The organism is Thermoflexus hugenholtzii (assembly GCF_018771565.1).
GTDB classification, from domain to species: domain Bacteria; phylum Chloroflexota; class Anaerolineae; order Thermoflexales; family Thermoflexaceae; genus Thermoflexus; species Thermoflexus hugenholtzii_A.
The window spans coordinates 1923330-2151605 of sequence record NZ_CP076326.1 but is presented as its reverse complement, the minus strand read 5'-3'; the positions used below and the strand labels follow the sequence as shown (position 1 = coordinate 2151605).

Sequence of the window (228276 nt, the reverse complement as noted above, 5' to 3'; positions counted from 1 at the left end):
CCCGCACGGACGCGGTGGGGAACTTCACCCTGGAGGTGGAGATCCGTCCTCTTCTGGCGCAGGAGGGAGGAGCCCGGCTGCAGGCGGAGGCGCGCTGGGAGGGGCAGTGGCAGGTGAGCCCGGCCCTGATCCGCACCCTGGAGCTGATGCTCCAGACGATCTTCCTGGCCCTGATGGCCACCACCCTGGCCACCCTCATCGCCGCCCCCCTCTCCTTCCTGGCCGCGCGCAACATCACGGCCCGGGGGCCCGTGGGCACGGCGGTCTATTATCTGGTGCGCACGATGTTCAACGTGGTGCGCTCCATCGAGCCGCTGGTGGTGGCCGCGATCTTCGCCACCTGGGTGGGCTTCGGGCCCTTCGCAGGGGTGCTGGCCCTCACCGTGGCCACCGTGGTCAACCTGGGCAAGCTCTTCTCCGAGGTCGTGGAGACCATCGACCCGGGCCCGGTGGAGGCCCTCACCGCCACCGGCGCGAATCCCCTCCAGGTCATCCGTTATGCGGTGATCCCGCAGATCACCCTGCCGTTCCTGGCCTTCATCATCTATCACTGGGACATCAACATCCGCATCTCTACCGTCGTGGGGTTTGTGGGAGGCGGAGGGATCGGCTATCAGCTCAAGTTGTGGATCGATCAGACGGACTATCACCGGGCCGGGACGGCGGTGTGGGCGATCGTGGCCGTGGTGTCCGCCATGGATTACATCAGCGCCCGGTTGCGAGAGGCGATCCGGTGAACGGCACTCCCCGCTACCGTCCCGGCCGGCGGGCGAAGTAACTCAGGGCGAGGCGGATCTTCTCCTCCAGGGGCAGGTTCGGATCGGGTGGGACCTGGGAGAGGGCGGCCTGGGCTTCCACCACGCTGTAGCCCAGGGCGGTGAGGGCCGCGATGATCTCCGTGTCGTCGGGACGCGCGGCCGGGGCCCCGGGAGCCGGGACCGCGCCGATTCGCTCTTTAAGATGCAGGATGATGGAGCGGGCGGTCTTGGGGCCGATGCCGGGGACCCTCCGCAGGATCTCCACCTGCTCCTGGGCGATGGCGGCCCGCAACGTCGGGGCGGAGAGGCTCAGGAGGGCCAGGGCCGCCCGCGGCCCCACCCCGTTCACCGTGAGCAGCTGCTCGAAAAGCTCTCGCTCCTCCTCGTCGGCGAACCCGTAGAGGGTGAACGTGATGCCGTGGCCCTCCACCCGGGCCAGCAAGGTGGTGTGCAGCGTGAGGGGCTCCCCTCGACGCGCCTGCGCCAGCACGCTGGGGGGCACATACACCTGCAACCCCAGGCCGTTCAGATCCAGCCGGACCCAATCCTTGCCGATGGCTTCCACGATCCCCCGCACCTGAACAAGCATTCCCTCACCCCCTCTGGGTTTTGCATCTTCACTGCGCGGGCTACCGTTCGCCCTCCGGGAGCTCTCGGGCGGGGAGCCCGGCGATGCGGGCGGCAGGTTCCCATGGGCGTGCAAGCGGCGGTGAGGCCAGCGCGGCGTAGGCAACCTCCGTGATCAGACGCATCCCTGCTGGGGCCAGATAGGCCAGGCGGAGCGCTTCCCGGATCGCCTCCCCGATGATGGTTCCGGCGGCGAAGCCGGGCGCTTCCAGCCAGCCCAGCTCCACCGAGCCCACGTGGAGCACGGCGGTCCAGAGGAAGGGAAAGGAGCGAAGGGCCTCCAGCGCCCGGGTCACGCTCAGGAAGAGGGCCAGCAGGCTTCCGTCCGGGAGGGGCAGCGGCATCCCGTCCGCCTGCCGCAGATGGCGGACGCCCTGGGCCCATTCCAACCGCAACGCTTCCCGATCTTTCCCTTCGGGGGAGCGCAGGATCAGGATCCCGGCGGAAGCGTAGCGCCCGGGGCCGGGCAGGGGAGGTCGAAAAGCAGTTAGCCATCGGAACCCGGCTCGCAGCGCGGCCAGGCGCTCCGCCACCGCGATCCGGGCCAGCAGCTCCTGGGGCGCGTAGGGTTTGGTCAGGTAGTCATCCGCCCCCGCCAGCAGGGCCTCGGCGATCTGATCCGGATCCGTGCGCCCGGAGATGACCAGGATCGTGAAGTTCCAGCCGAAGGTTCGACTGCGCAGCTCCTTCAACCAGGCCAGCCCATCCCCATCCGGGAGGTTGAGATCCAGAATGATCACGGAGGGGCGGAGCTCCAGCAGGCGTCGCCGGGCCGTGCGGAGATCGGGGGCCACCACGGCGGGCCGGAGGCTCCAGCGCAGCAGCTCGGAGAGCGCCTGGGCCTCCTGGGGCTGATCTTCTACGATCAGGATCGGGCCGATCATGCTCCGCTCCGGAGGCGAGGGCCCGCGGGCGGCCTCGCGGGCCGGATCCTTCTTTCTCAGCGCAGGGCAGCGAGGCGGGCGTGGTTCAGGTGACAGATGGCTACGGCCAGGGCATCGGCCACGTCGTCCGGGCGGGGGATCTCCGGGAGGTGAAGGAGCATGCGAACCATCGCCTGGATCTGGGCCTTGGGGGCGCTCCCGTATCCCACCAGGGCCTGTTTGACGTCCGCAGGGGTGTATTCGTAGATGGGGATCTGGGCTTGGGCCAGGGCCAGGAGGGCGACCCCGCGGGCCTGCCCGACGGCGAAAGCGGTGGTGACGTTGCGCCCGAAGAACACCCGCTCGATGGCCGCGACGTCCGGGCGATGGGCTTCGATCAGAGAACAGATGGCCTCATAGAGCTGGCGCAGACGCTGGGGAAGCGGATCCCCCGCGGGCGTCCGGATGTCCCCATAGGCCAGGGCCTCCAGGCTCCCCTCCCGCTCCTCCACCAGTCCGTAACCGGTGATCGCGATCCCCGGGTCGATCCCCAGCACCCGCATCACGCGGCCTGTGCCTCATATTTACGGATCAGCTCATCGGAGATCTCCAGGTTGGAGTAGACCTGCTGGACATCGTCCAGCTCCTCCAGGGCGTCCACCAGGGACATCACGGCCATGGTGGCGTGATCGTCCAGGGCCACCCGGGTTTTGGGCCGCATGGTGACCTCGGCGTTGTCGATGGTGAGGCCGGCCGCTATCAGGGCCTGGCGCACAGCCTGGAGGTCCTCCGGGGCGGTGTAGATCTCCACCAGGTCCTCGCTGATCTCCACGTCCTCCGCTCCTGCCTCAATGGCCATCTCGAAGATGCGCTCGGGGTCCTGGCCATCGGGGCGGATGGCGATATAGCCTTTCTTCTCGAAGTTCCACATCACCGCGCCCGATTCCGCCAGGCTCCCCCCGTGGCGGGAGAAGATGCGGCGGAGCTCGGCCACCGTGCGGTTCCGGTTGTCCGTCAGCACCCGCACGAGGATGGCCACCCCGTGGGGGCCGTAGCCTTCGTAGAGCAGCTCCTCGAACTGCTCCGCCCCCTTCTCCAGGCCGGCGCCGCGCCGGATGGCCCGCTCGATGTTCTCCTTGGGCATGTTCGCCGCCCGGGCCCGTTCGATGGCCAGCCGCAGGCGCAGGTTGGTCTCCGGGTCAGGCCCTCCCTCCCGGGCCGCGATGATCAGCTCGCGGGTCAGACGGCTGAAGAGCTGCCCGCGCTTGGCGTCCATGGCCGCCTTGCGATGTTTGATGTTCGCCCACTTGCTGTGCCCTGCCATCGAAGCTCCCTCCGGCGAGGGATGGAATCCGTTCTCTTGCAATTCTATCATAACCCAAATGCCATCTCTTCATTGGGAGGAACAGGCGGAAAAGGGGGGCCGGGCAGGGCCCTCCGGGCCCGCCCGGCCCCCGAGGCTTCGGGATCCCGCGGGCTTACGGGGCGCTGACGGCCCGGTAGGCGTTGATACGCCCCCAATACCAGTAGCGGCCTGTGCCCGCGATGCGATCCGCGTTCGCCTCGATGCGCTGGCGCACGCATGCGTTGGTGGCGCACTTGCCGGTCGCCCACACCAGCCCGGCCAGCCCCGCCACGTGCGGCGTCGCCATGGAGGTGCCGTTCAGCGCATCGTAAGTGGTGAAGTAGCCATACTGGGTCGTCAGGTAAACCGGCGTGTCCGGCATGGTGGAGAGGATGCGCACGCCGGGCGCGGCGACGTCCACCCATTTGGCGCCGTAGTTGGAGAAGGAGGCCTTGTTGTCGTTCTCATCCGTGGCCGCTACGGCGATGCAGTTCGTATAAGCGGCCGGGTAGGTTTTGGCGGAGGAGCCGCTGTTGCCTGCCGCGCATGCCAGCACCGCCCCCTTGTTCCAGGCGTAGTCCACCGCGTTCTGCAGCGTCGTTGAGCCGATGGAGCCGCCCAGGCTCAGGTTGATGACCTTCGCGCCGTGATCAGCGGCCCAGACGATGCCATCGGCCACCTGGGCGTAAGTCCCCGAGCCGCTGGCGTCCAGCACCTTGGCGGCCAGGAGCTGGACCTGCCAGTTCATCCCCGCCACGCCGACCCCGTTGTTCGTCAGAGCCCCGATGGTCCCGGCCACGTGGGTGCCGTGACCGTTGTCGTCCTCCGCGATGCCATCGTTGTTCACGAAGTCCCACTGATCCGCCACCGGCGGGAGGTCTGGGTGGCTGTTATCGATCCCGGTGTCGACGACCGCAATGCGGACGGTGCCGGAGCCGGTCACCAGATCCCACGCCGCATACGCCTGGATCTTCCCCCAGGCCCACTGGGAGACGCAGCCCGCCTTCGAGGAGTTGTAGCAGGAGGTGTTGTCGTAGGGATCGTTGGGGTCCAGGAAGGCCGTGGCGATGCCGTTCAGCTCCACATACTTCACCAGCGGGTGGCGGCTCAAAGCCGTCCCCACCGCCTCCAGCGCCTGAGGGGGAACCTTCACCACCCACACCCCCAGTCGGGTGAGATGGTGGAGGCGGAACCCGAAGGCGTGAGCCAGGGCTATCGGATCCGCGCCGGGGGCGAACTTCACCAGGAGCTCATCCGGGACATAGCGGCCAGGGGGAACGGTCTGCGGGGAAGGGAAGCGGGGTGCCCCGCCCAGGACGCCGATCATGCAAACGACCCAAAATAGAATCCACCATCGCCGCCCCATGGCATCCTCCGGATCATGGGATTGGACAGTATTTAATTAATTATACCGTCGGAGTGCGCTTTACGGATCCACCTCCAGACCCTTACAGGCCCGGGAGGAGAAGGGGGAGGGGGAGGCGGATGCGGCGCGCGTGAGAGGGCTTGACAGCCCTTCTTCCCTGTTTAGAATAGCAGGTGAGGATCCGGAACGCCATCGGCTCCCCTCAGCCTTGAGGTTCGCCCGCTGAGAAAAGGAGGTTGCCATGTCCCGGTCCCATCGCTGGTCCCTCTATGTGGCGCTGTTGCTGATCCTCACCCTGCTCCTGGCCGCCTGCGCCCAACCGGCCACCCCTGCCCCGGCCAAGAAGCTGGAGATCTTCTCCTGGTGGACGGCGGGTGGGGAGGCGGAAGGGCTGGAGGCGATGTTCACCGTCTATCGTCAGAAATATCCGGGCGTGGAGATCATCAACGCTGCCGTTGCGGGCGGCGCCGGCGCCCAGGCCAAGGCCGTGCTGAAGACCCGCATGCTGGGCGGCGACCCGCCGGATTCCTTCCAGGTCCACGGCGGGGCGGAGCTGATCGACACCTGGGTGAAGACCGGCTACATGGAGGACATCACGGATTTGTGGAAGAGCGAGGGGTGGATGGACAAGTTCCCCAAGCAGCTGATCGACCTGGTCAGCCACGAGGGGAAGATCTACTCCGTCCCCGTCAACGTCCACCGGGGCAACGTCCTCTGGTATAACAAGAAGATCTTCGATCAGTATGGCCTGCAGCCCCCCACCACCTTCGATGAGTTCTTCCAGGTGGCCGAGGCCCTCAAGGCCAAGGGGGTGACCCCGCTGGCCCTGGGGGACAAGCTGAAGTGGGAGGCCGCTCACCTCTTCGAGACGGTCCTCGCGGGCGTGCTGGGAGCGGAGAAATACCGGGGCCTGTGGACCGGCCAGACGCCCTGGACGGGGCCGGAGGTGGCCAAGGCCTTCGAGATCTTCGGGCGGATGCTGGATTACGTCAATGAAGACCATGCCGCCCACACCTGGGACTCAGCCACCCAGCTGGTTCTGGACGGCAAGGCGGCCATGACCGTGATGGGGGACTGGTCCCACGGGTATTTCCTCTCGAAGGGAGCCAAGCCGGGCGTGGACTACGGGTGGGTCCCTGCCCCGAACAACAAGGGGCTCTTCATGGTGGTGACCGACACTTTCGGCCTGCCCAAGAAGGCCCCCCATCGGGAGCAGGCCATCGCCTGGCTGAAGGTCTGCGGCTCGAAGGAGGGTCAGGAGGCCTTCAACCCCAAGAAGGGCTCCATCTGCGCTCGCCTGGACTGCGATCGCAGCAAGTTCGACGTGTATCTGCAGTCCTCGATGGACGACTTCGCCCGGGACCAGCTGATCCCGAGCGAGGTCCACGGCTCGGCTGCTCCGGAGGGCTTCGCCACTGCCTTCAACGACATCATCTTTAACTTCGTGACCAGCCGGGATGCCAAGGCGGCCATGGAAGCCCTCCAGAAGGCCTGTGTGGAGAACAAGATGTGCAAGTGAGGTGAAGAAGAACCCTGCCGATGGCGTTCCGGGAAAGAAACGGGCGCGGCCCACGTTCAGGCCGCGCCCGTTGTGGTTTCGGGCCCCGGAAGCGCTCAGCCGCGCTCCTCGATGGGGATGTATTCCATGTGCTCGGGGCCGACGTAGAAGAAGCGCGGCCGGTAGATGCGGTTGTCCTTTCGCTGTTCCAGGGCGTGGGCCACCCAGCCGGCGATGCGCCCCACGGCGAAGATCGGGGTGAAGAGGGCGGTCTCAATGCCCATGGAGGCCATCACGATGCCCGAGTAGAAGTCCACGTTGGGCTGGATGCCCTTCTGGCCCAGCCGCTCGATCATCACCCGCTCGATCACCTCCGCCATCCGCAGCCACTTCTCCGTGCCGGCCCGCCGGGTGACCTCCAGGGCATACTGCTTGAGGATGTGCGCCCGCGGGTCATAGGTCTTGTAGACGCGATGGCCGAAGCCGGGGATCTTCTTCTTGCGGGCCAGGGCCCGGAGCACCCACGCCTCCGCGTTCTCCACCTCCCCGATCTCATAAAGCATGTGCATCACTTCCTCGTTCGCGCCCCCATGGAGCGGACCCTTGAGGGCGGCGATGCCTCCCACCACGGCCGAATACATGTCGCTCAGGGTGGAGGTGATGGCCCGCACGGTGAAGGTGGAGGCGTTGCACTCGTGATCCGCGTGAAGGATGAGGATGACATCCATCACCCGGGCGTAGAAGGGGTCCGGCTCCTCCCCGAAGAGCATGTAGAGGAAATTGGCGGCGTGGCTCAGGTCGGGGCGGGGATGAACCGGGGGGAGGCCCTTGCGGGCGCGCCCGATGGCGGCCACCACCGTGGCGATGCGGGAGGTCAGCTTGATGGCCTCCCGTTCGTGGGCGATCATCGTGTCCTCTTCCGCGGAGTCGTCGAAGGCCGCCAGCATGGAGATGGCCGTGCGCAACACCGACATCGGATGGAAGTTGTAGCGACGCCCGGCCCGGGAGATGAAGTCATAGACCTCGTCCGGGATCTCCCGATACTGGCGGAGGCGCATCTTGTAGACATCCAGCTCGTCCTCGGTGGGGAGCTTGTCGTAGAGGAGGAGGAAGGCGGTCTCTTCGAAGGTGGACTTCTCGGCGAGGACCTCAATGGGGATCCCGTGATAGATCAGGCGGCCGGCGATTCCGTCCACGTAGCTTTTCACCGACTCCGCGACGATCACGCCTTCCAGGCCCTTGGCGAAGGAGACCTCGCCCGGCTTCCCGATATACTTCACTTCCTGGGGGGCTGCTGTTGTGGTCATGACAACCTCCTCGTTCGGTTCAGGTTCACCGGCCTCGCTGCCCCTCCCCCCTTCCGTTGTACCGGATCCAGCGAGCGGCCTCTCCTTGAGATCCCCCTGTGCGGAAAAGCAAATCCTTTCCGCTCCAGATCCATCTTAGCCCCAGCCGGAGCAGGAGGCAACTTCCCCTTCCACATCTCAGGCCCTCAAATCCTCGATTTGTGATGAAATTCACATACTGGGCCTCCGTTCGTCACTGGCCCCTGTGCCTCTCTTCCGGTAATGTGAAGTGAGGGTTTTCCGGAGGATTCTCGGGGGTGTGTCCCGATTTTGTCGGGCCTGGCCGCCTTGTAGGACAACTGCGAGCAGTTGTCCTACGATTTTGGGACACACCCATCCTGGGAGGAAGACGGCCTGCGCCTCCGGGGGTCCGGGTAAAATGAGGAGACGGGGTGCGCAGGTGGTTTGTGATCTTGTTGGAGCCTGAGCCCTCCGTTCAGCGGGGAGGATCCGCGATGAACAAGATGACCGTGCGAGATGTGGACGTCCGCGGACGCCGGGTCCTGGTCCGCGTGGATTTCAACGTGCCCATCGCCGATGGGAAGGTGACCGACGACACGCGGATCCGGGCGACCCTGCCCACGCTGCAGTATCTCCTCGACCAGGGCGCGGCCCTCATCGTGATGTCGCACCTGGGCCGCCCGAAGAAGCCCGACCCGGCCTTCAGCCTTCGCCCGGTGGCCGAGCGCCTGAGCGAGCTGCTGGGCCGCCCGGTCCAGATGGCCCCCGACTGCGTGGGCCCGGAGGTGGAGGCGATGGCTGCGGCCCTGCAGCCCGGCCAGGTGCTGTTGCTGGAGAACCTCCGGTTCCATCCGGAGGAGGAAAAGAACGACCCCGAGTTCGCCCGCCGGCTGGCCCGCCTGGCGGATCTGTGCGTGAACGACGCCTTCGGCGCAGCCCATCGCGCCCACGCCTCGGTCGAAGCCATCGCCCGTTTCATCCCGGTCGTCGCCGGCTTCCTCATGGAGAAAGAGATCCGTTATCTGAGCCAGGCCCTCACGAACCCGGGCCGGCCTTTCGTGGCGATCCTCGGGGGGGCCAAGATCTCCGATAAGATCGGGGTCATCGAGAGCCTGCTCGCCCGGGCGGATCGAGTGCTCATCGGCGGCGGGATGGCCAACACCTTCTTGAAGGCCATGGGCTACCGGGTGGGCGATTCGCTGGTGGAGGACGAGGCCCTGGAGACCGCCCGGCGCCTCCTCCAGGAAGGCGGGGAACGCCTGATGCTGCCGGTGGACGTGGTGATCGCCGACGCGTTCGCCCCGGATGCCCGGGCCCAGGTGGTGCCGGTGGATCAGGTGCCGGACGGATGGCGGATCCTGGACATCGGGCCGCAGACCGTGGCCCGCTATGCCGAGGAGATCCGGCGGGCCGCCTTCATCGTCTGGAACGGACCTATGGGCGTCTTTGAGTTCCCGCGCTTCGCCGAGGGGACCTTCGCCATCGCCCGGGCTGTGGCGGAGAGCGGGGCGATCAGCATCGTGGGCGGAGGGGACTCGGTGGCGGCCGTGCACGCCGCCGGCGTCGCGGACCGCATCACCCACATCTCCACCGGCGGAGGGGCCAGCCTGGAGTTCCTGGAGGGCCGCACCCTCCCCGGGATCGCCGCCCTCGCCGATCGCCCGTCCTCCTCGTAAGGCCTCGGGGATCCGGCATATGAACCGGGGGGCGCCCCTGAAGCCGGCGGACCGGCCATGGGTGCGGATGACCATGGGGGCCGCCCAGATCGTTGCGGACGCGGAGGCCCTCCATCTGATGCTGCTCCCCAGCCCCGGGGATCGCTATGCGGACGCCCAGCTCGATGATTATGGAGGCTCCCGCTTCGTCTGGCGTCCACCGGTTCGCCTGATCGTCGAGGCGCGCTTTTCCCATCCCATGGAAACGCTGGTGGGGACAGCGGGGTTCGGGTTCTGGAACGCGGCGGCGATGCCGGGCGCCCTCATCGGCCCCCCTTCCGCAGTCTGGTTCTTCTTCGCCTCGCCTCCCTCCCGGATCGCGCTGTCCCCTGCGGATGCGGGGCGGGGCTGGCTGGCAATGGTGTGGCGCAGCCCGACCGGCCCCCGCCTCCGGATCCCCGGGTGGCTCCAGCAGGGCTTGTGGCGGCTCCTGAAAGCCCCACCCCTCGCCCGCACCGTCCTCTCCCTGGGCGCACGCTGGATGGCGGTCTCTCAGCGTCCTCTGGAGATCGATCTCACGGCATGGCATCGCTACGTCCTGCGCTGGGAACGCCGTCAGGTGATTTTCGAAGTGGATGGAGAAGAGGTCCATCGCGCGCCCCTCGCTCCCCCCGGCCCCCTGGGGTTCGTGGCCTGGATCGACAACCAGTTCCTGACCCTGGATCCTGCCGCCGGTCTTTCCGCGGGACTCCTTCCGGTTCCCGCCCCTCAGGCTCTGACGTTGCGTCGCGTGGAGATCGAGTCGGGTTGAGCCGCCCGCGACCGCGCACCGGGGACGCCTGCGTTTTCTGTTCTATAATGGGACGGGGGCGATGGTGGTGCGCAGAGAGCGCCGCACCACCATCGCGTTTTCCGATCGCCTGTCCACATGCGGGAGAGGAGCCCTCTATCCTGCCACCTTCGGGAGGGCTTGGGATGGTGGCGGTGCGCGCCTTCATCGCGGTGGAGCTGCCCGATGCGCTCCAGCAAAAGCTGGCGGAGGTGCAGCGTCGTCTGCGTCAGGAGCTCCGGGATCTCCCGATCCGCTGGGTGCGTCCGGAGAGCATCCATCTCACCTTGAAATTCCTGGGGATGGTCCCTGCCGCTCAGATCGATGAGATCATCGCGGCGCTGCGGGGACTGACCCTGGAGCGTGGGCCTTTCATGTTCGTGGTGGAGGGGCTCGGGTGCTTCCCGGATCCCCGCCATCCCCGGGTGATCTGGGTGGGGGTGTCCGATCCCACGCGGGCGCTGGCGGGCTTTCAGCGCTTGGTGGAGGCCAGCATGCAGAAGCTGGGGTATCCCCCTGAGGATCGGCCGTATCAGCCCCATCTCACGCTGGCCCGGGTGAGCCGGGATGCCACCCCTGTCCATCACCGGCAGATCGCGGAGGTGATCGCGCGAACCCCCGTGGGGCAGCTGGGGGAGGTGCGGGTGGAGGAGATCACCCTGATGCGCAGCGATCTCCATCCAGAGGGGGCGATCTACACCCCCATCATCCGCCTTCCGTTGCGCGGGAAAGGGAACCCCGATTGAAGCCGCTCATCCCGACCCGGACGGCCCCGGGCCGCCTCTACTCCAGGATGTTCTCGATGAAGGAGACCTCCATGGGCCGACCCCGAGGGTCCAGGGACACAGCGGCCAGATCCACCCGCCAGCTGGGCTCCGGGCCTTCCAGCTGGCCCAGATAGGCCAGGGCTGTCTGCTGCAGGCGCCGGCGCTTGCGCGGGCTCAGGCTCTCCTCCGGCCGTCCGAAGCGGTCGTTGCGCCGGGCGCGGACCTCGATGAAGAGCAGCCAGCCGTCTCCTTCGGCGATCAGATCGATCTCCCCGAACGGGCAGCGCCAGTTCCGGGCCCGGATGCGGTATCCACGAGCTTCCAGATGGGCGGCCACGAACGTCTCCGCCGCCGTCCCGAGGGCGCGTCGAGAGGCCCGCTGGGTCCTCATCGTTCCTCCGGCTGGCCCTTGAGTTGCAGGGGCACGTCGGCCAGGCGGAAGCCGTGCCCGCGCACCGTCAGGATGTAATCCCGCCCGGGGTCGACCTGGGCCAGACGCTCCCGCAGTCGACGGATCAGGGCGTCCAGGGCCTGTTCCGTCACCCCCCGCGGGTCCTCCTCCGGCCAGATATAACCCACCAATTCCTCCCGGGAGACCACCGCGCCGTGCGCCAGGGCCAGACGCTCCAGGGCGCGGAACTGAGCCGGGGAGAGCGGCGGGTTCACCTCTCGGCCGTTCACCCACACCCGGCGGGCAGCCCGATCGATGATCAGGCCCTGGGAGAGCCAGGCGACGGGAGGGGATTCCAGGGGGAGCGTGGCCTCGGCGCTGATGAAGCGCATGCGCACGCACAGGGCCAGCGCGATCTCATCTCCATCCTTCAGCCGATGAGGGACGAACGGGGGGAGCGCCTGGCCGTTGATGAACGTCCCGTTTTTGCTGCCCAGATCCTCGATGTAATAACCGTCGGCCTCCCGTCGGAGCCGGGCGTGCTGCCGGGAGATCTGACGCTCGGGAAGGACCAGGTCACAGCCCTCGCCGCGGCCGATGAGGAGCACCTCCTGATCGATCGGCCAGCGATGCCCGGCCAGCTGCCCCTCGGTGATCACCAGCATCGGCGCCTCGGCCCCGGGCATGATCGCTCCCTCCTCTATCTCGGAGAGCGTCCATCCGATGGACCCACCACATTATTATACGCACCGTTTGTTGCAGCTCCATCATGGGCTCGTTATAATTCCACGTGACCGGCCGGATCCTCCCGCTCATCCCCTGGGGCGCAGGCCGGGCGTCACGCGCGGAGGGGATGGGAAGGCGCTCCCGGTGGGGATCCGTCGGGATTCCGAAGAAGGAGGAGCCTACGGGTGCGGATCACGAGCGAGAGCCTCCCGTCACGCCAGGTGGCCCTGACCATCGAGGTCGAGCCGGAACGGGTGGAGCAGGCAATGCGCCGGGTCGCCCGGCGCTTCTCGGAGCGCTACGAGATCCCGGGCTTCCGCCGCGGTCGGGCACCCTATGAAGTGGTGCTCCGAACCTTCGGTCGGGAGGCGATCTTCGAGGAGGCGGTGGAGCTCCTCAGCCAGGAGGTCTACCGGGAGGCCCTGGATCAGCTCGGCCTGGATCCCTATGGGCCGGGCCGGCTGGAGCAGATCCAGCCGGAGCCCCTCACCTTCCGGGTGATCGTGCCGTTGAAGCCTGAGGTCCGGCTCGGCGACTACCGGTCCCTGCGGGTGCCCTATGAGCCGCCGCAACCCACGGAGGAAGCGGTGCAGGAAGTCCTGGAGCGGTTGCGGCGGGACAACGCCATCATTGAGCCCCTTTCGGAGGGGACAGCGGAGCCCGGGATGATGGTCACGGTCGCCCTGCGGGCGAGGGACGCGGAGGGGAAAACCCTTCTGGAGGATGAATTCTCCTTCGTGCTGGGCCAGGAGGCCCCGCCGCTGCCCGGGTTGGAGGAGCGGATCGTCGGGATGGCCCTCAATGAGACGCGGTCCTTCGATCTGCCCTGGCCCGGGGATCCATCGCGGACGCTGCAGGTCGAGGCGACGCTCACCGGGCTCGCGCGCTATCTCCTTCCGGATCTGGATGACGCCCTGGCCCAGACGGTGGGGGACTTCGAGACCCTGGAGGATCTGAAGGCGAAGATCCGGGAGGATCTGGCGGCCCATCTCCGCCGCCAATATGACGCCGAATACGCGGAGCGGGCTCTGAAGGCCCTGGCCGAGCAGGCGGAGGTGGAGTTCCCCCCGCAGATGCTGGAGGAGGAGATCGACGATCTCATCGAGGATCTGGAGAACACGCTGCGTCGACGCGGACAGGATTTGGAGTCTTATCTGAAGGAGCGCAATCAGACGCCGGAGGCGTTGCGGGAGGAGCTGCGGCCTCAGGCGGAGCAGCGGATCCGCCGGGGCCTGATCCTGTATCAGCTGGCGCAGGAGGAGGGGCTCTCCGTCCCTGAGGAGGAGCTGGAGGAGGAGGCTGGCGCGGTTCGCCAGCGGCTCCAGGTCTCGGAGGAGGCCTGGCAGCGCTTGAGGCCGACGGTGATGTCCAGCCTCCGGTCGCGGCTTCTGCTGAGCCGGGCGCTGGAACGCCTGGTGGCCATCGCGCGGGGGGAGGCGGTGTCCCCCGTGATGGCGGAGGCCTCTCCGGCTCCTGAACCGGAGGCGGAGGAGGCGGTTCCCTCCTCTGTTGAACCCTCAGACCCCACGTGACGATTGGAAGGAGGCGGGCGATGGCTCGGGAAGGGTTGCCGGAGCTGCTGATCCCGATGGTGATCGAGAACACGGGGCGCGGCGAGCGGGTTTACGACATCTACTCGCTGCTGCTGAAGGAGCGGATCATCTTCCTGGGAACCCCCATCACGGATCAGGTGGCGAACCTGGTGGTCGCGCAGTTGCTCTATCTGGATCGGGAGGATCCGGAGGAGGAGATCCGGCTTTACATCAACTCGCCGGGCGGGCTGATCTATCCGGGCCTGGCCATCTATGACACCATGCAGCAGGTGCGCGCCCCCATCTCCACCATCGCGGTGGGGTGGACGGCCAGCATGGCCACGGTGTTGCTGGCGGCCGGCACCAAGGGCCGTCGCTTCGCGCTCCCCCATGCCACCATCCACATGCACCCGGCTGGCGGCGGGGCCCATGGCTACGCTCCCGACGTGGAGATCCAGTATAAAGAGCTGATGCGGATGCAGAACCTGATCTTCGAGTTGCTGGCCCGCCACACCGGCCAGCCGGTGGAGCGGATCGCCGACGATTTCGATCGGGATTACTACATGTCGGCGGAGGAGGCGGTCAAATACGGGATCATCGATGAGGTGCTGAAGCCGCCGCCGCACAAGGAGCTGCCGCCGCTTCCCACCCGGGCGGCCGCCACCCCAGACGGGCATAAGGAGTGACCGGGGATGCAACGCGCCCGCAAGGAAGCGCCCCGCTGCTCCTTCTGTCGGCGGGATCCGGAGGAGACGGGTCGGCTTCTGGCGGGCCCGGATGGGGTTTACATCTGCGAGGCGTGTGTGGAGCTTAGCTATCGGATGCTGCGGGGGGAGCGCCGGGAGGCCGGCCTCCCCCTGTCCGTTCCCTCGCGTCTTCCCTCCCCTCGGGAGATCTACGCTTACCTGGACCAGTATGTCGTTGGGCAGGAGCGGGCGAAGCGGGTGCTGTCGGTGGCGGTCTACAACCACTACAAGCGGATCACCAGCAGGGGACGCTGGGAGGATGTGGAGATCGAGAAGAGCAACATCCTGCTCATCGGCCCCACCGGCTGCGGGAAGACCCTGCTGGCGCGCACCCTGGCCCGCATCCTCGACGTCCCCTTCGCCATCGCCGACGCCACCTCTTTGACGGAGGCCGGTTACGTGGGGGAGGATGTGGAGAACATCCTCCTCCGGCTGATCCAGGCGGCCGACTACAACCTGGAGCGGGCGGAGAAGGGCATCGTCTACATCGATGAGATCGACAAGATCGCCCGCAAATCTGGCGACAACCCTTCCATCACCCGGGATGTCTCGGGGGAGGGCGTGCAGCAGGCCCTTCTCAAGATCATCGAGGGGACCATCGCCAACGTCCCTCCGCAGGGCGGGCGGAAGCATCCCCACCAGGAGTTCATCCAGATCGACACCACCAACATCCTCTTCATCTGCGGCGGGGCCTTCGAGGGGCTTTCGAAGATCATCGCCGAGCGCCTGGGGTTGCGCGGGCATATCGGCTTCCCCGGCGAGGTCAGAGCCCGGGGGCGGATCAGCCTGTCGGAGGCGGAGCTGCTGCAGCAGGTGGCCCCCGAGGATCTCATCCGCTTCGGCCTGATCCCGGAGCTGGTGGGGCGGCTGCCGGTGGTGATCCCGGTGGATCCCCTGGATCGGGAGGCGCTGAAGGCGGTGCTGACCCGGCCCCGCAACGCCCTGGTGAAGCAATTCCAGCGGCTGTTCGCCCTGGACAACGTGGAGCTGATCTTCACGCCGGAGGCCATCGAGGCGGCTGCGGAGGAGGCGCTGCGCCTGGGGACGGGGGCCCGGGCCCTGCGGGCCATCCTGGAGCGGACGCTGTTAGACGTGATGTATGAGATCCCCTCTCATCCCCACATCCGTCGTTGCATCGTCACCGCGGAAGCCATCCGGGGGCAGGCGATGCCCCTGCTCCTGACGGAGTCCGGCCAGCCGGTGGAGCTGCGCCGGGCCGCCTGATCGGCTCAGGCCAGGCGCCGGAAGGTCCGGCGCACGATCTCCAGCCCCTCCGCCAGCCGGTCCACCTCTTCCATCGTGTTATAGAGATAGAAACTGGCCCGGGCGGTGGCGGTGAGGCCCAGTCGCTCATGGAGCGGCATCGCGCAGTGGTGGCCGGCCCGGATACAGATGCCCTCCCGATCCAGGATGGTGGCGATGTCGTGGGGGTGGATGCGATCCATGGCGAAGGCCACCACGCCGCCGCGCTCCGCAGGGGGAGGCCCCACGATGCGAAGGCCGGGGATCTCACTCAAGCGCTCCATAGCGTAGGCGGCCAGGGCCTGCTCATGGCGGTGGATGGCCTCCAGCCCGATTTGGCTCAGGTAATCCACCGCCGCTCCCAGCCCGATGGCCTCGGCGATGGCCGGGGTTCCCGCTTCGAACTTGTAGGGCAGCTCGTTCCATTCCGCGCCCTCGAAGGTGACCCGGCGGATCATGTCGCCGCCGCCCAGGAAGGGGGGCATGGCCTCCAGGAGCTCGCGCCGCCCCCACAGCACCCCGATCCCGGTGGGGCCGCACATCTTATGGCCGGAGAAGGCCAGGAAATCGCATCCCAGCTCCTGGACGTTCACCGGGAGATGCGGAACCCCCTGGGCGCCGTCCACCAACACGACGGCCCCCACCGCGTGGGCCTTCTCGATGATCGGTCGGAGGGGGTTGATGGTCCCCAGCACGTTCGACATCATCGTCACCGCCACCAGCCGGGTCCGCTCGGTGATCAGCGCATCCAGCAGATCCAGCCGCAGGCGGCCCTCATCGTCGATGGGGATATATCGGATGCGGAGCCCCTTCTCCTGAGCCACCAGGAACCAGGGGACCAAGTTGCTGTGGTGCTCCATCTCCGTGAGGAGGATCTCGTCTCCCTCCCGCAGGAAGGGGCGGGCCCAGGCGTAGGCCACCAGGTTGATGGACTCGGTGGCGTTGCGGGTGAAGATGATCTCTTTAGGGGAAGCGGCGCCGATGAAGGCGGCGATCTTGCGCCGGGCCTCCTCATACAGCGCGGTGGCCTGCTCGCTCAGGCGGTAGACCCCGCGGTGGACGTTGGCGTGGGTGGTGCGGTAATAAGCGTTCATCGCCTCGATCACCGGGATGGGCTTCTGAGAGCTGGCCGCGCTGTCCAAAAACACCAGGGGTTTCCCGTTCACGGTCTGGTGGAGGATGGGGAAATCCGCCCGGATCCGTTCCACATCCAGGATGGCTTGTAGCCCCACGCTTCCCATAGGGGTCCTCCCCGCATGTTCCCCGGATAAACGTTCCTCTGTAAAGGCCGGGCCGCCCTGCATCAATGCTCCCTATCCCCTATTTATTTTAGGTGAATCGGGTAGGGGCGACCCCCCTCCCGGATCGCCCCTACTCTTCCTCCGGTGGCACGCCCAGCTTGCGGTGGATGATGTGATCCGCCTGGCGCCGGACATCGGCCACAGGGATACGGTCCAAGACGGGTGCGAAGAACCCCTCCACGATGAGCCGCGTGGCGACCGTCCGGGAGAGGCCGCGGGACATCAGATAGAAGAGCTCTTCCTCGTTGATCTGGCCGACAGTGGCCCCGTGGGTGCAGCGCAGGTCGTTGGCCATGATCTCCAGGCCGGGGATGGAGTCCGCCCGGGCATGGGGGGAGAGGATCAGGTTGCGGTTGGCCTGGTAAGCGTCGGTCTTCTGAGCTCCGGGGTGCGCCCGGATCATCCCCTGCCAAACGGAGCGGGCTCGATCCTTCAGGGCGACTTTGTAGAGCAGATCGCTTTTGGTGTAGGGCGCGATGTGATCCTGCTCGGTGTCGTAGTCGGCGTGTTGCTGGCCGTCCAGGAAGAAGACGCCGGACATGTAGGCTGTGGACCCGCGGCCGATGAGGGCGACCTCCAGGAAGGTCTTGGTGACGCCACCTCCCATCCCCACCACCACCCAGTCCAGGGTGCTGTCGCGGTCCACAAAGGCCCGCTCGTGGGTGAAGTTCCACATGTAACGGCCCCAGTTCTGGAGGGCGATGTAGGTCAGGCGGGCGTTCTCCTTCAGGTGGATCTCCACCACCCCGTTGTGGAAGGCGGCCCCCACCGCGTCATCCGCCAGGCGTTCGTCGATGAAGGTCACCTGAGCGCCCGGCTCCACCACGATCAGGATGCGAGAGATGTCGGTCGGCAGCTCCTGCAAGCCGATCACCGCCCGCAGGGGCAGGGGGACCTCCAGATCCCGCGGCACATACAGGAAGATGCCGTTGCGCCAGAAGGCGCCGTTCATCGCGGCGAAGAAGCCGTCCCCCGGCCGGACCACCTGTCCCAGGTGCGAGGCGACGAGGTCCGGATGCTCCCGGGCCGCAGTGGCCAGATCCGTGAAGATCAGACCCCGGCGGTGCAGGCGCTCATCCAGCCAGTGCAGGGCCACCCCGCTGTCGAGCAACAGCAGCCCCCCCGACAGGTCCTCGCTCGGCTCCACGATTTGGCGCATCTCCGGGGCCGGGGAGGATCCGTCCGGGAAAAGGACGGTGGCCAGCTCCTCCACAGCCAGGGCCTGGATGTCGGTGCGCCGCCATGCTTCATCGGTCGGGCCGGGCTTGGGGGTCTCCCGCAGGATCTCCCAGGCCTCCCGGCGGGCTTGCCGGAGCCAATCGGGTTCCTCCCGGGCGGCCAGGAAGGCCTGGAAGGCCTCCGGCCCGATCCCCCGGGCCGCTTCGCGGATCTCCGATGCTTCCGCCATTGCGGATCTCGACCTCCTGTGAGGTTATGGGGTGAAGATGATCCGTCTGGAAGCTCCTGGGCGGAACGGTCCAGGCAGACGGCGAGGTCCCGGGTCCCCGGGGCGCCCCGGCAGCGATCCATCGCCGGGGCGCCTCCGGTGCCCGGCCTCCTCCTGCAACCCCGGTGGTTTAACCCACCGAGCCGGACATCTGCAGGCGGATGAGCCGGTTCATCTCCACGGCGTATTCCATGGGCAGTTCCTTCACCAGGGGCTCGACGAAGCCGGTGACGATCATCGCCGCCGCCTCTTCCTGGGGGATGCCCCGGCTCATCAGATAGAAGAGTTGCTCGTCGCTGATCTTGCTCACCGTGGCCTCGTGGCCGATGGTGACGTTGTCCTCCTCGATCTCCATATACGGATACGTGTCGGAGCGGGAGATCTCATCCAGGATCAGGGCGTCGCAGTTGACGCTGACCGTGGAGCCCTCGGCGCCCGGGTAGACCCGCACCAGGCCTCGATAGGAGGTGCGCCCTCCATCCTTGCTGATGGACTTGGAGATGATGCGGGAGCGGGTGTGGGGAGCGGCGTGGATCGCCTTCCCCCCCGCGTCCTGATGCTGGCCGCGGCCCGCAAAAGCGATGGACAGGATCTCCCCGCGGGCCCCCGGCTCCATCAGGTAAACGCTCGGGTATTTCATCGTCACCTTAGAGCCCAGGTTGCAATCCACCCACTCCATCACCGCGTCACGATAGACCACAGCCCGCTTGGTCACCAGGTTGTAAACGTTGGTGGACCAGTTCTGGATCGTCGTGTAGCGCACCCGGGCGCCCGGCTTGACGATGATCTCCACCACCGCGCTGTGCAGGGAGTCGGTAGTATATATTGGAGCAGTACAACCCTCTACATAATGCACGAAAGATCCTTCTTCCGCGATGATCAGGGTGCGCTCGAACTGGCCCACGTTCTGGGCGTTGATGCGGAAGTAGGCCTGAAGCGGGAGATCCACATGGACCCCCGGCGGCACGTAGATGAAGGAGCCGCCGGACCAGACGGCGGAGTTCAGGGCGGCGAACTTGTTGTCGTCGGGCGGGACCACCGTCCCGAAGTATTCCCGCACCAGGTCCGGATACTCCCGCACCGCCGTGTCGGTGTCCACGAAGATCACGCCCAGCTTGCGCAGGTGCTCCTGGAGGTTGTGGTAAACCACCTCGCTTTCATACTGTGCGCCCACTCCGGCCAGGAACTTGCGCTCGGCCTCGGGGATGCCCAGGAGCTCGAAGGTGCGCCGGATCTCCTCCGGCACCTCGTCCCACGAGCGGCTCTTCTTGTCGGTGGGCTTGATGTAGTAGTAGATGTCATCGAAATTGATCCCCGAGAGGTCCGCCCCCCAGGTGGGCATGGGCTTGGCGAGGAAGATCTCCAGCGCTCGCAGGCGAAACTCCCGCATCCAGTCGGGCTCCCCCTTCAGCCAGGAGATCTCCTCCACGATCTCCCGGGAGAGGCCCTTGCGGGCCTTATAGACGTAACGCTCGGGCATTGCGAACCCGTATTTATACGTGCCCAGCTCGCTCAGATCGAAGGTCTCCGCCGCCATGATCCCCCCTCAGGCCGTGGGTTGCTCGGCGAACTGCTCTCGCAGCCACTCGTAGCCCTTCTCCTCCAGCTCCAGGGCCAGCTCCGGCCCGCCGGAGGCCACGATGCGGCCGTTATACATCACGTGAACGAAGTGAGGCTTCACGTAGTTCAGGATGCGCTGATAGTGGGTGATGAGCAGGATCCCCATGTGGGGGCCGAAGACCCGGTTGATCCCCTCGGCCACCGTGCGCACCCCGTCGATGTCCAGCCCCGAGTCGGTCTCATCCAGGATGGCCATCTCCGGCTGCAACACGGCCATCTGGAGGATCTCCAGCCGCTTCTTCTCGCCGCCGGAGAAGCCATCGTTGACGTAACGGCTGGCAAAGGATTCCTCCAGCCCCAGCAGGGCCAGCTTCTCTCGCAACAGCTTGCGGAACTCCGGGATCGGGATCCCTTTGTCCTCGGGGTTCAGGCGCTTGCGGCGCTCGTTCAGCGCCGTGCGCAGGAAGTTGGCCACCGTGACCCCCGGCACCGCCACCGGATACTGGAAGGCCAGGAACAGCCCCAGATGGGCCCGCTCGTCGGGCGGCAGCTCCAGAAGGTTCTGCCCCTTCCAGAGCACCTCCCCCCGCTCCACGGTGTAAGCGGGATGTCCCATCAGGACGTAGGCCAGGGTGGTCTTGCCGGAACCGTTCGGGCCCATCAGGGCGTGGATCTCCCCCTTGCGCACCGTCAGATCCACCCCCCGCAGGACCGGCTTGCCCTCCACGCGGACGTGGAGATCCCGGATGATCAGCGCGTCCTCCATCGCTCTCCCCCTCACGGGTAGACTCAGGCTTCATCTTACCACGCCCACCCGTGTTTGTCAATACTTTTCATAAAAATCTGCGAAATTGACAGGAGGCGGGAAACCGGCTAAGATGGGGATGATGCGGACTCTTAACAGGGCGGATTCCTCACCCGATGCCTGGGGAAGGTGGGCGATCGATGAGCCAGACCCGACAGCAGATCCTGCAGCGTTTAAAGGAACGGGGGCGGATGACCGCGGCGCAGCTCGCCGAGGAGCTGGGGCTTACGCCGGTCACCGTCCATTATCACCTGAACATCCTGCAGCGTCAAGGGTTGGTGGATGCGCAGGTGGAGCGGCGGGGGGTGGGCCGGCCCCGGCTGGTGTTCTTCCTGCGGGAGGAGGCCCTCTCCCAGTTCCCCCAGGGTTACCATCGCCTAGCTGCTCGTCTGCTCAACGAACTTAAATCCCGTCTCCCCGAGGAGGAGATCCACCGCCTCTTCATCGCCATGGCGCAGGAGATCGCGGTGGAGCATGGGGAGCGGGTGCGGGCCTGCCGGACTCTGGAGGAAAAGCTGGAGGCCCTGGTGGAGCTGCTGGGGGAGGAAGGTTTCCTGGCCCGATGGGAGCGCCTGGGCAATGAGCTCCGCCTCCATCAATACAATTGCCCTTACAATTATGTGGTCCATCATCATCCTGAGGTGTGCGACCTGGATCGAGCCCTCATCGCCCTTACCCTGGAGGCGGACGTGGAGCGTTCCAGTTGCATCCTGAGCGGCGATCTCTGCTGCACCTTCATCATCCGAACCGCCGCGCCTTCGTCCGTCAGCTTCCAGAGGGAGGAGCCCTCCTATCCCTCCGCCGCGTGAGGCGAGGGTGGGAAGCGCGCTCCCCGAAGTCGAGGGCCGTTCCCCTGCCTCCACCCACGAACATCCTTTTTGAGGAGGTCTCCGATGCCGGAGAACGAGGTGGCTCCCCAGTCCGCTTCTCCTGCTGGATCCGAGGAGGAGCTGATCCAGAAGATCCGCGAGGCCCTCCGCACCGTGGTAGACCCGGAGATCGGGATGAACGTGGTCTCCCTGGGCCTGATCCGCAACATCGAGGTCCAGCCGGATCTGGTGCAGATCACCATGATCCTCACCACCCCCTTCTGCCCCGCCGGCCCCTACCTGCTGGAGCAGGTGCGTTACGTGACGGAGCAGGTGACCGGCCGGCCGACGAAGGTCACCCTGAGTATGGAGATGTGGGATCCCTCCATGATGGAGGAGGATGCCCTGGCGGAGTGGGGGATGTGGTGACGCGCCCGGATCTCATCGGGGGGTTGCAAGAACCACGTATCGGTCCGGGGGCCTGAGCGTTCCCCATTCCACCGTCGCCCGCTCCCCGCTGGTCCAATCGTAGAGGCCGAGGCGGAGGGCGGCCGGTCGGATCCCCGGGGGGAGCGGGCGACGGTCGATCACCCAATCCCCGGTCCGCCATGCCTCGGTAGGTGCCAGCCCACCGGCCATCGGCCCGTCGGCCTGTCCGAGGAGCTCGCCCTTCTCGTCCAGCAAATGGACGAACACATGCCATCGGCGCTCCGGCGGGGCCAGGGCCTCCCAGGCCAGGATCAGCTCCCCGGCCTCCTCATCGATCCGCCAGCCGCGCAGCGCGATCCGCCCATCGAAGCGCGGGCTGGGCTCCAGGATCTCCAGGGGAGGTGCCTCCGCATGCACGCGGTCGGACATCCCATGAACCCGCCAGATTTCGTGGAGGGGGACCCAGGCGAGATCCTCCCGGAACACATACACCGCGTGATCCTCCAGGGTGTCCCGCAGGCCGGGGAAGTCGATGGGCGGCGCGGGGGTGAACCAGTTGGGGTAAAGGACCTCTAAGCGCCGGCTCTCCACCCATCCCGAGGGCCGGCCCGTGAGATCCGGGCCTCCGTTCAGTCGGATATACCGGGCCAGCTCCCGGTCCGTGGTGATGAGCACGGCTCCTGCGCCCCCATAGATGTAAGGATAAAAGCGAGCGCGGAACCATCGGTAGCCCACGTTGTAGGGGAGGTTGACGTAGAGGATGGGGCGATCCCCGGCCTCCCAGGCTGCCGCGGCCATCCCCCGCAGGATGCGCGTGGCATCCTGGTAATACCCCAGCGAAGCGACGGTGACAAGGGTGGAGACGAGGAGCGTGACGCCCAGACCTGCTCCCACCAGCCCTCGCCCGCCGGCCCCGCGTTGCCGCCCGCTTTCCACGACCGCGGCCCAGGCCATGGCGCTGCCCACGCCGGGGATCACCAGCATCCGCGGATAATTCATCATCCCGGAGGCCGGGCCCCAGAACAGCAGGGATGGGGTGATGCTGACGGCGAACCATCCCAATCCCAGGGCGACCAGCCGGCGAGGCCGGGCGATGGCCATCATCGCTACGGTCACCCCCAGCCCCAGGCCCAGGAAGGCCCAGTCCCCCGGCCGCAGGGCTCGCAGGAGGATCGGCCGTGGCCCGAAGAGGGCCTCCCATAGCGGCCGGAGCGCCGGCCCCAGGGGATACAGCCATCCCTGAACGGCGTAGAGGCTGCTTTCCAGGGTGAAGATGGGCAGCGCCAGCACCCCCGGATCGCCCCGCGGACGAGTCCGCCAGAAGAGCATGTAACCGGCTCCCAGAGCGAAGCCGGCGAGGATCAGGGGACGAAGGCCCTGGAACCGTCCCGGACGCCATCGCTCCAGCAGGAGCAGCAGGGCGGGCCAGACGATGCCGGTCTCGTGGGAGAGGACGGCCGCCAGATAGGCCCCGAGGGCGAGGAGGGCATGACCCCAACGAGGGGATCGGCCCGGCCGGAGGGCGAGGGCGGTGGCGCTCAGCATCCAGAGGAGGGCCAGGCTGTGCACCGATCCCATCACGAAGGCGATGGCCTCGTGGGCGAAGGGGAGCAACCCGAAGAGCGCCGTGGCGCTCCACGCCGGGGCCCGAGGGACGCCGAGCCGTCGCAGGATCGAATAGAGCAGGGAGGCGTTCAACAGGTGAACGCTCAGGGTGAGGAAATGGAAGACCGCCCCCTGAAATCCAAAAGCGCGCCCGACAAGCCAGAAGAGCGACATGGAAAGAGGCCGATAGTGCAAGAGCCCCTCCGCGCTCCGGAACAGCGCGAGGGGATCCCGAGGGGCGATCACGGTCAGGAGCAGATCGTCCGAGAAAAAGCCGACGGAGAGGACCGGTATATACAGGGCGAACAGGAGTATGAAAAGGAGGCTCCCCGTCCCCAGCGTGGGGAGGGACGGGAGGACCGAGAAGCCTGAGGGAGCGGGAGCCTTCTCCTCTCTTTGAGGTGGAAGGACGGCCGGTGCAGCGGGAGGGCGTGGTCTCTCCATTCGGGAAGCTCCGAACAGGAAGGTTAACGAAAGCGGGCACCGAGGGCCCACAGGGGCGGGCCGAAGAGGGCCAGGCCGATCAGCACAGCGGCGATGGCGCACAGCAGAACCATCCCCGCCGACACGTCCTTGGCGATCCGGGCCATCGGATGGAAGGTGGGGCTGACGAGATCCACCACCGTCTCGAGGGCGGTGTTGAGCAGCTCCGCCGCCCACACCATGGCGATGGTGAGCAGGAGGATGGCCCAGCGGAGGGGATCGAACCCGAGCAGCCCGGCGAGGGCGATCACCAGAGCCGTGATCGCCCCATGGATCCGCAGGTTCCGCTGGGTCCGCCAGGCGTAGCGCAGCCCGGCGAAGGCAAAACCGAAGCTCTCCCACAGGGTGCGCGCGCGCACGAGCCCTGCTCCTCCGGATGATGGGCGGCTGTCTCAGCGAGCCCGGCGGATCTCCTCGACCGCCTGCGGGTTCTCCAGGGCGGAGAGGTCCCCGGGGTCACGCCCCAGGTAGACGGCGCGGATGACCCGGCGCATCAGCTTGGCGTTGCGGGTCTTGGGGATGTCGCGGACGAAGCGGACCTCCTTCGGCGCCAGGGCTTTGCCCATCCGCCGGGCCACGTGCTCCATCAGCGCCGCCCGCAGCTCCTCGTCGGGCTCATAACCGGGCCTCAGGACCACGAAGGCCACGGGGGCTTCTCCCTTGATCTCATCCGGGACGCCGATCACCGCCGCCTCAGCCACCGCAGGGTGCTCCACCAGCACGGATTCCATCTCCGCCGGGCCCAGGCGCTTGCCGCCCACCTTCAGGGTGTCATCCGCCCGCCCCAGGATATACCAGAAGCCGTCCTCGTCGATGTAAACCAGGTCCCCGTGATACCAGAGCCCCTCCCAGCGCGACCAGTAGGTCTCCAGGTAGCGTTCGGGATCCCGCCAGAAGCCCCGGGTCATCCCGGGGTTCAGGTTGCGGATCACCAGGAGGCCCACCTCTTCCCGCACCGGCCGCCCGGCCTCGTCCACGCAGTCCGCCTGGACGCCGGGGACGACGGTGTTGAAGGAGCAGGGTTTGAGGGGGCGCAGCACGGTGCAGCCCAGGATGCCTCCGAAGATCTCCGTGCCTCCGGAGTAGTTGATGATCGGACATCGCCCCTTGCCCACGTGCTGGAAGGTCCACAGCCACGGCTCCGGGTTCCACGGTTCGCCGGTGGAGCCCAGCAGGCGCAGCGAGGGCATGGCGTGACGATCCGGCCATTCCGTCCCCGCGCGCATGAGGGCCCGGATCAGAGTGGGGGAGACGCCCAGGATGGTGACGCCATGCCGCTCCACCAGCTCCCACAGGCGGTCCGGCTCCGGGTGATCGGGCGCCCCGTCGTAGATCAGGCACGTCGCGCCCAGGGTCAGGCTGCCCAGGATCAGCCAGGGCCCCATCATCCAGCCGATGTCGGTCACCCAGTGGATGACGTCCACCGGCTTCACATCGAAGAGGTGGAACATATCCTGGGCGGCTTTGATGGGCGCCCCGCCGTGGACGTGGACTGTCCCCTTGGGCCGGCCGGTGGTCCCTGAGGTGTAGATGATCATGAAAGGTGTCTCGCTGGGGAAGGCGGGCGCCTCGTGAACGGGCGCCCCCCGGCCGATGACCTCGTGGAGCCAGAGGTCCCGCCCTTCCCGCCACGGGATGGGGTTGCCGGCCCGGCGGACCACGAGGACCTTCTCCACGCTGGGGGCGGCGCGCAGGGCCTCATCGGCGATCTCCTTCATCGGAACGATCCGTCCCCGTCGGGGGAAACCATCCGCGGTGATCAGGAAGCGGGCCTCCGCGTCCTGCAGGCGCACGGCCACCGCCTCAGGGCCGAAGCCGGAGAACAGGGGGATGACAATGGCCCCGATGCGCATGGCGGCCAGCAGGGCGAAGGCCACCTCCGGGATCATGGGCAGGAACAACCCGATGCGATCGCCGGGCTGCACGCCCAGGGCGCGCAGCGCCCCGGCCAGCCGGGCGACCTCCTCGAAAACCTGGCGATAGGTGTAGCGGCGGATCTCCCCTTCTTCTCCCTCCCAGATCAGGGCGATGGCCTCCCCGCGCCCGGCCTCCACGTGGCGATCTAAAGCGCTCTCGGTGGCGTTCAGGGCCCCGTCCACAAACCATCGGGCCCATGGTGCCCCGTTGCGAACGTCCAGGGTCTCCCGATAGGGGGCGCGCCAGCGGAAGCCGGTGTCCTCGAAGAAGGCTTTCCAGAAGCCATGGGGGTCGGTGAAGGACCATTCGAGGAAGGCTTCATAAGAGGGAAGGCCCAGCCGGCGCATCTGGGCGGAGACGTTGCTCCGCTCCGCCGTCTCCGGGTCCGGATGCCAGACGACCTGAAGGTTCAACTCTTTCATGAAAGGCCCCTCCGGATGGGGGGATAGGCATGATCGCGTCCCCCAGGGTCCCGTCCCGTCCCCGCGCGGGCGCATCGGGTCCCGGAAGGCCCGCTCCGGGCGGGCGTGGAAGCCCTCTGTGAGGATTTTAACCCGGCCTGACGATAGGGCGCTCGTCAGCCGGCCGGAGCGGCCGGACCGGTCCCCCTTTCTCTTTTCCCTCGCTCAGAGTCGGGATTTCTCCCGCCCGCGGTGCGGGGATTTTCCCCTGCAGGATCCGGGAGTTCCCTGATGACAGGCGGGGTGGGGTTCGGGAAACTGAAAGTGGTCAAGGCGGAGGATCTCTCATTCCGGTTGGGGGCCAAGATGTTGCGAGTTCTTCTGGCGATCGCGTCTCCGTTGTTTCGTCAGACCATGCAGCGAGTGGCTCAGGCAGCCCTGGATCTACTTCCCTGGCCGGTGACGGTGGAAACGGTGGAAGCGCCTTCCGAGCTGGAGGAGAGGGCCGGGCGTGATCCGAGGACGTTACTGTTGCTGGATTGGGAATGGGCGAAAGAGGAAACGCCTGATCTCCTCTCCCGCATGTTCGATCGCAACCCTCAGATGCGCGTGGTGGTGCTGTTGCCGCCGGGCGCGCCGAAAGCCTATCGGTCCGCCCTCTGGGCAGCGGGGGCGTGCGCCAGCACCCCGCGGGATCGGCTGGATGAAGAGTGGATGGTCACGATCCTCTGCCTGGTCCGCCGGGCGATGGAGCGGGAGGGATTGTTGCCGGCGGCCCCCGCTCAGGAGGCCGGAGCCGGAGAAGGGGAGATCTCCGCCTCGTCTCGCTTGAGCCCCGTTGGTCCGTGAGGGTTTGAAGTCCGCTGGAGGAGGGTGTTCGATGAAGCTGACCCGTCGGGAGTTCCTGCAACGTGGGGGCGCCCTTGCGGGGATGTGGATGGGCCTCTCCCGGATCGGAGAGCCTGTGCTCGCCTTCCTTCGAGCCCGCGGGGCGCGCTGGCCGTGGTATCGTCCCGATGAGGTGCGGATCACTTACAACTACTGCGATATGTGCATGTGGCGCTGTGGCATGCTGGTCTATACCGTGAACGGCCGGGTCGTGAAGGTGGAGGGCAACCCGAAGGACCCGAAGAGCCGGGGCCGTCTGTGCGGCCGGGGTCAGGCGGCCGTGGCCCACCTTTACGATCCGGACCGTCTGCGCAAGCCGCTGATCCGCACCGGGGAACGGGGGACCTGGTCGTTCCGGGAGGCGACCTGGGAGGAGGCGCTGGATCGAGCGGCGGAAGCGCTGGCTCGCCTCCGGGATCAGTATGGGCCGGAGTCGGTGGCGTGGTTTGCCCACACCACCGGGGACTTCTGGTTCGGGGACTATCTGCCTCTGGCTTTCGGCAGCCCCAACGTCGGCAAGCCGGCCACCGGCCTCTGTCTGACCCCCCGCGAGGTTGCCGCTCAGATCACCTTCGGGCGGGGCGTAGGCGGCCACGAGCCGGTGGACTGGGAGAACACCCGCTACATCGTCCTCATCGGCAATCACATCGGGGAGAACGCCCACAACACAGTGATGCAGGACTTCGCCCGGGCCCTGGCCCGGGGGGCGAAGCTCGTGGTGGTGGATCCCCGCTGCTCCACGGCGGCGCTGAAGGCGCACCGCTGGCTGCCCATCAAGCCCGGCACGGACACGGCCCTTCTTCTGGCCTGGATGAACGTCCTGATCACCGAAGGGCTTTACGATCGCGAATACATCGAGAAATACACGGTTGGCTTTGAGCGTCTGGCGGAGCATATCCGTCCCTTCACTCCGGAATGGGCGGCCCCGATCACCGAGATCCCGGCGGAGGTGATCCGGGAGGTCGCCCGGGAGATGGCAGCCCACCGGCCTCAGGTGGTGATCCCGCCCGGGCGGCATGTGGTCTGGTATGGGAACGACACCCAGCGCATGCGGGCGCTCTTCATCCTGAACGTGTTGCTGGGCAACGTGGGGCGGCGGGGCGGCCTCTACATCCCGCGGGCGCCGGCCCTGGATCCCTATCCGCACCCGCCTTTCCCGGTGGAGGTGGCGGCGGGAGGATGCGGCGCGGCGGCGACGGGCATCCGGATCCCGGACACGCCGGGGCATCCGCCCCGCGCGGATGGGGTGGGGAGCAAGTTCGCCACCGGCCCCGTGGTCATCCAGGAGCTCATCGAGCCGATGATCACCGGCCAGCCCTATCCCATCCGCGGCCTGGTCGTCTACGGGGTCAACCTGTTCCATTCGATCCCCAACGTCCCGCGCACCATCGAGGCGTTGAAGCGCCTGGAGTTCGTCCTGGCCATCGATGTGCTCCCCCAGGAGCACCTGGCCTGGGCGGACATCGTCCTGCCGGAGGCGACGTTCCTGGAGCGTTACGATGAGCTGTGGGTGGCTTTGCACCGCACGCCCTACATCGCCTTGCGGGAGCCGGCGGTGGAGCCTCTGCCGGACACCCGTCCGGGTTGGTGGATCGCCCGGGAGCTGGGGTTGCGGCTGGGTCTGGCCGATTACTTCCAGTGGTCCAGCATCGAGGAATACCTGAACACCCGCCTGATGTCCGTGGGCCTCTCCCTGGACCGGCTGCGGGAGGCGGGCGGGGTCTTCACTTGGCCCGGCAAGCCTTACCTGGAGGACTACGGGGAGGGGGAGACGCCGTTCCCCACCCCCAGCGGCAAGATCGAGATCTACTCGGAGGCCCTGGCCCGGGCGGGTTTCGATCCGCTCCCCGTTTATGAGCCGGTGGAGGAGCCGCTGCCGGGATACTTCCGCCTGCTGTATGGGCGGCACCCGCTCCACACCTTCGGCAAGACCCAGAACAACCCCTGGCTGGCGGAGGTTTATCCGGAGAACGAGGTGTGGGTCAACGATGAGGCGGCTGCCGCGCTGGGCTTGAAGAACGGCGACCTGGTTCTCCTGGAGAACCAGGACGGCGTCCGCAGCGGTCCGGTGCGGGTGCGGGCGACCCCGCGTATCCGCAAGGATGCCGTCTATCTGGTTCACGGCTTCGGCCATCGGGGTTCCCGGTTGAGCCGGGCGGAGGGACGGGGGGCGAGCGACAACCTGCTCATCACCCGGTATCGTCTGGATCCGATCTCGGGCGGGGCGGGGATGCGGGTGAATTTCGTGCGCCTGATCCGGGAGGTGTGAAGTGGCCCGACTGGCGATGCTCATCGACCTGAGCCGATGTCTGGGTTGTCAGGCCTGTGTGATCGCCTGCAAGGCCGGCCGGGAGCTGGCCCCCGGAGAGCGATGGGTGGAGATCCGGGAGGTGGTGTGGGGCCGCTTCCCCGAGCTGCGGGGCGCCTTCGTCCCTCATCGTTGCTTCCACTGTGCGGAGGCGGCATGCGTCCAGGTCTGTCCGACCGGCGCCCTCTACAAGCGCGATGGCTTCACGCTGGTGGATTTCGACCGATGCAGCGGGTGCGGCTACTGCGTCGAAGTTTGCCCATATAAGGTGCCGCGCCTGGTGGACGGACGCGTCTCCAAATGCGCTTCGTGTCTCGATTTGGTCCAGAGGGGTGAGGAGCCCTGGTGCGTCCGAACCTGCCCGGCGGGGGCCCTGCAGTGCGGGACCCGGGAAGAGATCCTGGCGGAGGCGCGGGCGCGGGTGGCCGCTCTGAAGGATCGCTACCCCGAGGCTCAGATCTATGGAGAGACCCAGATGGGCGGTCTGGGGGTCATCATGGTGCTTCCGGCACCGCCGGAGGCGCTGGGCCTGCCGGCGCAGCCGCAGATCCCGCCCCTGGCCATCTGGAAGGATGGGGTTCAGCCCTTGAGTCTGGGCGCCCTCGCGCTCAGCGTCCTCACCAGCGGGATCGCCTTCTTCATCGCCCGGCGGCGTCATTTAGAGGAAAAGCGGAACTCGCAAAACCATGGGGAGTGAACCATGGCCACGCGGACTGTCCGATGGGTGCTGCGCTATCGTCCGGGCCAGCGGGTGGTCCACTGGCTCCACGCGGGGGCCTTCTTCGTTCTCCTCATCACCGGGCTGGCCCTGATCTGGCCACCCCTCTCCTTCCTCGCGGCCGGCGGCCTCTCCCGCCTGCTGCACCGGGTGGCGGCGGTGATCTTCCTCCTCACCCCCGCCCTGTATGCCCTTCTGGACTTCCGGGGGCTTCGGGATCTGGTTCGGGATTCCTTCACCTACACCCGAGAGGATCTGGAATGGCTGAAAGGTTTCCCGGGCTATTTCCTGGGTCGCACCTCGCATCTGCCCCCTCAGGGGCGGGTCAACGCGGGCCAGAAGATCCATCACGCCCTCACCATCATCGCTTACTTTGCCATCTCCGGCTCCGGCCTGGCCCTGTGGCTGGGCAAGGGCTCCCTCGGGCCCACCGGCCTGCTCGCGGCAACGCTCGTTCATGATCTCTCGATGGCCCTGATGGCCATCCTCACCGTAGGCCACATCTATTTCACTTTCGTCTACGATGCCCTGCCGGCGATGACCACTGGCTACGTCAGCGAGGAATACGCTCGGATGGAGCATGCCCTGTGGCTGGCCTCCATCCCCCAGGAGCCTCCCTATGTGATCGAAGTGCAGGAGGAGATCCCGGAGCCTCGCCGGGTTCGCGGCGCCCGGGCCGAGGAGGAAGCAGTGGGATAAGCATGCACGAAACCCTGAGTCTCAGGAGGCAACCATGAAGCGGACGTTGTGGATCCTTCTCACCATCTTTGCTCTAACGCTGGCGGCCTGCGGGCCTGCGGTCGCTCCGACGCCCACCGTGGCCCCTCCCACGCCGACGGTGGCGCCCACTCCGGTCCCGCCGACGCCCACCAAAGCGGCCCTCGATGTGAAGGCGGTGGTGGATCGGTTTTTGAGCGGGATTCCGGACAAGTATTACACGGTGGGGACGGTGGAAGCGTTGAAGGACATGCTGGCGGCGGGGAATGTGGTGCTGGTGGATGTGCGGGAGCCGAACGAGTATGCGGAGGGGCACATCCCTGGGGCGGTGAACATCCCGATTCGGACGCTGGCGAAGAATCTGGACAAGTTGCCGAAGGACAAGCCGGTGGTGGTCTATTGCCGGACGGGGCATCGAGCGGGGATGGCCACGGCGGCGCTGCAGCTGCTGGGCTACACCAACGTGCGCAACTTCACCCCCGCCATTGTCGGCTGGAAGGACGCGGGGGAGCCGCTCAGCACCGAGCCGGTGGAAGCGCGCTCCGTCGGACAGCCCCAGGTGGATCCGGAGCTCCTCGCGGTGGTGGATCGGTTTTTGAGCGGGATTCCGGACAAGTATTACACGGTGGGGACGGTGGAAGCGTTGAAGGACATGCTGGCGGCGGGGAACGTGGTGCTGGTGGATGTGCGGGAGCCGAACGAGTATGCGGAGGGGCACATCCCTGGGGCGGTGAACATCCCGATTCGGACGCTGGCGAAGAATCTGGACAAGTTGCCGAAGGACAAGCCGGTGGTGGTCTATTGCCGGACGGGGCATCGAGCGGGGATGGCCACGGCGGCGCTGCAGCTGCTGGGCTACACCAACGTGCGCAACTTCACCCCCGCCATCGTCGGCTGGCAGAAGGCCGGGGAGCCCGTGGAGAAAGCCCAGTGAAGCCGGCGAGGGCATCTGGCGGGTCAGACCCTGGAGGGGTCTGACCCGCTTTTTCTTCATGGGCAGCGGATGATATCCTGAGCCCAGAGACAATCGGCGCAGGAGGGAGTGTTTCCCCAGCAGTCCTCGTTGTGGGCGGCGTAGTAGCAGGCCATCCCGCAATCCACACAAGAGGGGAAACGGAAGGCCCGCACTTTCGCCCGGAACCGCACATATTCCTCCGAGCCCCAGATCTCGATGAGGGGTTGTTGCTGGATGAAGCCCAGGATGTAGGCGGTGACCTCTTTGCGACGTCCGTAAATGTAATAGGGATAAGAATGCATCAACGCATAGCAGGGGCTGACCCCGCCGTCCCAGCGGATCACGGTGGAGCGTTCTTCGATAAAGCGGCAGCGCCGCATCGCGCCCCATCGGGAGCGCGGCATGCGAGCGAGGCCCCAGACCAGCCAGTCCCCGCCGGGGACCGGCCAGCCGGGGAGGGCGGGGAGGGGCTCTCCGCGGTCATACAGGATGGCCTGGGCCTGATCCGGCGTGTGGGGGAGCAGATGGGTGATGAGAACGAACGAGGCTCCCAGCGCCTGGGCCAGGCGGGGGACATGAGGGAGCTCCGGGAGGCTGTCCCGGGTGAGCACGAACTCCAGCCCGATGCGGGGGACCAGGCGGCGGTGCGCCCGCGCCAGCGCCTGCAGCCCGCGGATGTTATCGATGACCCGATCCAGGCCGTCGACCAGGCCGGCCTGCCGATAGGCCTGAAGGTGGGCGGTGTCGATGGACACAACCACCGTGTCCAGCCCGGCTTCCGACAGCGCCTCCGCCATCGCCCGATCCAAAAGCAGGCCGTTAGTGGTCAGGGTGATCCCCACACCCAGGGTTCGTGCCAGGGCCACCATATCCGCGATGCGGGGATGGACGAGAGGCTCCCCGAACCCGCCGAACGTGATCCGGCGCAGCTCCGGGAAGGCCCGCAGCTGTCGGATGAGCTCTTCGAAAACCTCCCAGCGCATGGATCCGGGGCGATCCCGCCAGACCCGACGGATGCAGATGGCGCAGTTGAGATTGCAGAGGGCAGTGACCTCCACGTAAACGCGGCGCAGATCGGGGCGGATGGCGTGGAAAGCCCATCCATCCTCCGTTTGCTCCAGCACGCCTTCCGTCCCCGGCTCCACGCCGTATGAACGAAGGATCTCCGGGGGGAGGCGCAGCGTTCCGTCCGCTTCAAGCCTCAAACGGGCCAAAGGGGTCCTCCTTTCGAATCAAGCGGTCTCTTCGGAGATCAGGCCTTTGCGGAGGGCATAACGCACCAGCTCGGCCCGGGTGCGCAGATGCAGCTTCTCCATGATGCGCGTTCGGTAAGTCTCCACCGTTTTCACGCTGAGGTTCAATTTCTGAGCGATCTCCGCGTTGGTGTGACCCTCCGCCAGCAGGCGGAGGATCTCCCGCTCCCGCTCGCTGAGGCTCTCGTAGGAATCCTGCTCACGCCCGGCCCGAACCTGGGCGAGGTAATCGTCCAGGAGCATGCGGGTGGCGGAGGGATAGAGGAAGACATCGCCTCGGGCTACCACCCGGATGGCTTCGATCAGCTCCTCATCCGCAGCGGTCTTGCGAACGTATCCGGAGGCCCCCGCTTTGAGGACGGGAAAGAGGTAGCGTTCGTGGGCGTGGACGGTGAGGATCAGGATGTAGGTGGAAGGGGAACGTTCGCGGATCCGCCGGGTCGCCTCCAGCCCGTCCAGCTCCGGCATCGAGATGTCCATGATGACCACGTCGGGGCGGAGCCGCTCGGCCAGCTGCACCGCCTCCAGGCCGTTCCCGGCCTCCCCCACCACCTCCATGTCCGGCTCTTCTTCGATCAGCGCCCGCAGACCCCGGCGGAGCACCGGGTGGTCATCCGCGATCAGGATGCGGATCTTCCGTCCTCCGTTCATCATGCCAGACCTCCCGAGCCAGACAATGGGGTCCACCCGCAGGCACCCGGGCGCGGATGCGCGTGCCCTTGCCGGGGGCGGAATCGATCTCCAGCGTCCCCCCGATCAGGGCGAGACGCTCGGCCATCCCGATCAGCCCGAGGGAGCGGGCGCGCGACCGCCGGACCGCCTCCGGGTCGAAGCCGACCCCGTCATCTGCGATGAAAAGCTCCAGATGCTCCGTTGAGCAGTTTAATGTAACCTCCACCCGGGTGGCCCGGGCGTGCCGGGCGATGTTGGTCAGGGCTTCCTGGGCGACCCGATAAAGAACCAGCTCCACCTGGCGGGGCAGCCGTTCGATCCGTCCCTGGACCCGGAGGGTGATGGGGACCCCTGTCTGTTTCTGGAACTCCTCCGCCTGCCATCGCAGCGCTTCCACCAGCCCCAGGTCATCCAGGATGGCGGGGCGGAGCTCCATGGCGATCCGGCGGAGATGCTCCAGGGCGGCGGCGGTCATCCGCTGGAGCTCCTCCACCTCCGGGCGCATCTCCGGGGGGAGGTTGCGGAGAAGCAGGCGCTGGCGGATCAGCAGGGAGGTCAACCATTGGGCGGCCTCATCGTGCAGTTCCCGCGCGATCCGTGCCCGTTCCTCCTCCTGAGCCTGCAGGATCTGCTGGGAGAGCCAGTGCAGGCGCTCGCTGTTGCTGGCGATGGTCTCCACCATCCGGTTGAAGGTCTCCACCAGCCGTTCCATCTGAGCGTCGCGGAAGGGGTGGAGAGGGACGCGCACATCGAGCCGGCCCTGACGGATCGCTTCGGCCGCTTCCTGGAGCTGTTCCAGAGGACGAAGGGCCCAGCGCAGCAGGAAGCTGTAGATCAGGGCGCTCAGCGCCGTCCCTCCCGCCGCGAAGAGCAGGATGTAAACGTAGTGCCAGCGATGATAGGCCTCCCCGGACAGCTGGTGGCCTGCCCGAAAGGACAGGGTGGTGCCGATCACGGCCCCGGCCGCGACCAGGAGGGTGTTGGCGATCAGGATCTTGTAGAACAAAGGCAACCGGAGCCCCCGTTCCCCCAGGACGCGCAGGAGATCCCTCACGCCTCCCCTTACCGGAAGGGATCCTCCATCAGGGAGCGGCTTGCTCATCCTGTTCTTTCATCCGGATCACAGGTTCAAGAAGCGCGCCGCCGGGTCATCGGTCCTCCCGCAGATAACGCAGCTCGTAGGCGGCGCGCTCCAGCTCTTCCCGGAAGTCCGGGTGGGCGATCTCGATCAGGGCGCGGGCCCGCTGGCGGATGGTCTTCCCATAGAGATCCGCCACCCCCCACTCGGTGACCACGAAGCGGACATGGTTGCGGGTGGTGGTGACGCCGGCGCCGGGTTTGAGGGTGGGCACGATGCGGCTGATCACCGTCCCATCCTTCAGGCGGGCGGTGCTGGGCAGGGCGATGATAGGCAGCCCCCCGCGGGATCGGGAGGCGCCGTAGATGAAATCCAGCTGCCCGCCCACCCCGCTGTAGAAGAGATGGCCGATGCTGTCCGCGCAGACCTGCCCGGTGAGATCCACCTCGATGGCGGAGTTGATAGCCACCATGCGTTCGTTTTGGGCGATGATGAAGGGGTCGTTCACGTAATCGGTGGGATGCAGCTCAAAGATCGGGTTGTCGTGGACGAACTCGTAGAGCCGGCGGGTGCCCAGCATGAAGCCGGCCACGATCTTCCCGGGGTGCAGGGTTTTCCGCTCCCCCGTGATCACCCCTTTCTCCACCAGATCGATGATCCCATCGGAGAACAGCTCGGTGTGGATCCCCAGGTCCTTGTGATTCGTAAGCGCCCGGAGGACGGCGTCGGGGATGGCCCCGATGCCGGTCTGCAGCGTGGCGCCGTCCGGGACCATGGCGGCGATGTGCTCAGCGATGCGCCGGGCCACCTCGGACTGCTCCGCCATGTGGACCTCGGGGAGAGGGTAGGAGACAGGGACGACGGCGGTGAGCCGGGAGATGTGGATGAAGCTGTCGCCCAGGGTGCGGGGCATGTGTTCATTGACCTCCGCGATCACCACGCGCGCCGACTGGGCCGCCGGCTTGGTGATCCCCACCTCCACCCCAAAGGAGCAGAACCCATGCTCATCCGGCGGCGAGACCTGGATGAGGGCCACGTCCAGAGGGAGCCGGCCGCTGCGGAACAGGCCGGGGATCTCAGAGAGGAAACAGGGGGTGAAATCGGCCCGACCCTCCTGGACGGCCCGACGAACGTTGTCGCTGATGAAGAGGGTGTTGACGCGGATGTGCCGCTCCATGCCGGGGGCCACATAATCCGCGGGGCCCACGGTGAGGACCTGCACGATCTCCACGTTCTCCAGCTGAGGGGCGTATTCCACCAGGGCGGCTAACAGGCGCTGAGGGACCCCGCAGTTCCCCGAGAGGAACACCCGCATCCCGGATCGGATGTAGCGACGGACGGCTTCCTCCGGCGTCATCAGCTTCTCGCGGTAGAGTTCCATCCAGGACATCGGATGCCTCCTCGACGAGGATCACCCCTGGCGGATCGAAGCCTCCATCTCCAGAACGCGGGCCAGCTCCGGGTGGGTCACCCGGCCCTCCCGCGTGTTCACCCCGCGGGCCAGGGCAGGATCCCGATCCAGGGCCTCCTCCAGACCCACCCGGGCGATCTCCTCCAGGAAGGGCCAGAGAGCGTTCGTCAGCGCGTGCGTGGCGGTCCGCCCCAGCACGCCGGTCATGTTGGGCACCGCGTAGTGGATCACCCCCTCCTCGACGAAGGTGGGGTCGCGATGGGTGGTGGGGCGGCTGGTCTCGACGCACCCGCCCTGATCGATGGAGATGTCCATGATCAGGGAACGGGGTTTCATGGCGCGGACCATCTCCCGGGTGACCAGGATGGGCGTGCGGGCGCCGGGCACCAGCACGGCGCCGATCAGCACATCGGCGAAGCGGACGACCTTGCGCAGGTTATAAGGATGGGAAACCATGGTGATGACCTGGCTTCCGCACAGCTCCTCGAGGCGCTGGAGCCGGCGGATGTCTTTGTCCAGCACGTAGACGCTGGCTCCCATGCCGGCGAAGGCCCGGGCGGCGTTGGAGCCTACGACGCCGGCCCCCAGGATCACCACCTCAGCGGGTGGGACGCCCGGGGCGCCGCCCAGGAGGATCCCTTTGCCCCCCCGGTCGTTCTGAAGCAGGGTGGCCGCTACATGGGCGGCCATGCGTCCGGCGATGGCGCTGATCGGAGCCAGGATGGGGAGGCTCCCGTCGTCGGCCTGCACCGTCTCGTAGGCGATGGCGGTGATCCGCCGCCGGAGCAGGATCTCGATCTTGTCCCGTCGGGCGGCGGCGAGATGGAGGAAGCCCATCAGGGCCTGGCCCTCCCGCAGCCATTCGAACTCCTCCTGAGTGGGCCGCGCCACCTTCACGACGAGATCCGCCCGTCCGTAGACCTCAGGCCCGGAGTAGACGATCTGAGCGCCTGCGCGGCGGTAGTCCTCATCCGTGAAGCCGGCTCCCAGGCCCGCCCCGCTCTCCACCCACACCGTATGTCCGGCCTGGGTCAGCATCTCCACCCCTGCCGGGGTGAGGCTCACCCGGTATTCCTCCGGTCGGCGCTCTTTCGGGATCCCGATGTGCATCCTGACCTCCGCGCGTTCCGAATTCCGGCGGTTCCTGTTTCCCAGTTTACTCCACCTGCTTTCGGAGGTCCCCGCGCATCCTGTGGCCGGAGCCGGCCAGGCGGGCATCGGAACGGCGCGGCCGGGCTCCGGGCGTCGGGAGCGGGGAGGAACGGAGGAGCGCAGGGCCTGGATCCAGGCCCTGCGCCGACGGGAAGGGTCGTTCCAGGATCCTCGGAAGGCTCACGCCCGCCTGGAAGCGTTGGATGAAGGGGCTCCCGATGGGATCGGGAAGGCGGAAGCGCTCTCGGGGCGTCGCATCCGGCTCCAGGGGATCTCATCCACGCCGAACTCCAGGAGCCGGATGAGCAGATCCATGAGATCCGTCTCGGTGATGATCCCGACCAGGCGATCTCCCTCGACGACGGGCACCCCGCCGAACTTGTGATCCCGCATCAGACGCACCACCTCGATCAGCGGGGTATCCGGGGAGACCGTGATGGGGTCAGGCGTCATGCAGGCCCGCACCGGCACATGCTCCAGGAGGAGCCGGTCCGAGCGCCGTTCGTGGAGCACCAGCGGGGAATTCAGGGCCAGTCGCACATCCCGATCCGTGATGATCCCCACCAGCCGGTCCCCCTCCACCACCGGCAGCCGCCGGCAGCGACGGGAGCGCATCTTCTCCACCGCTACGCCCAGCGGGTCGTCCGGCCGGACGGTGACCGGGTTGGGGGTCATGATATCTCGCGCTACCAGCATCGCACGCCTCTCCGTGCTCAGGGTTGCCGAAGGGGTTCAGGCCGTCTCACCGCAGCGACGCAGCAGCTCCTCCCAGCGTCGATCCACCTCCGCCTGGATCTCCGCCACCAGGTCCTGGAACTCCGGCCGGAGCAGGTGAGCGAACCGGCCCTGGAGCCGGAGGTATTCGGTGATGGGGAGCTTGCGGCGCGGCCGGTAGTTCAGCCGCCACACCCCATCCTCGACCTCGAAGAGGGGCCAGTAGCATGTCTCGACGGCCAGGCGGGTGACCTCGATGGTCTGGGCCGGATCGTGCCGCCAGCCCCGGTTGCAGTCGGAAAGGGCGTTCAGGAAGGCAGGGCCTCCGCTGGCCACGGCCTTGCGCACCCGGGTCATCAGATCCTTCCAGTGGGAGGGGGCGACCTGGGCCACATAAGGGATCCGGTGGGCGGCGACGATGGCGGTCAGATCCTTGCGCCACTGGGGTTTGCCCGGCATGACCTTCCCCACCGGCGTGGTGGTGGTCCAGGCCCCCCGGGGGGTGGCACCGGAGCGCTGGATGCCGGTGTTCATGTAGCCTTCGTTGTCCAGACACACGTAGAGGAAGCGGTGCCCGCGTTCCAGCGCCCCTGAGAGGGCCTGAAGGCCGATATCGTAGCTCCCTCCATCCCCGGCGAAGGCCACGAAGACCACCCGGCGGTCGGCCGGGAGGACCCCCCGGCGGACGAGGGCGCGGTAAGCGGCCTCCACCCCCGCGGCCACGGCGGCGGTGTTCTCGAAGGCCACGTGGATCCAGGGCACGCGCCACGCCGTGTAGGGGAAGATGGTGGTGGAGACCTCCAGACAGCCGGTGCCGTTGATCACCACCACCGGGTCGTCGATGGCCAGCAGGACCTGCTTCACGATGATGGCCTCCGCGCATCCGGCACACAGGCGGTGCCCGCTGGAGAGAGGCGTGGGCTTTTCCGACAGGATCTTCAGGTTCAGAGGAGTAGCCGCCATGGGGACCTCCTCAATCGCCGGCCATCGTGGCCTCGGGGATCCAGAGGGACCACTCGGCGGGGCTGGGCAGCGGCAGCTCGCCGCGGACCCCCACGTAGGTGACCGGGCGGGTGACCGCGCCGCGATCGGCGATCTGCATCAGGTCGGTGAAGATCCCCTCGATCTCCGAGGGGGTGATGTCCCGCCCGCCCAGGCCGAACACGTAGTCCGCAATGGGGATGTGCAGGCCGTGGCGGTGGGCGGCCGCCAGCAGATCCAGCCAGAGGGGGCCTCCGTTCTCCAGCGCCCCGAAAGCGATGGCCCGGTCCATCACGCCGATGGCCCGCAGGTGCCGCAGGGCGGCGATGATCTCATGATCCGGGAAGGGACGATAAACCCGCGGCTTGAGCAGGCCGACCCGCCAGCCCATCCGCCGCAGGTTGTCCACCGCCACGCGGGCGGTCCCGGCGGTGGAGGAGAGGACCACCACCGCCACCTCGGCGTCCTCCAGCTGGTAGGTCTCGAAGAGCCCGTAGCGGCGTCCGAAGCGTCGGGCGAAATCCTCGGCCACCTCCAGGATCGCGTCTTTCGCCCGGCGCATGGCCTCCACCTGGTGGCGTTTGTGTTCGAAGTAATAGTCGTAGAAATCCAGGGCCCCGAAGGTGAGCGGCCGCTCGAAGTTCAGGAGCGTGCAGGCCGGCTGATAGGTCCCCAGGAAGGCCCGCACCGCATCGTCGTCCTCCACCCACACGCGCTCCACCGCGTGGCTGGTGATGAAGCCGTCCTGCATCACCATCACAGGCAGGCGGACCTGGGGGTGCTCCGCGATGCGCACGGCCTGCAGGGTGTTATCGTAGGCCTCCTGAGCGTTCTCCGAATAGATCTGGATCCAGCCCGTGTCCCGGGCGCCCATGGAGTCGGAGTGGTCGCAATGGATGTTGATGGGCGCGGAGAGGGCCCGGTTGACGACGGGCATCACGATGGGCAGCCGCATCGCGGCGGCAATGGGGAGGATCTCCCACATCAGGGCCAGGCCCTGGGAGGAGGTGGCGGTCATGGCGCGGGCCCCTGCGGCCGCCGCGCCCACGCAGGCGCTCAGGGCGCTGTGCTCGCTCTCCGCCTGAATGAACTCCGTGGGGACCTCCCCGTCCGCCACGAACTGGGCGAAGGTCTGCACGATCCCGGTCTGAGGGGTGATGGGGTAAGCGGCCACCACGTCCGGGGCGATCTGCTTCATCGCGTAGGCCACCGCCTCGGTGCCTTCCAGCGCCATCCATCGGCCCATCGCGCACCTCCTTACGCTCCGGCCATCACACGGGCTTCCTCGACCATGGTGATGGCCTTGGGCGGGCAGACGGCCGCGCAGATCCCGCATCCTTTGCAGTGGAGCTCATCGAAGCCCACGAACCGCCCGCCGGCCACCCGAACCGCATCATCCGGACAGTAGAGCCAGCAGTAGAGGCAGTGCGTGCATTTCTCCATCTCCACCACCGGCCGGAAGGTCCGCCAGCCTCCCGTGGCATACGCCACAGCGTTCCCGGCGTCCAGGATCAGGCCGCCCCGGGGCAGCTCAAACCAGGGGAGGGCCATCCCCGCCGTGGAGGCTTCCAGCGCCCATTCGCCCGCCGGGATCCGGCCGGGATCGATGCGCACCTCCTCAAAGCCCCGGCGGACCGCTTCCAGGTTAGCCTGGACGATGGCCTCCCCGAATTTGGGGGCGAGGTGATGGTGGAGGTGGCGGGTGAGATCTTCCAGGGAAAAGAGCCCGGTCACCCGGGCCAGGGCGCCCAGCAACGGCGTGTTGGGGAGGTTCCGCTGCAGGACCTCCAGGGCGATCCGGGTGGCATCCAGGAGGGCCAGGCGGCCCGGATAGCCCCGCGCCCGGGCCCGGACCCGGTCCGGAGGCAGTCCGGAGTTGACCACCAGCCAGCCCTCGGGCTTCAGCCCTTCCAGGATGGTCGGATCCCCCAGGAGGGTTTCATCCAGCACGATCACGAGATCCGGCGCCTGCACCTGCGAGTGCAGGGAGATCGGGGAGCGGCTGAGGCGGGTGAAGGCCCGGATGGGCGCCCCGCTGCGTTCCGGCCCATAATCTGGAAAGGCCTGGATGAAGTACCCGGCCTCCATGGCCGCCTCCGCCAGGAGGCGGGCGGCGGTCACCACCCCCTGGCCCCCGCGCCCATGCCATCGGATTTCGATCATCTCCCCCATCGCAGCTCTCCCTTCGCGGAATCCCGGACGGCCACGGTGAGGCTTCCGGGGCGAACCCGGATCGTCGTCGATTTTCCTCTACAAATCACTGTAGAATCGCGCGGGGATTTCTCCAGTGATCTCCGGCCCGCTTTTGGGGTGAAGAATGTCGAGTTCCCACGTGGCGTTCGCCCGGCCTTCCCTCCTCGTGATGGAAGTCACAGGGATCAGGTGATCAAAATTACTACAACAGGGGTGATCATTTTCTTAAGGTGAGAATTGAACCAGCGTTGTCGACCCTGTGAGACTGCGGGCGGTTGCATCGCTGGTCTCTCCCCGCTGTCATCGTGCCGCGCTGTGCCCGGAGCCGCCCCAGCCGCCGATATGGGGGGCATCATGCGGGTCTACGCTCGGCAGCCGCTGAACCTGACCCAGGTTCGGATCCCACGGGGGCAGGTTTTCCTCATCCCCGAGCGCTGCAAGGGCTGTCAGATGTGTGTGGAGTTCTGTCCCCAGCAGGTGCTCCGCATGTCCAGCCGGATGAACTCGCGCGGTTACCACTACCCGGAGATCGCGCCCGGCAAAGAGAACGCCTGTGTCCATTGCGAGTTCTGCATGATGGTCTGCCCGGAGTTCGCCATCTTCACCCTTGAGGTGGACTCGGCATGACGGGCCGGGGTGTGTTGACGGGCGTTCATTTCATGCACGGCGACCATGCCTGCGCCGAGGGGGCCATCGCTGCGGGGTGCCGCTTCTTCGCCGGGTATCCCATCACCCCCTCCACGGAGATCGCCGAGCGCATGGCCCAGCGCCTCCCGGAGGTGGGAGGGGTCTTCATCCAGATGGAGGACGAGATCGCCAGCATCATGGCGGTGCTCGGCGCCTCGGCGGCCGGCGCCCGGGCGATGACCGCCACCTCCGGCCCGGGCTTCAGTCTGATGATGGAGAGCGTGGGCCTGGCGGCCATGCTGGAGATCCCCTGTGTGATCGTGGATGTGCAGCGCGGCTCCCCCTCCACCGGGCTGCCCACGCTCCCCGGCCAGGCGGATGTGATGCAGGCCCGCTGGGGCTCCCACGGGGATTACGAGATCGCGGCCTATGCCCCATGGTCCCCTCAGGAGATGTTCGATCTCACGGTGCTGGCCTTCAACGTGGCCGATCGCTTCCGGATCCCGGTGATGGTGATGGCCGATGAGGTGGTCGGTCACATGGTCGAGCGAGTGGTGATCCCGCCCGAAGACCAGATCCCCCGCTGGGAGCGGAAGCGGCCCCGCTATCCCGCCGGCAACGGGTTCAAACCTTTCCTGGTGGAAGATGAGGACCTGGTCCCTCCTATGGTGCACGCCGGGGAGGGATATCGGGTGCACTTCACCGGGCTGACCCACGACGAGCGGGGCTACCCGGACATGTCCGCCGAGACGCATCACCGCCTGGTGACCCGGCTGGTGGAGAAGGTGCGGCGGAACGCCCATCAGATGATCCGCTACGACACGTATGCGCTGGAGGACGCGAAGATCGTGGTCATCTCTTACGGGTGCACCGCCCGTTCGGCCCGGCGGGCGGTGGCGGACGCCCGCCGCATGGGGATCCCCGCCGGGCTGTTGCGGCTGATCTCCCTCTGGCCTTTCCCGGCCGAGGTGGTGCGGGAGCTGGCGAAGCAGGCGGAGGTCTTCATCGTGGCGGAGATGAACCTGGGTCAGATGATCTGCGAGGTCGAACGCTACGTCTCCCAGCCCGTGAAGGGGGTTTTCCACGCCGGCGGGGCGATGATCCCGCCGGATCCGATCCTGCAGGCCATTCGGGAGGCAGCCTTCCATGGCGCACGCGTGGGTGGCGGAAAAGCATCCCCTGGATGATCTCATCCGCCGGGACCGCATGCCCCATATCTGGTGCCCGGGGTGCGGCATCGGCATCGTGATGCGCTGTTACGCCCAGGCGATCCTGGAGTCCGGCATCCCGGTGGAGCGCCATGTGGTGGTCTCGGGCATCGGCTGCACGGCGCGGGTGCCCGGCTATATGAACCTGGATTCGTATCACGTCACCCATGGGCGCCCCATCCCCTTCGCCATCGGCCTCAAGCTGATGAAGCCCGAGCTGATGGTCACAGTGTTCAGCGGGGATGGGGACCTGGCGGCCATCGGCGGGAACCACCTGATCCACGCCGCCCGACGCAATGTGGACATCAAGGTGATCTGCATCAACAACTTCAATTACGGCATGACGGGCGGTCAGGTCGGGCCCACCACACCTCTGGGGGCGAAGACCACCACCACGCCTTACGGCAACCCGGAACACCCCTTCAATCTCCCCTATCTTTTGGCGGCCGCGGGGGCGGTCTTCGTCTCCCGGTGGACAACCCTTCATGTCCGCCAGATCAAGCAGGACATCCTGTATTCCTTCCGCAAGCCCGGTTTCACCTTCATCGAGGTCCTGGCGCCGTGCCCGGTGGGTTTCGGGCGGCCCAACGACATCGAGGACGGCGTGGAGGAGATGCGGCTGTATCGCCGCCGCAGCGTCCTGGTCTACCGGGTGCCGGAGGAGGTGCCCTGGGAGGCCCTGGAGGTGGACCTGCGGGAGGAGCGCCCCATTTACGTGGGTCGGTTCGTGGATCGGGAGCGGGAGGTCTTCCGGCCGGTGCGCCGATGAAGGGAGGATGCGATGCGCGTGGAGATCCGGATCGCGGGCTTCGGCGGGCAGGGGGTGGTGTTGGCCGGCTACATCCTGGGCAAGGCCTTCGCCGTCTATGAAGGCCTGGAGGCGGTGATGACTCAATCCTACGGGCCGGAGGCCCGAGGGGGGTCCTCCAGCTCCAACGTGGTGGTCTCCGATGAGCCCATCGATTACCCCTTCGTGCTGGAGCCGGACGTCCTGATCCTGCTCTCCCAGGAGGCCTACACCCGGTTCCGCCCTACGGCCAAGCCGGACGCCCTCGTCATCATAGAGGAGGATCTCGTCCAGCCCTGGCCGGAGGATCGTCCGCTTGGGATCCCGGCGACCCGGCTGGCGGAGGAGCTGGGGCGGCGCATCGTCGCCAACATGGTCGTCCTGGGGTTCCTCGCCGGGGTCTGGGGACAGGTGCGGCCGGAATCGGTGGAGAAGGCCATCGAGACCACCCTGGCCCCCCGGCTGGTCCCCCTGAACCGGAAAGCCTTCGCCGCCGGCTATGAATACGCCCGGACGCGCTTCCCGTCCTTCCGTGGCGCAGTTCCCCTGGAATCCCCGGAGGAGCGGCCGCGATGAGCGATTCGGTCCTGGTCATCGGCGGGGGGATCGCAGGGATTCAGGCGGCGCTGGATCTGGCCAACGCCGGCGCGCGCGTGGTGCTGGTGGAGCGGGAGCCCACCATCGGGGGGAAGATGGCCATCCTGGACAAGAACTTCCCCACTCTGGACTGCTCCATCTGCATCGAGGCGCCCAAGATGTCTGAGGTCGGTCTCCACCCGAACATCGAGCTGCTCACCCTGGCCGAGGTGGAGCGGGTGGAGGGCCATGCGGGAGATTTCGAGGTAACCATCCGCCAGCGGGCTCGCTTTGTGACGGATCAGTGCACCCGCTGCGGCGAGTGCGTGAGCGTCTGCCCGGTGGTCCTCCCCAACGAGTTCGACGTCGGGATGGCGGCCCGCAAGGCCATCTACACCCCCATCCCGCAGTCGGTGCCCGGCGCTTATGTGATCGACATCGAGAACTGCCTGAACGATCCTCCCCATTACCTTCCGTGCCACCGGTGCGTGCAGGCCTGTCAGCCGGGGGCCATCGATTTCCTGATGCCCCGGGAGCGCCGCTTGGTGCGCCGCGTGGGGGCCATCATCGTGGCCGTGGGCTATGAGACGATCGACCCGCGGCTGCTGCGGGAGTTCGGATATGGCACCCATCCCGACATCCTGACGGCCCTGGAGTTCGAACGTCTGCTCACCTCCGCCGGCCCGACGGGAGGCGAGATCCTGCGCCCCTCCAACGGCGAACACCCCCACAACATCCTGTTCGTCCTGTGCGTCGGATCCCGGGACCGCCGGTTCTTCCGGCATTGCTCCCGCATCTGCTGCATGTATTCCATCAAGCACGCCTACCAGGCCATCGACCACGGCATCCGGGACGTGACCGTCCTCTACATGGACATCCGGGCTTACGGGAAGGGTTTCGATGGCTTCTGGGAGCGGACCCGCGAGGCCGGCGCCCGCTTCGTCCGGGGGCGCCCGGCCCGGATCGCGCCCAACGGGGACGGTCGGATTCGGGTGACCTATGAGGATACGGAGCGGGGGGTGCGCGTCTCGGAGGATTACGATATGGTCGTGCTGGCCACGGCGGTCTCCCCGCCCGACGGCCTGGCGGATCTGGCCCAGCGCCTGGGGATCGAGCTGGATGAGGACGGCTTCATCCGGGCCCTGGAGGGGGTGGGCGGTCTGGTGCGAACCACGCGGCCGGGGATCTACGCGGCGGGTTGCGCCACCGGGCCCAAGGACATCCCGGACAGCGTCTCGGAGGGGAGCGGGGCCGCCGCCCTCGCCCTGAGCCACCTCACCCGCCGCCACTGGCCGGAGCCCCCGCAGGTGGAACCGATTACGGACATCGAAACCCCTCGGGTGGGAGTCTTCGTCTGCCATTGCGGCAGCAACATCGCCGGGGTGGTCGATGTGGAGCGGGTGGTGGAGTTCGCCCGGACCCTTCCCGATGTGGTCTACGCCACCCATCAGATGTTCTCCTGCGCGGGGAACACCCAGAAGGAGATCGAGGAGGCCATCCGCCGGGAGCGGATCAACCGGGTGGTGGTGGCCGCCTGCTCCCCCCGCACCCACGAGGCCATCTTCCGCGGGGTGCTCCAGCGCGCGGGCCTGAACCCGTATCTCCTGGAGATGGCCAACATCCGCAACCTGGACTCCTGGGTGCATAAGGCGGATAAGGAGGCGGCCACCGTCAAGGCGATGGACATGGTCTGGATGGCGGTGGAGAAGGCCCGGCGTCTGACCCCTGGGGAGCCCTCCCAGCTGCCCCTCACCCAGCGGGCGCTGGTGATCGGCGGCGGGATCGCCGGGATGACGGCGGCCATCGCCCTGGCCCGCCAGGGCTTTGAGACCCACCTGGTGGAGCGGAGCGCCGAGCTGGGCGGCCTCCTGAACCAGCTGGACGAGCTCTCGCCCTCCGGCCTGAAGGCTCGGGAGCTCGTGGAGGCGAAGAAGCGGGAGCTCCTCCAGAGCGGCGTCCATGTGCATCTGGGGAAGCAAATCGAGACCATCGGCGGGGTGGTGGGCAACTTCCAGGCCCGCCTGAGCGACGGCACCACCCTCCAGGTGGGCGCCATCGTGATGGCCACAGGGGCGGAGCCCTATCGGCCCACGGAGTTCGGCTACGGAAGCGACCCGCGGGTCATCACCAACCTGGAGCTGGAGGCGATGCTCCGGCGCGGCGCCGTCGAAGCCGAGCGCATCACCTTCGTGGGCTGTGTGGGCTCGCGCCAGGGCAACATGGGCTGCTCCCGCTACTGCTGCACCTCGATGATCGGCCAGGCCCTGCGCCTGCGGCGGATGGGGAAGAAGGTGCGGATCCTCTACCGGGAGATCCGCACCTACAGCCGCAACGCCGAGGAGCTCTACGAGCAGGCCATGCGGGAGGGCGTTCAGTTCTTCCGCTACGATCCCGATCGACCGCCCCAGGAGGCCATCGCCTTCGAGGATGGCCATGTGATCTTCTACGATCATCTCTCGCAGGCGTATCTCCGCCTGCCCACGGATCTGCTGGTCCTGGCGGTGGGCCTGCGCCCGGCCGCTGACGGCCTGGCTGAGCAGCTCCGGCTCTCCCGCAGCGAGGACGGCTTCCTGATGGAGCTCCATCCCAAGCTGGGCCCGGCGGAGACGGCCACCCAGGGCATCTACCTGGCGGGGACCGCGCAGGGGCCGAAGGATGTGCGGGAGGCCATCGCTCAGGGCCTGGCGGCAGCGGCCAAGGCCGGCGCCCTCCTCGCCCGCGGGGTCATCGAGAAGGAGCCCCTCACCGCCCGGGTGGACCTGGAGAAGTGCATCGGGTGCATGCGCTGTGTGAAGGTCTGCCCCTTCAACGCCATCGAGCCCACCGGCCCCGTGAAGGTGGGGAAGGTGCGCATCATCGAGGCGGCCTGCATGGGCTGCGGCACGTGCGCCGCCGAGTGCCCGACGGACGCCATCATCATGCCCTTCTTCACCAAGGAGCAGATCCTGGCTCAGATCGACGCGGCCCTGGCCGAGCGGCCGGAGGAGAAGTGCCTTGTGTTCACCTGCAACTGGTGCTCCTACGCCGGGGCCGATCTGGCCGGCATCGAGAAACGCCAGTATCCGCCCTCCTCGCGGATCATCCGGACGATGTGCTCCGGGCGCTTCGAGGAGGATTTCATCGCCCGCGCCTTCGAGAAAGGAGCTGGGGCGGTGCTGATCACCGGCTGCCGGCTGACAGAGACCGGTTCGGATTGCCACTACAACTACGCCAACCGGCAGACCTGGAAGCGCTTCCAGTATTGGCAGCGGAAGTTCACCCGCATGGGCATCGAGCCCGAGCGGTTGCAGCTGCGCTGGATCTCGGCGGCGGAGGGCAAGGAGTTCGCGGAGAAGCTCCGGGAGATGGACGAGGTCGTCCGCCGCTACGTCCGCAAGCTGCGCGGGGAAGCCGTCCCGGCCCCCGAGCGTGCGGCCCAGCCCGCTGAGACGGCAGGAGGCGAGTGATGCTCGAGATGCCCGTCCTGACCCCCGACGAGGCGCTGTGGGAGCGCCTGTTCCGGGAGACGCAGGGGGCGATGGCCCTCTGCTATCAGTGTGGGGTCTGCACCGCCGCGTGCCCCTGGGGCCTGGTTCGGCATGAGCCCTTCTCCGTGCGGGCCATGATGCGCCGGGCCCAGGTCGGCCTGCTGGACGGGGATGAGCACCTATGGTTGTGCGCCGCGTGCGCTCAGTGCGAGGCCCTGTGCCCCCGCGGGGTGCCGGTCTCCGAGATCTTCCAGAGCTTGCGGGAGCAGGCTTGGGAAACCCGTCGCATCCCCCGGGGCCTCTCCGCGGTGCTCTGGTCGGTCTACTGGAACAACAATCCCTGGTTCCAGCCTCCCTCCTACCGCGTCCGATGGGCCCGCGACCTGGAGGTGCCCCGCTTCGATCCGGCCCAGCACGAGGTCCTCTACTATGTGGGTTGCACCTCCGCCTATGACCGGCGGGCCCAGAAGGTCGCCCGCGCCCTGGTGCAGCTCCTCCGGGCCGCCGGCGTGCGTTTCGGCACCCTGGGCAACGATGAGCCCTGCTGCGGGGAGGCCGTCAAGAGCCTCGGACACCGCCCTTACTTCTACGAGATCGCCCAGAACAACGCGAAGATCTTCGCCGACGCGGGAGTGCGGGAGCTCATCACCACCTCCCCGCATTGCTACGATGTGTTCCAGAATCACTACCCCCGGTTCCAGGCGGAGTTCCGTCCCTATCACTACACCCAGTATCTGGCCCGCCTGCTGGAGGAGGGCCGCCTCCGGTTCTCCCGGGAGGTCCGGCTTCGGGTCACCTATCACGATCCGTGCTACCTGGGGCGGCGCAACGGCGAATACGAGGCTCCCCGCCGGATCCTGGACGCGATCCCCGGCCTGGAACGGGTGGAGATGGCCCACTCCGGTCCGGAGGCCCTGTGCTGCGGCGGCGGAGGGGGGCGGATGTGGCTGGAGACGCGGGCCGGCGAGCGGTTCGCCGACCTCCGGGTTCAGGAGGCCCTGCAGACCGGGGCCCAGGTGATCGCCACCGCCTGCCCGTTCTGCATGGCCTGCCTGGAGGACAGCTTGAAGGGTCTCGGCGTGCAGGGGATACGGGTGCTGGATGTGGCCGAGATCGCGGCCATGGCGGTCAGCCCCTCCGGAACGGACCTGCGCATCTGATGCGTCGCATCCAGCGGAAAGGGGGCAAACCCAATGGCGGCTTCCCTCTACGGTCCCGATGAGGCGCAACCCGCGATCTGGGTCTATCTGGAGCAGGAACAGGCCGTCCTGGAGCGGGTGTCCCTGGAGTTGCTCTCCAAGGCCCGGGAGCTGGCGGATGGGATCGGCTGGCGGGTGGCCGGCCTGCTCCTCGGCCATCGGGTGAAGCCCCTGGTGGAGCAGGCCTTCGCCTGGGGGGCGGATGAGGTGTGGGTGGCGGATCATCCCCTCCTCGAGCCCTTCACGGTCGAGGCCCACACGGCGATGGCGTTCCGGGCCCTGATGCAGGGGCGGCCCAGCGTCTTCCTGTGCGGCGCCACTCCCAACGGACGGGACCTGGCCGGGCGTCTGGCCGTGCGGTTGCGGACCGGCCTCACCGCCGACTGCACCGATCTGCGCCTGGATCCGGAGCAGGGCGGGTTGCTGATCGGAGAGGTCACCGGATTCGGCGGGGGCGTGGTGGCCCTCATCACCATGCCTCATCACCGCCCCCAGATGGCCACCGTGCGGCCGGGTGTCTTCCCCCTCGCCGCCCCTCAGGCCGGGCGGCCGGGCGCGGTGATCCCTCTCGATGTGGATCTGCGACCGGAGGATCTCCACACCCGGGTGGTGGAGCGGGTGATCGGCCAGGGGGTGGATCTCACCCAGGCGCCGGTCCTGGTGGTGGGAGGGCGAGGGATCCACGGACGGTTTGATCTGCTCCGGGAGCTGGCGGAGCTGCTCGGCGGAGAGGTGGGGGCCACCCGCCCGCCGGTGGATGAGGGCCTGATCGGCCGGGAGCGCCAGGTCGGCCAGACCGGCGTGGTGTGTCGGCCGAAGGTGGCCATCGTGTGCGGCGCCAGCGGCGCCTTCCAGTTCGTGGTCGGGATCCAGAACGCCGGGACTGTGATCGCGGTCAACAACGATCCGGAGGCTCCCATCTTCGAGTTCGCCGATTACGGCGTGGTCGGGGATGCCCTGCAGGTGATCCCGGCCCTGATCGAGGCCCTGCGCGCGGAGCGGATGGCGGTGGAGGGCGGCCCGGCCCGAGGATAGGGATGCGCCCCGAAAGATCGGGAGGAGGATGCAGACGATGGTGAGCCCGAACGGCCGGGACTGGCATTTCGTGGTCTGCATGAAGGTGGTGCCCAAGCCGGAGGAGGTGCGGGTGGACCCGGAGACCCGGCGGCTGGATCGGGCAGGGGCCCGCTCGGAGATCAACCCGCCGGATATGAATGCCCTGGAGATGGCCCTGCAGCTCAAGGATCGCTTCGGGGGGCGGGTCTCCATCGTCTCCATGGGCCCGCCCTTCTTTGAGCCCTATCTCCGGGTGGGGCTCGCCATGGGGGCCGATCACATCTACCTGCTCAGCGACCGCCGGTTCGGGGGCGCTGACACCCTGGCCACCACCTACACCCTGGCCCGGGGGATCGAGAAGCTGGGACCGGTGGATCTGGTCTTCTGCGGGGAGGAGTCGTCGGATGGGGCCACCGGCCAGGTGCCGCCCGGGCTGGCCGAGTGGCTGGGCTTCCATCAGATCACCCTGGTCACGCAGATCGAGCTGGATCCCTGGCGGCGGGTGGTACGGGGGCGTCGGGAGCGGCCCGGCGGGTATGAGATCCTGGAGGTCCCCCTCCCGGCGGTGATCTCGGTCAAGACGGGATGCAACGAGCCCCGTTTCATGGACTACCGGCGGAAGCCATGGGCCTTCGCGCCGGAGCGGGTGACCGTCTGGAGCGCAGCGGATTTGGAGGTCGATGAGGCCTTCATCGGGGCCGCCGGTTCCCCCACGCAGGTCTCCGGGCTGGCCCAGGCCCCCTCCCGGGAGCGCCGGCGCATCCGGCTGGAGGGAAGCCCGGAGGAGGTGGCCCGTCAGCTGGCCGAGCGACTGCGGGAGCTGCTGGGATAGGCGGCGCCGGGATCCCTCACCGCGGCCGCGGGAAGGAGCTCAACACCCGCATATAGTTCGCCCGCTCATAGGCGGCCGGGTTGGCGGCCCGTTGTCGGCACATGCTCCCCTGCATCTGCTCGATGGAAACGTATTCGTGTTCCTCCATCCATCGGCGGATGTCCTCCAGCAGCCGCCGCACGTGATCCGGCCCGTGGCGCAGCAGCGCTGAGGCCATGGTGACGGCCTTCGCCCCCACCATCATCGCCTTCAGCACATCCTCCGCCGTGTGCACACCCCCCGTGATGGCCAGATCCAGGCGCACCTGAGGATACAGGATGGCCACCCAGCGCAGCCGCTCCCGGAGCTCATAAGAGGTGCTGAGCACCAGGTTGGGCACCACCTCCAGGGCCTCCAGGTCGATGTCCGGCTGATAAAACCGGTTGAAGAGCACCAGGGCGGCGGCGCCTGCCTCCTCGAACCGCCGGGCCATATAAGGGAGGGAGCTGAAGTAAGGGCTCAGCTTGACGGCCACCGGGATGCGCACGGAGGCGACCACATCCCGCACCAGCCGGACGTAATTTTCCTCCACCGCCTGGCTGCTCTCATCGGGGGATGTGGGCAGGTAGTAGATGTTCAGCTCCAGGGCGTCCGCGCCGGCCTCCTCCATCAGCCGCGCATAGCGGATCCACCCGCCGGTGGTCACGCCGTTCAGGCTGGCGATGACGGGGATGGAGAGGGCCGCCTTGGCCCGCCGGATGTGCTCGAGATAGCCCTCGGGCCCCATATTGTAGTGGTGAAGATCGGGGAAATAACGCAGGGCCTCGGCGAAGCTCTCCTCCCCGTAAGAGAGCCCGTAGTCCAGGCGCTCGCTTTCCTCGATGATCTGCTCCTCGAACAGGGAAGGCAACACCACCGCAGCGATCCCCGCCTCCTCCAGACGGCGGAGGGTCTCCAGGTCCTCCGTCAGCGGAGAGGATGAGGCGATGAGGGGATTCCGCAGGTGAAACCCCAAATAGCGGGTGGAGAGATCGACCATAGAAGCCTCCGATGCGCTGCGAGGATGGAAGTGAGGGGCAGGGCCCCGCTTAGGGGCCCTGCCCCGGGTTGATCAGGCACGGCCATTCCGCCCGTTCACCGGCATCTGGGCCAGGGCCTCGTAGACCCGCCAGCGGAGGCGGATCTCCTCCTCGGCCTCCTCCAGCAGCTCCTCCGCGATCTCCGGCCGGCTGTGGACCAGCATCGTGAACCGGGTCTCGTTATACATATACTCCGAGAGCGGGATGCTGGGCGGCCGGGAGTCGATCTGAAGCGGGTTGAGGCCCTCCCGCAGCCGCCGCGGATCGTAGCGGATCAGCGGCCAGTAGCCCGAGAGCACGGCCCGCTTCTGCTGCTCCATCCCGTAGCGCAGATCGTAGCCATGGGCGATGCAGTGGCTGTAGGCGATGATCAGGGACGGCCCCTCATAGGAGTCGGCTTCCAGGAAGGCCTTGACGGTATGGGTGTCGTTGGCTCCCATGGCCACCCGGGCCACATAGACGTTGCCGTAACTGATGGCCATCAGGGCGAGGTCCTTCTTGGGGCCGCGCTTGCCGCCCGCGGCGAACTTGGCCACCGCCCCCCGCGGGGTGGCCTTGGACATCTGGCCGCCCGTGTTGGAGTAGACCTCGGTGTCCAGCACCAGGATGTTCACATCATAGCCCGAGGCCAGCACGTGATCCAGCCCACCGTAGCCGATGTCGTAAGCCCAGCCGTCGCCCCCGATGATCCACACGCTCTTGCGCACCAGGGCGTCCGCCACCGTTAGCAGATTCCGCACCTCCGGGGAGTCCGGCAGCGCCTGCAGGCGGGCCTTGAGCAGACCCACCCGCTCCCGCTGGGCCCGGATCCCTTCCTCCGTGGATTGATCGGCGTTCAGGAGCTCCTCCACCAGCGCCTCGCCGATCTGCGCGCTGAGCCGCTTCAGGAGCTCCATCGCGTATTCCCGTTGCTTGTCCAGGCTGAGGCGCATCCCCAGGCCGAACTCCGCGTTGTCCTCGAACAACGAGTTGGACCAGGCCGGGCCGCGCCCCTCCCGGTTGTAGGTCCACGGGGTGGTGGGGAGGTTGCCCCCGTAGATGGAGGAGCATCCGGTGGCGTTGGCGATCACCAGCCGGTCGCCGAAGAGCCGGGTGAGCAGCGAGAGGTAGGGGGTCTCCCCGCAGCCGGCGCACGCCCCGGAGAACTCGAACAGCGGCTCCAGCAGCTGCACGTCCTTCACCTGCCCGACGTTCACCCGCAGCCGATCCACCTCAGGGAGCTGGAGGAAGAACTCCCAGTTCCGGCGCTCGGCCTCCCGCAACGGGGCCTGGGGCCGCATGTTGATGGCCTTGCGGCTGACATCGGACTTGTCCTTCGCCGGGCAGACCTCCACGCACAGGGCGCAGCCGGTGCAATCCTCCGGGGACACCTGGAGGGTGTAAACCATGTCCTTGAACTCCCGCCACCGGGCCGGGGCGTGCTTGAAGGTGGGCGGGGCTTCCGCGAGCAGAGCGGGATCGTAGACCTTGGCCCGGATCACCGAGTGGGGGCAGACCATCACGCACTTGCCGCACTGGATGCACAGGTCCGGCTCCCACACCGGGATCTCCTGGGCGATGTTGCGCTTCTCCCACTTGCTGGTCCCGCTGGGCCACGTGCCGTCCGGCGGGAAGGCGCTCACCGGCAGGAGATCCCCCTCCCCGGCGATCAGGCGGGCGGTCACCCGCTGCACGAACTCCGGCGCCTCCGGCGGCACGGGCGGCCGACGGTCGAAGGTGCTGGTGACCCGGTTGGGGACCTTCACCTCATGGAGATGCTGCAGGGCGGCATCCACCGCCGCGAAGTTCTTCTCCACGATGGCTTCGCCCCGCTTGCCGTAGGTCTTGACGATGGCCTCCTTGATCTTCGCTACCGCCTGCTCCAGGGGCAGGATGTTCGTCAGGGCGAAGAAGCAGGTCTGCAGGATGGTGTTGATGCGCGGCCCCAGCCCGTGCTCCCGCGCGATGCGGTAGGCGTCCACCACGTAGAAGCGGAGGTTCTTCTCGATGATCGCCTGCTGGACCGAACGGGGGAGGTGGTCCCACACTTCGTCCGGCCCATAGGGGCTGTTGAGCAGGAAGATCGCCCCCGGCTCGGCAACCTGCAGCACATCCATGCGCTCCAGGAAGTTGAACTGATGGCAGGCCACGAAGTTGGCGCGGCGGATCAGGTAGGAGGAGCGGATGGGCCGCGGCCCGAAGCGCAGGTGCGAGACCGTCACCGAGCCGGACTTCTTGGAGTCGTAGACGAAGTAGCCCTGGGCGTAGTAATCGGTCTCGTCCCCGATGATCTTAATGGAGTTCTTGTTGGCGCTCACCGTGCCGTCGGCCCCCAGGCCGTAGAAGACCGCCCGCACCGTCTCCGGGTCCTCGGTGGAGAACGAGGGATCGAACTCCAGGCTGGTGTGGGTCACATCGTCGTAGATGCCCACCGTGAAGTGGTTCCGCGGGCGGTCCTTCGCCAGCTCGTCGAAGACGGCCTTGACCATGGCCGGGGTGAACTCCTTGGAGGAGAGCCCGTAGCGCCCCCCGATGATCCGCGGCATCTCCCGGAAGGGGGCGAGGCCCGAGGCCATGGCCTCCTCCACCGCGGTCACCACATCCAGGTAGAGGGGCTCCCCCGCGCTGCCCGGCTCCTTCGTCCGATCCAGCACGGCGATGGCCTTCACGGTGGGCGGCAAGGCCCGGATGAAATGCTCCACCGAGAAGGGGCGGTAAAGCCGAACCTTGATGACCCCCACCCGCTCGCCCCGGGCGTTGAGATACTCCACGGTCTCATGCGCTACCTCCGCCCCCGAGCCCATGAGCACGATCACCCGCTCCGCCTCCGGGTCCCCCACATAGTCGAAGAGATGGTAGTGACGTCCGACCAGGCGGGCGAGGCGGTCCATGGCGTTCTGGACGATGGTGGGGCAGGCCAGGTAGTAAGGGTTGACCGCCTCCCGGGCCTGGAAATACGTGTCGGGGTTGTGGGCGGTGCCCCGGATGAAGGGATGATCCGGCGAGAGGGCCCGGGCCCGGTGGGCGCGGATCCATTCCTCATCGATCATCGCCCGCAGGTCCTCCGGGGTGAGCAGCTCGATCTTGTTGATCTCGTGAGAGGTGCGGAAACCGTCGAAGAAATGGAGGAAGGGGACGCGGGACTCCAGGGTCGCCGCGTGGGCGATGAGAGCCAGATCCTGGGCCTCCTGGACCGAGCCCGAGGCCAGGATGGCGAACCCGGTCTGCCGCGCGGCCATCACGTCGCTGTGATCCCCGAAGATGGAGAGGGCGTGGGTGGCGATGGTGCGGGCGGCCACGTGGATCACCAGGGGGGTGAGCTCCCCGGCGATTTTATACATGTTGGGGATCATCAGCAGCAGGCCCTGGGAGGCCGTGAAGGTGGTGGCCAGGGCGCCGGTCTGGATGGCCCCATGGATGGCCCCAGCGGCCCCGCCCTCGCTCTGCATCTCGATCACCTTCGGCACCGTCCCCCACAGATTGGGGCGTCCCTTCGCCGCCCATTCATCCGCCAGCTCCCCCATCGGGGAGGAGGGGGTGATCGGATAAATGGCGATCACCTCGCTCAGCTGATAGGCCACGTTGGCGGCGGCCTCGTTCCCGTCCACCGTCACCATCGGTCGGGCCATGGGAAACCTCCCTCTTCGCTTGGGCTGCCAACGGCCCCGCCCGGGGCCGAGAAGGTTCATCCCGGTTATCTTTTTTCCGCGAAGTATACACCCGGATCGGTCCGGGTAGGGGTGTCGACCGTCAGGTCTCCCGGGTGCTTTCGCTCACATCCAGGGGAGGTGGCCGGGGCCTTCCAGAATTTTTATGTAGGGCAACTGCAAGCAGTTGCCCTGCATGCGGAGAAACTGGAAAGCCCTAAGAGGTGGCCCCGGGTCCTCGCCCGGGGCCGGGGGATCGCCGGGGCGACCGGTTCGGCCGCCCGGATCATGGGATCACGATGGGCAGGCGCAGGAGGACGCGCGTGCCCTGACCGACCGCGCTCTCGATCTCCACGCGACCCTGATGCGCCTCGACGACCTGCTTCACCACTGTCAGCCCAATTCCCATCCCTCCGAACTTCCGGGTCGTGCCCCCGTTGACCTGATAGAAGGGCTCAAACACCCGGGAGATGGCTTCGGCAGGGATGCCGATCCCCTCATCGCGCACTTCCAGAAGGGCTTCCGGCCCCTGCACGGCGAGGGAGACCTGGATCGTCCCCCCCGCCGGGGAGAATTTGACCGCGTTCTCCAGGAGCTCGGTGAGGGTCAGGAGCAGGCGCTCCCCTTCCCCCATCACCCAGACCGGATGATCCGGCAGGTGAACCCGGAGGGCATGGCGTTGGGGATCGAGGCGGCTCTGATACGCCCGGCATGCCTCCCGCACCAGCTCCCGGAGATCCAGGATGTTCAGCGACCGCGCGCCGGCCTGGATCTCCTGAAGGGTGAGGAGGAGCTCCACATACCGAATGAGCCCATTTAACCGCTCCTGCATCACCTCCAGCGCCTCATGTTGCTCCGACGTCAGAGGGCCCAAAGCTTCCTCCCGCATGAGCTCGATGTATCCCTGAAGGATCGCCAGGGGGGTCCGCAGCTCATGGGAGACGTTCTGGATCATCTGCTCGCGGAGCTTCAGGGCCTGTTGCAGGGACTCCGTGAGGCTTTCGAGCTCACGGGCGCGACGCTCCAGCTGCCGCCACAGGCGCTCGTTGAGCGCCCCCGTGGTCAGCAGGGCGGCTACCCGGAACAGGAACTCCCGGGTGTCCACATCGAAGACCGTCGGCTTCTCCCAGGCGATGGCCAGGCTCCCCAGGATCTCGCCCTTGTGCTTCAACGGAAGAAGCGCCAGCGATCGGGCGGGAAAGGGGGTAGGGGCGCCGGGCGGATCGGTGAACCAGAGGGCCTGGCCCTGGAATATGGGCTCCAGGGCCGGGATGGCATGCCGGCGCATGCGGGCCGGGAAGACGGATCGTGATCCCGAGGCCGAGCGGATCCGGCAGGCCAGCGTCGAGGGATCTTCTTCCACGGGGAGATACAGGCACACCTCACGCGCCACCAGCTCGCTCCGGATCAGATCAAAGATCGGCTGCAGCGCCCCATGCAGATCCCGGAACCCGCTGAGGGCGTCCGCCAGGCGATAGAGCAGGCGCAGATGGCGGACAAAGCGGATGCGCTCAACGGTATGGCCGATCTCCAGCGCGATGGCCTCCGCGAGCGCGATCTCCTCCGGCCTCCACCGGCGCGGGGTCGGGCTGGCCAGGCCCAGGACGCCGATTGGGCGCTCGCCGGCCCGGATCGGCACGCTCAGGGAGGCCCGGATGCCCGCCTGCAAGAGGGCGTCTCGCAGGGCAGACGGAGGAAGCTCCCGGTGATCCGACACTGCAAGGGTCTCGGTGATGCGGAGCCCCTCCTTTCGGACGGTGTCCTCAATGGACTCGAGGACGGGGGATGAGATCCCGCGCGCGCTGAGCCTCCCCGCGGCCCAGAGGACCCCGATGGGGCTCTCCAGGGCCTCCATGGCCTGCGCGAGGACCTGATGGAGGAAGTCCTCAAAGTTCTGGACCTCTAAGGCGGAGCGGAGGATCCGGTGCAGGGCCTCGAGGAGCTGGGCCAGGCGTTGTTGTCGCTCCAGGGCCTGCGCCCCTTCGATCAGGCCCGCGACCCCTTCGGCGATGGTTTGAACCAGCTGGACCTCCTGCGGCCCGAACGGGCGCTCCACGCGGACGCTGTCCAGGCCGATGTTGCCGAGGACCTCTTCCCCCCGTGGGATGGGCACGATCAAAATGGAGCGGATCCCAAGCTGCTGCAGCAGGGGGGCGGAGGCGCCGAAGAGGGCCGGATCCTGGATCTTGTTGAGGACGAGGGGCTGGCGCGTCTGCACGACACGGGCGGAGAGAGGATCGTCGGTCAGGTTGATGACGGCGCCCAGGGCCGAGGGGCCTTCGATCCGCCGGTGCTCGGCGACGATGCGCAGGCGATCCGGCCCCTCCCGGAGGGCGATGGCCCCCCGATCCACCTCGAGGTGCTCCACCAGCTCCCGGATGAGAACGTTCAGGAAGGCCGGGAGATCCGGCAACCACCGCGTCCCTTCGGCCAGGGCTGCGAGCAGGCGCATTCGCTGCTCCAGCGTGTGTTGCCGCTGACGCTGGCGATGCAGTATCCCGAACAAGGGGAGGAGCCCTTTCACCGAGGTGTGCGCGAGGAACTCCAGCCGGGGCTCGGGATCAAAGACCAGCCGGTAAAGGCCGGGAGGAAGTCGCGGATCTTCCTCCCGGAGCGCCAGGATTAGCAGGAGAGGATCCGGCGGCAGGGTGAGCGGGATCACTATAAAGGAGGCCAGGGGCACCGGTGGGGTGAAGAGCGGCAGCGTATCCGGATCCCCTCGGATCAGGGTGAACCAGATCACCGGAGCCTCCCGCCGGAGCCAATCCAGGGCCTCCAGGATCTCCCAGGCGGCCCAGGGGTCCGGTTGGCTCAGCAAGCCCTGCAGGTCCTCCCATAGCCCCACCGTCAGGGGGCCTTCCCGGGGGAGCAGGTCCAGGAGACGGGCGCGCAGGTTGGGGCTCCACTGTGGGGCGTCCACGAGGGTGGTCCCCGGCAGATCTTGCAGGATCCCGCTGAGCGCGCCGTCCTGACGGAAGTAGAGCAGGCGATGCCCGGCGCGGGCGGCCGCGCGGATCCAGGCTTCCCATAGCTGCTCTTCTCCAGGCATCTCCCACCGCAATCCGACGATCCAGTCTCCTCTTTTCGCCTTCTGCCACAGCGAGTGTAAGGAAAAAGTTTCCATCCCGATTTGTCCCCTTCGCGAGGATCCCCAACATCAGGTCCCGAACGTCTCCCTTCGTCAGGGGGCTTGAGCGCTCCCTCACTGGGATGGCATCTGGATTGGATCGTTTGGATTTCAAGGCCGATCCTCAGGATAGCGAGGGCGCCCCGATGCCTCCCCAGTCGACTGTCCGGGCCATCGGATCCATCCCGAAGCAGGTGTCCGAATACAATCCCATTTTATCCAAATTTCTGAGTGCTACCAAGATCTGATTTGATTGTTCTGATTTGCATTAAGAATCCCTCGTTCCTCTCCGCTTCTTGCACCCCTTTTGCGATGAGTTCTTTGATAAGGGCCTGAATATCCAGCAAGTCCTGAGGTCGATGTGCCACAGCCTTAAAGATGATGAGGTCTTCAGGGGATGGGAAGTCGGATCGTGAGTTCGCCAGCCTGATAAGCGATGCGGCGTTCCACCGCCTCTTTTTCGAAAGATAGCATGCCCAAGGAGATATCCGCGTTGATCCCGCTTTCCGGATGACGTAGCAGCAGGACGTGATGACGGCGGGCGAAATCCCCCGCGTCCTGGATGCGTGGCGGAAGCCCCTCCTCCTCGGCCGCTGCGATCAGCTCCGGCAACTCCTCGACAGACCGGCGCATGATCCCATCCACATCAGCGGTAAGGCGCGGTCGGAGGCGAGCGGATCGATGAGCGGGGCGCTTCAGGACCTCCCGGACACCGCGCAGGGGGGAAGCGCCATCCCGAGGGGTGGGTCCCAAAATCGTAGGACAACTGCTCGCAGTTGTCCTACAAGGCGGCCAGGCCCGACAAAATCGGGACACACCCATCCCGAGGGGTGGGATTATGATAGAGCCAGAGCCTGGATTCCCTCCGGAGCCCTTGATGACTCGAACGGGGATCATCCGCTGGTTCTTTCTGGCGCTGGTCCTGGGAGGGCTGTGCGGGCGCGGCGGGGTGCCCGGCCCAACCCCCACGCCGACGATCCCGGCGACCGCCCCCTGGGGGACCCCCACCCCTGCCGGGACCCCAGACGCCACGGAGACGCTCCGGGCGCTCCTGCAGGCAGACCCTCCGGTGCGGGACCTGCGGGATCTGGCGGTGCGGTATCTCGGCCTCCCGCCTGACACCCCGGAGACGGCCTGCCGGCCGGAGCGGGACCTTCCCCTCGGCGCCCGGCGAGCCTTCCTGGCCTCCAACAACGACACGAACGAGACCTTCACCGTCACGGCGGTCCTGCGGGAGAAGACCCCCCATGCGTATCTCTGGGTGGAGGAGGGGCGGACGGTGGACCCGGCGGATCTGCGGGCGGCCGCCGAGATCTTCGAGCAGCGGACCTACCCGACCGTCCGCGAATTCTTCGGGAGCGAATGGACGCCCGGCGTGGATTGCGATCCGCATCTCTTCATCCTCCACGCCGGCGGGCTGGGGGGCGTGGCGGGCTATTACGCCAGCAAGGATGAGTTCCCCAGGGCCGTGCGGACCGACTCCAACGAGGCGGAGATGTTCTACATCAACCTGGATAGCGTGTCTGTGAACTCCGACTTCTATCACGGGGTGCTGGCCCACGAGTTCCAGCACATGATCCACTGGTATCACGATCGCAACGAGGAGACCTGGCTGAACGAAGGGGCCTCGGAGCTGGCCGCCTTCCTCAGCGGCTACGATGTGGGCGGCTTCGAGAGCGCCTTCCTGGGTCAGCCCGACACCCAGCTGAACACCTGGGGGACTCAGGAGGAGGGGAACGCGGAGCACTACGGGGCCGCTTTTCTTTTCCTGGAATACTTCCTGGAGCGCTTCGGGGAGGAGGCCACGCGGCGTCTGGTGGCCCACCCGGAGAACGGCCTGGAGGCCGTGGACGCGGTGCTGCGCGAGCGGGGAGCGGGCGAGGACGCCGACGCCTTCTTTCTGGAATGGGTCGCGGCAAACTTCCTGGATCACGCTGAGCCCCCCTCGGGGCCGCGCTACCGGGCGTTGCAGCTTCCGGAGCCCCGGCGGGCCGTCCGGGTGAACCGCCTCCCGCAGGAGATCCGGGACACGGTGTTCCCTTACGCCACGGATTACATCGAGCTCCCGGCCGGGCGGACCCTGGCCCTTTCCTTCCGGGGCTCCTCCGTCCTCCCCCTGGTCGCCGCCTCCCCCTTCGAGGGCCGACGGTTCTGGTATGCGGTCCGGGGGGACGACAGCAACCCCCGCTTGACCCGCATCGTCGATCTGCGGGGAGTCCCACGGGCCACTCTGCGCTATCGCATCTGGTATGATCTGGAGGAGGGTTGGGATTACGCCTACGTCAGCGTCTCCACGGATGGAGGGCAGCGCTGGACGATGTTGCGCACGCCCTCGGGGACCGACGCGAACCCCAATCACAACAACCTGGGGTGGGGCTACACGGGGGTGAGCGGAGGAGGGGAGAGGCCGCGCTGGATCACCGAGACGGTGGATCTCACCCCCTACGCAGGGCAGGTGATCCGCCTGCGCTTCGAAGTGGTCACCGACGATGCGGTCAACCGCCCCGGGGTGGCCTTAGACGCCATCGAGATCCCGGAGATCGGGCTCCGGGATGGGGCCGAGGAGGAGGCCGGGTGGGAGGCCGAGGGCTGGGCCCGGGTCGCCCCGGAGGTCCCCGTGCGCTTCGTCCTCCAGGTCCTCCGCCTCCGGAGGGACGGGGAGGCCCGGGTGGAGCGGCTGCCCCTGCGGCCGGACGGGACCGGGGAGGGGCTCGTCGAGGCGGGGCCGGATCGCCGGGTGGTGCTGGCGATCTCGGCGCTGGCGCGGTTCACCACCGAGCCTGCGCCCTACACGTTGCGGATCGCCCTTCCGCAGATCGTGGGAGGCTGGCATTGAGCCCGTGGGAGGAAAAACGGACGCTGGAGCCCAGGCTGGCGGCCTGGCTGGAGCGGGTGCTGGAGGACGAGAGCTGGCGGAGCGGGCTGACGGACATGGAGGCGGAGCGCCTGCTCGACTGGGCGATGGCGCGGGTGGGTCCCGCCCCGGAGAGAACCGGCGAGCGGGTGCGCCTGGCCATGCGCCGCATCGGCCGGGCGGCTCGGGCCCCGGCGGCGGAAGCGGGGGAGCTGCTCTCTCCATGGGGGCTGACGCCTCCTCCGGAGTGGGAAGCCTGGACGCCGGGGCAGCGTCTGGAATGGACCCTGGAGGCCCTGCGGGACTGGTCCCCGGATCCCCCTCCGGGGGATCCGGATGGGTAAGGATATTTCCTCTCCGGAGGTCCCTTTGAGCTCGCGCAGGAGGCGGAGTCTGCTTCCGGGAAGGTCTCGGGCGTTATCCCGGCCGCTCTCCCTGGCCGGCCTGGCCGTTCTGTTGCTCCTGGCGGCGGCCCTGGGGATGGCCCAGCAGTGCATGGGCCGGGGCGGGGCGCCGCCTTCCACAGCTCCCTCCGGCGAGGGGGGATGGTATGAGGTCTTCTTCACGGCCCCGCGTTTCCCGGACGCCCCGGAGTTCCATCGGGGAGGTGTAGCCGATGCCCTCATCGCGGCCATCGATGGCGCCCAGCGGACCCTGGACGTGGCCGTCTACGAGATCGATCTGATGCCGGTGGCGGAGGCCCTCCTGCGGGCTCGCGATCGCGGCGTCCGGGTTCGGGTGGTCACCGAGACCGACAACGCTGACACGAAGGCCGTCGCCCGCCTGCGGGCGGGGGGCATCCCCGTGGTCACCGACGAGCGGGAGGGCTACATGCACAACAAGCTCATGGTCATCGACGGCGAGCGCGTGTGGACGGGCTCGATGAACTTCACGGACAACGATGTCTATCAGAACAACAACAACGCTGCTCTCCTCCGCTCGTCGGAGCTGGCCCGCAATTACGCCGTCAAGTTCGCCGCCATGTTCGAGCGCCGCGCCTTCGGCCCTGCTCGTCCCTCCGGCGACACGACCCCGCGATTGACCATCCATGGGATCCCGGTGGAAAATTACTTCGCCCCGGAGGATCCGACGGTCGAGGCCATCGTGCGGGCGATCCGGGGAGCGCGGGAGCGCATCGTGTTCATGGCCTTCGCCTTCACGCACCCGCGGATCGGCGATGCGCTGCTGGAGCGGGCCCGGGCCGGGGTGGAGATCCATGGGGTGTTCGAGTCCAGCGGCGCGGGATCCCCGTTGAGCCAGTTCAACCGCCTGCGGCGGGCGGGGATCGACGTGCTGAAGGACGGCAACCCTTACAACATGCACCACAAGGTGTTCGTCATCGACCGTCGGGTGGTGATCTTCGGGTCCTATAACTTCTCCCGCAACGCCGAGCAGGACAACGATGAGAACTTCCTGATCGTGACGGATCCGGCGATGGCGGCCCGGTTTGAGGAGGAGTTCGCCCGGGTTTATGAGCAGGCTCTGAACCCGCCCCGAGGTGGCAGGTGGCCAGATGGGACGCTGGCGTGGGCGCGATGAGGAAGAGGCCCGCCGGCCCGGCCCCGGGAGCTCGGATCGATTTCCTTCAATATTTCGTGATATGAGGAGCGTGTGAAGATGCGTCCTGCCCCGTCCTCCTCCGCACCGTCTGAGGAGCTGGAGCCGGCCCCGCCCTGGGGGATCGGCCTGGCTCTGACGGCCCTGGCGTATTTCCTGATGGTCCAGTTCATGTTGGGCGTCCTCTTCTTTCTGATCTACTGGGTCGTGGCGATGCCCGGCCAGCCGTTCGAGGCCGCCTACGCCCGAGCGGCCGCCAGCGGGCGCTTCACGGGGTTGGCCAGCGGCTTCATCTATCTGTTCACCCTGATCACCGTGGGGGCTGCCCTGCGCCTGTGGGTGCGCGGCCCGCTGGCCCCAGCCCTGCGCCTGGTTCCCCCTGCGCGCATCCCCCTGTGGGCGGTGCCCTTCTTAGCGTTGGGCTTAGCAGTGGCGCTGGATGCGGTCACCATGGCGTCGGGCCGGCCGGTGATCCCGGAGAACCTGGCCCCTCTGTTCCGAGGCCGGGATCCCCTGGGCTGGACGGCCATGGGGTTCCTCGCCGTGCTGGTCGGCCCGCCGACGGAGGAGCTGCTGTTCCGGGGCCTCCTGTATCCCGCCCTGGCGGTGCGGGTGGGCCCCATGTTCGCCGTCTATCTCGTCTCGCTGATCTTTGCCCTGTTCCACCTCTTCACCTACGGGGGGACCACGGATCAGTGGTTCTGGATCGCCCAGGCCTTCCTGGTGGGCCTGGCTCTAACCGGTTTGCGGGCCCGCACCCGGTCCCTCTGGCCGCCCATCGTGATGCACATGACCCTCAACCTTTACGCCACCCTGGAGGCCATCTTCCTGTTGAACTTCCGGTAGGAGATCCCATCCTCAGCCTGCGGGAGGGTCCCATGGCCTACACCTCGATCCTGGTGGAGACCATCGAGAACGTGGGGCTGATCCGCCTGAACCGCCCCCAGCAGCTGAACGCCCTCAACAGCGTCCTGATGGAGGAGCTGGCGACGGCTCTGGAGGCCTTCGATCGCGACGAGGCCATCCGCTGCATGGTGATCACGGGGAACGAGCGGGCCTTCGCCGCGGGGGCGGACATCAAGGAGATGGCCGAGGCCAGCGCGGTGGAGATGCTGCTGCGGGATCACATCGCCCGCTGGGATCGCATCCAGCGGATCCGCAAGCCGATCATCGCCGCGGTCTCGGGCTGGTGCCTGGGCGGGGGCTGCGAGCTGGCCATGGCCTGCGACATCATCATCGCCTCGGAGACCGCCGTCTTCGGCCAGCCGGAGATCAACATCGGGGTGATGCCCGGGGCCGGGGGCACCCAGCGCCTGACCCGGGCCATCGGCAAGTCGAAGGCGATGGAGATGATCCTCACCGGCCGTTACATGAGCGCCCGGGAGGCGGAGGCCGCCGGGCTGGTCTCCCGCGTGGTCCCCGTGGAAGTTTACCTGGAGGAAGCGATCCGCCTGGCGAAGGAGATCGCCGCCCGGCCGCCCATCGCCGTCCGCCTGGCCAAGGAGGCGGTGAACAAAGCCTTCGAGACCAGCCTGCGGGACGGCCTGGAATATGAGCGCCGGCTCTTCTATCTCCTCTTCGCCACGGAGGATCAGAAAGAGGGGATGCGGGCGTTCATCGAGAAGCGCAAGGCCGAATGGAAAGGACGCTGAGCTCCGGTGGTGGGACCGATCGGTTTCCGAACCCTGGTTCTGGCCCTGGAGGCCATCCGCTGGAACCCGGACGGCCCGGCCCTTATCGTGGCCGCCCCCGACGCGGCGGAGCAGGTGCGAGGGGGCATCGCCACCCTCCTCGGCGCGGTCCAGGCGGCCATGGCCGGCGAGACCTGGCTGACCCCTGCCTTCACCTCTTCCACCATGGTCTATCCGCGGATGGGCCCGCCGGATAACGGCGTGGTCTACCTGGCCATGCAGGGGGGCAACGCCCGGGCGGTGTTTTTCCGCCCGGATCTCCCGGCGGATCCGGAGTGGGGTCCGTTCCCGGAGATGGCCCGTCGGCTGCCCGGCGCGCGCCGGAGCGAGCACCCCGTCCTTTCCTTCGTCACGGTGGGCCCGCGGGCGGAGGCGGTCGCCGCCGCCCAATCTCTCCAGGATCCCTGGGGGCCGTTGCGCTGGCTCCATGCGGAAGGGGGCGACGTCCTGCTCCTCGGCGCCGATCCCACGATGAACGTGGCCATCCATTACGTGGAAGCCCTGGCCGGGCGCAAAACCTTCCTCCGCTGGGCGTTGATGGACCGCCGGGTGGTGGAGTTGCCGGGCTTCCCGGGGTGTCGTCGAGGCTTCGGCGCCGCCGCGCCGCGTCTGGAGCCGATCACCCGTCGGGTCTACCTGAGCGAGCGGGTCTTCCAGGGGTTGCCCATGGGGCGGATGGTGGAGATCCTTCTGGAGCTCCTGCGCCGGGATCCTATGGCCCTGCTCTGCGAGGACCCCATGTGCCTGCTCTGTCACGCGGTTCGCCAGCATGTCCTCTACGGCTCGCGTTCCGCCTGAATCCACCGCTAAGGAGGTGTCATGGCTCGGGAAGCGATCGCCACGGAGAAAGCTCCCCCTGCTGTCGGCCCCTATTCCCAGGCCATCCGGGTGGGGAACCTCATCTTCACCGCTGGCCAGCTGGGCCTGGTCCCGGAGACCCGTCAGCTGGCGGGGCCGGACATCGAGAGCCAGACCCGGCAGGCCCTGGAGAATTTGCGGGCGATCCTGGAAGCGGCCGGGTCCTGTCTTCGTCACGTGGTCAAGACCACGGTGTTCCTGGTGGATCTCTCCGAGTGGCCTCGCATGAACGCCGTTTACGCCGAGTTCTTCCCGCAGATGCCCCCCGCTCGTTCAGCGGTGGGCGTGGCCGCGCTGCCCATGGGAGCTCGGGTGGAGATCGAGGCGGTGGCCGAAGTCTGCGACTGTCCCTCCCTCGAGGCCTGCGGGTGCCGGTGAGGGATCGCTGGGCGGTGAGTCGCGCGCTTCACGGAGCGCCTCACCCCGGATGGAGGCGATAACCAGCTGGACGCTCTGGCGGCTTCTTGCTCGTTCTGCCGGATGGATCGACGGAGCCGCACCGGCGATGACGGGCGGCCGTTCCCTGGATTGCCCGCCTCGAAGATCCGGCCCATCATGTTTGGTGTAATCGTAATCGTTTGACCCCATGGGCCGGGTTCGACGAGATGATCCGGAAACCCCTGCATGGATGGGGCGGACAGATGGGAGGTGGCGATGGGGGTGATGGTGGTGGACGAGCGGAAGGTTCCGGTGCGGGAGCCGTATGTGATCCGGATGGGAGGGTGGACGCTGGAGCGCTATCTCCGGGAGGCGCCGGAGGACCGGATTTGGGAGTTCGTCCGGGGGGAGGTCCTGATGCACTCACCGGCCACCGCGGAACATCAAGATCTCGTCGGCTTCCTCTACTGGCTCCTTCGGGGCTATTGTGAAGCCAGGGGGTGGGGGAAAGTTTTGATGGGGCCGGCGGCGGTGCGGGTGTTGCCGGACGTGGTGCGGGAGCCGGATGTGTTCGTGATCCGTCCGGAGGATGTGGGGCGGGCGCAGGGGGTGCCCCTGGAGGTGGTGCCGGCGCTGGTGGTGGAGGTGGTGAGCCCGTCGACGCGGACCCTGGATCTGTGGGAGAAGGCGGAGGAATATGCGCGGGCGGGGGTGGAGGAGTATTGGGGGGTGGATGGGGAGGAGGGGGTGCTGTGGGTGCATCGGCGGCAGGGGGATCGATATGCGGTGGAGGAGGTGCGGGCGGGACGGGTGGCCAGCATCGCGGTGCCGGGGTTCTGGCTGGAGGTGGGATGGCTGTTCCAGACCCCCCTGCCTCCCGTGACGGAATGTTTGCGGGCCATCCTCGGGGCGCCCGGGACATAGGAAGACGCCGCCGGGTGTTCCCCGAGGCAAGCCCGGGATGGAGATGGATGCTTCGGGGGTCTCTTCCTCATAGAAGGCTATGGGGGATCTCAGGGGGCGACCTCCTCCGAGAGGGCTTCAGACCTCCGGCTCAAGGATCCTCCTCGTGTGCCCCGCCGGGCGGCATCTTGACAGGGGACGCGATCGGCGTATAAAATCATAAGCGCAGTATGAGGTGTGGGCCTGTAGCTCAGGCGGTCAGAGCACTCCCCTGATAAGGGAGGGGTCCCTGGTTCGAGTCCAGGCAGGCCCACCTGAGGTGGGGATGTAGCTCAGATGGGAGAGCGCCTCCTTTGCACGGAGGAGGTCACGGGTTCGAATCCCGTCATCTCCACCTGGGCACCTTGACAGGAGAGGGACTCCTCGTTATAATCCAGCGTTGCCGGATGGAGGCTGGCTCCCGAAGCCGGGCAGGGTTTGGTTCGGAGGCGGGAGCCAGCGGCCATCCGCTGGCGGGCCGGGAAGGGGCTCGTCATGGTGAGTCGGGCGAGGAGTCCGGCGTGCACCTTAACAACCGAACAGAGCGTGGAATAGAGGAAAGCAACGCGGGCAGCTCGGGAAACGGGTTCTCCGCGTCACGTGTAAGCGAGTAAGGGCATGCGGTGGATGCCTTGGCGCCAGGGGCCGATGAAGGGCGCGGCACACTGCGAAAAGCCTCGGGGAGCCGTGTGCGGGCGCGATGACCCGGGGGTGCCCGAATGGGGAAACCCGCCTGGGGTGAACCCCAGGCATCCGTGGCTGAATCCATAGGCCACGGAGGGGCACGGGGGGAACTGAAACATCTTAGTACCCCCAGGAAAAGAAATCAACCGAGATTCCCCTAGTAGTGGCGAGCGAACGGGGAAGAGCCCAAACCCACAGGGTGTTAAAGCCCGAGGGCGTTGCCCTGTGGGGGTTGTGGGACCCATCCGGGGGCGGCCTCGGACGCCTCAGGGAGTTACCAAGCCTTGGCCTAGCCGAAGTGGTCTGGAAAGGCCCGCCATAGAGGGTGATAGCCCCGTAGGCGAAAGGTCGAAGGCCTCCCGGGGATGGGATCCCGAGTACCACGGCCCACGTGGAAGGTCGTGGGAAGCAGGGGGGACCACCCTCCAAGGCTAAATACCCCTGGCGACCGATAGCGCACCAGTACCGTGAGGGAAAGGTGAAAAGAACCCCGGTGAGGGGAGTGAAATAGAACCTGAAACCGCATGCCTACAAGCGGTCCGAGGGCTATGGCCCCTTTGGGGGCAATGCCTGAGGGCGTGCCTTTTGGAGAATGAGCCGGCGAGTTACTCTCGGTGGCGAAGGCTAAGGGGGTCACACCCGGAGCCGGAGCGAAAGCGAGTCCGAACAGGGCGTCTCGTCGCCGGGAGTAGACGCGAAACCGGGTGAGCTACCCATGGCCAGGGTGAAGCGGGGCTAATCCCCCGTGGAGGCCCGAACCCATCACCAGTGCAAAGGTGTGGGATGAGCTGTGGGTAGAGGTGATATGCCAATCGAACCCGGAGATAGCTCGTTCTCCCCGAAATAGCTTTAGGGCTAGCCTCACGCGGTCCGTGGCGGAGGTAGAGCACTGGTAGGGCTAGGGGCGTTATGCTACCGAACCCTGTCAAACTCCGAATGCCGCCACGTGCAGCGTGGGAGTCGGACCGTGGGGGATAACCTCCATGGTCGAGAGGGGAACAACCCAGACCGCCTGCTAAGGCCCCCAAGTCCGGGCTCAGTGGGAAAGGATGTGGGGCTGCTATGACAGCCAGGAGGTTGGCTTAGAAGCAGCCATCCTTTAAAGAGTGCGTAACAGCTCACTGGTCGAGCGGCCCTGCGCCGAAAATGTAACGGGGCTTAAGCCCGGCGCCGAAGCAGCGGGTTCTCGTGCCGATGAGGCACGGGAGCGGTAGGGGAGCGTTCCGCACGCGTGGAAGCGCGACCGTGAGGACGCGTGGAGCGTGCGGAAGTGAGAATGCCGGCACGAGTAGCGGAAGACGCGTGAGAACCGCGTCCGCCGAAGGCCTAAGGTTTCCGACGCAAGGTCGATCCGCGTCGGGTTAGGCGGGACCTAAGGCGAGGCCGAAAGGCGTAGCCGATGGACAGCCGGTTAATATTCCGGCCCCACCCGGGTGGAGCGAAGGGGGGACGCAGGAGGGTAGGCCAGCCGGCCGCTGGCTGTGCCGGTGCCAAGTCCTTAGGGCGATGAAGGCGGTAGGCAAATCCGCCGCCGGAGCCTGAGGGATGATGGCGAGCCGGGGAAACCCGGCGGAAGTGGTCGAGCCCACACTGCCGAGAAAAGCCTCTAAGCGTTGAAGCCCGGGTGCCCGTACCGCAAACCGACACCGGTAGGCTGGCGTAAGCGCGCCAAGGCGGACGGGAGAACCCTCCTCAGGGAACTCGGCAAACTGACCCCGTAACTTCGGGAGAAGGGGTGCCTCGCGTAGGGTGAGGCCTTCGGGCCGAGCCCGAGGAGGCCGCAGTGAACAGGCCCTGGCGACTGGTTACCTAAACCACAGGTCTCTGCTAACCCGTAAGGGGAAGTATAGGGGCCGACGCCTGCCCAGTGCCGGAAGGTTAAGGGGAGGGGTGACCCGGCTTCGGCCGGTGTAGCCCTGAACTGAAGCCCCGGTGAACGGCGGCCGTAACTATAACGGTCCTAAGGTATCGCCTGAAAGGCGCTGCCTGCCTGTCGGGTAACCGACAGGGCAATGCCCGGCTGTATGCGGGAAAGCCCTAAGAGCCCTCCCTACGCCTCCGGCGAAAGGCCGGCGTCAAAATGGTGAGGGATTGGGCAATCCGCAGGAAACCCCCGGGTTCAATCCCGGTGGGGATCCTCAGAGACCATACGCCGGGCATCCGGCCGGGAGGTCATCTATGGAACTGTCTCCGGACTGGGTGGTAGGGTTCGTGGACGGCGAAGGTTGTTTCCACGTCTCCATCACCCGCCATCCCTCGATGAAGATCGGCTATCAGGTGCTGCCGGAGTTCGTGGTCGTCCAGCACCGCCGGGACATCCAGGTGCTCTACGCCTTGAAACGGTTCTTCCGGTGTGGTGTAGTCCGCCCCAATCATGAGGACCGCTACGCCTACCGGGTCCGACAGCTGGAGTGCCTGGAGCGCATCTGTGAGTTCTTCCTGCGGCATCCTCTGAAAACCCGTAAGAACGTCGAGATGCGTCGGTTCCGGCGGATCCTCCTCCTGATGAAGAAAGGGCACCATCAAACCCGAGAGGGGTTACTGGAGATCATCCGGATCGCCTCTCGCATGAACTCCGCTGACCGCCCTGCGCTGGAACGGATCCGCCAAGAGCTCCTGGCCGGATGAAGAGATGGTCCGCCCCGTGGTGAAAGCCGCGGATTAAGGTGAGCGAAATTCCTTGTCGGGTAAGCCGATCGCTTGCCCCTTCTCCCCGCGAGGGGAGATGAAACGCCGGCTCATATCGGGGGAGCCCTCCTGCCGTGGTGCGGGACGGCGTGGGGTGATCCCGAGGGAAGTCGGCCCGGCCCTCGCCGGGCTTGACCCCGTAACGACTGACCCGAAAGGGGAGGCGCGGTTCCCCACCCCGCGCAACACGCCGGCCCTCACCCCTCGCCCAGATGCGGCGAGCCGAGGGCGCCTATGGAGCCTCCTTCCGGATGAGGTGGGGCGAGATGATGCAACTGGATCCCTGGTATGTGACCGGGCTGGTGGACGGCGAGGGAAGTTTCATGGTGAGTTTCAATCTGCGTCCCTCGCTGTCTACAGGGATCGAGGTGCGTCCCGCTTTCGCTGTCGCCCTGAATGAGCGCTCGCTGGAGGTGCTGAAAGCCCTGCGCCGTTTCTTCGGTTGCGGAGCCATCCGCTACTCGCGCGGGGACCGCACCTACAAGTGGGAAGTGCGATCGATCTCGGACATCGTGCAACGCGTGCTTCCCCACTTCGAGCGCTATCCTCTGCAAACAGCGAAGCGGGCAGATTTCGAACGTTTCGCCCAAATTTGCCGCTGGGTTCACGCGAATCGCCATCGCAATCGGGAGTATCTGAGGCGCATCATCGATCTGGCGTATGAGATGAATCCGAGCGGCAAGCGTCGTTATCGGAAGGAGGATCTCCTAAGGGTGCTCGGGTGAGGTGAAGGGATAGTCTGCCTCCAGTGGAAACACTGGGAGAAGGCGAAGTTCCGACCCGCACGAAAGGCGTAACGACCGGGGCGCTGTCCCGAGGAGGGTCCCGGCGAAACTGCGAACTGCGTGAAGACGCGCAGTGCCCGCAGCGGGACAAAAAGACCCCGTGGAGCTTTACTGGAGCCTGGTATTGGGTTAGGGTTTGGCCTGTGTAGGATAGGTGGGAGGCTGAGAAGCCCGGGCGCCAGCTCGGGTGGAGCCGCCGGTGAAATACCACCCTGGTCAAATCTTGGCCCTAACGCCGACCCGTGAACCCGGGCGGCGGACAGTGCCTGGTTGCCAGTTTTGCTGGGGCGGCAGCCTCCTAAAAGGTAACGGAGGCGCCCAAAGGTCCCCTCAGGCGGAATGGAAACCCGCCGTTGAGTGCAAGGGCATAAGGGGGCTTGACTGCGAGGCTGACAAGCCGAGCAGGGGCGAAAGCCGGGCCTAGTGACCCCACGGTTCCGTGTGGAAGGGCCGTGGATCAACGGATAAAAGCTACCCCGGGGATAACAGGCTGGTGAGGCCCAAGAGTTCACATCGACGGCCTCGCTCGGCACCTCGATGTCGGCTCATCGCATCCTGGGGCTGGACAAGGTCCCAAGGGTCGGGCTGTTCGCCCGTTAAAGCGGTACGTGAGCTGGGTTCAGACCGTCGTGAGACAGGTCGGTCTCTATCCGCTGTGGGCGTTGGGGGCTTGAGGGGTGCTGCCCCTAGTACGAGAGGACCGGGGTGGACGGACCTCTGGTGTGCCGGTTGTCGCGCCAGCGGCATCGCCGGGTAGCCAACGTCCGGACGGGATAACCGCTGAAAGCATCTAAGCGGGAAGCCCACCCCAAGATGAGGCCCCCCACCGGCTTTGACCGGGTAAGGCCGCCGGGAGACGACCGGTTTGATAGGCCGCAGGTGGAAGCCCGGTAACGGGTGAAGCTGAGCGGTACTAACGGCCGAGGGCTTACACGTGACGCGGAGAACCCGTCCCCCGAGCCCACGCTCTGTTCGGTTAACCCTTCCACTTCCTCTATATGTGAGTGCGAGTGAAAAACAAAAGGGCCGGTTGAACACCGGTCCTTTTGTTTTTATGGATCCCCCATCCTTGAAGGAGCGGTCAGGGCTCGGATCCTCTCCCGAAGGCGTGCGATTTCCTTCTCCCAGCGTTGTTCCCCCAACGCGAGCCGCTGATGCTGACGGAAGGCCAGCTCGATGGCCGCTCCATATAGATCCCCCAATCGCTTCCATTCCTGCCAGTCTCCTCGCAACAGAGCGCCCCACCGCCGGAACCCCCGCCGCCACGCTGAGCGACACTCCTGATAGACCGCTGGAGGCAAGGTTCCGCGTTCGACCTCCTTCCCAAGATACCATGTGATCCAGAGACGTTCTCGATACAGCCCCCATAGCCCCAGGGCGAACACTAACAGCGCCCCCATCCAGTCTCCTGCTATAACTGTGAGGCAACCCACCAAGACGCTTCCCTCATCCCCCAGATGGCTGACGAGGGTCAGCACTCCGTTATGGAAGGCGTGGAAGCCGACCCCTGCGCTCCATCCGACCAGGGGAGCCCAAAGGCGCCGAAACCCTCGAGGCGACAGCCTCGCCATCGCCAACCCCAGGCCGGTGAAGCCGGTGAAGAAGGCGTGGTTCAGACCAAAGATCCCCGCCCGCAGGGATGCCAGCGCCAGCATCGCTGCGGTTCCCCCTTCGATTCCCGCTCCAATCAGATAGAAAACGTTCTCGGTCGCCGCGAAACCGAAGCCCACCAGGGAGCCGTAGAGGAATCCATCATACAGGCTGTCGATCTCATCCCGGCGCCGGAGGAACAGCAGTGCCAGGAAGAGCCCCTTGGCGGTCTCTTCGGCAAGGGGAGCGATCAGACCGCTGGAGATCAGATCTCTCTCCAGCCCCTCCTCGAGGGGAGGCTCCAGGGCCACTTCCGCCATCAGTGCGATCAGGATGGCCGGGAGCGTTCCCCATAAAAAGGCTGTGGAGGCCAGCCGGAGCGGCTCCTTCTCATACCGATCCAGCCACCATATGAAAAGTGCATAACCCACCATGGGAAGATAACTCAGAAGGAGCGCCAGCCCGATCATCGCCCCCATCTCCGGATGCCGTCTATGAGACAAACTGCCAGCGACACCAGCGCCGCTCCAGCGCGTCCACGATCAGATACAGGGCCAGTCCCATCCCGCTCATCAGCACGATCCCGCCATACATTGCCGGATAGTCAAAAAACGTGCTGGCCTGGATGTAAATGTAGTAGCCCAGCCCGTAACGGGTGGCCAGGAGCTCGCTCAGATATAGCACGGCCACTGCGGTGCCGATGCTCTGGCGCACCGCGGTTAGGATGGCCGGCAGGGAGGCGGGCAGGTAAACAAACCAGAAAAGAGCCCGCCGACCCGCTCCCAGGCTGCGGACGGAGAGAAGCAACTCCGGCCGCAGGCCCGCCGCTGCATCCCGGACCAGCACCAGGATCTGAAAGAAGAGGATCAGATAGATGAGGAGAATCTTGGCCAGGTCCCCGACCCCAAAGAAGAGGATGAGGATCGGCACCAGCACGACTTTGGGGATCGGATACAGCAGATACAAGAAAGGAGAAACCAGCCGGTGCAGCCCGGGGCTGAGTCCCAAGAGCAACCCCAGAGGAGCTGCCGTGGCGATCGAGAGGAGGATGCTGATGATCACCCGCCCGGCGCTGGCCAGGAAGTGCCATCCCAGCTCTCCTTGGAAACCCCTCACCAGAGCGATCCCTACCGTGAACGGGGCAGGCAGGATGGGACGCTGGACCAGCGCCGCCAGGATATGCCAGAGGACAAGCAGCACCCCCATGGCCAGTAACACTTCGCCGCGACGCGGCATCTCCTATGCCTCCTTTGCTTGAATGAGATGAGGGACCGATCCGATGTCTTGGCTGAGAGCCCCGAAACGAACCTCGATTATAATAATGGGCGTGAACGCGAGGACGCTGATCCTGTTATACCAAGAATTCCCGCAAGACTTCGTGGAATATCTCGAGGGGTGCGAGGCTCAATGGCTCGTCGTCCGCGCGCACGCCCATGGCAACAAACGCTGTTCATCATCCTGGCGATCCTGGCGGTGATCAGTCTGATCCTGACCAGCTTGATCACCAGCGCCCCGCCGCCTCCGCCGACGCCAACGCCTTTCCCGCTGTTCCTGCCCACCCCATGAGCCCATCGCCACAATCTCCAAGCAGTGGAGGGGGAGTGAATGACACGCTCCGGCGCATCGTCCAGCGTTTCTGCCCGCTTTCTCGCATGGATCGCTTGGGGGTTGATGCTGGCCGGTTACTGGGCTCCGTGGGTGGAGGGCTCAACAGCTGGGTTGACGTTCTCCGGGTTCGATCTGCCCCATTTCCTGGTTTTCTTCCAGCGGGCCGGTTATGGGCCTCTGGTCCGGGAGCGTCTGTGGATGCCTCTATGGGGTCTTGCCCTCGGCCTCGCCCTCCTATCGCTGGGTCCGGAGCGAAGGTTACGGGCCTCCCCGCGGGGGTTCCTCTGGCTCCTCGCCCTCCTGTGGCCGCTGGCTACATGGCCTCCTTACCCGGAGCTCTTGAACCCCTGGTCCATTGAAGGGCGAGGCGGTTTCATCGGCGGCCTGATGGCTGCCTGCCTCGTCGCATCGCTGCCTCTCTGGCCTGTCCCTTGGCGCCGCCGGGTGGCCCTGGCTCTGCCCCCCGCTGTCCTGGGGATCACCGGGCCGGAGCTGGTGCAGGCGTGGAGGCTCTGGGGCGAACATCTCCGGATCCCGCCGAATGTGGGCTGGGGGCTTCCGCTTTACGGGTTGGGGCTGGCCCTCTGGGGATGGGCCTGGTGGAGGACCTCCTGGTAAACCGCCATCACGTTCTCGACCATCTTCTCCAGGGTGAAGTGCGCTCGAACCCGCTCTCGGCCCTGCACGCCGCGCGCCCGGGCGGTGACGGGATCCCCAAGGATCTCGCCGATGGCAGTGGCCAGGGCTTCCGGATCCCAGGGAGGCACCACCCATCCCGCCTCGCCGACCACCCAGCGGGTCCCCGTCCCGATGTCGGTGGTGATCACCGGCAGGCCGGCGGCCATCGCCTCCAGCAGCACGGTCCCGAACGCCTCCGCCCGCGCGCTGGCCGGCAGCACAAAGAGATCGGCCGCGTGATAAAACAGGGGCAGCTGGGCATCCGGGATGTCCCCGAGGAAATGCACGCGCGGGGAGAGCCCCAGATCATGCGTCAGGGCGCGCCATGGCCGTTCCATCGGGCCGGTCCCCACGATCACGGCGTGGACATCCGGTAGGCGCTTGAGCGCGTGGAGCAGGGTCTCGAGCCCCTTGTAATACCGCAGGCGGCCCACGAAGAGGACGTGGGGACGTTGGGGCGTCTCGCACCAGGAGGCGCGCAGGGCCCGCGTCGCATCGGGGGGAGCGGAGAGAAAGCGGGTGAGATCGATGCCCAGGGGAACCACACGGCATTTTTCACGGAAGGCTCGCAGGTGGGGGGAGGTCTCCAGATAAACGGGGCTGGTGACCAGGATACGGTCGACCCGGGAGAGCACGCGATGGAGCAGCGGACGATAGAGCCGGCTGCCCAGGCGCTGGCGCACGATATCGCTGTGGTAGGTCATGACGGCAGGGATCCCTCCTCCGGTCAGGAGGTAGGCCAGTTCCGCCGGTGGGTAGGGGTGATGCAGGTGGATCAGATCGCAATGGGGAAGGAGGCGCCGGGCGTGCAGGAAGAAAACAGGGCTCAGAGGGGTAGAGGACACCGTGAGCCAGCGCCCGGCCTTCAACACCCACAGGTTCCCCTCCCGGATCTCCTGGGTTCGGCAGGTGGGAGAGGTCACCAGGACGATGACTTCCAGGCCGGAGCGGGCCTGGGCCTCCGCCAGGAACCGAATGTGATTCTCGATCCCTCCGAGGATCGGGAAGTAGTCCTTGTATAAATGGACCACCCGCATGGTTTCCGAGCCAGGCTTGCCGGGAATCGGTCCCTTCGGGCCTGTTCATTTTACTTTTATCCGGCAAAGGCCGGTGCGCTCTTCCTGGTGGGGGATTCTTTATAGCCGGGAAGCCGGACGGCTATAATCGGGAGAGTTGGGAGACGCACCAGCCTGACCGCTGAATCTCACGCGCGGAGGTGTGAGGAAATGGCGATGGATCAGGGGCTGGAGGATCTGGAGGCGTTTCTCCGCCGTCTGGAGTCGGATCCGGAGTCAGTGGATGTGAGGGCGCTGGTGGATCTGATCCGGGCTTTCTATCAGTGGATGGTGACCTCCTCCATTCGTTTGCGGATGCTGGAGGAGCGGATGGCGGAGCTGGAGGAGGCCCGGTATCGGATGGAGGAGCGCCTGGCCCAGCTGGAGGCCGAATTCGAGGAGATGCGGCGACGCCATGAGGAACGCCTTGCATCCCTGCAGGCGCTCATTCTCCAGCAGTTAGGGTGGGCGCTCGCCCGGGGAGGCGGATCCCTGTTCTCGTCGAATTAGGATCAGACCGGGGTTCAAGGCTTCACCTCCAGGACGTTGGGCATTTCCCAGTAAGGGACCCCCGTAGGGCTGGGGGCAGGAAGATGTTCCATGGAGGGCCAGAGATACCAGCCGATGCGGATCCGATAATTTCCCGAAGGAAGAGGAGGCAGATCGACGCCAAGAGGGATCAGGGTTCCTGCCGGCCACAGCGCAGTGAGCTGGAAGAGATCCCGTTGGGCGACCAGCCCCCCCTTTTCGTTGAGGAGATGCACGAAGAACGTGTAATTTTGCGATAAGGGCCTCCGAGCCCGCCATCCGAACCAGAGCGTAAGGGGTTGTCCGCTATGCAGAGGGCTTGGTTGCTCGTATCCCTCCAGGAGAAGAACCTCCCCAAAGGAGACTGCAGGAGAGTAAGGAGGAAGAGCGCGGGAGACCACCAGTGCGAAGGGCAGGTCTATGCCATCAGACCCATTATCTGTGGTCTGCCAGCGCCGTCCCTCCGGCCCACTGTATAGCCCTATACGAATGCGGTAGGGCCCCGGTCGGGCCTCTGTGGGGATCCTGAGAAGGTGGTCATCCCGGTAGTGTTTTTCGGGATCCCATCGTCGGACAGGAACATCTCCCGGATGAACGTGATCGCTCTGGAAAGCCTGAGGGGCAGGAGGGACGAGGCGATCAGCCGGTATGCCATGAACATAGACGTGCACATCTTCGTTCGGAGTCCGGAGGGCACGCCACCACAATGTGAGGCGAACGGTTTCGCCCGGGCGGACGGTCCATCGTTCAATCGAGTAGCCTGCCAGCCGCATCTGACCTTCGAAATCTGTGCGCACCGAGAGGTCGGCTCCTGGAGGTTGATCCAGGGGCACGCGAGTCATGGACCAGAGATGGTAAGGGAGATGAAAGCCGAGGATGACCAAGAACATGACGCCTGCGCCTCGGGCGCCCCAGTGTCGAAGCATCTCCGGGTTCGCGGGGCTGAGGTCCACAACCGAAGCGGATCGCTTTTCCTCTTTGCGCTTCCGGGTTCGTCTCAGGATTGCCCACGTGAGCCATCCTAACCACATGGTGAGGGCGGCATGATCGAAAAGTCGCCAGAGCCATCGGCCCTGAAATCGAAGACGAACAGCATGGACGCCAGCAGGTATCTCCGCGCGGAGCCAGCCGGTGCCCGCCTCAACCCACGCTGGAGTTGGCGTTCCGTTCACGGTGACCTGCCAGCCGGGGTAGCCAAGGACCCAGAAGCGAGCTGGGAAGGGGAGGGGGCTCGAGATTTCCCAGGCCTGATCGAGCGGGCCTTTATAGAGCAGCCGCGCATGGGCTTCGGGAGGAAGGGCATGAAGATCCAGGCGAAAGGGCTCTTCCTCTCGCGCATATGCAGCCGCGACATCGGGAGGTGCCTCCGGCCAGCCCTCCACCCAGCGGGGGAACAGCTCTCCGGTTGCGGTAAGCCCGGGATATTGTTGCTCCCGCTCATAACGATGCAGATCCCTTAGGGTTGAGCCGGACAGCGTGTGGCGGGATCCTCCATCATAAATCAGCCCCAGCACTCCGAGGATGAGAATCAGGGCGGCTGCAAAGGCGCAGGGCCATCGATGTTTCGGCTTCAAATCCTCTATAGATAGGCCGATCAGAAGGGCGATGATGAGCCCCGCAGGCCCTAACCAGCGCCATGGAAACTGGATGTAATGCAGGAAGGGCAGAGCTGCCCATACAGGATAGGAGACAGGAAGCATCAGGGCTGTTAGGATGAGCAGGAGGATCCATCCCCAGAGCCTCTCTAATCGTCCTGCCCGTCGACGAAGGAAGAGAACCCCCCTTAGCGATGGAAGCGCGAGCAGTATCTGGTGCAATCCGAAGGTCAGGACGTGAGGACGATTCCCCCAGCGTTCATCTCGCAGCGGGGGCATTGAGAGGAGGCGCGGTATGGTCAAGAAGTGATGGGTGACCTCATAAACGCCTGTGCGGGCGCGCTCCAGATGAACCAGGCCGATGTCCGTGAAGGATGGGCCCAGATAAGGGAGAGCCATTCCCAGACCGATGACGAAGGCCGCCAGGGCTTTCGCCCAGCGCCGAACGGGGGCTCGTTCCTTCCAGATCACGAGAAGCGCGTAGGCGAAGGCGACCGAGTAACCCATCATAGCGCTTAAGTTATGGCAGAGGCCCAGAAGAGCCGTGGACACAGCCAGCCCGCTCCGTGCCCGGAATCCACCCTGGCGGATTGCGTAGTCAATGCTGATGAGAAGCCAGGGGATGAGATTCACGGCCACATACTGCGGATAGTTGCTCTGTTGGAGTTGAAAGGGCATATAGCCGAAAGCCAGGCCTGCAACCATGGATGCCGCTTGGCTGAGCCCCCACCTCCGGGCAAGCCAATAAGCGCCTGCGCTGCCAACCCAGGCGGCTCCCATCAGAACCACCTTCATGGCTTGGTCAAGAGGAAAGCCCAGCCCTACGATCAGGGCAGCTACAGACCAGGGGAACAAGGGAGCGTGGAACACGAAAAGAGGATATCCTGCCCCTCCGGCCAGGTCTGGCGCCCAGCGTGGATAGAGAACCCCTGCCTGCCACATTCGAGCCATCTCCAGCGCCCGGTAACCATGAAGCAGCGCATCCCCCTCGCGAGGCCATCCGGGTTGGCTGATTCCTTCCCACCAGACCAAAAGCCCTATGCTCATCGAGAGGAGTCCAAGCTCTCGCCAGATCTTCATGGCTGGTGCTCTCATCCTGAAAACTGCGTTGCAGGATCTTTTGGGGTGATTGCTTACGCTTGTCTTCTGTCTTCGGATCCGGCAGAGATCAGTTTATGGCGTAGATGCCAGGCGAATGCGGCCCAGCGGGACGCTGTCATCCGGGATAGGATGTCCGCTTGCGTCGAAGGCCCTCAGCCGCCTGCCGCTGGTCAGCTCATACCAGCCCGTGTGCAAACGATATTCGCCCGGTAGCAATGGAGGTTGGGGACGTATCCAGCGCTCTTCTTCTACAATATCTCCTGGCATCCAGAACTCAGTCGGATAATCTCCCATGCGTGGAGGTCCATCCCCTCCGGCGATCCAGCGTCCATTGGGATCGAGCAGGTGGAGAAACACATGAAGCCCGGGTGGCAGTGAGGATGTGGCCTTCCAGATCAGGCGGAGCCGGATCTCCTCAGGAGTGGCCTGAATCACCTCATGGCGTAGCAGAAGAATGCCGGGCTCGAAACGCGCCTCCCATGAGCGGAACTCCTCTGCCGGACCTGGTTTCCCCACTCCGGCGAAGAGGATCATCCCGGCTCCTTCCCGGCGTGGAAGTTGGGGGAGATCAGGCTGTGACCGATCGTAAACCCCAACAAGAAGAGTGAGAGCGGTGGGGAGCTGCGCAGGAGGACGCAGGGTGATTAGATAAGTGTCACAGAGCACTCCTCCGGGTGGCCAGAAACGCATCGGCCATGATCCACCACCGGGATAAGTATCCACCTGCCCCAGACGCTCTCCTCGGGACGGGTTCGCTCCGGCCCATATCTGATAGGTCATAGAGTAATTGCGAGCGGATGGACGCAGCAACTGCCAGCAAGCATGAAGATGCACGGTCTGTCCGGGCATCAGACGACGCGGCGTCGCCTGAAAGCCGATCAGGCGCACCAGTGGCTCCCCGCTGTCAAGATCCTCGAAAATCCACTCCAGACGCTCCAAGGAAGCAGGGATCTCCTGCTCAGTGCGCAGGGGACGATGAAACGCAGGCCACAGATAGGCCCCGAGCCCAATTAAAGAGAGCGAAGAAGAAAAAGCCAACCAAGCATATAAAGGATGCCCAGTCCGGGCAGGCCAGCCCGGAATCTCCCAGGCCCACAGAACAATGAGCCAGAAAGCCGGGAGGCCAACGAACAGAAGGCGCCCTAACGCCGCTTCTACATGAATATTCCAGCAAAAGAACTCAAGTATAACAACGGAGACCCATGCAAATAAAACAAAGATCAGTGAGGAGTTTTCAGAAGCCGACTGCAGGTTGAGACGGGATTTCCATGACTTTCTCAGAAGCTGGAATAAGGTGGCGACAAGGAAAAGATCCTCAATCCAGTAGATCCATCGCTCGCCTACAATGCCTTCCGTTGCTCCAAAAGAAAAGAAAGCGGTCTCGCGAGCTCGTAAAAAGATAAACCACCAATCTGCGAGTGTCGGCAGATTCGGTCGCTGCCAGTGGATGATCTCCATATGAGCACGAAGAGCCAGGGGGTCTCGATACAAGGCCATGTTCCACGCCATCCATCCTCCAGCCAGCAAGGCAGCTCCCAGCAAACCAAGGGTCAGTTCAAGAACCCAGCTCCCAAAGTGCGGGCGTCGCGGTTTGGCCAGCGCCCCGCTCAGAATCCAGATGGGGATCAATCCGACATTCGAAGCCTTGGATAAAATCGCCATACCCATCGCCAGCCCTGCTATCAGGGCTTTCCGAGGAGAGGGTCGCAAAACATAATCCGCAAAGGCGTTGAGAGCCAGGGCTGCGCCCGCTATGGCCATTGCGTCATTGCTGACGCTCGCAGCGGTGAAGATCAAGCGAGGATGGAAAACCAGAAGCGCCGCCGCAAGAAGCGCGGCCCGGGGTGAGCGCGGGAAAACCCGACGCGCAAGCCGATAAGTCAGGAGGACCGCGCTCAAGCCCGCCAGCGTGGAGATCAGTCGAGCGATTCGAAAGGCCAGGAACTCTCCTCGCCAGAGGCGAATCTCTCGCGGATCGTGAACGAGGAAGTTCCGATTGTTCCAGCCCTCAGGGGGCGGAGCAGGAGCCCCTACATGATGAGGGTTGGCCTCCTCCCGGATGACCTCATCGTCGTAATGAATCCAGGCAGTTGCAAGGGCTGCGATCCCATAATAAAGCGGGAACTGAGTGCTTTCGTGAGGCGGCGTGGGTTGTCCTGGTTGAATCACCGGCCAAGTCCGGTGCCGGACGATATGGGCGATTACCCGGAAGTGGGAGAGCTCGTCCGGTGTCTCCCCGATGGGAGTAACCAATTGATAAGCCAGACTTAATCCAAAGAAACCCAGCGAGAGGCTCAAGAGCAGAGGGCGAGCTCCACGCAATGTCCCTTCAAGGGGCTTGCAGAATCCGGTCCTTCCCATCCCCGTCCTCTTGAGGGGCTCAGGATCGTTCCAGCAACCCTCGGACCACCTGCGTGTAAATCCGCACGCGCTCCCGGCGCATGGCCGGCTTATGCCCCAGCAGGGCTTTGCTCCCCTCCACGCCGATCTGCCAGAGATACTGGGCGATCAGGAAGGCCTGCAGGGCGGCGGCGGCCCACGGACCGTGATGCTTTCGGAAATACCGGATCTTGCTCCGCTGGAAGGCCAGATGCTGCAGGGCCGGCACCTGATCGCTGCTTCGCCCCCCATAATGGATCACTTTCGCCGGCGGATAGTAGAACACCCGCCAGCCCGCCTGCCGGATCCTCCGGCACCAGTCCAGCTCCTCGGCATACATGAAGAACCCCTCGTCCATAGGCCCGACCCGCTCGACCACCTCCCGCCGGACCAGCATGGCCGCCCCGGTGACCCAATCCACCTCCTGGATCTCATGATCCGGGCGATCCAGGACGTAATAGCGCGCCAGGATGCGACGGGGCGCCCAGGGCTGCCACCAGGTGCTCTCAAACAGCGCAGTCCAGAAGGTGGGAAACCGCCGGCGGGAGGACTGGACGCTCCCATCCGGGTTGAGCAGCTGCGGACCTACCACCCCCACATCCGGATGGGCGTCCGCAAAGGTGACCAGATCCTCGATGGCCTGATCCAGAACTACGGTATCCGGATTCAACAAAAAGAAATAGCGGCCTCGCGCGACCGCCATCCCCTGATTGTTCGCCGCCGGGAAACCCCGGTTGGCCGGGTTGACCAGAAGCCGCACATCGGGGAAGGCCTCCCGCACCCGCTCCGGAGTCCCGTCCGTCGAGGCGTTGTCGACCACGATGATCTCCCCCTCCAGCCTTCCCAGGGCATGCCGGATGGAGACCAGACAGGGAGCCAGCCAGCCCCATACGTTCCAGCTCACCACGATCACCGAGACATCCATCGCCCTTCTTCGATCGCTCCCGGCCAGGGGGGCTCAATGATCCCGACGCAGGACGTGTTCGCCCAGGAACCGCAGGGCCTCCCGGGCCGGACCCTCCGGGATGTTCTCCAGGTAACTCTGGCTGCGACGGATGAACGCCTCCGCCTCCGCCCGGGCCCGGGCGATCGCCTTCGAGTTCCGCACGCGCTGAACCGCCTCGCGGATGAGTTCCTCATCCCCGAAGCTCCCGGCCAGGATGCGGCCGATGACGGGATCCCCGGGGTGCTCCTCCAAATAGAAGAGCACCGGGAGGGTGATCAGGCCCTGACGCAGATCGTTGCCGACCGGCTTGCCCAAGACCTGGGCCTCACCGGTGAAGTCCAGGATGTCGTCCATGATCTGGAACGCCATCCCCAGATCCACCCCGTAACGCCGAAGGGCCTCCACCTGGGGCTCAGGAGCCCGGGCCAGCACGGCAGCCGCCTCGGTGGCCAGCTCGAACATCGCCGCCGTCTTAGCATAGATCCGTTGGAAATAATCCTCCCGATCCAGCATGGCGGCGCGGTCTCCAAATTGCTGGCGCAGCTCCCCCTCGCAGATGGTCATCAGCGTGCGTGCGAAGATGGCCATGACGCGGACGTTCTCGGTCTGCGCCGCCAGGGAGGCCGCGTAGGCGAACAGGTAATCGCCCGTCAGCACCGTTGCCGCCGGGGTCCAGATGGCGTTCAGGGTCGGGATCCCCCGCCGGAGCAGGGAGCCATCAATCAGGTCGTCGTGGACCAGGGTGGCGGTGTGCAGCATCTCCACGGCGGCGGCCAGAGCGATCATCGCCTCGTCTGCTTCCCGGTAGAGCCGACCGGTCAGCAAAACCAACATGGGACGGATGCGCTTGCCCCCCGCACGCAGCAGATGGTCCACCGCGGTTTTCAGGGGTTCAAACGGGAGGGGGATCGCCCGCATGCGGGCCTCTACCTGCTCCAGGTCTCCCTGGAGCCACTCCTGGATATGGACCAGAGCCTGCACCGAATGCGCGGTCGGAGGCATTCCCGTCTACCTGGTTCAGAATGTTCTTCGAAGAACAATCTTCTCGTCTCATTTTACATCGGGCGTGGAGCCTTTCCATATCTACGGATCTCCGGAGCGAGACTCCGGGAGATCGCTTTCCTGCGGTGGGGGAAGCCGGAAGAGCCGGCAAGCGTTCGCGGTGGTTTGTCGGGCGATCTGCTCCATCGGCAGCCCGAGAAGCTGGGCCAGGGCTTCCGCCACGTTCCGCAGGTAAGCGGGCTCGTTACGACGGCCCCGATGGGGTTGCGGGGGCAGATAGGGCGCGTCCGTCTCCAGCACCAGGCCGTCCAGGCCGACCGCCCGCGCGGCCTCCCGCAGGCTTTCCGCCCGGGGATAGGTGAGCGGCCCCCCGATCCCCAGGAGGAACCCCCATTCCACGGCGATCCGGGCCATAGCGGGATCGCCGGAGAAGGCGTGGAGGACCCCTCGGGCCCCGGGGCGGGCGGCGAGCCAGCGCTCCAGCTCCTCCATCACGGCCTCGCGGGCCTCCCGCTGGTGGATGATCACCGGCAGCCCCAGCTCGCCGGCCAGCTCCAGCTGGGCCCGGAAGGCTTCCCGTTGCGCCTCTCGAGGCGAGCGATCGCGATAGAAATCCAGTCCGATCTCCCCGATGGCCACCACTTGAGGATGTCGCGCCCAGCTCCGGAGCTGGACCAGGAGCTGGGAAGAAAACTGCGAGGCCACGTGGGGATGAATCCCCACCGCTACGTAAAGCCCCGGATGGCGTTCGGCCAGCGCCAGGGCACGTGGAATCCCTTCCGGTTCCACCCCGGGGAGGATGAGGATCTCCACGCCCGCCATCCGGGCTCGGGCCAGCACCTCCTCCCGATCCGGATCGAAGGCCGGGTCGTCCAGGTGGCAATGGGTATCGATGAGGATCGACCGCTCCATCGCCGGTCTACCCTTCCAGCCCGGCCAGACGGCGGCCTTCTTCGAGCAGCAGAGCCACCCGCTCCGGCACGGTGGTCTCGGTGTAGATCCGCAGCAGGGGCTCCGTTCCCGAGAACCGGATCAGCAGCCAGCCGCCGTCCTCCAGGTAGAACTTGTAGCCGTCGGAGCGATCGATGCGGACCACCTGCAGGCCGGCCAAGCGATGCGGTTGTGTCTGATCCAGGCGGGCTCGGGTCTCCTCCCGGCGTTCCGGGGGGAATTCCACATCGATGCGGGAGTAATAATGGGGGCCGACCAGCTCGAAGAGCCAGCGGATCAGCTCCGAAGGGCGTTTGCCGGTCCGGACCATAAAATCCAGCAGGTAGAGGCCGGCCAGGATGCCATCCCGCTCGGGAAGGTGCCCCCGGAAGGCGAAGCCTCCGCTTTCCTCCCCACCGATAAGGGCGTCCGTCTCCAGCATCTTCGGGGCCACATACTTGAACCCCACGCCGGTCTCATAGACCGGCACTCCGTAGCGCTCCCCCAGCTTCTCCAGCATGGAGGTGGTGGAGAGGGTTTTGACGATGGGGCCGCGCTGGCCGCGGACCTCCAGGAGGTAGAGGGCCAGGAGGCCGTAGACCCGAAGCTGATCAACGAACTCGCCCCGCTCGTCCACCAGCCCCACGCGATCGGCATCGCCATCCGTGGCGATCCCCGCGTCGGCCTTCAGCTCCCGGACCTTTTCCTGCAGGTCGTCCAGGTTCGGCGGGATGGGCTCCGGGCGCTTCATCCGGGGGAAGATGGGGTTGCGCTCGCCGTGGATCTCCACCACCCGGATGCGCCCCGGGGAGAGCAGCCGCCGCAGCCAGCCGATCCCGTTCCCCCACATCGGATCCACCACAACGGTGAGGTCCGCCTGGCGGAGGGTTTCCAGGTCTACCAGCTGCTGGAGGTGCGCGATATAAGCCGGGGCCGGGTCGAAGATCTCCACCAGGCCTTTCGCCCGGGCCTCCGCCAGGGGCATGCGCTTCACCCCCTGCTCATCCGGGGGAATGCGGGCCTCGATCTCCCGCAGGCCCTGGGGATCGACGGCCCCGCCGAAGCGGTTGCGGACCTTGAAGCCGTTGTCGGTGGGGGGATTGTGGCTGGCGGTGATGTTGATGGCCCCTGCGGCGCCCCGGGCCACCACGCTGTAGCTGATCACCGGGGTGGGGACGGCCCGGTCGCAGAGATAGACCCGGATGCCGTTGCCGGCCAGGACCTCCGCACATGCCTCGGCGAAGTGCTCGGAGGCGAAGCGATGATCGTAGCCGATCACCACCCCGCCTTCCGCCTGTCCGGTATCCAGCAGCCAGCGGGCGAAACCCTGGGCGCACCGGCGCACATTGGCGAAGGTGTAATCGTCCGCGATGCGACCGCGCCAGCCATCGGTCCCGAAGCGGATGACGGTCATCTCAGCCCTCCTGGATCCCGTATTCCTGTTTTACCAGCTCCAGGTCGGCGTCTACCATAATCTTCACCAGCTGCTCGAAGGTCACCGAGGGCGCCCAGCCCAGCTTGGTCCGCGCTTTGGTGGCATCCCCGACCAGGAGGTCCACATCCGCAGGGCGATAGAGAGCGGGGTCCACCACCACGTATTTCTTCCAATCCAGCCCGAGGTAATCGAAGGCCAGCTCCACGAACTCACGGACGGAGTGAGTCTCCCCGGTGGCGATGACGTAATCCTCCGGCTCGTCCTGTTGCAACATCAGCCACATCGCCCGCACGTAATCCGGGGCATATCCCCAATCCCGGCGGGCCTCCAGGTTCCCCAGGCGCAGCTCGTGGGCCAGGCCCAGCTTGATCTTCGCTGCTGTGTAGGTGATCTTGCGGGTGACGAACTCCAGCCCCCGTCGCGGGCTTTCATGGTTGAAGCAGATCCCCGACACAGCGAACATCCCGTAGCTCTCCCGGTAGTTCACCGTGATCCAGTGGGCGTAGACCTTGGCCACTCCATACGGGCTGCGGGGATGGAAGGGAGTGTTCTCGTTCTGCGGGACCTCCCGGACCTTCCCGAACATCTCACTGCTGGAGGCCTGGTAGAAGCGGATGGTGGGATCCACCAGGCGGATAGCCTCCAGGAGCCGGGTCACCCCCAGGGCGGTGAACTCCCCGGTCAGGACCGGTTGCTTGAAGGAGGTGGGGACGAAGGATTGGGCGGCCAGGTTGTAGACCTCGTGGGGTCGGTGTTCCCGCAGGATGTCGATCAGGGAGGACTGATCCAGCAGGTCTCCCTGCACCAGCGTGATCCGATCCTGGATGTGCCGGATCCGCTCGAAATTGATGGTGCTGGTGCGACGCACCATCCCGATGACCTCGTAGCCTTTCTCCAGCAGGAACTCCGCCAGGTAAGAGCCATCCTGTCCGGTGATGCCGGTGATCAGCGCTCGCTTCCGCTCCATCGTGCTTCTTCCTCCTTCAGGGTTTGCGATTCATCCGGATCCGCCAGGCCGGGATCCTCTCCACGGATCCCTGAGCTCAGGTGCGGGAGCGCGCCTCCCGGGCGCGCGCCCGCCACTCCTCCAGCACGTCCCGCAGGGATTGCTCGAAGGGGATGAGGGGTTGCCAGCCGACCCGCTCCCGAATCCGGGTGGTGTCCGCCACGCTGACGGGGATGTCCACCGGCCGGAGGCGTTGAGGGTCTACCTCGATGCGCACCTCCACCTGAGCCATGGCCAGCATGGTTTCCAGCACCTCCCGGATGGAGCGGGGGCGTCCGGAGCCGATGTTGTAAACCTCCCCGGGCTCCCCGCGTTCCAGGAGCAGCCGGTAGGCCCGGACCACATCCCGCACGTCGGTGAAATCCCGCTGGACCTCCAGGTTGCCCACCCGCAGGACGGGCTCCTGGAGGCCGGCCTCGATCCAGGCGATTTGCCGGGCGAAGGAGGGCACCACGAAGCGGGGGTCCTGCCCTGGCCCGATGTGATTGAACGGGCGGGCCCGGATGATGGGCAGGGCGTAGGCCCTCGCATACACGGCGGCCAGCCCGTCCTGGGCGACTTTGCTGAGGCCGTAGGGGTTGGCCGGTCGCAGGGGCTGCTCCTCCCGAATGGGGAGCTCCTCGGGCCGGACGAGGCCATATACCTCATTAGAGGTCACAATGAGGACCCGAGGCCGCAGGCCCAGGGCCCGCAAGCCATCCAGGAGATTCAGCGTCCCCCGCACGTTGGTTTCGAAGGTCCCCCATGGATCCCGCCAGGATTCCGCCACGTCTGACTGGGCGGCGAGATGGATGATGCCCTCCGGAGCCACCCGGGCGAGGGCGCGCTGCACCTCCTCCGGGTTGCGCAGGTCCACGGACATCATCTGCAAGCGATCGGGCAGCCCGTCGACGGGCCGTCGCGCCCAGCCCCAGAGCTCCCAGTCCGTGTCCTGGGCCAGGGCGGCAGTTAGGTGTCGTCCGACGAATCCGCCGACGCCGGTGATCAGCAGGCGCAACGCGGCATGCTCCTCCGATAGGATGGGGCTCCGGCCTTTCCGATTATACCAGGCACGCTAACTTCCCTCTGATGTTTCTGAGATATTAGTTGAATGTGGATCACTGATCCCTCGACCGGAGGGCTTGCATGCCGGAGCTGTTCCATCGCTATCCGGGCAACCCGATCCTGACGGCCGGGGACTGGCCGTATCCGGCCAACTCCGTGTTCAACCCGGGCGCCACCCGTTTCAACGATGAAGTCCTCCTCCTGGTGCGGGTGGAGGATTTCCAGGGGCTTTCCCATCTCACCGTGGCCCGCAGCCCGGATGGGCGGAGCGGCTGGCGGGTGGATCCGGAGCCCACATTGTTGCCGGATCCGCTCCGCCATCCGGAGGAGTTCTGGGGGATCGAGGATCCCCGCATCGTCTTTCTGGAGGAGGAGGGGCTTTATGCGGTGACCTATGTGGCCTATTCCCGTGGGGGGCCGCTGGTGGCCCTGGCCACGACCTCGGATTTCAGAACTTTCCATCGTCTGGGGCCGATCCTGCCTCCGGAGGATAAAGATGCCAGCCTGTTCCCCCGGCGCTTTCGAGGACGCTGGGCGATGATCCACCGGCCGATGCCTACCTCGCCCGGCGCCCGGCCCAACATCTGGATCTCCTTCTCCCCGGATCTGCGGCATTGGGGGGACCACACAGTGATCATCGAGGCCCGCCCCGGGGGCTGGTGGGATTCGGATCGGGTGGGCCTGGGACCCCAGCCCATCGAGACCCCGGAGGGATGGCTGATCCTGTATCACGGCGTGCGTCAGACCGCCTCTGGCCGGATCTATCGGGTGGGGATGGCGTTGCTGGATCTGGAGGACCCGCGGAAAGTGATCCGGCGCAGCGCGGAGTGGGTGTTCGGCCCCCGCGCGCCCTACGAGCGGGTTGGGGACGTGCCCAACGTGACTTTCCCGTGCGGCGCGGTGGTGGACCCTCACTCCGGCGAGCTGCTGATGTATTACGGCGCTGCCGACACCTGCGTCGCTTTGGCAACGGCGGACCTGCGAACGCTCCTGGATTATCTCCTGCATGCGCCGATGTAGGAAGAAAGCTTTTTCCTTCGGGAAAAACCTGGCGAGGAGGTGGAAATCCGATGGGGGAGCGTCTGCGCATCGCGCTGGTGGGGACCTACGTGCCCCGTCCGTGCGGGATCGCGACGTTCACCCATGATCTGGCGAAGGCGATGGCGGAAGCCCAGGGGACATCCCAGGGAGGGGCGGAAAATCCTTCGCCCTTCCTCTCCACCGTTCAGGTGGTCGCCCTCACCAACCCCCCGCAACGCTACGATTACGGGCCCGAGGTGGTTTTCGAGATCCGGGCCGATGTCCCGGAGGATTACCGGGCGGCCGCCGCTTACCTGAACCAGGCACCCATCGATGGGGTGTGTCTCCAGCATGAGTATGGGATCTTCGGCGGGCCGGACGGGGCGTATGTGCTGGAGCTGGTGGAGCGCTTGCGCAAGCCCCTCGTGGTCACCCTGCACACGGTCCTCTATGAGCCTTCGGAGGGCCAGCGGCGCGTGCTCATCGCCCTGGCCCGACGGGCGGATCAGGTGGTGGTGATGGCGGAGCGGGCCCGTCAGTTCCTGGTGGAGCGCTATGGGGTACCCGCGGAGCGCATCACCCGAATCGACCATGGCGCGCCGGCGATGCCCCTGGAGGATCCCGGGCCCTACAAAGCGCGCCTGGGCCTGGATGGGCGTCGCGTCCTGCTCACTTTTGGGCTGCTCAGCCCGAACAAGGGCATTGAAACGATGATCGAGGCGATGAAACGCCTGGTCCCCCACCATCCCGATCTTCTGTATCTGGTGGTGGGGGCCACGCATCCGGAGGTGCGCCGACGGTTCGGCGAGGCCTATCGCCGGTTCCTGGAGGAGGAGATCGCGCGAGCCGGGTTGCAGGAGCACATCCACTTCGTCGATCGCTACCTCGATCGAGAGGAGCTCCTGACCTTCCTGATGGCCGCCGATATCTACGTGGCGCCGTATCTGGCGCGGGAGCAAATCGTCTCCGGAACCCTTACCTATGCCCTGGCCTGCGGGAAGGCCATCGTCTCCACCCCCTCCTGGTATGCGGAGGAGATGCTGGGGGAGGGACGAGGCCTCCTGGTCCCCTTCCGGGATCCGGAGGCGATGGCCCGGGCCCTGGATCAGTTGCTCTCCAACCCGGAGGAGTGGGATCGATTGCGTCGGGCGGCCTACGCGCGAGGGCGGGAGATGGCGTGGCCCATCGTCGGCGCTCGCTATCTGGAGCTGTTCCGTCAGGTCCTCGAGCGCCCGCGGCCCGGCCTCCGGCCGGCGTGGCTGCCGGCCCGGCCGCTGAGGCTTCCCGCCGTCCGCCTCGAACACCTGCGCCGGCTCACTGACGACACCGGTATGCTGCAGCATGCCCGCTTCACCATCCCGGACCGTCGGTTCGGTTACTGCACGGACGACAACGCCCGGGCCCTGCTCTTCACCGTGCGGGAATGGCAGCGGACCGGAGAGGCCTCGTTGCTCCCGTTGATGGAGGTTTACCTGGCTTTCCTCCAGTATGCCTGGAACCCGGAGACGCAGCGTTTTCGGAATTTCATGGCCTATGATCGCCGATGGCTGGAATCGACCGGTTCGGAGGATGCCTACGGCCGGGCGATGTGGGCCCTGGGGGAGGCGGCCGCCTTCGGGCCGGAGGGGATCGCGGAGCCCGCATGGACCCTGTTCCAGGAAGCCTGGCCGGGGGCGTGGTCTCTGGAGCATCCCCGGCCGTGGGCCTATGCCATCCTGGGCGGGGTGGCGATGTTGCAACGATTCCCTGGGGATCGGAGGATCCGGGCGGGTTGCCTCGAGCTGACCCGACGTCTGGAGGCGCGTTTTGAGGCGTATGCTCGGCCCGGCTGGCCCTGGTGCGATGATCGGGTCACTTATGACAATGGCATCCTGCCGGCGGCGCTGATCGCTGCGGGTTACAGTCTCCAGGAACCTCGCTGGATGGAGCGGGGGCTTGTGGTCCTGAACTGGCTGGTGGAGATCCAGACGAACCCTCAGGGAGGACATCTCTCCTTCGTAGGCAACCGGGGCTGGTTCCCCCGGGGAGGGGAGAAGGCGCGCTTCGCCCAGCAGCCCATTGAGGGAGCGGCCATGGCGGAGGCGGCGGCCTGGGCCTGGCGGGCCACGGAGGATCGAATCTGGCTGGAGGTGCTGGAGCGCTGTGTGGGCTGGTTCCTGGGGTGGAACGATCGGGGATGTGCGCTGGCCGATCTGAAAACCGGTGGATGCCGGGATGGGCTGGAGGCCACCGAGGTCAGCGTCCATCAGGGCGCTGAGTCCACACTGGCTTGGCTGCTGACCCTGAACCTGGCCCATCGGTTCCTGCGCCCGTCCCCGGAGCCGGACCGCGAGGCGCAGCCCCGCGCCCTCTCGCTTCGCCGCTCCTGAGGCCCCCAGCGGTTCCCGGCTTCGCGAAAGAGCCCCGGCTCCGGGGAATTTGGGCGGTGGAATCTGGAGCCGTATCCCCAAAAAGTGCGCGGCACAGGTTGACGAGGAGAGGGGCTTCCCATAGAATTCGAGGGGATCGTTAAGCCGCGGCGGTGTTTCGAGGGAGATCCGAACGAGGCGCCGGATCGCGCATCGAAGGCATCATTTCCAATCGAGGTGGGATCGATGCCTGGCCTTTCACCTATTTCGTTGCTTTTGCTCATCGGCGGCGTCCTGAGTGCGACGCTGGTGCTGGCGGGGATCCTGGCGCTCCTCTTGCCCTGGCTGACCCGGGAGGTGCAGGCGGCTTATGGGCAGGCGCCCGCCCCCGCTCGTCCGGCGGTGGCCCCTGTCGGAGAGGCTCCCGCTGCGCCGGCCGCTCCTTCCCAGCGCATCGGCCCCTGGCCCTTTGTGATCAGCGGGCTGGCTTTGCTCGTCGTCCTGGCTGTGATCTTCTATCCGATGCCGCAGCCTCGGGGATCCGCTCCCGCTGCGCCGACGGAGGGAAGCGCCCCCATCTCTGCTCCGGCGACGAACCCCACGCCGGCGGCGGTGGCCCTGAAGGGAGATGCGGAGAAGGGGAAGGAGCTGTTTTTGGGCACGTGCGCTTCGTGCCACGGGCCGGACGCCAAGGGGCTGCCGGGGCTGGGGAAGGATCTGACGACCAGCGCCTTCGTGCGGCAGCAGACGGACGTTCAGCTTTTGGAGTTTATCAAGAAGGGGCGGCCGGCGACGGATCCGGCGAACACGACGGGGGTGGATATGCCGCCGAAGGGGGGCAACCCGGCCCTGACGGATCAGGATCTGGCGGACATCATCGCCTTCATCCGGACCTTCAACCCGCACCAGCCGTGAGAGGAGCGGGGCTCGTCCGACGCAATGCTCTTGTCAAGGCAGGGGGATTGTGTTAAAATGAGGATAGCAGGTGCGCCCGTAGCTCAGCCTGGATAGAGCGTTGCCCTGCGGAGGCAAAGGTCGCAGGTTCAAATCCTGCCGGGCGCGCCATGGGTTCCCACAGGGGCCGCCGAAGGCGGCCTCTGTTGGTTTATACGGAACCTCAGGAGGATCCGGCGCGATGATCCTCTCCGCGTATCGGGAGTGGGCTTCCGAGCAGGTCCGCCGCGCCCTGCGGACCCTGGGTCTCCCGGAGCCTTCAGGGATCGAGTGGCGGGATCTCCCCTTTGATTACACCTGGGGAATGGCGACCCCCCTGGCGATGCAGCTGGCCGCTCAGGAGAAGAAGAGCCGGCCGGACCTGAACGTCCCCGCCCGGGCTCAGGAGATCGCCGAGCGTCTGGCGGAGCAGCTGCGGGAGACCCTTCGCGCGGATCCCCGCTTCCAGCGGGTGGAGGCGGTGCGGGGTTATCTCAACCTCTATTTCAACCCTTCCCAGGTCGCCCGCTCGGTCATCGAGACCGTCCTCCGGGAGGGGCCGGACTACGGCCGGGGGGCTCCGAAGGGGGAGCGGGTGATGGTGGAGTTCTCCCAGCCCAACACCCACAAGGCTTTCCACATCGGCCATCTGCGCAACGCGGTGCTGGGCGATGCGCTCTCCCGCATCCTGGATTTCGCCGGCTTCGAGGTGATCCGGGCGACCTATCCGGGGGACATCGGCGCCCATGTGATCAAGTGCCTGTGGGGCTATCTGCGTTTTCACCGGGGGGAGGAGCCGGCGGAGCGGCGGGGCGCCTGGCTGGGCCAGGTCTATGCGGAGGCCGAGGCCCGCCTGGAGGAGGCCGACGCCTACCGTCGGGAGGTGGTGCGCTTTCTGTTGACGGCTTTCCGGGAGGAAGGCGTCACGCCCTGGGTGCGGGATTTCCTGCTGACTCGCCTCTCCGAGGCCATGGCGGCCCATGCCGCCTCCGGCCCCGTCGGCCAGAAGGACGCAGCGGTTCTCATCCGGGCGATGGCGATGGGGGAGCTGCCGGACCTCGACGCCGTGGCGGATAAGGACTGGCTGTGGTCCCTCTGGGAGGCGATGGGTCGGTGGTTGAGCGAGCTGGAGGAGAAGGCCCGGGTCCGGCGGGGGAAGGGCGGCGAGGCGGACCGGCAGGCGGTGGCGTGGCTCCAGGCCCGCTATCGGGAGATCGGCCATCGTCCCGAAGAGTGGAATTACGAGAAAGAGCTGCGGGCCCTCTACGCTCGCTGGGAGGCCCGGGATCCAGAGCTCATCGAGCTGTGGCGGCGGACCCGAGAGTGGAGCCTGGAGGAGTTCCAGCGGATCTATGAGGAGCTGGGGATCACCTTCGACGTCTGGTTCTTCGAGAGCGAGGTTGAGGAGGAGGGCAAGCGCATCGTGGAGGAGCTGATCGCCCGTGGCATCGCCACCGATCTGCGCCCCCACGGCCCGGTGGTGGTGGAGATCGACCGGCTCCTGGGACAGGAAGGGAAAGAGGAGTATCGCACCCTGGTGATCCTGCGCAGCGATGGCACCACGCTCTATTCCACCAAAGACCTCGCTCTGGCCAAGCGCAAGTTCGAGCAATATCGCATCGATCGCTCCATCTACGTGGTCGACGTCCGCCAGTCCCTTTATTTCAAGCAGATCTTCAAGATCCTGGAGCTGTGGGGCTTCCCTCAGGCAAGCAAGTGCTATCATCTGGCCTATGAGATGGTCACCCTGCCCGGCGGGAAGATGTCCTCCCGCGCGGGGACGGTGGTGCTCTATGAGGATTTCGCGGCGGAGGCCCGGGAGCGGGCGCGACAGATCGTGGAGGAGAAGAACCCGGAGTTGCCGCCGGAGCGAAAGGCGGAGATCGCCCGCGCCGTCGCCCTGGGGGTGATGAAATACAGCATGCTCAGCGTGGACAACAACAAGGTCATCGTCTTCGACTGGGATGCGGCCCTCAACCTGGAAGGGCAAACGGGGCCGTATCTCCAGTATGCCCACGCCCGGGCGTGCCGGATCCTGGAGAAGGCGGAAGCCCCCGTGACCCTCGATGGGGATCACATCTTTGAGACCCTGGAGCCCCAGGAGGTGGCCCTGATCGAGGCCATCGCCGCGTTCCCGGATTTAGTTCAAGCAGCGGCGGAGCGCTACAAGCCCCTTCTGATCGCCAACTATGTCTTCGATCTCGCCCGGGCGTTTAACGAATTCTATCGGGACTGCCCGGTCCTGACCGCCCCTTCCCCCATCCGGGAAGGCCGTCTGGCGCTGGTGGCCGCTGCCCGCCAGACCCTGGCCAACGCCCTCCGGCTCCTGGGGATCCCGGCCCCCGAGATCCTCTGAGTTCCCCGCGCTTCCACGCCCTCCGGTCGAAATACAGCGCCCGGAATGTTACAATCTACAATAAATATGGGATAGGTCTGATCCCGTGAAGGGATCCGGTGGGCTGCGGGGGATCTGTTGCCCTCTTTATCGATCATGCGCTGGGATCAGCGAAGGGCCTGGCTCCGGAAAAGGAGGTGGGCGATGGCGGTGACGACTCTGAACGATGCGGAGCGGAAGATCCTGGCCTATCTGCGGGACCATCGAGGGTATCACAGCCCGTATACCATCGCGCGCGATCTGACGATGAACCCCAAGGAGGTCATCCAGATCCTGGAGGGGCTTGCCGCCCGCGGGCTGGTGCGTCAGAGCCTGGCGAACCCGGTGTATGGGATCACGGATCAGGGGCGAGCGGCCATTGGGGAAGGCTGAGCCCTTCTTCGCCGGAGAAGCGATCCATATCGTTTCCCCTCCCGGCCGGGGGGATGGGAAGCGAGCGTTTTTGCAAGGGTTCCGGCTCCCCCGGCGAGCGTGCGCCCGGCATGCCGGCGGGGCGAAGCAGGCGGCCTGCGCTTCTGCTTCGCCCCGCTTCTCTCTTCGATGAGCCCTTATGCGGCCGCCTGAGCAGCGCCGCCGAAGGTCTGGTTGAACTGTTGCATCAGCCGGGACTTCAGGCGGGCCGCGGTGTTGCGATGGATCACCCCCTTGCGGGCCGCCCGGTCCAGCTCCCGATAGGCCTCCCGGATCGCCTTCTGCGCGGCCTCCAGGTTGGCCTGGGCGATGGCCTGACGCGCGTATTTCACGAACGTCCGCACCCGGGTGCGGATGGCCCGGTTGCGCTGCCGCCGGCGCTCCGCTTTCCGCAGCTCCTTGAGGGCTGAACGCGTGTTCGGCAAGGATGCACCTCCGCCAGGGAATTCCTCATGCACGCCAGTCATTAATTCTATGGGGGTTCCCGGGATTTCGTCAAAGACCCCCGAGTTGTGGCAGAAGGAGGGGATGGATCCCCACGCGCCCGGAGGTGGAGCGCGAAGGCGTGCACCACTTCGAATGGGGCCAGCGCCCCGAGCGCTGGCCCCATATGTCCCATATGTTTTGTTACGTATCGCGCGTATCGCGTGGGGCGCCCCTCCTCATGGGGAGGGGGTGCCGGTGGGCCGTGGGGGAGGGGTGCGCCGGTCCGGGCCGAGGGGCAAGATCCGATCCCACCCGGCTGGTGTGGGGGTGGGCGCGATGTCGGCCCCGAGGAGGCGGATGGGGCCCAGGAGCTCCTTCGCCCACCCTGGCCCTTCCCAGTTCAGGAAGAGGCTGGCTTCATAAGCCGGCCCCTGGGCGTATTCCACGGTGATGGGGATCAGCCCGGCGGGGAGGAACGGCTCCACGGTCTCGTCCCGGGGGCCGTGGACGATCCAGGACTCGAAGACCCGGGTGTCGTTGAGGAGGAGGCGGCCGCCGTCGTCGAGGCGGTCGAAGAAGAAGCGAAGGGATGCGGGTTGGGGGACCAGGAGCCAGCCGGAGAAGCGGGCGCTCCAGAAGGTGCCCTGGAGGCCGGGGACGGGCTGGTTGGGGGCCGAGTGGGTGTTGAAGGCGATGGCGGGCCAGGTGGTTTGGGTAACGAGGGCGGTGAAGGTGGGCCAGGTGATGGGGCCGTTAAGCGTCCACCGGCCATCGTCCTGGTCCTGGAAGAAGGCGGCGGACCAGCCGGGGGGGCAGAGGCCGTAGGGGATAGGGGAGACGGAGGGGTCAGCTGCGAGGAGGATCTGGAGGCGATACATCGGGCAGGCGGCTTCGCCGAGGCGATCGGGGCGTCGCTCCACCCATTTCAGCCAGAACTCCTCGATGCCGAAATCCAGATTGAAGCCGCGCTGGGTGGAGAGGGTCCAGATGCCGTTGCGGGCGGGGCCATCCCAGCCGTCGGCGTGGGGGTCCCAGGGCTCGGGGAGGTGGTCGAAGAGGTCCCAGAGGGCGGCGGCCGTCGCCCACTCGTTATCGGCGTTGGTGGCGTGGGGATCCACCGGATCGATGCGGGGAAAGTCGGAGTGCGCGAGCGGATCTTCCAGATCCCATCCCTGGTAACGGGGCTTTCCGAGGAGGGCGGCGGCCAGGAAGGAGGCCCAGCCTTCGCTCCAGGCGCAATGGAGGCTGGTGTGCTGAGGGAAAGCGTGCTCGAAGGTGGGGGCGCAGGCGAGGATGATAGGGTTATCTCCGTGGAATCGGCTGAGGACGAAGTGGCCGAACTCGTGGAGGATGGCGTCCGGGCTCCGGCCATCGGGTTCGGTGAGCCGGATGCCGTTGTAGAAATAGCAGGAGCCGCCGATTTGCCCGAACACGCATGGGCCGGGCCAGTAGACATTCAGGCGCTCGGGGGGAGACCAGCCCACCTCCCGTTGCAGGCCCTCCCAGCCCAGGCGGGTCAGCGTGTCATAGATGAAAAAGGCAGTGCGCAAACTCTCCCTCTGGATTGTGACATTCAGAATATGCGTTCCGGGGTTCAACTCGATGGGTTCGGTCTCATGGAAATAACGTCCCCGGGTGGGGTGTTGGATGGTCACGCGCTGGTCGTCCTGGGCGTAAACACGCAGGACGATGCGGAGGGGGAAAGCGGTGGAGACGCTGAAGGAATAGAAGCCATCATCGCGCGTGTAAGTGATGCCAAGCCGCATGTGGATGCAAGCAATAGGGGGATGGGGCGTAGGCGGCGGAACAGGAGTCGGTCTGGGGGTGGGCTTGGGCAACCAGCGGCAAGGGCCGGGCTGAGGTTCAGGCTCGTTCCAGAGTTCCACCCGCACGCCACGGGCGGGCTAGAGAGAACCGGTATGGGGATCCAGGTAATGGATTCTCCCTGAGAGGTCGAGCCGCTGGGAGGAGGTGGCGGGTTGAGGGGAGGAGGGGGTGGGCATCGGCATCTCCTCCGGCTCGATGGGTGTGTCTTTATGCTCCAGCAGGCCGTAATCGGCGCAGATGCCGGGGCGATCGAAGGCATCGCAAAAGGTGGTGGGGCGCTCCCGTAGCGGGCGGCCGGGAGCCTCGGCGGGAGCGCCGATGAGATAGCGATAGGGATCATAGGGGAAGCGGAGGGTGCAGTGGAAGGTGCCGGCACACTGTCCCTCCAATTCCACCATGCGCATTCGGGCGGTTTCGTAGTCGGTCCAGTAGGCCTGGGAGGGGGTGCTCCAGCCCAGCAGGTCGAGCCAGGAGGTATAGGTGTGGAGTTCGGTTCGTCCGTCCAGGAAGTGTTCCTCCACGGGGAGGCGGAGGATGCTGCGCAGCTGCCATTCGCCGGCCTCCTTCACGCGGGCCACCAGGCGCATGGTTTCTCCGGCGGTTTCCTGGTTGCCGAAGAGGGGGTGTCGGATCTTTCCGGCGGGCGCGTGGCCCAGATCCACGGTGATGAGGGTTCCGGTGGCGGTGAAGGCGCCGTGGCCTTCGAAGGAGAGCTCGGCGGGGTCCACGAGGGGGACGGGGAGGTTGGACTGGGTCTGGTAGGGTCGTTGGGTTTCGAGGGCGATGAGTTCCAGGGAGGAGGGGGCGATGAGGGTGAGGGTGACGGGGGGTTCCTGGGGGAGATTGCTGTAGACCAGGTAGAGGGTGAGGGTGAAGGGTTGTCCGACCCGGGGGGTTCCTTCCAGGGCGAGGCAGAGGCGGCGGTCGCTGGTGCAGCGGAGGGGGGAGGGGGAGAGGGGGGAGGCGCCGGGGGTGCAGGCGAAGAGCAGGCCCAGCAAGAGGAGGGGCAGTCCGCGACGGGCCGCAGGCGAGCCGGGGAGCCGGATGGCGATCAAGGTAGCCATGGCAGCCTCCTGAAGGTTGTTCTCTTTCTTATGGGCTTTGGAGGCTGTTGTCAAGGGCACGCGTCTGCTGACCTTGGGTTTGAGACACGAAAGTTCGCTATGCGATGCCAAAGGATCGTCCCCAGGTGTGGAGGATCCGCCCGGGGAGGGGCTTTTTTCCCGCGCGGGTGCCGGGCTGAACGGATCGTTTTCATTATAATCAAGGAGGCAGGTTGTGGAGATCGGGGTGCGGGATGCTGACCGATTTTCGGGTGCGGCAGCGGGATTACCTCCTGGAGATCACGCGGGCCATCACGGCGCAGCTGGATCTGGACGCCGTGCTGCGCATGGTGGTGGACGCCGCCGCGGAGATGCTGGACGGCCAGGTCGCTTTTATCGCCCTGCGGGAGGACGAGGCCTTCACGATCCGCGCCGCCCACGGCCTGCCGGAACGGATGTGGGGGGAGCTGAACACGCTCCTGATGGAGCTCCCGGCCCAGCCGGAGGCCTGGGGCCGGGCCGGCGTCGAGCGGGTCCTGATGCAGATCGCCCGCACCCTCCGGATCGAAGCCCAGCAGGCCGTCGCCCTCCCCCTGATCGTGGGGGAGAACCTCCTCGGCCTGCTGATGGTCTTCCGCGCCTTCGGCACCGCTTTCACCTACGATGACCGGCTGGTCCTGCGCGCCTTCGCTGACCAGGCCGCCATCGCCGTCCACAACGCCCAGCTTTACCAGCAGCTGGCCACCGAGAAGCGGCGGCTGGAGGCCATCATCGAGGCCACCGCCGACGGCGTCATCATCCTGGACCCGGCCCACCGCATCCAGGTCTTCAACCGGGCCATGACCCGGCTGACCGGATGGTCCCCGGCCGAGGCCATCGGCCGCCCCCACGATGAGGTGGTGGTCCTGAACCCCCGGCGCTCCGGCATGACCCTGGCCGAGGCCGAGGCCGGCGGGTGGCCCCTGGCCGGCGGAAAGCCCATCTATGTCGAAGGGGACCTGGTCCGCCGCGATGGGGGGCGCGTGGCCGTGGGGATCACCTATTCGCCTCTTCTGGACCGCACCGGCCGTCTGGTGAACATCATCGGCGTGGTGCGGGACATGACCCGCGTCCGGGAGGCCGAGGAGCTGAAGTCCACCTTCATCTCCATTATCTCCCACGAGCTCAAGACGCCGGTCTCCATCATTAAGGGTTACGCCGGCACGTTGCGGCGGGAGGACGCCACCTGGGACGCGGCGACGGTGCGGGAGATCGCGGCGATCATCGAGGAGGAGGCGGACCGGCTCACCGAGCTGATCGACAACCTGCTGGATGCCTCCCGCCTGCAGGCGGGGGCCCTGGAGCTGCAGTTCGTGGAGGTCGCCCTGGACGAGCTGGCGGAACGGGTGGCAGACCGCTTCCGTCCCCAGACCGACCGTCATTTCATCGTGGTCGACTTCCCGCCGGATTTCCCTCTGATCCAGGGGGATCCCCGCCGGCTGGAGCAGGTGCTGGCCAACCTGGTGAGCAACGCCATCAAATACTCCCCGCAAGGGGGGACGATCCGCATCTCCGGGCGGGCGACGCCGCGGGAAGTGATCGTCACCGTCACCGATGAGGGCGTGGGGATCCCGCCGGAGGAGCAGGAGCGGATCTTCGAGCGCTTTTACCGCACCAGCCAGGCCATCGCCCGTCAGACGCCGGGGACGGGCCTGGGGTTGTATCTGGCCCGGGCGATCGTGGAGGCCCACGGCGGCCGGATTTGGGTAGAGAGCGCCCCCGGACGGGGATCCGCGTTCAGCTTCTCCATCCCGCGCAGCCCGATACGGTAAGAGGATCCGGACGTGCGGTGAGCTCCCTCCACGTTAAAGCGAACCGCTGGCTCTCCCTCCCCGGACCGGAAGGTGTTATAACCCGAACGGTGAGCGCGATCTCCCTTCCCGCGTGAAAGCGGGCGGCGCCCTTGCTCATCCGGGGAGAAGGCTCGGAGCCGAGCGTGCATCGATTCATCTTCTCCGGGAAGTGAAGGGACCACCCCATGTCCTTCGTCCACCTGCATGTCCACACGGAATACTCGCTGTTAGATGGGCTCAGTCGGATCGACGATCTGATCGGGCGGGCGGCCGAGCTGGGCATGCCGGCCCTCGCCCTGACGGATCACGGCGTCCTCTACGCCGCCATCGCTTTCTATCAGAAGGCTCAGGAGGCCGGGATCCGGCCCATCCTGGGGATGGAAGCCTACGTGGCCCGCCGCACCATCCAGGATCGGGAGCCGGATGACCGGAGCCTCTACCACCTGACGATCCTGGCGATGGATGAGACGGGCTGGCGGAATCTCATCCGCCTGGCGACCATCGCCCAGCTGGAGGGTTTCTATTACAAGCCGCGCATCGACAAGGCCCTGCTGGAGCGCCACGCGGAGGGGTTGATCGTCCTCTCCGGATGCCCCTCGGCGGAGATCCCCCGTCTGCTGGCCCAGGGGCGGATGGAGGAGGCGGAGGCGGTGGCGGCGTGGTTCGCCGAACGCTTCCCCGGGCGCTTTTTCCTCGAGCTGCAATCCCACCCGGGCGTTCCGGAGCTGGATGAGATCAACCGGGGTCTGGTGACCCTGTCCCGCCGCCTCGGGCTCCCCCTGGTGGCCACCAACGATGTGCACTACGTCCGCCCGGAGGACGCCGGGCTCCAGGACGTGCTGCTCTGCATCCAGACCGGCAAGCGGCTGAAGGAGCCCGGCCGCATGAAAATGAGCGATAACACCTACTATCTCCGCACCCCAGAGGAGATGCAGGAGCTTTTCGCCGAGATCCCGGAGGCCCTGACCAACACCCTGCGGGTGGCGGAGATGTGCTCGCTGAAGCTGGAGCTGGGCCGCCACCGGCTCCCCCGCTTCGATCCGCCACCAGGCTTCCCGGACCCTGCGGCCTATCTGCGGCACCTGGCTGAGGAGGGCTTCCGGGCTCGCTTCCCTCAGCCTCGGCCGGGCTACCGGGAGCGCCTGGACTATGAGCTGGAGATCATCCACCGCATGGGGTTCGATGCTTATTTCCTGATCGTGTGGGACCTCATCCGCTATGCCCGGGAGCGAGGGATCTGGTGGAACGTGCGGGGCTCCGGCGCCGGGAGCCTGGTGGCTTACTGTCTGGGGATCACCCGGGTGGATCCCATCGAGCTGGATCTGATCTTCGAACGCTTCCTGAACCCGGCCCGCGTGTCGATGCCGGACATCGACATCGACTTCCCGGACGATCAGCGGGATGAGATGATCCGCTATGCGGTGAACCGCTACGGGGCGGACCGGGTGGCCCAGATCATCACCTTTGGGACGATGAAAGCCCGGGCGGCGGTGCGGGATGTCGGCCGGGCCCTGGATCTCCCCCTGCCGGAGGTGGACCGGGTGGCCCGGCTCATCCCCGCGATCCCGGGCAAGGACATCTCCATCCGGGATCTGCTGGATCCTTCGAACGAGGAAGGGCGGGAGCTGCGGCGACTGTATCAGGAGAAAGATTACATCCGGGAGCTGCTGGATCTGGCCATGCAGCTGGAGGGGACGGTGCGCCATGCCGGCACCCACGCGGCGGGCGTGGTGATCGCCGATCGCCCTCTGGTGGATTACGTCCCTCTCCACCGGCCGACCGGGCTGAAGGGGAGCGCACGGGAGGAGAACGGCGGGGAGGAGGGAGAGGGGGAGGCCCTCCTGCCGGTCACCCAGTTCGATATGGAGGCCCTGGAGGCCCTGGGCCTCTTGAAGATCGACTTCCTGGGCCTTTCCACCCTCACGGTGATGCGGGAGACCTGCGAACGGGTGGCCCAGCGTCACGGGGTGCGTCTGGACCTGGAGACCATCCCGACGGACGCTCCGGAGGCCTACGCCCTTCTGGGGCGGGGGGAAACGGTGGGAGTGTTCCAGGTGGAAGGGCGGGGGTTCAGCCGAATGATGCGGGACCTCAAGCCCCAGGCCTTCTCCCATGTGATGGACGCCCTGGCCCTCTACCGTCCGGGGCCGCTGGAATATATCCCCAACTACATCCGCCGCATGCGCGGCCAGGAGCCCATCGAATATCGTCATCCGCGTCTGGAGCCCATCCTCTCGAAGACCTTCGGCATCCTGGTCTACCAGGAGCAGATCATGCGGGTGGCCATCGACCTGGCCGGCTACACGCCCTCTGAGGCGGATGAGCTGCGCAAGGTCGTGGCCAAGAAGAAGGGGGAGGCTTTCCCCAAGCAGCGCGCCAAGTTCCTGGAGGGCTGCGTCCGCAATGGCATCCCCGCTGAGGTGGCGGAGGCCATCTGGGGAGACATCGAGTTCTTCGCCCGCTACGGCTTCAATGCCGCCCACGCCGCCTCCTACGCCAAAATCTGCGTCCAGACGGCTTATCTCAAAGCCAAATATCCGGTCGAGTATCTGTGCGCCCTGATGACCGTCGACCGGAACAAGACAGAGAAGCTCGGCCTCTATGTCGCGGAGTGCCGGCGCCTGGGGATCCCCGTCCTCCCGCCCGACATCAACCGAAGCGAAGCCACTTTCACCATTGAGCGGACGCCGGAGGGCGTGGAGGCCATCCGGTTCGGGCTGACGGCGGTGAAGAACGTGGGGGAAGGGGCGGTGGCCCGCATCCTGGCCGCCCGGCGGGAGGGCGGGCCTTTCCGGGATCTGGATGATCTGGCCCGGCGGGTGGATCTGAAGGAGATCGGCCGGCGGGCCCTGGAATCCCTGATCCGGGTCGGGGCTCTGAGCGCCTTCGGGAATCGAGCTCAGCTGCTGGAGATCCTGGACCGCTTGATGGAGGCCAGCGCCCGTTACCATCGGGAGCGCCAGCAGGGGATGCTCAGCCTCTTCGATCTGAGCGGCCTTCGGCTGGAGGCGACCTCCCTGGTCGGCGCGCTGCCGAATCTGCCCGAGGTCGAGGAGGGCCAGATCCTGGAATGGGAGAAGGAGCTCGTCGGCGCTTATCTCTCAGAGACCCCGCTCACCCGGCAATGGCCGATCTTGCAGCAGGTGGTCACCCACACCACGGCCGACCTGAGCGAGGAGCTCCACGGGCAAACCGTGAAGCTGGCCGGCCTGATCCGTGCGGTGCGGACCGTCACGACGCGAACCGGGGAGACCATGGCGTATGTGACGATGGAAGACATCCATGGGATGGTGGAGGTGGTGATCTTCCCCCGCCTGTGGAAGCAGAAGGGGGACCGGGTGCGCCCGGATTCGATCCTCATCGTGGTGGGCAAGGCGGAGAGCGGAGGGCGGGAGCCTCGGGTAGTGGCGGAGGACCTGCGGGATCAGGAGGTGCTGGCGCGACCGGTTGAGGAGCAGACGGAAACGGAAGCGGAGGGGTTCCCGGAGGCCGAGGAGCGTATCCTCCCGCCGAACGGCTGGGAGCGTTCCAGGGAGGAGACAGCCTCCGATCCGAAGAAAGCCGCTCCGTCCGTTCCTCCTTCGTCCTCGGAGGAGACGCCCTCTCCGCCTTCAGAGGGGGAGGCAGGCGCCTGGACCCCGGCCTCCGAAAGGGGACAACAGATCCCCCCAGGGCCGGAAACCCCCAGAGCCGTCCCGGCCCGGCAAATCGTGGTGTATCTCTACCGGACCGACCGGCTGGAGGACGATCTGCGGCGGCTGCAGGAGGTCCATCGGCTGCTCACAGAGCGGCCGGGGCCGGACCCCTTCCAGGTCGTGGTGGTGTATCCGGACCGGCGGCAGGTCCGACTGCGGTTCCCTCAGCAAGGCACGTGGTATTCCCCGGAGCTTCTGGCGCGCCTCGAAGGCCTGCTGGGCCCGGACTCCGTGCGCGTCTTCCCGCTTAAGCCGCAAGAGTGAGCCGGCGGGTCCTTCTGCGCAACGCGCTGAAGCCGCCGGGCTTCGCTTTATGGTAAAATCCCGGAGCGGGAGGATGTAGATGGCGTTCACGGTGGAGGATCTGCGGGATCTGGCGGAATTGTTGCGCGCGCATCCGGAGTGGCGGGAGCCCTTGTGGGCCCTGCTGGCCTCGGAGGAGGTGCGCCGGATGCCCGCCGATCTGGCGGCCACGCGGGAGGCGATGGAGCGGGGCTTCCGGCGGGCTGCCCGCCTCATCTTGGCCCTCTACCGGGCCCAGCGGCGACAGGCCCGGGAGACGGACGCCCGCTTTGCGGAGATGGCTGAGGCCATCCGCCGCCTGGGCGAGACCTTCACCGCCCATCGTCAGGAGTTCCTGGCCCACCAGGCCCAGACCGACATGCGCTTCGCGGAGCTTAGCGCGTCCGTCCGCACCCTGGCCGAGACGGTTCGCGACCTCAGCGAGGCCCAGCGTCGCACTGAGGAGAATCTCCAGCGTCTGGCGGAGGCCTTCACCGTCCATCGTCAGGAGTTCCTGGCCCACCAGGCCCAGACCCAAGCGCAGCTTACGGAGCTCAACGCAGCCGTCCGCAACTTGACCGAAGTCGTCCGCAGCCTGGCCGAGACCCAGCTTGGGTTGGCGGAGGCCCAGCGTCGCACCGAGGAGAACCTCCAGCGCTTGACGGAGGCCTTCATCGCCCATCGTCAGGAGTTCCTGGCCCACCAGGCCCAGACCCAAGCGCAGCTTACGGAGCTCAACGCGGCTGTCCGCAACCTGACCGAAGTCGTCCACGGTTTAAGCGAGACCGTCCATAATCTGGCCGAGATCCAGCTTGGGTTAGCGGAGGCCCAGCGTCGCACCGAGGAGAACCTCCAGCGCTTGGCGGAGGCCTTCACCGTCCATCGTCAGGAGTTCGTGGCCCACCAGGCCCAGACTCAAGCGCAGCTTACGGAGCTCAACGCGGCTGTCCGCAACCTGACCGAAGTCGTCCACAACTTAATTGAGACGGTGCGCAACCTGGCCGAGTCCTTCATCACCCACCGTCAGGAGTTCTCGTCCTACCAGGCCCAGACCAACGCGGGCTTTGCCGAGCTCAGCGCTGAAGTCCGCGCCCTGGCGGAGGCGCAGCATTCGCATTATGAGGCGTTCATTGCTCACCGTCAGGAGTTCCTGCAGCAACGGGCGGAGACGGATCGTCGGTTTGCGGAGCTGGCCGAGGCCCAGCGTCGCACGGAGGAGAGCCTCCGGCGCCTGAGCGAGGCGTTTGAAGCCCACCGCCAGGAGTTCCTGGAGCATCGTGCGGAGACGGATCGCCGTTTCGCCGAGCTTGCGGAGGCTCAGCGTCGCACGGAGGAATCGCTGCAGCGCCTGAGCGAGGCGTTCGCGGCTCACCGTCAGGAGTTCCTGACCTATCGTGCGGAGACGGATCGTCGGTTTGCCGAGCTTATGGAGGCCCAGCGTCGCACGGAAGAGAGCCTCCAGCGCCTGAGCGAGGCGTTTACGGCTCATCGAGAGGAGACGGACCGTCGGTTTGCGGAGCTGGCTGAAGCTCAGCGTCGCACGGAGGAATCGCTTCAGCGCTTGAGCGAGGCATTTATTGTCCACCGCCGGGTTGTGGCCGATGATATGTCTGTCCTGAAGAAAGAAAGCCTGGAGCGGCGATATCGCGAACGGGCAGCCGCTTACTTCGGAGGACCGGATTTCCACAAGGTGCGGGCGCTGACCTTTGACGAGCTGATGGAGGCGCTCGGGAAGGCCCTGAAGGCTCGATCCATCACTCGTGAGGAATACGAGGAAGCCCGGCGGGTGGATGGGGTGATCCGGGGGAGGCGGCGCCAGCGTTCCATGCACCTGGCCCTGGAGGTCTCCTGGATCATCGATCGAGGGGATGTGGAGCGGGCGGTTCGGCGGGCAGAGATCCTCCGCAAGGCCCTGGGGGAGACCTGGCCCGCGGTGGCCGGGCGCGAGATCACAGAGGGAGCGCGGGAGGCGATCGAACGGCTGCGCCGGGAGGGCCGGCCCATCGTTGTGGTCCAGGATGGGTGGGTGGATTGGCCCTCGAAGCCGGTTTAAGCGTCGATCCTGACCCATCCCCGCCTCACATGCCCGGCGACGCCTCTTCCTCCAGTTATGCCTTACCACGCTATCCCGGCGTGGATCCCTTTTGCGTTCCTCCTCGCGCTTCGCGGCGACCCCGGGTTTCGCTACAATGGATCCCTGACCGAAAAGCGGGCCTAGGGGGGCAGGGAATGGAGGGGGTTGGGATGGAACCGGTGGTGCTGGTGGCGGCCGGGTATCTCCTCGGCTCGGTGTTGCCAGCGGAGTTCTTCGTGCGCTGGAAGACGGGGCGCACCCCGCACGAATTCCGGGACAACCCCGGCGGGGGTGGGGCGTGGCGGCTGGCAGGCCCTCTCCCCGGGCTGATCACGATCCTCTTTGATCTGGGCAAGGGAGCTCTTCCCACAGCCATCGCCCTGCGGGCCGGGTTCAGCCTGCCCTGGCTGATCGCTGCGGCGGTGGCCCCGGTGGTTGGCCATTGCTGGCCCTTTTATAAGGTCATCCGGCGGGATCGCGGAGGCCGGGGCCTGGGGCCCGCCACCGGAGCGCTCTTCGTCCTGGCCTTCCGGGAGGTGGTGCCCGCTTACGTCCTGGGCGCCCTCGCCGCCTATCGCTTCCGCTGGCTGCCCAGCGTCGGCATCGTGGCCTTCCCGCTGAGCCTTCTCCTCCTGTGGGTCTGGAAGGTTCCCCCGGAGCGGTTCGCCGCGGCTTTCGCGGTGATGCTCGTGGTCCTGATCCGCAATGTGAACCTGTTGTGGACGGTGCTCCGCACTCGGGGTGCGGAGCGTCCGCACTGAGGGCCGCGATGGCGCGCCGACGGGTGGTGGCCCTCACCGGGGCCGGGGTCTCGGCGGAGAGCGGGGTTCCGACGTTCCGGGGCCCGGGTGGGCTGTGGAGGGATTACCGGCCGGAGGATCTGGCCTCCCCGGAGGCCTTCGCCCGGGATCCAGTCCGGGTATGGGAGTGGTATGCGTGGCGCCGGGAGTGCATTGCCCGGGCGACACCGAACCCCGCGCACCGGACGCTGGCCGCGATGGAGGAGGCGCTCCCGGATTTCCTCCTCATCACCCAGAACGTGGATGGGCTCCATTCGCAAGCGGGCAGCCGCCGGGTGATCGAGCTCCATGGCAGCCTGTGGCGCATGCGGTGCGTCCGGGAGGGACGGGTCTGGGAGGATCGGCGGGTGCCGTTGCCGGAGTTGCCGCCGCGTTGCCCGGCTTGCGGGGCCCTGGCCCGGCCGGACGTGGTGTGGTTCGGGGAGCCGCTTCCGGAGGCGGCGTGGACGCAGGCCTTCCGCGCCGCGGCGGAGGCGGAGATCTTCCTGATCATCGGGACCTCCGGGCTCGTGGAGCCGGTGGCCTCGCTCCCGCGATGGGCCCGCGCCCACGGTGCCCGCCTGATCGAGTTCAACATCGAGGACACGGTCCTCACGCCCCTGGCGGATGAGGTCTGGCGAGGGCCGGTGGGGGAAACCCTACCCCGGTGGTGGGCGCAGTTCTCCGGGGCCTCCTGAACCGCGTGATGCCGGGGGCGCTCCTCGCGCCCCCGGCCGGATCACGCCGCAGGAGGCCTTGCTCATTCCTCCAGCGTGGAGAGGTCGCCTTCAGGGAGGCCCAGGGCGCGGGCTCGCAGCACCCGCCGCATGATCTTGCCCGAGCGGGTCTTGGGGAGCTTGTCCACGAAGTGGATGGCCTCGGGCCGGGCGATGGGGCCGATCAGCTGGGCCACATGCTGGCGCAGCTCCTCGGCCAGGGCCTCGCTGGGGGTGTAGCCGGCCTTGAGGATGACATAGCAGTGGATCCCCTCGCCCTTCACCTCGTGGGGCAGGCCGATGGCAGCGGCCTCGGCCACCGCCGGATGGGCCACCAGGGCCGACTCGATCTCCGCCGTGCCCAGCCGGTAACCGCTCACCTTCAGCACATCGTCCACCCGCCCGATGATGTAGAAGTAGCCATCCTCATCCCGTCGGGCCGAGTCCCCGGTGAAGAACCACCCCGGATACTTGGACCAATAGACCTGCACGTAGCGATCGGGGTCGCCGTAGAGGGTGCGGGTCATCCCGGGCCATGGGTTCTGGATCACCAGGTAGCCCTCCACGCCGGGCGGGCAGGGGTTGCCGTTCTCGTCCACCACCTCGGCCCGGATGCCCGGGAAGGGCAGGGTGGCCGAGCCGGGCTTGAGAGGGACGCATGGCATGGGGGTGATCATGAAGCCGCCGGTCTCCGTCATCCACCAGGTGTCCATGATCGGGCAGCGTCCCTTCCCGATCACCCGGTAATACCAGCGCCAGGCCTCCGGGTTGATCGGCTCGCCCACCGTCCCCAACAGGCGCAGGGAGGAGAGGTTGCGCCGGTTGGGCCACTCATCCCCAAAGCGCATCAGCCCCCGGATGGCCGTGGGGGTGGTGTACAGCACAGTCACCCCGTATTTCTCCACGATGCTCCACCAGCGATCCGGGTAAGGATACGTCGGCGCTCCCTCATACATCACGCTGGTGGCCCCCAGCATCAGCGGCGCGTAGACGATGTAGGAGTGCCCGGTCACCCACCCGGGGTCCGCCGTGCACCACCAGATGTCCTCATCCTTGATGTCGAAGACCCACTTCATGGTCGTGTAGATATAAACCGCGTAGCCGCCGTGGACGTGGACCTGGCCCTTGGGGGCGCCGGTGGTGCCGGAGGTGTAGAGGATGTAGAGGGGGTCCTCGGCGTCGGTTTCCTCCACCGGGCATTCGCCCTGGGCGAAGGGCAGCCGGGCCAGCTCATCGTAAAAGTAATCCCGCCCGGGCTCCATGGGCACCTCGTGGCGGGTGCGGCGGACCACCAGCACGTGCTCCACGGAGGGGGCGCGCCGGACCGCCTCGTCCACCGTGCGCTTGGTCTCCACGATACGCCCGTTCAGGTATCCGCCGTCGGCGGTGATCACCAGGCGGGATTTGGAGTCTTCGATGCGCGTGTGAAGGGCCTCCACGGAGAAGCCAGCGAAGACCACGCTGTGGATCGCCCCGATGCGGGCGCAGGCCAGCATGGCGATGGGCAGCTCCGGGATGCGGGGCATGTAGATGGTCACCCGGTCGCCCTTGCGGACCCCCAGGGCCTTCAGGACGTTGGCGAAGCGGTTGACCTCGCGGTAGAGGTCGTAGTAGCTCAGCACCCGGCGCTCGCCGTTCTCCGCCTCCCAGTAGAGGGCCACCTTGTTCTTGCGCCAGGTCTTCATGTGGCGGTCCACGGCGTTGTAGCAGATGTTGATCTTGCCGCCGACGAACCACTTGTAGAAGGGCTTGTTGCTGTCATCGAGGACCCGGTCCCATTTCCGGAACCACTCCAGCTCTTCGGCGCGCTCGGCCCAGAAGGCCTCAAGGTCCTGCATGGCGCGCGAATAGACTTCCTCATAGTTTTTGATGTAGGCGCGCTCGAGGACCTCGGGGGAGGGATAATACACCTCGCCGCTCAGATGACGGATATCCGCCACGACTTCCTTCACCGCCATGGCACCCTCCTTTTGGATAAAAAATTCCCCGCGGCAGGGATCACCCCCGCCGCGGATGGTTGCCTGCCTCTTTCCACGCCCAGCTACCACACCGCGATCAAGCGGACGGGGCCGCCGGAGGCGCCTTCGATGCGCAGGGCGCCGACGAAGACCATGGCTCCGGCAGGCGGGATGCGGCCCAGGTTGGCAACGTTCTCCAGCCCCCACTTGTTGGCCGGGAGGATGGTGTAGTGGGTCTTGAAGTCCGTGGACGCCCCGTAGTCCAGGCTCAGGGTGTCCACCCCGATGCCCACGATGTTGCGCTCCTTCAGGAGGAACTCGGCAGTGTCCGGATGGAAGCCCGGGAAGTGCATCACGCCCTGGGCGTCCATATTGCGGTAGGCCGCCTCGTCGCCCACCCGGGCTCCCCATCCGCTCCACATGAACACCACGGCGCCGTCCGGCAGACGCCCGTAGCGCCGCTCCCAGGCCCGGATGTCGTCGGGGGTGAGCTGGGCGTCGGGGTTGCGCCGGGCGCGGTCGCGGATGTCGATGACCGCCGCCGGGGCGACCAGGACCTCCGCGGGGAGCCGCTCGATGGTCAGGGCGTTCTTCCCGAAGTGGACGGGGGCGTCCATGTGGGTGCCGTGGTGCTCATAGATGTGCCAGCGGTTGGCGTAGAAGCCGTGCTGGGCGTGGTTGAAGACGTTCTCGATCTGGAGGCGCGGCGCCCCGGGCCAGATGGGGAAGTTGGGGTTCTGCACGTAGGTGAGGTCCACTTTTCGCTGGAAGACGCGGGCAGCGGTCCGCACCATCACCCCGACGGGGGCGGAGGCCGCCTCTCCGTAAGCGGGCTTTCGCCAGGAGACGAACCCGTGGGCGCTCACCAGGGTGGCGGCCGGGTGCGGCGCCACCTGATAGCGGAAGGGCCCCAGGGTGCCCCTGGGCGGGATCTCCTCGGCCAGCCAGACGGCCGACTGGAGGTCTCCGCCTTCGGCCTCGAAGCCCCGGAACCAGGCCCGGGCGGGGGTGGCGGTGGCGGCGACGAAATCCGCGTTGCGGGGGACGTGGCCGGCGACGTAGAGGTCGGAGATGGTCTCCTCGGTGAGGTTGCGGACGGTGAGGGTGAAGGAGACGAGGTCGCCTTCGCGCGCGCCCTGGATCTCCACGCTCAGCCAGGGCCAGACCGTCGGGCCGGGGGAAGGAAGCACGGTGGCGGCCATCGCGCCGCTTAGCATCTTGAGGAAGTCCCGACGGCTCCAGGCCCGCGCCATCGCCTCATAGACCTGTGGACCGCACATGGCTCCCTCCTTTCCTGCCGGTTTGGCGAGCGCTCTGAATGATTCGATCCGGCGGATGCGGGTTGACCGCACCGGCCGGGTGTCGCCTCCAGGTTGTGCGCCGGCAATGGGGAAGAGCGCCCTGGCCCTCTCTGGAAGGGGAAGTTTAACGCCATTCTACACAGTTCGGAGTATGCCTGTCAAGGCGCCGAGCCCTTGGACGCGAGTTGGGACGTCAGGCGTTCGAGATGGATAGGATGCGGCAGATCCATGGGAAACTTCCCGAGGATGGCTGGCCATCATCGGAGGCGAAGGATTCCCCTTTGTGCCTTCTGGTTAAAGGTCGAGAGCGTGCTTCCGGGGGCCGAAGTGGGGGATCATCCCCGGATATAATGCTGGGCGCCGAGGTGGCGGACCATCCCTTTGATCTCCATCACGGTGAGGGCGCTGCTGACCTGGGCGACGGGCAGGCCGGCGGCCCGGGCGATCTCATCGATGTGCATGGGCTCCCGTCCGAGCAGCTCCAGGAGGCGGGCCTCCACCGGGTCGGCGGGCAGCTGCAGCTGGACCTCCGCTTGCCGGGCGGTCACCGACCAGTTGAGGGCCTCGAGGAGCTCCTGGGGGGAGGTCACCGGGGTGGCCCCATCCCGAATCAGCCGATTGGTCCCCTGGCTGGCTGTGGAGAAGATGCTCCCCGGGATCGCGAAGACCTCCCGGCCCTGCTCGGCGGCGTGGGCGGCGGTGATCAGCGCCCCGCTGGTCGGGCCGGCCTCCACCACCAGCACGCCCACCGCCAGGCCGCTGATCAGCCGGTTCCGGGCCGGGAAGTTCCCCGCTTCCACCCGCGCCCCCAGGGGAAGCTCGGAAAGCAGCGCGCCCTGCTCCACGATGCGGGCGGCCAGCGGGGCGTGCGCCGCCGGATAGACCTGGTCCAGCCCACAGGGGAGCACGGCCAGGGTTCGCCCTCCCGCTTTCAGGGCCGCCTCATGGGCGATGGCGTCGATCCCCCGGGCCAGGCCGCTCACAATGGGGATCCCGGTCCGGGCGAGCTCCCGGGCGAACCACTGGGCGGCCTCCCGCCCGTAGCCCGTCGGCTGACGGGTTCCCACGATGGCCACGGCCCAGCGATCGGCGTCGGCGAGCTGCCCTCGCAGGAAAAGCACCGGCGGGGGATCCGGGATGCGGCGCAGGAGGGGCGGGTAATCCGGGTCCGCCCAGGTGAGCACCGTCACGCCTGCCCGGCGCACCCGCTCCAGCTCCGCCTCCGGACGCAGCCGCCCCCGGGCTTCACGGAGGTTCTGGATTGTGCGCCGGTCCAGGCCGGCCTCCTGCCAGGCCTTCTCATCGGCCTCCCACGCCGCCCGCAGGTCTCCGAAATGCTGGAGCAGCGCGCGGAAGCGTGCCGGCCCGATGCCCATCACCCGGTGGAAGACCAGCCAGTAGCCCAGTTCCTCCGGCGACAGCGCCATGGACGCGCTCCCCGATCCTGAGGTGAGATCCAGCGTCAAGTCTTCTCAAAATGAATGATAGCCATCCGCCTGGGGTGTGTCCCAAAATCGTAGGACAACTGCTCGCAGTTGTCCTACAAAGCGGCCAGGCCCGACAAAATTGGGACACACCCTCCGCCTGCCGGAACCCAGCGCAGGGCCGGGCTTATCGGGCGTCCTCGTCGGCCACCATGCGGCGCAGGCGAGCGGCGAGGAGGCGATAGAAATACGAGCGATCCCGGAGGCGGAGGAAGCAGGCGCTGAAGGGAGCGGCGGCGATCTCCACCCGGTCCCCTTCTTCCAGCGGGTAATCCCCCATTCCATCCACGGTCAGGGCGGCTTTGCCTTCGGTGTGCACGGTGAGGGAGACACGGGCCCCTTCATCCAGCACCACCGCGCGATCCAGGCTGAGGTGGGGGGCGATGGGGACCAGGACGATGTTCTTCAGCTCGGGGGGGAGGATGGGGCCGCCGGCGGCCAGGGCGTAGGCGGTGCTGCCCGTGGGCGTGGCGACGATCAGCCCGTCGCCGATGTAGGTGGTGAAGTAGCGCCCATCGATCTCCGCGCGGATGCGCACCACCCGTCCCAGGCCCATGCGGCCGACCACCACGTCGTTGAGGGCGGGGTAGGGCCCGCGGCGCTGGCCCTCGCGGATCTGATAGGCGGTGAGCATGAGGCGGCGCTCGATCCAGTAGCGCCCTTCCCATACTTTCTGCAGCTGCTCCGCCCACTCCTCGGGTTCGATTTCGGTGAGGAAGCCGACACGGCCCAGGTTGATCCCCAGCAGGGGCACGCCCGCAGGGGCGGCGTAGCGCGCCACGTGCAGCAGCAGGCCATCCCCTCCGAAGGTGAGGGCGAGGTCCCAGCCGGATACCAGGGCCCCGTCGCGCAGCTCCTCTGAGGAGATCAGCACCGGCTCCCGCCCGGTTTCTCGCAGGACCTCGGCCACTGCCTCCGCCAGGCCGCGGGCGTGGGGTCGTTGCGGATGGAAGACCAGGCCGATTCGCTGAAAGCGCCTCTCCGACACGGGCGTCCCCCGACGAGGTTCTCCGTCTCTATCATACGAGGAACAGAAGGGGCCGGGAAAGTCGGCGCCTGATCGACCGGGGTATTCCGGTTTTCTCGGATGCGGAGTGGATCAGGGCGCTGGGGCTTTGATCCCTGATCCCATGTATGACCGATGCGCTCATGCCTTATCGATCGGGCCATCGGAAGGAGCGGGCGTCCAGGCTTTGGCCGGTGAGCTCCCGACTCTCGTCCGAGGCCAGGTAAACGAAGATCGGGGCGATCTCCTCCGGCGTGGGGAGGGAGAGGGGGTCCTCTTCCGGATAGGCCTGGGCTCGCATCCGGGTGCGGGTGGGGCCGGGGTTCACCGCGTTCACCCGGATGCCCTCAGGGGCCAGCTCTTCCGCCAGGATCTGGGTGAGGATCTCGATGGCGCCTTTGGAGACGGCGTAGGCGCCCCAGCGCGCCCGCCCCCGGCGGCCGACCCCGGAGGAGAGGTTGATGATGGAGCCCCCGCCGGCGCGGCGGAGCAGGGGCAGGGCGGACCGGGTGACCAGGAACACGCCGGTGACGTTGACCTCCAGGACCTCCCGCCAGGCCTCCAGGGGGTATTCGGCGATGGGGAGGCGGGGGCCCAGGATGGCGGCGTTGTTGACCAGGATGTCCAGCCGGCCGAAGGTCTCCGCGATGGCGGCCATCAGCTCCGCCACCTGGTCCGGCCGGGTGACATCGCATGGGCGGGCGAGCACCCGGGCTCCTTCCCGCAAGGCCTGGATTTCCCGGGCGGCGTCGGCGAGGGCCTCGACGTCGCGGGCGCAAAGGGCGAGGTCGGCTCCTTCCTGGGCGTAAGCCCGGGCGATGGCCCGCCCGATCCCCCGGCTGGCCCCGGTGATCAACGCAACTTTCCCATGAAGACGCATACCACGCTCCGCGATTCAGACAAGCATCGCACCGTTGAAGGCCCCGCTTCAGAAGCCCTGGTAAGGAAACGCGGGCCTGGATTCATCGGTTTCCCGCCGCCAGGCCATGGGCGCAGGGGAGATCCAGCGCGCTCGAAGGCGCAAATCCCTCCACGAGCCTCGAGGGGATCAACTCAGAAGTTGAAACCCCTCGCGCTCGAAGTCCTCATCGAAGGCGAAAGCGGTTGTGATCCGGTATTTTCTCATCAGGACAAAGCTCACACAATCCACCAGGCTGAGCGTCGGCTTTCCCCGGGATGCCGGCAGGCGAACGGCCTCTTCGTGATCCCGGCCGATCACCCAGTGGAGGACGTTCGTGATCCAGGGCGAACCCCCGGTCGCACTCGGGAAGGAAGTTAATATGGGGGCTGGCCCTCCCCCTCCCCAATTCGGGGAGGGGGAGGGGTCCCCAACCGAAGCCTCACTCATCCTGGACGAACCAGGTGCCGGTCTCCCCCCGGAGGGCGGCGGGGATGTGGGGTGGATCGGTGATCAGGGCGGCTTTCCCCCCGTGATCCAGATACTGGAGGATAGCCTCGATCTTCGGCCCCATGGAGCCCGGGGGGAACTGGCCCTCGGCCAGGTGGCGTCGGGCCTCCGAGGCGGTCAGCCGGTCCAGCCAGCGCTGGGTGGGCTTCCCGTAATCCAGGGCCACCTTCTCCACGGCCGTTGAGATCAAGAAGAGGTCCGCCCGCAGCTCGATGGCCAGGAGGGCGCTGGCCAGGTCCTTGTCGATGACTGCCTCCACGCCGACCAGGTCGCCCGTCTCATCCTCCACCACCGGGATGCCGCCGCCGCCCACGGCGATCACGACGAAGCCGTCCTCCAGCAGTGCCTGGATGGCGGGCAGCTCGATGATGCGCCGGGGGCGGGGCGAGGGGACCACCCGCCGCCACCCCCGGCCGGCGTCCTCCCGCACCACCCAGCCCTGCTCCGCCGCCCGCCGCCGCGCGGTCTCCTCGTCCATCCACGAGCCGATGGGCTTGGTGGGGTTCTGGAAGGCGGGATCGTTCCGGTCCACCAGAACCTGGGTGACCACGGTCACCGCCAGCTGGCGCATCCCCCGACGGCGGAACTCGTTGTAAAGGGCCTTCTGGAACATGTAGCCGATGGCCCCCTGGGTGTCGGCGTCCGCGGCGTCGAGAGGGACGGGGTGGAGCTCGTGGAGGGAGAGCTCGCTGCGCCGCAGGATGAAGCCCACCTGGGGGCCGTTGCCGTGGGTGATCACCACCCGCCAGCCCTGGGCGATCATCTCCGCGATGTGCACCATGGTCTCGCGGGCGGCCTCATACTGATCGGGGACGGTCATGCGGTCCGGCCCCTTGATCAGGGAGTTGCCGCCGACGGCCACGACAGCCAGTCCGGGTTGCAGACGCATCCGCACCTCCGGGGTTGGGCTCAGCGCATGACCAGGGCCATCACGGCCTTCTGGACGTGCAGGCGGTTCTCCGCCTGATCGTAGACCACGGATTGAGGGCCGTCGATCACGGCGTCGGTGACTTCGAGGCCGCGGTCGGCGGGCAGGCAGTGCATGTAGATGGCGTCCGGGCGGGCCAGCTGCATCCGTCGCTCGTCGGCGATCCAGTCCTGATACTTGCGGGCGATGCGGGCGCTCTCCTCCGGGTCGGTGGTGGTCAGCCAGCATCCCCAGCTCTTGGGGTAGACCGCGTCGGCGTCCCGGAAGGCCTCATCCATGTTGTCGGTGATCTCGAAAACTCCGCCGAAGCGGCGGGCGTTCTCCCGCGCCTGCTCCACGATGTCCGGCATCAGTTTGAACTCGGGGGGATGGGCCAGGACCACATGCATCCCGAAGCGGGTGAGCTGCAGGATCAGGGACTGGGGGACCGAGAGGGGCTTCTGGTAGCTGGCCGCGTAGGCCCAGGTGACGGCGATCTTCTTCCCCCGCAGGTCCCGTCCCTTCTTCTCCACCAGGGTCATCAGGTCCGCCAGGATCTGGAAGGGGTGGTAGATATCGCACTGCATGTTGAGGACCGGCGCCCGGCTGTAGCGGGCCACTTCGGTGATGTAGCGGTTACCCACCCCCCAGTCCACATGGCGGATGGCGATGGCGTCGAAGTAGCGCCCGTAGATCTCCCCGATCTCCTTGGCGGTGTCTCCGTGGGCGATCTGGGTGGTCTTGGATTCGATGAAGGCGGGGTGCCCCCCGAGCTGGGCCAGGCCCGCCTCGAAGGAGGCGCGGGTGCGGGTGCTGCTGTAGAAAAAGAGCATGGCCATGGTCTTCCCTTCCAGGTAGCGATGCGGGATCCCCATGGCCTGCTTCATCTTGAGGTCGAAGGCCACGTCCAACACCGTCTGGACCTCCTCCACGGAGAGGTCCAGGTCGCTGATCACATCACGGCCGCGCAGATGGGTCTGCATGGGCGTCCTCCCTGATGATGAGATTGCGCGTTCACACGCCCCGCGAGGCGCTCAGGGCGTTCCGCAGCATGGAGGGGAAGAGGGCGTAGAAGGCGGTGGCTTCCACCACCTCGCTGAGGGAGATGTGCTCATCCACCCGATGGGCGTAGGTTTCATCCCCCGGGCCGAAGCCGATGCTGGGGATGCCGGCTTTCCCGGCCCAGTAGGTGCCGTTGGTGGAGAAATCCCACTTCCCGGTGGGCCGCCGCTCCCCCCACAGGGCCTCGATGGTCGCCTGCCCGGCCTGCACCAGGGGATGGGATTCCTCCATGGCCCAGGCGGGGAAGTATTTCTCCACCGGATACCGGAAGCCCGTGTAGCTGGGGTCCTCATAGCGGAGGATCTCCACGCGGATGCTCTCCCGATGCTCCGGCGGGATGCAGGACTCCACCTGGGCCAGGGCTTCCTCCTTGGTCTCCCCAAAGGTCAGCCGGCGGTCGATGTAGATGGTGCATTCGTCGGGGACGGCGTTGATGGAGGGCGTGCGGCTTTCGATCATGGTGACGGTGATCGTGCCCTTCCCCAGGAACTCGTGCGACTTCAGCCGGGGGTCCAGGTCGCGGATGCCAGCGATGACCGGGAGCATCTTGTAGATGGCGTTGTCCCCCAGCCAGTTGGAGGCGGCGTGGGCGCTGCGTCCCTTGGCTATTACCTTCAGCTCCACCCGCCCACGATGGCCCCGATAGACCCGCAGGCCTGTGGGCTCCCCGATCACCACCGCGTCCGGGCGGATCTTCGGATCCACCTCCACAAAGACGTTGGGGGCCAGGCCGTCGCACCATTCCTCCATATTGCCGAAGTAATACACTGTCCATCCCTCCAGCAAGCCCAGGTCCCGGGCGATGGCCAGCCCGTAGACCATGCCGGGGGTGGATCCTTTCTCGTCGCAGGTCCCTCGGGCATAGAAGAGATCGCCCTCCAGCCGTCCCCGGAAGGGATCCCAAGCCCACTGCTCCGGGTCCCCGATGCCCACGGTGTCCAGGTGGCTGTCGTAGACCAGGATCCGTGGGCCGTGGCCGATGCGGCCCAGGATGTTGCCCATGACGTCGAAGCGGACCTCCTCGAAGCCCAGGCGGCGCATCTCCTCGGCGACCCGCTCCCCAACCGCCCGAATCTGAGCGTCGTAGCTGGGGATGGCCACGATGTCGAAGAAGAAGCGCAGGATCTCCTCCCGGCGGGCTTCCACCGCCTGTCGGATGGCAGATACGATCTCGACGGCCATGGTCGGTCTCCCAGTTATGAGGATGATAGGGGGTCCGGGAAGGACCGATAGCCATCCTTGTCGATGTGGCCGGATTTTGTCAAGCGCGGGCAATTCCGGCCGGATGGCCGGCATGCCGAATGAATGCGGCCTGAGGAGGCCTTCGGCCGGTGGTCGGCCTGCATGCCGAATGAATTCGGCCTGGGGGGGCCTTCGGCCGACGGTCGGCCTGCGCCGACCGGAGAATTGTCTTTTGCGTCGGCGAAGGCCGACGCTTGGCGTGCAGCGCCTGGAGGGACCGATTTCCATCGGCACGAAGGCCTTCGGCCGGTGGTCGGCCTGCGCGCCGAATGAATTCGGCCTGGGGGGGCCTTCGGCCAACGGTCGGCCTGCGCCGACCGGAGGATTGTCTTTTGCGTCGGCGAAGGCCGACGCTTGGCGTGCAGCGCCTTGGAAGGCCGATTTCAATCGGCACGAAGGCCTTCGGCCCGCGGTCGGCATGCGCGCCGAATGAATTCGGCCTGGGGGGGCCTTCGGCCAACGGTCGGCCTGCATGCCGAATGAATTCGGCCTGGGGGGGCCTTCGGCCAACGGTCGGCCTGCGCCGACCGAGGAACGTCGCTTGCGTCGGCGAAGGCCGACGCTTGGCGTGCAGCGCCTTGGAAGGCCGATTTCAATCGGCACGAAGGCCTTCGGCCGACGGTCGGCATGCGCGCCGAATGAATTCGGCCTGGGGAGGCCTTCGGCCCGCGGTCGGCCTGCGCCGACCGGAGAATTGTCTTTTGCGTCGGCGAAGGCCGACGCCCGGCGCATAGCGCTTTGGAAGGCCGATTTCAATCGGCGTGGAGAAGATGGATCTGGACCGCGGTGGACGGTCGGGGGGGCGCACCGGCTGGGATAGCGGTCGAAATTCATTTCGACCTACAACTTGAAGGCTCTGAAGCCGAAGCCCCCTATGGCTCCCTGCTTTCGATCAGCTGCGCGGCGGCCTCCTCCACGCCGCCGGCCGCCTCCATCCGTTGCGCCCACATCTGTGCGCGATCCCGGAAGGTGGGCTCCTGCAGCAGGGTGGCGATGAGCTGCCGCCATCGGAGAGGGGTGGCCTCGGCGGGCCGCATGGAAAGCCCGACTCCCGCGGCTTCCACCCGACGGGCCTGCAGATGCTGTTCCCCCGCATGCGGGACCACCAGCTGGGGGACGCCGTAAACCAGAGCGGCATGGGTGGTCCCCATCCCCCCGTGGTGGATCACCAGATCCAGTTGCGGGAACACGGCCGCGTAGTCCACCCAGTCCCAGAGCGGGAGATCGGGAAGCGCCCGCGCCACAGCCTCCCGAAGCCCGGGGGCGAAGGGGCTCCTCCCGAGGACCAGGAGGGGCTCGCCGCCCAGGGCCTGCACCGCGCGGGCCGCCCCGATGAAGAAGGCGGGATCCCCGGTGAAGGTGCTGCCCAGGGTGATCAGGACGCGGGGACGCGAGCGTGGGAGAGGTGGAACCGTCGAGGCCTTCCGACGTCCCCCGAAGAACCGGTTCTGGGGATCCAGGCGGTCCAGATCGACGAACCAGTCGGCGGGGAAGAAAACGACGTGGGCATATGGGGAGGTGATCTGGGGGAAGGGGTCCGCCCGCCAGTAGCGGCCGGCCAGGCCGAGACGGGCGGCGATTTCTGCCAGCCGGGCTCGGGCCGCTTCCACCTCGACCTGGGCCTCTGGAGTGGCTGGGGCCGGCCAGCGCCCGGCGGGGAACCCCACGACGATCAGAGGAAGCTCGTATCGCTCCGCCGCCCAGGCCGCGACGCCGGCGAAAGGCTCCGCCACGATCCAATCCGGGCGCCAGGCTTCAATCAGGGAGCTCAGGGCGCGCAGCGCCCGCGCATGCGCTTCAGGCTGGAGCCAGGCCTCCAGCGCTCGCTCCCGACGCCGTCGCGCCCGCTCCATGGGAGGAACATCCGAGGGGAGCGGGGGCAGCCATCGCCAGCCCACGGAGGGCAGCGGGACAAAGGGGAGGCCCCGGCGGACCACCGCTTCCTGCACCAGGGATCCGCTGGCCCACAGCACCCGCTCCCCGCGTCGGGCGAGGGCGACCGCCAGATCCAGGTAGCCCCCATAGTCCAGGTGGCCCCACAGAGGAACAGATACAAAAAGCCAGCGCCGTGGCTTCATGGTCCCATTCGAAGGGGTCCCCGGCCGACCTCCCGATGGCAGCGCTCGCAGGCCGGGATCACGATCTCCTGCATGATAAAGAAGGGCGTCACCGTCTCCATGTGCGCGCGATGACAATCCACGCACCCCACGGAGGTCTGGAGGTCCGGCCGGAACAGATCCGTGTGGAAGTGGTTCTCGAACCCCTCGGCCATCACCGGGTTCGTCGTGTCGGGCGGGATCCCTGCCCGGGCGGGCTCCCGGACGTGGCAGAGGCGGCAGCTGTTCTCCGGGAGGCCGGGCATGCGTACCGGGTGATGGGGAACGTCCGGCGGCGTGAAGGGCGTCCGGGCCGCGTTCCACGCGCCCAGGGCGAGGGTGCGGACGCGATCGGGGAGGGAAGAATCCCCTCGATGACAGGCCACGCAGGGGAGGCCGGCCCTCGCGTGGGCAGCGGCCAGGTCGACCGGTCGGCTTCCCCGCGCGGCAGCCGCTCGACCCACGTAGGTGATCTCCGGTCGCAGGTGACAGCCGGCGCAGAAGGGATCCCGTTCCTCCAGGTGGGAGACCGTCCAGGCTGTCCCCAGGGCGGCGAGGAGAAGGACGATGAGGATCGCGCTGAGGATTCGGACTCCTCGCCGGAGATCCATCCATTTCACCGGGAAGGGAAGCGGTTTCACGGTCCGCCACCAAGACGAGACCCGGGTCCGCTCGGCTTGCCTCCGGGTTCCATAGGAAGATCAGGCCTCGGACATCCCGGTGGGAGTCTTTGTCTCCGGCATTTCGGTAGGAGCCTTCGCTCCCCGTATTCGCCCGGGGAGCCGGTTCCGGATCAGGATGGCCAGCCCGGCCGCCAGGGCGATCAGGGAGAAGACCTGGGCCGCGGCGATGTTCCCCAGCTTCCACGCGTCCGGCCGCAGGGTCTCGATCCACAGGCGTCCCACCGGATACCAGATCAAATAGAGGGCGAAGAGGTCCCCCTCCAGCAAACGATGCCCCAGCCGCCGGCTCAAGTTGAACAGGATCAGGAAGCCCAGGGTGTTCCAGAGGGATTCATACAGGAACACCGGGTGGAAACGGGTCTCCGGGGGCAGGGTGAGGTGTTGCGGCAGGCGGCGCTCCAGGGGGATGGGGATGCCCCAGGGGAGGGTGGTGGGCGGGCCGTAGAGCTCCTGGTTGAAGAAATTCCCCCAGCGGCCGATGGCCTGGCCCACCAGAATCGAAGGCGCCGTGATGTCCAGCCAGCGCCAGACCGCCAGTCGGTGGCGGTAGGCGTAAAGGAAGAACCCGATCAGCCCCCCGATGAGGGCCCCGTAGATGGCGAGCCCCCCTTCCCAGATGTAGAGGATCTTGATCGGGTTCTCCCGGTAGTAGGACCAGCCGACAGCGCCTTCCGGGTTGGAGAACACGTGGTAAAGGCGCGCGCCGATCAGACCCAGCAGGAAGACGATCAGCAGGCCATCCCACACATGATCGGGGTTCTCCCCCCGACGGCGGGCTTCCGCCGCCGCCAGGTAGGCGCCCAGGAGGATCCCGATCATCAGCAGCAGCCCGTAGGCCCGGATGGCGAAATTCCCCACGCACAGGATCGCTCCGGTTGTCCCCGGCGGGCAGAACATCGATGGACCTCCTGTTCAGGAATGGCGGCCCTGTGGGGCCTGCCCCTCATTATATCCCGCCCGCTGGGATGGGCCGGCGGGGATGCGATGCTAAAATGGGAGCGATGCGTTCGATGGAAGACCTGAGGAGGCGCGCATGCTGCGCACGCGCTGTCCGTATTGCGGCCGGCCGTTCTCCGTCTCCCGGGAGGAAGCGGCGGGGATCCTGGCCCAGGCGCTGGCGGAGAACGCCCGCTATGGAATGCGGGAATGTCCCTTCTGCCGCCGGCGGGTGAAGATCGGCCTGGCGGAGCTGCGCCGGGCGGCCCCGACGGTCGCCCCGGTGGGGGCCGAGCCGGCTTCCCCCGCGCCCGAAGCGGCCGCCTCCCCGTCGCCGGAGCCGCCCGCCGGGATGGAGGCCCCAGCCCTCAAGCCGGAGGAGGAAGCGCCTCCCGCGCCGACCCCACGGGGGCGTCGGAAACGGACGGAGGCCGCCCCATCGGGCCCGAGGCGCTCCCCGCGCCGAACCGGCTCCTCATCCCCGGAGACGGAGGTCACGCCTTCGGCCGAGTGATGGGATTCATAAGGAGCGGAGCGAGAGGGGCGCGCTCAGAATCCTAATGTTGCAGGAGGTCTTCGCATGATCGATGTCCGGGATCGTTTGCGGCGGCCACGGTGGGGGGAGGCGCTGGCCCTGGCCGACGGCCGGGTGGAGGTGCACGATCCCCTCTGGATCCGCGCGCAGGGGATCGACGAGCTGGTTCATCAGGCGGTCTTCGGCTCCCCACCGGAGCGGGCGGAGGCCCGCTGGTGGATCTACGGCATCGCCCAGGCGCTGGGGGTCATCCCGGCCTCCATCCACGCCCTCTACGCGGCACGAGGCCGGGGGGAGATTCCCCCGACCTTCACTGTCCCGGCCATGAACCTGCGGGGGATGACCTACGACATGGGCCGGGCGGCCTTCCGGGCGGCGCGGCGGCTGGAGGCGGGGGCTGTGATCTTCGAGATCGCCCGCAGCGAGATCGGCTACACCGACCAGCGCCCGGAGGAATACGCCGCCGTCCTGATGGCGGCCGCCGTCAAGGAGGGTTTCACAGGCCCTCTCTTCCTTCAGGGAGACCATTTCCAGGTTTCCGCAAAAGCCTATGCCCGGGACCCCGAGAAGGAGCTGCAGGCGGTGCGGGATCTCACGGCGGAGGCCATCGCGGCGGGGTTCTACAACATCGACATCGACACCTCCACACTTGTAGACCTCTCCCAGCCGACCCTGGACGCGCAGCAGCGTCTGAACTACACCCTGTGTGCGGCCCTCACCCGTTACATCCGCTCCATCGAGCCGCCCGGTGTGACGATCTCCGTGGGCGGGGAGATCGGGGAGGTGGGCGGCAAGAACAGCACGGTGGAGGAGCTGCGGGCCTTCATGGACGGCTACCGCCGGGAGCTGGGGGAGGTGGTGGGGATCAGCAAGATCAGTGTGCAGACAGGCACCACCCACGGCGGGGTGGTGCTGCCGGACGGAACCCTGGCCCAGGTGGCCATCGATTTCGAGGCGCTCCGGGCCCTTTCCCGGGCGGCCCGCCTGGAATACGGGCTGGCGGGGGCAGTGCAGCATGGGGCCAGCACCCTCCCGGAGGAGGCTTTCCACAAGTTCGTGGAATGCGAGGCCTGCGAAGTCCATCTGGCCACCGGCTTCCAGAACCTGGTCTTCGAGATGCTCCCTGTGGCCTTCCGGGAGGAGATCTACGCCTATCTGCGGGCTCATCACGCCGACGAGCGAAAGCCGGGGGAGACGGACGAGCAGTTCTACTACAAGACCCGCAAGCGGGCGTGGGGGCCCTTCAAGCAGGCCTTCTGGGAGCTCCCGGAGGAAGTGCGTGGGCCCATTCGGGAGGCCCTGGAGGCGCGCTTCGCGCTCCTCTTCGAGCGCCTCCGGGTGGCCGGCACCCGGGAGCTGGTCGCCCGCTACGTGCGTCCGGTCCCCCTCCTCCGCCCGATCCCAACGCCGACGGCGGAGACGAAAGCCGAGGAGGTGGAGGGGCTGGCAGACTAAGGGCCCTTCTCAGGGCAGCGGCCCAGCAGGGAGCGCGGCATCCTTACTCCCACAACGTTCGCAGGGCCTCCCAGATCCTGCGGGCGCAGCGTTCCCAGGAGAACCGCTGCCGGTTGGCGTGGCCTCGCGCGATCAGGGCGGACCGGAGCTCCGGATCCCGCGTTAGGCGGCTCAGGGCCTCCGCCCACGGCGCGGGGTCGTCCGGAGGGAGGAGGAGCGCGCCCTCTCCGGCGACCTCCCGCAGGCTCCCGCTGGGGGCGCAGAGGACCGGCACCCCGCATGCCTGGGCTTCCAGGACCGGGAAGCCAAAGCCCTCATAGAGGGAAGGGAGCAGGAAGGCCTCGGCCCGGCTCAGCAACGCTCCTCGCGTGGCGTCATCCACATATCCGGTCAGGATCAGACGGCCCGCCCACATCGGATCCCGGCGCAGGCGCTCGAAGGCCGGGTCCGGCCATCCGGGCTTCCCGATGATCACCACCTGGCCCTCCCATCCCTCCGCAAGCCGACGCGCCGCAACCTGAAGGATCAGCCCGAAGTTCTTGCGCGGGTGGATCGTCCCCACCGAGACCAGATAAGGGGGCCGGACCCCGAAGCGGCGCAGGATCGCCTCGGCGTCCTCCGGGATGGGCGGCGGATCGTAACCCGGGTAGGCCACCACGATCTTCTCCGCCGGGACGTGGTAGAAGCGGATGAGGTCCGCTCGTGTGGCCTCGGAGTCGGCGAAGACGACACGGGCGACGGCGGCGCTCCACCGCGTGGAGAGCTCCAGATACAGCCGCTGGGCGAACGGATGCGCATGCGGGAAGTGGCGATAGCCCAGGTCGTGGATGGTGACGGCGCTGCGGGGGTGAACCAGCGGGATCACGTGGGCGGGGACGAAGAGGGCCGTGGGCGGACGGCGGGCCATCTCCCACGAGAGGCGCAGATGGGTCCACAGGCGAGGGAAGGGGATCACCCGATGCTCCACCGACGGGGAGGACGGGAAGAGGCCCGGCGGCGGGGGATCCCGAAAGTAAAGACGGACCCGCACCCCTTCGGCTTCGGCATAGGGAAGGAGGGACCGGATCACCGCCCGGGCGTAGCGCTCCACGCCCGTCGGGCGGGCGAGGGTGGCGCGGCTGGCATCGATGCCCAGGACCGGACGCGCGTCCATCGCTTCAGGGGGAGGATGAGCAGGCCGCTTCCAGTTGCCGGATCTTCTCCAGTCGGCGGGCGTGGCGCCCTCCCTCGAAGGGGGTGCGCAGCCATGTATCCAGGATCTCGATGGCCAGGCCGGGCCCGACCACCCGACCGCCCAGGCAGAGGACGTTGGCGTCGTTGTGCGCGCGGCTCATCTTCGCGGTGTAGACATCCGAGACCGCCGCGGCGCGGATGCCGGGCACCTTGTTGGCTGTGATGGACATGCCGATCCCCGTGCCGCAGATGAGGACGCCGTAATCCGCCTCCCCGCGGGCAACGGCCTCGGCCACCACCCGGGCGTAGTCCGGGTAGTCCACGGACTCGGGGCTGTGGGTCCCGAAATCCACCACCTCGATCCCCTGCTCCCGCAGATGGGCGACCAGGGTCTCCTTTAAAGCGTAGCCCGCGTGATCCGCTCCGATGGCGATCCGCATCCCTGGCTCCTTTCCCTCAGTGGGTGATGGCCACTATCCGGTCCAGCCCGGCGGCGTCCTTCAGCAGCCGGATCACCGCTCGGGGGAAGGCGGCCCGGGCGAGCGTCAGGACGGCCGGCCCCTGCCCGGCGCCGATCTCCAGGAAGACCGCTCCCATCGGTCGCAGATACCCCGGGGCCTGGGCCAGGAAGCGCCGGATCAGATCCAGTCCGTCCGGCCCTCCATCCAGGGCCAGGATCGGCTCGTATTCCCGGATGGCGGGATCCAGGTCCGCCCATTCGGATCGGGCCACGTAGGGCAGGTTGGCCACCAGCAGATCCACCGGTTCCGGGAGGGGGGCGCAGAGGTCGCCCTGTAGGAAGGTCAAGCGGGAGGCCACGCCGTGACGGGCGGCGTTCTCCTGGGCGACCTCCAGGGCCTCCGGGGAGAGATCGGTGGCGTAGCCCCGGCTGTTGGGCAGGTAGACCGCCAGGGCCACCGCGATGCACCCGGAGCCGGTCCCGATGTCGGCGAAGACCAGGGGGGTGTAGGTCCGGTAGGCCCGGCTCCGCGCCCACTCCAGGGCCGCGTCGACCAGGCCCTCGGTCTCGGGCCGGGGGATCAGGACGGCGGGGGTGACCTTGAAGGGCATCCCGTAGAACTCCCGCTCGCCGATCAGATAGAACAGGGGCTCCCCCTGCTCGGACCGAGCCACCAGCCGGGCGAAGGCCTCCCATTCGTCCGGCGCCAGGGTGCGTTCGGGGTGGGCCAGCAGGTAGGCGCGGGAAACGTTCAGGACGTGGGCCAGCAGCACCTCGGCCGCCAGCCGGGGGGCAGAGGCGCGCACCCGCCGGGAGGCCCAGGCGATGGCCTCACGGATCGAGAGGGCATGGATGCGCGTTTCCGGTTTCATCGCCGCGCTCATGGCCTTCACACCGGCAACGTCCGCGGGGAGGCCGCCTCCATGGCGGGCAGATACATTTCCTGAAGGTATTCCTTCACCATCCGCCGGGTGTTAAAGAAGGGGGCCAGGGAACGGATGGATTCTTTCACCATGCGCAGCCATCGGTGGGGGATCCCATCGGCCTCGACGTCGTAGTAGAGGGGGACCACGGCCTTCTCCAGCAGGTCATAGAGGGACGCCGCGTCGGCCGCGTCCTGGGCTTCGGGGTCCTCATACTCCCGATCCTCCCCGATGGCCCAGCCGTTGGCCCCGTTGTAGCCCTCCCGCCACCAGCCGTCCAGCACGCTCAGGTTCAGCACGCCGTTGAGGGCGGCCTTCTGGCCGCTGGTGCCGCTGGCCTCGAGGGGCCGGCGGGGGGTGTTCAGCCAGACGTCCACCCCCTGCACCAGATGGCGGGCCACCTCGATGTCGTAATCCTCCAGGAAGGCGATCCGCCCTCCGAAGGCCGGGTCTTTGATCAGGCGGTAGATCTCCTGGATCATGCGCTTGGCCGGCTCGTCGGCCGGATGGGCCTTCCCGGCCAGGATGATCTGGACGGGGCGATAGGGATCGTTGACCAGGCGTCGCAGCCGCTCCGGATCCCGGAAGAGCAGGTAGGCGCGCTTGTAGAGGGCGAAGCGCCGGGCGAAGCCGATGGTCAGGGCATAAGGGTCGAGCAGCACGCCCGAGGCCACGATCTGGATCGGGGAAACACGGTTGCCCTGCCAGCGCCGCCGGGCCCGTTCGCGCATGAAGGCCACCAGCTTACGCTTCAGGTGCCGCCGCACCGTCCACAGCTCCTCATCCGGGATCTCCAGGACCCGCTCCCAGAGGGTCGGATCATCCAGCCGCTCCAGCCAGTCCGGCCCCAGGTAGCGCTGGTAGAGGACGCGCATCCGGCGCGCCAGCCAGGTCCCGACGTGGACCCCGTTGGTGATGTGGCGGATAGGGACCGCCTCCACGGGCCGGTCCGGCCACAGGTGAGCCCACATCTTGCGGGTGACGTGGCCGTGGAGCTCGCTCACGGCGTTGCGGTGATCGGCGAAGCGCAAGGCGAGGACCGTCATGTTGAAGGTGGAGCCCCAGGGCTCGTCCTGACGGGCCAGCTCGCAGAAGTCCTTGAAGGAAAGGCCGAGTTGCTCCCAGTAACCGGCGAAGGCGCGCTCGATCAGGCTGAAGGAAAAGCGATCATGGCCGGCGGGGACCGGGGTGTGGGTGGTGAACACGGTGGTGGCCCGCACCCGGGCTGCGGCCTCCTCGAAGGGGAGGCCTGCGGCGATGTGTTCCCGCAGCCGCTCCAGGATGGAGAAGGCCGAATGGCCCTCGTTCAGATGCCAGACGGCGGGCTGCAGACCCAGAGCCCGCAGGGCCCGCACCCCGCCGATCCCCAGGATCATCTCCTGGGCGATCCGCCGCTCCGGGTCCCCGTCATACAGCCGGGCGGAGAGCTCCCGATCCGCGGGCTCGTTCTCCGGGAGGCTGGTGTCCAGCAGGTAAAGCGGGATGCGGCCGATCTGGAGGCGCCAGATCTGCGCCCGCACCGGCCGGCCGGCGATGGTCACCTCCACCCGCACCGGTTGCCCATCCGGGCCCAACACCGGATGAAGGGGGAGGTTCTCCAGGTCCAGCGGCTCGTAGATCGCCTCCTGCCAGCCGTCTTCTGTGATGCGCTGGGTGAAATATCCGTGCTGATACAGCAACCCTACCCCGACCATAGGCAGGCCCAGATCGCTGGCCTCTTTGAGGAAGTCGCCGGCCAGCACCCCCAGCCCGCCCGCGTAGGCCGGGAAGGCTTCGTGGATCCCGAACTCCGTGGAGAAATAGGCGATGATGGCCTCCGCGCGCTCCGGATGGGCCCGGGCGAACCAGGTGGGCCCGGTGAGGGCGCGATCGAACTCCTCCATCACCCGATCGTAAAGCTCCAGGTAGGCCGGGGTCTGAACGGCCGCATTGAGCCGGGCCCGCTCGACCCGGCGCAGCAAGGCCACCGGGTTGTGGCGGACCTCCTCCCAGCGCACCGGATCCAGCCGCTCGAACAGCCGCTGGGCGTCCGGCTGCCAGGTCCACCACATGTTCGTGATCAGCTCCCCCAGACGGGCGATGCGCTTGGGCAGCTTCCCGCCGTTGCCCGCCGGCTCCATCGTTTGCCTCCGAAAACGCATCCCTGCGGATAAAGCACTTTCGCATTTTAACGGGTCCGGGGGATCCTGTCGAATGTCGGCCGGGTCGGGATCCCCCGTTCATCTTACCGTTCGAAGCGGCAGCCGGGCTGCGGAGCCGAAGTCCGATTTTGACGGATGCCGATTAGCGCCATATATTGGCAATAACCAAATCTTGCAAATAGCCGGGATGGGCGCTGGAAGGAGCTGGGGGCTGGGCCAGGCCCTCCCGGCATTGAGGGGACCCAGAGGAAGGCGGAGGAGGCGAGGTGCCGCACTGTCATCCGATCCGACAGACGTTGCGCCGGCACGGCTTCCGGGTGACGCCCCAGCGGATGCTGATCCTGGAGACCCTTCGCTCGGCGGGACGGCATATGACCGCCGAGGAGGTCCATGCTGCCGTCCGGGCCCACGCGCCTGCCGTGGACCTCTCTACGGTCTACCGCACCCTGCGGTTGTTCACCCAGCTGGGCTTGCTGGACCGCCACGTCCTGGGGGAGGGCCGGATCGTCTACGAGTGGCGGGACCAGCCCAGCCATGCGCACTTCTTCTGCCGTTCGTGTCGGGAGGTGCTCCATCTGGAGGCCGATCTCCTGGGGGATCTTGCCCGGGAGCTTCAGGCGCGCTCCGGGCTGGCCATCGAGCAACTCACCCTCATGCTGGTTGGCCTCTGCCCGCGGTGCCGCGCCTCCGCCGAGGGGAAGACGGACCCGCCTTCCTCGCAGGCGGCAGCCCGCTGAGCCCGGATCATCCGCACGAGGAGGTCGGGATGCATATCCCCGATGGTTATCTGAGCCCGGAAACCTGCGCCGTTCTTGCCGCTGGCTCTGCCCCCGCGCTCTACGTGGCCGCTCGGCGCCTGCGACAGGATTCGGACGGGGCGATCCTGGCCCGCCTGGCCCTGGCCTCGGCCTTCGGGTTCGTGGTCCAGATGCTGAACGTCCCCGTCCCGGATGGGACGTCCGCCCACGCGGTGGGGGCTGCCCTGGCGGCCATCCTCCTGGGTCCCTGGGGGGCGATGCTGGCCATGACGGTGACCCTGGTGATCCAGGCCCTTTTCTTCGGGGATGGGGGCATCCTGGCCCTGGGGGCCAACATCTTCAACATGGGGATCCTGGCCCCGGCTGTGGCTTACGTCGTCTATCAGACCGTCGCCGGTCGCTCCCCTTCGCGGACCCGTCTCCTGATGGCCACGGCCCTGGCAGGGTATTTGAGCATCAACGCGGCGGCCCTGGCCACGGCCATCGAGCTGGGCCTCCAGCCCCTTCTTTTCCGCGCCCCGGATGGGACCCCGCTCTATAACCCATATCCTTTGAATCTGGCGGTGCCGGCGATGATGTTCGCCCACCTGGTCGTGGCCGGCCCGGTGGAGGCCCTGGTCACCGGGTTGATCGTCGGCTATGTGCATCGGGTCCAGCCCGACCTGCTGGCCCGCCCCGCGGAAGGAAAGTGGGCCGCCGGGGCCTGGCTGCCGCTGGTGGTGGTGCTGGGCCTGCTGATCGTCCTCACCCCGCTGGGCCTTCTGGCTCCGGGGACGGCCTTCGGGGAGTGGGCGCCGGAGGAGCTGGGGGCGCTGGTCGGATATGTGCCCCGCGGCCTCGCCGCGCTGAGCGGGTGGTGGTCCGGGCTCCTGCCGGGTTACGCCGTTCCCATCCTGGAGGGGGTTCCCGGAGGGGAAGTGCTCAGCTATCTGCTCTCCGCCCTGATGGGCGTCTTGCTGGCTGCGCTGGTATGGGGGATCCTGCGGTGGCTTCTCCTTCGGCCTCGGACCCGGTCCTGACCCTTCCACCCTGGTTGGGGCGTCCATCCGCCCCGTCGGGCCCTGGGACCTCCGAAGCCCGTCGGGTCCGGCTGGATTTCGTCGCCCGGACCCTGGTCGGCGCCCTGGAGGTCGTCCGGCGGGCGCTCTACGCGGAGGAGATCGCCCGGCGGGATGGGCTGTTGCAGCGGGCGTCCCCCGAGGTCAAGATCCTCTGCTTCCTGGCCCTGATCCTCGCCGCCGGCCTCAGCCGGGGCCTGGCGCCCCTGGCCCTCCTCTACGGCGGCTGTGTTCTGCTGGCCGCCTTGGGACGGCTGGACCTGCGATCGTTCCTGGGGCGCACGGGGCTGGTGGTGCTGTTCTTCACCGGCTTGATCGTCCTGCCGGGGATGACCAGCCTGGTTCATCCGGGGGAGCCGCTGGTGGTGCTGGTCCGGTTCGGGCCCGATGCCCGGTTGGGGCCCCTTGCGTTGCCCTCGGAGCTGAGCCTCACCCGCCAGGGTCTCACCGGGGGCCTCATGGTGATGCTTCGGGCGGCGACCTCGGTTTCCCTGGTCACCCTGCTCACCGTGACCACCGGCTGGTTCGAGCTGTTGCGAGGCCTTCGGGCGTTGGGGCTTCCGGCGGCGGTGGGGATGCTCTTCACCCTGACCTATCGCTACATCTTCGTCCTCCTGACGGTGGTCCAGGACATGTATGCCGCCTGGCAGGCACGGGTCCTGGGCGGGCGGGCGGGGGATGCGGGCCGACGGCTCGGCGCGGCCGCCGCCTATGCCCTCTTCCTCCGGTCCGAGGCTCTGGCTCGGGAGATCCACCAGGCCATGCTCGCCCGGGGCTTCCAGGGCCGGGTGGCTTTCGTTCAACGGCGGCCATCCTCGGTATGGGCCTCCGGGGCGTTGGCGGCGTTGACCTTGCTGATGCTCGGGGGGGTCTATGTGGTCCGCTGACGGCCGGCCGGTCTTCGAGGTGAACGAGGTGCGGGTGACCTATCTGGGGCGATTCCCGGCCCTGGCCGGGGTGAGCTTGCGGGTGGCATCCGGGGAACAGGTGGCCCTCCTCGGGCCCAACGGCTGCGGCAAGTCCACCCTGCTGAAGGTCCTGGCCGGCCTTCTGTTTCCTGACTCCGGGACCGTCCATGCCTTCGGGCATCCCCTGACGCCCGCCAGCCTGGCCCGCCCGGCGTTCTTCCGGGAGTTCCGGCGGCGGGTGGGATTGCTCTTCCAGAACTCCGATGCCCAGCTCTTCAACCCCACGGTCTTCGAGGAGATCGCCTTCGGGCCGGCCCAGCTCGGCTTCCCGCCGGAGGAGGTTGAGGGCCGGGTGCGGGATATGCTCCGCCTGCTGGAGATCGAGGAGCTCGCGGATCGGGCCCCGTTCCAGCTCAGCGAGGGCCAGAAGCGGCGGGTCGCGCTGGCGGCTGTGCTGGCGGTGGACCCGGATGTGCTGCTGCTGGACGAGCCCACGACCGGCCTGGACCCGCGGACCAATGATCGCCTGGTGGAGATCCTGTGGGGTCTGCGCCGCCTGGGCAAGACGCTGCTGGTGGCCACCCACGACCTGGAGCTGGCCCGCCTGGTGGCGGACCGAGCGGTGATCATCGGGGAGGACCATCGGGTGTGGTTCGATGGGCCGACGCCGGAGGCGCTGGCGAATCGGGATCTCCTTTATCGGGCGAACCTGGTGGGCCGATCGTGGATGGTCCGTCCCGTCCCGTGAGGATCTCTCAGGCACTCCCCGACCATCCGCGGCGGCGCGCGGCCAGGCGGGGCCATTCCGGAGGGAGCGAGGGCGGGGAGGCCTTCAGGGCCGCGCGCCAAGCCTCCAGGATCCGGAGGAGGGTCTCCAGGGCGGCGACGACCTCATCGGCGTTGCTGCGGATGACGTCCCCCATCATGCGGGGGTCGCTGGCCGCCACCCGGGTGGCGTCCCGAAAGCCGGAGGCAGCGATCTCCCAGAGGGCGGGATCCCCAGCGGCTTCCACGGCAGCGACAAGGGCCATGGCCGTCACGTAGGGGAGGTGGCTGATCCAGGCCACCTGGCGATCGTGGGTCTCCGCCTCCATCCACAGCGGCCGGGCGCCCAGGAGGCGCGCCAGCTCCTCCGCCCGCGCGGCGGCTTCGGGGGTGGTGCGGGAAGTGGGGACCAGCAGGAACGGCCGCCCGACGAAGAGATCCGGGTCCGCCGCCTCGAAGCCCGAGGTCTCCCGGCCGGCCATGGGATGTCCGCCGACGGCGCCCACGCCGTCCGGCAGCTTCCCCATCGCCGCTACCACCCGTCGCTTGGTGCTCCCGGTGTCCAGCACCACCTGTCCCGGCCGCCACGGCAGCGTCCGCAGCAGCTCCTCGATCGCGCCCACCGGCGTGGCCAGGATCACGCCCTCCGCGGCGGCGGCCAGGGCCGGCGGGTCCAGGACGTCCTCGAAGATCCCGGAGGCCCGGGCCTGCTCCCGGGTCCGGGGATCCTGATCCGCTCCCAGCACCGGGAGCCCCTGTCGGGCGAGCCGATGGGCGATGGAGCCGCCGATCAATCCCAACCCAATGATCCCCCAGCGGAACGGCGCCATCCGTTGACTCCTTACGCGCGATGGGAATCGCCCTCCAGTTCCCGCAGGGCCCGAGCCACGGCGCGGACCTCGCGGACCATGCGGGCGAAGGCCTCCGGGGTGAGGGACTGGCGGCCGTCCGACCAGGCCTCCTGCGGGCGGATATGGACCTCGGTGATCAGGCCGTCCGCTCCGGCGGCGATGGCGGCCCGGGCCATGGGGATCACATACGCCGCGTCCCCTGTGCCGTGGCTGGGATCCACCAGCACCGGCAGGTGGCTCAGGCGTTTGACCACCGGCACGGCGTTGAGGTCCAGGGTGTTGCGGGTCATCCGCTCGAAGGTGCGGATCCCCCGCTCGCACAGGATCACCTGGAAGTTCCCGTAGGCCATGATGTATTCCGCCGCCAGCAGCCATTCCTCGATGGTGGCGCTCATCCCGCGCTTGAGGAGGACCGGCTTGGGCTGGCGGCCGGCCGCCTTGAGCAGGCTGAAGTTCTGCATGTTGCGGGCGCCGATCTGCAGGACGTCGGCGACCTCGGCCACCAGGGGGATCTCCTCGGGGGCCATCACTTCGGTCACCACGGGGAGGCCGGTCTCGGCGCGGACTTCGGCCAGCAGCTCCAGCCCCTCCCAGCCCAGTCCCTGGAACGAGTAAGGGGAGGTGCGGGGCTTGAAGGCCCCTGCGCGCAGCATATGGGCGCCCGCTTCCCGGACGGCGTAAGCGGTCTCCAGGAGCTGGGCGCGGGATTCCACGGCGCACGGGCCGGCGATCAACACCGGCTCCTCCCCGCCGATGAGCACCTCGCCCACCCGGATTTGGGTGCCCTCCGGCCGGTAATCCCGGGCGGCCAGCTGGAAGGCATGACGGACCGGGATCACCCGTCGGACGCCGGGCCAGGTCTGGAGCTCCTGGGGATCCAGGTCGTGATCATCCGGGCAAACCAGCACGGGCTGGGGCCCGTGAATCCGGTAGACGGGCTTGCCCCTGGCCTGCAGGTGCTCCACCAGTCGCTGGATGGCGCGGGGGTCCATATCGGACGCGCATTCCACGATCATCGCTCTCCTCCTTCTTCGTGGCTTGAGAGGGTTCCCTCGGCGGCCGGATAAGAGCCCAGCAGTTTCAGGAAGGAGGCCCGCTGGAGCAGGCCCAGCAGGGCCTCGCGACACGCCGGATCCTGCCAGTGGCCCTCGAAGTCCAGGTAGAAGACGTATTCCCAGGGACGGCCGCGGCGGGGGCGGGACTCGAGCTTGGTGAGGTTAATGCCGCGGGCGGCGAACTCCCCCAGGCAGGCGTGGAGGGCCCCCGGCACGTGGCGGGTGCTGAAGACGATGGAGGTCTTGTTGCGGGCGGCGCGGGGGGGCTCATGGGTGCTGACGATGAAGAAGCGGGTGGCGTTCTCGGGGTCGTCCTCGATGCCTTCGGCCAGGATCGCCAGGCCGTAGCGTTCGGCGGCCAGGCGGCTGGCGATGGCGGCGACCCCGGGCTCCGGGCGCTCGGCCAGCATGCGGGCGCTGCCGGCGGTGTCGGGGGCGGCGATGGCCTCCCAGCCGTGGCGGGCGATGAAGCGGGCACACTGCTCCAGGGCCTGGGGATGGGAGCGCACCGCCCGGATGTCCGAGAGGGAGGTCCCCGGAGGGGCGAGGAGGCAGTGCCGCACCCGCAGGATCACCTCCCCCCAGATCCGGAGGTCCCGCTCCAGGAGGAGGTCGTAGACGGCGTTGATGGAGCCTGCGGTGGAGTTCTCCACGGGCAGGATCCCGAAGTCGGCCCGGCCGGCCTCCACGGCCTGGGCGACCTCGGCGAAGGTGGCGCAGGGGAGCAGCTCCAGCTCGCCCCCGAAGAAGCGCTCAGCGGCCTCGTGGGAATAGGCTCCTGGCTCCCCCTGGAAGGCCACCCGCGGACGGGTCGGGGGAGGGGGCGGGGGATCCGGCTCCGGGGCGGGATCTCCCTCCCCGTTAAACAGGTCCGGTCGGAGCCGGCGGGCCTCGCCCAGGTAAACCGGGACGGGCCGGAGGGGCCGGCGGGGCTGGACCAGCAGCAGGACGCGGATGCAACGGGGCAATCCATCGGGGACGGGGATCTCCTGGGCGCAGAGCATGGGGACGTGGGTCCATCCCATCTCCCGGGCGACGGCGGCGGGGAAGGCGGCGTTGAGATCGGGGGTGGTGGTGAACCAGGCGGCGACGATCTCCTCGGGGGTGAGGTGGTTCGCCCGGGCGATGGCCTGGAGCAGCGTTCGGGTGGCCGAGGCGATGGCCTCGGGGGTGTTGGCCTGGGCGGTGATCGCGCCGCGGATGCCGCAGATCATGTCTCCTCCCCATGAAAACGCCATCGGCGCGGGGGCTCCGGGGAGCCGCTCCGCGCCGATGGGTGAGATCGTTGGGATGGGGTGGAACCATCACGTGGCACGCGCGAGCGGCCCCGCCACAGGCGCGGCAAAGTAAAAGTAATACCACCCGTAGCCGCGGAGGACGCTCGCGAGACGCCGTGCCATCATGTCCGGGAAACCCCACTCCTGCCGGTTTGGTTTCCCATTATATGGGTTCTGTCGGATCTGTCAAGTTAAAGGGTTTGCACATCGTGGCCCATGGGGCTCGCCTGGGCCTTTGGGGGTCGGGTGCGTGCCGAATCCGTTCGTTCCCACGACGCGCTGGGTCCGATGGGAGTTCCCCACGGCTATGGGCGCCGGGCGTCCAGCGCCTGAAGGTAGGCGAGGATCGCCTCGATCTCGCTGTCGGAGAGATGGAAGTTCGGCATGGCGGTCCCGGGCTTGACGGCCTGGGGGTCCCGGAGCCAGAGCCGCAGGCTCACCATGGCCGGATCCCCCACCCGCCGGGTGATCCCGTTGAGATCCGGCGCCAGGATCCCTCCTGAATCGCCGATGCGATGGCAACGCCGGCAGCCGTAGCGCTCCACCAGCCGCGCCCCGGTCTCCGGGGAGGGATCCACGCGCTTGAGAACGTTGAGAAGAGGCCGCGGGGGATTCATGGCCAGCCAGACCACGATCCCGACGGCGATCAGGGTTCCGAAGATCGCCCAGCGGGTTCGCATCCTTCCCTCCCGTATCGGCCTGATTTCATCCCGGAAAGGCTGTCGTCGTATAGAAAGCGGAGAGGGGCCGCCTGAGAGCGCCCCCCTCCGCTGTCGGTCCCGGATTCGGGATGGCGCCCCTTGGGGCTTTCAGATTTTCTCCACCTTCACCCGGCTGTCGTAGAACACCGCCGAGCCGCCCACCGGATCCACCAGACAGGTGTTCTTCAGGTAGGGGTCCACCCGCATGGCGGCGTTGGCGTGGATGCCGGTCGCCCGGCGCGGATCGCCCTTCACCACCACCCCGTCGATCACCACATCCGAGGCCCCATACGCCCAGTGGCCGTGGCCCAGGCTGAAGGCGATCACCCCGGGGCGGATCCCCTGGACGACCTTGACCTTGCCGACCATCGCCTTCTTCTGGCCGTTGCCCAGGTCCCAAACCCCCTCCGGGTTGGTGGGCGAGACGATCCGCACCCAATCCCCGTCCTTCAGGCCCAGCCGGGCGGCGTCCCGGGCATTCATCAGGACGTAGTTCTCGGGGGCCAGGGCCAGTAGCCAGTAGTTGGAGATGGTGCGGCTCTTGGTGTGGAAGATCTCCCGGTAGGTGATCAGGTGGAACTCGTAGCCCTCCTTCTCGTCCTCCAGCCGGTTGCCCAGCACATCGGTGGGCGCGGGGATGTAGGTGGCGTAGCCGATGAGCGGCTTGCCGGTCATCGCGCTCTTGGTGGTCGCCGTCTTCTCCTGGTAGAGGTTGATCAGCTGGCCGTATTTGTTCTTCACCTGATCGCCCTCATAGGCCTTCTCGAAGTCCTGGAAGCGGCCGCCCCGGTTGAGCACGTAGATCACCTTGCGCCAGAGGTCCTCCCCCACGGTCTCCTTCCAGCGCTCCGGATCGAAGACGCTCTTCGGGAGGTGCCGCCGGGCCTCCAGGAAGATCCGGACCTCCTCATCGTCGGCATCGGGCACCGCGTCGGAGCCGTCCTCCTTCTCCCCGTAGGCCAGGTTGGCCACCATGCGCAGGTAGAGGTGATCCGGGTGGGTGAGGGGGATGCCCTCGCCCAGGCCGTTGGGGCCGAAGTTCGGCAGGCCCAGGGCCTCCGCCAGGCCCAGGAGCATGGCCTCCAGGGAGAGCGGCATCTCCTGGCCGAAGACCTTCACCGTCTCCGTGAGCGGCGGGATGGCCGGCTGCCGCACCGGCTGGACCTTCCAGGCCACCGAGGGATGGGAGCCGGCGAACTCCCAGCGCTCCAGGTAGGTGAGATCCGGGAAGATGTAATCGGCATACATCGAGGTCTCGCCGACCACGATGTCGCAGGCGATGATCAGGGGGATCTTCTTCGGATCCTTCAGGATCTCGATGTTGGTGTGGCCGGCGGGCAGCGCATAGACCGGCGAGCCCATATAGATGAAGAGGATCTTGATGGGATACGGATAGGCGTCCCCCATGGAGGGGATCAGCTCCTGGTAGATGTCCGACGACAGCGGATACCAGTTCCGCTTCGCCGGATATTTCCCGTCGTAGAGCGTGGTGTCCTGCCACTTGACTTCGTGACGGATGATGCTGATCCCGAACGGGGAGAGCTTGCCGGGGTTCATGGCGCTCAGGTTAAACGGCTTCTTGGCCTTGGCCCCGGTGTAATCGTAGGTGGTGGCCTTGATCATCCCGCCCTTCCAGTCGTAGTTGCCGATGAGCAGGTTCAGGGTGAACCAGGCCACCACGTTGTAGAAGCCGTTGGTGTGCTGGGAGACGCCGCGGTGGACGTCGGCGGCGGCCCGCTTGCCGTGGGCGGTGAACTCCCGGGCCAGCTCCACGATATCCTGAGGGCGGATCCCCGCCTCGGCGGCGTATTCCTCAATGGTCATCTTCTCCGCCGACTCCTTCAGGATCTGCATCCCGCTCTTCACCCGGATGGCCTTGCCGTCCAGGGCGGTGAGGGTGGCCTCCACGAAGAGGTCCCCGACCACCGGGGTCTCGGCGTCGTTGGGGTCGAAGGCGACCGGCTTGCCCTCCACCATGGTCACCAGGAGGTCGTAGGCGAACTGCTTGCCGTCGGGGGTCACATAGACGGTCACCTTCTTCCCCTCCTTCTCCACTTCCTGCTTGGTGGTGAGGCCGATCTCGGAGGCCCGCAGGAAGGGGCCGGGGGTGCCGTCCTCGCCGATCTTCACCAGCCAGACCGCGTTGGTCCAGGTGGGCTCCCCGGCGGCTTTGGCGGCGGCCCGGTTGGCGTTGCGCAGGTATTTCTCGTCGTAGCGCTGGTTCTCGATGATCCAGCGGATCATCCCCATGGCGATGGCGCCCTCGGTCCCCGGCTTGTTGGGGATCCACTTCCAGGCCTTGGCCGCCGTCTTGGAGAAACGGGGATCGATCACCGCATACTTCAGCCGGCCCGAGACCAGCCCCTCGGTGATCTTGGTCACCCGCAGCGGCGGGCCGTAGTTCCCCTCAAAGGGGCTGGCGCCCACGAAGATGACGAACTCGCTGTTGCCCAGGTCCGCCTGCCAGTAGAACTTGGCCCCGCCGGAGAACTTCCCGTCCACAAACTGTTCAGACATCGCTTTGCAGCCGAAGTAGAGGGAGCCCTGGCAGACGGTGGTGTGGCCGTGGCGGTTGACGGTCCCCAGGCCATCGCCGAAGAACCGGTGGATGAAATCCGAGCGTCCGCCCTTGAGCCGCCCCCAGATGATGGCGATCTGATTGTTCTTCGGCCCCAGGTCCGGGTGGTCCGGATCGATCAGGGTGTGCAGATGATCCGCGAACTGCTTCTTGAATTCCTCCACCAGGGCCTTCTTCTTCTCCGGATCCTTCTCCCCCCAGATCTTCTTCACGAAATCGCCCATCGCCTTCATGACTTTGGGGTCCCGCAGGGCCCACAGCTCCTTCAGGCCCGGCACAGGGCCCTCGCCGAAGAGGTCGCCCCCTTCGACGATCTCCCGGATGGCCTGCTCGAAGGGGATGGTGATCCACTGGTTCTCGCCCCGTTTGGTGCCGGGCTTGCGCTTCAGGACCACCCGGAGGCGATACGGGTCGTAGGCGGTCTGGATACCCGCCTGGCCCTTGGGGCAGAGCCCCCCATCGATGGCAGCAGCCTGGGAGATCGGCGTCTTATAAGGGAGATGGGGGTAGAGCGCCCAGGGCGAGTAGGGGTTGCCGTCGATCTTGGCCGCCACGCCGTCCAGTAGCTTCACTTTGATCCCGCACTGGGTGTTGCATTGCTGGCAGACGGTGAAGATCATGTTCTCCGGCCGGCCCAGCGGGTATTCCCCTTCGGCCTCCGGGTGGAAGCTCGCCAGGGTGCGGGCCGCGTGGGCGAAGAGGGCGGTGCTCCCCACCAGGGCCGCCGTCTTCAAGAAATCCCGCCGGGTCAGACCGGTTCCTTCGGTTTTCTCCGCCGGGAGCTCCTCCCGGATCTCCGTCGGTCGAGGCATCGCCTTCGTCATCCCGCACCTCCTATCCGGTGAAGGATGGGGGCCCCGCGCGGGTCAGCGCGCCGGAGCCTCCGGGACGTGTTCGGGGGTTATCGGCAGGCGATCGTAGGCGATCAGGAAGGCCAGCCCGGCCAGGCCGCTGATGCCGATGCTGACGGCCCACTCCATCGGGCTCGGGAAGTAATGGAACTGAAGCCGGGCGCTGTGGAAGGCGCCGATGAGCTGTTTCAGCTCCGGCACGGCGAGGGCCGGGAACACGATGTTCGCCCGGGCCGCGGCGAAACCCACCAGGATCAGGAAGCCTGTTAGGGCGGCCCACGCCGGCTTCGTCGAGAGCCCCGGCCAGAGAAGGATGACGATGGGCACCAGGCTCCCCAGGAACAGCTGCAGGATCCAGAAGGCCCACCAGTAGCGCCCGAAGAGCACCTCCTGGACGGCGGCGACGTTCTGGGGCATCCCGCCGTAGAGGCTCTGGGAGTAGTCCGCCCACAGGAAATACAGCTTGATCAGCTGCAGCACCAGGCTGAGGATCGCCAGGGTTCGAAGGAGCTGCGCCCGATGTTCGTTGGCCGCCCGATCGAAGAGGCCATAGACCAGGAGCAGCAGGGCCGCCCCCGAGGCCAGGGAGAAGAAGGGGAACTGCACGGGGAACAGGCCCACATGCCAGAAGGGACGGGCGGCCTGCACGCCCAGGAGGGCTCCCACGCCGCCGCTCAGGAAGAGGGCGAGGAACAGGCCGATGGCGGAGAGGATCCGCAGCCATCCGGCGTAGCGCTGGGGCCGGAAGCTCATGGCCAGCATGGCCAGGATGATCAGGCCGAAGAGGGTGTAGCCCCAGACGATCTGATCCATCACGGAGTTGAAGTTGGGCTGCAGGTAAGCTTTCCAGACCCGCTCCGGACGCCCCAGGTCCAGCCAGATGTGCAGCAGGCCGGCCCCCAGGGTGATCAGGGCCAGGAAGAGGGAGAGGCGGCCGGTGCGGGCGAAGATAGGAACACGGAACAGATACTCCAGCGTGGCGAAGACGAAGGTCCCCGTCGCGATGCCGGTGAAGAAGAGATACAGGGCGACCCACAGACCCCAGACCACGTAGCTCCCGTAGGCCGCGTTCTGGTGCCCGAAGGCGGCGCGATCGTAGATCCCCCACAGGCCGAACAGCACGGCCAGGATGGCCACCCCATACAGAACCCGTCGCATCATGGAAGCCTCCTTTTGCGCGTCCGGCTCCGATCCGGCTCAGAGCAGGTAGTAAACCTTGGGCTCCGTCCCCAGCTCCTCCTTCAAGCGCATCACGTTCGGCCGGGCGATCAGCTCGGCGACCAGGCTCTCCGGGTCGTTGGCGTCCCCGAAGAAGGTCGCCCGGCCGATGCAGGTGACCACGCACTCCGGCAACAGGCCCCGCTCGATGCGATGCAGGCAGAAGTGGCACTTGCGGGTGTTGCCGATGGGGGAGCTCTCATCCCGTCGGGGACGAGGCTGGCCGTATTCGAACATGGGGATCGTCTCGTGGACGGCCGCGCCCTCCTCGCCGAGCAGGAAGGGTCGGGCCCCCGCTGTCCCTTCGGTGTAGCGATCGCCGAAGTCGAAGGTCCGCGCCCCGTAAGGGCAGGCGGTGATGCAGTAGCGGCAGCCGATGCACTGCTCATAGTCGATCACCACGATCCCATCCGGCCGCTTCCAGGTGGCGTTCACCGGGCAGACGGGAACGCAGGGCGGCCGATCGCACTGCATGCACGGGCGAGGGATGAACCGCCGGACGACATGGGGATAGGTTCCCAGCTCCTCCTCCAGGACAGGGCGATAGACCACGCCCGGAGGCAGCTTGTTCTCCACGACGCAGGAGATGGTGCAGGCGTGGCAGCCCACGCACTTGCGCAGATCAATCACCATCACCCACCGCCGCTGCTCCACCGGCTTCTGCAACGCCCGCTGGAGATCCCGCATCATCCGGACCAGCGGGTCCTCTTCCGGCTGGGGCGGGGGCAGCACGGGCAGCTCCGGGAGGGTGGCCGCCTCCGCAGGCGCCGCGGACTCGCCGAGGACGGCGGGGGCCACCAGCCCTGCGAAGACGGCGCTGGCCAGTTTCGCCAGCACCTCCCGCCGATCCAGATCCACCTTCCCCGCGGATCCCGTCATTTTCCACCTCCTCGCCGGGACTGGAACTCAAAAAGGGGACGGGCCCGAAGGCACCGTCCCCTTTGCGAATCCGGCAGGCCCGCAGGTTTCCCCACGGACCCTATCGGCCCGGCCCCATCGGCCTGTGGGGGCCCTTAGGGAATCCGGGCTCGGGGCGGCTGCTTCCATCCTCAGCATAAGCGGGGCCGGGGCGAGGGGGTAGCAGGGAAACCCTGCGTCCGCGGGGCGCGGTCTGTCAGGGGGATCCCGAAAGCCTGTCCGGGAAACCCGGAACGCTGTCGGGGAAACACCGGACAGGCCCGGGCGCCGCGGGCATCCCCGGTGATCCCGTGCGGAGGAAGCGGAGCCGTAGCTCCGCCCGGCCGGGTTGCGGGTAGAATGGGCAAGGGATCGGAGGATCTGACCGGGTCTGCGCGAGGGAGCGGATGGGCATCGAGAGGCTCTGCAGGGCTTTCCGCTGGGGGCTTGTGGCTCTGTCCCTCTGGCTGGGGGCTTGCGGAGGGGCGGCTGAGCCCATGCCCTATGTGGATTTCAATCGGCGGGCGCCGCTGGCGACCCCGCGACGCACCGGAGTGGTCCCGCTGCGGGTGGGCATCGCCGCCGTTCTCTCGCCCCAGAGCTCTGCGGAGGCTTATCAGGCGCTGCTTCAATATCTCTCCCATCGCTTGAACCGCCCGGTGGAGAGGGTCCAGCGCCGCGATTATCGGGACATGAACGCGGCCATCGCCCGTGGGGAGGTGGACATCGCTTTCATCTGCACGTGGGCCTATGTGATCGGTCAGCGGGAGCACGGATTCCGGCTGCTGGCCGTGCCGGTGGTGAACGGGAAGCCCACGTATCAGTCCTGGGTGATCGTGCGGGCGGACCTCCCGATCTACCGGATGGAGGATCTGCGGGGGCGCGTTTTCGCTTTCGTGGATCCGCTGTCCAACACCGGCTATCTCTATCCCCGCTATCTCGTGCATCAATTGGGTGAGACGCCGGAGCGGTTCTTCCGGCGCACGTTTTTCACCTATGGGCATGACCGGGCGATCCGCGCGGTCGCTCAGGGGTTGGCCGATGGGGCGGCTGTCGACAGCCTGGTCTTTCAGTTCCTGCTGGAACGGGAGCCGGAGCTGGCCGGGAAGGTGCGGGTGATCGATCGCTCCCCCGAGTTTGGGGCGCCGCCGGTGGTGGCCGCCCCCCACCTGGCTCCCGTGCTTCAGGCGGAGATCCAGGCGCTCCTGCTGAGCGCCCATGAGGACCCGGAGGGCCAGCCGGCGCTTCGGGCCATCGGGGTGGAGCGTTTCGTGAAGGGGGACGACGCCTGGTATGAGGGGGTTCGTCGGCTGGAGGCCGCCATCGCGAGCGAGGAGCCCTGAGGGATCAGCGAGGCTTTATCCCTCCAGCCGATCCAGGATCGCCCGGGCGTCCGCTTCCCCCTGGGCGATGAGGGCGCGGGTCCCTGCCGGGTCATAGCGCAGGATGCGGGAGAGGGGCAGCGGCGCGGCCGGGGCCACCACGTGGCATCGGATCTCCCGATGGGTGGGCTTGAGGGGATGTCCCCGGCGCACCGCCTGGTTCACCGCCTCCAGCTGCCGGTAGTCGTTCTCGAAGGTGGCCAGGAGAGCCAGATCGAGGACGAGGGCGAGGGCCTGGAGGGGATGGCGGGGGAGAGGCCAGCCTCCCGCCTGTCCGGGCATGGGGGCCAGCAGCACCGCCACGATCTCGTCGGCGCCGGCCTCGATGGCCGCGTTCAACGGCGTGTTGGCCATCACCGCTCCGTCCCAGAACACGCTGCGCTCCACCGGCGTGGCCGGATAGACGTAAGGGATGCTGCAGCTGGCGAGCAGGTGCTCCGGCCCGATGCGAACCGCGAGGGCCTTGGGGACGGGGCGGCTGGCGAAGACCACCGGGCATCCCCGGCGGAGGTCCGTGGCCAGCACCAGCAGCACCCGCGGGTTGTCGGGGTCGTTCAGGCGCTCGAAGTCGATGTGCCGGCGAAGGGTGGCCCGAAGGGGTTCGGTGGTGAACAGGCTCCGCCAGACCCGCAGATGGGGGCGGTGGACGTGATGGGATCGCAGGCCCAGCCAGAACTCCACCAGTCGCTCCGCGGTCCAGCCCGCCGCCAGGGCGGCGGCGTTCACGGCGCCGATGGAGGTGCCCACCAGGATCTCCGGGATCCATCCGGCGCGGTAAAGGGCGCGGATGACCCCCACCTCGTAGGCGCCCCGCCCGCCGCCGCCGGAGAGCACCAGCGCGCGCTTTCCCAATGGGAGCCTCCTTCAGGGTCGGGTGGTAAAGGGAGCGGCCGGGAGGAAGCGGCCCCATCCCGGCGTCCCCCGGAAGGCCCCGTCCTCCACGACGATCTGGCCCCGCACGATCACCGTGCGCACCCGTCCCCGCACCCGCCAGCCCTCATAGGGGGTGTAGCCGGCGATGGAATGCAGGCGAGCGGCGGAGAGGGTCTCCTCCGGCTCCGGGTCATAGATCACCAGGTCGGCGTCGGCCCCCGGCTGCAGGGCGCCTTTCCGGGGGTAAAGCCCGAAGAGCTTCGCCGGGCCGGTGGCGCACAGGCGCACCAAATCCGGCCATCCGATGCGCCCCTCGGCGACGCCGTAGGTGTAAAGCAACGGCAGCATGGTCTCCAGCCCCGGCAGCCCGCCGGGGGTGGTGAGGAAAGATCCCGTGGCGGTCTTCTGGCTTAAGGCGTAATCGCAGTGATCGGTTCCGATGGCCGCGATCCAGCCCCGGTGCAGGCGCTCCCACAGCCCGGCCCGCTCGGCGGCCGGGCGCAGCGGAGGCTGGAGGATATACCACTCCGGGTGAGGGCCCTCGTAAGCGGTCTCGTCGAGGAGCAGATACTGAGGACAGGTCTCGGCGAAGGCGGGCTGCCCCCGCAGGGCAGCCTCGTGCACCAGATCCACGGAGCGGGCGGTGGAACAGTGGACGATGTAGACGGGGGCGCGGGCCTCGGCGGCCAGGAAGAGGACGCGGTGGACGGCCTCGATCTCCGCCAGGGGCGGCCGGGAGCGGCCGTGCTCCCGCAGGCCGGTGCGCCCCGCTGCCTTCAGCTGCTCAGCGGCTTCGGTCACCAGGGCGTCGTTCTCGCAGTGGACCATAGTGATCAGCCCCATGGCGCCCGCCGCTCGCATCACCCGCAACAGGGTGGCGTCATCGGCGTAGTAGTTCGGCCGGTAGGTGGTGTAGAGTTTGATGCCCGCCACCCCCTGTTCCACCAGCTTTCCCAGCTCCCCCTCCCGGCCCGGCGGGAGATCGGTGACCATCATATGGAGGGCGTAGTCCACCGCCGCCTTCTCCCGGGCTTCCTCCAGGCGGGCGGCCAGGGCGTCCTCGAAGCGTTGCCCCCGGAACTGAGTGGCGAAGTCGATCACGGTGGTGATCCCGCCGAAGGCAGCCGCCCGCGTTCCGATCCACCAATCATCGTCCGTGCGGTAGATCCCGGTGTCCAGAGCGATGTGAACGTGGGGGTCCACCAGGCCGGGGAGCACATACGCGCCGCCGGCGTCCACCACCGGCTCGCCGGGGTAGGGAGCCAGATCCCCGATGGCGGCGATCCGTTCTCCTTCGATCCGGATCTCCGCCCGCAACATCCCCTCCGCGGTCACCAGGGTTCCGTTTCGGATCAACATCGGGATTCCTCCCGTATCTCAAGGGGTGAGGGGGATCCCCAGGCGGACCAGCAGGGCGTTGAGGGTCGGGGCGAGGGCGACCAGGACGGGAGCGATGAACAGGCCGGGGAGGAAGCTGGCTACCCGCACCCGCTTGAGGTCGAGCAGTAGCAATCCGATGCCCAGGATCATGGTTCCGCCCACTGCCGTCATCTCGGTGATCATGGCCTCGGTGAGGACCGCTTTCACCAACCCGGCTCCCAGGGTGAGGGCGCCCTGGTAGATCAGCACCGTCAGGGCGGCGAACATCACGCCGATCCCGAGGGAGGCGCTGAAGGCCAGGGAGGCAAAGCCGTCCAGGGTGGCTTTGATGGCCAGCAGCGTGTAGTTGCCGGTGAGGCCGTCCTGGATGGAGCCCAGGATGGTCATAGGACCGACGCAGAAGACCAGGCTGGCGGTGACGAAGCCTTTGACGAAGGCGCTGCCTTCCCCGCTGTGGCCGGAGACGCGGGTCTCGAGGGAACGTCCCAGGGCCTGCAGCCGTTCCTCTAAGCCCAGCAGCTCCCCGATGACCCCGCCCAGCAGCAGCGAGGCCAGCATCAGCAGCGGGTTCCGGGTCTGGAGGGCCATGCTCATCCCGATGACCAGGGTCATCAGGCCCAGGCCGCTCAGCACCGTCTGGCGGATGCGCTCAGGGAGACGGCTGCCCACCAGCAGGCCGGCGCCGCTCCCGGCCACCACCGTCGCCACGTTGATCAGCGTCCCCACCATCGCGGCTGCCCCTCCGGGTTCGGAACGATGGACGGCCGTCAACCCCGACGGCCGTTTTCCCCAAGGATACCGGAATCCCCCCTCGAAGGCATAATGGAAAAGGAGAGGGCGATCCCAACCATCCGTTGCGTCCGGGGAGGGATGTGGTCCGCTATGGGTAGGGGCGATCACGCGCTGGCGCGCCTGCTGCAGCGCTGGCGAGAGGATCCTTCCTTTCGCCGGCATGTGGCGGCATGGGCTCGGGCGCCCGCCCGGCAGGCCCGTGAAGTCCCGATCCCGGCGGATCTCCACCCCCGCTGTCAGGATGCGCTGCGGCGACAGGGGATCCAGGCGCTGTTCACCCATCAGGCGGAAGCGTATCGGGCGGCCCGTCAAGGGGCCCACGTGGCCCTCTTCACCGGAACGGCCTCCGGGAAGACCCTGGCCTTTCTGCTCCCCATCTTTCAGGCGCTCTGCGAGGACCCGCGGACCACGGCCCTCTTTTTGTATCCCACTAAGGCTTTAGCGCACGATCAGCGCGCGGTCCTGCGCGCCTGGCTCTCCGCCCTGGAGCTCCCGGTGGCCGCCCTGCCTTACGATGGGGACACGCCGGCCGAGACGCGACGTCTCGTCCGGGAGCGGGGACGCCTGATCCTGACCAACCCCGACATGCTGCACATGGGGATCCTGCCGCAGCATCCCCGCTGGGCGGATTTCCTGCGGCATCTGCGCTTTGTGGTGATCGATGAGGCCCACGTCTACCGGGGGGTGTTCGGCAGCCACGTGGCGAACGTGTTGCGACGGCTGCGGCGCCTGGCCCGGGCTTACGGCGCGGCGCCCCAGTTCCTCCTGGCCTCCGCCACCGTCGCCAACGGCCCCGAGCTGGCCGAAGGGCTGGTGGAAGCCCCGGTCCACATCGTGGAGGACGACGGTTCCCCTTCCGGCGAGCGCCACTTCATCCTGTATCGCCCCCCGCTGCTTGACGCCGCCACCGGCCTGCGCCAGAGCGCCCTGACCGCCGCTGCCGGGTTGATCCTCACCCTCCTGGAGCATGGGATCTCCACCATCGCCTTCGCCCGGTCCCGCATGGCAGTGGAGCGGCTGTTGCGCATCGTGCGGGAGGCCTGGAGCGAACGAGGTGGGGATCCCGGGGAGGTGCGGGGATATCGCGGCGGATACCTTCCGGAGGAGCGCCGGGAGATCGAGGGAGGGCTGCGGGAGGGGCGGATCCGCGCGGTGATCGCCACCAACGCCCTGGAGCTGGGGATTGACATCGGCGCCCTGCAGGCCTGCGTGATGGTCGGCTACCCGGGGAGCATCGCCTCGGTCCGTCAGCAGGCGGGACGGGCCGGCCGCCGCACGCCCCTGAGCGTGGCCCTCCTGGTGCTCACCGCCACGCCGCTGGACGAATATCTGGCCGCCCATCCCGAATTCCTGTTCCGGAGGTCTCCCGAAGCCGTTCGCTTCGATCCGGACAATCTGCTGATCCTCACGGATCACCTGCGTTGCGCCGCCTTCGAGTGGCCCCTGGGGCCCGACGAGCCCTTCGCCCGCACTCTGGACACCGTCTGGATCGTGGAGCGGATGATGGCGGAGGGGGAGCCGCTCTACCGCAACCCCACGGACGGACGGGTGTATTTCCGGGCGGACCGCTACCCGGCCCAGGAGATCAACCTGCGCACCACCACAGGGGAGCGTGTGCACATCCGCCTCGCGGGGCCGGGCGGTCGGGTGATCGGGGAGGTGGACCGCCCTTCCGCGCCCATCCTGGTCCACCCGGGGGCGGTCTACCTGCACGAGGGAACCGCTTACCGGATCCTCACGGTGGATTGGTCGCGCGGGGAGGCCCTCGCGGAGCCGTTTGAGGGGGATGAGTTCACCGAGCCCATCGTGGAAGCGCGCTGGGCGCTCGATCAGGAGCACGCCCGGCGGGAGGCGCCGTGGGCCGTCGGGGCGTGGGGGGAGGTGACGATCACCCGGCGGGTGGTCGGATACCGACGCCGGCGATGGCCCAGCGGGGAGCTCATCGGATGGGAGGAGGTGGAGACCCCTGAGGAAGCGCTCCCGACCACGGCCTGGTGGCTGGCGTTGCGCCCCGCCCTCGTGGAGGCCCTGCGCGCCGAGGGCGTGTGGATCGGACCGCTGGATTATGGGCCGGAATGGGAGGCCATCCGTCGGGCCATCCGAGCCCGGGACGGCTACCGGTGCCGGGTGTGCGGGGCGCCGGAGCTTCCGGGCCAGGCCCACGATGTCCATCACCTTCGTCCGTTGCGAACCTTCCGGGATCGGGCGGAGGCCCATGCCCCGGAGAACCTGATCACGGTGTGCCGGCGCTGCCACCGGCGTCTGGAGGAGATGCAAGGGACCCGCAGCGCCCTCTCCGGGCTGGGGGATCTCCTCCATCACCTGGCCCCTGTCTTCCTGATGAGCGATCCGGCGGATCTGAGCCTCCTGGTGGATCCGGAGGGCCGCCTCACGGGAGGCCCCACCCTGCTGCTCTATGAAAACGTGCCGGGGGGTGTCGGCTTCGCCGAGCATCTCTACACCGTCCAGCCTTTTCTCCTTCAGGCGGCGCGCGAGGTGCTCCAGCGCTGCCCGTGCGAACGGGGATGCCCGGCCTGCGTGGGTCCCCCGGGGGAGATGATCGATCTCAAAGGGGAAACCCGTCGTTTGCTGGAGCGCCTGCTGGAGGGAGCGCGCGCGGAATGAAGCATCTGTTCTTCCGAATATAGGCACAGACCGATGGAATGCCATAGAATGAGCCATGGGATCTGTTCCGGCGGAAGCGGCCTTTGCCGTGACCCTTGCAGGATCGAGGACAAGAGTTCGGGGTGAAATCTCCGCCCATGGTAGGCCGAAATGAATTTCGGCCCGCGCCTTGCCATCCATCGGAAGCAGGATCGGCTTTCGCCGCGACCCTTACGGGATCGAGGAAAGGGGGGTTGGGATTGAAGGCTCTTGCTTCAGGGATGATCGCTGTTGCCATGGGGACAGCGGTTCGGGGCTGAAGCCCCCCTTACGGGAGATCGACGGTTGTAGGATCGGCTTTCGCCGCGACCATGCTGTCCCGAAGACGGAGGTTCGGGGCTGAAGCCCCTCCTACAGGAGGATCGATGTTGGGTAGGAGCGGCTTTCGCCGCGACCTTGCTGTCTCGAAAACGGAGGTCGGGGCTGAAGCCCCTCCTACCCTTCAGCCGTGACCTGTTTGCTTGGGGGGTCCCCTACGGCAGGACCGATCCGGTCGGGCCGGAACCGGAAAGGAGCTTCGATGCGTGGATGGCGCTGGATAGGGTGGTTGGGGGTTTGGATGCTTCTGCTGGGAGCCGGGGGCGTGGAGGCGGACGCCGCTCCCCGGGTGGTGTGGTTGCGGGTGGAGGGGGCGCTGACCCCGGTGGTGGCGGATTACTTGCGGCGGGGGATCGAGGTCGCTCAGGATCAGGGGGCGGAGGCGCTGGTGCTGCAGCTCAACACCCCGGGCGGAGAGGTCAACCTCACCCTGCGCCTGGTCTCCATGATCCGGGAGAGTCCGGTGCCGGTGATCGTCTACGTCGCCCCGCGGGGGGCCATCGCGGGGTCCGCCGGGACGCTGGTGACCCTGGCCGGGCACCTGGCGTGGATGGCTCCGGAGACGGCCATCGGGGCCGCCTCCCCCGTCGGCGGCCAGGGGGAGGATCTTCCCCAGACCCTCAGCCAGAAGGTCAAAGAGATCCTGAAAGCCCAGGTCCGCAGCCTGGCGGAGCGACGCGGCCCGGATGCCGTGCGACTGGCGGAGGCCGCGGTGGAATCGGCGAAGGCGGTGAGCGCCCGGGAGGCCCTGGAGGCCGGCCTCATCGATGGGATCGCGGAGAGCCCTGAGGACCTGCTCCGCCAGCTGGACGGCCGAACGGTGCGGGTGTCGGGCGGATCGCGCACCCTGCGCACCCAGGGGGCGGTCATTGTGCCCTTGCCGATGAACATCGTGGAGGAGATCCTCCACCGTCTGGTGGATCCGAACGTCGCCCTCATCCTGCTGGCCATCGGCGTGCAGGCCATCCTGATCGAGCTGTCGAACCCCGGCGGGTGGGTGGCCGGGTTCATCGGGGTGGTGTGCCTGCTCCTGGCGGCCTACGGGATCGGGGTGCTGCCGGTCAACTGGCTGGGGCTGCTGCTCATCGCCGTGGCCATCGTCCTGTTCATCCTGGACATCAAGGCGTCCACCCACGGCGCCCTGACGGCGGCGGGGACGGCGACGTTCATCGCGGGGGCCCTGGTGCTGTTCGCCCCGGTCGCCCGTTCGCCCTTCCCACCGCTCTCCCCCTGGGTCGCCGGCGGCACCGGGCTGGCCATGGCGGGCTTCTTCGGCTTCATCGTGGCGAAGGCCCTCCAGGCTCAGCGCCGCCCCAGCGTCATGGGCGTGGAGGCGCTGATCGGGCGCATCGGGGAGGCGCGCACCGATCTCAACCCCGTTGGGATGGTGCACGTAGCCGGCGAATTGTGGACGGCGGAGAGCGAAGCGGGTATGATACCGGCCGGCACGCCCGTCCAGGTGAGTGGGGTGGAGGGCCTCCGGCTGCGGGTGCGGAAATGGACGCCTCCCGCGACTTCGTCAGAGCGCCCGGCGGCACCGGACGGGCGTCCGGCATAATGGGGATTCCCGTCGAGGGGAGACTCCGGGGATGGAGGGGATGGATCGCCTGCGGGTGCTGATCATCCATCCGGATCTGGAGCTGGGGGAGCGTTTGCTCCAGAGCGCCCTGCAGGTGGGATATCGCGCGCATTACGCGCCGGATTTGCGGGGAGGGCTGGCGCTGATCGCCCGCGCCGTCCCCGACGTCATCGTGGCGGATCGGGAGTGGCTGGAGCGCAACGGCCGCGGGCTGTTCAACGCCCTGCGGGGATGCTCCCCCCTTCCCCTGATCTGCCCCGTGGAGGACGCGGCGGCGGATCCGATCTGGGAGCGCCTGGCCCGGGCGTGGCGGGCCTTCCAGACCTGGACCGGCGGCGAGGTGGTGCAGGTGGGGCCGCTGATCATCGACCAGGGTCGCAAGCGGGTGATCTGGCGCGGCCGGCCGGTGCAGCTCCCTCCTCTGCAGTTTAAGATCCTCACCGTGCTGGCCCGGCGCGCCGGCCAGGTGGTTTCCCATGCGGATCTGGTGCGGGAGGTCTGGGGGATCGAGACGGATGACCCGGAGGCTCGGGAGCTCCTGAAAGTGCACATCCGCCAGATCCGCAAGCGCCTGGGCCTGGACCCGGAGCGGGGGGAGGTGCTGGTCTCGGTGCGCGGGTTCGGTTACATGCTGACCCCGCCGGAGGGACAGGGATGACCGAACGGCCGGACCGGCGGCGCGGGCTGCGGGTCGGCATCCTGCTGGAAGGCCTCCTCGGGCTGATCGCCCTGGCCGGGATCCTCTTCACCCTCTCCCGTCCGCCCTCGCCGGAAGTGGCGGCGGCGTCCACGGGGGCCGGGTTGGCCCTGCTGGGAGCCGTCATGATCGGCTACGTCCTGCGGGGTCTCCATTCCGCCCGGTATTATCTGGATCGCAACGGCCTGATCCTGACCTGGTGGCCGGCGGTTCACATCATCCCCATGCACGCCATCCAGGACCTGCGCCCGGCTCCGACGCATCCCGGGGCGGTGCGGGGCTGGCGCGGCATCCGCTGGCCGGGCCTCTACACCGGCCACGCGTGGGCCGTGGAGGAGAACCGTCCCGTCCTCTTCTTCGCCACCGAGGATCTTCCCCGGCAGCTCTGGGTGATCACGGAGGCGGCCATCTATGCCATCTCACCGGCTCAGCCTCAGGCCTTCATCGACGCTTTCCGGGAGCGGGCGGCGATGAAGCCCACCCAGCGTCTGGAGCAGACGACGGTCTTCCCCGGATGGCGGCAACGGGCCTTCTGGTCGGATCGGGCGGCGTGGGCGCTCATCGGCCTCGGGGCCCTCGTCCTCTGGGGGATGTGGCTCTGGCTCTGCATGCGGTTCCCGGGCTTGCCGCCCCGGATCCCTCTGGAAGGGTCTGCCAACGCTCTACTGACCTCCTCCCTCCATCTGGTCCGGCTCCCCGGGCTGGGAGCCCTGATCTGGGCCCTCCATGGGGTCCTGGGGTTTCTGGTGCATGAGCGCGAGCGGCCCGCGGCCTACGGGCTGTGGCTGGTCGGGCTGATGGTTCAGGGGTTGCTGCTGGGCGCCATGCTTCAGATCCTCCGATAAGGGAGGGGAAGCGCTTCATCCCACGCGCGAGGAGGACGCCCGATGGGCCTGAAGTCCGATCGCTGGATCCGCGAGATGGCCCTGAAGCATCGTATGATCGAGCCCTTCGAGGAATCCCAGGTGCGGCCCGGGGTGATCTCCTACGGGCTTTCCTCTTACGGTTACGACATCCGGGTCGCAGACGAGTTCAAGGTTTTCACCGACGTTTACAGCACCATTGTGGACCCCAAGAACTTCGACCCCCGCTCGTTTGTGGACGTGCGAGGGGAAGTCTGCGTCATCCCCCCCAACTCCTTCGCCCTGGCCCGCAGCGTCGAGTATTTCCGGATCCCCCGGAACGTCCTGGTGGTGTGTGTGGGGAAGTCCACTTACGCCCGCTGCGGGATCATCGTGAACGTCACCCCCCTGGAGCCGGAGTGGGAGGGGTATCTCACCCTGGAGATCAGCAACACTACGCCGCTGCCGGCGAAGATCTACGCCTACGAGGGGATCGCTCAGGTCCTGTTCTTCGAGGCGGACGAGGTCTGCGAGCGATCTTACAAGGAGCGAGGCGGACGGTATCAGAACCAGCGGGGGATCACCATCCCGCGGGTGCGGTGAGCCGGGGTGTGTCCCAATTTTGTCGGGCCTGGCTACTTTGTAGGACAACTGCTCGCAGTTGTCTTACGATCTTGGGACATGTCCGTGAGCCGGCCTGTCTTGACGAAGGGGAAGCCCCGCGACATACTTTGGGGATGGATTCTTTCCGCGCGGAGCTCAGCCGGAGGAGGGAACGATGGCCAAGGGAGGCAAGAAGACCCAGCAGGAGGAGAAGAAGGTCGAGCAGACGGCGGATCACGTGACGCGCCGCGTTTGCTATCGGTGCGGCCAGCCCATCCGTCTCAGCGAGCTGCTCCCGGTCAAGGACGGGCTGCGCAACCGCATGCGCTACTATCACAAGAAGTGCTTCGCCTGAGGTGGACGGGGCGGCCTCAAGGAAGGGGCCGCCCTTCTCACTCCTCCCCGATCAGCTCCAGCTCGGAGAACATCACCGAGTAATTGTGCCCCGAGGCGTAGATGCGCAGCCGGGTCAGGGTAGCCGGGGGAGCGCCGGCGGCTCGCAGGATCTCCATCAGGTTCCCCGAATCGAAGGTATACCACTCCCCCAGGGGCACCCGGATGTGCGGGTTCAGCGGGGGCGGGCAGATCTGCGGCAGGCAGCTCCCCGGGGTCTGGGGCGTGATCTCCCCCACGGCATAGAACCCCTGCAGCCACTGGCGATCGTTGCCGTTGAGATCCTTGTATTCCAGCCGGATCATCAGCGGGCACTCCGTCCCCACCACCCCGCACACCGCCACATCCTGGAACAGGATCTTCAGGCTGATGTGCAGCTGCAACGACCGGAAGTCCCGCACGTCCTGGTTGAGGACGATGAAGACGCCGGTCTGGGCGTGGTCAAAGCCGGAGCGGGTGATGGACAGGGCCCGGCGCCCCGCCTCGGCGGTGGAGGCGACGTTCCCCCCGCTCTCTCCCGGCTGCTTCACAAAGGTGAAGATGGCCCACTGATTGGGAGGAACCAGCTCCTCAACGCTCCGCTCCGGGAGGGGCGCCCCGAAGAGATCCGGCAGCATGCTCCGGCCCGCCCCCAGAGGCCCCTCCACCCGCCCATCCAGGCCGATCCGCGCCCGCTGGTCGCTGCGCAGCTCTTGCGCCTGGGTGGAGCCCTGAACCCGCGCCCGCCCTGCGCGCACGGTGAAATCCGTCCGATCGTTTTGCACCTCCACCGCCAGGGTCCCGGAGAGCACCGTCGCCTGCCCGTGGGGCGTCTGAACGATCAGCTCCACCTCCCGGGGGCTCTCCAGGCGGGTGATGCGAGCCCGGCCGCTCCGGACATAGAAGACAAGGCGGGCCGGCTCCGGGCTGATCCCAAACCGGGGGTAGCGGGCGCGCCGCACCTCGATCTGGGTGTTGGGGTAGATTTGGACCATCGCCAGCTCCTGCCCCGGCCCGGAGGGCGCCGCGAACATCGCCAGGCCCTGGGACTGGGCGTCGGTCACCAGGAGATCCCCCTCCCGGAGGCGGGGATAGGGGTTGCCCGGGGGAACGGCCACCGGCTCCCCGCCCGGATGCTCCAGGCGGAGGATCCCCGTGAGGGCCGCCGCCCGGGCCGGCGTCCCCACGTGAGAAGTGCGCAGATAGGTGATCACCTGCCAGGGGATCAGGACGGCGAGGGCCACACAGGCGGTGAAGGAGAGCAACAGGACCGCCCATGCCAGGCGCTGGATCTGACGCTCAGTCCACCTCGTAGCGGATGCGAAATCCCCGGAACTCACCGGTGGGTTTCTCCCAGTAGGTTTCCACGTAATCCACCCGCGCGGCCGGAGGCCCCTGCCGCAGGAAGTCGAGCAATGCCTCCACAGCGGGACGGGGCCCCTCCGCCACCACCTCCACCGTTCCATCCGAGCGATTGGCCACCCAGCCGCTCAAGCCCAGGGCTTCCGCCCGCAACCGGGTGTAATACCGGAAGTTCACCCCCTGGACGATCCCATGGACAATGGCGTGGAGCCGAACCGGATCCTCCATCCCGGGCTTCCGCTCCGCTCGTGTCATGGGCGATCACCTCCTCAACGCGCTCTCTATTTTAACGGATCCCCCGGAAGGCGTCGCCCCCGCCCTCTCCGGGTCCGAAAGAGCTCACGGCTCGGAGGACCGGAGAGCCCGCGGGCGATCCTCCGGATTGCCCCTTCCCGGCTTCCGATGATATGGTGGGAGGGGTCCCCGCGGGATGGGGCCTTAAGAATCTTTCACGGAGCGCAAGGAGGTCGGATGCGGGTGCTGATCACGGGAGGCGCGGGCTTCTTCGGCTTCCACATGGCCAACAAGCTGATCCAGCACGGCCACGAGGTCCGCCTGCTGGACATCGCGGATTACATCGAGGAGGACTACATCGGCCCGGTGGAGTTCCATAAGGGGGACGTGCGGGACCGGAAGGTGGTGGATCGGGTCATGCACGGCGTGGACGCGGTCATCCACGCCGCCGCGGCGTTGCCCCTCTGGCCCCGTCGGGAGATCTTCTCTGTGAACGTGGAGGGCACCCGGACCGTTCTGGAGAGCGCCCAGGCTCACGGGGTGCCGCGGGTGGTCTTCATCTCCTCCACCGCGGTCTACGGCATCCCCCGCAAGCATCCCATCCTGGAAGACGATCCGCTCCAGGGCGTGGGGCCTTACGGGGAAAGCAAGATCCAGGCCGAGCGGATTTGTCAGTCCTTCCGGGAGCGCGGGCTGACGGTCACCGTGATCCGGCCCAAGACCTTCATCGGGCCCGGCCGCCTGGGCGTCTTCCAGATCCTGTTCGACTGGGTGGAGCGGGGCAAGCCCATCCCCATCATCGGCAGCGGCAGGAACCGCTACCAGTTGCTCGATGTGGATGATCTGACCGATGCGATCGTCCTGGCCCTCACGGTCCCGGCGGAGCAGGCCAACGACACGTTCAACATCGGCGCGGAGCGCTTCGGCACGGTGCGGGAGGATGTGCAGGCCCTGTGCGACCACGCGGGCACCGGGGCGCGGGTCTGGCCGCTGCCCGCCCGGCCGGTTAAGGCGGCCCTCGCGCTTTTCGAAGCGCTCCACCTCTCGCCGCTCTATCGCTGGGTCTACGGGACCGCTGACAAGGACTCCTTCGTGGCCATCGATCGGGCGAAGGCGAAGCTGGGCTGGCGTCCCCGCTACAGCAACGCGGAGTCCCTCATCCGAACTTACGAATGGTATCGGGCCCATCAGGCGGAGCTCGCCGGCAAGGTCGGCGTCACCCACCGGGTCGCCTGGGACCAGGGGATCCTGCGGGTGATCCGGGATCTGCTGCCCTGAAAAGGTGGGAGGGAGGCGATGCAGGGACCATGGGAGGAGCGAGAGGGGGTGCTGCGCTACCGCACCGGGGGCGGAGTGGAGCTCTACCGCCTTCCGGTGCGACTGTTCCCCGAGCTGGACGGATATGTCTATCTGGTCCTGGCGGACTCCCACCGCATCCTGGTGGACACGGGCTCAGGGCTGCCGGAAAGCCAGGCGGATCTGATCCGGGGCTTCGAGGTCGTGCGGGATCGTTACAGGCGCCCGGTGGGGTTCGAGGACCTGACGGCCATTCTGATCACCCATGGGCACATCGATCACTTCGGAGGGTTGAACTTCGTCCGCCAGCGGAGCGCTGCCCCCGTGTTCATCCACGAGCTGGATCGCCGGGTGCTGGCCAACTTTCCGGAGCGCCTGATCACCGTCGCCCGGGAGATCCGTGGCTTCCTGAGCCATGCCGGGGTCTCCCCGCAACGACAGTCCGTCCTGCTGAGCATGTATCTCGACATGAAATCGATGTTCCAGTCCACCCCGGTGGAGGGATGCCTGGACGACGGCCAGCGCCTCTTCGGGTTCATCGAGGTGCATCACACCCCGGGGCATTGCCCGGGGCAGGTCTGCCTGCGCATCGAGGAGGTCCTGCTGACCTCCGACCACATCCTGGCCCACACCACGCCCCATCAGGCCCCGGAGCGGATCACCCGCTACACCGGCCTGGGCCATTACCTGGACTCCCTGCGCCGGATCGCCGCGCTGCCGGGCATCGCCCTCGCCTTCGGCGGGCATGAGGAGCCCATCCTCGACCTCTACGGGCGGGTTGCGGCCATCGAGCGGTTCCACCGGCAGCGCCTGGAGCGCGTGCTGGAGATCTGCCGCGAGCCCAGGACCATCGCCGAGATCTCGTGGGCCCTCTTCGGCCGACAATACGGTTATGGGGTGTTGCTGGCCCTCCTGGAGGCCGGCGCCCACGTGGAATATCTCTACGATCGAGGCTACCTGCAGGTGGAGAACCTGGACCAGCTGGAGCAGGATCCCAACGCGCCGGTCCGCTACCGGAGGCTGTAGGATGTTCCGCTGGCTCCACGTCGTCATCGCCTGGCTGATCATCGCCGCCGTGGCCGTCGTCCAGGAGCGATCCCGGGTTCTGGCCGGGATCCTGGCGGCGATGCCCCTGAGCATTCCTCTGGCGATGTGGATCGTCTATGCGGAGACCCGGGATCCGGCTCAGACGGCGCGCTTCACATGGGCGGCCTCCCTGGCCCTCATCGCCACACTGGCCTTTGTGCTGACGGCCGGGTGGCTGCTATCCCGTCGGGTTCCCTTCGGGTGGAGCCTGGCCGGCGGCTATGGGGTCTGGCTGGCTGTGCTGCTGCTCATGCGATGGCTCGGCGTGTTGCGGTGAGGCCTCCCGCGCTCGCCGGGGAGAAGGGGCGGGGGGAGCCTCGGGCCGACAGGGGAGCAGGACGGTGAAGGTGCTCCCCTTGCCCACCTCGCTCTCGGCCCACACCCGCCCCCCGTGACGCTCCACGATGGATTTCACAATGGCCAGCCCCAGGCCGGTCCCCTCCGTCGTTTCCCCCTCCCGTCGGACCCGATAAAACTTACTGAAGATGTGAGGCAGATCCGCAGGCGGGATCCCCACTCCGGTGTCGCTCACCTGCACCATGAGGTGGCCGTCCCGCTCCATGGCCCGGACCGTGATGCGCCCTCCGGGAGGCGTGTATTTGACCGCGTTGCTGAGCAGGTTCAGGAAAACCTGTTCTAGGCGCCGCGGATCTCCATACAGGGTCGGGAGGTCCGGGGGGATCTCCAGGACCAGGGCCTGGCCTTTCTCCTCGGCCTGGGGGCGGATGATCTGGATCGCCTCGTGGAGGATCTGGGCCGGCGAACAGCGCTCCATGGAGAGGGCGTGCCCGGACTCCAGGCGGGAGAGGTCCAGCAGGTTGTTCAGCAACTCGACGATGGTCCGCATCGCCCGCTCCACTTTCTCGACGAACTCCTGCTGGCGCGGGTTCAAGGGGCCCACGCGGGGCAACAGGCTGACATAGCCGCGGATCGTGGTCAGGGGCGTGCGGACATCATGGGAGACAATGGAGAGGAACTCGGATTTGATGCGATCCAGCTCCTTCAGATAGGTGATGTCCTGCATCACCACCACGTAGCCCACGCCCGCCACCGCGGTCAGGCTGGCCTGGAAGGTCAGGCGATCCGACAGGGTGATCTCCTGGCGGACGGTGTGGCCAGGGAGGGGCTTCCGATCGAACAGCGCGTGGAGCTCCTCATGGGCCACCACCGCCCGCAGGGGCCGGCCCATGGCCTCCGCCGGGAGGCCGAGGTGCTGCTGAGCGGAGCGGTTGAAGAGGATCAGGTTCTCCGCGAAATCCGTGACCAGCACCGGCTCCTCTATGCCCTGGAGGATGGCCTCCAGCTTCCCTTTCTCCGCCTGCATCGCCTCGAAGAGCCGCGCCTTCTCAATGGCCACGGCGGCGTAGTCCCCCAGCATGCGCAGGAGGTGGACGTCCGCCTCGGAGAAGCCGGCCTCCGAGAGGCGATGGACCACCCCGAGCACTCCCAGGGCGCGGCCATGGGCCTGCATGGGGACATACAGGAGCGCGCGCACGAGCACCCCGGTGTCCAGCTTGTGGAGGCCCGGGCCGAGCAGGATGGGGCGGCCGGTGCGGATGGCCCGGCCCGGGAGGCTGTCCGCCACCCGCAGGGTCGTGGGCGGGGCCGCCACCTCCGGCTCCGGGATCCGGCTGCGGTGCAGGTAAAGGCGAAGGACCTCGCCCGACTCGTCCAGCAGCCAGACGCTGCCCTCCTCCGCCCCCGTGAAATGGATGGCCGCCTCCACCATGGGCGGGAGGATCTCCTCCAGGCGCAGGGAGGCCGCCAGGGCCTGCCCCACCTCGTAGAGGACGCTGAGCTGCTGGAGCTGTCGTTGCAACCGCTCGACCAGCCCGAGGATCCGCCGGCGCTCCTGCACCCGGTCAAGGGTCTGCCGGAGCGCCTCCACCACCTCATCCGGATGGTCCGGGGCCAGCAGGAAATCGTGGACCCCTTGGCGAAGCCAGCGCACGATCTCCAGGGCGGGCAGGGGCGGACCGATGAGGATGAACCCCAGGGGGCGAGGACGCACCCGCTCCAGGAACGCCAGGGCCTCCGGCAGCCGCCAGTCCACCAGGACCACATCCGGCTGGAAGGCCTCTAAAGCGGCCTCCGCCTCCGGGATCGAGGGGACCTCTCGGAGCTCCACCCGGAGCGGTTCCCGGGCGGGCGCTCTCAGCGCCTCCCGCAAGGCTCCCATCTCGCCGACGACCAGCACGCGCGTCTCCCGCATCGCACCTCCTCGGATATCCAGCCGATCCCGAAGAAGCTCCCCGCTCCCGGCCTCAGGGTAATCCCAATGCCCGGCGCTGTCAAACCGCTTCCCAACCCCTGAGGGCCCGCTTAGCCCTGGACCGGGTTGCCGAGGACTCCGATGCCCGGGATTTCGACCTGGACCCAGTCGCCGGGGCGGAGGGGCCCCACCCCGGCCGGGGTGCCGGTCAGGATCACATCCCCGGGCTCCAGGGTCATCACGGCGGAGATATAAGCGATCAGCGTGGGGATGGAGAACACCATATCCCGGGCCTTCCCGTGCTGGCGGAGCTCCCCGTTCACCCGGCAGAGGATCTCCAGGTTCTGGATCTCCTCCGGGGAGAGGTCCGTTACGATCCAGGGGCCCAGGGGGCAGAACGTATCGAAGCCCTTGCTCCGGGTCCACTGGCCATCCCGTCGCTGGAGGTCCCGGGCGGTCACATCGTTCCCGCAGGTGACCCCGAGCACGTATTCCCAGGCCCGGTCCTCCGGGATGTCCTTCCCCCGGCGTCCGATGACCACGGCCAGCTCCGCTTCATGCTCCACCTGATGGGATTGGGGTGGGAGCCGGATGGGAGCGCCGGGCCCGATGACCGCGCTGGGCGGCTTCAGGAAGATCAGCGGCTCCGGAGGGACCTCCGCCTGGTGCTCCCGGGCGTGCTCGGCGTAATTGCGGCCCACGGCCACGATCTTGGAGGGGACGCAGGGCGCCAGCCAGGTCACGGCATCGATGGATCCGATCCGCGCGCCGCGACGGAACGTCCCCCGAAAGGGATCGCCGTCGAGGGCATACACCGCATCTTCCTCGACAATGACCCACCGCGCTCCCTCCGCGGTCTGCACCCGTCCGATGCGCATCGTGACCTCCCGGAAAGAAGATGGCTTCGTCTCTGTTTTACAACCAGCCCCTCGAAAACGCACCGTGCGACGCTCCGCCATCGTCGTCTCCCTTGACACCCCAAGCCCACTCCGTTATCATACCTACAACCAACCACAAACTTTGGAGGTTCGGTGATGGGATGGCGGGGGTTGAAGGGGGTGATCATTGGGATGCTGATCCTTGCCGGTGGGTTGGGGAGACCGGCCCCCGGTCTGGGCGCCCGGGGGGCCGCGGAGAGCACGCCCTCCAATCGCGTGTTCCTCCCCCTGGTCCTGCGGTCCCCCACGGTCACCGCACCGCCCCTGGAGTGGCTGCCCCGACTGAACGCCTACCGGGCCATGGCCGGCCTGCCGCCGGTGGCGGAGAACCCCGACTGGCGGGACGGATGTGAGAAACACGCCCGTTATATGTTATATGGTGAAGAACGATGTCATCACCCATGCGGAGGACCCCCTCAATCCCTGGTATACGCCGGAGGGGGATGCCTGCGGGCGGAACGCCAACGTCATGGTGAGCTCCAGCGCCACCGCCCCCGATGCCTATGCCATCGATGTCTGGATGCAGGCGCCTTTCCACGCCGTGGGCATGCTGGATCCCCGTCTCCTCCGGGTCGGCTACGGCGCTTACCGGGAGGCGGACGGCGGATGGCAGATGGGGGCGGCTCTGGATGTGCTGCGGGGATGGGGAGGGATCCCGGAGGGGATCGCTTTCCCGATCCGCTGGCCCGGGGAGGGGGCCACCACCTTCCTGCGGGCCTTCCAGGTCGGCGAGTATCCGGATCCCCTGGTCCATTGTGGTTACACGGCCCCCGCCGGGCTCCCCATCCTGATGCTGTTCGGCACCGGCTCCTTCACACCTTCCATCACCGCGCATCAGCTGCTGCGAGATGGGACGCCGGTGGCGCACTGCGTCTTCGATGAGACCACCTACACGCACCCGGACTCCGCCCAGCAATCCCTGGGCCGGGCCATCCTGAACAGCCGGGATGCGGTGGTGATCCTCCCGCGGGATCCGCTGAGCCCGGGCTCGCGCTACACCGTCTCGATCACGGTCAACGGCGGGAGTTACACCTGGTCCTTCTTCGTTGCCGCCGGCGCCTCGGCGACTGCCATCGTGCCCGAGGCGCAGGTTCGCTGAAGATCCCCTGCGGAATCCGCAAGGAGGGTATACGATGGACATCCGGAGGAGGCCCTGGATCACCGGCCCGGGAGGGCTGGGCGCTGTCGGAGGGCTGATCCTCTTCCTCCTTCACGGCCTGGCAGGCGCCCCGGCTGCCTCTCCCCCCGTCCCCTCGCCGGCTCCCTCCGGGACCGTCGGGGCGGAAGCCACTCACCGGGTCTTCCTGCCCCTGGTCCTCCGGAGCATCTGCGCGCCGATCCCGGGCGTCACTTATGAAGTCTTCCCGGTGATCAACCCGGTCTCTTTCAACGTGGCGGACAACCCGGACTACAACCTGCTGCTCCTGGGGTATGTGCCGGTGAATGAATACAAGGGCCTGGTCGATTACGGTGGAGACTTCGATCCCGGTGCGCCACAGCTTCGCTTCCTCTTCGGGGATCATCGGATCCCGGTCATCCTCAACACGTATAAGAACAACGGCTGGGATTGGGAGCGTCATCAGCGGCTGCCGCCTCCGGCGGGGTGGCCACCGGTCAGCGTCGTCGGCTTCGCCGTGAGCCCGGGGGAGATCCTCTATCTCCCGGACAGCGGCTATCGCATCGGGGCCGATTTCCAGGCCCACGTCCTTTACGCGGTAGTCACTCCTTTTGGTATTGATAATGCTTGAAGGTCAAGAACTCTTCCCAGGTCCAGATATGATCGGTCAACCCGATGGCCATCGCCGGCGTCCGCGGCCGATACCGCCGCCCCTCCGGCAGGCCCTCCCCCGCTTCCCGCAAGGCCCGATGGGGCCGCAGCCAGTTGTGCTCAAACAAACAGAGGATCACCAGCGCATCCCAGGTCCCTGTCGTCTTCGCAAAGGCATGGGTCTTACGCGTCAGCGCATTCAACCGATCGCGCAACATGCCATTCAACCGTTCCTCATGCACCGGATAGGGGCAATCCACCGCCTCCCCAGAACCTGACGCACCTCCACGCGCACCATCCGGCCCTGATGACGACGCTTGACCGCTTGCGTCAACCCCACCCCAGGCGTGAGCACCAGGGGCGGACGCCCCCGCTTTCCCGTCGGTTGCGCGTCCCGATAGACCTGACGAACCGCCCGTCGGTAGACCGGCCGTCCATCGCTGATCCAGATCACGCCCCTCCTGCCAGATGTGCGCTGGCGGGTCTGCGCCACCACCTTCGGCGCGACCTCATCCTCCGAAGACCCAAAGCCCCACGCCACCACAAAACGAGTCGCCCGGTCCTGGCTCAAACATCCCCAACGCGGGCCCACCCCGCCCGCCGAGGCGTCTGGATCTCCAGCCTCTGGACACTTTTTTGACAAACGACCAGAAAGCATCCACCTCGACCTCGCTCAAATGCAGGTCGTGGACCAGGACCTCGGTGAGGGCCTCAGCGTGTTGGGCGGCCATCCGGAGCCATCGGCCAATGGTTTCATATTTGTGGCCGGTGATCTCCTCAGCGGCGCTCAGGCTCCCCCGACGCATCACCACCAGCAGGGTGCGCGCCACTTCCGCAGGGGTCACACGCAAGCGATACATCGCCGTGCCCAGGGTAGGCCCAAACGAGCGCCCGCAGTTCCGACAGACCCAACGGGGCCGCCCACCCTTACTGCCGTTCTTTACCACATGGGTGGCCCCACAGCGAGGGCAGGGGGGGTTCTGGGAATTGGGCTTTCGATTCATCGGGCCCACCTCCGTCGGAATCTGGCCCCGATTATACCACCGAGCACTACTCAGGGGGGTGATTACCCTTTACGCGGACGAGAACCAGATTACCTTGAAATACACCGCGGAGGACAGCACGGCTCGAGGATATACAGTGTATATCACGAACCTCTGTGTGGAACCCTCGCTGCTGGCGCTGTATCGTCAGTGGAACGCATGGGGGCGGGGTCAGCTGCCGGCGTTGCGGGGCGGCCAGCCCCTCGGCCGGGCGCGGGGGACCCAAATCGACGTCGGGATCCGGGACAACAACGTCTTCATGGATCCCCGCTCCCGGAAGGATTGGTGGCGGCGCTGAGCGCAAAAGCTGAGAAACGGCCGCCTGCGCCCCGGCTGCTCTCTCAGCCCTCAGGCGCTCGTTCATTCGTGTGGACGCCCATGGGATTCCCTGTGTCCGTCCTCGCTTTGCCACGCCCCGAGAATGGAGGATAGAATCTTTTTACCTTCGAACCCTGGATATCTTTCCAGAGGTGGAGGCCGCGATGATGGCGAGACGGTGGATCCGGATCGGCAGATGGCTCCCGATCATCAGGATGCTTCTCAGCATCCGCCTTTCCCCCAATGCGATCCCTGTGCAGGCCCAGTCCACGCCCCATCTGGGTTACGGCGTGAACCCCACCTCCGCCGCCGATCCCGGGATCGGGGCCATGGGCTTCGATTGGACGAAGGCCTTCGGCCCCATCGGCACCCGGCTCCCGTATCGGGTCCTGCGCCGGCTGGACGTCCACGCGGATGTGCTGGGGAACCTGAGCGCGTGGGGGGACTGGCTTGAGAATGAGGCGCGGACCCAGGCGGATTTCATCGAGGCTTGGGAGATCGGCAACGAGCCGAACCTCGATGCCTCTTACGGCTGGGCGGCGCCTCCCAACGCGGCGGATTACACCCGCGTCCTGTGTGAGGCGTACCGCCGGATCAAGCGGGCGGATCCTACAGCCATCGTGGTCTCCGCTGGCCTGGCGCCCACAGGCCGGGTCCCCTTCACCTGGAACGGCCATAAGGGTTATTGCGCGCCGGGCGTGGGGTGGTGCCCGGGTTACTACCAGGATGAGCGGGAGTTTTTGCGGGAGATGCTTCAGGCTGGCGCGGCGAATTGCTTCGATGCCCTGGGCTTCCACCCCTATGGGTTCGCGGCTCCCGCTACCGCCGCCCCGGGCTCGCCGGATTGCGGTCCTAACGACTTCTGTTTCCGGACGGTCGAGGTGATCCGGCAGATCATGGTGAGTGAGTTCGGGGTGGACAAGCCCATCTGGGCGACGGAGTTCGGCTGGCTGATAGATCCCGCCCAGGTGGGGCGGCCCGAGTGCCGAAACGATCCTTCTTTCAGCGGGCGGTTGTGGCAGCTGGTTTCCCCCCAGCAGCAGGCGGATTACCTGGTCCAGGCTTATCAGTGGGCGGAGACGAATTGGCCGTGGATGGGCGCAATGCTTCTGTTCAACTATGGCTTCTATAACCCCGGCAGCTGCGACCAGATGGGCTTCTATGACATCAAAGGCCGTCCGGCGGAGACCGCTCTCCGCAACATGGCCAAGAACCCGGTGCCGGCGAGGCCGGTCTGGAACAGCCCGCAGATGCTCCTTTCGGATGTGGATGCGCCGGCCGTGCTCCGCGGGGCCTTCTGGGTGCGCAATCGTTCCCCCGAGCCGCTGCAGTGGACCGTGCTGTCAGTTTCCTCGCCGGATTTCCCGCTCCAGGTGGATTCCTCGTCAGGAACTTATCGCCAGCCTCTTCCGTTCCGGGCGGATCCGTCCGGGAAGGCCCTGGGGGTGTATACCGCGACCATCCGGGTGCGATCAGAACCGTGGGCGCCGATGAACCTCCTCGTCGAGGGGCGGGATCAGGATCTAACGGTGGTCCTCCGGGTGGTGCCGGAGGTCTACCGGGATTACCTGCCGCTGATCATGCGGTGATATGGGGATCGCTTGAGGATGAACCCGGGGAGGCCGTTATCGCCTCCCCGGGCTTTTCGCAATCCTGTCGTGGGCGGAGAGAGGGCGCCGGCCTCAGGAGGCCGCTGAGCGCTTCAGCCATTCGGAGACCAGGCGGGGGGCCTGGTGGAGGGCCTCGCCGATCTTGCTCACGTCGCGGCCGCCGGCCTGGGCCAGGGTGGGGCGACCGCCCCCGCTGCCGCCCACCACCTGGGCCACCGCCCGCACCACCCGCACCGCATCCAGCCCCCGCTCGGCGAGGTCCGGCGTGACGGCGGCCACAAAGCTCGGCCGCCCGCCAATGACGGAGGCCAGCACGATCACCCCGTTGGTCCGCACCCGCTCCCGGAACCAGTCCGTCATCTCCCGCAGCTGCTCGATGTCCCCGACCCGGCTCTCGGCGGCCAGCACCTGGATGTCGCCCACCCGCTCTACCCGCTTCATCAGGGCCTCGAACTCCTGGCGCGCGACCTCCCGCCGCAGCCGGGCCAGCTCCTTTTCCAGGGATTGGATGCGGTCCAGCAGGTCCAGGACCTTGCGGTCCACCTCCTCCGGCCGCACCTCCAGGTAAGTCGCCGCGTGGCTCAGCCGCCGCATCCGGTCCTGGATCAGGCGCACCGCCTCCCGCCCGGTCACCGCCTCCAGGCGGCGGACGCCGGAGCCCACCCCGCCCTCGTAAGTGACCACGAAGGCCCCGATCTGCGAGGTGTTGTAAACGTGGGTCCCTCCGCACAGCTCCGCGCTGATGGGCGGCTCATCGGGCCACCCGATGCGGACCACCCGGACGATCTCCCCGTATTTCTCGCCGAACAGGGCCATGGCCCCGCTGGCGATGGCCTGTTGATACGGCTCGTAGCTCACGTTCACCGGGTAATCCATCAGGATGGCCTCGTTGATGTCGTAGACGATGGCGTCCAGCTCGTCCTGGCTGAGGATGGCCCCGTGGGTGAAGTCGAAGCGCAACCGGTCCGGCGCCACCAGGGAGCCGGCCTGGACCACGTGGGTGCCCAGCAGGGAGCGCAGCTCGGCGTGCAGGAGGTGGGTGGCGGTGTGGTTGCGCATGATGTCCCAGCGGCGCTCGAAGTCCACCACCGCCCAGGCCGGGTCACCCACCCGGGGGTGACCGGACTTCACCCGGCCGATATGGACGATGAGGCCGGGGATGGGCTGGCGGGTGTCTTCCACCTCGATCTCCCACAGCGGGTCCCCGCCTCCCTCCGGGTAGCGGGCGATGTGGCCGGTGTCGCTCACCTGCCCGCCGCTCTCCACGTAGAAGCAGGTGGCGGGCAGCACGACTTCCACCCGGTCGCCCGGGCGGGCCACCTGCACGGGCTCCCCGTTCACCAGGAGGGCGGCCACGGTGGTCTCGCGCTCCGTCCCGCTGTAGGGGTCGTATTCCACCCCCTGGTCGCCCACCAGCCCTTTGTCCTGGAGGGACGCCAGCAGCCGGCGATATCGGGCCAGCTGCTCGGTGTCCAGCTCGAAGCGCTCGGTGGCTCGCGCCCGTTCCCGCTGCTGGGCCATCGCCTGCTGGAAGCCGAGCTCATCCACCGCGAACCCGCGCTCCCGGGCCACGTCCCGGGTGATCTCCAGGGGGAGCCCGTAGGAGTCATAGAGGCGGAAGGCTTCCTCGCCGGGCACGACCCGGGCGCCCCGGGTGGCCAGCTCCTGCAGCACCTCCTCCAGGCGGGAGAGCCCCAGGTCCAGGGTGCGCAGGAAGCGTTCCTCCTCCTGGGTGAGGGTGCGGAAGATGTGCTCCCGGCGGTCCACCAGCTCCCGGTAGTGCCCGCCCATGATCTCGATCACCGCCTCCGCCACGCGGGCCATGAAGGGCTCCTCGAAGCCGATCTTGCGGCCGAAGCGGGCGGCCCGGCGGATGATCATCCGCAGCACATAGCCGCGGCCGACGTTCCCCGGCAGCACCCCATCCGCGATGAGGAAGGCGGCGGCGCGGGTGTGATCGGCGATCACCCGGTAGGCCACGATGTTCGCCTCCATCTCCGCGCGGGTATGCCCGCGGATCTCCCGGGTCCGCTCGATGATGGGGACGAAGAGATCCGTCTCATAGTTGGAGAAAACTCCCTGGAGCACCGCGGCCAGCCGCTCCAGCCCCATCCCGGTGTCCACCCCCGGGCGGGGGAGAGGCACCCGCGTCCCATCGGCCTTCTGATCGAACTGCATGAACACCAGGTTCCACAGCTCCAGCCAGCGGTCGCAGCCGTTGTCCAGGGCCACGCTGCAGTTCGGATCGCCGCATGTGCAATGCTCCGGCCCCCAGTCGTAGTGGATCTCCGAGGTCGGTCCGCAGGGGCCGGTGTCCCCCATCATCCAGAAGTTGGTTTTGTCCCCCATGCGGAAGACCCGCTCCCGCGGCGCGCCGATCTCCTCCACCCAGACGCGATAGGCTTCGTCGTCCTCCTGGTGGACGGTGAACACCAGCCGCTCCGGGTCCAGGCCGTAGACCTGGGTGAGGCATTCGAAGGCGTAGTGGATGGCCTCGCGCTTGAAGTAATCGCCGAAGGAGAAGTTGCCCAGCATCTCAAAGAAGGTGTGGTGGCGAGGGCTGGGTCCCACGTTCTCCAGGTCGTTGTGCTTGCCGGATACCCGCATGCACTTCTGGACGGAAGCCGCCCGCTTGTAGGGGCGGGTCTCCAGGCCCAGGAAGACGTTCTTGAACTGGTTCATCCCGGCGTTGGTGAAGAGCAACGTGGGGTCCCCCACCGGCACCAGAGAGGAGCTGGGGACGATGGTGTGGCCCCGGGCCGCGAAAAAGTCCAGGAACGCTTGACGGATCTGCGCTGCGCTCATCCGAACCGTGTTCCGCTTCTCCATAACCCGCTGCTCCTCCGGAGGGATCAAAGGGCGTGTCCCGATTTCGGCGGGCCTGGCCGCCGATTTTGGGACACACCCGGATCACAGATAGCCATCCGATTCGATCCCTGGCTTCGAGCTCCTGCTATGCCGCCGCAGGCAGGAACTCTCGCACGTCGACCACCATCCCTGCCCGCAGGGCATCCTCGGCCTTCGCAAGGAGTTCCTGAGCCACCTCAGGGCTCAAATACGTCAAATACGCCTCTCCGCAGTTCTGACAGATCTCCCCGGCACATTGCGAATCACCAGGGTCGCCCCGGCTCGTTAAAAGACGATCGTTGCGGTGCCCGGCCGGGTCTCTCCGTGTTTGCAGATCACGCATTTGCGCCGCCTCCGAAAATCGCTTTCCCACAAAGTGGGATCAGGCTCATATACTGGGATCACAATCCGAACGTTTCCAGCCGGATCATCTGCTACAACCAGGTGAAGCGGGCGACCGCCGACCCAACCTAAGATCAGCCGGCTCGGATAAGGCTCGTCATCCGGATAGGTCGCAATCGTCTCCCCTGTTTTCAGTTCGGATTCAACCTCTCCCATCGATATATGGCGTTCTCACATCCGCTGCAACGCGTGGGCTCGGAAAACGATGTGCTTCGCCGTCATGTTCGGCTACCCGGCGAGAATCAGTCATCAACGGCTGGGCATGCCTTGGGGCCCGCTTCGGTCTTTTTGGCCCCTTTCTCTATATTTATAAGTCTTTCGGAGGAATTTGCCATGTCATTGTGGTCCCTTGTTTACCGGGTCTTCCTGATGGGTCCGGTCGGGGAGCGTCTTTCAGCAGGCTGGGCTTTGCCCGGAGCAGCCGTCCGGCTCCGGCCCGCAAGGATTTCTCATCGTCGTTCATATCCCCGCCCGCTCAGCCGCGGGTCCAGGGCGTCCCGCAGGCCGTCTCCCAGCAGGTTGAAGGCCAGCACGGTGAGCATGATGGCGATGCCGGGGAAGAAGACCAGATGAGGGGCGTTGAAGACGCTGTTGCGCTCCTCCCCCAGCATCAGCCCCCACTCCGGCTTGGGCACTTCCGCCCCCAGCCCGAGGAAGGAGAGGGCGGCCGCGTCCAGGATGGCCGTGGCGATCCCCAGGGTTCCCTGGACGATCAGGGGGGTCAGGGCGTTGGGCAGGATGTGGACGAAAAGGAGCCGCAGGGGCGAGGCGCCCACCGCCCGGGCGGCCATCACGTAATCCAGCTCCTTGACCGCCAGGACGCTGGCCCGGACGATGCGGGCGTAGACCGGGATGGAGACGAAGCCGATGGCCAGCAGGGCGTTGATCAGCCCGGGGCCCAGCACGCTGACGATGGCGATGGCCAGCAACAGGCTGGGGAAGGCCAGGATCACGTCCATCACCCGCATGATGGCGTTGTCCAACCAGCCCCCCGCGTATCCCGCGATGGCTCCCAACAGCCCGCCCACGATGATGGCGAAGGTGATGGTGGAGAAGCCGATCTGCAGCGAGAGCCGCGAGCCGTGAACCACCCGGGAGAACAGGTCCCGGTTGTTCCCGTCGATGCCGAAGAGGTGCTGGGGCCGATCACGGGGGCAGCCGAGCAGATGGATGCAGGGCGGCGAGCGACGCTGCACGTTGGGGAGGGGCTTGATGGGATCGTAGGGGGCGATGGCATCGGCGAAGATCGCCGTGAACACCATCAGGCCCAGCAGGAAGAAACCCACCTGGGCCGACCGATGGCGGATCAGACGGCGCAGCGCCTCCAGGGTCGGCGAGCGCCGGGGCAGGACCAGTTCCTGAGTCAGGGGTTGGGCGACCGCGCGCATCGTTCAATCCAATCGAATGCGAGGATCCAGATACGCATACGAAAGATCCACGATCAGGTTGATCAGGGCGAACATCACCGCCACCGCCAGGGTGAAGCCCTGGACCACCGGGTAATCCCGGGCGAGGATGGCGGAGACCAGCTGGGTTCCCACGCCGGGGAGGGAGAAGACCGTCTCCGTGAGCACCGCTCCGGAGAGCAGGCTGCCGGTCTGCAGCCCCACCACCGTGACGATGGGGATCATGGCGTTGCGCATGGCGTGGCGGACCAGCACGATGCGTTCCCGCAGGCCCTTCGCCCGCGCCGTCCGGATGTAGTCCTCCCCCAGCACCTCCAGCAGGCTGGATCGGGTCATGCGGGCGATGATGGAAAGCGGGATGGTGCCCACGGCCACCGAGGGGAGGATGAGATGGCGGACCGCATCCCAGAAGGCCGCGAGGTTCCCCGTCACCAGGCTGTTGAAAAGCACCGAGTTCGAGAGGAAGATCAGCGCCACCCGGGGGAAGCCCTCCACATCCTCCAGCCCCCAGACCCGGCTCAAAGGGGGCAGGGAGAGGCCGGGGGAAAGGCGCCCGGAGGGCGGCAGGAAGAGAGGCGTGTCCTTGAAGACCAGCGCGAACACGTAAGCCAGCATCAGGCCCAGCCAGAAAACCGGCATGGAAACCCCGACGTTGGCCAGCACCATGGTGGCGACATCGATCGGAGAGTTCTGATGGATGGCAGAGAGGACCCCCAGGGTGATGCCCACGGTGGTGGCGAACAGGATGGCCCCGATGGTGAGCTCAATGGTCATAGGCAGCCGCTCAGCCAGGATCACCACCACCGGCCGTCCGGTGCTGATGGAGGTCCCCAGATCCCCTTTCAGGATCTGGATCCCATAGCGGGCGAATTGGAGGGGGAGGGGATCCTTGAGGCCGAAGCGCTCTTTGAAAGCCTCGCACTGGGCCTTGGTGGCCCGCTCCCCCAGCATGACCAGACAGGGATCCCCCGGGATCAGGCGCACCATCACGAAGACCACCAGGAGGATCCCGAGGAACACCGGGATCAGCGCGGCCGTGCGGCGAATGACGTAACGGGACATCCGGACTCCGTTTGGCTCCCTTCCCGTGTGCTTTCCACCCTATTTTACCTATCTCGACAGAGCGGCGCTCCGCCTGACGCCTCAGGAAGGAAGATTGGATCCTTCCGGGAGCGGGCGATCGGCTCCGCGCAATCCTTCCCGGAGGAACAGCAGGAGGCCGACCAGGGTGATGGGCAGCCAGAGGACCAGATGGAGGATCAGGGTGTAGGCAAGGGCGACAGGGCCCGGGATCCCGAAGGCCCTCAGCACCGCCACCCCCGGCGCCTCAAAGGTCCCGATGTAGCCCGGCGCGGAGGGGAGGGCGGTGGCCAGGTTCACCGCCGCGGTCATCGTTAGCAGGGAGAAGAATGAAGTGCGGAACGGGAAGGCCATCAGAACCAGCCCGTAGGTCCCGGCCTCCGCCAGCCAGATCAGGGCGGTCAGCCCGGCCACGGCGAGGGCCCGCGAAGGCGCTCGCAGCACCTGCAGGCCGTCCATAAACCGGGAGAGGAATCCGAACAGCCATTCCCCGGGTCGACCGGGCCACCGCCGGGCCATCCTTTCCAGAACCGTCCGCAGCCTTTCCGCCGCGTGGGCGATCCCCACGAGGAGCGCCAGCGCTCCGCCGAAGAGCAGGCTGCTCCCGATCACCGCGGGGCGCAGGAGGCCCGGCAGGGGGAAAGCAAGCAAGGCGGCCATCCCCAGCAGCAGCATCATCCACCCGTCGAACACCCGCTCGACCACGATGGTCCCCAGGGACGCGCCGATGCGGATGCCGCTCCGACGCTGCAACACATAAGCCCGCAGCACCTCCCCGGCCCGCGCCGGATACAGGTTGTTCCCCATATAGCCGATGGCCAGGGCGACGAAGCGGTCCCCGAAGCGAGCGGGCGGAAGGCCGTGCAGCAGGATCCCCCAGCGCCACGTGCGCAGGAGGACGGGGATGAAGTAAAACATCGCCCCCGCTCCAAGCCATTCGATCCGCAGGCCCTGCAGGATCCGCGCCATCTCCTCGGGATGCATTCCCCGCAAGGTCCAGGCCAGCAACGCCGCGCTGAGGAGAACGCCGAGCAGCAATCCGATCCGTCGTTTCATCGGCACGCTCCGGTCTTCGGGTGGGCTCAGGAGGCGGGGGCGAAGTCCTCCACGTGGAGGGTCAGGCGGGGCTCTCCGTTCCAGCGCTCCGCTCGCAGCTCGAACACCAGGTCCAGCCGCGTTCCCGGGCGGGCCTCCGCGGCTCGATCCCCCTGCCGGAAGGCGATGGCGTCCCACACCGGTCCGCCCTCGGGCAGGGTGAGCACCATGCGCAGGTGCTGGCCGTCGTTCCCCACCGTCCGCGCCTGGCGGACGATGGCGTTGCGGCACAGGAAGCGGGGAGCCGGGTTGCCGTAACCGTAGGGTTCCAGGCTGGCGATCCATTCATACAGCTGCCAGTTTACCTCCTGGAGGGAAAGCACCGCTTCAACGGTGAGGGCGGGCTGCAGCTCGCGGGCGCTGAGAGCCTGCGCCGCCAGCTCCATCAGGCGATCCCGGAGACGTTCCAGGTTCTCCCGTCGCACCACGAACCCCGCGGCCGCCGCATGGCCCCCGTGCCGGATTAAGAGATCCGCGCAGGCGTCCAGAGCCTGGGTGATGTGGAACTCCGGGATGCTGCGGGCGGAGCCGCGGCCCTCCTCCCCCATCAGGCTGACGATGACCGCCGGGCGGTAGAAAGCCTCCGCCAGCCGGCCGGCGGCCAGCCCCACCACCCCCGGCCGGAAGGCCTCGGAGGCGGCGAACAGCAGCCAGGGCACCGTCTCCCCCGGGATCGCTAAGGCCCGCGCGGCCTCCTCGGTGGCCTGGGTCAGGGCCTGACGCTCCCGGTTCTGGCGGTCCAGCTCCTCGGCGATGGCCCGGGCCTCCGCCGGGTCCGATGTGGTCAGAAGCCGGTAGGCGGCCTGAGCGTGCTCCAGCCGCCCCGCGGCGTTCAGGCGGGGGGCCAGGATGAAGGAGATCGCCCAGGGATCCACCCGGGAGGGCTCCAGACCTGCCACCTCGCAGAGGGCCCGCAAGCCCGGGCGTGCCGGATCCCGCAGCCGCTCCAGTCCTTCGGCGACCAGACCCCGGTTCTCCCCCAGCAACGGGACCATATCGGCGACCGTTCCCAGGGCCACCAGATCCAGGAAATCCTCCGGCGAGAAGGGCGCGCGCGGATGTTGCGCCTTCAACGCCTGCACCAGCCGGAAGGCCACGCCCACCCCGGCCAGATCCTTGAAGGGGTAGGGGCATTCCGGTTGCCGCGGGTTGATCAGGAGGGCCGGGGGGAGGACCGGGCCGGGCAGGTGGTGGTCGGTGAGGATGAGCTCCAATCCCAGTTCACGGGCCAAGCCGGCCTCCGCCACCGCCCGGGCCCCACAGTCCACGCTGATGACCACCCGCACCCCCGCCGCGGCCAATCCTCTGAGGGCCTCCCCGTTCAGGCCGTAGCCTTCCGTCTCCCGGTGCGGGATATACGGGCGCACCCGCGCGCCCAGGGCCTGTAGCGCCTGGACCAGCATGGCGGTGGCCGTGACGCCATCCACGTCGTAGTCCCCGTAAACGGCAATGGGCTCTTCCTGACGGATGGCCCGCTCCAGGCGGTCGAGGGCCTCGATCATCCCCTTCATCCGGAAGGGATCGCCGACCGTCCCGGCACGACGCTGGAACGCCGCGGCCTCGGCTGCGGAGGTGATCCCCCGATGATAGAGGAGATCCTGGAGCAGCGGAGGCCATCCGGCCAGCGCCGCCCGAACCGCCTCCGGGGCCGGCGGGGCCAGCCGCCAGACCCGACGTCCTCGCCCGACGATGGGAGCCTCCGGTTGGCGCATCCTTCCGCATCCTGAGGGCAGGATCATCGGTCCTGATTGTAGAAGCGCGCGCGGCCACGCGTCAACGGGCTGCGAGATCCCGCTGCTGGACATCCGGCGCTTTCCCGCTCTCACAGATCAGCTGTGAGGGACTTGTCAAAGCCTTCGGCGCATGGGAAGATGAGGACATCCTGGAGCGGGAGGAATTCCCATGGGCGAAGCGATGCCCCTTGCAGGCCCGGAAGCAGGGCCCTCCGCCGAGGAACGGCAGTGGGCGATGCTGGCCCACCTGAGCGTTCTGCTGAACCTGGTCACTGCCCTGGGCGGCCCCATCGCGGCCTTCCTGATCTACCTGTTTTACCGGGAGCGATCCCGCTACGTGGCCTCCCAGGCGCTGCAGGCGCTGATCTTTCAGCTGTTCGCCTGGGTGGTCGCTGGGGTGATCGCAGTGGCGCTGTGGGCGGTTTCTCTGCCGCTGACCGCCGTGATCATCGGGTTCTGCCTCATGCCGGTCGCATGCGTGGCGTCTCTGATCCCCCTGGGGGCGCTGGCGTATGGGGTGGTAGGGGGAGTCGCGTGCAGCCGGGGGGAGGACTTCCGCTACTGGCTGATCGGCGACTGGGTGGCCCGCACCTTTGCATAAGTTTGCATAAGTGGGGAAGGGCTCGGGGCCTCCCAACGGGGATGACCCATCCGGCTGTCGCCTCCGTATGCATACCCGTTTGTAGGACAACTGCGAGCAGTTGTCCTACGATTTTGGGACGCACCCAGGGAGGCCGGGGGGATTGCGCGGCTTCGGGGGGATCGATAAAATAAGGGCTAAGATCCCCACTGCGGGAGGAGAAGATGGTTCCTCATCGGCGACACTGGATCGCGTTCAGCCTGTTCCTCGGCGTGTCCCTGATCCTCGCGGCGTGTGCTCAGACGCCCACGCCTGCCCCGGCAACCGCCACCGCTCCGGCCGCGCCTCAGCCGACCCCCACGCCCGCCCCTGCCCAGCCCACCGCCACCCCCACCGCCGCGCCGAAGGAGATCATCTTCGGGATGTTGCTGGTGGGGCCTTATAACGACCGGGGCTGGAGCCAGGCCCACTATGAGGCCGGCAAATACGTGGAGCGGAAGCTCCCCGGGGCGAAGATGCTTTACATCGACAAAGTCAACCCCGCCGATCGCCCCGGGACCACCGCCTCCCAGCTGGCCGAAGAGCTGGTGGCCAAAGGCGCGAAGGTGATCATCTTCAACTCCGATGACCACAAGGACGAGGCCATCAAGTTCGCCAAGGCCCATCCGGACATCGTGGTCATCCATGCCTCCGGGGATGACGCCTGGAAGGAGGGGAAGAACTACAAGGGCATCCCCAACCTGGCCAACGTGATGGGCCAGATGGAATACGGCAAGATGATCGCCGGGTGCGCGGCGGCCCTGACCACCCAGACCGGCAAGATTGGGTATCTGGGGCCGCTGATCAACGATGAAACCCGCCGTCTGGCCGCTTCTGCCTATCTGGGGGCGAAGTATTGCTGGGAGAAGTATCTCGGCAAGCCGGCCAAGGATCTCAAGTTCAAGGTGACCTGGATCGGCTTCTGGTTCCACATCCCGGGCGTGACGGCCGATCCCACTCAAGTGGCCCAGGACTTCATCAACTCCGGCTACGATGTGATCATCTCCGGCATCGACACCACCGAGGCCCTCCGGGAGGCGGCCAAGGCGACCCAGGCCGGGAAGAAGGTGTGGGCCATCCCTTATGATTACATCGGCGCCTGCGAGGAGGCCCCCGACGTCTGCCTGGGCGTCCCGTATTTCAACTGGGGTCCTTCCTACCTGGCCCATATCAAGGCCGTCCTGGAGGGCACCTGGAAGCCGTCCTGGGACTGGGTGGGGCCCGACTGGAAGGACATCAACAACCCGGACACCAGCCACGTGGGGTTCCTGAAGGGCAAGGCCCTGAGCCCGGAGGCCTCGGCGAAGCTGGATGAGTTCATCAAGGGCCTGGGCGATGGGTCCATCCAGCTGTGGAAGGGGCCGATCCGCCTGCAGGATGGGACGCTCTACGTGGAGGAGGGGAAGGTGGCCACCCCGCAGCAGATCTGGTATCTGCCGCAGCTGCTGGAGGGGATGGAAGGCCAGAGCGTCCCGACGAAGTAGCCACCGCCAGGCTCAGAGGATTGGGTCCAAGGAGCAGGAGGGGCGGTTCCAGACCGCCCCTCCTGTGTAACAGGCGTAAAATAGAACGCGAAGGTCTCTTGCCCGGTCCTTGGGGTCGAAGTCGCAGGAGGGCGCGGGCTCCAGGGAGGGGCTTTGGCAGCAGACGGAGGCTTGATCCGGAGGCGCCTCCTCATATGAAAGTCGAAATGCGCCACATCTATAAGTCCTTCGGACCGGTTCGGGCTCTCCAGGACGTCAGCCTCACCGTCCAGGCGGGCACGATCCATGGCCTGCTGGGGGAGAACGGGGCCGGCAAGACCACCTTGATGAAGATCCTCTCCGGGTATCTGCGGCCGGATCGGGGGGAGATCCTGCTGGATGGCCAGGCGGTTCGCTTTCGATCCCCCGCGGAAGGCCTCCGGCATGGGATCGGGATGCTCCACCAGGACCCCATGGATTTCCCCGCCCTCTCCGTCCTGGACAACTTCATGATGGGCCATGAGGGCGGGTTGTGGCTGGACCGGCGGGGAGCGCGGCGCGCCCTGAAGGAGCTGGCCGATGCCTTCGGGTTCGACCTGGATCCGGATGCCCGGGTGGACAGCCTGACGGTGGGCGAGCGTCAGCAGCTGGAGCTGCTCCGTCTGCTCTGGCGTGGGGTGCGGGTGCTCATCCTGGACGAGCCGACCACGGGGATCAGCGCGCCTCAGAAGGCTCGTCTCTTCGCCACGCTGCGCCGCCTCGCCGAGGAGGGGAAGGCGGTGATCTTCGTCACCCACAAGCTGGAGGAAGTGGAAGAGCTCTGCCATCGGGTCACCGTGCTGCGCCAGGGCCGCCTGGCGGGGGAAGTTACCCCTCCCTATTCGCCCGCCCGCCTGATCGAGCTGATGTTCGGTCGGCCGGTGCCCATGCCGGAGCGGGAGCGGATCCCCCTTGGGGAGCCGGTCCTTGAGGTGCAGGACCTGGTGGTCGGGGATCACCGGCTCCGGCTCAGCCAGGTTCGGCTTACTGTGCGGGCCGGCGAGATCATCGGGCTGGCCGGGATGGAAGGCAGCGGCCAGCAGCTGCTGATGCGCGCCTGCGCCGGCCTCATCCGCCCCTGGGAGGGCACCATCCGGGTGTCCGGCCGGGATCTCACCGGGAAGCCCTACTCGGCCTTCCTGGAGGCAGGGGTGCTCTATGTTCCGGCCAACCGTCTGGAGGAGGGGCTGATCCCCGGGCTGACGCTGACGGAGCACTTCCAGCTGGTGTATCCCAACGGGCGCCATTTGATCGATTGGGAGCAGGCCCGGGCGGAAGCCCAGCGCCGCATCCGGGAGTTCCACATCCGGGGGAGGCCGGAGACGCCCGTGGAAGCCCTCTCCGGCGGGAACCAGCAGCGCACGCTCCTGGCCCTGATCCGGACGCCCGCCCGGTTGCTGCTCCTGGAGCATCCCACCCGGGGGCTGGATGTGGAGTCCAGCCTGTGGGTCTGGGAGCGGCTGAAGGAGCGAGCCCGCCAGGGCACCGCGCTGATGGTCGTCTCTTCAGACCTTCAGGAGCTCATGCAGTATTGCCATCGCATCGTGGTGTTCTTCAGCGGCCGGGTTTCCGAGCCCATTGACGCCGAGCAGCTCACCCTCGACCGGCTCGGCCACATGATCGCCGGGCGAGGGTGGTGAGAGATCATCGTCGGATGCGGAGCGCATTGATCCGATGAAAGAGATCCTTCTGCCTCGCGTGCGGACCTCGCGCTGGCTGGCGGTCGGATGGCAGGGCCTTTCGATTCTGATGGCCCTGCTGTTCACCACGCTGGTCCTGCTGCTAACAGGGGCTCCTCCCCTGGAGGCCTATCGCCAGGTTGTGGAGGGGGCCTTTGGCTCCCTCAAGCGGGCCACCGACATCCTGGTGGCCTGGGTGCCGCTGATGCTGGTGACCTCCGGCCTGTTGCTCACCTTCACCGCCGGGCTCTGGAACATCGGCGTGGAGGGGCAGATTGTGCTGGGGGCCATCGCCACCACAGGGGTGGTCCGCGCGCTGCAGCATACGGACCTGCCTCCTCCGATCATCCTGGTCCTGGCGCTCCTGGCCGGGATGGCGGGGGGCGCGGCCTGGGCCGGCCTGGTGGGCCTGCTGAAGGTCTACGGCGGCGTCCACGAGATCTTCGGGGGGCTCGGGCTGAACTTCGTGGCCACCACGCTCATCCTCTGGCTGATCTTCGGGCCCTGGAAGCGGCCGGGGATCGGCTCGATGAGCGGCACCGAGCCCTTCCCGGAGCGGCTGATGTTGCCCACGCTGCCCGGCCTGCGTTTGAGCCCGTGGGCCCTCGGGATGGCCCTCCTGAGCGTGGCGCTGGTTTATGTGCTTCTCCGCAACACCTATTTTGGCCTCCGGTTGAAGGCCATCGGGAAGAACCTGCGGGCGGCCCACCTGCTGGGGGTGCCCACCACCCGTTATCTCTTCCTTGCGTTGCTGGGTTGCGGCGCGATGGCCGGGCTGGCCGGATCCATCCAGGTGACGGCGGTGTATCACCGTCTGATCCCACCCATCTCCAGCGGCTATGGATACCTGGGCCTGCTGGTGGCCATGCTCGCTAACTACCGCGTAACCTGGTCGGTCCCCGTTGCTTTCTTCTTCGCCGCCCTCAACATCGGAAGCATCCAGCTGCCGATCACGCTGAAGCTGGACTCCACCCTCTCCGGGGTGATGCAGGGAGCGCTGGTCCTCTTCGTCCTCCTGATGCAGGGTGTGCGCGCCCGCTGGCAAGCGAAAACGACCGTGGAGTCCGAGGATGGCGCCTGAGTGGATCATGGGTCTGGCAGGAGTGCTGGCCGCAGCGGCCCCGCTTCTTATCGCGGTGATCGGGGAGACGTTCTCCGAGCGGGCCGGTGTGGTCAACCTTTCGGTGAACGGGGCGATGCTGCTGGCGGCGATGGCCGGCTTCGCCGTCGCCGTGCGCACGGGCAGCCTGGAGCTGGGCTTCCTGACAGGCATCCTGGTCGGGGCAGGGATGGCGCTCGTGGTGGCCTTCGCCAGCCTGACCTTGCGCCAATCCCAGGTGGCCGTGGGGCTGGTGCTGGCCCTCCTCGGGCGGGATCTGGCGTATTTCCTGGGCAACCCGTTTATGGGCGTGCCCGGGCCGCGGGTGGGGGCGCTCCCGGTGCCGGTGCTGCAGGATCTCCCGCTCCTCGGCCCGTTGCTTTTCCGGCAGAGCCCCATCGTTTACATCGCCGGGCTGAGCGTGATCCTGGCCTGGATCTGGATCTTCCGCACCCGGCCTGGACTGGTGCTCCGATGCGTTGGGGAGCGCCCGCCGGCCGCTTTCGTCCGAGGCGTCCCGGTGACCCGGGTGCGTTATGCCTACGCGGTCCTGGGAGGGGCCATGGTCGGCTTCGCCGGAGCCGCCTACACCCTGGACCTCAAGGGCGGCTGGCAGGGCCCGATCTCCGGGATCGATGGGGTGGGCTGGATCGTGTTGGCCATCACCATCTTCGGAGGCTGGCATCCCGTGCGCGGAGCCTTCGGCGCCCTGCTCTTCGCCCTCCTCCAGTGGCTCAGCCTGGTCCTCCAGCCACAGCTCCCTGGCGTTCCTTCTCAGGTCCTGAACGTCGCGCCGTTCCCCCTGATGATCTTCGCGTTGTTGCTGACCAACCTGGGCAGCACGGAGTGGGTCCAGACGTTGCTGGCTCGCCTGCCGGAATCCGGTCGCCGCCTGGCCATGCGGATCCTGCGCAGCCTCCAGGTCTCTCCACCCGCTGCCCTGGGCATGGCCTTCGAGGAAGAGTAAGCCCGGACGGGCGAAGCCCTGGCGATGGGCAAGGGGGGCCTCGTTCCGTGGGCGGGGAAGGGATGGGGGCCGCCCACGAACCGGGGCGCCCGGCTTTCGGAGCCCCGCCCATGCGCTCATTCGCGCCTCCACACGTGGATGGCCTGCTGCTCCGGGGCGGAGGGAAGGGAAGCGATCCGCGAAGTGGCTATCATCATGATAGAGCGCGACGGTGAGGCGTCCCCGGAGCCCTCGGGATGGAGCTCTTCCCGGAAGCGATGGTGTTGGTGGTTGTAGTCCGCAGCCCGCGGGACTGGCGCTGGATCCAGACGCATCACGCATACCGGATCCCCGTTCGCTATGCGCCGCCGCTGACCCCTATGGTGGATTTCCTGGCCTTCTACCACACCGCCGCCTTCGAAGCGGAGCGCTGGTCCGTGCGGCACTACGCCCCGGTCCGGGGCCACGAGCTGGTCCGACGACGGGATGTGCTCCCGGAGGAGCCTGACCATCCGCGGGCGGAGGAGCTCTATTATCTCTTGCAGCTGGGCCCGTTGCGATCCCTGCCGCATCCCCTGTTCAGCCGGCGCTGGCGGCGGTTCACCTTCCTGCTGACCACGGGGGAACGCCTGCTCAGGGCCCAGGACCTGTCGGAGCTTCCTCTTGAGGGGGCGGAGCGTCAGCTGCTCCTGCGTCCCTTGCGCGAAACCCGCTCATGGCTTCTTGACATCGGGGCGATGAGCGGGTCCTCCCATCGGCTCATCCGCTGGGATCCCGGGTGAGGATGCGGCGCCCTTCAGGGTCGGAGGCACGGGGGGACGGACGCCGAAGGCGTCCGTCCCCCTTCCTGCGTGGGCCTGTCGCCCATCCTCTGCTTACACCTTCAGCTGGTAGACTCCGCGCCGAACCCGCTGGAACAGATCCTGGTTCTTGCGGAAGATCAGGGTCAGCCGGGCGCGCTGCATCTGCTCGTTCTTCCCGGGGACCTGGATCCCGCGCTCCAGCAATGCCTTGCGGATGGCCTCGAGCTCCATCCCCTGAGGGCTGGTCTTCAACACATCCATCAGCGCGTTCACCAGCTCCCGGGTGCGCCGGCGGCGCGGCATCGTGGTCTGCCGGAACAGACCGACCAGCCCCTCCCCCAGCGTGGGGTATTTCTCGAGCAGCTGGGCGATATCCTCCAGCAACCGCAACTGCGCCTGCACGTAATCCCGACGCTGCTCGATGTCAGCCAGTTGCGATCGCAGCAGATTGATGCGGCTTTCCAGGATCTCCTTCATGGCAGAAACCTCCGGTTTGATAGGATGGGATCAAGAGTTTGGTAACGGACCACCGTCCGCTCTCGCTTCACCTCGGGAGGCGTCCTCGCCCTCCCGCAGGCGCTCTTCATGATGAACACTCCGGAACCCTTCCCTTCTCGACCTTCGAAACGATGAAAATCCTTCCCGATGCGACCGGATGATATCGGCCCTCCTGTCCGCCCAAATCCGGCCTATTTAAACCTATCACAGGATCCGGAAGACGTCAAGAGGGAACGTAGATCGATCCGCCTCTCCCTTTTCCCCGGATTTGAGGGCGTTTTCAGGGCAGGTTTCAAAGGGCCCCTGAGAAAGGGCATAACTCTTATTCCATGGACGAATTTCAGGATGGGAGGAAATGATCCAGTGGTCGGAGGCCAAAGGGTCCATGGGCATGGGGATGGGGATGGGGAGAGAGCGAAGCGTTCTTCAGACGGATAGGGATCGCGCGTTCTGAGAGAATAGCGGAGTAAAAAGCGGGCTCCGGAGGCTGGAAGCGGCGAACTCCGGAGCCCGAAGGTTCAGCGGAGGGGGTGGGATTCGAACCCACGAGGGGCGAGAACACCCCTACGCGCTCTCCAGGCGCGCGCCTTCGTCCACTCGGCCACCCCTCCCGGCGTTTTTAATTATACCATATTGTGCTGCTCGCGCTGTAACGGGGTTTCTCCTTCATCCGGGAGATCGGGCGTGTTCGGCGTCCCTCGGCCAGATCCGCACGGCATCCGCCGGGATGTGGATCCGGATGGGCTGTCCCGGATGGATTCGGAGGCTCCCTGCGGGGAGGAGCTGGCGCAGCATCCCTCCGGCCACCTGCACCTGAAGCTCCGCATAGAGCCCTCGAAAGCGGCGCTCGAGGACCTGCCCGTCCAGGACGTTTACGGGGCCGCCGGGTTTTTCGCTGTCATCGTAAGGGGCTCCCTGAAGGATTCGCGTTGTGCCTTCGTAATGCGGGAGGAGCACCCAGGCCCGCATCCCCGCATGGAGGGTCCCGCGGGGGCGTCCCCACAGCTTCCCCACCGGAGTTTCGACCTCCGTGGGATCTCCCCCGCTGAGGATGCGACCCTCCAGAAGGGTCCCCACATCCAGGAAGCGGGCCACGAAGGGTGTGGCCGGATCCCGGTAGAGCTCCTCCGGGGCGGCGATTTGCTCGATGCGCCCCTGGTGCAGGATCAGCACGCGATCGGCGATGGCCATGGCCTCCGCCTGATCATGGGTCACATAGAGGGCGGTCATCCGTTCCGCTTTGAGGAGCGATCGGATCTCTCCCATCAGCTGCTCCCGCAGGGCTCGATCCAGAGATCCCAGGGGCTCGTCGAGCAGCAACACCGCCGGGCGCGGGGCCAGGCTGCGGGCGAGGGCCACCCGCTGTTTCTCCCCTCCCGAGAGGGTATGGACATCCCGGCGTTCATAGCCGGGCAACCCAACCTGCTCCAGCAGGGCGCGAACCCGCGCCCGGATCTCCGGCTCCGGGAGCTGTTGCATGCGCAGGCCGAAGGCCACGTTCTCGAAAACGTTGAGATGGGGGAAGAGCGCGTATTCCTGGAACATCATCCCGATGCGGCGGCGGTGCGGGGGGACCGCTGTGACGTCCTGGCCGTCGAGGAGAACCCGTCCCTCATCCGGAGGCTCCAGGCCGGCGATCAGGCGCAGAAGGGTGGTCTTGCCGCTCCCGCTTGGCCCCAGGATGACCAGGATCTCCTCATCTGCCACCTCGAAAGAGACATGGTCCAGGACCGTTCGGCCTTCATATCGTCGGGTGAGGGCAAGAACCTGCAGGCGCGCCATGCGGGTCCCCCGATGCAAAGGTCAGCGGCGAGGGATCGGCGCCAGGCCGGCGCGTTCCAGCAGGGCGGCGGGGTTCCCACGCCATGTCTCCGGGCGTTCCCGGCCGTCGGCCAGCCCGGTCAGGATCTCCGTGAGGGCCTGATGGACCGGCGTGGGCACCCCGAGGCGGGCCCCGTGACGGACCACGGCCCCGGTGTAAGCCTCTACTTCCAGGCGGGTTCCCCGACGCAGGTCCATGTGAAGGGAAGGCAGCTTCCCCCCGCGCCCCCGTGCGCCCATCGCGCTCAGGATCCGACGGAGCAGGGCGTCAGGCCCGTGCGACATGGCCCAGGCCAGGAGGGGAACCGGATAGCCGGGCAAGGAGACCGGCCGCAGGCCGAGCGCCCGCATGACGGCCAGGGCTTCCCGGAAGGCCGCCCGTTCGATGACGAAGGCCTGGGGATCCCGCAACACCTGCTCCGTGCTCCAGTCCAGGATGGCGCACGTGGCGTTGGCGATCAGGTTGAGCAGGAGCTTTGACCACTTCATGGCCTTCGGGTCCGCATAGAGGCGGGTGGGGAAGCCGGCCAGACGCAGGGCCGCGGCCCACTGCCGGAGATTGAGATGCCGGTCCATGGGGGCCAGCCCGACGCCTCCCCGGAGCCGTTCCAGGCGGACAATCCCCGGGGCCACGACCGAGACGGGTTGGGTCAGCGTGCCGGCCACCACCCGCTCGGCCCCGAAGGCCTCGGCCAGCCGGGTCTCTCCATCCACGCCGTTCTGCCAGCAAAACAGCAGGGCCCGGCCCCAGCCTTTCCGCCGGAGCGCGGCGATCGCCGCCTCCATGTCATAGGCTTTCACGGTGAGGAAGAGGGCGTCCACCTCCCCATCTATCGCTTCCGGCTCCGAGACCGCATGGGGTCGAACGGTGAGGGTCAGGCCGTCGGGGCGCTGCAGGGTGAGTCCGCGTCGCCGGATCGCCTCCACAACCGGTGGGCGGCCCAGGAGGATCACTTCGTGCCCGAAAGCCTGGAGCATCGCCCCCAGGTAACCGCCCACCGCTCCCGCGCCGAAGATCAAGATCCGTTGAAGGGAGATGCCCTCCGGAGGCATCGGATCCTCTCACGCCTTCGCCCGCGCGGTCTCATGGATGATCCCCAGGAAGCTCTCCGCCCGGAGGCTGGCTCCCCCGACCAGGGCGCCGTCGATGGAGGGACGGCACACGAACTCCGCGATGTTCTCCGGGGTGACGCTGCCTCCGTAAAGCACGCGCACCCGCTGGGCCACCTCCGCACCGAACTGCTCCGCAAGGGTCCCCCGGATCCAGCGCCGGATCACCTCCTCCGCGTCGGCTCCGGTGGCCGCCCGTCCGGTCCCGATGGCCCAGACCGGCTCATAGGCGATGACGATTCCCATGGCCTGTTCCGGGGTGAGCCCCTCCAGGGCGCGGCGGGTCTGGGCGGCGACCACCGCACCGGTCTCCCCGGCTTCCCGCTGGGCCAGCGTCTCCCCCACGCAGAGGATGGGTGTCAAGCCGTGGCGCAGGGCGGCGGCCACCTTGCGGCGGATCATCTCATCGTCTTCGTGGAAGTGCTGCCGCCGTTCCGAATGGCCGAGGATGACATACCGGCACCATTCCTTTAACATCACCGGGGAGATCTCCCCGGTGAACGCCCCCGCGTCCTCCCAGTGCATGTTCTGAGCTCCGAGCCGGATGGAGGAGCCCTGGAGGACCGCATGGACAGCGGACAAGGCGGTGAAAGGTGGGCAGAGCACCACCTCCACATGATCGGTTTGAAGGCCCTGGCGGATCGCTTGAGCGAGGGCCTGCCCCTCCGCGGCCGTCTTATGCATTTTCCAGTTCCCGGCGATGAGCGGTTGCCGCATCGTTCACCTCGCTTCGGGAGGATGAGCCTTCATCCTAATCTTAACCCAGGTCGGCCCATGCTCCTCCTCCCAAACCGGTCCTGCAGGGATCGTTTTTTCGGTAGGAGGGGCTTCAGCCCCGAACCGCTGTCCCCACGGCGACGGCGATCGTTTCCGAAGGGAGAGCTTTCAATCCCAACCCCCCTTTCCTCCATCCTGGAATATTCGCGGCGAAAGCCGCCCCTACGAAAATCGGTTGGCTCATGTCTCTGAATGATCGGAGAGGGGCGGAGGCTACCTCCTTTCTCTCATCACACGATCGGTTCAAGTAAGACTTCAGTCCCAAACCTCCATCCTCGATGACGCAATGGTTGCGGCGAAAGCCGCTCCTACAAAAAGATGGTTTCTGTAGGAGGGGCTTTCGCCCCGAACCCCGTCTTCGATGAGGCAAGGATCGCGACGAAAGACGTTCCCATACCACCATGCCTCCCGCATCGATCTTGCTCTGCCCTCGTTGGGACATCGGTTCACGCAGAGCCACGGCAGGCTGCCGACCGGTATCCCAATCCCCGATCATTGGAAGGGAAGAGCCAAGATGGTTTCTGTAGGAGGGGCTTTTCGCCCCGAACCTCCGTCTTCGATTCCACTTGGAGTCGCGGCGAAAGATGCTCGGACTGTTCCGGGTGGGATGGGAGGGGAGGGGTCCGGCCAGGCGATTCGGAAAAGGGTTGCGGGGGCTCCCCCTTCGGTTCCCCGCAAGGGGTCGGGTTTGACGGCAGGGCTTTCCAGTTTTTCCGCATGTAGGGCAACTGCGAGCAGTTGCCCTACATGTCCTGTGGCCGAAAGCGATCACCTGCCCGGAAAACCTGGAAGGCCCCGGTTTGACGGCCCCCTTTCCCGATGCTAATTTACGAAAGCAGGGATCGCGCTTCCTCCCCGCCGGGCGGATCCGGGATTTCAAAAGGCCGAGGGAGGCCAGGCATGGAATTGACCGAAATGAAATGTGTGCCGTGCCGGGGCGGGGAGCCTCCGTTGACGGAGGAGGAGATCGCCGCCTGGCTTCCTCATGTCCCGGGATGGCAGATCGTGGTGCGCGAGGGGATCCCCCAGCTGGAGCGGACCTTCCGCTTCCCCAACTTCCGGGAGGCCCTAACGTTCACCCTTCAGGTGGGCGAGCTGGCGGAGGCCGAGGGCCATCACCCCGTCCTGGTCACCCGTTGGGGGTCCGTCACCGTGATCTGGTGGACCCATAAGATCCGTGGGTTGCATCGGAACGACTTCATCATGGCCGCGAAGACCGACGCCCTCTTCGCCCGGCGGTCCGGAGGATCGTGAAGGATTCAGCTTCGGAGCATCCCGGCATGGCCGAGACGATCCTGGTGGTGGATGATGATCTGCAGACGGTGAAGCTGATCAGCCTCCTGTTGCAACGCAAAGGCTATCGGATCCTCCCGGCGACCAGCGGCGCCCAGGCCCTGGCCAAAGCGGAGACCGAGCAGCCGGACCTGATCATCCTGGACGTGATGATGCCGGATATGGATGGTCTGGAGGTCTGCCGGCGCCTGCGGGCCAACCCGCGCACCTCCGCCATCCCCATCCTGATGTTCACGGCGAAGACGGCGGTAGGGGATAAGATCGCCGGCTTTCAGGCCGGCGCGGATGATTACCTGACCAAGCCGGTGCATCCGGCGGAGTTGATCTCCCGCGTTGAGGCCCTGCTCCAGCGGGCCGCCCGCCTGAAGGCGGAGGCCACGGCGCGGGTGCATGCCGCCACCATCGGCTTCCTGGGCGTGAAAGGAGGGGTGGGGACCTCCACGGTCGCCTTGAACACGGCGGTGACCCTGGCACTGGGGGGCGGCCATCTGCCGCCCACGGTGCGCACGCCGCCCCCGGATTTCCGATCCCCCCAGGTGCTTCTCGCCGACCTGGCTCCCCATGGCGGCCTGGCGCATTTGCTCCGCCTCTCTCAGGCCCTGGGGTTGCCCAGTGTCCTGGCGTATCCCCCCCAGGAGCTGGACCCTCCGACGATCGGGAAGCACCTGACCCCTCACGTCAGCGGGCTGCGCATGCTGCTGACCCCTTACACGCCCCGGCCGGTCATGCTCTCCGCCGCCCACATCCGGGTCATCGCCCGCCACCTGGCCGCCCTCGGCGATTACGTGATCTTCGAGATGGGACATACCCTGGATGATGGGGCGCGGGCCCTGCTGGGGGAGCTGCGGTATCTGGTCCTGGTTATGGAGCCGACCTCCCTGTGTCTCCTCCACGCTCGGGAATTGATCCAGGTCCTGCTCCAGGTCGGCTGGGTCCCGCAACAGCTCGGTCTGGTGGTGGTCAACCGGGCCGCCTCGGGGATCGCCCTGACCCGGCGCCAGATCGAGGAGGCCCTCTCCCTGGAGCCCATCGGCTTCATCTCCCCGGCTCCCGAGCTGGCCCATCAGGCGGTCGATCAAGGGGTGCCGATGGTGATGATGCAGCCGGAGGGTCTGGTGGCGGAGCAGTTCCGGGAGCTCGCCCGACGTCTGGTCGCGCTGACGAGGTGAGCGATGCCCCTGCCGGTTCGTCATCCCCATCCATGGAACGTCTCCCCTGAGGAGGCCGTGGCGATCCAGCAACGGCTGCGCGAACAGGTGATCCGTGAGGGGCCCATGCCGGGGCCGGGGACGGTCATCGTAGGGGTCGACGTGGGCTTCCGCGGGGAGCTCGCCCGCGCTGCCGCCGTTGCGGTCCGCTTTCCGGATCTCACTCCGCTGGCCCAGGCGGTGGCGGAGGTCCCGGTGACCTTTCCCTACATCCCGGGCCTGCTGGCCTTCCGGGAGGCCCCCGCCATCCTCGCCGCTCTGGAGCGCCTGTCGCTCTCCCCGCAGGTGCTGATGGTGGATGGCCATGGGATCTCCCATCCCCGGCGGATGGGGATCGCCACCCATCTGGGGGTCTATCTGGATCTTCCCTCCATCGGGTGTGCGAAGTCGAAACTGTGGGGGCGCTATGAGATGCCGCCGGATGAGCCTGGCGCATGGTCACCGCTTTGGGATGGAGAGGAGATGATCGGGGCAGTCCTGCGCACCCAGGCCGGAGCCTCCCCGGTGTTCGTCTCCATCGGCCACCGGATCTCGCTGGAGAACGCCATCGCCACGGTGATGGCCTGTGTGCGGGGCCACCGGCTGCCGGAGCCCACCCGACTGGCTCACCTGGCCGCTGGCGGAGCCGACGTCCTCGCCGCCGGCCGTCAGCCTCGTCTGTTGTAATTCGAATCCACCGCGGGGGAAGGCCATGGCTCGCCTGCTCATCGTGGACGATGATCCGGATGCCCGCCGGCTGATCGGCCTTGTGCTCCGGCGCGCCGGTCACGAGCCCCTCTATGCCGAGGATGGGTTCCGGGCGCTGGAGCTGATGGAGCGGGAGCAGCCCGACCTGGTGATCCTCGACCTGATGCTGCCCGGGATGGACGGCTTCGAGGTTCTGGAGGCCATGCGGCAGCGGCCGAACCTGGCGACGATGCCGGTGGTGGTTCTGACCGCCAAGGCCCAGCTGGGATCCGCTGTGGGATCGAAGCTGATGAACGTCCACGCCTATCTCACCAAACCTGTCTCTGCGGAGACCCTGGTCCGCACGGTGCAGGAGGTGCTGACGGAGATCCGGATCCCGGCATCGAGGGAGCGCCGGGCGCTGGAGATCGCCTGCGTGGAGAGCTGGCCGGGGTGCGCGGGAGAGCTCCTGGCCGCCGCCCTGGCGGCGGCGCTGGCCGAACATGCCCCCACGTTGCTGATCGATGTGGAGGGGAACGGACGGGGTGCCTTCGTGTTTGATCTCGAGCCCCGGATGAGCCTGGAGGAGCTGGAGGCGGGCGCGGATCCCACGCGGGGCCTGGGCGCTCCACGGGATGGGCTTCAGGTGTGGTCCATCGATCGCCCACTGGGTCCGGCGCTGGTGGACCGGGTGGCGGAGCGGCTGACCTCCCAGGCCCGGTTTGTGGTCTGGATGCCGGGGGATCCTTTGGGACCGGTGGCTGCGCGGGTGCTCCCCCGATGCCAGCGGGTTCTCCTCACCTTTGAGAGCCATGGGCCGGGGTTGCGGCGGGCCCGGGCGGTGCTCCGCGGGCTGGAGGGGATCGGCATCGGTCTGCCTGCGGTCGAGCCTGTCTGGGTGCGCCGCTGGGCGGTCCCGGAGCCGTGGACCGAGGCCCAGATCCGCCATCGCCTGAACGACGTCCCGATCCGGACGTGGCCGGTGGACCCGGTGACCGCCTACCGGGCGCTCCAGGAAGGCCGGCCGATCCATGAGATCGAGCCTGAAAGCCCCACCGCGCGACGGATCCGGGAATGGGTGGAGGAGCTGGTTCCGTTGATTTGAGTTGTTCCCCTCCTGTTTTCATATTGGCTCAAGGGGTGCATCCCTGCGGTCAGAAGGAGAGAGGCCATGAGGAGCGTGGCGGTCACTCGTGAGACCATCCTGCAGGAGCTGGAGGGACTGCCTGAGGACCAGCTCCGGGAGGTGCTGGAGTTCATTTTTTAAGTTCCGCCGGGAGATGGAAAGGGCCAGGCAGCGCTTTGCCGTCGCTGTGAAAGAGGCCCGGGCGATCGCCCAGGAACGCGGCATTACCGATGAGGAGGTCCTGGCGGAAATCCGAGCGGTAAGGGCCAAGCAATGAGAAGGGCATTGCGAGTCGTCCTGGATACCAGCGTCCTCGTTTCCGGCCTCATTGGGGGGTGGGCGCTTTGCCCACCCCCCGGTTATGGGCGCAGCCGGGCCGCCAGCGCCTGGCGGATCTCCTCCACCTCCGCGTGACGCCCCAGCTGCTTCTTCGAGAACACCAGCTCCCCGTTCACCCGGACCTCGAAGACGCCCCCGCTGGAGGGGATCAACGTCCACGAGGCCACCTGGCCCTCAAACTCCTTCAACAGCTCCTCGGTCAACCTGACCGCTCGAGGGAGATACCCTCAGACCGCGCAATACTCGATCTCCACCCGCAGCATCTTTACCCTCCTGCGTGAAAGGTTCTGAGCGCTCGAGCTGGCATCCGTTCCCCCGATCAGGGGACGTCGTTGAAAGTCCAGAAGCGGTTCACGAAGAAATTCCAGAAGAGGGCGACCCCCACGGCGAGGATCTGAGACAGGTTCACCCCCCATTTCATCCCCAGACGGGGGATCAGAAAGGCGGAGGCCGTCCCGAACACCATCAGGTTGATCCCCAGCCCCGCGGTGTTCACCACAAAGAACTGGGAGATCTGCTGCCAGAGGGGCTTGGAGCGGGACTCCGGGTAAGTCCAGTAACGGTTCCACAGGAAATTGTTGGTCACCGCGGCGATGAAAGAGATCGCCTTGGCGATCACCGGGATCACCCCGCCCAGGAAGATCAACCCGTTCAGGAGCCCGGTGTCCACGATGAACCCTACTGTCCCCACCACGCAGAACTTCAGGAACCGACGCAACTCTTTTCGATAAGTCGGGGGGACGAGATCGATGGCGGCGAAGCGGATGACCTCTTTTCTCTCCACGATGGGATCCTCCTGAGATGAAGACAGAATGCTTAGCCCCTCTTTCCCGGTTTCCCCTCTGAGATCAGGATCTCGGCCCACGCTCCGTAGAGGGCCAGCAACAGGGGCAGGTTGGCCACATACAGGTTATCGAAGAAATGGTGAACATGCAAATGCGCCCAGGCGGCCATCAGCCCGGCCGCCAGCCCGCGCCGCCATCCCACATTCCCCCGCCACGCCGCCCAGGTCCGGGCCCCGATCACGGCCCAGAGCAGCAGATAGAGGGCCAGCCCGATAAGGCCGGTTTCGGCCGCTACGTTCAGATAGATGTTGTGGGCATGTCCCAGAGGGTTCGGCCAGCGGATCAGCGCGTAGGCCGGGTAGGCGGCGGCGTAGTTCCCGAACCCCACCCCCAGCCAGGGGCGAGCCTGAAACATCTCCACGGCCGCCTGCCAGTGGGCCAGCCGCTCGATCACCGCGAAGTTCGCCTCGGTCACCTCCACCCCCCGCACATCCGCCACCTGGATCTCCTCCAGGGCTCCGGCCAGCCGGGCCTGGATCGGCGTCGGGATCATCCCGGCGGTCCAGGCCAGCGCGCTCAGCAGCATGAGGAGGCTCCCGATGGCCAGCCCGTGGCGGGCGCGGGCCGGCAGCATCAGCAACAAAACCAGCCCGGCCATCCCAGCCCCCAGCCACGCCCCCCGGGACCACGAGGCCAGCAGGCCGAGGAGGGATAGAATGCCCACCCCCAGCGCGCCCAACCCGACAGGCCGGGCCCACCTCCAGCGCTGTATCTCCGGATCCCGCCACAGGCTCCATCCCAGCCCCAGGGCCACCGGGGCGATCAACCCCATCATCCCGGCGAAGGGATTGGGCTGCTGGAAGGTCCCATAGGCCCGGTAGAAGGGAAGCCCAGGGAGGCGGAAGTGTTCCGGGCCTGTCCCCCGCAGGACCGCTTGCCAGAGCCCAACGCCGGCCTGAAGGGCGCCGGAGAGGAGCGCCGCCCCCAGGAGCCCGCGCTGAACGGGAGGCTGGGCTGTTCGAACCAGGATCACCACCAGCCCGATCTGGGCCCACTTGATCCACTCCGGCAGCCCTTCCTCCCAGGAAGCAGCCCACAGCAGGGAGAGAAGGGTGTATCCCAGGTAGAGCCCGTAAGCCCATCCCCAACCCCAGGAGGGGACGCGCAGATCCCGGCGGGCCAGCCCCCTCCAGGTCCAGGCCAGCAGCGCCAGGCCGAGGAAGATCTGGGCGCTGTTGAGGGGAGGACGGGCGATCTCGTTCTCCAGGGGGGCGAAAGGTCCGGCGATCAGCGCCAGCCCCAGCCCGGCCTCCGGGACCCACAGGATCCCGATGAACAGAAGGAGGGCCAGGAGGACCCCCCCGAGGATCCGGGGATCCGGGCCGAGCAGCGTCAGCGCGCCCGTTCCGAGGGCCATCAGGCCCCAGAGCGCCTCCCATCCGAATAAGCGGATCCGCCACCGAAGCATCTGCATTCGATGATTCGCCAGGAGGTAGGTCGAAATGGATTTCGACCTACCTTTGCAGCCGTTCCGCAAACCAGCGGATCGTTCGCCGCAGGCCCTCCTCTAAGGGGATCTGGGGGCTCCACCCCAGCCGCTGGCGGGCTTTCGTGATATCCGGACAGCGGCGCTGGGGATCTCCCGGGATCCGCCGATCCGGCAAGAAGCGGATCCCGGCCGGATTCCCCGTCAGCCGGTTGATGATCTCCGCGAACGCGCGGATGCTCACCTCCTCCGGGTTCCCCAGGTTCACCGGCTCCGGCTCCTCCACCTCCAGCAGCCGGACGATCCCTTCCACCAGGTCGTCGATGTAGCAGAAGCTGCGGGTTTGGGAGCCGTCCCCGTAGACCGTGAGGGGCTCCCGACGCAGGGCCTGGCCGATGAAGTTCGGGACCACCCGGCCGTCATCCAGCCGCATGCGGGGGCCATAGGTGTTGAAGATGCGCACGATGCGGGTGCGAAGGCCGTGGACCCGGTGATAGGCCATCACCATGGCCTCGGCGAACCGCTTGGCCTCGTCGTAGACGCCGCGCGGGCCGATCGGGTTGACATGACCCCAGTAGGTCTCAGGCTGGGGGTGGACCTGGGGGTCGCCGTAAACCTCGCTGGTGGAGGCCAGCATATAGCGGGCGCCCTTGACCCGGGCCAGGCCGAGGGTGTTATGGGTTCCCAACGCGCCCACCTTAAGGGTCTGGATCGGATACTTCAGGTAATCCACGGGGCTGGCTGGGGAGGCGAAGTGCAACACCGCGTCCAGGGGGCCCTCCACATACAGGAAGTGGGTGACGTCATGCCGGATAAAGCGAAAGCGCGGATGCCCCATGAGATGGGCGATGTTGTCCGGGTTCCCGGTGAGGAAGTTGTCCACCCCGATGACCTCGTGGCCCTTGGCGATGAACCGATCGCACAGGTGGGATCCGATGAAGCCGGCGGCGCCGGTGATCAGGATGCGCATGGGGCTTTCCTCAAATGTGGGTCTCATTCTGCATGAGGGATGGGATCCATCCTCCGTTCGTCAGGACGCCGGCCGCCCCCGTGTGACCAGGATCAACACGGCGGCCTCCAGCATAGTCAGCCCGCCGATGAAGAGGGCTGCGTCGAACCAGAACTTCTCCGGATACAGGCGGATCAGGGTGTCGCTGGGGAGGAAGAGCCAGGTGTCCCCTTCAAAGAACAAGCGGTGGAACAGGGTGAAGGCGGTGTCGAAGGCCAGGGCGAAACCCAGGGTGAGCAGCAGCACCAGCCCCAGGGTGAGCCAGCCGCCCCAGCCCAGGCTGCGCCAGGCCAGGGTTCGGGTTCCCGGGGAGAACCACAGGCACAGCCACGCGCCCAATAGAAGCAGCGTCAGGATCCCACCGACCCGGAAGGCGAGGCCCTGCAGGACGTAGACATCCTGCATGTGGCGGACCTCCCGCTCGTTGAAGGCCGGCCGTCCGTCGGCGAACCGGACCTCCCGCAGGATGCTGGCCCCAGGGGGCTGAGTGACGGAGCGCAGGCCGGTGAGGGCCAGCGAAAGCCGCTCCTCCCGGCTCATCCCATAAAGGTCGGGCGGGAAATCCGGGCGGGCGTATTCCAGCCGGATGAACCAGTCGTTCATCAGCAACCGGACGTTGAGGAGAAGCAGCACAACCGGCACAGAGATCACCACGATCGCCGACAGCACCCGGGAAAGCATCGATCTCCCTCCTGACGGTTCCGCCAAATGGCTGGCGAGGATCCCTTCCGCCTTCTCACTCCGGCGACGATGCGCCCGTAGCCCGCCCGGGGCGGGAGGGAGGTGGCGGGGCCTGATGCCCCCCGTGCCGCTACTCCTGGATGGTCACGCCCAGGCCGTCGAAACCGATCCAGGCGGCCAGGGAGGGCCCGTAGGGATACACCCGGAGCTCCCGCGCCCGAAGGACCTCCTGAAGGCGCTGGGCGAAAGCGTGGGCCTCCTGAGGGGCGCGCGCCGGGCCATACAGGACCGCCACCCGTTCGGCCCGGGAGAACTCCGCGGCGAACTCCAGCAGCTTCTCCAGGGCCTTCTCCGTAGAGCGCGCTTTCTCCAGAGGGAGCAGGGCTCCCTCTTCCATCATCAGGAAGGGGCGGATCCCCAGCATCGTCCCCAGGATCCGCTGGGTCTTGCTCAGCAAGCGGTTCCGCTCCAGGGGCTCCAGGCTTTCGGTGATGAAGACCGTGTAGATCCGGGAGAGCATCCCCCGCAGGCGTCGGACGATCTCCTCTGCGGGCTGACCCTGAGCGGCCAGCCGGAGCGCCGTCTCCGCCATCCATCCCTGCCCCGCCCCCAGCGTCTGGGTGTCCAGCACATGCACCGGGCACCGTCCCAGCACCGCCGAGGCGGCAGCCTGGGCCTGGGCCACCAGCGGCGAAAGCCGACCGGAGTGCAGCACCGCTACGATGGCGGAGGTGCCGGGGGCCAGCCGAAGGTAAAGCTCCCGCAGCGCCTCCTCGCCCGGCGGTTCCAGACGGAAACCGATCGAACGATCCGCCGGCGGCCACAGATCCGGCGGGATCTCGTCGATCCCTTCCCGAAACGCCCGGTGATCCGCCCGGATGGTCAGGGGGATCCGGATCAGGAGCTCCCCCGGCAGGTCGGGAGCGTTCAGAAGGGCCGCGCTATCTACCAGCACCCGCACCGGCATCGATGACGTTCTCCTTTGAGGATCCGCGCTCTATTCCGCGCTCAGAATATAAGGATAATGAGGTTGCCCCGCTTCCACGATCTCAACCTGGCAATCCGGATAACGCCTCCGGATGGCCTCCGCCAGGGAGGCGGTCTGGTCGGGCTCCGCCTCGGTGCCGACGTAGAGAGTGATCAGCTCGGCGGAGGCCGCGCCCATTTCCTCCAGGGTCTTTCCGGCCACCGCTTCCAGGTCGTCCCCGGCGGCCACCAGGTGATCCTCGACCAGTCCGATCCACTGGCCCTGGCGGACGGTCACGCCCTCCAGCACGGCATCCCGAGTGGCCCGGGTAAGGGCGCCGCTGCGCACCCGGCCCATGGCCTCCTCCATCGCCCGCCGGTTGTCCTCGAGATCCGCTTCCGGCCGGTAGGCGACCATGGCGGCCACCCCCTGGGGAAGGGTGCGGGCCGGCAGGATCTCCACCCGCTTCCCGGGGGTCAATTGGGCTGCCTGCTGAGCGGCCATCATCACGTTCGGATGGTTCGGCAGCACGATGATCCGATCCGTGGGGAGGGCTTCCAGGCGTTCTATGAACTGCTGGGCGCTGGGGTTCATGGTAGGCCCGCCGGGCAGAACCGCGCTGGCCCCCAGGCTCTCGAAGATCCGTCCCCAGCCGGCGCTGGGGACCACCACCAGGGTGGCCACCTGGCCGGGCGCCACCCGTGGGGCGGGGGACTCTGGGGTCTGCGCCCGCTCCCGGATGAACGCCTCATACTGAGCCTGCATGTCCTCCACCACCACATCCCGCAGGCTCCCCCATCGCACGGCGTAGCTCAGCGGGCGGCCAGGGTCATGGACATGGATGTGGACCTTGACCGTGTTGGCATCCCCTACGACCAGGACGCTGTCGCCCATCGCCTCCAGGTCGCGGCGGATCCGCTGGACGTCCAGATTTCGGCCGACCAGGATGAACTGGACGTCATAGCCGTAGCCCTCCGCGCCGGGCTCCAGCGCCTGAGCGGCCGGGGCGCCGGAGGGCAGGGACTCCGCCGTCGGTTCTTCCGGCTCCACGGGCTCCCCGCGCAGATCGCGCAACATCCCCTCCAGGATCAGGTAAAGGCCCTGTCCGCCCGAATCCACCACGCCCGCCGCCTTCAGGATCGGAAGCAGCTCGGGGGTGCGGCGCACCGCTTCGCGCGCGCGATGAACCACCTGCTCCAGCAGCTCCACGATGTCCGCGCCCCGGCCCAGGGCTTCCGCGGCGGCCTCGCTGGCCTCGCGGATCACCGTGAGGATGGTTCCCTCCACCGGCCTCATCACCCCTCGATAGGCCGTGCGGGTGGCTTCCTGGAGGGCCCGAGCCAGATCCTCGGCCGTCATCGTGGGGCGGTGATCCAGGGCCTCCGCCATCCCGCGCCAGATTTGAGAGAGGATCACCCCGGAGTTCCCCCGGGCGCCCATCAGGGCCCCGCGGGCCATCCGCTGGAGGACGGCACCGATCTCCCGGTCCGACATCCCAGCGATCTCCTGCCAGGCCGCCTCCATGGTCAGGAGCATGTTCGTCCCCGTGTCCCCGTCCGGCACCGGGAACACGTTCAGGGCGTTTACCAGGTGGTGGTGCCGGCGGAGCCAGAGCAACCCGGCCCGGATCATTCGTTTGAAAGTCTGCCCATCCACCTCGTGCAGCGGACGGCGGATGGGTCGAGTCTCTCCGGCCTCCACAGCTTCCTCCGGATTCGCGAGGATTTATGCCTCCTGCCTCTTCCATCCCGACATAGGGAAGCGTTCCCTCATCCCCTCCCCGGGCGGGAGGAGGGCGGTGCTTGCAGGCCCTGGATGTGGACGTTCACCTCGGCGACCGGCAGCCCGACGATGCGCTCCACCTGATATTTGATGGCCTGCTGGACGCTGTGGGCGACGGCGATCAGGCGGACGCCGTAGGCCAGGATGAGATACACGTCGATGACTAGGCCTTCCGGCCGTTCCCGGATCTGGATGCTGCGCCGGGCGTCGGGCGCGAAGAAGTTGGCCACCGCATCGGTCATCCGATGGGGAGCCAGCCCCACCACCCCGTAGCACTGGGTGAGAGCCCGGGCGACCACCGTCGCGATCGCGGAAGGCAGGACCTCAATTCGTCCCAGCGCGCTCTGTTCGTGCATGCCTTGCGCTCCTTCCTGCTCGTCAGGAAACCCCTGAGATCATCCCATGGCGCTTTCCCCGGGTCCGATGTCCGAGCGGGTGTGCCCGCTCAGCCGGGTCGACCGGCGGCGATCTCCGGACATCCGGTTACTATCTTAACCTGAAGTTGCCATCGGTTCCGCCGGGGAAGGTTTGGGAGCGAGGTGGCGGACCCTGGAGAGGGGGCCGCTTCCCGCGACCGCTTGCGTTAAAATAGAAAAGCACTTGCGGGACGGATCATCCCTTCGCTTCTCCTGCAGGCCATCCGGAGGGGCGGAGGCTGTGGGGAGAGCAGCCGGCGAAGGAAACCGAGATCCTGAGGGAGGCGACCATGGCGCAGGAAGTTCAGCGCGCTTATGGGACGGTGACGGTGAAGCGGGGGCTGGCCCAGATGCTCAAGGGCGGCGTGATCATGGATGTGACCAACGCGGAGCAGGCGCAGATCGCCGAGGAGGCAGGGGCCGTCGCGGTCATGGCCCTGGAACGCGTCCCCGCGGACATCCGGGCTCAGGGCGGGGTGGCCCGTATGGCGGACCCCGAGAAGGTCCTGGAGATCATGGAGGCCGTGACCATCCCGGTGATGGCCAAGTGTCGCATCGGCCATTACATGGAAGCCCGCATCCTCGAGGCCCTGGGCGTGGACTTCATCGATGAGTCCGAGGTTCTCACCCCCGCCGACGAGCAGTATCACATCAACAAGTGGGAGTTCAAAGTCCCCTTCGTCTGCGGCGCGCGGGATCTCGGGGAGGCGCTCCGGCGGATCGCCGAAGGGGCGGCGATGATCCGCTCCAAAGGGGAGGCGGGGACCGGCAACGTGGTGGAGGCGGTGCGCCACGCCCGGGCCATCATGGGGGCCATCCGGCGCATTCAGGGAATGGGGGATGAGGAGCTGGTGGCCTACGCCCGGGAGATCGGCGCGCCCTACGAGCTGGTCCTGGAGACCAAGCGCCTGGGCCGACTGCCGGTGGTGCTCTTCGCCGCCGGGGGGATCGCCACCCCTGCGGACGCCGCCCTGATGATGTGGCTGGGGATGGACGGCGTCTTCGTGGGGAGCGGGATCTTCAAGAGCGAGAACCCCTACAAGCGGGCGCGGGCCATCGTCGAGGCGGTGACCTACTGGCAGGAGCCGGAGATCCTGGCCATGGTCAGCCGCAACCTCGGCGAGCCCATGTATGGCATCGACATCCGACAGCTGACCGAGGCTCAGCGCCTGGCCCTGCGGGGCTGGTGAGCGCCTGTCCGGGATCCTGGATCGGGAGGTGAAGCGTGAGGATCGGCGTGTTGGGCCTGCAAGGGGATTATCTGGAGCATCACCAGGTGCTCCGCCGCCTGGGAGTGGAGACGGTGGACGTGCGCCTCCCGCAGCATCTGGAAGGGGTGGATGGCCTGATCATCCCGGGCGGGGAGAGCACGACCATCGGAGCCCTGGCGGAACGCTACGGGTTGATGGAGCCCCTCCGCCGCATGGCGGAGGCGGGGAAGCCCATCTGGGGCACCTGCGCCGGCATGATTTTCCTGGCGAAGGACGTGGGACGGCCTCAGCCCACCCTGGGGCTGATGGACATCCGGGTGCGGCGGAACGCCTTCGGCCGGCAGATCGACAGCTTCGAGGTGGACCTGGAGATCCCGGCCCTGGCCCGCCTGGGCGACCCCCGTCCGTTCCATGCGGTGTTCATCCGGGCGCCCCTCATCGAAGCTGTGGGGCCTGGGGTGGAGGTCCTCGCCCGGCTGGAGGACGGGTCCATCGTCGCGGCGCAGCAGGGGCACCTGCTGGCCACCGCTTTCCATCCGGAGCTGACCGAGGACACCCGGTTCCATCGGTATTTCCTGGAGCTGGTCCGTCAGGTAGCCCGCGGATGATCCGGTTCTTCCGGTTGCGGGATGGGCCGCGGTTCCTGGCCGTCCTCCACGAAGGCTTCTATCTCGACGAGCGGGCGGCACGGGTGGGCCGCTTCCGACCGGTGGAAGCGGCCACCGCTTCGTTGTTCTTCCCCGATCTGATCCCGGTGCGGACGCTGACCGACGGCGAGGGTTCTCGCTTCCTTCAGCTGAGCTATCGGCGAAAGGGGGAGGAGCTGCGCCTGTTGTTCGGAACCCCTATTCCCTCCTCCCCGGATCCGGAGGCGGTGGCCGGGTGGGAAGCGCTGTTTCACGCGCTGGCGGAATGGGCCGCAAGGAGCGGCACCCGACGGCTGATCGCAGAGGTCGGTGGGGACGAGCTCCGGCTGGCCTTTCTGCGTCAGGTGGGGTTCCAGCCCCTGCGGCGCGATCCGGTATGGGCCGGCTCCGCTCAGGTTGTGGAGCATGCCTTCCAGATCCCTGCGGATCCGGAAGGCTTCTCCCGATGGGCGCTCCATCGGGGGCCCGGAGGGGCCTGGCTGGAGGAGCTGCGTCATACCCGGGAGGATCCCCTCTCCACCCTGGCCGGTTGCATCCGGGAGCTGGGCCCCCGGTGGCGGCATCCGGTCTACGTGCAGGTGCGACGGGAAACCCCGGAGATCGTGAGGGCGTTGCGAGAGCTGGGCTTCCAGCCGGCCTTCTCGCTCTGGCGGATGGTCCGCTGGATCGCGATCCCGGTGCCTGCCTCGGTCCCGGAAGGTGTGGAAGCCGGGGCATCGGCGTTTCCCGCTTTCCCCTGCCAGACATATCCCTGGCCATGCAGCGGTATCTCGAGGAGGTGAGCCCCCTCCCCTCGGATCCGGATAGGGCTTTCCAGTTTTCTGGGCTTAGGCCCTTCCGAAAGGGTGCGAGGCCTTCCAGGTTTGTAGGCAGGCGATCCCTTTCGGCCACATACGTAGGGCAACTGCGAGCAGTTGCCCTGCATTCGGAAAAACCGGAAAGCCCTGGGATCCGGAGGAAGGACGGATAGGAGAAAGGCTGTTCCAGGTATAATGGAGGTATCCATATCGCGGAGGTGTTCCGGCCTGAGCGCCGGGGGCGGTCGGACGGGCCCTGGAACGGGGGTTTCCCTCATGACGCAGCCTGGAATCCGATCCGGAACCATTGCGGTGGATTTCCTTACGCCCACCCATCGGATCTCAGCTCAGATGACGCTGAGAGGCCGTGTGCTGGCAGACGTCCTGAACGATGTCCGCACCTCCTTCCTTCCCCTGGAGGCGGTGTTCCTCTCCCGTCTGGAAGAGCCTGCCCGCATCCTCAAAAGCTTTGGAGCAGCTATCCTCAGCAAGAACCATATCACGATGGCGATCGTGAACGTGGGCGTCGAGCTGGCGGTGAAGGCCATCTCCCCCACCTACGGCACCCGCAAGGTTTATGGCGTGTTCGCTACGATACCGGGTTTCGAGATCGAAGGGACGATGGAGTTCCACGGCCGTCCGGATCTCCACGCCCTGCTGGTCACCAATGTCGAGCGCTTCCTCCCGATCCTGAACGCCCGGGCGGTGATGACCGGACGGCCGGAGAGCCGCTTCGCCGGCGAGCTGATCTTCATCAACCGCGATTTCATCGGCCTGTTCTCCCTCAGCGGAGAGGTGGCCCAGGGATGACCCGGATCCTGGTGATCGATGATGACCTCGAGCTGTTGCAGATGATCCGCCTGATGCTGGAGCAGGACGGATACGAGGTGTTCACCACCGCCGATGGGGCGGATGGGATCGCCAAGACGCGCCAGCTGCAACCGGATCTGGTCATCCTGGATCTGATGATGCCGGAGGTTGACGGCTTCCAGGTGCTCCAGGCCATCCGTAACGATCCGATCGTCAGCGACACGCCGGTCCTGGTGCTCACGGCGCGGGCGCAACCGGTGGACCGGGAGGCAGCTCTGGCTGCCCGAGCCGATGATTACCTGGCCAAGCCGGTTTCCCATAAGGAGCTCCGGGATCGGATCCGGGAGCTCCTGAACCGGCGCCGGCGTGCGGGTGGGGCGGGGCATGTGGTGCTCTTCCTGGGCCTGCGCGGGGGGACGGGGACGACCACCCTGGCGGTCAACACCGCGCTGGCCCTGGCTCGGAGCGGCCCCACGGTGCTGTGGGACGCGAGCCTGAACTCCGGGCACGCCGGGTTGCATCTGCGCCTGGCCCCCCGCACCTCCTGGCTGGACTGGTGGGAGAGCGGGCGGTCGCCCGTCGAGCTGGAGAACTACCTGATGGCGCATCCCACCGGGCTCCGCCTGCTCCCGGCTCCTCTGGTGCCTCCGACCGGGATGCTGGATGAGACTCAGGTGGGGCCGACGCTGGATCTGCTGCGCGAGCGGTTCGCCTTCATCGTGGTCGATGGCCCGGCCACCCTGCTGCCCATCGGCCTGGCCTTCTGCCGGCTGGCGGATGAGCTCTTCTTGGTGATGAGCCCCGAGGTGGGGGCGCTGCAAACCACCGTGATGACCCTACGGGCCCTGCAAGGGGCGGGGATCTCGATGGAGCGGGTTCAGGTGGTGCTGAATCACGCCACCGGTCCGGGCACCCTGAGCCCTCAGGCCATCGAACGGGCGCTGGGCCGCCCACCCCTCTTGGCCATCCCCTTTGATCCCCTCCAGGCCACCGCTCTGGTCCAGGGGACGCCCCTGATCCTCAGCCACCCCAGCGGGCCCGTGGCCAGCGCGGTCCAGCGCCTGGTCGGCCAGATCGTCTCCGCCGTGCGCCCGTTGTAGAGGTGCTCCGCCAATGATCCGTGTGGTGCCTTTGGGACCGCTGCGATTTCCGTCCAGGAGGGCGATGGATGAGCGTCTTCGACCTGTTCTGGATCTTCCTGATCTTCAGCACCATGTTCCCGGCCTTGCAGCGGCGCCTGCTGGAAGAGGCCCGCACGCGGCTCATCCGTCAGATTGAGCGCCGACGAGGGACCCGGCTCATCACCATGATCCATCGCCAGGAGACCATCGGGTTCTTCGGTCTCCCGATCTCCCGCTACATCGATATCGAGGACTCCGAGCAGGTGCTCCGGGCGATCCGCCTGACCCCTCCCGACATGCCCATCGATCTCATCCTCCACACACCAGGCGGGCTGGTCCTGGCCGCCGAGCAGATCGCCCAGGCCCTGGTGCGGCACCCGGCGAAGGTCACCGTCTTCATCCCGCACTATGCCATGTCGGGCGGGACCCTGATCGCCCTGGCCGCCGATGAGATCGTGATGGATGAGAACGCCGTCCTGGGGCCGGTGGACCCCCAGCTGGGTCAGTATCCCGCGGCCTCTATCCTGAAGGTCGTGGAGACCAAGCCCCTGGCCAACATCGAGGATCACACGCTGATCCTGGCGGACATCGCCCGCAAGGCGATGGCCCAGGTCCGCTCCACGGTGATCGAGCTGCTCACCGCCAACGGTATGGAGGAAGAGCGGGCGGCGGCCATCGCCGAGGCCCTGAGCAGCGGCCGCTGGACCCACGATTACCCCATCTCGGTGCGGGAAGCTCAGGCCCTGGGCCTGCCCGTCCGGGTGGGTCTGCCGGAGGAGATTTACCATCTGATGGAGATGTTCCCCCAGGCCACCCCGCGACGGCCCTCGGTGGAATACATCCCCATGCCTTATCGCCATGAGGGGCCCGGACCGCGCCCGACTGCCGGCCGCTGAGCGCTCCCCGGGCAGGCCGGCGGAGGCCAGGTCCGGGCGCCAGGTTCCCCTTCCATCTGAAAGATTGTTGCCCCTTCTCTACAGATTTAAAATGACATAGCAGCCCGGATTTGTCCCTCGGATGGATTGGGTTCGGAAGGGCTCCCTCTCGGCGTGCGCCCAGAAGGGGGCCCTCCTGATCTTCTCTCATCCAGGAGCCCATCACCGCTGGGCCTTTTCGGGATCGAGGCCCGGAAGGAGGGAGCGGCCATGGGAACGCGGTGGATCTATCTCGATCATTCCGCCACCACACCGGTGGATCCTCGGGTGGTGGAGGCGATGCAGCCCTATTTCACCGAGATCTACGGCAACTCGGCGTCCATCCATCGCTTCGGCCGGGCGGCGGCCAGGGCCCTGGAGGAGAGCCGCCGGACGGTCGCGGAGATCCTGGGTTGTCATCCTACCGAGGTTGTGTTCACCGGGTCGGGGACCGAGAGCGACAACCTGGCCCTGCGGGGGGTGGCGTTCGCCCAGCGCCGGGCCGGCCGGGGCAATCATCTCATCGTCTCCTCCGTGGAGCATCATGCCGTGCTCAACACCGCCCGCCAGCTGGAGGAGGTCTTCGGCTTCGAGGTCACCTACCTGCCGGTGGATGAATACGGCATGGTGGACCCCGATGAGGTGGGGCGGGCGATCCGCAAGGACACCATCCTGATCAGCGTGATGTATGCCAACAACGAGGTGGGCACCATCCAGCCCATCGCCGAGATCGCCCGCATCGCCCGGGCCCGCGGGATCCCCTTCCACACCGACGCGGTCCAGGCGGGGGGGATGCTGGACCTGGACGTGAACCGGCTGGGGGTCGATCTGATGACCCTGTCGGCCCACAAGTTCTACGGCCCGAAGGGGGTGGGAGTGCTCTACATCCGCCAGGGGACGCCGTATCTGCCGGTCATCACCGGGGGCGGGCACGAGCGGGGTCGCCGGGCCGGCACGGTGAACGTGGCCGGGATCGTGGGGCTGGCCACGGCCCTGCGCCTGGCCCAGGAGAGCCGGGAGAGCGAGAACGCCCGGCTGCGGCGGCTGCGCGATCGCCTGATCCAGGGGATCCTGGAGCGGGTGCCGGAGGCGCGCCTGACCGGCCATCCCACCGAGCGCCTGCCCCATCACGCCAGCTTCGTGTTCCGGGGGATCAACGGCGAGGAGCTCCTGCTGGCCCTGGACGTGGAGGGGATCGCCGCCAGCACCGGCTCCGCCTGCACCAGCGGCCGGCCCGAGCCTTCGGAGGTGCTGCTGGCGATGGGCCTGCCCCACGAGTGGGCGGTCGGCTCCTTACGGCTCACCCTGGGCAAGTCCAACACCGAGGAGGACATCGAGACCGTCCTGGAGGTGCTGCCCCGGGCCGTCGCCCGCCTGCGGGAGATGCAGGCCATAGCGGCGTGAGGGTCGCCGATGCTCGCCCATACCGTTGAGGTTTATCTCAAACTATTGCCCTACATCCGAGAGACTCCGCAGCAAACGATCCGGCTCTCCTACGATGCCGAGGCGGATGTGTTGTATGTGAGTTTCGGCGATCCTCTTCCGGCTACTGAGAGCGAGCTGACGGATGAGGATATCATCGTTCGTTATCGCGAGGGGCGTGTGCTCGGTTACACCATCCTTCACGCCAGCCGAAGGGGCTTCCTCCGGGGGGAATAACCCGGCCCAGGATGTGCGGAGGAGGACTGATGGGCGCGGAGCGGATCCAGGAGACGCTGGAGGACGTTCATTACCCCGAGGGAGATGGGCGGCCGGTGGCGGAGACGGAGATCCATCGGGACAACCTGTTCAACCTCCTCTTTGCCCTTCGTCACTTTTTTGAACATCGCCCGGATGTGGTGGTCAGCGGCAACCTGCTGATCTACTACGTGGAGGGGAACCCGCGGGCTGTGGTGGCGCCGGACCTCTTCGTGGTCTTCGGGATCCCGCGTCGGCCCCGTCGGATCTATAAAGTGTGGGAGGAAGGCAAAGGGCCCGATGTGGTGATCGAGCTGACCTCGGCCTCCACCCGCTGGGAGGATCTGGGGTCCAAGAAAGGCCTCTACGAGGCCCTGGGGGTGCAGGAGTATTTCCTGTTCGATCCCTTTGGGGAATACCTGAGTCCGCCCCTGCGGGGGTTTCGCCTGTCCGCGGAAGGCTACCGTCCCATCCCGCCGCAGACGGCCGAGCCCATCACGCTGCGCAGCGAGCTCCTGGGCCTGGATCTGCGAGCGGAAGGGGAGTGGTTGCGGCTGGTCGAGCCCGGAAGCGGCCGGAAGTTACCCACGCCGGATGAGGTGTGGGCCGCCTGGAAAGGAGCAGGATGACCCGTGTGGTGGTGGCGATGAGCGGCGGCGTGGACAGCAGCGTCGCCGCCGCCCTGCTGGTGGAGCAGGGCTATGAGGTGATCGGCATCATGCTGCGTCTGTGGGGCGAGGGCGAGAGCGCCGGCGCCTCGACCAACCGTTGCTGCACCCTGGAGGACATGGAGCTGGCCTACCGGGTGGCCGACCATCTCGGCATCCCCTTCTACGTGCTCAATGTGGCCGATTTCTTCAAGAAGACGGTGGTCGATTTCTTCATCGCCGAATACCTGGCCGGCCGCACGCCGAACCCATGCCTCCGGTGCAACCGCTTCGTCCGCTTCGATTGGCTGTTGCGGCGGGCCCGGGCCCTGGGAGCGGAGTTCCTGGCCACCGGCCACTACGCGCGGGTTCGCCAGGTCGATGGGCGCTACCAGCTCTTGCGGGGGGTGGATCCCCGCAAAGATCAGTCCTATGTGCTCGCCGTGCTGGGGCAGGCGGAGCTGCGCCACGCCCTGTTCCCCGTGGGCGAATACACCAAGGAGCAGGTCCGGGAGCTGGCCCGCCGCTTCGGGCTCCCGGTGGCCGAGAAGCCCGAAAGCCAGGACCTGTGCTTCCTCCCAGACGGGGATTATCGGGCCTTCCTGCGCCGCCACGCCCCAGAGGCCCTCCGGCCGGGCCCGATCCTGGACACGCGGGGTCGGGTTCTGGGGGAGCACCAGGGGCTGGCCTTTTACACCATCGGCCAGCGGCGCGGCCTTGGGATCGCCGCCGGGGTTCCCCTTTACGTAGTGGATCTGGATCCGGAGCGCAACGCGGTGATCGTGGGGACGGCGGAGGAGCTGGGCCGCCGCGTCGCCTTGCTGGAGGGCCTCCATTTCGTCAGCGGAGAGATCCCTTCGGAGCCCTTCCGGGCCACCGTGAAGATCCGGTATCGAGCCCGGGAGGTGCCCGCCTGGATCCTGCCCATGCCCGACCGCCGGGCGCAGGTGATCTTCGACGAGCCCATGCGGGACCTCACGCCCGGGCAGGCGGCGGTGATGTATGAGGGGGAGGTGGTGCTGGGTCTGGGGATCATCGTCCGCGCGGAGCGGGAGCCGTCCCCGGAGGCCATGGAGGCCATCCCGGCGCGCGCCGCCCTCTCCTGAGGTCCCATCCTCTTCATTGCGCCTCCGATCCCCCCTGTGGTATCCTGGGCTCCCGGCGAGATCCAGCCCGAGGTGGCGCACGGATCATTCATGGAGCGCCTGAAGGGAGAGGTCGGATGAGCGAGCCCTTTCTTTCGATCATCATCCCCGCCCACAACGAGGAGCGCCGGCTCCCGGCGGCCCTGGAGCAGATCGATCGTTTCCTGCGGATGTGGGACCGCTCCGCCGAGGTGATCGTCGTGGAGAACGGCAGCACGGATCGCACGGCGGAGATCGCCGAGGCCTTCGCCCGGGATCACCCTTACGTCCGCCTGATCCGGGAGCCCCGCCGGGGGAAGGGCCTGGCCGTCCGCCGGGGGATGCTGGCCGCCCGGGGCCGTTATCGCTATATCTGCGATGCCGACCTCTCCACGCCCATCGAGGAGGTGGTGAAGTTCCTCCCCCCGCAGCTGGACGGCTTCGACATCGCCATCGGGAGCCGGGAGGCCCCCGGCGCCCGCCGCATCGGGGAGCCCCTCTATCGCCATGTGATCGGACGGGTTTTCAATGCCATCGTCCGCTTCCTGGCCCTCCCGGACTTTCAGGACACCCAGTGCGGCTTCAAGATGTTCCGGGCCGAGGTGGCGGAGGATCTCTTCCGGGTCCAGCAGCTGGACGGCATGAGCTTCGACGTGGAGGTGCTCTTCATCGCGCGGCAGCGCGGCTATCGCATCGTGGAGGTCCCCGTGACCTGGTATTTCAACCCGGAGAGCCGGGTCCGGCTGTTCCGGGACAGCCTGAACATGTTCCGCGATCTGTTTCGGATCCGCTGGAATGCCTGGAAAGGTCGCTATGCCCGGCCGGAAATCCGCCTCCCTTCCGCGTCCGACCCTGGTTGAGGAGAGGGCCTTCTGGCGGCAGGGCTATCGAAGGGTCGCCGGCTTGGATGAGGCGGGCCGGGGCGCGTGGGCGGGGCCGGTGGTGGCCGCCGCGGTGATCCTCCCGCCGGAGCCGGCGCGGTTGCGCGCGACGCTGGCCGCGGTGCGGGACTCCAAGATGCTGACCCCGGCGGAGCGAGAGGCGCTCTTGCCGGAGATCCTGCGGGTGGCCCTCGCGGTGGGGGTGGGGATGGCCGGGCCGGAGGAGATCGACGCCCTGGGCATCGTCCCGGCCACCCGCCTGGCGATGGAGCGGGCGCTGCGGGCTCTTCCGATCCCCGCGGAGGCTCTGATCGTGGACGCCCTGACCCTGCCGGTCTCGCTCCCGCAACGGGTTCTGGTGCGGGCGGACGCGCGCTGCCTCTCGGTGGCGGCCGCCTCCATTGTGGCCAAGGTGACGCGGGATCGATGGATGGTGGAGGTGGATCGGCTCTACCCGGCCTACGGCTTCGCCCGGCACAAGGGCTACGGCACCCCGGCCCACCGGCGCGCCCTCCACCTCCACGGCCCCAGCCCCATCCACCGTCGAACCTTCGCCCCGGTCCAGGGCCTCCTCTTCCGCGAGGGGGAGGAATCGTCCTTCTGTGGGGACATTCGAGGCGGGTGATCCGAGGATGCGCGTCGCGCTGGTCCATGACTGGCTGAATCAGATGGGCGGGGCGGAGGTGGTGCTGGAGGCCCTGAAGGGGATCTTCCCCGGGGCCCCCATCTACACCAGCATCTACGACCGCCGCCGCATGCCGGCCCGCTACCGGGAGTGGGAGATCCGCACCACCTGGCTGGACGCCCTCCCATTTATCCACCGCTATCATCAGCTTTACCTTCCCCTTTACCCCCTGGCCTTCGACGCCCTGAACCTCTCGGATTACGATGTGGTGCTGTCGAACAAGAGCGGGTTCTGCCACGGGGTGGTCACCGGCCCCTCCACCGTTCATGTGTGCTATTGTCTGACCCCCACCCGTTACGTCTGGGGCTACGAGGAATACGTGGCCCGGGAGCGGCTGCCCCGCTTCCTCCGGGGCGGGTTGCGGCCGCTGATCGCCGCCCTCCGGCTCTGGGATCGCCTGGCCGCCGACCGGGTGGACCTCTTCATCGCCATCTCCACGGAGGTGGCCCGGCGCATCCGCAAGTTCTACCGGCGTCCGTCCCTCCTCCTGCATCCTCCGGTGGAGGTGTCCCGCTTCCAGCCCGCCTCCCGGGTCGAAGACTACTACCTGATCGTCTCCCGGCTGGTCCCTTACAAGCGGATCGACCTGGCCATCCAGGCCTTCAACCGGCTGGGGCGGCCCCTGGTGATCGTTGGGGACGGTCGGGATCGGCCCCGGCTGGAGGCGATGGCGGGCCCGACCGTCACCTTCCGGGGGCGCGTCTCCGATGTGGAGCTGGCGGAGCTCTACGCCCGGTGCCGCGCGTTCATCTTCCCGGGGGTGGAGGACTTCGGGATCGCCCCGGTGGAGGCCATGGCGGCGGGACGGCCGGTGATCGCCTTCGCCGCCGGCGGCGCCCTGGACACGGTGGTGGAGGGGGTGACCGGGGTGTTCTTCCGGGAACCCACCCCCGAGAGCCTGGCGGAGGCGGTCCGGCGTCTGGAGGAGCTCCGCTTCGATCCCTGGGACATCCGCCGCTATGCCGAGCGGTTTGACAGGCGGAGGTTCCAGGAAAAAATAGAGGAAATTGTGGAAGCGACGTGGGAAGCCGCGCGCCGGGGCCAGGAGGTGGAGGCCGCCCTGCTGGCCCGGTTTCAGGATCTCGCCGTTGCGCTCCGGAGCCCTGTGGGATGACGCTGGAAGATCTGGCCCGTGTCCTGAAGCGCTGGGGATGGCTGGCCCTGATCCCCACGGCCATGGGGGTGCTGGCGGCGGCCTTCGCCCGCCCCGCCCCGCCGGCGTATCAGGCATCCATCCGCTTCGCCGTGGGAGTTCGGCCGGGACAGCCGGCCGACTATGATTACGACGGCTACTATCGGTGGCTGTCCAGCGAATACCTGGCCGCCGCCGCCTCGGCCTGGATGCGCAGCCGGGATTTCGCGGAACGGGTGGCGGCGGTCCTTTCCGGGCAAGGCCCCGCGCTCCCCGCGCCCGCCGTTCAGGGAGCGATCGCCACGGATTACCAGCGCTCCCTGGTGGTCCTGTATGTCACGGCCCCGGATCCCAAGACGGCCGAGGCCATCGCGCAGGCGGCGGCCCGGGTGGCCCGCGAGGAGGTGGGCCGGGTGTGGCCCCAGGCGGTGGGGACAGGGATCCTCACGCCGCTGGACGTCCCGGTGGCCTCGCCGACGGCTCCCTCCCTGCGCGCCCGCCTGGAGGGGCTCTTCCGGATCGCCCTGGGGCTCCTGCTGGGGCTGACCCTGGCTTTCCTGGCCGATTTCACCGATCCGCGGATCTGGGATCGCCGGGACGTGGAGCGGCTGGGCCTGCGGGTCCTGGGGGAGATCCCGAAAGGAGGGGAGCGGGGCGCCGAATGAACTCGACCGGGGGAGGCCTTCGGCCGGCGGTCGGCATGCGCGCCGAATGAATTCGGCCTCCAGGGGCCTTCGGCCGGCGGTCGGCCTGCGCCGACCGGGAGGGTGTCTTTTGCGTCGGCGGAGGCCGACGCCCGGCGCGTCAGCGCCTTGAGAGGCCGATTTCAATCGGCGCGAAAGCCTACGGTCGGGGGTTGGCCTGTGCGCCGAATGAATTCGGCCTCCAGGGGCCTTCGGCCAACGGTCGGCCTGCGCCGACCGGGAAAGCGCTCTTTGCGTCGGCGGAGGCCGACGCCCGGCGCGAGAGCGCCTGGGAAGGCCGATTTCCAATCGGCGCAACAGCCTTCGGCCGGCGGTCGGCATGTGCGCCGAATGAATTCGGCCTCCAGGGGCCTTCGGCCGACGGTCGGCCTGCGCCGACCGGGAAGGTGCCTTTTGCGTCGGCGAAGGCCGACGCCCGGCGCGCGGCGCCTTGGAAGGCCGATTTCAATCGGTAGGAGCGGCTTTCGCCGCGACCACGGCGGGATCGAGGAGAAGGGGTTTGGGCTCCAGGAACGGCTTTCAATGCGACCCCTTGTGGGATCGAAGAAGGCAGGGGTTGCGGGCGGAAGGCCTTTCCCTCAGGAATGATCGCCGTTGCCATTGAGGCGCCGGTTCGGGGCTGAAGCCCCTCCTGCGATGAGGTTTTCATCCCGGCCGATGTCGGGCCGGCGCAAACGATCGGAAGCGCATCCCTTCGGTGAGGTTGGCGGATCGATGAATCTGTGGGATCTGATCTACATCCTGCGCCGATGGGGCTGGCTGATCCCGGTCCTGGCCGGAGCCACTGCCCTGAGCGCCTTCGTCTTCAGCCGGCTGCAGACGCCGGTTTACCGGGCGGTGGCGACGATCGCCGTGCAGCCGGCCCGGCCGGACTTCGGCCAGAGCCAGGCGGCCAAAACCCTGCTCAGCAGCTACGTGCAGATCATGTCCAGCACCTACGGCGGAGGGGATCTCCACCAGCCCTCCGCCAGCCGCGTGATCCAGACCCTGCAGCTGGACATGACGCCCGAGCAGCTGAAGCGGAGCGCCATCTTCTCCGCCGACGAGCGCAGCCTGCTCATCGAGCTGGAGGTCCGCTCTTACGCCCCGGAGGTGGCCCAACAGATCGCCCGCACGTGGGCGGAGCTGTTCGTCGAATGGCGACGCACGGAGAACCAGCGATTGCGCCAGGAGGATCAGATCGACGCCCTGCTGGTGGATCAGCCGGTCGCCGGCCGGTTCCGCCCCCAGACGACGTTCAACGTGGCGGCCGGAGCCGTGCTGGGGCTGGTGCTGGGCGGGGCCCTGGCCTTGCTGGCCGGATGGCTGGAGCTGGGGGCCGCCCGGGCCTCCGAACAGTGGTTGCTCCTCCAGCACTACCTCCGGTTGCTGCGCCGGCGGGGCTGGGCCCTGGTGGCCTTCCCCGTGCTGGCCGCCGGAGCCGCTTTCGTCTTCAGCCGGCTGCAGACGCCGATGTATCGGGCGGTGGCGACCATCGCCGTGCAGCCGGCCCGGCCGGACTTCGGCCAGAGCCAGGCGGCCAAAACCCTGCTCAACAGCTACCTGGCGATCCTCTCCAGCGTCTACGGGGGCGATCATCCCGATCAGCCCTCGGCGCGCCGGGTGATCCAGGAGCTGGGGCTGACGATGGCCCCCGAAGCGCTGCGGCGGAACATGTCCCTCTCCCTGGACGAGCGCAGCATGGTGATCCGCCTGGAGGTCCGGGCCCCTGACGGCGAGCTGGCGAAGCGGATCGCCAAGCGGTGGGCGGAGCAGTTCGTCGAGTGGCGGCGGAGCGAGAACAAGAAGCTCCGCCAGGAGGATCGGATCGACGCCCTCCTGGTGGACGAGCCGATTTACACCCGGTTTCGGCCCCAGACGCGGGTGAACGTCGCCATCGGCGGGCTGCTGGGGTTCGCCCTCGGGCTGGGGGTGATGTTCTTCCAGGAGGGCCTGGAAAACCTGCGCCGGTGGATGGCGGCCCCGGCGGCCGCCCGCCTCCCCGGACCGATCCCCGGCCCGACCTCCCGGCCATAGGGGAGGCTCCCGCATGGAACGGCCGCTCCCGCAACCCGTCGCCGAGGCGTATCGCATCCTGCGGATGAACCTGGAGGCCCTGCGGCTGGAGCATCCGCTGCAGGCGCTGCTTCTGGCCCCCGCCTCCCCGGGGGAGGCTGCCGACGCCGTGGCGGCCCATCTGGCCATCGCCTTCGCCGAGGCCGGCCGTCAGACCCTTCTGGTGGACGCGGACCTGGAGCGCCCGGGGCTGCACCGACGGTTCGGCCTCTCCCCCGTCTCCGGGCTGGCCGCCCTGATCGGCGAGGGGGGCGGATCCATCGACGCCAGCCTGATGTCCACGGGGGTCCTGGGGTTGTGGCTGCTGCCGGCCGGCGCCGCGGAGCCGCCTCCGGCCGCCCTGCCGGCCCGTCGGGCCGGGGAGCTCCTGCAGGCCCTCCGGCGGCGGGCCGAGCGCATCCTGATCTGCGCCCCCGCGCCCCAGCGCTCCAGCCGAACCCTGGCCCTGGCGGAGCATTGTGACGGGGCCCTCCTGATCGTCCGCGCCCGCCGCACCCATCGGGCCGACCTGCTCCGCGCCCGGGAGGCCCTGGAGCGGCTTCATATTCCCATCCTGGGCGTGGTCCTGCAGCGGTGAGCGATTTCGAAAACATCAAAACCGGGAGGGGAAGGATGAGCGGGATCAAAGCGCTGATCCTGAGCGGGGGGAAGGGGACCCGCCTTTACCCCCTGACCTTCACCAGCGCCAAGCAGCTGCTCCCCATCGCCAACAAGCCGGTGCTCTTCCGGGTGATCGAGACGGTGAGAGACGCGGGGATCACCGACATCGGGATCGTGGTGGGGGACACCGCCCCGGAGGTGATGGCGGCGGTGGGGGATGGGAGCCGCTGGGGCGTGCGGGTCACCTACATCCGCCAGGAGGCTCCCCTGGGCCTGGCCCATGCGGTGAAGATCTCCCGGGATTACCTGGGCCAGACCCCCTTCGTGATGTTTTTGGGCGACAACGTCATCCAGGGCGGGATCCGCCATCTGGTGCGGATGTTCCTGGAGAGCGACTACGACGCCCAGATTGTCCTCAAGGAGGTCCCGGACCCCCAGCACTATGGCGTGGCGGAGCTGGCCGACGGGCGCATCGTCCGGCTGGTGGAGAAGCCGCGGGAGCCCCGCAGCAACCTGGCCCTGGTGGGGATCTATCTTTTCCGGCCGCCGATCTTCGAGGCCGTCGAGGCCATCCGCCCCAGCTGGCGGGGCGAGCTGGAGATCACCGACGCCATCCAGTATCTGGTGGAGAAGGGCTACAAGGTCTATCCGTATATCCACACGGGGTGGTGGATCGACACGGGCAAGCCCATCGACCTGCTGGCGGCCAACAGCCTGGTCCTGGAGGAGCTGGAGCCGCGGGTGGAGGGCTATGTGGATCGGGACTCGGCCCTGGAGGGGAAGGTGGTGATCGAGCGGGGGGCGGAGATCATCAACAGCCGCATCCGCGGGCCGGCCATCATCGGCGAGCACACCCGCATCATCAACAGCTACATCGGTCCCTTCACCAGCATCTATCATCACTGCGAGATCATCAACAGCGAGATCGAGCACAGCATCATCCTGGAGCACTGCCGCATCGAGGACATCCCCCGCATCGCCGACAGCCTGATCGGCCGGCGGGTGGTGATCACCCACTCCCCCATGAAGCCCCGGGCCTATAAGTTCACCCTGGGGGACTACAGCCAGGTGGGGATCCTTTGAGGGGCATCCCGTTCCCGGATCGGGCGCGAACACGCGGATGAGGCGGCTCGGCCCCATCGGGGGCTTGCCGGGGGCAGCCGGTCGGGATCCCTTTCGGCCCCTCGCGGCGCCTTCTTGCGCCCTGCGCCTTCGCTCCGGGGAGGGGGTCCCGATGGCAACGGCGATCATTTCTGGGGGAAGGGCTTTCCGCACCGCAACCCCTGTCTTCTCGATCCCGCCGTGGTCGCGGCTGAAGCCGCTCCTGCCGATTGAAATCAGCCTTCCAGGGCGCTGCGCGCCGGGCGTCGGCCTCCGCCGACGCAAGAGACACCTTCCCGGTCGGCGCAGGCTTTCACGCCGATTGGAAATCGGCCTTCCAAGGCGCTGCGCGCCGGGCGTCGGCCTCCGCCGACGCAAGAGACACCTTCCCGGTCGGCGCAGGCTTTCACGCCGATTGGAAATCGGCCTTCCAAGGCGCTGCGCGCCGGGCGTCGGCCTTCGCCGACGCAAAAGGCACCTCCCGGTCGGCGCAGGCTTTCACGCCGATTGGAAATCGGCCTTCTGAGGCGCTCCGCGCCGGGCGTCGGCCTTCGCCGACGCAAAAGACACCCTCCCGGTCGGCGCAGGCCTTCACGCCGATTGAAATCGGCCTTCCAAGGCGCTGCGCGCCGGGCGTCGGCCTCCGCCGACGCAAAAGACACCTCCCCGGTCGGCGCATGCCGACCGCCGGCCGAAGGCCTTCACGCCGATTGAAATCGGCCTTCCAAGGCGCTGCGCGCCGGGCGTCGGCCTCCGCCGACGCAAAAGACACCTCCCCGGTCGGCGCAGGCTTTCACGCCGATTGGAAATCGGCCTTCCAAGGCGCTGCGCGCCGGGCGTCGGCCTTCGCCGACGCAAAAGACACCCTCCCGGTCGGCGCAGGCTTTCACGCCGATTGGAAATCGGCCTTCTGAGGCGCTGCGCGCCGGGCGTCGGCCTTCGCCGACGCAAAAGGCACCTCCCGGTCGGCGCAGGCTTTCACGCCGATTGGAAATCGGCCTTCCAAGGCGCTCCGCGCCGGGCGTCGGCCTTCGCCGACGCAAAAGGCACCTCCCGGTCGGCGCAGGCCGACCGTTGGCCGAAGGCCCCTGGAGGCCGAATTCATTCGGCGCGCATGCCGACCGCCGGCCGGAGGCCTTCACGCCGATTGAAATCGGCCTTCCAGGGCGCTGCGCGCCGGGCGTCGGCCTTCGCCGACGCAAAAGACACCCTCCCGGTCGGCGCAGGCCGACCGCCGACCGAAGGCCCCCCGGTCGAATTCATTCGGCACCCGAGGCCCCATTCATTCAGCGCCCCCCGCCTCCGACGCGAGCCTCCCGAGCAGCGCCCACATCTCTTCATCCGCCACCGCCCCTTCCGCCAGCGCCAGGGCCTGCTCATCGATGGCATCCAGGGCCAGACCCCGGCGCAGCGCCTGCGGATCCCGCTCCCCCGTTAGCAGCCGCTCCAGCGCCTCCGCCAGCCCTTGCCAGTCCTCCTGCTGGCGCATCTCCGCCAGATCTTCCTCCACCCGCTGGCTCGTTTCCGGCTCCGCCAGGCCCCGCGCCATGGCCACCACCGCCCACAGCAGCGGCGCCAGCCGCGTGGCCGTGGGGGAGAGCGCGAGGGAAAGGCCGACCCGGAGCGTCTCCTTCACCAGCTCCCAATCCGGCTCTCGTTTCCCCCGTCCGCATGCGGCCAGATAGTCGCGCAGCATATATCGCATGCGATCCGCGAACGCCGGGGGCAGGACCCGGAAGAACGGCAACAGGATGCGCACGGCTTCCTCATAGGCCGCCAGGGCTTTCTCCGGCTCTCCGATTTCGGAAAGCCGGTCGCCCAGGTTGTGGAGGCTCATCGCCAGGTCGGGGAGGAAGGCATCGGGGTGCTGGGCGGCCAGGCGGCGGTAGAGGTCCACCGCCTCCTGCGTGGCTTCCAGGGCCTCCGCCCGCCGGCCCAGGGCGGAAAGATCCACGCCCAGGTTCTGGAGACTCCTCGCCAGGTCGGGGAGGAAGGCGTCGGGGTGCTGGGCGGCCAGGCGGCGGTAGAGGTCCACCGCCTCCTGCGTGGCTTGCAGGGCCTCCGCCCGCCGGCCCATTTCGGAAAGCCGGTTGCCCAGGTTATTGAGGCTCACCGCCAGGTCGGGGAGGAAGGCGTCGGGGTGCTGGGTGGCCAGGCGGCGGCGGATCTCCACTGCCTCCTGTGTGGCTTGCAGGGCCTCCGCCCGCCGGCCCGATTCGGAAAGCATGGCGCCCAGGTTGTTGAGGCTCATGGCCAGGTGGGGGAGGAAGGCGTCGGGGTGTTGGGCGGCCAGCCGGCGGTAGAGGTCCACCGCCTCCTGCGTGGCTTTCAGGGCCTCTGCCCGCCGGCCCAAGGCGGAAAGATCCGCGCCCAGGTTGATAAGGCTCATGGCCAGGTCGGGGAGGAAGGCGTCGGGGTGTTGGGCGGCCAGGCGGCGGTAGAGGTCCACCGCCTCCTGCGTGGCTTCCAGGGCCTCCTCCCGCCGGCCCATTTCGGAAAGCACCTTGCCCAGGTTGGTGAGGCTCATGGCCAGGTGGGGGAGGAAGGCGTCGGGGTGTTGGGCGGCCAGCCGGCGGTAGAGGTCCACCGCCTCCTGCGTGGCTTCCAGGGCCTCCTCCCGCTGGCCCATTTCGGAAAGCTGGAGCCCCAGGTTGTTGAGGCTCAAGGCTAGGTCGGGGAGGAAGGCGTCGGGGTGCTGGGCGGCCAGGCGGCGGTAGAGCGTCACCGCCTCCTGCGTGGCTTCCAGGGCCTCCTCCCGCTGGCCCAATGCGGAAAGATCCGCGCCCAGGTTGATAAGGCTCAAGGCCAGGTCGGGGAGGAAGGCGTCGGGGTGCTGGGCGGCCAGGCGGCGGTAGAGCGCCACCGCCTCCTGCGTGGCTTCCAGGGCCTCTGCTCGCCGGCCCATTTCGGAAAGCGCATTGCCCAGGTTGGTGAGGCTTATCGCCAGGTCGGGGAGGAAGGCGTCGGGGTGTTGGGCGGCCAGGCGGCGGTAGAGCGCCACCGCCTCCTGCGTGGCTTCCAGGGCCTCCGCCCGCCGGCCCATTTTGGAAAGCACCTTGCCCAGGGTATGGAAACTGCCGGCTAGGTAGGGGAGGAAGGCGTCGGGGTGTTGGGCGGCCAGCCGGCGGTAGAGCGCCGCCGCCTCCTGCGCGGCTTGCAGGGCCTCCGCCTGCCGGCCCATTTCGGAAAGCCAGACGCTCAGGTTGTTGAGGCTCACCGCCAGGTGGGGGAGGAAGGCGTCGGGGTGTTGGGCGGCCAGGCGGCGGTAGAGCGCCACCGCCTCCTGCGTGGCTTGCAGGGCCTCCGCCCGCCGGCCCAATGCGGAAAGATCCGCGCCCAGGTTGGTGAGGCTCATGGCCAGGTCGGGGAGGAAGGCGTCGGGGCGCTGGGCGGCCAGCCGGCGGCGGATCTCCACCGCCTCCTGCGTGGCTTGCAGGGCCTCCGCCCGCCGGCCCAAGGCGAAAAGGGCGACGCCCAGCATGTGCGCAAGCCGCGCCCGCTCTTCCGGCTCTTCCCGCGGCGTCCGCTCCAGCCGGGCCCGGCAGAAATCGGCCAGGAAGGGCCGCAGGGCCAGGGTGCGGTCGGGGGCCGGCAACGCCGCAGCCAGCGCCCGCCATGCCGCAGGAGGCCACTCGGCCAGGCGCCCGGCGGCGGCCCGCATCCAGTCCTCCACCCGCCTCCGCTCTCCCTCCTCCTTCGCCCGCCCCCACAGGCGGGCCAGCGCCTCCAGGGCCTGCCGGGCCGCGCCAACGGCCTCCTCCGGCCCCGCCCCGGCCTCCTCGGGCGCGGGCAGGGCCATCGGGACCAGCTCCGGGCGCTCCGTCAGCCGCCGCATCAGGACGAAGTCGGCCAGGGGGTCGGGGACGATGGGAGGGATGACGCCTTTCTCTGCGCGAGGGAAAAGCTTAGGCAGGAGGTTTGCCAGCTCCCTCCAGGCGACGCCGTGGATGGGCTCGAAGGAGTCTGAGTGGGCTTCAAGAAAGTCCGCCACCGCTTTCTTGCTCGGGAAGGGACGGCCCAGCGTAGCCAGGACGCTCAGATCCTCCACGATCTCCAGGGCGCGGCGCCGCCGCGGCTCCGGCTGGCCCCGCAGCAGCTCATCGAGATGCCGCTCCCAGGCCGCCCGCTCCCGGCTCCAGGCGCACTCCAGCACCCGCTCCGGGTCGGCGGGGCGGTCCACCCGCTCCCCCGCCGCCGTCAGCAGGGCCAGCAGGAGGACGTGGAGGGGGGACTCCGGCAGCTCGTCGTAATCGGGGAGGGAGCGGCCGTCGGCGGGCAGGAGGGCCGCGAGCCGCGCCCGGGCCTCCCGGAAGAGCGCCCGACGGTCCTCCGGGTCCAGGGCAGGCAGCGCCCGGGGCCTCTTCTCCACCGTGGGGAGGCCGAGGAAGGCCGGCCAGCCCACGTATTCGGGGTCGGTGTAGTCCTGAAGGTCCTTTTGCAGCCATTCGGGGAAGGCGCGCTCCAGGAGGACGAGGGCCAGGGGGGCGGTTCGCTCCCGGCAGGCGCGGGCGGCCTCGCGCAGCAGGGTTCGCGCCTCATCGGGACGGTTGGCGATGTAGTCGGCGATGAGCAGGGTGGGGCGGGCGTCGGCGGTCAGGAGGCGGGCGTTCGCGGGGGTCAGGCGTCCGGCTCGCAGGAAGCCCGTCCACCAGCCTTCCCGGCGGAGGGCCTCGCCGGCCTCGATGAGCAGGCGGGTTTTGCCGGCGCCGCCGGGGCCGATGTAGATGCGCAATCCCACCGGCGGCCGGGCCGCTTCCAGCCCCCGGGCCCAGGCCAGGAGGTCCTCCAGGGTCTGCCGGAAGGCCTTGCCGGTGTAGGGGACCAGGCGGTAGCGGGGGAGCAGGAGGTCGGCGCGGAGCTCGCGGACGGCGGCGGCATCGAGGGTTTCGACCGGCCAGGCGACCAGGTCTTCGGGCAGGCCGATGAGGCGGTTGAGGGCTCTGTAGAGGGCGTCCACTTCCTCCAGGAGGCGCTCGAGGTCCTTTTCGACGCGCAGGGCGCTCAGGGCCAGGACGATCGGGCGGAACTCAGGGTCGGCCAGCAGGCGGCGGCGCAGGCAGTCCAGATAAAGGGCCAGGGCGCGGGCCTGCTCGCCCGGGCCGAGGTTCGGGATCCGAGCGAGCTCCTGAGCCAGCCGGTCGCGGAGGGCCTGCTCATCCCAATGATCGCGGAGGGCCTTGAGGGCCTGGCGGAAGGAGTCGAGGTCATGGAAGGGGAGTTGCCTCACCCAATCGGCCACGCGGTCCAGGCCCTGCCCGGGGGCTTCCCGGAGGAACTCCTGCTCCGCCTGCCCCAGGAGATCCTCCAGGCGCCGGCGGGCGTCCTGGGACTTGCGGAGGCTCTCCAGGGCGTCGAGGGCGTGGCGGATGAGGGGGGCGCCGGGGAGGGGCGCGATCCCGACCAGAGGGCCCAGCTCCTTCCAGACGTCAAGCAGGACATCCGCCGTCAGGCGGAGATGGTCGCGGGGCATGCGAGCCTCCCCGTCCGGGGCTTTCCTTTGGATTCGATTGTAGGGGCTTCCCTTCCCCCGGTCAAACCTCACCGCTTCGTGGGTGTGTCCCAGAATTGTAGGACAACTGCTCGCAGTTGTCCTACAAAGCGGCCAGGCCCGACAAAATTGGGACACACCCCGCTTCGTTCCTCCGCCTCCCGCCGATCCGATCGCCTCCCCGCCGGCTCGGGCCGGGCCGGCAGGGTCATGCCCGTATCGAGGCTTCTCACGATCCCGAGACCCGTCTTGCTTTCTCGCCATCGGGATTGCCGGGCCCCTCGCCCTTCGTTACAATGAGGCATGGGGCAACCGCGGGCGTTGCCCAAGCCGAGGATGCGTGGATGCCATGTCCGCCCAGACCTCTGCCCTGCGCAACCGTTTGCGTCGGGAGATCCTGCAGGCTCTGCAGCGCCGGGGAGCGGCCCTGCCCATCGAGCTGGCCGCCCTCACCCTATCGTTTGTCGATGAGATCCGCCCGGTCCTGGAGGAACTGGAAGCGGAAGGGCTGATCGAGCTCCGGAACGTCCGGGGTGGGCCGCTGGTCGCTCTCACCGCCCGAGGGCGAGAGCAGCTTCGACGCCTCTCGTAGGGACCCCACGGATCCGCCGGCCCGGAGCGCGTCAGGCTCGGATGGCCCGGGGGCGATGAGTTCTCGCAGGACCCGATCCGACGAGTGCGTCCCGATTTTGTCCGGCCTGGCCGCCTTGTAGGACAACTGCGAGCAGCTGTCCCGATCCGATGGCTTGAGGGGAAATCCTCATGAGCTCGGACCCCCCTCCCAAGAGCGACCGGCATCAGAACCCCGCGCCGCGGAGTCCATCCGCCGCCCGCCCGGAGGACCGGCGGGTGGTGATCACCGGGATGGGGGCCCTTTCCCCCCTCAGCCTGGATGTCCGTTCGTTCTGGGAGGGCCTGATCGCCGGCCGCTCCGGCATCGGCCCCATCACCCAGTTCGACGCCTCCGGCCTCCCGGTCCGCATCGCGGGGGAGGTGAAGGGCTTCGACCCCACGGTCGTCCTCTCCCCGAAGGAGGCCCGCCGCATGGCCCGCTGCTCCCAGTTCGCCGTGGTGGCGGCGTGGGAGGCGGTGCGGGACGCGGGCTTCGATGGCTTCCCGGATCCGGAGCGGGTGGGGACGCTGATCGGGGTCGGGATGGGGGGCTACGAGGTGGCCGACCGCCAGATCCAGATCTTCCGCACCCACGGGCTGTCCCGGGTGAGCCCCTTCGCCCTGGTGGCCTCCATCCCCAACATGCCCAGCCACCACGTCAGCGTGTATTTCGGGGCGAGGGGCCCCATCGCGACCGTGGCCGCCGCCTGCGCCACCGGGGCTCAGGCCATCGGCGAGGCCGCGGAATGGATCCGCCGGGGGATCGCCGATGTGGTGATCTGCGGCGGGGTGGAGGCCCTGATCACCGACTTCGCCATCGCCGGCTTCGCCGCCATGCGCGCCCTCTCCACCCGCAACGAGGAGCCCGAGCGGGCCAGCCGCCCCTTCGATGCCCACCGCGACGGCTTCGTCTACGCGGAGGGGGCCGGCATCGTGGTGCTGGAGCGGCTCTCCCACGCCCGGGCCCGGGGCGCCCGGATCTACGCCGAGGTCCTGGGCTACGGCAACGCCGCCGACGCCCACCACGTGGCCGCCCCGGAGCCGGACGGCGCGGGGGCCGCCCGGGCGATGCGCTGGGCCCTGCAGGACGCCGGCCTGGGCCCCGAGGACATCGATTACATCAACGCCCACGGGACCTCCACGCGGCTCAACGATCCGATCGAGACGGCGGCCATCAAGCAGGTCTTCGGGGAGCACGCCTACCGTATCCCGATCAGCGCCACCAAGTCGATGATCGGCCACACCATGGGCGCGGCGGGCGCCCTGGGGGCCATCGCCGCCGCCCTCACCCTGGTCCACGGGGTGATCCACCCCACCATCAATTACGAAACCCCCGATCCCGAGTGCGACCTGGATTACGTCCCCAACATGGCTCGAGCTGCCCGGGTGCGCCATGCCCTGGTCAACGCCTTCGGCTTCGGCGGCCACAACGTCTCCCTCGTCCTGGGCCGGTGGGAGCCCCCGGGTCCCTGAGCCCGGCCGGAGGAGATCGGATCCGCCGCGCCCGGGGGTCGGGCTCCGGGTATAATTCCCCCGGGACGCATCTCCGGCGGGGGTTTTTCGAATGATCTGGCGGCGGATTCGGGAGCTGTGGCGGGGCGGCGAGGCGGCCGGGGACCCGGACGCCATCTGGCTGTATGTGCAGTGCGCCCGGTGCGGCGCGCCGGTGGCGGTGCGGGCCGACCGCCGTTACGACCTCAACCCGGATGAAAGCGGGACCGGCTACATCCTGGTGAAGGAGATCATGGACGATCGCTGTTTCCGGCTGATGCGGGCCGAGGTCCGCCTGGACTCCGGCTATCGCGTGGTGGAGCGGACCATCGAGGGCGGGCGGTTCCTGAGCGCGGAGGAATACCAGCGGCTGCGATCCGCTGCGGAGCGGCCGCAACCCTGAGGGAGGGATTCGTCCACGATGAAGGTGGTGCGCAACGAAGCCTATATCCGGCGTCGGGCGACGATTGGCAACTGGGCGTTCCCCATCGGCTACATCATCCTGATCCTCGGACTGGTCACCTCTTTGCTCTATCCGCAGCTGGCCCTCATCCCGGTGATCGCTTTCTTCGTCGGCTTCGGCCTCACTCAAATCGGGATCTATTACATCCATCGCTTCGTGCGGCCGGATCGCCCGGAGGCGGCCCTCACCCAGGCCCTCAAAGGCCTGGACGACCGTTACGTCCTGTATCACTACATGCTGCCCGCCGACCATGTGCTGGTGGGTCCCGATGGCGTGCGGACCTTCACCGTCAAGTGGCAGCGCGGGGAGATCCGTTGCCGGAACGATCGGTGGTCCCAGCCCATCGGGCTGTTGCGGTGGTTCTTGCGCTGGATGGCCCAGGACACGCTGGGGAACCCCACCCGGGAGGCGCAGCAGGAGGCGGAGGCGTTGCGCCGCTATCTGGCGCGGCGCCTGGACGGAAAGGAGATCCCCGTCCGGCCGGTGATCGTCTTCACCCATCCGGAGGCCCGTCTCGACATCGAGGGCAGCAGCGTCCCGGTGGTCCACGCCCGCAAGCTGAAGGAGTGGCTGCGCAAAGAGGGGCGGGGGAGCGCCCTCCCCCGGGAGCTCCAGGCCGCCCTGGAGCAGATCCTCCCCCGTGGGGAAGAGTAGGGGGCAGTGGCGCTTGTAGGCCGAAATTCATTTCGGCCCAGGAATGCCTCCATCAAAGATTCCTTCTCGTTCATAGGTGTCCGAGCAGATATAGACCTGCGGTGAGGTGGAGAACGGGGTTCGGGGCGAAAGCACTTCCTAATAGGAAGATCGATTCTTGTAGGAGCGGCTTTCGCCGCGACCTTTGCGTCATCAAAGACGGAGGTTCGGGGCTAAAGCCCCTCCTACGAAAAATCGCCCATATAGGAGCGCCTTCCGCCGCGACCCATTGCTCACGGGGATGGCGATGCGGAAACGGCCGGTGGTGATCGGGATCGCCGGGGGGACCGGCTCCGGCAAGACCACGGTGGCCGAGGCCATCGTGCGGCGCATCGGCCCGGAGCGGATCGCCCTCATCCAGCAGGACAGCTACTACAAAGACCAGAGCCACCTCCCCATGGAGGAGCGGGTCCGGATCAATTACGACCACCCGGACAGCATCGACACGGTGCTGCTGATCCGGCACCTGCAGGAGCTGATCGCCGGGCGCCCGGTGGAGGTTCCCATCTATGATTTCACCACTTACACCCGCACGCCCCACACCCGCCGCGTGGAGCCGCGCCCGGTGATCCTGGTGGAGGGCATCCTGGTCTTCGTCGAGAAGGCGCTGCGGGATCTCTTCGACATCAAGATCTACGTGGACGCCGATCCCGACATCCGGTTCATCCGGCGCCTGCAGCGGGACCTGGCCGAGCGGGGGAGGACCCTGGAGTCGGTCATCCAGCAGTATCTCTCCACCGTGCGCCCGATGCACCTGGAGTTCGTGGAGCCCAGCAAGCGCTACGCCGACATCATCATCCCGGAGGGGGGCTTCAACACGGTGGCCCTGGATATGATCATCGCCCGCATCCGGGCGATGCTGGAGGAGAACGGGGGATGACCTTCATCGTCGTCGATGTCTCGCCCGCGGTCCACCACCGGGCCGGGCTGGGACGTTACGCCGCGGAGCTGGTGAAAGCCCTGATCCCCCTTTTGCCGGGCCGCCTGGCGGTCTTCTACCATCACGCCGGCCGGGCTGATGTCTTCTATCCGCTCGACGCGCTGCCGGCCCGCCGGAGCCCGCTGCCCGCGAAGCCGTGGCGCCTGCAGGTGATGCTGGCCCACTTCTTCCGGCGCCCGATGGACGCCATCATGGCGCCCGCCGCGCTCTTCCACGCCACGGATCACCTCCTCCCTCCCTTTCGAGCTATCCCTTCGGTCTTCACATTGCATGATCTGATCTTCCGCCTTTACCCGGAAACCCACATGCCCCTCAACCGCTGGTTCCTGACCTTGATGATGCCTCGCTTCCTGCGCCGGGCGGATCTCATCCTCGCGGTCTCCGAGTGCACCCGGCGGGATGCCATCCGCTGGTATCGGATCCCTGAGGAACGGATCGTGGTGACCTATGAGGGGGTGGACGAGCGGTTCCGCCCCGCGCCTCCGGAGGCGGTGGCGGCGATCCGCGCCCGCTACGGCCTGCCGGAGCGATTCATCCTCTACGTGGGGACCCTGGAGCCGCGCAAGAATCTTCCCACCCTCTTCGCCGCTTACCGGAGCCTGCTCGCGCGCTGGCCGGAGCTGGGCCTGGTGGTGGCCGGGCGGCCGGGCTGGTTGACCGAAGGCATCTTCCGCGCCCTCCGGGATCTGGGGCTGGAGGGCCAGGTGCGCTTGCTGGGCTATGTGCCGGATGCGGATCTCCCCGCCCTCTACAGCGCGGCCGCCGTGTTCGCCTTCCCCTCGCGGTATGAAGGCTTTGGGCTTCCTCCCCTGGAGGCGATGGCGTGCGGGACACCGGTGGTGGTGGCGGACACTTCCTCGTTGCCGGAAGTGGTAGGGGAGGCCGGCCTCCGGGTTCCCCCGGACCAACCGGAGGCCTGGGCGGAGGCGCTGGCGGCGGCGCTGTCCCGGGAGGAGCTGCGGACCCGGCTGCGCGAGGCCGGCCTCCGCCGGGCCGCCCGGTTCCGGTGGGCGGAGACCGCCGCCCGCACCCTGGCAGCTTATGAACAGGTGATCCGACAGGCGCAGGGTCGCATCCTGCGGGATGGGGAGGCGCATCGATGACCTGGCTTCAGGCGGTGGTGCTGGGGATCGTCCAGGGGCTGACCGAGTATCTGCCGATCAGCAGCTCGGCGCACCTGGTGCTGGTGCCGTGGCTTCTGGGCTGGAGGATCGACGAACACATCGCCTTCCCCTTCGACGTGCTGGTCCAGTGGGGCACCCTGATCCCCGTCCTCGCATATTTCCGCCGAGAGCTCCTGGAGATCCTCCGGGGCTGGTGGGAGGGCGCGCGGAACGGTTCTCCCTTCGGGACGCCGGGCGGCCGGCTGGGCGGCTGGGTGATCGTCGCCACCCTCCCGGCCGTCGTCGCCGGGTTGCTCTTCAAGAAGCCGGTGGAGGCGGTCTTCCTGCAGCCGACGCTGACCGCGGCCCTGCTTTCGGGGACCGCCGTGTTGCTGTGGTGGGGGGAGCGCTTCGGACGGCGGGAGCGTGATCTGGAGGGGTTGACCCTGGGGGATGCCCTGGCCGTCGGCCTGGCCCAGGCCCTGGCCCTGTTGCCGGGCATCTCGCGCTCGGGGGCCACCATCGCCGCCGGCCTCGGCCGGGGCCTGCAACGATCCGAGGCCGCCCGGTTCAGCTTCCTGCTCAGCGTCCCCGCCCTCCTGGGGGCGGGCCTGGTGGCCTTGAAGGACCTCTTCGAGATCGGCTTGCCCCCTCAGGCCCTGGGGCCGATCCTGACGGGCGCCCTCGCTGCGGCCCTCTCCGGCTACCTGGCCATCTGGGGGTTGATGCGGCTGGTGCGCCGGCGCTCCCTCATGCCCTTCGCCCTATATTGCCTTCTGGTCAGCCTTTCCATGTTGCTCCTCGCGGCGTTCCGATCCTGATCGCGCCCGGCCGGAAAGCCGTGCGTTCCGGTCAGGCCCCTTTGACAACCTGGGCTCATCGCGATTAGGATAGAGCCTGCTATGCTGTCGAAAGGGGTTCGCGTATGGCCCGCACGCGCACGGAACGAATGATCGAGCGGTTGAAGGAGCTTCAGGCGAGCACGCCCGACATCGAGGCCTCGGCGGTGGTCAGCATCGACGGGTTGATCATGGCCTCGGCCCTGCCCGCCGACGTGGAGGAGGACCGGGTCTCGGCCATGTCGGCGGCGATGCTCTCCCTCGGGGAGCGGATCGCCAGCGAGCTGGGCCGGGGGACTCTGGATCAGGTCTACATCCGGGGGGAGCGGGGGTATGTGGTGCTGATGGCGGTGGGGGAGGAGGCGGTGCTGACCGTGCTGGCCAGACCCCAGGCCAAGCTGGGATTGCTCTTCCTGGACATGCGGCGGGCCGCGGAGGACCTGGCCCGCATCCTGGCTTCCTGAACCCGCTGCCGATCCCTCGGGAACGGAGGCGACGCCTTGAGCCAGCAGAAAAGCGGCCTGTATTACCCCAATAAGATCGCCCGCATTTTCCTGGAGGCGCTGGAGGAGGTGATGGGGAAGAACGGGCTGAACGCCGTCCTCCATCTGGCCCGCCTTCCCCATCTGATCGACAACTACCCGCCGGATAACCTGGAGCGAGGCTTCGACTTCGCCGACTTCGCCGCCATCAACCAGGCCCTGGAGGAGATGTATGGGCCTCGAGGAGGCAGAGGGCTGGCCCTGCGGGGCGGTCGCGCCTCCTTCGCCCGGGGCCTGCAGGGCTTCGGCGCCCTGGCCGGGGTCAGCGACCTCGCCTTCCGTGTCCTCCCCCTCCAGGCGAAGCTGAAGATCGGCCTCCCGGCGATGGCCGGCATCTTCACCCAGTTCAGCGATCAGAAGAGCTACGTCTACGAAGAGGCCGATCGCTTCATTTACGTGATCGAGCGCTGCCCGGTGTGCTGGGGCCGCAAAACCGACCGGCCGGTCTGCTATGCGGCCATCGGCCTGCTCCAGGAAGGGCTGCGCTGGGTCAGCGGCGGCAAGGAGTTCCGCGTGGAGGAGATCTCCTGCATCGCCATGGGAGATCCCACCTGCTCCTTTGCGATCTATAAGGAGCCCATCGGTTGATGGGAAAAGAATCGGATGCCTGTGGCTTCGCCGGAGGGAGGGAATGGCCCGGGTGGCGACGCTCCTGATCGTGGAGGACGAGCCGGAGACCGCCGGCCTGCTGGGGAGCTACTTTCAGGCGCAGGGCTATGAGGTCCTGACCGCCGCCTCGGGAGAGGAGGCCCTCGCCCTGGCCCGGGAGCGCCTCCCCGATCTCGTGGTGCTGGACATCCGCCTGCCGGACATCGATGGCTTTGAGGTGTTCCGTCAGCTGCGGGCCCACCGGAGAACTCGGGAGATCCCGGTGATCTTCCTCACCGAGAAGCGGGAGCGCGAGGATCGGTTGGCCGGTCTGGAGCTGGGAGCCCACGATTACATCCCCAAGCCGTTCAGCCTGCAGGAGCTGCGGGCCCGGGTCCAGAACATCCTGCGCCGATCCCAGGTGGAGCCTGCCTTCGACGGCCTGACCGGACTGCCCGGCCGGCCCCTCATCCTTGAGCATCTTCAGGAGCAGCTGGGGCATGCCGAGTGGTCCGTCGTGTTGATCGGTCTGGACGGCCTGGAGGCCTTCGGGGAGCGCTACGGGTTCATCGCCCGGGACGATGCCATCCGGGCCGTGGGGCTCGTGCTGGCGGGGGTGAACCACGAAAGCGGCGACCCGTTCTTCCTGGGCCATCTGGGGGAAGGATGGTTCGTCGTCGTGGGGGAGCGTCATCTGCTCGGCCCCGCCGCCGAGCGCATGGTTGCTCGCCTGAAGAACGCCCTGCCTTACTTCTATCCCCTTCAGGATGTGGAGGAGCACCCGGAGGATCTCCCGCCCCTGCAGGTGGTGACGGCCCAGGTCCATGGGGCCGAAGGGCCCTTCCACCATCCGGAGGAGATCCTGGGCCGGCTTCAGGAGCGGAAGCGAGCGATCCCCTGATCCATGCCGTCTTCAGGGATCCCCACGATCCCCTGACGGGCCAGCTCCTCCAGCTCCGCCGCTTCGTATCCGAGGCGCTGAAGGATCTCCCGCGTGTGCTCTCCCTGGCGGGGAGGCGGGCCTGCGGCGAAGAGGCGCTCCCCGTTCACAACGAACGGCAGTGCAGGAAGGCCTGTCGCGAAGGCGGGCGCGATCGTCGACAGCCCTTCGATGGCCTCATCCGGCTCCAGCACCGGCTCTAAGCAGGCCTCGATCCCCGCCCGCAGCCCTTCCCACTCCGCGCGGGTCCGGCTCCGGAAGAGGGCCGCCACCTCCGGGATGAGGGCTGGATCGAAGGCGCGGGGGATCCATTCCGGGCGGCCGACGACCTCGCAGAAGGCGCGCCAGAACGCCGGCTCCAGCGCCGCCAGGGCCATCGCCCCTCCATCCGCCGTGGGGTAAACCCGATAGCACGGAAAGGCCCCGTTGAGCGGCATCCCCTCGCGGGTTGCCCGGACGCCGGCCTGATGCGCGCGCCAGAAGGGTTGCATCCAGGAGACGACGACCTCGAGCATCGAGGCGTCCAGGATGAGGCCCTGGCCGGTCCGCTCCCGATGCAGCAACCCGGCCAGCACGGCGATGACCAGCGCCATCGCCCCCCCGAGGTCCGCCACCGGCACCGGGGGAGGGATGAGCGGGCCTTCGCGGGGGCCGTTCAGGCCCAGGAAGCCGGCCAGCGCCAGGTAGTTGAGATCGTGACCGGCCCGCTCCCGCCAGCGGCTGCCAGCCCCGTAACCCGCGAGGGCGGCGTAGATCAGACGGGGCTGGCGTTCGAGGAGGGTCTCCGGCGCTAGGTCCAGCCGGGTCATCACCCCCGGTCGGAACCCCTCCACCACGACGTCCGCCGATTCGACGAGGCGGAGGAAGATCTCCCGCCCCTTGGGGTGCTTCAGCTGGAGGGCCACGCTCTTCTTGCCCCGATTGACAGCGGCGAACCAGGCCCCGAAGCCCTCCACCACCGGTGGCATCTCCCGGAGCCAGTCCCCCCCGGCCGGAGGCTCCACCCGGATGACCTCCGCGCCCATGGCCACCAGCCACTGGGTGGCGAAGGGCCCCGGCAGCAGACGGGTCAGATCCAGCACCCGGATCCCGGAGAGCAGCATCCAGACCTCCTGGTCAGCGGAACAGGTCGTAAGCGCGCGCCCGGACCAGCTCCCGCGCGGTGCTTTCCCGTGGGAGGAAGGAAAGCCCGCGGATCAGCACCGCGGGGATGCCCTCGGCGGCCTGGCCCAGCAGCAGCGTGGCCGCCGAGGCCAGCAGGTCCCCCAGGGCCACCTCTGTGTGTTGCAGCACGTATCCGAACAGGTCCCGGCGGCCCCGCCAGTCCTCCAGGGCCGGCACACCGCTCACCCCGATGGCCACGCCGATCACGCCTTTGCGGTGGGCCCGCCCGTGGCTGTCCGCGATCACCACGCCGACCTCCACCCCGAACCGCCGCGCCAGCCCTTCCCGGATCTGCCGGGCGGATCGATCCGGATCCTCCGGGAGGCGGAGCACGATCTCCTCCCCCTCGGGAGCCACGTTGGAACGATCCACGCCGGCGTTGGCGCAGACGAAGCCCAGCCGGTGCTCCACGATGATCAGGCCCGGGCGCACCCGCAGCACCTCCGCGGTGTCCCAGAGGATCACCTCGATCAGCCGCGGATCCTTGCCGGTGATCTGCGCCAGCTCCAGCGCCCGGGGGGAAGGGGTCACCTCCGAGAGACGGACGAAGCGGCCCTCCGCCTTGGAGACGATCTTCTGAGCCACCACCAGGACATCCCCGGTTCGGGGTCCACCCCATCGCGCCAGCGCTTCGGCAAGCAGGGCGACCAGATCATCCCCGGGTCGGACCAGGGGGATACCTTCTAAGGGGAACAGGGCGATGGGCTCCACGGCGCGCTCCTTCGACGGTTCAGGGAGCCTGCGGATCCGATCGGCGGGGGATGCCGGTGATCCGAATCCCGGCCCCCCGGGTTTTGTAACGGATGTTCAGGCCGATGAGCAGGGCGGTGAGGCCCTCCACGATGGGCGCGTTGTGCAGGGGGCCGGCGTCGTAGGCGGTGAACCCGATCGCCTCCGCCAGCCGGATCACCCGGGCCTTCGCAGCCCGGTCCTCCCCGACCACCAGCAC

The 228276-nt window shown here is 67.4% G+C and carries 197 protein-coding genes, 4 tRNA genes, 1 rRNA gene and 1 riboswitch (2 of these 203 running past the window's edge); of the genes, 105 read left to right on the top strand and 97 right to left on the bottom strand.

Features of this window, described 5'->3' with window-relative positions; translation table 11 throughout:
• On the top strand, nucleotides 1–737 hold the 3' portion of the coding sequence (phnE, locus tag KNN16_RS09795; protein ID WP_299284159.1) for a phosphonate ABC transporter, permease protein PhnE. The gene continues 412 nt to the left of window position 1, outside the view; only the last 737 of its 1149 coding nucleotides appear in the window; its start codon lies beyond the left edge, outside the window; its stop codon occupies nucleotides 735–737.
• 13 nt (nucleotides 738–750) lie between these two features.
• On the opposite strand, the gene ruvA is transcribed toward phnE, so the two are convergent.
• The 5 genes from ruvA to KNN16_RS09770 all read right to left on the bottom strand — a co-directional run bounded on the left by ruvA (nucleotide 751) and on the right by KNN16_RS09770 (nucleotide 4959).
• Complete coding sequence (ruvA, locus tag KNN16_RS09790; RefSeq protein ID WP_303896653.1) at nucleotides 751–1347, bottom strand: Holliday junction branch migration protein RuvA; 597 nt, start codon at nucleotides 1345–1347, stop codon at nucleotides 751–753.
• 40 nt (nucleotides 1348–1387) lie between these two features.
• Nucleotides 1388–2269, bottom strand: coding sequence for a response regulator transcription factor (locus tag KNN16_RS09785; RefSeq protein ID WP_303896652.1), 882 nt, complete (start codon nucleotides 2267–2269; stop codon nucleotides 1388–1390).
• Nucleotides 2270–2325: 56 nt separating this feature from the next.
• On the bottom strand, nucleotides 2326–2811 hold the full coding sequence (gene ruvC / locus KNN16_RS09780; protein ID WP_273089496.1) for a crossover junction endodeoxyribonuclease RuvC: 486 nt from the start codon (nucleotides 2809–2811) through the stop codon (nucleotides 2326–2328).
• Nucleotides 2811–3572, bottom strand: coding sequence for a YebC/PmpR family DNA-binding transcriptional regulator (locus KNN16_RS09775; protein WP_303896650.1), 762 nt, complete (start codon nucleotides 3570–3572; stop codon nucleotides 2811–2813). The genes ruvC and KNN16_RS09775 overlap by 1 nt, the downstream gene beginning before the upstream one ends.
• A 154-nt stretch (nucleotides 3573–3726) precedes the next feature.
• Nucleotides 3727–4959, bottom strand: coding sequence for a S8 family peptidase (locus tag KNN16_RS09770; RefSeq protein WP_303896648.1), 1233 nt, complete (start codon nucleotides 4957–4959; stop codon nucleotides 3727–3729).
• A 241-nt stretch (nucleotides 4960–5200) separates the two neighbouring features.
• Here KNN16_RS09770 and KNN16_RS09765 point away from each other — a divergent pair, with 241 nt between their 5' ends.
• On the top strand, nucleotides 5201–6478 hold the full coding sequence (locus KNN16_RS09765) for an ABC transporter substrate-binding protein (RefSeq protein ID WP_303896647.1): 1278 nt from the start codon (nucleotides 5201–5203) through the stop codon (nucleotides 6476–6478).
• A 95-nt stretch (nucleotides 6479–6573) separates the two neighbouring features.
• Here KNN16_RS09765 and KNN16_RS09760 read toward each other — a convergent pair whose 3' ends face one another.
• A complete protein-coding gene (locus KNN16_RS09760) occupies nucleotides 6574–7764 on the bottom strand; it encodes a citrate/2-methylcitrate synthase (RefSeq protein ID WP_299283801.1) in 1191 nt (396 codons plus the stop codon).
• Between the two features lie 494 nt (nucleotides 7765–8258).
• On the opposite strand from KNN16_RS09760, the gene pgk reads away from it, so the two are divergent.
• From pgk to thpR, 3 genes are all read left to right on the top strand, one after another.
• Entirely contained in the window at nucleotides 8259–9440 is a 1182-nt protein-coding gene (gene pgk, locus KNN16_RS09755; protein ID WP_303896645.1) for a phosphoglycerate kinase, read from the top strand.
• 19 nt (nucleotides 9441–9459) lie between these two features.
• Nucleotides 9460–10230, top strand: coding sequence for a hypothetical protein (locus KNN16_RS09750; protein ID WP_303896643.1), 771 nt, complete (start codon nucleotides 9460–9462; stop codon nucleotides 10228–10230).
• 164 nt (nucleotides 10231–10394) lie between these two features.
• Entirely contained in the window at nucleotides 10395–10994 is a 600-nt protein-coding gene (thpR, locus tag KNN16_RS09745) for an RNA 2',3'-cyclic phosphodiesterase (protein WP_299283807.1), read from the top strand.
• Nucleotides 10995–11031: 37 nt separating this feature from the next.
• Here thpR and KNN16_RS09740 read toward each other — a convergent pair whose 3' ends face one another.
• Both KNN16_RS09740 and KNN16_RS09735 read right to left on the bottom strand, forming a co-directional pair.
• The gene (locus tag KNN16_RS09740) at nucleotides 11032–11406 is read right to left on the bottom strand and encodes a YraN family protein (protein WP_299283809.1); all 375 of its coding nucleotides are present in this window, start codon (nucleotides 11404–11406) and stop codon (nucleotides 11032–11034) included.
• On the bottom strand, nucleotides 11403–12092 hold the full coding sequence (locus KNN16_RS09735) for an FHA domain-containing protein (RefSeq protein ID WP_299283811.1): 690 nt from the start codon (nucleotides 12090–12092) through the stop codon (nucleotides 11403–11405). The genes KNN16_RS09740 and KNN16_RS09735 overlap by 4 nt, the downstream gene beginning before the upstream one ends.
• Nucleotides 12093–12317: 225 nt before the next feature.
• Between KNN16_RS09735 and tig the strand changes: the two genes are divergently transcribed.
• The 3 genes from tig to clpX are packed head-to-tail and all read left to right on the top strand — an operon-like array spanning nucleotide 12318 to nucleotide 15634.
• Entirely contained in the window at nucleotides 12318–13664 is a 1347-nt protein-coding gene (gene tig, locus KNN16_RS09730; RefSeq protein WP_303896639.1) for a trigger factor, read from the top strand.
• Nucleotides 13665–13684: 20 nt separating this feature from the next.
• Nucleotides 13685–14350, top strand: a complete 666-nt coding sequence (locus tag KNN16_RS09725) for a ClpP family protease (RefSeq protein ID WP_088571795.1) — start codon at nucleotides 13685–13687, stop codon at nucleotides 14348–14350.
• A gap of 6 nt (nucleotides 14351–14356) precedes the next feature.
• Nucleotides 14357–15634 (top strand): ATP-dependent Clp protease ATP-binding subunit ClpX, encoded by a 1278-nt coding sequence (gene clpX / locus KNN16_RS09720; RefSeq protein ID WP_088571794.1) that lies wholly within the window; start codon nucleotides 14357–14359, stop codon nucleotides 15632–15634.
• Between the two features lie 5 nt (nucleotides 15635–15639).
• Here clpX and KNN16_RS09715 read toward each other — a convergent pair whose 3' ends face one another.
• From KNN16_RS09715 to sufC, 4 genes are all read right to left on the bottom strand, one after another.
• Complete coding sequence (locus tag KNN16_RS09715) at nucleotides 15640–16893, bottom strand: cysteine desulfurase (protein WP_299283817.1); 1254 nt, start codon at nucleotides 16891–16893, stop codon at nucleotides 15640–15642.
• Nucleotides 16894–17023: 130 nt separating this feature from the next.
• On the bottom strand, nucleotides 17024–18361 hold the full coding sequence (gene sufD / locus KNN16_RS09710; RefSeq protein WP_303896635.1) for a Fe-S cluster assembly protein SufD: 1338 nt from the start codon (nucleotides 18359–18361) through the stop codon (nucleotides 17024–17026).
• A 169-nt stretch (nucleotides 18362–18530) separates the two neighbouring features.
• Nucleotides 18531–19937, bottom strand: a complete 1407-nt coding sequence (sufB, locus tag KNN16_RS09705) for a Fe-S cluster assembly protein SufB (protein ID WP_303896633.1) — start codon at nucleotides 19935–19937, stop codon at nucleotides 18531–18533.
• Nucleotides 19938–19946: 9 nt separating this feature from the next.
• Nucleotides 19947–20726 carry a Fe-S cluster assembly ATPase SufC gene (gene sufC, locus KNN16_RS09700; RefSeq protein ID WP_299283823.1) on the bottom strand — a complete coding sequence of 260 codons (780 nt, stop codon included), beginning with the start codon at nucleotides 20724–20726 and terminating at the stop codon, nucleotides 19947–19949.
• A gap of 179 nt (nucleotides 20727–20905) precedes the next feature.
• Here sufC and KNN16_RS09695 point away from each other — a divergent pair, with 179 nt between their 5' ends.
• Both KNN16_RS09695 and KNN16_RS09690 read left to right on the top strand, forming a co-directional pair.
• On the top strand, nucleotides 20906–21574 hold the full coding sequence (locus KNN16_RS09695; protein WP_299283825.1) for a metalloregulator ArsR/SmtB family transcription factor: 669 nt from the start codon (nucleotides 20906–20908) through the stop codon (nucleotides 21572–21574).
• Nucleotides 21575–21658: 84 nt separating this feature from the next.
• On the top strand, nucleotides 21659–22003 hold the full coding sequence (locus KNN16_RS09690) for a metal-sulfur cluster assembly factor (RefSeq protein ID WP_299283827.1): 345 nt from the start codon (nucleotides 21659–21661) through the stop codon (nucleotides 22001–22003).
• A 12-nt stretch (nucleotides 22004–22015) separates the two neighbouring features.
• On the opposite strand, the gene KNN16_RS09685 is transcribed toward KNN16_RS09690, so the two are convergent.
• The 3 genes from KNN16_RS09685 to KNN16_RS09675 form a co-directional block, all read right to left on the bottom strand.
• Nucleotides 22016–23803 carry a hypothetical protein gene (locus tag KNN16_RS09685; protein ID WP_303896630.1) on the bottom strand — a complete coding sequence of 596 codons (1788 nt, stop codon included), beginning with the start codon at nucleotides 23801–23803 and terminating at the stop codon, nucleotides 22016–22018.
• Nucleotides 23804–24075: 272 nt separating this feature from the next.
• A complete protein-coding gene (locus tag KNN16_RS09680) occupies nucleotides 24076–24450 on the bottom strand; it encodes a diacylglycerol kinase family protein (RefSeq protein WP_299283831.1) in 375 nt (124 codons plus the stop codon).
• A 33-nt stretch (nucleotides 24451–24483) separates the two neighbouring features.
• A complete protein-coding gene (locus KNN16_RS09675) occupies nucleotides 24484–26430 on the bottom strand; it encodes an acetate--CoA ligase (protein WP_299283833.1) in 1947 nt (648 codons plus the stop codon).
• A gap of 270 nt (nucleotides 26431–26700) precedes the next feature.
• On the opposite strand from KNN16_RS09675, the gene KNN16_RS09670 reads away from it, so the two are divergent.
• Genes KNN16_RS09670 through KNN16_RS09650 form a run of 5 tightly spaced genes read left to right on the top strand, consistent with a single transcriptional unit; the run spans nucleotide 26701 to nucleotide 31974 of the window.
• Entirely contained in the window at nucleotides 26701–27258 is a 558-nt protein-coding gene (locus tag KNN16_RS09670) for a hypothetical protein (protein WP_299283835.1), read from the top strand.
• Nucleotides 27259–27289: 31 nt separating this feature from the next.
• A complete protein-coding gene (locus KNN16_RS09665) occupies nucleotides 27290–29566 on the top strand; it encodes a molybdopterin-dependent oxidoreductase (RefSeq protein ID WP_303896628.1) in 2277 nt (758 codons plus the stop codon).
• A 1-nt stretch (nucleotide 29567) separates the two neighbouring features.
• The gene (locus tag KNN16_RS09660) at nucleotides 29568–30302 is read left to right on the top strand and encodes a 4Fe-4S dicluster domain-containing protein (protein ID WP_303896626.1); all 735 of its coding nucleotides are present in this window, start codon (nucleotides 29568–29570) and stop codon (nucleotides 30300–30302) included.
• Between the two features lie 3 nt (nucleotides 30303–30305).
• Nucleotides 30306–31022: a formate dehydrogenase subunit gamma gene (locus KNN16_RS09655; protein WP_303896624.1), complete on the top strand. Its 717-nt coding sequence runs from the start codon at nucleotides 30306–30308 to the stop codon at nucleotides 31020–31022.
• A 34-nt stretch (nucleotides 31023–31056) separates the two neighbouring features.
• The gene (locus KNN16_RS09650; RefSeq protein WP_303896623.1) at nucleotides 31057–31974 is read left to right on the top strand and encodes a rhodanese-like domain-containing protein; all 918 of its coding nucleotides are present in this window, start codon (nucleotides 31057–31059) and stop codon (nucleotides 31972–31974) included.
• A 56-nt stretch (nucleotides 31975–32030) separates the two neighbouring features.
• Here KNN16_RS09650 and KNN16_RS09645 read toward each other — a convergent pair whose 3' ends face one another.
• The 9 genes from KNN16_RS09645 to KNN16_RS09605 form a co-directional block, all read right to left on the bottom strand.
• Entirely contained in the window at nucleotides 32031–33209 is a 1179-nt protein-coding gene (locus KNN16_RS09645; protein WP_303896621.1) for a tungsten cofactor oxidoreductase radical SAM maturase, read from the bottom strand.
• Between the two features lie 18 nt (nucleotides 33210–33227).
• On the bottom strand, nucleotides 33228–33899 hold the full coding sequence (locus tag KNN16_RS09640) for a response regulator transcription factor (RefSeq protein WP_299284079.1): 672 nt from the start codon (nucleotides 33897–33899) through the stop codon (nucleotides 33228–33230).
• Nucleotides 33859–34974 (bottom strand): sensor histidine kinase, encoded by a 1116-nt coding sequence (locus KNN16_RS09635; protein WP_303896619.1) that lies wholly within the window; start codon nucleotides 34972–34974, stop codon nucleotides 33859–33861. Before KNN16_RS09635 ends, KNN16_RS09640 begins: the two co-directional genes overlap by 41 nt.
• Before the next feature lie 94 nt (nucleotides 34975–35068).
• Complete coding sequence (locus tag KNN16_RS09630; protein WP_366972284.1) at nucleotides 35069–36379, bottom strand: acetyl-CoA hydrolase/transferase C-terminal domain-containing protein; 1311 nt, start codon at nucleotides 36377–36379, stop codon at nucleotides 35069–35071.
• Between the two features lie 30 nt (nucleotides 36380–36409).
• Nucleotides 36410–37519, bottom strand: a complete 1110-nt coding sequence (ald, locus tag KNN16_RS09625) for an alanine dehydrogenase (protein ID WP_299284085.1) — start codon at nucleotides 37517–37519, stop codon at nucleotides 36410–36412.
• A gap of 222 nt (nucleotides 37520–37741) precedes the next feature.
• Nucleotides 37742–38257: a CBS domain-containing protein gene (locus tag KNN16_RS09620; RefSeq protein ID WP_299284087.1), complete on the bottom strand. Its 516-nt coding sequence runs from the start codon at nucleotides 38255–38257 to the stop codon at nucleotides 37742–37744.
• Nucleotides 38258–38293: 36 nt separating this feature from the next.
• Nucleotides 38294–39238 carry a thiamine pyrophosphate-dependent enzyme gene (locus KNN16_RS09615; RefSeq protein ID WP_299284089.1) on the bottom strand — a complete coding sequence of 315 codons (945 nt, stop codon included), beginning with the start codon at nucleotides 39236–39238 and terminating at the stop codon, nucleotides 38294–38296.
• 10 nt (nucleotides 39239–39248) lie between these two features.
• Nucleotides 39249–40502, bottom strand: coding sequence for a hypothetical protein (gene porA, locus KNN16_RS09610; RefSeq protein ID WP_299284091.1), 1254 nt, complete (start codon nucleotides 40500–40502; stop codon nucleotides 39249–39251).
• Between the two features lie 11 nt (nucleotides 40503–40513).
• The gene (locus KNN16_RS09605; protein WP_299284092.1) at nucleotides 40514–41428 is read right to left on the bottom strand and encodes a 2-oxoacid:acceptor oxidoreductase family protein; all 915 of its coding nucleotides are present in this window, start codon (nucleotides 41426–41428) and stop codon (nucleotides 40514–40516) included.
• A 375-nt stretch (nucleotides 41429–41803) separates the two neighbouring features.
• On the opposite strand from KNN16_RS09605, the gene KNN16_RS09600 reads away from it, so the two are divergent.
• The 8 genes from KNN16_RS09600 to KNN16_RS09565 are packed head-to-tail and all read left to right on the top strand — an operon-like array spanning nucleotide 41804 to nucleotide 51201.
• Nucleotides 41804–42076: a ferredoxin family protein gene (locus tag KNN16_RS09600; protein ID WP_088571775.1), complete on the top strand. Its 273-nt coding sequence runs from the start codon at nucleotides 41804–41806 to the stop codon at nucleotides 42074–42076.
• Nucleotides 42073–43263: a 2-oxoacid:acceptor oxidoreductase subunit alpha gene (locus tag KNN16_RS09595; protein ID WP_299284096.1), complete on the top strand. Its 1191-nt coding sequence runs from the start codon at nucleotides 42073–42075 to the stop codon at nucleotides 43261–43263. The genes KNN16_RS09600 and KNN16_RS09595 overlap by 4 nt, the downstream gene beginning before the upstream one ends.
• Entirely contained in the window at nucleotides 43223–44053 is an 831-nt protein-coding gene (locus KNN16_RS09590; RefSeq protein ID WP_299284098.1) for a thiamine pyrophosphate-dependent enzyme, read from the top strand. The genes KNN16_RS09595 and KNN16_RS09590 overlap by 41 nt, the downstream gene beginning before the upstream one ends.
• 12 nt (nucleotides 44054–44065) lie before the next feature.
• Nucleotides 44066–44647: a 2-oxoacid:acceptor oxidoreductase family protein gene (locus tag KNN16_RS09585; protein ID WP_088571773.1), complete on the top strand. Its 582-nt coding sequence runs from the start codon at nucleotides 44066–44068 to the stop codon at nucleotides 44645–44647.
• The gene (locus KNN16_RS09580) at nucleotides 44644–48093 is read left to right on the top strand and encodes an FAD-dependent oxidoreductase (RefSeq protein WP_303896615.1); all 3450 of its coding nucleotides are present in this window, start codon (nucleotides 44644–44646) and stop codon (nucleotides 48091–48093) included. Before KNN16_RS09585 ends, KNN16_RS09580 begins: the two co-directional genes overlap by 4 nt.
• On the top strand, nucleotides 48093–49274 hold the full coding sequence (locus KNN16_RS09575) for a (Fe-S)-binding protein (RefSeq protein ID WP_299284105.1): 1182 nt from the start codon (nucleotides 48093–48095) through the stop codon (nucleotides 49272–49274). The genes KNN16_RS09580 and KNN16_RS09575 overlap by 1 nt, the downstream gene beginning before the upstream one ends.
• Nucleotides 49275–49307: 33 nt before the next feature.
• Nucleotides 49308–50348 carry an electron transfer flavoprotein subunit alpha/FixB family protein gene (locus KNN16_RS09570; RefSeq protein WP_303896613.1) on the top strand — a complete coding sequence of 347 codons (1041 nt, stop codon included), beginning with the start codon at nucleotides 49308–49310 and terminating at the stop codon, nucleotides 50346–50348.
• A gap of 28 nt (nucleotides 50349–50376) precedes the next feature.
• On the top strand, nucleotides 50377–51201 hold the full coding sequence (locus KNN16_RS09565) for an electron transfer flavoprotein subunit beta/FixA family protein (RefSeq protein WP_299284109.1): 825 nt from the start codon (nucleotides 50377–50379) through the stop codon (nucleotides 51199–51201).
• A gap of 16 nt (nucleotides 51202–51217) precedes the next feature.
• Here the strand turns inward: KNN16_RS09565 and KNN16_RS09560 are convergent, their stop codons facing one another.
• The 4 genes from KNN16_RS09560 to KNN16_RS09545 all read right to left on the bottom strand — a co-directional run bounded on the left by KNN16_RS09560 (nucleotide 51218) and on the right by KNN16_RS09545 (nucleotide 59645).
• Complete coding sequence (locus KNN16_RS09560; RefSeq protein WP_303896610.1) at nucleotides 51218–52219, bottom strand: dihydroorotate dehydrogenase-like protein; 1002 nt, start codon at nucleotides 52217–52219, stop codon at nucleotides 51218–51220.
• A 72-nt stretch (nucleotides 52220–52291) separates the two neighbouring features.
• Nucleotides 52292–55867, bottom strand: a complete 3576-nt coding sequence (nifJ, locus tag KNN16_RS09555; RefSeq protein ID WP_299284113.1) for a pyruvate:ferredoxin (flavodoxin) oxidoreductase — start codon at nucleotides 55865–55867, stop codon at nucleotides 52292–52294.
• 304 nt (nucleotides 55868–56171) lie between these two features.
• A complete protein-coding gene (locus KNN16_RS09550; protein WP_303896607.1) occupies nucleotides 56172–58934 on the bottom strand; it encodes a GAF domain-containing protein in 2763 nt (920 codons plus the stop codon).
• 468 nt (nucleotides 58935–59402) lie between these two features.
• The gene (locus KNN16_RS09545; protein ID WP_303896605.1) at nucleotides 59403–59645 is read right to left on the bottom strand and encodes a hypothetical protein; all 243 of its coding nucleotides are present in this window, start codon (nucleotides 59643–59645) and stop codon (nucleotides 59403–59405) included.
• Nucleotides 59646–59889: 244 nt separating this feature from the next.
• Between KNN16_RS09545 and KNN16_RS09540 the strand changes: the two genes are divergently transcribed.
• The 11 genes from KNN16_RS09540 (at nucleotide 59890) to KNN16_RS09490 (ending at nucleotide 72385) form a co-directional block, all read left to right on the top strand.
• Entirely contained in the window at nucleotides 59890–61848 is a 1959-nt protein-coding gene (locus tag KNN16_RS09540) for an immune inhibitor A domain-containing protein (protein WP_303896603.1), read from the top strand.
• Nucleotides 61845–62210, top strand: a complete 366-nt coding sequence (locus tag KNN16_RS09535) for a hypothetical protein (protein ID WP_303896601.1) — start codon at nucleotides 61845–61847, stop codon at nucleotides 62208–62210. The genes KNN16_RS09540 and KNN16_RS09535 overlap by 4 nt, the downstream gene beginning before the upstream one ends.
• A 25-nt stretch (nucleotides 62211–62235) precedes the next feature.
• Nucleotides 62236–63405, top strand: coding sequence for a phospholipase D-like domain-containing protein (locus tag KNN16_RS09530; RefSeq protein ID WP_303896599.1), 1170 nt, complete (start codon nucleotides 62236–62238; stop codon nucleotides 63403–63405).
• Nucleotides 63406–63483: 78 nt separating this feature from the next.
• A complete protein-coding gene (locus KNN16_RS09525) occupies nucleotides 63484–64269 on the top strand; it encodes a CPBP family intramembrane glutamic endopeptidase (protein ID WP_299287198.1) in 786 nt (261 codons plus the stop codon).
• Nucleotides 64270–64301: 32 nt separating this feature from the next.
• Nucleotides 64302–65075 (top strand): enoyl-CoA hydratase-related protein, encoded by a 774-nt coding sequence (locus KNN16_RS09520; protein WP_299287201.1) that lies wholly within the window; start codon nucleotides 64302–64304, stop codon nucleotides 65073–65075.
• A gap of 9 nt (nucleotides 65076–65084) precedes the next feature.
• Nucleotides 65085–65912 (top strand): AAC(3) family N-acetyltransferase, encoded by an 828-nt coding sequence (locus tag KNN16_RS09515; RefSeq protein ID WP_303896597.1) that lies wholly within the window; start codon nucleotides 65085–65087, stop codon nucleotides 65910–65912.
• A gap of 21 nt (nucleotides 65913–65933) precedes the next feature.
• The gene (locus KNN16_RS09510; protein WP_299287207.1) at nucleotides 65934–66350 is read left to right on the top strand and encodes a RidA family protein; all 417 of its coding nucleotides are present in this window, start codon (nucleotides 65934–65936) and stop codon (nucleotides 66348–66350) included.
• Between the two features lie 276 nt (nucleotides 66351–66626).
• A complete protein-coding gene (locus KNN16_RS09505; protein WP_303896594.1) occupies nucleotides 66627–67274 on the top strand; it encodes a Uma2 family endonuclease in 648 nt (215 codons plus the stop codon).
• Between the two features lie 218 nt (nucleotides 67275–67492).
• Nucleotides 67493–67566: transfer RNA gene (locus tag KNN16_RS09500), tRNA-Ile, on the top strand.
• Nucleotides 67567–67574: 8 nt separating this feature from the next.
• Nucleotides 67575–67647: transfer RNA gene (locus tag KNN16_RS09495), tRNA-Ala, on the top strand.
• Between the two features lie 245 nt (nucleotides 67648–67892).
• A 23S ribosomal RNA gene (locus KNN16_RS09490) occupies nucleotides 67893–72385 on the top strand.
• 116 nt (nucleotides 72386–72501) lie between these two features.
• On the opposite strand, the gene KNN16_RS09485 is transcribed toward KNN16_RS09490, so the two are convergent.
• Nucleotides 72502–73509 (bottom strand): PrsW family intramembrane metalloprotease, encoded by a 1008-nt coding sequence (locus tag KNN16_RS09485; RefSeq protein ID WP_303896592.1) that lies wholly within the window; start codon nucleotides 73507–73509, stop codon nucleotides 72502–72504.
• Between the two features lie 22 nt (nucleotides 73510–73531).
• Nucleotides 73532–74275, bottom strand: coding sequence for an ABC transporter permease (locus KNN16_RS09480; RefSeq protein WP_303896590.1), 744 nt, complete (start codon nucleotides 74273–74275; stop codon nucleotides 73532–73534).
• A gap of 171 nt (nucleotides 74276–74446) precedes the next feature.
• Here KNN16_RS09480 and KNN16_RS09475 point away from each other — a divergent pair, with 171 nt between their 5' ends.
• On the top strand, nucleotides 74447–74605 hold the full coding sequence (locus tag KNN16_RS09475) for a hypothetical protein (protein ID WP_159461700.1): 159 nt from the start codon (nucleotides 74447–74449) through the stop codon (nucleotides 74603–74605).
• A 39-nt stretch (nucleotides 74606–74644) separates the two neighbouring features.
• On the top strand, nucleotides 74645–75265 hold the full coding sequence (locus tag KNN16_RS09470) for a hypothetical protein (RefSeq protein ID WP_303896589.1): 621 nt from the start codon (nucleotides 74645–74647) through the stop codon (nucleotides 75263–75265).
• Here KNN16_RS09470 and KNN16_RS09465 read toward each other — a convergent pair.
• Entirely contained in the window at nucleotides 75211–76362 is a 1152-nt protein-coding gene (locus KNN16_RS09465) for a glycosyltransferase (RefSeq protein ID WP_303896587.1), read from the bottom strand. The genes KNN16_RS09470 and KNN16_RS09465 overlap by 55 nt on opposite strands.
• Before the next feature lie 189 nt (nucleotides 76363–76551).
• Here KNN16_RS09465 and KNN16_RS09460 point away from each other — a divergent pair, with 189 nt between their 5' ends.
• A complete protein-coding gene (locus KNN16_RS09460; protein ID WP_303896585.1) occupies nucleotides 76552–76890 on the top strand; it encodes a hypothetical protein in 339 nt (112 codons plus the stop codon).
• A 14-nt stretch (nucleotides 76891–76904) separates the two neighbouring features.
• Here the strand turns inward: KNN16_RS09460 and KNN16_RS09455 are convergent, their stop codons facing one another.
• The 8 genes from KNN16_RS09455 to KNN16_RS09420 all read right to left on the bottom strand — a co-directional run bounded on the left by KNN16_RS09455 (nucleotide 76905) and on the right by KNN16_RS09420 (nucleotide 88299).
• Nucleotides 76905–79445 carry a 6-pyruvoyl-tetrahydropterin synthase-related protein gene (locus KNN16_RS09455; protein WP_303900611.1) on the bottom strand — a complete coding sequence of 847 codons (2541 nt, stop codon included), beginning with the start codon at nucleotides 79443–79445 and terminating at the stop codon, nucleotides 76905–76907.
• Nucleotides 79446–79676: 231 nt separating this feature from the next.
• Complete coding sequence (locus tag KNN16_RS09450) at nucleotides 79677–81965, bottom strand: glycosyltransferase family 39 protein (protein ID WP_303896583.1); 2289 nt, start codon at nucleotides 81963–81965, stop codon at nucleotides 79677–79679.
• A gap of 19 nt (nucleotides 81966–81984) precedes the next feature.
• Nucleotides 81985–82908 (bottom strand): glycosyltransferase family 2 protein, encoded by a 924-nt coding sequence (locus KNN16_RS09445; RefSeq protein ID WP_303896582.1) that lies wholly within the window; start codon nucleotides 82906–82908, stop codon nucleotides 81985–81987.
• 33 nt (nucleotides 82909–82941) lie between these two features.
• A complete protein-coding gene (locus tag KNN16_RS09440) occupies nucleotides 82942–83931 on the bottom strand; it encodes a polyprenyl synthetase family protein (RefSeq protein WP_303896581.1) in 990 nt (329 codons plus the stop codon).
• An 81-nt stretch (nucleotides 83932–84012) separates the two neighbouring features.
• Complete coding sequence (locus tag KNN16_RS09435) at nucleotides 84013–84843, bottom strand: TatD family hydrolase (protein WP_303896579.1); 831 nt, start codon at nucleotides 84841–84843, stop codon at nucleotides 84013–84015.
• Between the two features lie 7 nt (nucleotides 84844–84850).
• On the bottom strand, nucleotides 84851–86275 hold the full coding sequence (locus tag KNN16_RS09430; protein ID WP_303896578.1) for a phosphoglucomutase/phosphomannomutase family protein: 1425 nt from the start codon (nucleotides 86273–86275) through the stop codon (nucleotides 84851–84853).
• A 1-nt stretch (nucleotide 86276) separates the two neighbouring features.
• Nucleotides 86277–87263: a GDP-mannose 4,6-dehydratase gene (gene gmd, locus KNN16_RS09425; protein WP_299286308.1), complete on the bottom strand. Its 987-nt coding sequence runs from the start codon at nucleotides 87261–87263 to the stop codon at nucleotides 86277–86279.
• A 76-nt stretch (nucleotides 87264–87339) separates the two neighbouring features.
• Nucleotides 87340–88299, bottom strand: a complete 960-nt coding sequence (locus KNN16_RS09420; protein ID WP_303896577.1) for a GDP-mannose 4,6-dehydratase — start codon at nucleotides 88297–88299, stop codon at nucleotides 87340–87342.
• Nucleotides 88300–88427: 128 nt separating this feature from the next.
• Between KNN16_RS09420 and KNN16_RS09415 the strand changes: the two genes are divergently transcribed.
• The 6 genes from KNN16_RS09415 (at nucleotide 88428) to KNN16_RS09390 (ending at nucleotide 95414) form a co-directional block, all read left to right on the top strand.
• The gene (locus KNN16_RS09415; protein WP_303896575.1) at nucleotides 88428–89366 is read left to right on the top strand and encodes a hypothetical protein; all 939 of its coding nucleotides are present in this window, start codon (nucleotides 88428–88430) and stop codon (nucleotides 89364–89366) included.
• A gap of 50 nt (nucleotides 89367–89416) precedes the next feature.
• On the top strand, nucleotides 89417–91735 hold the full coding sequence (locus KNN16_RS09410) for a glycosyltransferase family 4 protein (protein ID WP_303896573.1): 2319 nt from the start codon (nucleotides 89417–89419) through the stop codon (nucleotides 91733–91735).
• A gap of 225 nt (nucleotides 91736–91960) precedes the next feature.
• Nucleotides 91961–92629 carry a cytochrome c gene (locus KNN16_RS09405; RefSeq protein ID WP_303896571.1) on the top strand — a complete coding sequence of 223 codons (669 nt, stop codon included), beginning with the start codon at nucleotides 91961–91963 and terminating at the stop codon, nucleotides 92627–92629.
• Nucleotides 92630–92701: 72 nt separating this feature from the next.
• Nucleotides 92702–92779, top strand: a tRNA-Arg gene (locus KNN16_RS09400).
• A gap of 70 nt (nucleotides 92780–92849) precedes the next feature.
• Nucleotides 92850–95003: an arginine--tRNA ligase gene (gene argS, locus KNN16_RS09395; RefSeq protein WP_303896569.1), complete on the top strand. Its 2154-nt coding sequence runs from the start codon at nucleotides 92850–92852 to the stop codon at nucleotides 95001–95003.
• 183 nt (nucleotides 95004–95186) lie between these two features.
• Nucleotides 95187–95414 carry a hypothetical protein gene (locus KNN16_RS09390; protein ID WP_299286325.1) on the top strand — a complete coding sequence of 76 codons (228 nt, stop codon included), beginning with the start codon at nucleotides 95187–95189 and terminating at the stop codon, nucleotides 95412–95414.
• A 176-nt stretch (nucleotides 95415–95590) separates the two neighbouring features.
• On the opposite strand, the gene rpsT is transcribed toward KNN16_RS09390, so the two are convergent.
• The 3 genes from rpsT to KNN16_RS09375 form a co-directional block, all read right to left on the bottom strand.
• On the bottom strand, nucleotides 95591–95878 hold the full coding sequence (gene rpsT / locus KNN16_RS09385) for a 30S ribosomal protein S20 (RefSeq protein ID WP_299286328.1): 288 nt from the start codon (nucleotides 95876–95878) through the stop codon (nucleotides 95591–95593).
• Between the two features lie 237 nt (nucleotides 95879–96115).
• Nucleotides 96116–97645, bottom strand: a complete 1530-nt coding sequence (locus tag KNN16_RS09380; RefSeq protein ID WP_303896567.1) for a hypothetical protein — start codon at nucleotides 97643–97645, stop codon at nucleotides 96116–96118.
• A gap of 138 nt (nucleotides 97646–97783) precedes the next feature.
• On the bottom strand, nucleotides 97784–98770 hold the full coding sequence (locus tag KNN16_RS09375; protein WP_303896565.1) for a hypothetical protein: 987 nt from the start codon (nucleotides 98768–98770) through the stop codon (nucleotides 97784–97786).
• A gap of 233 nt (nucleotides 98771–99003) precedes the next feature.
• On the opposite strand from KNN16_RS09375, the gene KNN16_RS09370 reads away from it, so the two are divergent.
• From KNN16_RS09370 to KNN16_RS09350, 5 genes are all read left to right on the top strand, one after another.
• On the top strand, nucleotides 99004–100560 hold the full coding sequence (locus tag KNN16_RS09370) for an ATP-binding protein (protein ID WP_303896563.1): 1557 nt from the start codon (nucleotides 99004–99006) through the stop codon (nucleotides 100558–100560).
• Nucleotides 100561–100766: 206 nt separating this feature from the next.
• Nucleotides 100767–104540, top strand: coding sequence for a DNA polymerase III subunit alpha (locus KNN16_RS09365; RefSeq protein ID WP_303896561.1), 3774 nt, complete (start codon nucleotides 100767–100769; stop codon nucleotides 104538–104540).
• A gap of 79 nt (nucleotides 104541–104619) precedes the next feature.
• Nucleotides 104620–106611, top strand: coding sequence for a hypothetical protein (locus KNN16_RS09360; RefSeq protein ID WP_303896559.1), 1992 nt, complete (start codon nucleotides 104620–104622; stop codon nucleotides 106609–106611).
• A 191-nt stretch (nucleotides 106612–106802) separates the two neighbouring features.
• Nucleotides 106803–107393: a glycerol-3-phosphate acyltransferase gene (locus KNN16_RS09355; protein ID WP_299287815.1), complete on the top strand. Its 591-nt coding sequence runs from the start codon at nucleotides 106803–106805 to the stop codon at nucleotides 107391–107393.
• An 8-nt stretch (nucleotides 107394–107401) separates the two neighbouring features.
• Complete coding sequence (locus tag KNN16_RS09350; RefSeq protein ID WP_303896557.1) at nucleotides 107402–108109, top strand: NAD-dependent deacylase; 708 nt, start codon at nucleotides 107402–107404, stop codon at nucleotides 108107–108109.
• Between the two features lie 62 nt (nucleotides 108110–108171).
• On the opposite strand, the gene acs is transcribed toward KNN16_RS09350, so the two are convergent.
• The 11 genes from acs to lgt all read right to left on the bottom strand — a co-directional run bounded on the left by acs (nucleotide 108172) and on the right by lgt (nucleotide 122171).
• A complete protein-coding gene (gene acs / locus KNN16_RS09345; RefSeq protein ID WP_303896556.1) occupies nucleotides 108172–110085 on the bottom strand; it encodes an acetate--CoA ligase in 1914 nt (637 codons plus the stop codon).
• A gap of 83 nt (nucleotides 110086–110168) precedes the next feature.
• Complete coding sequence (locus KNN16_RS09340) at nucleotides 110169–111365, bottom strand: cyclase family protein (RefSeq protein ID WP_303896555.1); 1197 nt, start codon at nucleotides 111363–111365, stop codon at nucleotides 110169–110171.
• A gap of 356 nt (nucleotides 111366–111721) precedes the next feature.
• Nucleotides 111722–112813, bottom strand: a complete 1092-nt coding sequence (dprA, locus tag KNN16_RS09335; RefSeq protein WP_303896554.1) for a DNA-processing protein DprA — start codon at nucleotides 112811–112813, stop codon at nucleotides 111722–111724.
• A 184-nt stretch (nucleotides 112814–112997) separates the two neighbouring features.
• Nucleotides 112998–113858 carry an NAD(+)/NADH kinase gene (locus KNN16_RS09330; RefSeq protein ID WP_299288084.1) on the bottom strand — a complete coding sequence of 287 codons (861 nt, stop codon included), beginning with the start codon at nucleotides 113856–113858 and terminating at the stop codon, nucleotides 112998–113000.
• Nucleotides 113859–114024: 166 nt separating this feature from the next.
• Nucleotides 114025–114756, bottom strand: coding sequence for an SDR family NAD(P)-dependent oxidoreductase (locus tag KNN16_RS09325; RefSeq protein WP_299288082.1), 732 nt, complete (start codon nucleotides 114754–114756; stop codon nucleotides 114025–114027).
• Between the two features lie 460 nt (nucleotides 114757–115216).
• The gene (gene arcC / locus KNN16_RS09320; RefSeq protein WP_369685897.1) at nucleotides 115217–116167 is read right to left on the bottom strand and encodes a carbamate kinase; all 951 of its coding nucleotides are present in this window, start codon (nucleotides 116165–116167) and stop codon (nucleotides 115217–115219) included.
• Between the two features lie 26 nt (nucleotides 116168–116193).
• Nucleotides 116194–117174, bottom strand: a complete 981-nt coding sequence (locus KNN16_RS09315; protein ID WP_303896549.1) for an ornithine carbamoyltransferase — start codon at nucleotides 117172–117174, stop codon at nucleotides 116194–116196.
• 31 nt (nucleotides 117175–117205) lie between these two features.
• The gene (locus KNN16_RS09310; protein ID WP_303896547.1) at nucleotides 117206–118435 is read right to left on the bottom strand and encodes a YgeY family selenium metabolism-linked hydrolase; all 1230 of its coding nucleotides are present in this window, start codon (nucleotides 118433–118435) and stop codon (nucleotides 117206–117208) included.
• 932 nt (nucleotides 118436–119367) lie between these two features.
• Nucleotides 119368–120573, bottom strand: a complete 1206-nt coding sequence (locus tag KNN16_RS09305) for a glycosyltransferase (RefSeq protein WP_303896545.1) — start codon at nucleotides 120571–120573, stop codon at nucleotides 119368–119370.
• Nucleotides 120570–121202 carry a hypothetical protein gene (locus KNN16_RS09300; RefSeq protein WP_303896543.1) on the bottom strand — a complete coding sequence of 211 codons (633 nt, stop codon included), beginning with the start codon at nucleotides 121200–121202 and terminating at the stop codon, nucleotides 120570–120572. Before KNN16_RS09300 ends, KNN16_RS09305 begins: the two co-directional genes overlap by 4 nt.
• A 90-nt stretch (nucleotides 121203–121292) precedes the next feature.
• A complete protein-coding gene (gene lgt, locus KNN16_RS09295) occupies nucleotides 121293–122171 on the bottom strand; it encodes a prolipoprotein diacylglyceryl transferase (RefSeq protein ID WP_303896541.1) in 879 nt (292 codons plus the stop codon).
• A gap of 136 nt (nucleotides 122172–122307) precedes the next feature.
• Between lgt and KNN16_RS09290 the strand changes: the two genes are divergently transcribed.
• Both KNN16_RS09290 and KNN16_RS09285 read left to right on the top strand, forming a co-directional pair.
• Nucleotides 122308–122724: a hypothetical protein gene (locus KNN16_RS09290; RefSeq protein ID WP_303896540.1), complete on the top strand. Its 417-nt coding sequence runs from the start codon at nucleotides 122308–122310 to the stop codon at nucleotides 122722–122724.
• 66 nt (nucleotides 122725–122790) lie between these two features.
• Nucleotides 122791–124200: a class II fructose-bisphosphate aldolase gene (locus tag KNN16_RS09285; RefSeq protein WP_303896539.1), complete on the top strand. Its 1410-nt coding sequence runs from the start codon at nucleotides 122791–122793 to the stop codon at nucleotides 124198–124200.
• A gap of 43 nt (nucleotides 124201–124243) precedes the next feature.
• Here the strand turns inward: KNN16_RS09285 and KNN16_RS09280 are convergent, their stop codons facing one another.
• From KNN16_RS09280 to glgP, 4 genes are read right to left on the bottom strand one after another with little or no spacing between them, the layout of a single operon-like run.
• Nucleotides 124244–125353: a glycosyltransferase family 1 protein gene (locus KNN16_RS09280; RefSeq protein ID WP_303896537.1), complete on the bottom strand. Its 1110-nt coding sequence runs from the start codon at nucleotides 125351–125353 to the stop codon at nucleotides 124244–124246.
• A gap of 4 nt (nucleotides 125354–125357) precedes the next feature.
• On the bottom strand, nucleotides 125358–125813 hold the full coding sequence (gene rpiB / locus KNN16_RS09275; protein WP_299286733.1) for a ribose 5-phosphate isomerase B: 456 nt from the start codon (nucleotides 125811–125813) through the stop codon (nucleotides 125358–125360).
• 16 nt (nucleotides 125814–125829) lie between these two features.
• On the bottom strand, nucleotides 125830–126705 hold the full coding sequence (gene prmC, locus KNN16_RS09270) for a peptide chain release factor N(5)-glutamine methyltransferase (protein ID WP_303896534.1): 876 nt from the start codon (nucleotides 126703–126705) through the stop codon (nucleotides 125830–125832).
• Nucleotides 126706–126722: 17 nt separating this feature from the next.
• On the bottom strand, nucleotides 126723–128876 hold the full coding sequence (glgP, locus tag KNN16_RS09265; protein WP_303896532.1) for an alpha-glucan family phosphorylase: 2154 nt from the start codon (nucleotides 128874–128876) through the stop codon (nucleotides 126723–126725).
• A gap of 287 nt (nucleotides 128877–129163) precedes the next feature.
• On the opposite strand from glgP, the gene KNN16_RS09260 reads away from it, so the two are divergent.
• Genes KNN16_RS09260 through KNN16_RS09245 form a run of 4 tightly spaced genes read left to right on the top strand, consistent with a single transcriptional unit; the run spans nucleotide 129164 to nucleotide 132369 of the window.
• On the top strand, nucleotides 129164–129634 hold the full coding sequence (locus KNN16_RS09260; protein ID WP_303896531.1) for a Fur family transcriptional regulator: 471 nt from the start codon (nucleotides 129164–129166) through the stop codon (nucleotides 129632–129634).
• Between the two features lie 29 nt (nucleotides 129635–129663).
• Nucleotides 129664–130674 (top strand): cobalt transporter CbiM, encoded by a 1011-nt coding sequence (gene cbiM / locus KNN16_RS09255; RefSeq protein ID WP_303896529.1) that lies wholly within the window; start codon nucleotides 129664–129666, stop codon nucleotides 130672–130674.
• The gene (gene cbiQ, locus KNN16_RS09250; protein WP_303896528.1) at nucleotides 130641–131600 is read left to right on the top strand and encodes a cobalt ECF transporter T component CbiQ; all 960 of its coding nucleotides are present in this window, start codon (nucleotides 130641–130643) and stop codon (nucleotides 131598–131600) included. Before cbiM ends, cbiQ begins: the two co-directional genes overlap by 34 nt.
• A complete protein-coding gene (locus tag KNN16_RS09245; protein ID WP_303896525.1) occupies nucleotides 131587–132369 on the top strand; it encodes an energy-coupling factor ABC transporter ATP-binding protein in 783 nt (260 codons plus the stop codon). The genes cbiQ and KNN16_RS09245 overlap by 14 nt, the downstream gene beginning before the upstream one ends.
• A gap of 7 nt (nucleotides 132370–132376) precedes the next feature.
• On the opposite strand, the gene KNN16_RS09240 is transcribed toward KNN16_RS09245, so the two are convergent.
• The 7 genes from KNN16_RS09240 to KNN16_RS09210 all read right to left on the bottom strand — a co-directional run bounded on the left by KNN16_RS09240 (nucleotide 132377) and on the right by KNN16_RS09210 (nucleotide 141796).
• Entirely contained in the window at nucleotides 132377–133216 is an 840-nt protein-coding gene (locus KNN16_RS09240) for a prephenate dehydrogenase/arogenate dehydrogenase family protein (RefSeq protein ID WP_299286745.1), read from the bottom strand.
• 11 nt (nucleotides 133217–133227) lie between these two features.
• Nucleotides 133228–134253: a 3-deoxy-7-phosphoheptulonate synthase gene (gene aroF / locus KNN16_RS09235; RefSeq protein WP_273091263.1), complete on the bottom strand. Its 1026-nt coding sequence runs from the start codon at nucleotides 134251–134253 to the stop codon at nucleotides 133228–133230.
• On the bottom strand, nucleotides 134250–135506 hold the full coding sequence (gene pheA, locus KNN16_RS09230) for a prephenate dehydratase (RefSeq protein ID WP_303896520.1): 1257 nt from the start codon (nucleotides 135504–135506) through the stop codon (nucleotides 134250–134252). Before pheA ends, aroF begins: the two co-directional genes overlap by 4 nt.
• Nucleotides 135507–135874: 368 nt before the next feature.
• Nucleotides 135875–136249, bottom strand: a complete 375-nt coding sequence (locus KNN16_RS09225; protein ID WP_299283794.1) for a cytochrome c family protein — start codon at nucleotides 136247–136249, stop codon at nucleotides 135875–135877.
• A 129-nt stretch (nucleotides 136250–136378) separates the two neighbouring features.
• Nucleotides 136379–139660, bottom strand: a complete 3282-nt coding sequence (locus tag KNN16_RS09220; protein ID WP_369685896.1) for a molybdopterin-dependent oxidoreductase — start codon at nucleotides 139658–139660, stop codon at nucleotides 136379–136381.
• Between the two features lie 54 nt (nucleotides 139661–139714).
• The gene (nrfD, locus tag KNN16_RS09215; RefSeq protein WP_303896516.1) at nucleotides 139715–140860 is read right to left on the bottom strand and encodes an NrfD/PsrC family molybdoenzyme membrane anchor subunit; all 1146 of its coding nucleotides are present in this window, start codon (nucleotides 140858–140860) and stop codon (nucleotides 139715–139717) included.
• Nucleotides 140861–140896: 36 nt separating this feature from the next.
• A complete protein-coding gene (locus KNN16_RS09210; protein WP_299283788.1) occupies nucleotides 140897–141796 on the bottom strand; it encodes a 4Fe-4S dicluster domain-containing protein in 900 nt (299 codons plus the stop codon).
• Nucleotides 141797–141853: 57 nt separating this feature from the next.
• Nucleotides 141854–141951, bottom strand: a riboswitch (molybdenum cofactor riboswitch).
• A 270-nt stretch (nucleotides 141952–142221) separates the two neighbouring features.
• On the opposite strand from KNN16_RS09210, the gene phnD reads away from it, so the two are divergent.
• On the top strand, nucleotides 142222–143157 hold the full coding sequence (gene phnD / locus KNN16_RS09205; RefSeq protein WP_303896514.1) for a phosphate/phosphite/phosphonate ABC transporter substrate-binding protein: 936 nt from the start codon (nucleotides 142222–142224) through the stop codon (nucleotides 143155–143157).
• Nucleotides 143158–143172: 15 nt separating this feature from the next.
• Here the strand turns inward: phnD and KNN16_RS09200 are convergent, their stop codons facing one another.
• From KNN16_RS09200 to KNN16_RS09190, 3 genes are read right to left on the bottom strand one after another with little or no spacing between them, the layout of a single operon-like run.
• Nucleotides 143173–144048 carry a patatin-like phospholipase family protein gene (locus tag KNN16_RS09200; RefSeq protein ID WP_299283782.1) on the bottom strand — a complete coding sequence of 292 codons (876 nt, stop codon included), beginning with the start codon at nucleotides 144046–144048 and terminating at the stop codon, nucleotides 143173–143175.
• 12 nt (nucleotides 144049–144060) lie between these two features.
• A complete protein-coding gene (hydA, locus tag KNN16_RS09195) occupies nucleotides 144061–145428 on the bottom strand; it encodes a dihydropyrimidinase (protein ID WP_299283780.1) in 1368 nt (455 codons plus the stop codon).
• 18 nt (nucleotides 145429–145446) lie between these two features.
• Nucleotides 145447–146178 carry a DUF554 domain-containing protein gene (locus KNN16_RS09190; RefSeq protein ID WP_299283778.1) on the bottom strand — a complete coding sequence of 244 codons (732 nt, stop codon included), beginning with the start codon at nucleotides 146176–146178 and terminating at the stop codon, nucleotides 145447–145449.
• A 141-nt stretch (nucleotides 146179–146319) separates the two neighbouring features.
• Here KNN16_RS09190 and KNN16_RS09185 point away from each other — a divergent pair, with 141 nt between their 5' ends.
• The 6 genes from KNN16_RS09185 to KNN16_RS09160 all read left to right on the top strand — a co-directional run bounded on the left by KNN16_RS09185 (nucleotide 146320) and on the right by KNN16_RS09160 (nucleotide 153299).
• A complete protein-coding gene (locus KNN16_RS09185) occupies nucleotides 146320–148866 on the top strand; it encodes a DEAD/DEAH box helicase (protein ID WP_303896511.1) in 2547 nt (848 codons plus the stop codon).
• A gap of 559 nt (nucleotides 148867–149425) precedes the next feature.
• Nucleotides 149426–150781 (top strand): nodulation protein NfeD, encoded by a 1356-nt coding sequence (locus tag KNN16_RS09180; protein WP_303896510.1) that lies wholly within the window; start codon nucleotides 149426–149428, stop codon nucleotides 150779–150781.
• Between the two features lie 40 nt (nucleotides 150782–150821).
• A complete protein-coding gene (locus tag KNN16_RS09175; RefSeq protein ID WP_303896508.1) occupies nucleotides 150822–151460 on the top strand; it encodes a response regulator transcription factor in 639 nt (212 codons plus the stop codon).
• Entirely contained in the window at nucleotides 151457–152344 is an 888-nt protein-coding gene (locus KNN16_RS09170) for a PH domain-containing protein (RefSeq protein WP_299283770.1), read from the top strand. The genes KNN16_RS09175 and KNN16_RS09170 overlap by 4 nt, the downstream gene beginning before the upstream one ends.
• 42 nt (nucleotides 152345–152386) lie before the next feature.
• On the top strand, nucleotides 152387–152944 hold the full coding sequence (gene dcd, locus KNN16_RS09165) for a dCTP deaminase (RefSeq protein ID WP_303896506.1): 558 nt from the start codon (nucleotides 152387–152389) through the stop codon (nucleotides 152942–152944).
• Between the two features lie 175 nt (nucleotides 152945–153119).
• On the top strand, nucleotides 153120–153299 hold the full coding sequence (locus KNN16_RS09160) for a hypothetical protein (RefSeq protein ID WP_299283766.1): 180 nt from the start codon (nucleotides 153120–153122) through the stop codon (nucleotides 153297–153299).
• Between the two features lie 37 nt (nucleotides 153300–153336).
• On the opposite strand, the gene KNN16_RS09155 is transcribed toward KNN16_RS09160, so the two are convergent.
• Complete coding sequence (locus KNN16_RS09155) at nucleotides 153337–154656, bottom strand: hypothetical protein (RefSeq protein WP_303896505.1); 1320 nt, start codon at nucleotides 154654–154656, stop codon at nucleotides 153337–153339.
• Nucleotides 154616–154933 carry an acylphosphatase gene (locus tag KNN16_RS09150; protein WP_299283762.1) on the bottom strand — a complete coding sequence of 106 codons (318 nt, stop codon included), beginning with the start codon at nucleotides 154931–154933 and terminating at the stop codon, nucleotides 154616–154618. Before KNN16_RS09150 ends, KNN16_RS09155 begins: the two co-directional genes overlap by 41 nt.
• Before the next feature lie 216 nt (nucleotides 154934–155149).
• On the opposite strand from KNN16_RS09150, the gene KNN16_RS09145 reads away from it, so the two are divergent.
• Genes KNN16_RS09145 through KNN16_RS09135 form a run of 3 tightly spaced genes read left to right on the top strand, consistent with a single transcriptional unit; the run spans nucleotide 155150 to nucleotide 157571 of the window.
• The gene (locus tag KNN16_RS09145; protein ID WP_303896503.1) at nucleotides 155150–156190 is read left to right on the top strand and encodes an NAD(P)-dependent oxidoreductase; all 1041 of its coding nucleotides are present in this window, start codon (nucleotides 155150–155152) and stop codon (nucleotides 156188–156190) included.
• An 18-nt stretch (nucleotides 156191–156208) separates the two neighbouring features.
• On the top strand, nucleotides 156209–157234 hold the full coding sequence (locus KNN16_RS09140; RefSeq protein ID WP_303896502.1) for an MBL fold metallo-hydrolase: 1026 nt from the start codon (nucleotides 156209–156211) through the stop codon (nucleotides 157232–157234).
• A gap of 1 nt (nucleotide 157235) precedes the next feature.
• Nucleotides 157236–157571: a hypothetical protein gene (locus KNN16_RS09135; RefSeq protein ID WP_303896501.1), complete on the top strand. Its 336-nt coding sequence runs from the start codon at nucleotides 157236–157238 to the stop codon at nucleotides 157569–157571.
• Here the strand turns inward: KNN16_RS09135 and KNN16_RS09130 are convergent.
• Both KNN16_RS09130 and KNN16_RS09125 read right to left on the bottom strand, forming a co-directional pair.
• Nucleotides 157473–159506: an ATP-binding protein gene (locus KNN16_RS09130; RefSeq protein WP_303896500.1), complete on the bottom strand. Its 2034-nt coding sequence runs from the start codon at nucleotides 159504–159506 to the stop codon at nucleotides 157473–157475. The genes KNN16_RS09135 and KNN16_RS09130 overlap by 99 nt on opposite strands.
• 110 nt (nucleotides 159507–159616) lie before the next feature.
• A complete protein-coding gene (locus KNN16_RS09125) occupies nucleotides 159617–160384 on the bottom strand; it encodes a fumarylacetoacetate hydrolase family protein (RefSeq protein WP_299283753.1) in 768 nt (255 codons plus the stop codon).
• A gap of 156 nt (nucleotides 160385–160540) precedes the next feature.
• On the opposite strand from KNN16_RS09125, the gene KNN16_RS15185 reads away from it, so the two are divergent.
• Entirely contained in the window at nucleotides 160541–161326 is a 786-nt protein-coding gene (locus tag KNN16_RS15185; protein WP_369685895.1) for a CAP domain-containing protein, read from the top strand.
• A 251-nt stretch (nucleotides 161327–161577) separates the two neighbouring features.
• Nucleotides 161578–162192: a hypothetical protein gene (locus KNN16_RS09115; RefSeq protein ID WP_303896496.1), complete on the top strand. Its 615-nt coding sequence runs from the start codon at nucleotides 161578–161580 to the stop codon at nucleotides 162190–162192.
• On the opposite strand, the gene KNN16_RS09110 is transcribed toward KNN16_RS09115, so the two are convergent.
• Genes KNN16_RS09110 through KNN16_RS09100 form a run of 3 tightly spaced genes read right to left on the bottom strand, consistent with a single transcriptional unit; the run spans nucleotide 162164 to nucleotide 163072 of the window.
• Nucleotides 162164–162439 (bottom strand): hypothetical protein, encoded by a 276-nt coding sequence (locus KNN16_RS09110; protein WP_303896286.1) that lies wholly within the window; start codon nucleotides 162437–162439, stop codon nucleotides 162164–162166. The genes KNN16_RS09115 and KNN16_RS09110 overlap by 29 nt on opposite strands.
• Nucleotides 162436–162708, bottom strand: a complete 273-nt coding sequence (locus tag KNN16_RS09105; protein WP_303896495.1) for a hypothetical protein — start codon at nucleotides 162706–162708, stop codon at nucleotides 162436–162438. Before KNN16_RS09105 ends, KNN16_RS09110 begins: the two co-directional genes overlap by 4 nt.
• Nucleotides 162709–162721: 13 nt before the next feature.
• A complete protein-coding gene (locus KNN16_RS09100) occupies nucleotides 162722–163072 on the bottom strand; it encodes a hypothetical protein (RefSeq protein WP_303896493.1) in 351 nt (116 codons plus the stop codon).
• Between the two features lie 202 nt (nucleotides 163073–163274).
• On the opposite strand from KNN16_RS09100, the gene KNN16_RS09095 reads away from it, so the two are divergent.
• Both KNN16_RS09095 and KNN16_RS09090 read left to right on the top strand, forming a co-directional pair.
• Nucleotides 163275–163553, top strand: a complete 279-nt coding sequence (locus tag KNN16_RS09095; RefSeq protein WP_303896492.1) for a hypothetical protein — start codon at nucleotides 163275–163277, stop codon at nucleotides 163551–163553.
• 184 nt (nucleotides 163554–163737) lie between these two features.
• A complete protein-coding gene (locus KNN16_RS09090) occupies nucleotides 163738–165162 on the top strand; it encodes a hypothetical protein (RefSeq protein WP_303896490.1) in 1425 nt (474 codons plus the stop codon).
• A gap of 93 nt (nucleotides 165163–165255) precedes the next feature.
• Here KNN16_RS09090 and alaS read toward each other — a convergent pair whose 3' ends face one another.
• From alaS to recJ, 6 genes are all read right to left on the bottom strand, one after another.
• Nucleotides 165256–168012: an alanine--tRNA ligase gene (alaS, locus tag KNN16_RS09085; protein WP_299288987.1), complete on the bottom strand. Its 2757-nt coding sequence runs from the start codon at nucleotides 168010–168012 to the stop codon at nucleotides 165256–165258.
• Nucleotides 168013–168315: 303 nt separating this feature from the next.
• Nucleotides 168316–168594 (bottom strand): DUF4258 domain-containing protein, encoded by a 279-nt coding sequence (locus KNN16_RS15180; RefSeq protein WP_369685894.1) that lies wholly within the window; start codon nucleotides 168592–168594, stop codon nucleotides 168316–168318.
• A 287-nt stretch (nucleotides 168595–168881) separates the two neighbouring features.
• Nucleotides 168882–169820: an ABC transporter permease gene (locus KNN16_RS09080; protein ID WP_088571470.1), complete on the bottom strand. Its 939-nt coding sequence runs from the start codon at nucleotides 169818–169820 to the stop codon at nucleotides 168882–168884.
• Between the two features lie 3 nt (nucleotides 169821–169823).
• Nucleotides 169824–170900, bottom strand: coding sequence for an ABC transporter permease (locus KNN16_RS09075; protein ID WP_303896487.1), 1077 nt, complete (start codon nucleotides 170898–170900; stop codon nucleotides 169824–169826).
• Nucleotides 170901–170981: 81 nt separating this feature from the next.
• Nucleotides 170982–171974 carry a lysylphosphatidylglycerol synthase transmembrane domain-containing protein gene (locus KNN16_RS09070; protein ID WP_303896485.1) on the bottom strand — a complete coding sequence of 331 codons (993 nt, stop codon included), beginning with the start codon at nucleotides 171972–171974 and terminating at the stop codon, nucleotides 170982–170984.
• Nucleotides 171975–172000: 26 nt separating this feature from the next.
• Complete coding sequence (recJ, locus tag KNN16_RS09065) at nucleotides 172001–173725, bottom strand: single-stranded-DNA-specific exonuclease RecJ (protein ID WP_303896483.1); 1725 nt, start codon at nucleotides 173723–173725, stop codon at nucleotides 172001–172003.
• 190 nt (nucleotides 173726–173915) lie between these two features.
• On the opposite strand from recJ, the gene KNN16_RS09060 reads away from it, so the two are divergent.
• From KNN16_RS09060 to KNN16_RS09035, 6 genes are all read left to right on the top strand, one after another.
• The gene (locus KNN16_RS09060; protein ID WP_299285437.1) at nucleotides 173916–174347 is read left to right on the top strand and encodes a DUF4870 domain-containing protein; all 432 of its coding nucleotides are present in this window, start codon (nucleotides 173916–173918) and stop codon (nucleotides 174345–174347) included.
• Between the two features lie 203 nt (nucleotides 174348–174550).
• Complete coding sequence (locus KNN16_RS09055) at nucleotides 174551–175849, top strand: BMP family protein (RefSeq protein WP_303896481.1); 1299 nt, start codon at nucleotides 174551–174553, stop codon at nucleotides 175847–175849.
• Between the two features lie 194 nt (nucleotides 175850–176043).
• Entirely contained in the window at nucleotides 176044–177507 is a 1464-nt protein-coding gene (locus KNN16_RS09050; protein WP_303896480.1) for an ABC transporter ATP-binding protein, read from the top strand.
• Nucleotides 177508–177541: 34 nt separating this feature from the next.
• The gene (locus KNN16_RS09045) at nucleotides 177542–178627 is read left to right on the top strand and encodes an ABC transporter permease (protein ID WP_303896478.1); all 1086 of its coding nucleotides are present in this window, start codon (nucleotides 177542–177544) and stop codon (nucleotides 178625–178627) included.
• Nucleotides 178617–179612 carry an ABC transporter permease gene (locus KNN16_RS09040; protein ID WP_303896477.1) on the top strand — a complete coding sequence of 332 codons (996 nt, stop codon included), beginning with the start codon at nucleotides 178617–178619 and terminating at the stop codon, nucleotides 179610–179612. Before KNN16_RS09045 ends, KNN16_RS09040 begins: the two co-directional genes overlap by 11 nt.
• 236 nt (nucleotides 179613–179848) lie before the next feature.
• Nucleotides 179849–180373, top strand: coding sequence for a hypothetical protein (locus KNN16_RS09035; RefSeq protein ID WP_299285451.1), 525 nt, complete (start codon nucleotides 179849–179851; stop codon nucleotides 180371–180373).
• A 93-nt stretch (nucleotides 180374–180466) separates the two neighbouring features.
• Here the strand turns inward: KNN16_RS09035 and KNN16_RS09030 are convergent, their stop codons facing one another.
• The 5 genes from KNN16_RS09030 to tpiA form a co-directional block, all read right to left on the bottom strand.
• Complete coding sequence (locus KNN16_RS09030) at nucleotides 180467–180871, bottom strand: hypothetical protein (protein ID WP_088571460.1); 405 nt, start codon at nucleotides 180869–180871, stop codon at nucleotides 180467–180469.
• A gap of 543 nt (nucleotides 180872–181414) precedes the next feature.
• A tRNA-Ser gene (locus KNN16_RS09025) sits at nucleotides 181415–181503 on the bottom strand.
• Between the two features lie 55 nt (nucleotides 181504–181558).
• Nucleotides 181559–182674, bottom strand: a complete 1116-nt coding sequence (locus tag KNN16_RS09020) for an ABC transporter ATP-binding protein (RefSeq protein ID WP_299285458.1) — start codon at nucleotides 182672–182674, stop codon at nucleotides 181559–181561.
• 21 nt (nucleotides 182675–182695) lie between these two features.
• A complete protein-coding gene (locus tag KNN16_RS09015; RefSeq protein WP_303896476.1) occupies nucleotides 182696–183766 on the bottom strand; it encodes a ketopantoate reductase family protein in 1071 nt (356 codons plus the stop codon).
• Nucleotides 183767–183775: 9 nt separating this feature from the next.
• Nucleotides 183776–184540, bottom strand: coding sequence for a triose-phosphate isomerase (gene tpiA / locus KNN16_RS09010; protein ID WP_303896475.1), 765 nt, complete (start codon nucleotides 184538–184540; stop codon nucleotides 183776–183778).
• 960 nt (nucleotides 184541–185500) lie between these two features.
• Between tpiA and KNN16_RS09005 the strand changes: the two genes are divergently transcribed.
• From KNN16_RS09005 to KNN16_RS08990, 4 genes are read left to right on the top strand one after another with little or no spacing between them, the layout of a single operon-like run.
• Nucleotides 185501–185854 carry a 4a-hydroxytetrahydrobiopterin dehydratase gene (locus tag KNN16_RS09005; protein ID WP_299286098.1) on the top strand — a complete coding sequence of 118 codons (354 nt, stop codon included), beginning with the start codon at nucleotides 185501–185503 and terminating at the stop codon, nucleotides 185852–185854.
• Between the two features lie 26 nt (nucleotides 185855–185880).
• Nucleotides 185881–187062, top strand: a complete 1182-nt coding sequence (locus tag KNN16_RS09000) for a response regulator (RefSeq protein ID WP_303896474.1) — start codon at nucleotides 185881–185883, stop codon at nucleotides 187060–187062.
• A gap of 3 nt (nucleotides 187063–187065) precedes the next feature.
• A complete protein-coding gene (nfi, locus tag KNN16_RS08995) occupies nucleotides 187066–187767 on the top strand; it encodes a deoxyribonuclease V (protein ID WP_303896472.1) in 702 nt (233 codons plus the stop codon).
• 25 nt (nucleotides 187768–187792) lie between these two features.
• Nucleotides 187793–188872: a response regulator gene (locus tag KNN16_RS08990; protein WP_303896471.1), complete on the top strand. Its 1080-nt coding sequence runs from the start codon at nucleotides 187793–187795 to the stop codon at nucleotides 188870–188872.
• A 380-nt stretch (nucleotides 188873–189252) separates the two neighbouring features.
• Here KNN16_RS08990 and KNN16_RS08985 read toward each other — a convergent pair whose 3' ends face one another.
• The 8 genes from KNN16_RS08985 to KNN16_RS08950 all read right to left on the bottom strand — a co-directional run bounded on the left by KNN16_RS08985 (nucleotide 189253) and on the right by KNN16_RS08950 (nucleotide 196298).
• Entirely contained in the window at nucleotides 189253–189495 is a 243-nt protein-coding gene (locus tag KNN16_RS08985; protein WP_088571451.1) for a SelT/SelW/SelH family (seleno)protein, read from the bottom strand.
• A gap of 56 nt (nucleotides 189496–189551) precedes the next feature.
• Nucleotides 189552–190016: a GtrA family protein gene (locus KNN16_RS08980; RefSeq protein ID WP_159461664.1), complete on the bottom strand. Its 465-nt coding sequence runs from the start codon at nucleotides 190014–190016 to the stop codon at nucleotides 189552–189554.
• A 32-nt stretch (nucleotides 190017–190048) separates the two neighbouring features.
• Nucleotides 190049–191434 (bottom strand): O-antigen ligase, encoded by a 1386-nt coding sequence (locus tag KNN16_RS08975; RefSeq protein ID WP_303896470.1) that lies wholly within the window; start codon nucleotides 191432–191434, stop codon nucleotides 190049–190051.
• A gap of 97 nt (nucleotides 191435–191531) precedes the next feature.
• Entirely contained in the window at nucleotides 191532–192473 is a 942-nt protein-coding gene (locus KNN16_RS08970; RefSeq protein ID WP_303896468.1) for a UDP-glucuronic acid decarboxylase family protein, read from the bottom strand.
• 60 nt (nucleotides 192474–192533) lie between these two features.
• Nucleotides 192534–193193 carry a TIGR01906 family membrane protein gene (locus KNN16_RS08965; RefSeq protein WP_303896467.1) on the bottom strand — a complete coding sequence of 220 codons (660 nt, stop codon included), beginning with the start codon at nucleotides 193191–193193 and terminating at the stop codon, nucleotides 192534–192536.
• A 130-nt stretch (nucleotides 193194–193323) separates the two neighbouring features.
• Entirely contained in the window at nucleotides 193324–194160 is an 837-nt protein-coding gene (locus tag KNN16_RS08960) for a DegV family protein (RefSeq protein WP_303896466.1), read from the bottom strand.
• A gap of 30 nt (nucleotides 194161–194190) precedes the next feature.
• Nucleotides 194191–195861: a DAK2 domain-containing protein gene (locus KNN16_RS08955; RefSeq protein WP_303896464.1), complete on the bottom strand. Its 1671-nt coding sequence runs from the start codon at nucleotides 195859–195861 to the stop codon at nucleotides 194191–194193.
• A gap of 68 nt (nucleotides 195862–195929) precedes the next feature.
• Nucleotides 195930–196298 carry an Asp23/Gls24 family envelope stress response protein gene (locus KNN16_RS08950; protein WP_303896463.1) on the bottom strand — a complete coding sequence of 123 codons (369 nt, stop codon included), beginning with the start codon at nucleotides 196296–196298 and terminating at the stop codon, nucleotides 195930–195932.
• Between the two features lie 350 nt (nucleotides 196299–196648).
• On the opposite strand from KNN16_RS08950, the gene pdxS reads away from it, so the two are divergent.
• The 17 genes from pdxS (at nucleotide 196649) to KNN16_RS08865 (ending at nucleotide 212446) form a co-directional block, all read left to right on the top strand.
• Complete coding sequence (gene pdxS, locus KNN16_RS08945; protein ID WP_088571443.1) at nucleotides 196649–197548, top strand: pyridoxal 5'-phosphate synthase lyase subunit PdxS; 900 nt, start codon at nucleotides 196649–196651, stop codon at nucleotides 197546–197548.
• Nucleotides 197549–197583: 35 nt separating this feature from the next.
• Nucleotides 197584–198177, top strand: coding sequence for a pyridoxal 5'-phosphate synthase glutaminase subunit PdxT (gene pdxT, locus KNN16_RS08940; RefSeq protein ID WP_299286064.1), 594 nt, complete (start codon nucleotides 197584–197586; stop codon nucleotides 198175–198177).
• Nucleotides 198174–198998, top strand: coding sequence for a hypothetical protein (locus tag KNN16_RS08935; protein ID WP_303896461.1), 825 nt, complete (start codon nucleotides 198174–198176; stop codon nucleotides 198996–198998). Before pdxT ends, KNN16_RS08935 begins: the two co-directional genes overlap by 4 nt.
• A 366-nt stretch (nucleotides 198999–199364) precedes the next feature.
• The gene (locus KNN16_RS08930) at nucleotides 199365–199823 is read left to right on the top strand and encodes a hypothetical protein (protein WP_303896460.1); all 459 of its coding nucleotides are present in this window, start codon (nucleotides 199365–199367) and stop codon (nucleotides 199821–199823) included.
• The gene (locus KNN16_RS08925) at nucleotides 199820–200923 is read left to right on the top strand and encodes a response regulator (RefSeq protein ID WP_303896459.1); all 1104 of its coding nucleotides are present in this window, start codon (nucleotides 199820–199822) and stop codon (nucleotides 200921–200923) included. Before KNN16_RS08930 ends, KNN16_RS08925 begins: the two co-directional genes overlap by 4 nt.
• 68 nt (nucleotides 200924–200991) lie before the next feature.
• On the top strand, nucleotides 200992–201840 hold the full coding sequence (locus tag KNN16_RS08920) for an ATP-dependent Clp protease proteolytic subunit (RefSeq protein WP_299288611.1): 849 nt from the start codon (nucleotides 200992–200994) through the stop codon (nucleotides 201838–201840).
• Nucleotides 201841–202089: 249 nt separating this feature from the next.
• On the top strand, nucleotides 202090–203262 hold the full coding sequence (locus KNN16_RS08915) for a cysteine desulfurase family protein (RefSeq protein WP_299288613.1): 1173 nt from the start codon (nucleotides 202090–202092) through the stop codon (nucleotides 203260–203262).
• A 9-nt stretch (nucleotides 203263–203271) separates the two neighbouring features.
• Nucleotides 203272–203517, top strand: a complete 246-nt coding sequence (locus KNN16_RS08910) for a DUF2283 domain-containing protein (RefSeq protein ID WP_303896457.1) — start codon at nucleotides 203272–203274, stop codon at nucleotides 203515–203517.
• Nucleotides 203518–203546: 29 nt separating this feature from the next.
• On the top strand, nucleotides 203547–204164 hold the full coding sequence (locus KNN16_RS08905) for a Uma2 family endonuclease (protein WP_303896456.1): 618 nt from the start codon (nucleotides 203547–203549) through the stop codon (nucleotides 204162–204164).
• The gene (gene mnmA, locus KNN16_RS08900) at nucleotides 204161–205288 is read left to right on the top strand and encodes a tRNA 2-thiouridine(34) synthase MnmA (RefSeq protein WP_299287753.1); all 1128 of its coding nucleotides are present in this window, start codon (nucleotides 204161–204163) and stop codon (nucleotides 205286–205288) included. Before KNN16_RS08905 ends, mnmA begins: the two co-directional genes overlap by 4 nt.
• Before the next feature lie 116 nt (nucleotides 205289–205404).
• Entirely contained in the window at nucleotides 205405–206166 is a 762-nt protein-coding gene (locus KNN16_RS08895) for a dolichyl-phosphate beta-glucosyltransferase (protein ID WP_299287756.1), read from the top strand.
• Entirely contained in the window at nucleotides 206120–206812 is a 693-nt protein-coding gene (locus tag KNN16_RS08890) for a ribonuclease HII (protein WP_303896455.1), read from the top strand. The genes KNN16_RS08895 and KNN16_RS08890 overlap by 47 nt, the downstream gene beginning before the upstream one ends.
• Nucleotides 206813–206819: 7 nt before the next feature.
• On the top strand, nucleotides 206820–207986 hold the full coding sequence (locus tag KNN16_RS08885) for a glycosyltransferase (RefSeq protein WP_303896453.1): 1167 nt from the start codon (nucleotides 206820–206822) through the stop codon (nucleotides 207984–207986).
• On the top strand, nucleotides 207983–208669 hold the full coding sequence (locus KNN16_RS08880) for a hypothetical protein (RefSeq protein ID WP_299287768.1): 687 nt from the start codon (nucleotides 207983–207985) through the stop codon (nucleotides 208667–208669). The genes KNN16_RS08885 and KNN16_RS08880 overlap by 4 nt, the downstream gene beginning before the upstream one ends.
• 753 nt (nucleotides 208670–209422) lie before the next feature.
• Complete coding sequence (locus tag KNN16_RS08875) at nucleotides 209423–210724, top strand: YveK family protein (RefSeq protein ID WP_303896451.1); 1302 nt, start codon at nucleotides 209423–209425, stop codon at nucleotides 210722–210724.
• Between the two features lie 13 nt (nucleotides 210725–210737).
• Entirely contained in the window at nucleotides 210738–211340 is a 603-nt protein-coding gene (locus KNN16_RS08870; protein ID WP_303896450.1) for a CpsD/CapB family tyrosine-protein kinase, read from the top strand.
• A gap of 44 nt (nucleotides 211341–211384) precedes the next feature.
• A complete protein-coding gene (locus KNN16_RS08865; protein ID WP_369685893.1) occupies nucleotides 211385–212446 on the top strand; it encodes a glucose-1-phosphate thymidylyltransferase in 1062 nt (353 codons plus the stop codon).
• 1300 nt (nucleotides 212447–213746) lie between these two features.
• On the opposite strand, the gene KNN16_RS08860 is transcribed toward KNN16_RS08865, so the two are convergent.
• Nucleotides 213747–217934 carry a tetratricopeptide repeat protein gene (locus KNN16_RS08860; RefSeq protein ID WP_303896447.1) on the bottom strand — a complete coding sequence of 1396 codons (4188 nt, stop codon included), beginning with the start codon at nucleotides 217932–217934 and terminating at the stop codon, nucleotides 213747–213749.
• Nucleotides 217935–218301: 367 nt separating this feature from the next.
• On the opposite strand from KNN16_RS08860, the gene KNN16_RS08855 reads away from it, so the two are divergent.
• From KNN16_RS08855 to KNN16_RS08810, 10 genes are all read left to right on the top strand, one after another.
• A complete protein-coding gene (locus tag KNN16_RS08855) occupies nucleotides 218302–218544 on the top strand; it encodes a hypothetical protein (RefSeq protein ID WP_303896445.1) in 243 nt (80 codons plus the stop codon).
• A gap of 170 nt (nucleotides 218545–218714) precedes the next feature.
• On the top strand, nucleotides 218715–220037 hold the full coding sequence (gene fabF, locus KNN16_RS08850) for a beta-ketoacyl-ACP synthase II (protein WP_303896443.1): 1323 nt from the start codon (nucleotides 218715–218717) through the stop codon (nucleotides 220035–220037).
• A 91-nt stretch (nucleotides 220038–220128) separates the two neighbouring features.
• Nucleotides 220129–220458 (top strand): hypothetical protein, encoded by a 330-nt coding sequence (locus KNN16_RS08845; protein WP_299286802.1) that lies wholly within the window; start codon nucleotides 220129–220131, stop codon nucleotides 220456–220458.
• Nucleotides 220459–220476: 18 nt separating this feature from the next.
• Complete coding sequence (locus KNN16_RS08840) at nucleotides 220477–221172, top strand: nuclease-related domain-containing protein (RefSeq protein ID WP_303896442.1); 696 nt, start codon at nucleotides 220477–220479, stop codon at nucleotides 221170–221172.
• A gap of 286 nt (nucleotides 221173–221458) precedes the next feature.
• A complete protein-coding gene (gene udk / locus KNN16_RS08835; RefSeq protein WP_303896441.1) occupies nucleotides 221459–222091 on the top strand; it encodes a uridine kinase in 633 nt (210 codons plus the stop codon).
• The gene (locus KNN16_RS08830; RefSeq protein ID WP_303896440.1) at nucleotides 222088–223254 is read left to right on the top strand and encodes a glycosyltransferase family 1 protein; all 1167 of its coding nucleotides are present in this window, start codon (nucleotides 222088–222090) and stop codon (nucleotides 223252–223254) included. The genes udk and KNN16_RS08830 overlap by 4 nt, the downstream gene beginning before the upstream one ends.
• Nucleotides 223251–224075: an undecaprenyl-diphosphate phosphatase gene (locus KNN16_RS08825; RefSeq protein ID WP_303896439.1), complete on the top strand. Its 825-nt coding sequence runs from the start codon at nucleotides 223251–223253 to the stop codon at nucleotides 224073–224075. Before KNN16_RS08830 ends, KNN16_RS08825 begins: the two co-directional genes overlap by 4 nt.
• Nucleotides 224076–224179: 104 nt before the next feature.
• Nucleotides 224180–224557 (top strand): roadblock/LC7 domain-containing protein, encoded by a 378-nt coding sequence (locus KNN16_RS08820; protein ID WP_088572287.1) that lies wholly within the window; start codon nucleotides 224180–224182, stop codon nucleotides 224555–224557.
• Nucleotides 224558–224593: 36 nt separating this feature from the next.
• Entirely contained in the window at nucleotides 224594–225223 is a 630-nt protein-coding gene (locus KNN16_RS08815) for a 4-vinyl reductase (RefSeq protein WP_200808225.1), read from the top strand.
• Between the two features lie 43 nt (nucleotides 225224–225266).
• Complete coding sequence (locus tag KNN16_RS08810; protein ID WP_303896438.1) at nucleotides 225267–226124, top strand: response regulator; 858 nt, start codon at nucleotides 225267–225269, stop codon at nucleotides 226122–226124.
• Here the strand turns inward: KNN16_RS08810 and KNN16_RS08805 are convergent.
• The 3 genes in view from KNN16_RS08805 to npdG are tightly spaced (at most 19 nt apart) and all read right to left on the bottom strand, a layout consistent with a single transcriptional unit that may run on beyond the window.
• On the bottom strand, nucleotides 226097–227266 hold the full coding sequence (locus KNN16_RS08805) for a CaiB/BaiF CoA-transferase family protein (protein WP_303896437.1): 1170 nt from the start codon (nucleotides 227264–227266) through the stop codon (nucleotides 226097–226099). The genes KNN16_RS08810 and KNN16_RS08805 overlap by 28 nt on opposite strands.
• A gap of 13 nt (nucleotides 227267–227279) precedes the next feature.
• Nucleotides 227280–228038 carry a coenzyme F420-0:L-glutamate ligase gene (gene cofE / locus KNN16_RS08800; RefSeq protein WP_299286827.1) on the bottom strand — a complete coding sequence of 253 codons (759 nt, stop codon included), beginning with the start codon at nucleotides 228036–228038 and terminating at the stop codon, nucleotides 227280–227282.
• Nucleotides 228039–228057: 19 nt separating this feature from the next.
• Nucleotides 228058–228276 carry the end of an NADPH-dependent F420 reductase gene (npdG, locus tag KNN16_RS08795; protein ID WP_303896436.1) on the bottom strand. Its footprint extends 468 nt past the window's final position, so only the last 219 of its 687 coding nucleotides appear in the window; its start codon lies beyond the right edge, outside the window; its stop codon occupies nucleotides 228058–228060.

Excerpts from the sequence above, each read along its gene's own strand:
- KNN16_RS09090 (WP_303896490.1), top strand. The coding sequence starts at position 163,738 with ATGATGGCGAGACGGTGGATCCGGATCGGCAGATGGCTCCCGATCATC.
- KNN16_RS09430 (WP_303896578.1), bottom strand. The coding sequence starts at position 86,275 with ATGACCGTCATCCGCTTCGGGACCGATGGCTGGCGCGGTCGCATCGCG.
- KNN16_RS09725 (WP_088571795.1), top strand. The coding sequence starts at position 13,685 with ATGGCTCGGGAAGGGTTGCCGGAGCTGCTGATCCCGATGGTGATCGAG.
- KNN16_RS09315 (WP_303896549.1), bottom strand. The coding sequence starts at position 117,174 with ATGCAGACCCATCTGCGCGGCCGTGATGTGATCAGCGACCTGGACCTC.
- KNN16_RS08975 (WP_303896470.1), bottom strand. The coding sequence starts at position 191,434 with ATGGCCCTCGGAACGGGCGCGCTGACGCTGCTCGGCCCGGATCCCCGG.
- KNN16_RS09130 (WP_303896500.1), bottom strand. The coding sequence starts at position 159,506 with ATGCGGGAGACGCGCGTGCTGGTCGTCGGCGAGATGGGAGCCTTGCGG.
- KNN16_RS09605 (WP_299284092.1), bottom strand. The coding sequence starts at position 41,428 with ATGGGGGAGATGATCGAAATCCGATGGCATGGGCGCGGGGGCCAGGGG.
- KNN16_RS09135 (WP_303896501.1), top strand. The coding sequence starts at position 157,236 with ATGTTCCGCTGGCTCCACGTCGTCATCGCCTGGCTGATCATCGCCGCC.
- KNN16_RS09735 (WP_299283811.1), bottom strand. The coding sequence starts at position 12,092 with ATGCCCGGGGCCGAGGCGCCGATGCTGGTGATCACCGAGGGGCAGCTG.
- KNN16_RS09380 (WP_303896567.1), bottom strand. The coding sequence starts at position 97,645 with ATGCGGCTTGGCATCACTTACACGCGCGATGATGGCTTCTATTCCTTC.
- KNN16_RS09350 (WP_303896557.1), top strand. The coding sequence starts at position 107,402 with ATGGCGCGCCGACGGGTGGTGGCCCTCACCGGGGCCGGGGTCTCGGCG.
- pheA (WP_303896520.1), bottom strand. The coding sequence starts at position 135,506 with ATGATCTGCGGCATCCGCGGCGCGATCACCGCCCAGGCCAACACCCCC.
- lgt (WP_303896541.1), bottom strand. The coding sequence starts at position 122,171 with ATGTTCTGCCCGCCGGGGACAACCGGAGCGATCCTGTGCGTGGGGAAT.
- rpiB (WP_299286733.1), bottom strand. The coding sequence starts at position 125,813 with ATGCGGATCGCCATCGGAGCGGATCACGCGGGCTACGCTTTAAAGGAG.
- KNN16_RS09675 (WP_299283833.1), bottom strand. The coding sequence starts at position 26,430 with ATGAAAGAGTTGAACCTTCAGGTCGTCTGGCATCCGGACCCGGAGACG.
- KNN16_RS09375 (WP_303896565.1), bottom strand. The coding sequence starts at position 98,770 with ATGGCTACCTTGATCGCCATCCGGCTCCCCGGCTCGCCTGCGGCCCGT.
- KNN16_RS09600 (WP_088571775.1), top strand. The coding sequence starts at position 41,804 with ATGCGGGTCTACGCTCGGCAGCCGCTGAACCTGACCCAGGTTCGGATC.
- KNN16_RS09565 (WP_299284109.1), top strand. The coding sequence starts at position 50,377 with ATGCAGACGATGGTGAGCCCGAACGGCCGGGACTGGCATTTCGTGGTC.
- sufB (WP_303896633.1), bottom strand. The coding sequence starts at position 19,937 with ATGGCGGCGGAGACCTTCGATCTGAGCGAGCTGGGCACGTATAAATAC.
- sufD (WP_303896635.1), bottom strand. The coding sequence starts at position 18,361 with ATGGCGGAAGCATCGGAGATCCGCGAAGCGGCCCGGGGGATCGGGCCG.
- KNN16_RS09450 (WP_303896583.1), bottom strand. The coding sequence starts at position 81,965 with ATGGGAAGGACCGGATTCTGCAAGCCCCTTGAAGGGACATTGCGTGGA.
- KNN16_RS09750 (WP_303896643.1), top strand. The coding sequence starts at position 9,460 with ATGAACCGGGGGGCGCCCCTGAAGCCGGCGGACCGGCCATGGGTGCGG.
- sufC (WP_299283823.1), bottom strand. The coding sequence starts at position 20,726 with ATGGAGGACGCGCTGATCATCCGGGATCTCCACGTCCGCGTGGAGGGC.
- KNN16_RS09405 (WP_303896571.1), top strand. The coding sequence starts at position 91,961 with ATGCCTGGCCTTTCACCTATTTCGTTGCTTTTGCTCATCGGCGGCGTC.
- KNN16_RS09775 (WP_303896650.1), bottom strand. The coding sequence starts at position 3,572 with ATGGCAGGGCACAGCAAGTGGGCGAACATCAAACATCGCAAGGCGGCC.
- clpX (WP_088571794.1), top strand. The coding sequence starts at position 14,357 with ATGCAACGCGCCCGCAAGGAAGCGCCCCGCTGCTCCTTCTGTCGGCGG.
- KNN16_RS09150 (WP_299283762.1), bottom strand. The coding sequence starts at position 154,933 with ATGACACGAGCGGAGCGGAAGCCCGGGATGGAGGATCCGGTTCGGCTC.
- KNN16_RS08895 (WP_299287756.1), top strand. The coding sequence starts at position 205,405 with ATGAGCGAGCCCTTTCTTTCGATCATCATCCCCGCCCACAACGAGGAG.
- KNN16_RS09595 (WP_299284096.1), top strand. The coding sequence starts at position 42,073 with ATGACGGGCCGGGGTGTGTTGACGGGCGTTCATTTCATGCACGGCGAC.
- KNN16_RS09240 (WP_299286745.1), bottom strand. The coding sequence starts at position 133,216 with ATGGCGCCGTTCCGCTGGGGGATCATTGGGTTGGGATTGATCGGCGGC.
- KNN16_RS09145 (WP_303896503.1), top strand. The coding sequence starts at position 155,150 with ATGCGGGTGCTGATCACGGGAGGCGCGGGCTTCTTCGGCTTCCACATG.
- hydA (WP_299283780.1), bottom strand. The coding sequence starts at position 145,428 with ATGTTGATCCGAAACGGAACCCTGGTGACCGCGGAGGGGATGTTGCGG.
- KNN16_RS08825 (WP_303896439.1), top strand. The coding sequence starts at position 223,251 with ATGACCTGGCTTCAGGCGGTGGTGCTGGGGATCGTCCAGGGGCTGACC.
- porA (WP_299284091.1), bottom strand. The coding sequence starts at position 40,502 with ATGGGCCGATGGATGGCGCTGGAAGGCACCGAGGCGGTGGCCTACGCG.
- acs (WP_303896556.1), bottom strand. The coding sequence starts at position 110,085 with ATGGCGGTGAAGGAAGTCGTGGCGGATATCCGTCATCTGAGCGGCGAG.
- KNN16_RS08890 (WP_303896455.1), top strand. The coding sequence starts at position 206,120 with ATGCCCGGCCGGAAATCCGCCTCCCTTCCGCGTCCGACCCTGGTTGAG.
- mnmA (WP_299287753.1), top strand. The coding sequence starts at position 204,161 with ATGACCCGTGTGGTGGTGGCGATGAGCGGCGGCGTGGACAGCAGCGTC.
- recJ (WP_303896483.1), bottom strand. The coding sequence starts at position 173,725 with ATGCGCCAACCGGAGGCTCCCATCGTCGGGCGAGGACGTCGGGTCTGG.
- KNN16_RS09180 (WP_303896510.1), top strand. The coding sequence starts at position 149,426 with ATGCGTGGATGGCGCTGGATAGGGTGGTTGGGGGTTTGGATGCTTCTG.
- KNN16_RS09305 (WP_303896545.1), bottom strand. The coding sequence starts at position 120,573 with ATGAAGCCACGGCGCTGGCTTTTTGTATCTGTTCCTCTGTGGGGCCAC.
- phnD (WP_303896514.1), top strand. The coding sequence starts at position 142,222 with ATGGGCATCGAGAGGCTCTGCAGGGCTTTCCGCTGGGGGCTTGTGGCT.
- argS (WP_303896569.1), top strand. The coding sequence starts at position 92,850 with ATGATCCTCTCCGCGTATCGGGAGTGGGCTTCCGAGCAGGTCCGCCGC.
- KNN16_RS09125 (WP_299283753.1), bottom strand. The coding sequence starts at position 160,384 with ATGCGCATCGGACGGGTGCAGACCGCGGAGGGAGCGCGGTGGGTCATT.
- KNN16_RS08810 (WP_303896438.1), top strand. The coding sequence starts at position 225,267 with ATGGCCCGGGTGGCGACGCTCCTGATCGTGGAGGACGAGCCGGAGACC.
- KNN16_RS09415 (WP_303896575.1), top strand. The coding sequence starts at position 88,428 with ATGCCGGAGCTGTTCCATCGCTATCCGGGCAACCCGATCCTGACGGCC.
- KNN16_RS08830 (WP_303896440.1), top strand. The coding sequence starts at position 222,088 with ATGACCTTCATCGTCGTCGATGTCTCGCCCGCGGTCCACCACCGGGCC.
- KNN16_RS09245 (WP_303896525.1), top strand. The coding sequence starts at position 131,587 with ATGTGGTCCGCTGACGGCCGGCCGGTCTTCGAGGTGAACGAGGTGCGG.
- KNN16_RS09670 (WP_299283835.1), top strand. The coding sequence starts at position 26,701 with ATGACAGGCGGGGTGGGGTTCGGGAAACTGAAAGTGGTCAAGGCGGAG.
- KNN16_RS09045 (WP_303896478.1), top strand. The coding sequence starts at position 177,542 with ATGAAAGAGATCCTTCTGCCTCGCGTGCGGACCTCGCGCTGGCTGGCG.
- KNN16_RS09505 (WP_303896594.1), top strand. The coding sequence starts at position 66,627 with ATGGGGGTGATGGTGGTGGACGAGCGGAAGGTTCCGGTGCGGGAGCCG.
- KNN16_RS09210 (WP_299283788.1), bottom strand. The coding sequence starts at position 141,796 with ATGACGGGATCCGCGGGGAAGGTGGATCTGGATCGGCGGGAGGTGCTG.
- KNN16_RS09060 (WP_299285437.1), top strand. The coding sequence starts at position 173,916 with ATGGGCGAAGCGATGCCCCTTGCAGGCCCGGAAGCAGGGCCCTCCGCC.
- KNN16_RS08875 (WP_303896451.1), top strand. The coding sequence starts at position 209,423 with ATGAATCTGTGGGATCTGATCTACATCCTGCGCCGATGGGGCTGGCTG.
- KNN16_RS09590 (WP_299284098.1), top strand. The coding sequence starts at position 43,223 with ATGGCGCACGCGTGGGTGGCGGAAAAGCATCCCCTGGATGATCTCATC.
- KNN16_RS09005 (WP_299286098.1), top strand. The coding sequence starts at position 185,501 with ATGGAATTGACCGAAATGAAATGTGTGCCGTGCCGGGGCGGGGAGCCT.
- KNN16_RS09140 (WP_303896502.1), top strand. The coding sequence starts at position 156,209 with ATGCAGGGACCATGGGAGGAGCGAGAGGGGGTGCTGCGCTACCGCACC.
- KNN16_RS09290 (WP_303896540.1), top strand. The coding sequence starts at position 122,308 with ATGCTGCGCACGCGCTGTCCGTATTGCGGCCGGCCGTTCTCCGTCTCC.
- KNN16_RS09465 (WP_303896587.1), bottom strand. The coding sequence starts at position 76,362 with ATGCGGGTGGTCCATTTATACAAGGACTACTTCCCGATCCTCGGAGGG.
- KNN16_RS09665 (WP_303896628.1), top strand. The coding sequence starts at position 27,290 with ATGAAGCTGACCCGTCGGGAGTTCCTGCAACGTGGGGGCGCCCTTGCG.
- KNN16_RS09020 (WP_299285458.1), bottom strand. The coding sequence starts at position 182,674 with ATGGCGCGCCTGCAGGTTCTTGCCCTCACCCGACGATATGAAGGCCGA.
- KNN16_RS09190 (WP_299283778.1), bottom strand. The coding sequence starts at position 146,178 with ATGGTGGGGACGCTGATCAACGTGGCGACGGTGGTGGCCGGGAGCGGC.
- pdxS (WP_088571443.1), top strand. The coding sequence starts at position 196,649 with ATGGCGCAGGAAGTTCAGCGCGCTTATGGGACGGTGACGGTGAAGCGG.
- KNN16_RS08885 (WP_303896453.1), top strand. The coding sequence starts at position 206,820 with ATGCGCGTCGCGCTGGTCCATGACTGGCTGAATCAGATGGGCGGGGCG.
- KNN16_RS08960 (WP_303896466.1), bottom strand. The coding sequence starts at position 194,160 with ATGCCGGTGCGGGTGCTGGTAGATAGCGCGGCCCTTCTGAACGCTCCC.
- tpiA (WP_303896475.1), bottom strand. The coding sequence starts at position 184,540 with ATGCGGCAACCGCTCATCGCCGGGAACTGGAAAATGCATAAGACGGCC.
- KNN16_RS09015 (WP_303896476.1), bottom strand. The coding sequence starts at position 183,766 with ATGCCTCCGGAGGGCATCTCCCTTCAACGGATCTTGATCTTCGGCGCG.
- KNN16_RS08970 (WP_303896468.1), bottom strand. The coding sequence starts at position 192,473 with ATGCGCATCCTGATCACCGGCGCCGCCGGCTTCATCGGATCCCACCTG.
- glgP (WP_303896532.1), bottom strand. The coding sequence starts at position 128,876 with ATGGAGCCGGCGGGCAACGGCGGGAAGCTGCCCAAGCGCATCGCCCGT.
- KNN16_RS09185 (WP_303896511.1), top strand. The coding sequence starts at position 146,320 with ATGTGGTCCGCTATGGGTAGGGGCGATCACGCGCTGGCGCGCCTGCTG.
- KNN16_RS08855 (WP_303896445.1), top strand. The coding sequence starts at position 218,302 with ATGTCCGCCCAGACCTCTGCCCTGCGCAACCGTTTGCGTCGGGAGATC.
- KNN16_RS09520 (WP_299287201.1), top strand. The coding sequence starts at position 64,302 with ATGGCCTACACCTCGATCCTGGTGGAGACCATCGAGAACGTGGGGCTG.
- thpR (WP_299283807.1), top strand. The coding sequence starts at position 10,395 with ATGGTGGCGGTGCGCGCCTTCATCGCGGTGGAGCTGCCCGATGCGCTC.
- KNN16_RS09100 (WP_303896493.1), bottom strand. The coding sequence starts at position 163,072 with ATGTATCGCTTGCGTGTGACCCCTGCGGAAGTGGCGCGCACCCTGCTG.
- KNN16_RS09050 (WP_303896480.1), top strand. The coding sequence starts at position 176,044 with ATGAAAGTCGAAATGCGCCACATCTATAAGTCCTTCGGACCGGTTCGG.
- KNN16_RS09035 (WP_299285451.1), top strand. The coding sequence starts at position 179,849 with ATGGAGCTCTTCCCGGAAGCGATGGTGTTGGTGGTTGTAGTCCGCAGC.
- KNN16_RS09760 (WP_299283801.1), bottom strand. The coding sequence starts at position 7,764 with ATGACCACAACAGCAGCCCCCCAGGAAGTGAAGTATATCGGGAAGCCG.
- KNN16_RS09765 (WP_303896647.1), top strand. The coding sequence starts at position 5,201 with ATGTCCCGGTCCCATCGCTGGTCCCTCTATGTGGCGCTGTTGCTGATC.
- ruvA (WP_303896653.1), bottom strand. The coding sequence starts at position 1,347 with ATGCTTGTTCAGGTGCGGGGGATCGTGGAAGCCATCGGCAAGGATTGG.
- KNN16_RS09510 (WP_299287207.1), top strand. The coding sequence starts at position 65,934 with ATGGCTCGGGAAGCGATCGCCACGGAGAAAGCTCCCCCTGCTGTCGGC.
- nfi (WP_303896472.1), top strand. The coding sequence starts at position 187,066 with ATGCCCCTGCCGGTTCGTCATCCCCATCCATGGAACGTCTCCCCTGAG.
- KNN16_RS09475 (WP_159461700.1), top strand. The coding sequence starts at position 74,447 with ATGGCTCGTCGTCCGCGCGCACGCCCATGGCAACAAACGCTGTTCATC.
- KNN16_RS09480 (WP_303896590.1), bottom strand. The coding sequence starts at position 74,275 with ATGCCGCGTCGCGGCGAAGTGTTACTGGCCATGGGGGTGCTGCTTGTC.
- KNN16_RS09435 (WP_303896579.1), bottom strand. The coding sequence starts at position 84,843 with ATGGAGCGGTCGATCCTCATCGATACCCATTGCCACCTGGACGACCCG.
- KNN16_RS09630 (WP_366972284.1), bottom strand. The coding sequence starts at position 36,379 with ATGGAACTCTACCGCGAGAAGCTGATGACGCCGGAGGAAGCCGTCCGT.
- KNN16_RS09540 (WP_303896603.1), top strand. The coding sequence starts at position 59,890 with ATGACTCGAACGGGGATCATCCGCTGGTTCTTTCTGGCGCTGGTCCTG.
- KNN16_RS08950 (WP_303896463.1), bottom strand. The coding sequence starts at position 196,298 with ATGCACGAACAGAGCGCGCTGGGACGAATTGAGGTCCTGCCTTCCGCG.
- prmC (WP_303896534.1), bottom strand. The coding sequence starts at position 126,705 with ATGAAACCGGAAACGCGCATCCATGCCCTCTCGATCCGTGAGGCCATC.
- KNN16_RS09460 (WP_303896585.1), top strand. The coding sequence starts at position 76,552 with ATGGCGATGGATCAGGGGCTGGAGGATCTGGAGGCGTTTCTCCGCCGT.
- KNN16_RS08965 (WP_303896467.1), bottom strand. The coding sequence starts at position 193,193 with ATGCTTTCCCGGGTGCTGTCGGCGATCGTGGTGATCTCTGTGCCGGTT.
- KNN16_RS08935 (WP_303896461.1), top strand. The coding sequence starts at position 198,174 with ATGATCCGGTTCTTCCGGTTGCGGGATGGGCCGCGGTTCCTGGCCGTC.
- KNN16_RS08915 (WP_299288613.1), top strand. The coding sequence starts at position 202,090 with ATGGGAACGCGGTGGATCTATCTCGATCATTCCGCCACCACACCGGTG.
- ruvC (WP_273089496.1), bottom strand. The coding sequence starts at position 2,811 with ATGCGGGTGCTGGGGATCGACCCGGGGATCGCGATCACCGGTTACGGA.
- KNN16_RS09550 (WP_303896607.1), bottom strand. The coding sequence starts at position 58,934 with ATGCCTGGAGAAGAGCAGCTATGGGAAGCCTGGATCCGCGCGGCCGCC.
- KNN16_RS09770 (WP_303896648.1), bottom strand. The coding sequence starts at position 4,959 with ATGGGGCGGCGATGGTGGATTCTATTTTGGGTCGTTTGCATGATCGGC.
- KNN16_RS08990 (WP_303896471.1), top strand. The coding sequence starts at position 187,793 with ATGGCTCGCCTGCTCATCGTGGACGATGATCCGGATGCCCGCCGGCTG.
- KNN16_RS09440 (WP_303896581.1), bottom strand. The coding sequence starts at position 83,931 with ATGCCTCCGACCGCGCATTCGGTGCAGGCTCTGGTCCATATCCAGGAG.
- KNN16_RS09055 (WP_303896481.1), top strand. The coding sequence starts at position 174,551 with ATGGTTCCTCATCGGCGACACTGGATCGCGTTCAGCCTGTTCCTCGGC.
- KNN16_RS09340 (WP_303896555.1), bottom strand. The coding sequence starts at position 111,365 with ATGTGCGGTCCACAGGTCTATGAGGCGATGGCGCGGGCCTGGAGCCGT.
- KNN16_RS09740 (WP_299283809.1), bottom strand. The coding sequence starts at position 11,406 with ATGAGGACCCAGCGGGCCTCTCGACGCGCCCTCGGGACGGCGGCGGAG.
- KNN16_RS09390 (WP_299286325.1), top strand. The coding sequence starts at position 95,187 with ATGGCGGTGACGACTCTGAACGATGCGGAGCGGAAGATCCTGGCCTAT.
- fabF (WP_303896443.1), top strand. The coding sequence starts at position 218,715 with ATGAGCTCGGACCCCCCTCCCAAGAGCGACCGGCATCAGAACCCCGCG.
- KNN16_RS09170 (WP_299283770.1), top strand. The coding sequence starts at position 151,457 with ATGACCGAACGGCCGGACCGGCGGCGCGGGCTGCGGGTCGGCATCCTG.
- KNN16_RS09075 (WP_303896487.1), bottom strand. The coding sequence starts at position 170,900 with ATGTCCCGTTACGTCATTCGCCGCACGGCCGCGCTGATCCCGGTGTTC.
- KNN16_RS09640 (WP_299284079.1), bottom strand. The coding sequence starts at position 33,899 with ATGAACGGAGGACGGAAGATCCGCATCCTGATCGCGGATGACCACCCG.
- gmd (WP_299286308.1), bottom strand. The coding sequence starts at position 87,263 with ATGGAGCGGAAGCGAGCGCTGATCACCGGCATCACCGGACAGGATGGC.
- KNN16_RS09030 (WP_088571460.1), bottom strand. The coding sequence starts at position 180,871 with ATGAAGGAGATCCTGGAAAGCCGCATCAATCTGCTGCGATCGCAACTG.
- KNN16_RS09355 (WP_299287815.1), top strand. The coding sequence starts at position 106,803 with ATGGAACCGGTGGTGCTGGTGGCGGCCGGGTATCTCCTCGGCTCGGTG.
- KNN16_RS09300 (WP_303896543.1), bottom strand. The coding sequence starts at position 121,202 with ATGGATCTCCGGCGAGGAGTCCGAATCCTCAGCGCGATCCTCATCGTC.
- KNN16_RS09160 (WP_299283766.1), top strand. The coding sequence starts at position 153,120 with ATGGCCAAGGGAGGCAAGAAGACCCAGCAGGAGGAGAAGAAGGTCGAG.
- KNN16_RS09310 (WP_303896547.1), bottom strand. The coding sequence starts at position 118,435 with ATGGCCGTCGAGATCGTATCTGCCATCCGACAGGCGGTGGAAGCCCGC.
- KNN16_RS08860 (WP_303896447.1), bottom strand. The coding sequence starts at position 217,934 with ATGCCCCGCGACCATCTCCGCCTGACGGCGGATGTCCTGCTTGACGTC.
- KNN16_RS09715 (WP_299283817.1), bottom strand. The coding sequence starts at position 16,893 with ATGGGAAGCGTGGGGCTACAAGCCATCCTGGATGTGGAACGGATCCGG.
- alaS (WP_299288987.1), bottom strand. The coding sequence starts at position 168,012 with ATGGAGAAGCGGAACACGGTTCGGATGAGCGCAGCGCAGATCCGTCAA.
- dprA (WP_303896554.1), bottom strand. The coding sequence starts at position 112,813 with ATGGCGCTGTCGCCGGAGGAACTGGGCTACTGGCTGGTCTTCCACCGG.
- KNN16_RS09325 (WP_299288082.1), bottom strand. The coding sequence starts at position 114,756 with ATGCGTCTTCATGGGAAAGTTGCGTTGATCACCGGGGCCAGCCGGGGG.
- KNN16_RS08870 (WP_303896450.1), top strand. The coding sequence starts at position 210,738 with ATGGAACGGCCGCTCCCGCAACCCGTCGCCGAGGCGTATCGCATCCTG.
- KNN16_RS09620 (WP_299284087.1), bottom strand. The coding sequence starts at position 38,257 with ATGCTGGTAGCGCGAGATATCATGACCCCCAACCCGGTCACCGTCCGG.
- KNN16_RS09785 (WP_303896652.1), bottom strand. The coding sequence starts at position 2,269 with ATGATCGGCCCGATCCTGATCGTAGAAGATCAGCCCCAGGAGGCCCAG.
- KNN16_RS09175 (WP_303896508.1), top strand. The coding sequence starts at position 150,822 with ATGGATCGCCTGCGGGTGCTGATCATCCATCCGGATCTGGAGCTGGGG.
- KNN16_RS08820 (WP_088572287.1), top strand. The coding sequence starts at position 224,180 with ATGGCCCGCACGCGCACGGAACGAATGATCGAGCGGTTGAAGGAGCTT.
- KNN16_RS09285 (WP_303896539.1), top strand. The coding sequence starts at position 122,791 with ATGATCGATGTCCGGGATCGTTTGCGGCGGCCACGGTGGGGGGAGGCG.
- KNN16_RS09040 (WP_303896477.1), top strand. The coding sequence starts at position 178,617 with ATGGCGCCTGAGTGGATCATGGGTCTGGCAGGAGTGCTGGCCGCAGCG.
- KNN16_RS09560 (WP_303896610.1), bottom strand. The coding sequence starts at position 52,219 with ATGGTCGATCTCTCCACCCGCTATTTGGGGTTTCACCTGCGGAATCCC.
- pgk (WP_303896645.1), top strand. The coding sequence starts at position 8,259 with ATGAACAAGATGACCGTGCGAGATGTGGACGTCCGCGGACGCCGGGTC.
- KNN16_RS09470 (WP_303896589.1), top strand. The coding sequence starts at position 74,645 with ATGACACGCTCCGGCGCATCGTCCAGCGTTTCTGCCCGCTTTCTCGCA.
- KNN16_RS08805 (WP_303896437.1), bottom strand. The coding sequence starts at position 227,266 with ATGCTGCTCTCCGGGATCCGGGTGCTGGATCTGACCCGTCTGCTGCCG.
- KNN16_RS08925 (WP_303896459.1), top strand. The coding sequence starts at position 199,820 with ATGACCCGGATCCTGGTGATCGATGATGACCTCGAGCTGTTGCAGATG.
- KNN16_RS08930 (WP_303896460.1), top strand. The coding sequence starts at position 199,365 with ATGACGCTGAGAGGCCGTGTGCTGGCAGACGTCCTGAACGATGTCCGC.
- KNN16_RS09280 (WP_303896537.1), bottom strand. The coding sequence starts at position 125,353 with ATGGACGCGCGTCCGGTCCTGGGCATCGATGCCAGCCGCGCCACCCTC.
- KNN16_RS09445 (WP_303896582.1), bottom strand. The coding sequence starts at position 82,908 with ATGGATGTCTCGGTGATCGTGGTGAGCTGGAACGTATGGGGCTGGCTG.
- KNN16_RS09615 (WP_299284089.1), bottom strand. The coding sequence starts at position 39,238 with ATGGCGGCTACTCCTCTGAACCTGAAGATCCTGTCGGAAAAGCCCACG.
- KNN16_RS09585 (WP_088571773.1), top strand. The coding sequence starts at position 44,066 with ATGCGCGTGGAGATCCGGATCGCGGGCTTCGGCGGGCAGGGGGTGGTG.
- udk (WP_303896441.1), top strand. The coding sequence starts at position 221,459 with ATGCGGAAACGGCCGGTGGTGATCGGGATCGCCGGGGGGACCGGCTCC.
- KNN16_RS09695 (WP_299283825.1), top strand. The coding sequence starts at position 20,906 with ATGAGCCAGACCCGACAGCAGATCCTGCAGCGTTTAAAGGAACGGGGG.
- KNN16_RS09650 (WP_303896623.1), top strand. The coding sequence starts at position 31,057 with ATGAAGCGGACGTTGTGGATCCTTCTCACCATCTTTGCTCTAACGCTG.
- KNN16_RS09545 (WP_303896605.1), bottom strand. The coding sequence starts at position 59,645 with ATGCGCCGGTCTGTCGAGGAGTTGCCGGAGCTGATCGCAGCGGCCGAG.
- KNN16_RS09690 (WP_299283827.1), top strand. The coding sequence starts at position 21,659 with ATGCCGGAGAACGAGGTGGCTCCCCAGTCCGCTTCTCCTGCTGGATCC.
- KNN16_RS09225 (WP_299283794.1), bottom strand. The coding sequence starts at position 136,249 with ATGCGAACCCGCTGGGCGATCTTCGGAACCCTGATCGCCGTCGGGATC.
- KNN16_RS09365 (WP_303896561.1), top strand. The coding sequence starts at position 100,767 with ATGTCCTTCGTCCACCTGCATGTCCACACGGAATACTCGCTGTTAGAT.
- KNN16_RS09370 (WP_303896563.1), top strand. The coding sequence starts at position 99,004 with ATGCTGACCGATTTTCGGGTGCGGCAGCGGGATTACCTCCTGGAGATC.
- KNN16_RS09115 (WP_303896496.1), top strand. The coding sequence starts at position 161,578 with ATGGACATCCGGAGGAGGCCCTGGATCACCGGCCCGGGAGGGCTGGGC.
- nifJ (WP_299284113.1), bottom strand. The coding sequence starts at position 55,867 with ATGGCCCGACCGATGGTGACGGTGGACGGGAACGAGGCCGCCGCCAAC.
- KNN16_RS15185 (WP_369685895.1), top strand. The coding sequence starts at position 160,541 with ATGGGATGGCGGGGGTTGAAGGGGGTGATCATTGGGATGCTGATCCTT.
- KNN16_RS09220 (WP_369685896.1), bottom strand. The coding sequence starts at position 139,660 with ATGCCTCGACCGACGGAGATCCGGGAGGAGCTCCCGGCGGAGAAAACC.
- KNN16_RS09000 (WP_303896474.1), top strand. The coding sequence starts at position 185,881 with ATGGCCGAGACGATCCTGGTGGTGGATGATGATCTGCAGACGGTGAAG.
- KNN16_RS09525 (WP_299287198.1), top strand. The coding sequence starts at position 63,484 with ATGCGTCCTGCCCCGTCCTCCTCCGCACCGTCTGAGGAGCTGGAGCCG.
- dcd (WP_303896506.1), top strand. The coding sequence starts at position 152,387 with ATGGGCCTGAAGTCCGATCGCTGGATCCGCGAGATGGCCCTGAAGCAT.
- KNN16_RS09655 (WP_303896624.1), top strand. The coding sequence starts at position 30,306 with ATGGCCACGCGGACTGTCCGATGGGTGCTGCGCTATCGTCCGGGCCAG.
- ald (WP_299284085.1), bottom strand. The coding sequence starts at position 37,519 with ATGCACATCGGGATCCCGAAAGAGCGCCGACCGGAGGAATACCGGGTG.
- KNN16_RS08910 (WP_303896457.1), top strand. The coding sequence starts at position 203,272 with ATGCTCGCCCATACCGTTGAGGTTTATCTCAAACTATTGCCCTACATC.
- KNN16_RS09360 (WP_303896559.1), top strand. The coding sequence starts at position 104,620 with ATGGCGTTCACGGTGGAGGATCTGCGGGATCTGGCGGAATTGTTGCGC.
- KNN16_RS09485 (WP_303896592.1), bottom strand. The coding sequence starts at position 73,509 with ATGATCGGGCTGGCGCTCCTTCTGAGTTATCTTCCCATGGTGGGTTAT.
- KNN16_RS09570 (WP_303896613.1), top strand. The coding sequence starts at position 49,308 with ATGGCGGCTTCCCTCTACGGTCCCGATGAGGCGCAACCCGCGATCTGG.
- KNN16_RS09580 (WP_303896615.1), top strand. The coding sequence starts at position 44,644 with ATGAGCGATTCGGTCCTGGTCATCGGCGGGGGGATCGCAGGGATTCAG.
- KNN16_RS08840 (WP_303896442.1), top strand. The coding sequence starts at position 220,477 with ATGAAGGTGGTGCGCAACGAAGCCTATATCCGGCGTCGGGCGACGATT.
- KNN16_RS08880 (WP_299287768.1), top strand. The coding sequence starts at position 207,983 with ATGACGCTGGAAGATCTGGCCCGTGTCCTGAAGCGCTGGGGATGGCTG.
- KNN16_RS09080 (WP_088571470.1), bottom strand. The coding sequence starts at position 169,820 with ATGCGCGCGGTCGCCCAACCCCTGACTCAGGAACTGGTCCTGCCCCGG.
- nrfD (WP_303896516.1), bottom strand. The coding sequence starts at position 140,860 with ATGATGCGACGGGTTCTGTATGGGGTGGCCATCCTGGCCGTGCTGTTC.
- aroF (WP_273091263.1), bottom strand. The coding sequence starts at position 134,253 with ATGATCGTGGAATGCGCGTCCGATATGGACCCCCGCGCCATCCAGCGA.
- KNN16_RS08905 (WP_303896456.1), top strand. The coding sequence starts at position 203,547 with ATGGGCGCGGAGCGGATCCAGGAGACGCTGGAGGACGTTCATTACCCC.
- KNN16_RS09455 (WP_303900611.1), bottom strand. The coding sequence starts at position 79,445 with ATGTGGCAGGCAGGGGTTCTCTATCCACGCTGGGCGCCAGACCTGGCC.
- KNN16_RS08845 (WP_299286802.1), top strand. The coding sequence starts at position 220,129 with ATGATCTGGCGGCGGATTCGGGAGCTGTGGCGGGGCGGCGAGGCGGCC.
- KNN16_RS09410 (WP_303896573.1), top strand. The coding sequence starts at position 89,417 with ATGGGGGAGCGTCTGCGCATCGCGCTGGTGGGGACCTACGTGCCCCGT.
- KNN16_RS08920 (WP_299288611.1), top strand. The coding sequence starts at position 200,992 with ATGAGCGTCTTCGACCTGTTCTGGATCTTCCTGATCTTCAGCACCATG.
- KNN16_RS09575 (WP_299284105.1), top strand. The coding sequence starts at position 48,093 with ATGCTCGAGATGCCCGTCCTGACCCCCGACGAGGCGCTGTGGGAGCGC.
- cbiM (WP_303896529.1), top strand. The coding sequence starts at position 129,664 with ATGCATATCCCCGATGGTTATCTGAGCCCGGAAACCTGCGCCGTTCTT.
- KNN16_RS09070 (WP_303896485.1), bottom strand. The coding sequence starts at position 171,974 with ATGAAACGACGGATCGGATTGCTGCTCGGCGTTCTCCTCAGCGCGGCG.